This window comes from Paenibacillus sp. FSL R10-2778, from assembly GCF_038593035.1.
Lineage (GTDB): Bacteria > Bacillota > Bacilli > Paenibacillales > Paenibacillaceae > Paenibacillus_AQ > Paenibacillus_AQ odorifer.
Genome location: NZ_CP151956.1, coordinates 1,672,338 through 1,903,023 on the forward strand (window position 1 = coordinate 1,672,338; position 230,686 = coordinate 1,903,023).

A 230,686-nucleotide genomic window follows, 5' to 3' on the forward strand; every position below is an offset into this window, starting at 1 on the left:
ATCTTGATGAAGCAAGTATTTCCAGCTACGCAAAAGACAGCGCATCATTGTTGATCCAATCCGGAGTCGTAAACGGAAAGAATAATAGAATTGCGCCGAACGATACGCTTACCCGTGCTGAAGCGGCAGTCATTCTGTACCGTATCTGGAAGCTGTAGTCCCTGTAGTAGAGAAAAGAAGTCTGAATTGGCTCGTAGCAATATTTATTCTGAAGAGCGGAAATACGTGTATATTCATCCCTTTGCGTTCTTCTGTTTCAAGAATCGCTGCTCCTCTCCCTGCGGAGAGGAGCAGCGATTCTTTCTATGTGTGATCCGTTAAATTGGAGCTGAAACGGAAAAAAATGTCACGAAACAGAAATCTACCTTTTTCAGATATTATCAGACTCTACTGACAAGGTCATAGTTATTAAGGCTTACCAAAACATCGGCCATTTTGAGGCGAAATGTGGCGTTGGGCAATGGAAATGTGTCTTTTTTAAGTATTCACAAATAAAGAACGAATATCCTACCATTCCAATATTTACAAAATTCGATATAAAGTGATATAATTTTTTAGATTCATATACATAAACATGAAAGAAGAGTGTAAGATGCTAAAGGTAACAAGCAAAAAAGTCATGTCAATTATTACAGTTAGCTCAATGCTGTTGGCTGTGGGTGCAGTCGCTTACGCAGACACGACATTGAAGAAGATTTCTGCATATCAGAATGCGGCCATCAGTATTGAAGTGGATAATCAGAAAGTGAACCTGTCAAGTAGTGAAGGAACAATGTACCCAATTATCTATGAGGGACATAGCTATGTATCCGCCAAGGCTGTATCTGAAGCACTGGGGGCAACTGTGAAATGGGACAACAGTCGTCAAGCTGTTGTGATCACATCGGCGAACGGCGGAACATCAACATCCGTTGTCCCGGATAAGGACAATACAGTTGCACAAGCCACTGCGAAGCCAGCAACAGTATCTACTCCGTCTGCAACCGAGTCTACTCCGCAGCCAACACCAAAGCCTGCGGCATCATCTTCCGCTACGACTTCCAGTAACAGCGGCGCTTCGTTTGCAGATGCAGTGAAGTTGGGTACTTCTTTTACTTATACGGACCTTGATAACAATTATAGTCCTAAGGGTGATTCAACATCTGTTCAATATTCTTTCACTATCAATAAGGTTACGCCGACTACTCTCGGACAATTACATGCGCTTGGGTATGAGGAACATGTCACTGATCCCGATGTAGCTGTAGATTATGTCCTGCTTGATGTAACGCTTAAGGTGAAAAACGCCACTCTTGTAAAAGGTAGTCAGGACCAAGGGCGGAAGTTCCTTTCAAGTTTTACACCTACCATTTGGGGGGTAGAAACATCCAGTGGACAGTACTATATTGGTGGCTCTAGTGACTATTTTGAGGGATCTCTCGGAGAAAATATCGAAAAGTTGTTGGCTGATTTTCCTGAAGTCACCCCAAGTAAACCGGGTTCTTTTGACGCTTCGGGTAAAGTTGTTCTGCCAATAATCAAAGGCAAGGAGAACAACCTTGTTCTTTATAGAAATGATAGTAAGCTGGAGTCCGACAAAAGATCCATCTATTTTAAACTGAAATAGTTAGGCAAGTTAGCAGATGGTTTGGTCGCTAATTGCTGTAATAAGGATCAAAATAAAAGAGATCAACGATGAATAACATCGTTGATCTCTTTTTTATGAGGCTTACACAGTGCTGATAACTTCTATATCAAGCTTCTTTGGCAATGACTTTTTTGAGCTTCACCTTGGGTTCTTGCTCAGGGTCAGGCGCTTGCCCAACACGTTTAATAAAGAAAGATAGCAGCAGACCGAGGATACCAATTCCCACAATCACTAGATAGGAATCATTGATCCCTTGAATGGATGCTTCCATAATCATATGTTCCTGTGTTCCGTTCTGTGTACTGCCTGAGGCCAGCATATCCTTCATATGCGTTGTAGTACGGCTTGTCATTACGGTGACGAGCAGGGAAGTCCCAACGGCGCCAGCTACTTGTCGAATGGTATTCGAAATCGCTGTACCATGCGCACTAAGCTTGGCGGGGAGTTGATTTAGACCCAGAGTTTGTATAGGCATGAGGAGCAAAGCCATCCCGATCCGGCGGCCTGTTGACATGTATACCAGATACATGTAGCTGGTTGAGTCTGTTAAATTTACAAAGCTAAGAGTCGTTGCAATTGTAATCAGTAGACCGATAATAGCGAGCCATTTTGCCCCGAACCGGTCGAACAGCTTGCCGGTTACCGGCATCAACAATCCCATTACGAGTGCACCAGGAAGTAGCAACAAGCCGGACTCCATCGCTGTAAAACCGCGGGCATTCTGCAGGTACAAAGGTAGCAGCATCATATCTGCATACATTACGATTGTAACTGCGATACTGATGACAGTTGTTAAGGAGAACATATTGTATTTAAAGGCCCGGAGATCAAGCAGTGGATTTTGGGAAGCCAGCTGTCTCCAAGTAAACAAGCCAAGGGAAAGCACACCTGCTGCTAAAGACAATAACACTTCTGCGCTCGACCAACCCGCACTGGCAGCGCGGCTGAAGCCATACAGCAATGTTCCAAAACCGATGGTAGAAAGAGTAACGCTAACAATGTCCAACTTGGGAAAGATGCGTTCCGATACATTTTTTAAATAAATAAATCCGCATATGATTACAATGACGGTCAAAGGAATCATGCCATAAAACATAATCTCCCAAGAATAATGTTCCAAAATATATCCAGCCAGAGTAGGTCCAATCGCAGGTGCGAAAATAATGGCCAACCCTACCATCCCCATAGCAGCCCCTCTCTTTTCAGGAGGGAACAGGGTCAAGATGACATTCGTGAGCAGTGGCATGATAATCCCGGCACCAGCTGCCTGAATCATACGCCCGGTCAACAGAACAGGGAAGTTTGTCGCGACGGCCGATACGATCGTTCCAGCCAAAAATATAAACATAGAGGCTTGAAAAAGCTCTCGCGTCGTAAATCGTTGCATTAGATAAGCTGTAATCGGAATTAGAACACCATTAACCAGCATATACCCCGTTGTCAGCCACTGAGCTGTAGCCGCTGAGATATTAAAATCATGCATTAACTCCGGAACGGCAACGCTCATTACCGTTTGATTCAGTGTTGCAAGAAAGGCACCCAAAATCATAATGAATAAGATGGGGCCCTTTTTCACGGAACTGCTTGTTACTTCTCTCTTTGTACTCACTCCACTCCATCCTTTCAACTCGTCGATCATGGACTAAATTTACAGTGTGTTGTATAGTTTACAATGCATGAATTAGATTATAAATGAAATTTTCATGTAATCAAGCAACAATTTGCGAAAAAATGTAAAGTAGTTTACATTCTTTGTGAAAATGTAGTTTTTTCTTTTAAAAAAACAACAATTATCTAAAATATGTAGCTTACAATATGAAAGTGGAAGATTGGAGAGTAGAAGATGAATAACACAACGCAACGTACAGATCCCCGGGTACTTCGGACACGTCAATTGCTTAGAGATGCTGTAATTGAATTGCTTGAGGAAATGGATATTGAGAAAATATCCGTAAACCGTATTGCAGAGCGGGCTAAAATCAATCGTGTTACTTTTTATCTGCACTACCGGGATCTCCCGGATATGTTAGAAAAGATAGCGGATGAGATGGTGGAGGACATTCTACAAGTGGTGAACAACGATGGCAACCATGATGAATCGGTTGATGAAGAGAATCTGAGGATATTAGAGAGTCTGCTTAAGCATATTGCGGAAAATGCAAAATTCTACAAAGTCATACTCACATCGAAACGAAGCCCGATTTTTACAGATCGTCTGTTTAATTTGATGGCGGAAATCATTTCTGCACACCAGGAGAAAAAGGAGGGGGCCGTTGATCATTCAAAGGTACCGATACAAAAGGACATTGCCGTTTGGTACGGTTCAGCAGCTCTAATTGGCACGGTTATTTCTTGGCTCCGAGATGACATGCCCTATACGCCTGTGTATCTTGCCAGACAAATTAGTATGCTGCGTGCGAACTAGCAACGGATTCCGACTCATGACCGGAGAGGAATTAAATGATGAACACGGGCAAACACCCACGCATCGTTGCGCGGCTGTTTGCCCGTGTTTAGAGCAGGTAAATCACTGCACACTGAGATTATCCCAGTTGATTTGGAATTCCTTCAACATCCCTTCTTTGGTCAGCTTGCCGCCGAGATACCCTTGAATGCTGCTGGATAATTCCTGTGGCATCCCGTTCGGCAGGCGGGTCCAGTTCCAGGTCAGCGCTTGATCTTTATCGGTATAAGCCAGCACCTCAGCACCTAGTGCTCCAAGATCTTCTTCGGTTCCCTTAATGTTGTCGAGCGCAGGGATGAATTGGAATTCCTTAGTGATATATTTTTTTCCGGTCTCGGAGGTGACTAGCCAATTCAGGAAGACCTTGGCCTCCTCCTTAACGGGAGAGTTTTTATTGATAACCCAATTGCTGGGTACACCTACATAAAGCTTGTCGTTGTCTTCGGGAGTGTCGTCAATGGGCATGGGCAGGATGCCCAGGTTTAGATTGGGATCGATGCCGTCGATCTGTCCTTGTGTCCAGTTACCCTGCTGCATCATCGCAGCTTCTCCGCTCGCTAGCATAGTGACTTGTGTATTATAGTCGGTTGAGAGCGGGTTCTTATTGCCGTACTCAACAGTAAGGTCAAGTAGATCGATCCATTTGGAGAAAATAGGGTCTCCGGCGAAGGTTTTGGAACCGTCTGTAAGTCCGGCGATGAATGCCTCTGGATTAGGCTGCTGGGCGAAAGGCATGTTTACATTATGATTGCCAAGCACGAACCATTCTTGGTAACCATTCGCAAAAGGGGTGATGCCTGCCGCTTTTAACTTCTCGGAGGCTTCGCGTAGAGCGGTTAGCGTCAATGGCTTCTCAGTGATTCCGGCTTTTTTAAATAGATCCTTATTATAGATGAAGCCGTATCCTTCCAGATTCATCGGCATCCCATACAGCTTGCCATCTATAGTCATTTGTTCTGCTGCGAGTGGCTTTACATCCTTGGCCCAAGCTTCGCCGCTCAGATCCTCCAGATATTCCAGCCACATATCACGTTCATTGTTGCCGCCGATGGTAAAGATATCCGGTTCATCTCCGGAAGAGAATTTGGCACGCAACGAGGCGCCATAATCGGTCCCGCCACCCACGCTTTGCACCTCAAGCTTAATATCGGGATGTTCTTTCTCGAATTCGGTCTTGAGCGAAGCCAGCGCTTCAGATATTTCAACCTTGAACTGGTAGATGTGTACGGTTTTGACTCCATCTGCATTGTCGCTGCTGCGTCCGCAACCGGCTGTCAGGGCAGCCAGCAGCAGGGAGCATGCGAGGAGAATTCCACGTTTTGTTCTCATATTCATTCATCCTCTCTGGCTGAAAGTCACGTGTATCATTAGCCCTTCACGGAGCCTTGGGCAATACCTTCGATAATATATTTTTGCATCACTAGGAAAAAGATGACCACCGGCGTAATCCCGAGCACAAGTCCTGGAAGCGCCAAATCCCACTGCTTCGTATATTGTCCGAAAAAGCTATAAGTGGCAATAGGGATGGTGCGAAGCACCGGATCCTGCAGAATAAGCGATGGCATCAAGTAATCATTCCAGATCCACAGGGTATTCAGTATGATGACGGTGACGATAATCGGCTGCATAAGCGGAAGTACAATCCGGAAAAAGGTACCATAAGGACTGCTGCCATCTACTCTTGAGGCCTCCTCGATATCGAGAGGTACCGATTTAACGAAGCCGTGGAATAGAAAAACAGTCATCGGGGCGCCAAACCCAAGATATGCTAAAATCAAACCGGCGGTTGAATCCATGACGCCCAAACCGCTGACGACCTGTACCAGCGGGATCATGATAGATTGAAATGGAATAACCATGGCGGCTACTAATGCAATATAGAGCACACGGTTATACAAGCTGTTGTTGCGGACCATTTTGTAAGCGCACATAGAGCAGAGGAATGCTAGCAGAACATTACTAATCACCGTGATGATAAAAGAGTTCAGGAAGGCGCGAGGGAAATTGGTAGCTTTCCAAGCTTCCGCGTAGTTGCTCCACTGGAGCGCGGAAGGCAGCGCAGCAGAGTCAGAAAGTATTTCACTATAGCTTTTCACTGAATTAGCCAGTAAAAAGTAAAAGGGCACTAAAAATAGAAGTCCCAGCAGGATTACAATTACTTCGATGAGAAGCAGGGGGACATTAAATTTCTTGGCGGTAGTCTCCATTACTGCTCCACCTCTCTTTTCTTGGTTGCTCTAACCTGTAGTAGGGAGATCACGGCCACGATGACGAAGAAAACCATCGCTTTAGCCGAGCCCATTCCGAACCGGCTGATGGTATAGGCTTCATTGTAAATATTCAAGGCTACAGATTCGGTAGCTTTAAAGGGTCCACCCTTGGTCAGCGACAGGTTGAGGTCAAACAGCTTAAAGGACCAGGAGATAGATAGAAATAGACAAACAGTTACAGCGGGCATGACCAGTGGAAGAGTGACATGGCGCAAGGCCTGAAAACGTCCGGCTCCATCCACTTTGGACGCTTCAATTAGGCTTTGGGGAACATTGTTGATAGCAGAGATGTAAATCACCATCAGATATCCTGCATTTTGCCAGACAAATACGATAACAATCGCCCAGAATGCTGTCCCTCCGGTGCCTAGCCAGGGAAGATTAAAGAAGGACCAGCCGGTGGCCTGCCCGATAGAGGAGAATCCTCTGACAAAAATAAACTGCCAAATAAACCCGAGCAAAAGTCCGCCAATGACATGCGGTACAAAAAATACAGTTCTCAGGACATTACGTGTGAACAGTTTGCGCGTCAACACATAAGCGAGTGCGAAGCCAAGCAGATTGGTCAGCACTAGACCGAAGAAAGTGAACTTCGCCGTGAACCAGAATGAATTAAGAAAGGAAGGATCCTTGGTGAAAATATGTAGATAGTTCCGTAGTCCGGTCCACTCGACATGCCGCGAGATTCCGTTCCAACTGGTAAATGAATAATAGAGTCCCAAAAAGAAAGGAATCAGCACAATAATAAAGAAAAACAAGGAAGTTGGCCCGACAAAAATAAACTGCTGCATCAGGCGTGATCTTTTTCTATGGTCCATCGTTCCTCACCCCTTTTGTTAATTTAAACTTTTCATTCTATAACCGAATTGGTGATTAACCGAAACAAACAGTAATATAACGCACCAAGTATTCTTAACGAGTTGCGGCATCGGGAGAGGCCACAATGCCCTTGATAGCGCCGAAGTCGGCTGAGCTTTCTCTGGATAATTTTCATTGGCCCGGAGCGATTTCTTTTCGGGCTTGACAGTCTTTTCAAAGAATCGGTATGGTGGACTTGTCAGACAAATGGGAGGCAGGGTACATGTCAGGATGGCTGGGGAATCATTTTGTTACGCAGATTGGAATTTTGGTGAATGATGTTGAAAAGGTAAGCACGGCTTATGCGGAGTTTTTTGGACTGGAAAAGCCGAAAATTATCGTTACAGATACAGAAGATAAGGCGCAGACTCGGTATAATGGCGAGGCGACGGTGGCGCGGGGGAAGTTGGCTTTTTTTGATATGGGCTCCCTGCAGCTTGAACTGATTGAGCCAGACCAGCAGCCCAGTACGTGGCGTGATTATTTGAATGAGCATGGTGAGGGACCTCATCATATTGCTTTTGTGGTTGAAGGAATGAAGGAGAAGATTATGCTGCTCGAAGGCAAAGGGTTCCCACTCCAGCAAAAGGGCGAGTATACCGGGGGGCGTTATGCTTATATGGACACGTTCAAGGAGTTAAAGGTGATTGTGGAGCTGCTGGAGAACGATAAAGATAAAGGAGAGGATGTATAGTGAATATTCTAATTACTGGTGCCGGACGTGGACTAGGTTATGAGCTGGCGGCTGAGGCATTGAAGCGGGGGCATGGAGTCATTGCCGGGGTTCGCCGTCCCGATCAGGAACAAACAGCACTATCTCAGCTCGCTGCGACCTACGGGGAGAAGCTGACTGTGGCCCAGCTGGACGTGACGGATGAAGAAGGAATCGCGGCACTTGCTGCAAATCTGCAAGGACAAGGCCGGACGCTTGGTGCCATTATCAATAATGCGGCAGTACTGACTGCAAGGGACACACAGATTGAAGAGCTGGATTTCCAAGATATGCTTACCACGATGGATATTAATCTTTATGGACCGATGCGAGTGGTTAAGCATTTCTTGCCGCTACTCACTGAACCCGAGCTTTCGATCATCAACATATCGTCGGAAGCAGGCAGCATTACTAATGCTTATTCCGGAGACTATCCTTATTCCATCTCCAAAACGGCACTTAATATGTTCTCACAGCAGCTGCATGTATATTTAAAAGAACGCGGGGTACAAGTACTCGGCGTACATCCCGGCTGGATGCATACGGATATGGGCGGGGCAGAGGCGCCAACGAATCCAACCCAAAGTGCTGAGGGCATCATGGACTTGATCGAGAAGCGGACTACACCGGAAGGTCAATTCATGTTTGTAGACTATACGGGTAAGGATATGAAGATTTAATAAAGAGTGTTCTAACTAAAAGAGGTAACTCAATAGCCATACATGGCTTCTGAGTTACCTCTTTTTGATTTTTCTATATGCTTATTTATTTCTTAATCAATAAATAAGCGAAATAAGGTACGCCGGTCAACGCTACCATGATCCCAGCCGGGATGCCATCAGGGGAGACGAGATTGCGGCCAACGGTGTCCGCGATCAGAAGCAACCAGCCACCCAGCAATACTGCGACGGGAATAAACATCTGATTGCGCGGACCGACCAACGATTTCGCAATATGTGGTGCCATCAATCCGATAAAAGCGATTCCACCTGTTACGGATACCGCGGAGGCGGCAGCTGCGACGGCGACAAGAATCAGGACGATACGTTCCCGCTCCAGATTCAGACCGACACCAATGGCTGATACCTCACTCAGACTGAGCAGATTGAGTCGCAGCGATTTGTACAGGGTAAAGGGAACTAGCAGCAATAACCAAGGCAGTAAAGCCCAGATGAAGGGCCAATCTGTACCCCAAATATTCCCGGCAATCCATTTTGCGATAAAATCAACTTTGGCACGATCTGCGGATGAAATGATTACGATCATAACTCCCGACAGCGCTAGGGAAAATCCGACCCCGACCAAAACTAGCCGAATAGGATCAAGCCCTCTAGTCCGACTATATGAAAAAAGATAAATTAATGCTGCCGTAATTATAGCCCCTATAAAAGCAACCAGCGGCAACGCATAAATGAAGGTTCCAACGCTAACCGGGAAATAGAGAAAAAATAAAGCGACAGCCACACCTGCCCCCGAGTTAATCCCAATAATACCGGGGTCTGCTAGATCGTTTCGGGTAACGCTTTGCAGAATCGATCCAGATAAGGCTAAGGCCATTCCTGCCAGTAGCGTAATTAGAATTCGTGGCAATCTTACAGAAAATAATACAAAGTCCTCTTTAAAGGTTCCGTGACCGAAGAGAACGGGAAGCAGCCTGTCAAAAGACAGGGAAGAGTAGCCGATCCCCATACTGGCAATAGCCGTAAGCAGGATCAGTCCGGTGCATACCCACAGGATAAGACGTTGTTTTCGTACTGGAGCAGAGGAAATCATGAGAGTGTTTGACCTCCTTTACGAACAACGAACAAAAAGAAAGGCAGTCCTAGCATAGCCACGACAGCAACTATCGGCGTTTCATAAGGGGCATGGATTGTACGTCCAATGGTATCTGCAAGTAGCATGAAGGATGCCCCAGTGAATACTGAAATCGGCAGAATATAGCGGTAGTCGGTGCCGACTATTTTGCGGACAATATGCGGAATCATTAGCCCTACAAAAGCCATGTCCCCAATTAGAGCGACCGATGCGCCAGTCAGCAGAATAATGAGCGTGAACAGAATCCCTTTAACCAAAACAAGATTCTGTCCTAATCCGATCGCTACCTCGTCACTCAAGCTAAGAATAGTCAGCTGGTTAGAAAATATTAATGCCATCACGATCCCGATGAGGATCACAGGTGCAATGGCTTGAAGCTGGCCCCAAGTTGTGCCGATAAGCCCACCGGCAGTCCACATGGATACATCTTTGGATATCTTGAAGGCAATGCTGACACCACTTGCGATAGCATATAGGAATGCAGATACCGCAGCACCAGCGAGTACGATACGGATTGGAGACAAGCCACCTTGGCGCACGGAGCCGAGAATAAGAACCAGAACGGCTCCCAGAGCAGCGCCGAAGAAGCAAGCAATCATGGTACCAAAATAGTTCAGCCCCGGCATAAATACGAAGGTAAGCGCCAGTGCCATATTAGCTCCTGAAGTTAACCCCAGCAGGCCGGGATCGGCTAACGGATTGCGCGTAACGCCTTGCATAATAGCACCGGATACGGCAAAGGCGGCGCCGATCAGCATGGCGGCCAGTTCACGCGGCAGCCTGATCTCACGAAGAATGAGGACATTGTCTGCCGTTGAACTTGAAGTGATGGCAAGCCACAGATCATGGAGGGTGGTTTCTTTAGCCCCGAATAACATCGCGATCACGAGGCAAATAACCATTACCAGCACGCTACCAAGCAGCTTATAAAAGAATGGAATGGAAGTTTGCTTCGTAGTCATCTTTATTATTTTCCTAGAAAGCTTTTTTCAAAGAATTCCAGTTGATATTCTAAGCTAAGCGGATCGTTAAAATAGAATGCTTTGGCATCAGCTTCGTAAACATGATTATTTTTGACAGCAGGGATGCTCTTGTAGATTTCTGTATCCTGGAAGGAATTATCTTCATCCGCATTTTTACTGAAAATAACGTAATCGCCTAGATAATCCTTAAGCACTTCTGTTGAGAGGGCCACGTAACCATCTGTTTTGGTGCCTTCCTTTACTGTCTCCGGCATACCGAGCTTGAAGTCCCCATAGAGGAGTTCAGTTCCGCGGCCAAAGTTATACCCGTATACATACAATTGCTTATTGAAGGTTTCAATGACAGAGACAGTTGCATCCTCGCCGATCTTCGCTCTGATTTCCTCACCCGCTTTTTTGGTGCGGGCACTAAAGTCATCTACCCAAGCTTGGGCTTCTTTTTCTTTGTTCACCAATTTGCCGACTTCCAGCTGTTGGGTTAAGTAATCAACTTTATTATAAGTATAAGTAACCGTTGGTGCGATTTGCTTGAATTTATCGATGTTCTTAATATCGGAGAGACCGATAATCAGATCAGGCTGCAGCTCAATAATCTTCTCCAGACTTTCATCACTTACAGCTTCTACATCTTTCAATTGCTCTTCAAAGCGCGGATTGGTTTTGGACATTTCATCTACGCCTACAACAGGTACACCTAGTGCCATAACATTACCTGTTAAAAATCGAGTGAGGACAACGACACGCTGAGGATGTGTCGGAACTTCAACAGGTCCATTTTCCGATTCATAAGTAAAAGTCGCACTTTCTGACTCCGCAGCAGGAGCCGAGGATGGGCTATTTGTAGGACTAACCTCATTCTTCGCCTGATTTCCCCCACAAGCACTAAGGGCAAGCCCTAAAATAAGTACAAACGGAATAAATATCTTTCTCATTTAAATAATTCTCCCCTTTTAATGACTATGTTTCCGTGAATAATTCCATTATTTAATGAATCCCAGGCTGCGCCATAGATTGATTATGAGAATCATTCGCATTTGTAATCATTATAGGGATCACTTATGTGCCTAACCATGCCTTTTTGTTGGAAAAAAGACTTGGACTATTATTGGCCTTCGAATAATGCAACCGCACGTCCAAGCTGCAAACGAATGGAAACTGGATTATAAGGCACCCATTCATCCAGATTAAGCAGATGGATCTTCTTGTTCTGCACAGCAGAAAGCTGGTTCCAATAAGAGGAGTGGAAGATTTCTTCACTGTGTGCAGTGGAGCCTTTTGCGTCTGGAAATACAGTGACTAACAATCGGTCACCGGCATAAGCCTCCAGCTCAGAGACGTCAATCACAAGGGAATGAAACTGGTCGCCGAGTTTATTTATTTGATCCTCAATCAAGGCAGGAGCCTTGAGACCTAGCGATTGATAGATCACATACCCAACATTTCTTGCCCCGTATACGAGTAGTCCATCTGGTTTAATGACCAGAAGGGTTACAATCTCGTTAGCCACCGCGCTTTGCTGCACCACGGCCCGAGCTTCCAGCTCCTCTTGTTCAAAATCGTCCAGCCACTGCTCAGCACGTTCGCTACGGTGAATGGCACGGCCGATCAAGCGCAAGTGGTCTTTCCATCCTAGTTCCTGCCAAGAGATTTCAACAATAGGAGCGACCGCCCGCAGCTGCTCAGCGTTCAAGCCGAATTCTTCCAGATGTTGTGTGGCTGCAATAAGCAATTCAATGTTTGCTTCCAGTAATAACGCTTTTATCTGCTCAGCCGAGCTGTTCGTATGGATGAATTTCATAGACTGTGGTGGTTCCTGGTCAGAAAGATTTAAATACTCGCTGCTCTCTGAAATGGTAACTGCAGGTTCCAGGCCAAGCAGCAGCAAATGACTGGCATAGGGAGTGAGCATCACCGCTACACGTTGGAAAGGGATAAGATTATAGCCTGAAGGAGATGCGCCGGTCTGCTGCTTAAAGCGCCGACTAAGATAAAACTCATCCTTGTAGCCCACCTTTAAAGCAATTTCTCTTAGTGTGCTTGAACTATTAAGCAGTAGTTCCTTCGCTCTGTGAACTCTCAACCTGGACAGATATTCATTAGGGGTAAAGCCCGTAAATTGTTTGAATAGCGTTGAATAATGTGAACCGCTCACACCCGCAATTGCAGCTAATTGCTCACGTGATATTTTTTCACTGAAGTGATTCTCTAAGTATGTGATACTGCGTTCCATTGAGGGCAGCTCACTCACTTCAAATCTTGTTTCCTGCTGCTCCAGCAATTGAAGAAGGATCTGATGGAACAGGATCTGGTTCTGCACATGACGTATTTCACGATCTGGCAACCGGTGAAGATACAATTCCTTCATATTAGATACAATGGCTGGTTCATGAGGAAACAACAGCATATTTGAATTGGATGTCAGTTGGCTTGTCCGCGTCATAGCACTGGAGGGCAGTGCTCGTGTCTGTTCTTGAATCCGGATTGAAAGCTTATAAGCATGAAGCGGCTGCTGGCGATTTGTAATTAGTGAGGCGTAAGTATTCTCGGGGAGAAGGACGACAATGCCTTCCATTAGCTCATAAGTCTGATGATTGATCTCAAGCATACCCTTGCCAGCAGCAATAGCTAGTAGGACGGTTGAATGCTCATGAATCTGAAGTCTTGGCAGATTTGAGGTTCCATACATCGACTGAATACTATCAGCGGTATATAAAGGGAAATGGGACTCCGCCCATTCTGGGACTATGTTATTCAAATCTTAAGCCTCCGTTACCTATAATTCTATGAATGGTATTATATTCTTCACTTCTATGGGGCTAATTATAACATCTCTCGTTTGGGACAAGCCGCATAAATGACCACAAAGTAGAAGAGAAACTAATCTCCTAGATGAATCCATTGGTCCAAGAGTCCCTAAGGTCAAGCGAATATAAATACTACTATGATCCTTCATCCATTTTAAAAGAGGTGAATCTAAGATGAAAAGACAGGTGAAACCTAGTAGGAAAAGAAGACCTGCCTCCAGACTGCAGCCTAAACGTAGTTTAATTCTTAAAGCAAAAGCGCAAATCATTAACTTTGCGGTTATTGGTGATAGTCATGTGGGGTATGGAAACAGCTCAAGCATTTTTAGAAATCTTTTGCCTAAAGCTGTGAATAGCGGGAATAAGAGATTTTTTATTTTTGGAGGAGATAATACGCAAGCGGGAGCTAATCATGGAAATAATGCGAATGCTTACTACAAGGATTTCAAGGATACGGTAACAAGCACGCTTGGGAGTATTCCTTATAAAGCATCTATAGGAAATTGGGAGGCAAGCACACAGTCCTTATTCACACAATATTTAGGTGCTGTTGAGGGGCAAATGAATTTTCCGGGTACGCAGGGGAAGGTCAAGTATGTATGGCTTAATTGTGCGCTTGGACGGTTTACTCCGGGTAGTATAAATTTGTTGAGAAATTTAGATGATAGTTTTTATTATATTATAGATTTTCATTGGCCCCTCAAAGTAAGTGGGATTACGGTGGACCCAACCCATGTATTAAGCGCATCGGAGACGAATAAGTTTTTTTCATCCATTCCTACAAAAGTGAGAGATAAGGTGTTAGCTATTTTTACGCATCATGGACATCTGTTTTACCGAAAGCTTAGTAATATATATCCCGGTTACAACAAAACTAAATTTTTCGTATGTGGATGTTCTGGGGAATATAAATGCAAAACAAATGGTGATCGGGGTTATTACAATGCCACATTATCCATCAACGGGACAACATTTAATGTAGATGCTTTTAAGGTAGCGGTAACTTAGCAAAAACTAAGCTGAAGCTGATTTTCGGGAGAAACCGGGGTCAGCTTTAGTTTTGTTTAGCGAATAGTTAATAGAAACTCAACAATTCAGTCACAGGATAATAGTAAGCTAGCAGGATTATTTAATATATTTGTATAATAGTTTATATATGTATTAAATGAATCATATTGGAGGGCTACCGATGAGAGGGTTAGTATTTAATTCTTTAGAACAGGCGGGTGTCTCGGCTTTTGGTGTGGAGCGTATTCGTACAGCCGCCGCACAAATGGTTGAAGACAATATCACACCTGCGCAAGTTATTGTTGCTGCGAGAAAGGGGACGCTGCTGGTCCATCAAGCGAATGGAAAATTCGGACCTGAAGCAGACGCAGCAGATTTAACAGCGGATGCTATATTTCCACTCTGTTCCATCACAAAACTATTTACTGCAACCGCTATTATGATGTTAGTGGAACAAGGGAAAGTGGGCCTAAATAGGCCGGTTTCTGATTACATCCCCGAATTTACAGGGGAGAACAAAACAAAAGTATGCGTACATCATTTGTTGACACATACCTCTGGAATTGAGGTTAATGGCGGTTATGATGCACCACTAAGCCACGAGCCAGGTACTGTGATGTCTTACTGTGGATATGGTTATGAGCTGTTGGGTGAAATTATACGGCGAGTTAGTGGACAAGCTTATGATGTATTCGTAAAGGAAACTATTTTTAAACCGCTTGGAATGGAAAATACATATTATCGTGTGCCAATGGAAGTGCGGAACAGAGTAGTTAGACGTGCCCCTGAGGCAGCATGCGCGGAATGGGTAGACAGTGAATACAATTTGAATTCTGTATCTGCGGGGGGCGGCGCTTACTCAACGGCTATGGATTTGGCTGTTTTTGGCCAGATGTTCCTTAACGGCGGAATTTATAACGGAGTACGATTGCTTAGTCCGGTAACAGTAAAAGAAATGACCCGCAATCAAATTCCGGGCGTATCCTCACAATATAGAGACGAAGTTTTCCCTGAAGCATACTGGGGGTATGGATGGGCGATTAATGGCACGAAGCGTGACGGTGGAGATCTGCTCTCTGCAGATGCCTATTCACACTGGGGAGCGGCAGGTCCTTTCCTCTGTGTGGATCCGGTTTATCAGACAGTGACGGTTCATTTATCCGTAGAGCTGGATCACCAGAAGCCATTTAAAAATATGTATGTTGATTACTTCAACAATACTGTTCTTGCAGCAATCACAGAGCTGTGATGTCAGCTGCTATTTTCATATCCATTTTGAATTTTTGTTGTGTCTACTTTTCTTAAAGTATGTTTTCCCTATTTGTTCTAAATTGTTTAGGGGTGATTCCGGTATATTTCTTAAACACTTTGGTAAAGTAGCTCTGATCATTAAAATGTAGGCGTGAGGCGATGTCCGATAAGCTTATCTCTGGTACTTCTATTAGTCGTTTTGCCTCTTCAATCCGCTCCAATTGAATAAAATCGCTGATGGTGATGCCGGTCTCCTTCTTAAATAATAGGGAGAGATAACTTCTATTTAATCCTGCAACCTCAGCCAGTCTATCTAAGGAAAGTTCCTCATATAGGTGATTGAAAATATAGTTCTGACAGAGAGCCACGGTGCGCGACAGTTTCGCCATCCGGCTCTCTTTGACATGGTCTGCGAAATCGCAAAGGGCGTTAAGAACGGCATGATCTACAGCGGGAATATCTTTTAGTTCTTCGATATGCTGGATATGAAAGTCGCTTAGGGTATAAGAAATTTCCCAGTACAGCCCTCCATCTATAGCTGCACGTGTAGCAAGTGTAATACAAGAGATTGCCAGATTCTTTTTGTTACGTAATTGGCTCCTCTTGGAGAGAAGCCCGTAACTTTCTTCAGAGAACGAGGCTTGAACGCGTAGCAGATCAGTTTTATTGCCTTTTTTGACATAGTGAAAGAGATTTTTTTCTAGCATGGGCTCGTGGTGCAGCCACGTATTCTCACGGCGATAAGAAATATCCAAATCCAAACTGCCTGAGGGCAGTTGTTTATAGGCAAGAATGCGGGAGTCCAGCAGCAGTTCGCTAAGGGTCAAGGTTTTTCCAGTAACGAGCGAGTATAGCAGCATAGCGGTATGGTATAGTCTCATTTTATTTAACACGGTCAGGCTGCGGTAATAGTTAAGCCATTGCTCCTGAAACTTAAGCGGAACTTCATGATCACGCATCAGACTTGCCACACTATCCTCCGTAGGTTGAGCATACAATGAAGGGCCAATCACAATGCTTCCCTCGTTGCTCTTGTCTGAGGGTAGATGGAGAATAATGTAATTCTCTAGAAAATTTGTGGTACGAACGATGGGTATGGTAGAAGTCCGTCCATTGCCATTAGAGTTGTTTTCATGATTAAAAGATTTAGTAATTTCAGAAAGTGGCTCATTAAGGTTATGAACCCAAGGGGCGCACTCGAAGGAGGAAGGCATAGTAAATTCAATTTCCCGATTGGTGTCGAGCAGGAACACGGGAATTTGCTGTGACTCATACATCACTTTACAGATATACTGGACTCTTTCCTTATCCTCCAAATGATCTAACATGTTATGACCCCCTCGCCTAACAAGAATACCAAAAACACAATAATAATGCCATAAATCAAGCGTGAAGTATATTAAAATGGGGATAGTATACATTCAGAGGAGGCATTTTTATGAAAACCAAAATTCCTGAACTCATATCACAATTGACCCTTGAGGAGAAAGCGGGACTCTGTTCAGGGCTTGATTTCTGGCATACCAAGGGGATTGAACGACTCGGAATCCCTTCTTTGATGGTAACGGACGGACCCCATGGTTTACGCAAGCAAAAAGAGAGTGCCGATCACCTTGGGCTTCATAACAGTGTTCCCGCAACTTGCTTTCCTTCAGCATCAGGGTTGGCTTCTTCGTGGGATCGGGCACTAATTGAGCGAGTGGGGAAGGCGCTTGGTAAGGAGTGCCAGGCAGAAAACGTTGCTGTTCTGTTGGGACCGGGAACGAATATTAAACGCTCTCCACTGAACGGTCGTAACTTTGAATATTTCTCGGAAGACCCTTATCTTTCTGCGGAGATGGGGGGGAACCATATCAAAGGTGTGCAAAGCGAAGGAGTCGGCACCTCGCTTAAGCATTTTGCCGCCAATAATCAGGAACACCGGAGAATGTCGGTAGATGCCGTTATTGATGAACGGACGCTGCGGGAGATTTATCTGGCTAGCTTTGAAGGTGCAGTTAAGAACAGTCAACCTTGGAGCGTAATGTGTTCTTACAACCGGGTTAACGGTGAATACGCTTCTGAGAGTGAAACGCTTCTAACGCGGATTCTTAGAGAGGAATGGGGTTTCGAAGGATTTGTAGTTTCGGATTGGGGTGCGGTCAATGAGCGAGTGAAGGCGCTTCAAGCAGGGCTGGAGCTGGAAATGCCGTCAACGGGAGGACTTGGCGATGCCAAGATTGTCGCAGCCGTGCAAAGTGGGGAACTAGCTGAAGAAACGTTAGACCTTGCGGTGGAGCGGCTGCTCACTTTTATTTTTAAGGCGGTAGACAATCGTAAAGATAATACTTCATTTAATGCTGAAGAGCATCACCAACTGGCACGGAAAGTGGCGAGGGAAAGCATGGTGCTTCTTAGAAATGAGGAGGAAGTTCTACCCTTATCTAAACAAGGTACTATTGCGATCATTGGGGAATTTGCTAAAAATCCGCGTTATCAAGGTGGGGGAAGCTCGCATGTGAATCCAACTCAATTGGATGATGCTTTTGAAGAGATGAGAGGTCTTGCGGGGTCTGCTGAGCTGCTATATGCCCAAGGATATGAACTGGAGCATGATGAGATTAATGAGGTTTTGCTGCAAGAGGCACGAGAAACAGCAGCAAAAGGTGATGTAGCGGTGTTGTTCCTTGGACTGCCGGATAATTATGAGTCAGAGGGTTATGATCGCAGCCACTTGTCTCTTCCAGAGAGCCATAAAGCGCTGATAGATGTGGTAGCTGAGGTGCAGAGTAATATCGTTGTTGTACTCAGTAATGGCTCACCTGTAGAGATGCCTTGGATTGATAAAACAAAAGGAGTCCTTGAGGGTTATCTAGGTGGGCAGGCGTTTGGGGGTGCCGTAGCAGATTTATTGTTTGGAGAGGTCAGCCCAAGCGGTAAACTGGCAGAGACGTTCCCCATGAAGCTGAGCGACAATCCATCCTTTCTTAATTTCCCGGGGGAAGGGGATAAGGTAGAGTATAAGGAAGGTTTGTTCGTAGGTTATCGTTATTATGATAAAAAAGAGATAAAACCGCTGTTTCCTTTCGGCTTTGGTCTCAGCTACACAGAGTTTCAATACAGTCATTTAACAATTTCCAAGAGCAGCATAAAGGACACCGAGACTGTTCAGGTTAAGGCTATTGTTAAAAATACGGGCACTCGCGCAGGAAAAGAAATCGTTCAGCTCTATGTTAGTGATGTGGAGAGCAGCGTGAACCGTCCACTGAAGGAACTAAAAGGCTTCCAGAAGCTAGAGCTTCAGCCTGAAGAAGAGCAGGAGGTAACCTTTGAGTTAGATAAACGCTCCTTTGCTTATTACAACGTTAACATGGGTGATTGGCATGTGGAAAGTGGAGATTTTGAAATTGCTATTGGCTCATCATCGCGGGATATTCGTCTGACAACTTGTATCGGAGTAGAATCGACCAATCCGCTTACGATGCGTTATCATCGGAATAGTACGATTGGTGATTTGCTGGATAATCCACGGACAGCGGAAAAAGTGAAGAAATTCAGCAGTGTTTTTGGCTTAGAGGGTGCGATGGATGATAACCCGGAAATGTACATGGCGATGATGAAATATATGCCGCTGCGGGCAATGATCGGTTTTGGCCAAGGGAAATACACGGAAGAAGATTTAGCCAAGGATCTGCAAGAATTTAATACATTGGCTACTAAGTAGAAGTAAGCCAGTGGCACATATTAGTCCTATCTAATATGTGTCACTGGTCTTATTTGTGTAAATTTCTTGTCTGGATACCGTTACCCATAAACTCGATAGGTGTGCCTCAACGTTTCCTTGAAGGAAATCCGTAATCTTTAGCGCGCCACGCTACTAGCAGCGCAAGAATCAATAGTATAAACATTACCCACGGGAAGGAGCGGACACCAAGTGTTTCAATAAGAATTCCGCCTATCACTCCGCCACCGCCGATAGCTAGGTTCCATGCCGTCACCAGCATCGATTGGGCCACATCTGCACTTTCGCCAGCGGTTTCGGCAACGGCTGTCTGTAGCAAAGTAGCTGCTCCTCCGAACGTCAACCCCCATACACCAACCACTAAATAGATCACTATGGGCTGGCTGCTACTAATGCCTAGTACAATGGATGACAAGGCAAAAGCAGCTAGGCTGATCAGAACCAATGGACGCAGTTTGCGGTCGATCAAAATACCGATGACCCAGATGCCAACAAGCGCTGTAATGCCGAAAACAAGCAATACCAAGTCAACCCGCTGGGTTAGCCCGGCCTGAGTAAGATAGGGGGCAATATAGGTATACAAGATGTTGTGTGCTAGTACCCATACCAGAACGACAAACAATACCGGCCGTACCCCCGGAATAACAAAAACCTTGTAGAGAGGGAGCCGTTTATCAGGGGCTTCTCCTGGATAGTCCGGTAGCTTCCAAAATACCCAAGCGATCAGCATGAGAGCTAATAGCGACATGAACCCGAAGATAGAGCGCCAGCCTACAAGGGTGCCAAGAAGGGTTCCAGCAGGGACACCGAGTGCCAGAGCGAGAGGTGTGCCTACCATCGCTACCGCCATTGCTCGTCCCTTGAGTGACTCCGGCACCATGCGCCGGGCGTAACTTGCTATCATGCCCCATAAGACTCCAGCGGATACGCCGGCGAAGAACCGAGCTGTTAGCGTAAGTATATAATTGGAAGAAAAAGTGGTGACGGTGTTGAATATGAGAAAACCAAGGATGCACATTAGTAGCAGTGGTCGCCGCCGCCATCCACGCGTCACGGTAGTTAAGGGAATCGCGGCCAACAGGGAACCAAGAGCATACAAAGTGACAAGTTGACCGGCAAGGGCCTCGGAGACACCAAGCCCCTCACCTATTTGGAGCAACAAGCCTGCCGGAATCGTTTCGGTAAGAATACAGATAAACCCCGTCATAGCTAAGGCAAGTAATCCAGCCCATGGCAGACGTTCAGAAGAGGGAGTGCTGGAGGCACTTTGTGTGGCAGAAGATGTGTTTTGGCTCATAGAGAAGCCCCTCTCTTATATAATTTTAGCAAACTCAATGATATAGACGACGAATAGGGTCTACTGGACAGAGAGCCTAGGCTGGTTCATTCCGGACCCAGGCTTCTTGTGTTCATGCTCTATTTATTACGTCTATCATAAATGGCATCACAAAGGTCTACAGTAAACTGACCCGACATGCCTTCCAATGCGGTATTAGTGAAAGCGACGACACTGAGGCGTTGCTTGGGATCTACGAACCACGAATGACCATAAGTACCCCCCATGCGCCAAGTACCCGGAGATTCTGGAGTGTCTGCGGCGACAGGATCCTTTAGTACCGTAATGCCTAGGCCAAAGCCTCGTCCTGGCCAGAAGGCCATTGGCAGATCACCGATCTGGTTGGTCGTCATATCGTGAACCAGTGACTCCGGTAGCAGCGGCGCTCCGCCCTTACGTAATGTTTCCAGCAGTTGCAAAAAATCTCCGGCGCTGCCGACCATGCCAGCTCCTCCAGAAGGATAGGCAGTAGTGTCAAGTGCTCGGCTAGGGGCAAGCAGGAACCCAGCCGTTCCCTCCACAAAGGCAATACTGTCAGGATCAAGTAAGGGCCGTGGCTCTGGAGTATCATTGGCATAGGAAGTGGCCAGCCGTTCTCGATCGACTGCAATAAAACCCGTGTCGCTCATGCCAAGCGGCTTGGTTACGAGTGAATGTACAGCCTCACTGAGCGGTGTTTCTGTGACCTTTGCAATTACTGCTCCCAGCACATCTGTCGCGATGGAATATTTCCACTCGGTACCTGGCGGATAAAGGAGGGGGACAGAGGCAAGACGGCGCAGGTTCTCTTCCAACGTGATGCCGGACTGATCCATACCATCTGATACCCCTGCTGACTGATAGGAACCCTTCTCTTCTTGGAAAAATCGGTAAGACAGGCCTGCGGTGTGCGTCATCAAATGACGAATCGCTAAGGAAGCGAACTCGCCATTCTGCAAACGCGGCTGAAACTCTGGAAGCCAACGATCAACGCGGTCGTCCAGTTGTAGACGACCTTGCGCAACTAATACTAGGGCTGCCGTTGAAACGATAGGTTTAGTAACTGAAGCGAGCCGGAATAAGGCATCTTCTCGCATGAGTCGGCCTAGCTCGCGGTCGGCAAAACCGGCAGCACGGCTATAAACCAGTTCCCCATCTATCGCCACTCTAATGACAGCACCGACCAAGCGCTTGTCAGCGTGGGTTCGATCGATTACTCTATCGATGCGATCTGATAAACATTCTGTAATTATTTTATTTGAATCCAATATACTCAACGGTCTTCATCCCTTCGGAATAGTTAAAGTCAAGAACACTTTACTATTGTAGGGTTATTATATATAACAAGTTATCTTGATTACATAAGGCAACTAAGCTAAATTAGCTTTATAACGGTTAATTACAATCTAGTTAATATAGAAAACCTTAAATTTAAAGGAGGCGATTTTGATGGACCATGTTGATAAGCAAATTCTTTTCCATCTTCAAAATCAAGCAAGAATTTCTATGACAGAGCTGGGCAAATGTGTCGGTTTATCGCAACCTGCGGTTACGGAGAGAGTTAGGCGTATGGAGGAAAAAGGCATCATCAGCGAATATCGCACCATAATTTCTCCTGAAAAGATTGGGAAACAAGCAGCTGCCTACATGTTATTTCATTCTAGGGATTGTAATGCATTCCTTGATTTCTGCCGCTCAAGTCCTGATGTCGTCGAATGTTACCGTATAAGTGGGGAACACAACTACTTATTGAAGGTAGTAACCGACTCTACACGAGCCCTCGAGGAGTTCGGAAATCAATGTGACAAATACGGTACTTACACGATTCTGATCGTGATGTCATCACCAATCGATCATAAATTTCTTATACCCTCGCTTGAAGAAGCAAGCCTAAACTTGCTGAGTTAGATTTTAAACATAATCCGTTAGCCTGTCGTAACAAAAAAAAGACTCTTCTATATAAATAGAGGAGTCTTTTTGGTTTGGATACTGTCCTTCCATAAACGGGTTAGAACAATGGTTAGTCTAGACCAACTATAAAATGAATTAAGTAGCCAAGCTAATGCCAGCATCGCCTAGTTTCCAACGGCAGGTCATTATCAGCTTCTCACCCTCCAGTTCGGCTGTCAGCGTGCCACCCATTTTATTCATTAGACTTTTGGCGATGGAGAGACCCAGCCCGGAAGCTTGAGAAGATCGGGTACGGTCTGCGGTATAGAATCGGTCAAATAAGAGGTTAATATCGCTTCCGACTAGTTCCTTCGCATCGTTTACTATTGTTAAGTCAGCTGTTTCCTGCTGTCGTTCGAAATGGATTTCTACATACCCGGTCGCATGTTTGACCGTATTGACAAGTAAATTTTCGACAACTCTCCGCACAGCGGATTCATCGGCGTATACGGATACATTTTCCTCAGGTAGCCGTATATCCGGTGTAATATTGCGTTCGTTGAAAGAATCGTAAAATCCGACCAGAATTTCCGAGAGCAGGGCCGTCATCCCAAGCTTTTCCGTATGTAGAGGATAATCTAGCGATTCGATCAAGGAAAGCTCAAAAAAATCATTCAGCAGCGCCTGTAGCCGTTTCGTCCGATTTTTAACGATGGCAACATATTCAAGCTTTTCATCAGGGGTAATAGACTCATCCTCCAACAGTTGAATATAACCGAAGATGGAGGTGAGGGGTGTACGGATATCATGGGAGATATTCGCCACAGCCTGACGGAATTCTTGTTCGACACGTTTTCGCTGGGCGTCCGCTTCGACGATTAAATCAGATTGACGATTGATTTGTCCTGCAAGCGCCTCAAGCTTCTGGTCGAATAGAGCCACATCAATTTTTTTACCGGTTGCTCGCTCATTGTAGGTATGCAATTGCCCTGTTATCCGCCCTAGCTCTCGCCTTAACATCAACAAACGAAAAAGCAGGAGAGCTCCTGCCACAAACAATATGATTGTCAGAATAAGCAACACTCTCCTACACCCCCCATTTGCTATTTGATCTCTTTTCGGTGGAATACGAGAATACCGAGTACCCCGGAAACGGCTATTGTCAACAACGGCACGAGTAGAAGTGCTGGCCAATCTCCACTGTCGATACTGGGCTTACCGATATCGCTCACCCGTTTGAAGATGGAATAATCATACAAATTACTAAAGAAAGAGATCTTCGAACCTATACTGGCCAAAACCGTATCGATCATAAGGAAGAAAATCATTGAGAAGCCGATAGTTTTGCCGCTGTCGGTTAGGATTACGGTGAACAGCGCCCCGATGGCTGCATAACCAGCCGTGTACAATAACGTTAGCCCGAGGGCTCGCGGTATAAAAAGTGTAGTGCTTCCTTCCGGCAGATGACCGAAGCCCGAAAGCAGTGTGACTTCGACTGTGCTGACAATAGGAAAGACGAGCGAAATCGCCATGGCTCCAACTGCGAATACGATTAGTTTTGCTGCGAACAGCCGCCCTCTGGTGTTGCCCGAAGAGGCGATTGTCTTCATGACCCCTGTGGAATATTCGTTAGAGATAAAGAATCCAGCCAGAATGGCTACGCCGAATTTAATAATGTAGGCATTGCTTGAAATAAAGGTAGTCAGAAATTCAGCGCCGGTGATCTGAGGTTCCCCATTGGAGCGATGATCAAAATAATATAGCAATGGGTAAGCAAGCGAGAGGACGGAAAGAGCCAATAGAAAAGTCCAAAATGATCTATTCTTACGGAGCTTGAAAAATTCAACTCTGATCAGATTATACATTTGGATTCCCCCCAATCCGCTTCGTAAAATAACTTTCCAAGTCTTCACCCATAGGCATAAACTTCTCGATCTCGAGGCCCGCCGAGAATAACGCTGTTGATACTTTGCCTGGCTGCTCAATACGGCTATACAACTTGATGGTTCCATCCTGCATCACTTCGAAATCGGCCGTACCCAGCTCGTTCTGAATGACGGCTGTTGCCTTGCCCGGATCATCCACTTTGATAAATAAATACTGCTGACATTTCTCGTTTAATTCCTCCGCAGTGAGTTGTTCAAGCAACTGACCGTGATGAATAATGCCATAATGACTTGCCATTAAATGCAGCTCACTTAGAATATGACTTGAGATCATTATCGTAATGCCTAGCTCACGGTTTAGTCGCTTGAGCAGTTCGCGCATTTCGACGACACCCATCGGATCCAACCCATTAGTTGGCTCGTCCAGAATCAGAAATTCTGGATCTCCCAGTAAGGCGATGGCAAGACCTAACCGCTGCTTCATTCCAAGTGAGAAATTTTTGGCTTTCTTCTTTCCGGCGCCCTGCAGTCCAACTTGCTCTAGCATTCTAGGAACACAATCTTTGCCGGGAATACCACGTAGAATCCGGTTTGCTTCTAAATTTTCACTCGCAGTCATATGGGGGAATAAAGCGGGACTCTCGATAATCGAGCCGATTCGCTTACGAGCCTGGATCAGGGCTTGCTCTTCACTGGCTCCGAACAGCTCGATCGTCCCCTGAGTCGGAAAAGCAAGTCCGGTCACAATCCGGATTAATGTTGATTTTCCGGCTCCATTTTGTCCAATAAAACCATAAATAGAGCCTTTACGGATTGACAAATTGACTTTGTCCAGCGCTGTATGGCCCTTGAACTTTTTGGATAGCTGATTTGTTTTTAATACATACTCGTACATCTCGTCTTGGCCTCCTTTTCGTGATAGACCAAGTATAGAATTGAAAACATAAGAAGAGCTAAAGCCAAATCTTAAGAATGTCTTAAGGCTTGAGCCGATAACCTATGCCCCATACCGTCTCGATAAATTCGCTTCCTGGTGCGGCCTTGGTTAGCTTGCTGCGCAAATTGCTCATATGGACATTGACCGTATTATCGTCCCCGTAATATGGCTCGTGCCAGACTCTTTCATACAAATTCGCTTTCGTAAACACCTTTTTGGGGGCTGACAAAAGTAACGAGAGAATTTCAAACTCTAGAGCTGTGAGCGTCAGTTCCACACCATTTGCCGTAATCGACATCGCCTCTCGATGAAGCACAAGACCCTGATGCTGGAGCACGTTAGGCAAAGCCGATTGCGCAATCCGCGAATACAAACGCAGATGAGAATCGATCCGTGCAGAGACTTCCTCAACGTCGAAGGGTTTCGTAATGAAATCATCCGCCCCCGCCCGCAGGGCAGACACCTTGGTCTGGGGCTCACCCTTGGCAGAAATGATAATTACCGACATATCATCCCGCCCGGCAATCTTCTCAAGTAGTTCCTCACCCGACATGCCTGGCAGCATCAGATCCAGTAGCAGCATGCTCCATTGACGTTGCTCCAGATAGAGAAGTGCCTCCGTTCCCGAGTAAGCAGGTTGGGGAATATAGCCGCTTTTCTTGATAATGTTGCACAGCAATCGGTTGATGTCGCTGTCGTCCTCAGCAACAAGAATATGTATCGGGTTATTCATTTAATCTCCTTTTTTTACCTGAAATAGGTCGTTGTTCGGATGAATGCCTATTAAATAGGATAGCAGGTTTTAGATTCTGTATCCAGATTCAGCCAATTTGCATTTTGGTTATTCAAATATCTATGTCACCTATTCTCGTGAGACCATTTTTATATAGCAAAGAGACTCTTCTATTTAAATAGAGGAGTCTCTTTGCGGTGTTAAGGTATTTAGATAAATAGATTATGACCCGACTGATCGGCTTGGCCGAGGTAGTATCCAACGCCGCCGATTCCGACACCGTCAATCAGTTCTTCACGAGTGATGCCCATAAGATCCATGGACATTTGGCAGGCGACGATTTCCACACCTTGGTCGATAGCCATCTGAATCAATTCCTCCAAGGAAGAGATATTTTTGCTCTTCATTAGAGAGCGGATCATCTTCGAGCCCATGCCCATCATGTTCATATTTGAAAGCGTCAGCTTCCGGCTGCCGCGTGGCATCATGGCACCGAACATTTTACCGATAAAGTTTTTGTTAACAGGCACCTTCTCATCCTTGCGGATAATATTGAGGCCCCAGAAGGTAAAGAACATTGTGACTTTTTTGCCGCTGGATGCTGCTCCGTTGGCAATGATGAAGGAAGCGATCGCTTTATCCAAATCCCCGCTAAAAACAACCATTGTGCTTGCGTTGCTAGTTTGAATTACTTGTGCGCCTGTTCCGGTTGGTGTTGATGCTGAAGTCTCGATAACTCCTTTGCGCAGATAAGCTTCGATCATACCAGTAGGCAGCTTTGTTAGCTGCAAAAGCGTATTGTTGGACATACGAGCCCAAGCCTTGATATCCTCATAAAATCCGGGATCGGAAGCAGTGACCTTCAGGACTTGCCCGTCCAAGAGCGGGTCCATGCTCATTTTAACTTGGATCAGCGGCCCTGGGCAGCACAGTCCGCAGGCATCAAGCACGGAATCAGGTGTTGTGAAAGCTGTAGCGTTAACGGTTGGTGTAACTGTGCCAGTCCTAGTCCCAGTTCCAGTTCCAGTTCCAGTTCCAGGCTCTGTCATTGCTCCCGTTGCTGCGATTTCTTTACTGGCTGCTGGTGTACCAACGTTTGGCGTCAAGTTATCTTTTTTTTTAGGCGTAAATTGGCTAATCTGATAGGTTTTATAACCGCCGGTCAGATTCTTCACACGGTAACCTTTTTGCTGTAAAATCCGGGAAGCGGTGTAGCCTCTGAGTCCAACTTGGCAATACACCCAAATTTCTTTACTAGAGTCAAGCTCGCTTAGCCGACCACGCAGATCATCCACAGGGATGTTAATGGACCCTTCAATATGACCATTAGCATGTTCGATTTCCGAACGTACGTCAACTAAAATGGTATTGTTTTTGTCACGACCTTCTAAATCCTTAGGGACGAATACCGTAGTCAAACCATGCAAAATATTTTCAGCGGCAAAACCAGCCATATTCACCGGATCTTTAGCGGAAGAATAAGGAGGGGCATAAGATAGCTCCAACTCCGTCAAATCAGTGACTGTACCTCTAAAACGAATAACTGTAGCGATATCGTCGATACGTTTGTCTACACCACTGTAACCTACAGCTTGTGCTCCTAGCACCGTACCTTTTGGATCAAAAATCAGCTTCATAGATATCGGGGTTGCCCCCGGATAATAGGTTGCGTGTGAGCTTGGATGTATATAAATCACGTGATACGGCAGACCCAAACGTTGTAATGTTTTTTCATTATTACCTGTAGAAGCACCTGTGACTCCAAAAACCTTTATAATAGAAGTCCCTTGTGATCCTTTGTAAGTTGTGCCGAGACCACTGACGTTGTCCGCAGCAATCCGCCCTTGCTTATTGGCAGGACCAGCTAGTGGAATGGCGGTTTTTGTTCCGTTTACGAAATCAACCACCTCAACCGCGTCACCTACAGCGTACACTTGATCCAGATTGGTCTCCATCCGCTCATTGACTAAAATATGGCCGCGGGGACCGAATTCTAAGCCACTGTCCTTCAGAAAAGAGGTATCCGGAGAAACGCCGATAGCCAACAGAACCATATCACTTTGCAGTACAGTGCCACTTGCTAATTGCACCTGTATTTGTTCTCCCACCTCAGCAAACCCTTGGACCATATCGGAAAAAATAAGATTAACACCATGCTCGTCGAGTTCTTTTGCCAAAATAGAAGACATTTCAGTATCGAATGGAGCTAATATTTGTGGTCCTGCTTCAATTAAGGAAACTTCCAGACCAGCTTCTCTAAGGTTCTCAGCCATTTCCACACCGATAAATCCACCACCGATCACCACGGCTGAACGTGTGCCTTCCGCAGCGACTTTAGCTTTGACTTTGTCAGTGTCGGGAATGTTACGCAACATGTGTATTTTGGAACTCTCGATACCGGGCAGATTCGGACGAATCGGTTTAGCACCTGGCGATAAAATAAGCGCATCATAGCGCTCTTCATAGGAGCCTTTTTCTATGCTTTCTACTCGCACTTTTTTGTTCACGGGGTCGATAGACACGACTTCACTTTGAATCCGAACATCGATGTTAAAACGTTTGTGCATCGCCTCCGGTGTCTGCACCAGCAGCTTGGAGCGGTCCTGAATGGACCCACCGATATAATAAGGAAGTCCGCAATTGGCAAAAGAAATGTACGGATCACGCTCAAACATTACAATATGCGCATCTTCATCTAATCTCCGAAGTCGGGCGGCTGCTGACGCGCCTCCTGCAACACCGCCAACAATTAATACTTTTTTACTCATGATGACTTATTCCTCCCCTAAAAATAACTGAATCAGATGTTTGATTTTTTCGTCTTTAACAGAATAGTTAATCTCCAGCCCATTACGTTCGGTTTCAACGATGCCTAGTGATCTAAGCTTCTGTAAATGCTGGGACACCGTAGATTGTGGAAGATCGAGACAGTCCTGCATGAAGCTCACGTTGCAGCTGCCCTTTTCCAGAAGTCCCTTGATGATGCACAAGCGCACGGGATGAGCTATAGCCTTTAAGGTTTCGGCGGTTTGGTTATAGGCTTTGAAATTTTTGTCCATGGTAACGAACACCTCGCTTTACAATATCCTTATATCGTAATATTATGATATAAGGATATGAAAATCAAGTTATTTTTATAAAGGTGAAGGAGAGATGCTCGATGTCTTTTAAAATTTCAAAGGAAATTACCCCACAGCAAGTGGCGGAACGCTTGAAGAATGGCGAGACTCTTACCATGTTGGATATACGCGAACCCGCCGAATGGGTGGAGGGACATGTAATGGGTGCTAAACATATTCCGCTTGGACAGCTATTGATGCGCACAGATGAACTGGATTCTCATGGCGAGATAATTGTGATGTGCTTAAGTGGTGGCCGTAGTGGACTGGCTTGTGAGCTGCTGAGTGAAAAGGGGTATAACGTTGTGAACATGACGGGTGGATTAGGCGCTTGGACGGATGATTTTTTGGTACGGGAGTAATGATATGAGCATGATGGTTCGGATCCTACTGAGTATTTTAATTGTCTTTAGTATTGTGAGGTTTTTGCGTTATGCTTGGCCTGTTCGTTCACTTACTTATATAGAAGTTCGTGAGGTTCGCGAATTAGCGGATCAATCATTGGCTATGAAAATGCTCGATGTCAGGGATGCCGTTGATTACCAGAAGGACAGTATCCGTGGTTCGATAAATATTTCGCTGGGGCGGTTACCCTATGTCTGGCAGCACTGTCTATCTCCGGGCGATTCGGTCTTAATTCTTGCAGGAAGTTACTACAAAAGAAATAAAGCCGCGCGAATTCTTTATAAGCAGGGATTTCGTAAGCTATATGCGGTAAATGGTGATTTGTTAGGGAACAAAAGAACGCTCTCCGACATTTCTGTGAAAGGTTGTTGTGAAGGATAATGGATTTAGGGTCATTGATTTCTCGTCTCGCATTGAAGCTAGCGTGTCGAAGTCAGGGTGTCGATGGAATGATCTCTTTTGATGCCTATGGGCAAGGCGCTCGGCCTGCACATTTGCTAGGTGAGGGAAGGCAGTGAAGAGGGAGCAATATCACACTCAAGTTGAGCCGCTATATTAATGTTGCTAAGTTGTGATGTTGTGGCTAGGTCGCTATATTAATGTTGCTAAGTCGCGATGATGTAGCTAGGCTGCTAAGTCAATGTAACTAAGTCGCAATGTTATAGCTAGGCGGCTAAGTCAATGTAACTAAGTCGCAATCCAGTCAGCCTCATCTCGAACTCAGTTTTAATTGCATTTTGTGCAGTTAAACTTCAGTAGTTTTAGGAAAAGTAAGAGTTAACTGCACTTTGTACATCTAAATTTGATCATTTACGCCTAACTACCTAATGTTTCCTTTTTTAGTTGTAGAAAGTACAACTAAATGGACTTTTAGTGGGATAAGAGTTAAATAGTTGCATGAAATACAATTAAATAGAAAAATCACAGGTCGATAGCCAGTGAATAGTGGAGAATGGGGGACGGTTTTGGGCAATTTCAAAAAGGTAGGTCGAATAATTTTATTCTAGCGGAACTTAGTCAAACCGAGATTACTTTAACTGAACCTACTATACAAAACCTACTATATTGAGCTGAATCTAGTCATCTAACTCAAATGTAGTTTACTTAACCGTGATTGCTCTTGCTGAGTTAATTCTAACTGAACTGTAGTGATCTAACTGTAGCTGAACTTACTGTAGTGATCGAATTCTAGCTGAACTAATTTTAGTGATCTGACTCTAAATGAACTTACTGTAATGAGCTAACTGTAACTGAACTTACTTTAATGCGACTCACTTTAACCAATGTGATTTTTTAATAGGTAAGCATGTTTAGCTTGAGTGCTAACGTTGAATGTAGAGTGTCATTGACAGCATAAGAAGGCGAATACTATACTTTTGAGTAATAGGACGAAGCACGTCCCGCATCCATAATTGGGTGCGGGATTTTTTTATGCCAAGGAGGAGGAGAACGTTATGGGGTTTACGGAAGAACATCGTAAGTGGGTGGAAGATCATATTAGTCGAAGAACGGGAGAAAGACGGGGGAGATTGGAGCGGGGACATGGGCATGGTGAGCGGATGTTTGTGGAGAAGGTTTGGTGGCCAATGATGGGTCATTTTAATGATCTTCATCCTGAATATGAAGTGTTGGATTGGCGGGGATGGCCTTATTTTGTTGATTTTGCGTGGAAGCCTGGGCAGGTTAAGTTTGCTTTTGAGGTAAAAGGTTACGGTCCACATGTGCAAAACACAGATCGGACGCGTTATCGGCAGGAATTGAATCGAGAGACTTATCTACAAATTGCGGGTTATCGGGTAGTTGCGATACCCTATGATGATCTGGAAGCGAGTCCTGAGAATACTATTTTTTTGTTGAGATCATTACTGATGCCGTACCTCGCTTTAAGGACAGAAGAGAAGGAGGCGTTTAGCCGACTGGAGCGTGATATTTTGCAAATTGCGGTGCGTTCGAACGGGGACATTCGGCCTGTTGATTTGGTGAGGGAGCTTGGCATTGATCTGCGTACAGTTAGGAAATGTATGAGGTCACTTTGTGAGAAAGGTAAGTTTAAGCCGATAGTTTCCCAGGTGAGTGGGAGGGTTTGTCGTTATGAATATGTACATTCACTTAACGATATTCAGCTGTGGTGAATAAACGGTATAAATCCCGTAGATTGGAGGTGTGCAGTGAGAAGTGAGCAAATGAACGGTAGAAATCCCGCAGATTGTGGGCGTACAGTGAGAAGTGGGCAAATAAACGGTATAAATCCCGCAGATTGGAGGCGTGCAGTGAGAAGTGGGCAAATAAACGGTATAAATCCCGTAGATTGTGGGCGTGGAGCGAGAAGTGAGCAAATGAACGGTAGAAATCCCGCAGATTGGAGGCGTGCAGTGAGAAGTGGGCAAATAAACGGTATAAATCCCGTAGATTGGAGGCGTGCAGTGAGAAGTGGGCAAATAAACGGTATAAATCCCGTAGATTGTGGGCGTGGAGCGAGAAGTGAGCAAATGAACGGTAGAAATCCCGCAGATTGTGGGCGTACAGCGATAATTGAGAAAATGAACGGTAGAAATCCCGCAGATTGTGGAGATGGAGCGAATAATGAGCAAACCCATGCTCTCACACTCACATCATCCCCCCAAAATCTCTAATTATGACCTGATTTCTATTTAGATTGTTAAGGTGTTGCGGAGGAGGGGAATCTTTTATGATTAGATGGATAGGACGTATGGGTGTTTTTTCGAAGGAATGTCCTCGGGAATGAATGAAACCGCTATCAACAAGAGACGAAGGAGCGATTTTGATGGGAACAGATATAGCTAAATATCCATTTCAACAGATTGATTTACCTTTAAATGAGCGAGTGCAGGATCTGATCTCCAGACTAACACTTGATGAAAAAGTAAGCCTGATGCCTCAGTATCAAGCTGCCATAGAGCGTTTGGGTGTTGGGGCCTACAAGCATGGTACGGAAGCGGCGCACGGGATTTCTTGGCTTGGAAAAGCGACTTCTTTTCCTCAGCCGAGCGGACTGGCTTGTACTTGGAATCCAGAGCTGCTGAAGGAGATTGGTTCGGCCATCGGAGATGAAGCTAGAGCCTTTTACAAAAAGAATCCAACGGTGAACGGTCTGACGTTATGGGCGCCAACGGTGGATATGGAACGTGACCCGCGTTGGGGAAGAACCGAGGAAGCTTACGGCGAAGATCCAGAGTTGACCGGACGCCTCAGCACATCACTTGTGCAGGGAATCCAAGGTGATCACCCGGTCTATTTGAAAGCGGTAGCAACGCTGAAGCATTTCCTCGGCAACAATAATGAGATTGAACGCGGGAACTGCTCCGCGAGCATCGATCCGAGAAATATGCGGGAGTATTATCTGGAAGCGTTTAAGCCTGCTTTTCAAGAAGGTGGCGCACAGTCCATGATGACCGCTTATAACTCGGTGAATGGCGTGCCTGTTATTCTTCATCCGGCAGTAATGGATGTGGTCAAAGGCGAATGGGAAATGGATGGCTTTATCGTAAGCGATGCCGGCGATCTTTTTGGGATTGTGAAGGATCACAAGTATTATGAATCTTTTGCACAATCGATGGCTGAATCTATCAAAAATGGAATTGACAGCGTAACAGAAGAAACCGCAGAGACAATCAAGGTTCTTCACGAAGCACTAGACCAAGGCCTCTTAGCAGAGGAAGATTTGGATCGTGCGCTTGCCAACACTTTCAGAGTTCGTTTCCGTCTGGGAGAGTTCGATCCGGCTGAAGGGAACCCATACGCAGCGATCGACGATTCCGTTATACTTAGCAAAAAACATACCGTACTCTCCTTGGAAGCAGCGAAACAATCGATAGTATTGTTGAAGAATGACCAAGGTACATTGCCATTGAGCAAAAGCAGTCTGAGCAAATTGGCGATTATTGGTCCACTTGGTGATGAAGCTTTTAGAGACTGGTATTCTGGCACATTACCTTATGGAGTGACTCCGCTGCAGGGGGTTAGCAAAAAGCTGCCTGGTAAACACGTTACTTTTGAGAGTGGCGCAGATCAGATCATTCTTACTTCAGCTGCAAACGGCCAAGCCATTGGAATCACAGGTGAGGACGGAAGACTGGCTGTACAGCATGACATAGCAGCGCACGGAGAATTGTTCCAACATACAGCCTGGGGCTGGACTAGCAATACTCTGAAGTCGACAAGTCGCGGTCAGTATGTAACTTTAAGCGAAGCAGAGACTCTTACAGCATCTGCTGATGAAATTTACGGCTGGTTTGTAAAAGAATCGATTAACATCGTTCCGGAAAGCGAAGATACGGTATCTTTGCGGACCTGGAATGATAAAATGATCTCGGTGAATCCGGAAGATGGAACGCTGCAGGTGGCAGATCAGGATGCCAATGCGCAAGCACGTCTTTTCAAAAAGAACATCGTAACTAACGGCATAGAGGCTGCAGTAGAAGCTGCCAAGGCGGCTGAAATCGCTGTGGTTTTTGTGGGCAACCATCCACTCCTTAACGGAAAAGAAGAAATCGACAGGCCGGATATTGTGCTTCCAGAGGAGCAAGAGCGACTGGTCAAGGCTGTCTATGCAGCGAACCCGAATACAGTTGTAGTCATTGTCGGCAGTTACCCGATAACTTCCACTTGGATTGACGAGAACATCCCGGCTGTATTGTATACCTCCCACAGTGGACAAGAGCTGGGCAATGCGGTGGCAGAAGTTCTTTTCGGCGATTACAGTCCTTCCGGCAAGCTGAACATGACTTGGTTCCGTTCTGTAGAACAGCTGCCTGAGCTGATGGATTATGATATTATCAAAGGCAAAAGAACATATATGTACTTTGACGGAGAGCCACTGTATGCGTTTGGACACGGCTTAAGTTATGCCCAAATTTCCTACAGCAACCTAAGCCTAAGCGCTAAGGAGCTGCAAGCGAATGAGACGCTGAAAATTTCTGTTCAAGTAGAGAATACAGGCGTTGTTGATGGGGACGAAGTGGTGCAGCTTTATGTGCAAGCTCTGAATTCCCGGGTCAAACGTCCGATTAAACAGTTGAAGGGTTTTGAAAAAGTAAACCTAACCGCAGGTCAATCGCAAACCCTAGAGTTTACGTTACCGGTTGCCGAGCTGGCATTCTGGGATGTTACCCGTGAGCAATATTGCGTGGAAAATGGAGAGTATATGGTTCTGATCGGCCGTTCATCTGCTGACATCCAATTATCCGCTCAACTATCGGTCCAGGGGGACGTTATTCCGTCGCGTAATCTGTATATCAATACCAAAGCAGAGAATTACGATGACTACGAAGGCGTATATCTGGACGAGTGCAAAGCAGGCGGTGCTTCCATACATCCGGTAAAAGATGGCGCTTGGATCGCTTTTAAAGATGTATTGTTCGAGCAAGGGGCAGGAGCTTTTGAAGCCTTGGTATCCTCTGCAAAAGGTGGCACCCTTGAGATCAGAACGGGCAGCCCAGCAGGGAAGCTGGTTGGATCTGTGACTGTACCGTCGGGTGGCGTGTTGCAGCAGTGGAACACACTTACTGGTGAAGTGTCCGTGGAATCTGAAACTACCGATGTTTATCTCATTTTTAATGGTGAGGTACTGCTTAGCCGTTTTCAATTTAATCAATAAGATAAGCTAGAGCGCTTCATCCGCACGGTGCCGAAAAGTTATTAAGCCAAACTCAAGCTAAAATTCTCAGTATCATAAATGAGCATTAAAAAAAGGGCATTCCTGAAGGATCAGGGATGTCCTTTTCTTGTCGTTTCTTTGGATCTAATCACAACCGCCCCCGCCAGCATCTCCACCCCCACCGAAGTCTCCACCGCCACTATGTCCGCCGTCTCCACCCCAGCTATGCCCCCCGCTGTCAGGTCCAGAATGGTGATGCGAGTGATCTCCGTGGTGATTATGGTGGTGGTTAGAATGATTAGAGTGGTTAGAGTGGTTTGGATCCAGCAGATCCGGATGACTGGCAGCCATAAAAGACATGTTGGCGGCATCATTTTGCCTATTTCTATCAAAGGTACTTTTGTTTGAGCTCGAGCCATTACGTATTACGGCTTGTATAATAATAAATACAGCAACACCTACAAATAGTATCCCAAAAACCATAACGAACCGCTCCTTTCAACTCCAAAAATTAGTTACTAGCTGCTTTCGCCAAAAACTCAAGATTTCTGTAAAAAATACTCCCATAATTCCAGCCCAGATAAGGCTCGGGAATTTCTATATGGTTCACATTCACATTCATGTCTTCGCGTATCAATGATTCGCTAATATGGATTATATCATTTATATACCGTTTTATTTGCTGTAGATAATGTTTTTGAGTAACGGGCCCATGGCCGGGAACAATTATGTTCACATCTAAGCGCTCGACATAAGTAAGTGCCTCCAACCAGGATAAGGGATTACCGTCTACTAATAATGGATGATTATCAACTGCGACAATATCTCCAACAAAAGCTAAAGAATCGGATGGAGAAAATAGAATAGAATCGCATTCCGTATGGGCAGTACCCACCGATAGGAGTTCAACGGTCCTTGCCGAGCCATGTATAGTCATTTTGCGGTCATAAGTTAGTTGGGGAAGGGTTACTTCAAGCGTTAGTATAGACTCTTTGATTTCTTGTAAATAACCTATTTGCGAAAGGAGCTCTCGTTTTTTGGAATCGTTCAGTTCGAGCTCGAGAGATGTATTAAGCTTCGTAAGATCTTCTTCAAGATTAGGAAGCAGTTTCTTCATTCGGGCAAGCCAGTCTGGTTGAGTTTTTATCATGAGCTCTCTAGTTCTACTGGAGGATATGATTACTTCATCCGAGAAGAATTGGTTCCCTCTAACGTGGTCTCCATGCCAATGGCTGTTGACGATGTATTTGATAGGTTTATTAAAATAATACAGAGCGGCATCCCTAAGATCTTTGCCAGCTTGTGGAGTGTTGAATGTATCAAAGATTAATGTGTAATCACCCATATCTATCAAACCGGCATTACTCATGGCTCCGCCTTGCTCCTTCGCTTCAAGGCAATAAATGCCTTCCACTAGAGGGACGCAGTTAAAATGTCTGGAAAGAAACATGAATTAACCTCTTTTCCTAGATAATCGAATGAAATTTATATCTATTTTATAATTTTATGGAATTTTATACTGTGATTTAATTACGCTAGTAATAGAAAAAAGGTTGCTTTTATACGCCCGATTTGCTACCATACGATGTAACTTAATCATTTATTTGTTTTCTAGGGTTCCGCAGCGGGTGCACAGCTGGTCTGGTCCGAGGGAAAACGCACGAACATTAAGTTTGTGTCTACACGGAGGGATAAAAGCCCGGGAGGTATCGCCATTTGGCGATGACCTTCCGGGCTTATTTGTTTGTCCGTGGGCAATCATAAGTTATGGAGAATTGAAGGAGGGCTTGAAATGAAAAAGAATTCAGAGTGGCTGAAGGTAGTTGGCGCTGCGATTTTCGAAGTCATGTGGGTCATAGGTTTAAAGCATGCTTCAAGCGTGTGGGAGTGGCTGATTACAGTTGTAGCCATAATCATAAGTTTCTATGTCATTATTTCAGCAAGCAGTAAATTACCGGTGGGTACCGTATATTCTGTATTTGTTGGGCTGGGGACGGCAGGAACAGTCATTGCGGACATGGTTTTATTCGGTGAACCCTTCAAGCTAATGAAGCTGGTACTGGTGGTTATTTTGCTGGCAGGAGTTATAGGTCTGAAAATGGTAACTAACGAAACCAAAGATATCAAAGAAACTGAAATAAAGGGGGAGTCTTAAATGGCATGGGCATTTTTGGTTGTTGCAGGATTGTTTGAAATGTTCGGAGTGGCTATGATCAACAGGTTGAATAAATACCGGAATCTGCAGTCGTTTTTGCTGCTCTTCCTTGGTTTTGGAGGAAGTTTTCTTTTTCTATCATTTGCAATGAAAAGTTTGCCTATGGGCACAGCTTATGCGGTATGGACGGGGATCGGTGCATCCGGTGGAGCAATTTTGGGGATGCTTTTATATGGGGAGGCCAAAGACTGGCGGCGGGTTATCTGTATTTTTATGATACTGGGAGCCGCAGTGGGGCTGAAGTTGATAGCGTAGTTAGCAATCAATTTGTTGCTTTTTCTCTCCTAAAGGAAAGATAAGTTATAAATTAGACACGATTCAGATGTTTCGAAAGGGTCATAAAGGTCGTATAAAGTAAGTATACAATTTATCGGTAAGGAGATTTTTACAATGACTAAGGATTCAATCGAGCATTTGGCTGAAATTGTGAAAGTGAACCGAGCTAACCGCATGCTGCTTCCAGACGGTACCTCTGTGCCTAGAATAGGACAGGGAACTTGGAATATGGGTGATGATGCTTCCCGTAGAGAGGATGAAATTGCTGCTCTTAGATTAGGCGTGGAATTAGGCATGGATTTGATAGATACGGCGGAGATGTATGGGGAAGGAAACTCAGAGCTTTTAGTAGGTGATGCTATTAAAGGTATTCGGGATGACGTTTTTCTGGTATCCAAAGTATACCCACATAATGCCGGCAACGAGAATCTTATTCGCAGCTGTGAAGAAAGCTTGCAACGACTGAATACGGATCATCTGGATCTCTATTTACTGCACTGGCGGGGAGATATTCCGCTTGAAGTGACTGTGGAAGGCATGGAGAAACTGGTCTCTCAAGGTAAAATAGCAAGATGGGGTGTATCGAACCTTGATGTTGACGATATGAAAGAGCTGCTTAGTATAGCTGGGGGAACTCACTGTGCTATGAATCAGGTGCTGTATCATTTAGGGTCGAGAGGCATCGAAGCTGAATTGCTGCCATGGCAGAAAAGTCACCGCATGCCCGTAATGGCGTACTCTCCGCTTGCACAAGCAGGCGCGCTCCGCAAAGGGGTTATCGAAAGTGAGGCAGTTCAGGAAATTGCCCGTATTCATAACGCAACACCACTACAAATTATGTTAGCTTGGACGATCCGCGAGGAGGACATCATTACGATTCCGAAAGCTTCTTCACGTGAGCATGTAATTGAGAATGCTGCTGCAGGTTTAATTACGCTGAGTGAAGAAGAAAGATGGAAGCTGGATGAGGCTTTCCCGATACCTTCGTGGAAAGTGCCGCTGGATATGAGTTGATATAGCTGTCAAAGAGCTCGCCGTTGAGGCGGGCTTTTTTATATGAAAGAGATAAGGGGGAGTCTCTATAGGACACAGATGATCTTAAACGCAGAATTATGCCACTTTTGGAGGAATATCGGACACCATAGTCGCTATTAGCATAAATGACACCGATTATGAGCCCATTTCTCTGGAATAGTGTCACTGGAGTCCGGAAACTTACTCAAAAGGCTCTAAATTAGCAAATAGCGTCATCTGAGTCCGAAGCAACATCGGGAGCGTAAATAATAAACAACGTGGGTTCGTAAGCATCATGGATTCGTCGTAGTACCAATGGCGGGATCAGCGGGCAACGGGGTTCATGAGCATAAGCACAATTGGTTTTTAAAAGTAATATCGGGGTTTGTAAACACCACTGGGGCGCAAGTGACACAGGTCGTAAGCCCCGACCCAAAAAAGAGCAGCAATCCTTCAAAAAGGATCGCTGCTCTTTTAAAAATAAGAACTTAGCTGTTCTCAATAATCGTTTGCAGTGTAGTGCGGTCGAGGCCTTCTACCAGTTTAACTAACAGCTCTTTAGCAGCTTCGTAGTCATCGCTATGAATAACTGATGAAGCAGTATGAATGTAGCGGGAGCATATTCCGATGACTGCGGAAGGAACGCCGATGCCACTTACATGAACCTGACCTGCATCTGTTCCACCTTGGGAGACAAAATACTGGTATTTGATCTTGTGAGTATCCGCTGTGTCTTGTACATATTCGATTAAGCCGCGATGTGTAACCATCGTAGGATCATAAATGCGCAGTAGAGCGCCTTTACCCAAATGGCCAAAGGCTTGGCTATCACCGGTCATATCGGCAGCAGCGCTCGCATCCAAGCCGAAGAAAATGTCTGGGGACAGAAGATTAGCGGCTGTACGTGCTCCACGAAGTCCGACTTCCTCTTGTACGGTAGCACCAGCATAAACAGTATTAGGCAGTTTTTTTCCGTGTAATGATTTAACCAGCTCAATGGCGAGACCTACGCCATAACGGTTGTCCCACGCTTTAGCCATGATTTTTTTAGGGTTGGCAAGCGGGGTGAACGGACAGATCGGTAGTATTTGTTGACCTGGTCTGACGCCAAAGCTTTCTGCTTCTTCACGGCTGTCTGCACCGATATCAATATACATTTTGCTAATTTCGCCCGTCTTGCCGCGTTCTTCTGCGCTTAGTAGGTGGATAGGCGTGCTGCCAACAACACCGGTCAATGTGCCTTTTGGTGTAATGATTTGGAGACGCTGGGAAGCAACAGCAGAAGCAAGCCATCCGCCTAGCGGTTGAAAACGAATCATCCCGGTGTTAGTAATTCCGGTGACCATAAAGCCCACTTCGTCAAAATGTCCAGCGACCATAATTTTTGGCCCGTTTTCCTCACCGCGCAAGACGCCGAACAGACTTCCGAGACGATCCTGCACGAACTCTTCGGTATAAGGTGTCATAGCATCCTTGACGTAAGCGCGGAGTTCGCGCTCAAAGCCCGGGGCTGCAGGGAATTCGGTAAGTGTTTTGAATAGATCCAATGTTTCTTGATTCATTTGAAATCACTCCTTTATTAAAATATAAGGACGTATAAGCTTTGCGTTTTGCATCATCCTTATAGTTCTACGAGAAACGGTTGCCATTCAAAATGGACGACAACGTTATTTCTTCCTGCCACTTAGTATGAACATTGTGAGCTCACTTGTCCATGCTAAAGAGACAAATGAACACCCGGCGAACGCTCCGCGAATACAATGCAATAGGGGCTCTGGTGGCAGGAGCTTTAGAAAGGATGCGAAGGAAATGAGGGTAGCAGGTAGTGTACCCAAAAGAAGGGTGCAGGGAGGATACTCCAAAAGAAACCTAAAGGTTAGCGGAGCGCGCAGACGTTACTGGCGCCACAACTCTCTGGAAAAGGAAGCAGTGCTTATTCTTGTGCTGTTCTTGCTGCTGATAGTTGTGTTACTGTATTTTTCCTGAATTGGAGGGACATAACGAAGCGGGGTATGGCAAACAATAAGGAAAACTTCTAAGCGAAGAAACAACTTGAGGGGCTCAAAGTGAGTACTACTATGATGCTTGTCAGCCCCCTTCGCCTAACTTTCAGGAGGTGCCCTCAATGCCGGCGAAAACGAAAAAATCGGGTGTCAAGCTGAAGCTTGATACCCTGACCCCGCAAGATTACGAGAAATTGTCCAAGCCCTTTGTACCCGCTAGGCCCGTATTCAAAAACTGTGTGCGAGCATTTCTTGCTGGCGGCCTAATCTGTGTAATTGGACAAGGGATTCAGGAGGCTTATATGGCAATATTCGATATGACTTCCAAAGAAGCCGCAAGTCCGACTGTAGCGACGATGATTCTACTCTCTGTAATCCTGACCAGCTTTGGCGTGTATGACAAACTGGCCCAATGGGCCGGTGCAGGAACTGCGGTTCCGGTTACTGGATTTGCGAACAGCATGTGCTCAGCAGCTCTTGAACATCGTGCGGAAGGACTTGTGCTCGGTGTGGGCGGCAATATGTTCAAGCTGGCGGGTTCAGTCATCGTATTTGGTGCCGTTGCTGCTTTCATAATTGGTATCGTTTATCTCTTTTTAGGCGTTGGCGGAGGTGCACATACATGAAACAGCTTGGCAGTCAGACTTGGGAGTTCACGAGCCGTCCCGTTATTTTAGGCTCTTCCGCTGTAGTGGGTCCTGAAGAGGGAGAGGGTCCATTAACGTCAGATTTTGATTTTATATTTGATTCCTTGGAAATGGGTGAAAAAACATGGGAAAAGGCTGAGCGGGCTCTTTTCGAAAAAGCCTCTCTACTGGCACTGATTAATGCAAACCTGGATAAGGAGAAGCTGGAGTTTTTTGTTGGCGGAGATTTGATGAACCAGATTATCAGCAGCTCCTTCGCGGCAAGAAAATTAGGTGTGCCTTATCTTGGAGTGTTTGGTGCTTGCTCCACTTCCATGGAGAGCCTTGCGATTGCCTCTATGATCGTTGATTCCGGAGGCAGCAAATACGTGCTCGCGGGAACATCCAGCCATAACTGTACGGTGGAGAAGCAATTTCGTTATCCTACCGAATACGGTTCACAGAAGCCGCCAACGGCGCAATATACGGTCACAGGCTCTGGCTGTGCTGTAGTAGGTCAGAATGATGGGACTGGCAACAATCCGGTAGTGGTCTCGGCCACTCTTGGACGAATAATGGATCTCGGTTTGACAGATCCTTTTAATATGGGAACAGCGATGGCACCGGCGGCGGCGGATACGATCACTGCGCATTTTCGGGATACCGGATTATCCCCCGGGCATTATGACTTAATTGTTACAGGTGATCTTGCATCTGTAGGCTTGCCCATAGCGAAAACCTTATTAGCTAAAGAAGGGATTCCAATGGAGCAAACAACCTTTGATGATTGCGGTTTGCTTATCTACGATTTGGAGAAACAGAAGTATGTGATCGCCGGAGGAAGTGGCTGCGGGTGTTCCGCGGTAGTGACTTATGGTCATATACTCAAGCGTATTAAAAAAGGTGAACTTAAACGGGTGCTGATTGTGGCAACTGGAGCCTTATTATCCCCATTGTCATACCAGCAGGGAGAGAGCATTCCGTGTGTGGCTCATGCTGTTGCTATAGAAAGTGGAGGTGGAGTTTAATGATGATTTACTTATGGGCTTTTCTGATCGGAGGAGCCATTTGCGTTATAGGCCAGCTGATGTTTGATGTATTGAAGCTGACACCTGCACATACGATGAGTACATTAGTTGTAGCCGGAGCGATTGCTGATGCTTTTGGCATCTACGATCCACTTGTGAAATTTGCGGGTGCGGGCGCAACCATTCCAATCACAAGCTTCGGTAACTCTTTGGTCCATGGGGCATTGACAGAGCTGGAACGGGATGGCTGGATCGGTGTAGTTACAGGGATTTTTGATATCACGAGCGCAGGGATTTCGTCAGCGATTGTGTTCTCCTTCCTGGCTGCATTGGTTGTTCGGCCTAAAGGATAATGGGATTTTAGCGCTTTAGATTAGAACCTGCGGGACATTGTGTTCTGCGGGTTTTTGCTTTGTTTACACTTCGTAAGCTTCAACAATGTACTTTGGGTCCCCTAATCATGTAAAATATAAATATTACTGCTTATTCTGACCTAGGAGGATCATATATGCCCGTTCGTCAAGAATCAATGCACATCATGAATGCTGTCCGTAATAATCTAGAATCCTGCATACTTGGAAAATCATTTGAAATACAATTGCTGCTAACAGCGCTGCTTGCCGGTGGCCATGTTCTGATTGAGGATGTACCGGGAACAGGAAAGACCCAGCTTATTCGCGCACTTTCCAGATCAATGTCCGGAGAGTATCGCCGGATACAATGTAATCCGGATATTCTTCCGAGTGATATTACCGGTGTATCTGTGTATCATCCGAGAGACGAGATGTTTCATTTCCGCCCGGGTCCAGTGATGACGAATATCCTGCTGGCCGATGAAATTAACCGAGCCACCACAAAGACACAATCCGCCCTTCTGGAAGTGATGGAGGAACGAAATGTAACCGTAGATGGGGAGACCTATCCGCTGCCGCATCCATTTATGTTGTGCGCCACCCAGAATCCGATAGATTTTGAGGGAACCTACACGTTGCCGGAAGCTCAGTTGGATCGGTTTATGCTAAGAATCAGTCTTGGTTATCCTGATGCAGCAACCGAAAAAAATCTATTGTTGAGCCATCAAGAAGGTCAACCAGTGGACAGGCTTACGGCTGTCACTAGTATGGAGCAGATCGCTAGTATCCAGGAGGAGATTCGTGAGATTTATATGAGTGATCCTGTACTGAATTACTTGTTAGATATTGTGCGCCAGACAAGAGAGCATCCGCTTGTATTGCTCGGTGCAAGTCCACGAGCTTCGTTATCGTTTATGCTGGCTTGTAAAGCTTATGCTTTCTTACAGGGAAGAGATTATGTGCTTCCAGATGACGTAAAGGTGCTTACTCCATTTGCCTTGGGTCATCGTATATTGCTGCGTCCAGAGTCGCGCCTAGATAATGTTAGCGTAGATTCACTGCTTCAAAAGCTTCTGCAGAGCATTCAAGTGCCTGTTACGATGAGGCAATAATATGAGACGTTATTTGTCTACGGTGGCAGCTCGCATTCAGCCTACTAAGTTCGCCAGCATCCTTGTAATTTGGAGTATTACGCTCTTATATGTACTATTTCAGGGCGGTAAAACTGCATTTATGTTGTTTATTATGGTCTCTGTACTTATTGCATATCTGATTGCTGGAGGTTTAGGAGGCGTTCGGCGGGCTAAGGGTGTTCGCAGTTTTTATGCCGAACAGGATAAGGGAGATTTGCTCTCTGCCGGGGGGTATCTTCGTGTAGGTCTGAAGGTCACAATCCCGGGGATTTTGCCTTTACCTTATGTAGTTGTTAGGGAAGTTCTGAAACGGCATAATGGCGAATCATGGGTATTTGAAGAAAGTCTGATTCCCAGCCTCAGAGGACTTGGGGAACTGCGGTTTCAGACACCAGTACTGGAACGGGGCACTTACACATTTTCAGATACGGATATCATCAGCCAAGATATTTTCGGCCTTGTCGAGCATAAAGGTACTTTTTTGGCTGAAGGACAGTTTCAAGTGTTGCCTCGTGCAATCTATGTTCCGCGCTGGCAGTTATATGAAAGAAAATCCCGTCTTTCTGGGCCACAGACCTCTGTTGTTCAATCACGACGTGAGACTACCCAAATTAACGGTGTACGCGACTACGTATATGGCGATCGCCTAACACGCATTCATTGGAATGCAACGGCAAAGACAGGCTCGTGGAAGTCCAAAGAGTTCGAGCATGAGTCGATTCCCAAGACCATTCTAGTTCTGGACGGCTCTGCTTCTGCTTATATGAATTCGAATCAATTTGAACTCGCAGTCTCCGTCGCAGCCTCACTACTTGGATTCGGCATTCGAGAGCGAATTGGGATCGGTCTTTGCTGCTTGGATAAAACCACCAAGGTATTTGCACCTGTTGAAGGCGCTGCTGAGCGTCAGAAAATGATTCAATATTTGATCGATCTTAACGCTGAAGGGCACGGTCCACTCATTTCCCGTTTGGAAAAAGGTTACCGTATGTTCCCTAAAGGCTCATACTTCGTGCTAATTAGTCCTCAACGTGGTCAGCCTGTACTGGATGCACTACGTTGGGCTGACAGCAGAGGGATGACTCCGTCGCACATTCATATAGGGAATTTATCAGAAACGAATAGCAGCACAGATTGGACAGACGTTCTAAGATCACGGGGGATTACAGGCTACAGCATTAGCTCACTGCAAGAGCTTCCCATAGTATTAGGAGGGGAAGTCTGATATGAGAAACTGGTGGAATCAGATGAAATTCTCCTGGCACCGTTCTTTAGGTCTATTGTGGCTTTTGATTATAGCCCACCAGTGGGTCTCTTATACAGAGCCTATCTGGTTAAGACAGACAACTACTGTTGTGTGGGCTGCATTAATAACGATCACTGTTATTGAAATCATAATTCCTGTTAAAGTTCAAATAAGGCTCTTTATTGAAGCGGCAGCTATTATTTATATCGTTTATCGGATACTTATCAATTATGGTATATACGTTGCTGATCCTTGGGCAACAACCCTCCCGGACAGACTGCAGGATATTGCAGTTCATATGGTGCCCTATATCTGGTTTGCTCTCGGAGCCTCAGCCCTGCTGCTGTTGTCGTCTTGGTGGGCATCCTCAAAAAGACGTATTTTATGGTTTATAGGAATGAACATAGTGGCCTTGGCTGCCTTGGATTCCTTTACATCTATTGTTTTGTGGCAGGAAGTAGCCTGGACGGTATTTGCGGGGATGGGCTGGCTGGTCAGCCAGCATCTGAGAAGTTTCCAGCTTCATTATCCGCGTGGTTGGGTGCATCTGTTGAAATATCCCACGAAAATAGTCATTAATATTGCCATCGTCTTCTCTTTGGTCATCCTAATTGGAGTGAATATGCCTGGGGTAAGGCCTACCCTAACCGATCCTTATACCGCTTGGCAAGAATGGAATGGGATTGGGAAGTCTTCTGGGAAGGGCACAGTTGGGACCACGAAATCTGAGATGGGTTCTGTCTCCCCTACTAACAATACTTCCTCAGGCTATAGTCTGAATGATGATCAACTAGGTGGCGGCTTTGCCTTCGATTATACACCGGTGATGACAGTGGTTTCTGATTTGCGTATTTATATGCGGGGAGAAACGCGCAGATTATATTCCGGAAGAGGTTGGGTCGATAGAGACCGGTTAAATCGGGGACCTCTAGAAGCGGTGGATGTAGGTGAAGCTTTAGAGAGCAGTGTGGGTTCTAAAGTAAATACACGAACACTGAAACAAACAGTAACCGTGCTTAATAATAATGAATTTCCCGTACTATTTGGCACTTATTCAGTATCTTCGGTGGATTCTTTAAATGGGGAAAAAGCTGGAGATGGACTCTCCTGGAGAAGCCGAGACAGCGAGCTGATCTGGGATGTGGATGGGAAGAAACTCGCTTATCCGTCTACTTTTGAGTTAACGTCTGAGGTTCCTGTAATTCCTGTTCAAGAATTGACAACAAAGACGTATGAGGAGCTATATAAAGGGAACGATTTGGAGAAAATGTTTCTTCAACTGCCTAACGATTTTCCTAAAAGAGTCAGGGAGCTGGCTGAGGAAATCACGGCTGAAGGAAAAACGCCGTATGAAAAAACAGCGCTTTTGCAACAATACTTACAACAAACCTTTCCATATACCAATAATCCAGATATATCACGTGTCACAAGCAACGATTTTGTAGAAGGGTTTTTGTTTGAGTTAAAGGAAGGTTACTGTGATTATTATTCTACGGCACTGGTTACTATGGCGCGCTCTCTGAACATCCCTGCACGATGGGTTAAGGGGTACGCACCTGGGGAACAGCCTGAAATCCCAATGAATCCGGCACAACAGCAATCAGGCACAGTGAATAATAACTATACAATTACCAATGCGGATTCCCACTCTTGGGCTGAGGTTTATTTTGGTGATTATGGTTGGATTCCAGTTGAAGCTACACCTGGATTTAATATTCCGCTTCTAACTCAGAGTGAGCAAACCCCTGAAGTCGAGCCAGAAGATCAAGAAGAGCAGGCAGAACCTACACCAGCGCCTGTGAATAACGCACAAGAAGATCAAGGGTTTCATGTAGGTCTATGGGTTGTTGTGGCAGCTGTAGTGGTGTTGCTGTCCTGGGCGATTTTTATAGTTTGGCATAGACGCTTTAAGCTTCGCTTCTTCATGCAGCAGCTGCGCAATGGCCGGCCTTTAACGCCAGATCAGAAAGTAGTGGTGGAAACTGAGCGTTGGGTAAGGTATTTGCATCGCAAGGGAATGCTAAAAGAAGAACACGAAACTTTACGTGAAGCCGTAGATCGCTGGAGTGGAGAACGGCCGGCAGTGGCTGATCATCTACACTCGCTACTAACAATGTTCGAAAAGGCGAAATATAGCCCTGAGGTTATTGAAGACAAAGACTGGCAGAGCGTGTATACTGAAGCTTTGTGGGTGCGGAGAAAAATGAGGTCCAAGAAATAACACTTTGCGTGAAAGTATAGCTACAGATTTATTTGCGATGCGCAAGGAGTATGTTATAGTTTTTTGTATGAAATCGAGGTGAACGTATTGTTTGAAATGTTAGTTCCCAAACTCCGGGTGAATACGGTATTCGATATTGCTCTGGACGAGCTGTATAGACAGGGATATCGCGGAATCATCACGGATCTGGATAACACACTGGTCGGTGCCAAAGCGCCTGTGGCTACTCCGGAGCTGTTGTTATGGTTCGAAAAGGTGAAGGAACTGGGCTTTAAGCTCATCATCGTATCTAACAATAACATGGAACGGGTGTCCCGCTTTGCAACACCGCTTAATATTGAATTTGTGCACCAGGCTCGTAAACCGAGTAATGCTCCTTTTCTCAAAGCGATGAAGCAGATGGAGCTGCCCCCTGAACAAACGATTGTGGTGGGAGACCAAATGCTTACTGATGTATACGGCGGCAATCGCCTTGGCCTGTATACTGTTTTGGTACTGCCAATCTCCGTCAAGGACGAGGGGTTCGGCACAAGGTTTAATCGCCGCGTAGAGCGGGTTGCTCTGACACGGCTTCGCAAAAAAGGATTGTGGCACGAGGAGGATAAATAGTAATGAACGAACAAAGCGAAACACAGCGTCCTGAGAAGTGCAGCGGTTGCGGCATCAAGCTTCAGACGGAGCATAAGGATCAACCAGGATACCTTCCGGAGGCTGCACTTGAACGGGACCCGGTGATTTGCCAACGCTGTTTCCGGATTAAAAATTATAATGAGGCTTCATCTGTTTCGGTGAATCAGGATGAATTTCTTCGCCTGCTGAGTGGAGTAGGAGAGAAGAATGCGCTTGTTATTCATATTGTCGATATCTTCGATTTCGAAGGCAGTCTGATTTCCGGCCTGCAGCGGTTTGTTGGCAATAACCCTGTTATTCTTGCAGTGAATAAATGTGACTTGCTGCCGAAAGTTACAAACTGGAACAAGTTGCGTAACTGGATGCAGCAGCGCTGTAAAGAGGAAGGCTTGCGGACGGCTGAAATCGTACTTTGCAGTGCGAAACGCAATCAAGGTTTTGACCGTTTGCTGGAAGCCGTAACGGAGTTGCGCGGTCAACGCGACGTATATGTAGTAGGTGCTACCAATGTGGGCAAATCCACGCTTATTAATCGTCTGATTTCGGACTATAGCGATTTAGAGCAGGAGTTAACGACTTCACGTTACCCTGGCACAACACTCGATACAGTCAAAATTCCATTGGATGACGGCCACTACATTATAGATACTCCAGGGATTGTGTATCCTTGGCGTTATAGTGAATTAGTTGAGCGTCAGGATCTGGATGCAGTTATGCCTGCCAATCCTTTGAAGCCAACAGTCTATCAGTTGAACGAAGGACAGACTCTTTTCTTCGGTGGATTGGGACGTTTTGATTTCGTACAAGGCCCGCATCAATCCTTCACTTGCTTTATTAGTGGTACTTTAAAAATCCATCGCACGAAGCTGGAACGCGCAGATTCCCTCTATCAGGATCATCGCGGTGAAATGCTGTCTCCACCGGGAAGTGACCGGATGGACAAGCTGCCACCTTGGCAGCGGCATGAGTTCCGGATTAACCGGGGCAGCAGAACCGATCTATACATTTCGGGTCTGGGCTGGATTAAGGTTAATGGGACTGAAGGTGCAGTTGTGGCCATTCATGTTCCGCGTGGTGTGAAGGTGCTTACCCGCCCTTCGATGATTTAACGAGGGAGGATAATCTATTGTCTACAACTGCAGTCGAAGGCTACAATAGCGGTAATATTCTACTCGGTGTAATGGGAGATCCTATTATACAATCCAAATCTCCAATTATGCATGAAGCAGCGCTGCAAGCGCTGGGAATTCCGGGTGCTTATGTACCGCTTCACATCCGCCCGGAGAAGCTGGGCGATGCGGTGCAAGCGATCCGTACGCTTGGTTTCCGTGGAGTGAATGTGACGATTCCGCATAAGGTTGCGGTGATGCAATATTTGGATGTATTAGATGAGAGTGCAGTAGCCGTTGGTGCAGTCAATACGATTGTTAATGATAACGGAGTGCTCACCGGATATAATACGGATGGGATCGGTTATGTGCGTTCGCTCAAAGCGGAAGCTATTTCTGATTTGTCTGGTGTGAAGATTATGGTTATCGGGGCCGGTGGAGCAGCAAGAGGAATTGTTGCCGCACTACTTCAGGAGAAGCCTTCTTCAATCATTATTGCTAATCGCAGTGTTGATAAGGCAGAGGACTTGGCGTCACAGTGCCGGAGCAAAGGGAATGTCATCGGGATTAGCATGAACGAAGTAGCAGAAATGCTAAGTGGTGTAGACGTGCTGATCAATACTACCTCCGTAGGTATGTATCCTCATATGGATGAGACACCGATAGATCCTGGACTGCTTCGTGAAGGAATGGTCGTAAGCGATCTGATTTATAATCCGCTGCGTACGCGGCTATTGTTGGAAGGACTCGAACGGGGCTGTACGATTCATGGAGGCCTTGGTATGTTTGTCTATCAGGGAGCTTATGCACTGGAGTATTGGACAGGGCAGCCTGCACCTACGGAAATCATGCGGCAGACCATTCTCGATTGCTTGGGTGGAAATGAGTAAGAAATGGAATCATCAAGTTAGGGTAATAATAGGTAATAATATATGTTAATTAAGGAGTTATTCATTTATGTTAACTGGTAAACAAACACGGTATCTTCGTTCATTGGCGCACCATCTCGATCCTATTTTTCAAGTGGGCAAAGGTGGAGTAAATGATCACCTCGTACGCCATATTGAAGAAGCTATTGAGAAGCGCGAGCTTATGAAGATTAGTATACTGAGCAATAATATTGAGAATCCCAAGGAAATTGGCGCTGCTCTGGCTGAACAATCGGGTTCTGAGCTTGTGCAAGTGATCGGTAAGACTGTCGTTCTATACAAAGAATCACGTGATAACAAAACCATTGAGCTGCCGCGTTAATAGCTGTAAGTATACCTTACCGAGGAGGTCGTCCTCTTGAAAGTTGGAATTATGGGAGGTACCTTTGATCCTCTTCATATCGGTCATATGATGGCAGCGGAAGCCGCAAGAGATACTTATGGGCTGCAAGAGGTATGGTTTATGCCTTCACATATCCCTCCTCATAAACATGAGGCGGGTGTATCTGGAGAAGACCGACTAGCCATGGTGCAGGAAGCGGTGAAGAATCACGAAGCTTTTTGCACATTAGATTGGGAAGTGGTCAGAGGTGGCGTCTCCTATACCTATGAGACCATAAGACGTCTGCAAGAGGAGTATCCGCATTTCGATCTATATTTCATCATTGGAGCGGATATGGTCCAGTATTTGCCGAAATGGAACGAGATTGAAGAACTGGTGCAACGGCTTACATTTATTGGTGTGGGTCGTCCGGGAACACCTCTTGATCTAGATGCATTGCCAGACTTTATAGCAAAGAAGGTATTGCTTGCAGATATGCCACTGGTGGATATTTCGTCAACGATGTTAAGAGAACGGGCGGCAGCAGGTAAATCTATTCGTTATATGGTTCCAGAGGCAGTGTTCGATTATGTTCAAAGGAGTGGATTGTATGGCATACAGCCGCGAAGCGCTGATTGAAGCGGTCTCCGCACAGATGCCTGATAAGCGCTGGAAGCATACACTCGGCGTGATGGAGACATCTATTCAACTGGCGAAGCAATATGGTGCTGACCCTGAGCGTGCAGAGACAGCAGCAATTCTGCATGATGTGGCCAAGTATTGGCCGGTTGAGCGTATGAAGGAGATCATTGAACAAAATCAATTGAATTTGGATCTTCTGGTGTATGACAAGCAGATGTGGCATTCGGAAGTAGGCGCCTTTGTAGCTGAGAAAGACTATGGGATTACGGATCCTGATATTATCAATGCGATTCGTTTCCATACCTCAGGCCGTGAAGACATGAGTTTACTTGAAAAGATCGTCTGCCTAGCTGACTACATCGAGCCTGGGCGTGATTTTCCCGGGGTTGATAAGATACGCGAGAAGGCACAAGTAAGTTTGGAAGAAGGATTAGTCGCTGGGTTTGATTCTACGATTAGTTTGTTACTGGAGAAACGCCGGGTGATTTTCCCCTTAACGGTACTGGCGCGTAATGATTTAGTTAGAATATTGGAGGATAAAATATGAGTGTACAACCAAGCAAGCTGTTAGAACTGGCCCTTAAGGCTGTTGAAGATAAAAAAGCAATGAACGTCGTGGCACTAGATCTACGTAATGTTTCACCAATCAGTGATTACTTTATCGTATGTCACGGTAACTCGGATATTCAGGTACAGGCGATCGCTACCGAAGTCCGTAAAGTGGTTCATGAAGCAGGCGGAGTGATCAAAGGGATTGAAGGCATGGATTCAGCACGCTGGGTGCTGATGGATCTTGGCGATGTTATCGTTCATATATTCCACCGCGATGAGCGTGAATATTACAATATCGAGCGTCTGTGGTCCGATGCCAAGGTTGTGGAGACTGTATGAGCCTGATTGCAGGAACTACGGTTACACTTCATGTAGAGCGGGAAGTTTCGCCATACGGATTTTTTCTGAATGCTGGAGACCAAGATGTTATGCTGCATTATACGGAGCTGACAGAGAAGGTAAAAGCCGGCGATAAAGTTGAAGTTTTCATTTTCTTTGATACCGAGGACCGTCTTGCGGCAACGATGAAAAAACCATTTCTGACGCTGGGCGAGATGGCGTTATTGGAAGTGGCTGATATTCATCCGCGTCTGGGCTGCTTTTTGGAGATGGGTCTTGGACGTCAGTTGCTGCTGCCTATCCGTGAGCTTCCAGAGCTTCCAGAGCTGCGTCCGCAGGTTGGGGACTATGTGTTTGCGATCATGGAGCATGATAAACAGGGGCGTCTGCGTGCCAAGCTGGCCGGAGAACAGGAGCTTGCTCCTCTAGCTCTGCCTGCACCTGAATCTTGGATGGGACAGACTGTAACCGCCCGAGTGTATAAGCCGCTGCAAATGGGTACTTTTGTACTTGTGGATGCGGGTGTGCTAGGCTTTGGGATTATCGGTATGGTCCATTCCTCGGAGCGGAGCCGTCTGCTGCGTCTTGGTGAGCAGTTTGAAGCACGTGTCTCTCATATCCGTGAAGATGGACGTGTTAACCTTTCTATGGGTCTTCGTAAAGAAGTGGGGATGGATGTAGATTCTGCCGCACTTTTGGAGTTCTTAAATGCTCGTCCAGGTGGAGCGATGCCTTATTCGGATGCTACGCCGCCAGATATTATCAAACAACGGTTCGGAATCAGTAAATCCGCCTTCAAGCGTGCACTTGGGAAGCTGATGAAGGAAGGCCATATTACTCAAAAAGAGAACTGGACGTATCTTGTTGCTAAGGATAATGAAGAAGGAACAACCGAAGGGCAAGAAGAAACGACGGATTAAGCTTACGATTCAATAGACGGAATTTATAAAATGTTGTTATAGAAAGCGGTGTAATTGTGTCTTCCTATGGGAAATTTGCTTATGTATACGATGAGCTTATGGCAGATATGCCGTATCCAGATTGGATATCCTTTGCTGAAGCCGCATGGAGTAAATACGGCAAACCGTTAACTGTAGCCGAGCTTGGCTGCGGAACAGGAAGTATTACAATTCCTTTGGCGGGTTCAGGATATCATATGACCGGAATCGATTTATCTTCTGACATGCTCTCAGTGGCACAGCGCAAAATGGAGGAGCATCCCCAGGGACGGCGCTTTTTGCGCGAAGGCAGTGTTCGTTGGGTTAGACAAAACATGAAGGAATGGGAGCTTCCGGAGCTGGTGGATTCTGTGATTTCCTTTTGTGATTGTCTGAATTATGTGTTGGAAGAGGATGACATCAGCGCTGTTTTTGCCAGTACCTATGCAGGGTTAAAGCAAGGCGGAACCTTCCTGTTCGATGTGCATCATCCAAACACACTAATTCGTTATGAAGAAGAACAGCCCTTTATTCTGGACGAGCCATCTGTTTCTTATATTTGGACTTGTGAGATGGATGTTCCACGCCGCGAAATTGAACATCATCTGTCCATTTTTGCCCGTGAAGACGGACATAGCGATCGCTATCGCCGATTCGAAGAGACCCATATTCAGCGCGCCTACGATCCTAACTGGATGAAGGAAGAACTGCTTAAGGCTGGGTTTAGTGATGTGAAGATCTACGCCGATTTCGAGTGGGTAGAGGCAGAAGATGATGCTGAACGATTATTTTATGTAGCTATAAAATAATTATTCAAAATGCTAAGAGGGGCTGTCCCATAAGCTATGAAAATAGCTGCTGGGACAGCCCCTTTTTTTGACTTTAGCTTATTGCTGGGGGAAGCGAGTGGAATGCTGCTGTTGGAAGCACATAAGTTGACGCTGCCGGAAACAAGTAGGTTGCCGCTATTGAATGCTCATGCATTACGGCTGGCGTAAGCGTGTGGGTTCTCGCTGTGAAATGCTCATATATTGCCGCTTTGCGGAAGCGTGTGGGTTCCCGCTATCGAATACTCATGCATTACCGCTGTCGTAAACGTGTGGATTCCCGCTATCGAATGCTCATGCATCACCGCCGGCGTAAACGTGTGGATTCCCGCTCTCGAATGCTCATGCATTACCGCTGCCGCATGCGTGTGGGTTTTCACTACCCATCACGCATGCATGCACAAGTACCATCAGATATACGTATTAGTAGTAGCTATTGGACCCAGCGGACCTTATACGCAGCATTTTCCAATATTTTGGGTGCTATCGGACTCCATTGCAGCTATTGGCTTGAAAAACGTCCAATATTGGTCTTTTTCCAATGGATAGCGTCACTGGAGTCCGAAAACATGCTCCAAGAGCTAAAAATATGCAAATAACGTCATCTGGGTCCGTAAGCCACGTAAGCCACGTAAGCCGCGTAAGCCAGTAAGCCACGTAAGCCGCGTAAGTCACGTAAGCCGCGTAAGCCACGTAAGCCACGTAAGCCACGTAAGCCACGTAAGCCAGTAAGCCACGTAAGCCACGTGAGATACGTGAGATGATGGAGACAAGGTTGGAGCAACCAGCCAGTGACCCAATCATAAACAGCGCTTCTCCGATATCAGGAGAAGCGCTGTTTTTTTATGACATCATCTGTTGGAGCAGCTTGTAATTGCGCCAACATAAGAAATACAAAATAAACCGGGCAGTGTTCATACCACCCGGCATCTTCCAATCCTTACCGATGCTCAAACAGATCAATGGCACCCAATACGACATGAGCCAGACCAAATCCAAGTACGCCTGTTGCTGCCATCTTATACTTGCTTCCAAGAAAAGCGGCGCTAGAAGCGGTTACGACGGTTCCAAGAACAGCGGGAATTAGACCTTCACGCATTCGAAACACTCCTTCTCGGTGGTTTGGGAGACAAAGTTATTATGGTTCAATATCGAAAAAATATACGAAGCACAAAAAGACCCTAAATCAGCGTTAGCTGAATCTAGGGTCTTTTTATTCAAGTGGGGTTGTTACTCTGCTATTATAACAGCGTTACGAGGGAGGCCCTCTCCAACTTCATGTACATCATACAACACACGTGCCAGTAGGTCCTGGCTATAATTGCCGAAATGTTTTCCGTAAATCGTGAGTCCGCGTTTGTTTGTAGGTTTGTCGGTTACTGCGATACGGAAAGTGAGTTCACTTTTGTAATCCAATTGGATATCATCAAGGGTCACGTCAGAAATCCGACAGCCATCAATAAAGCTGCCTTCATTATTGATACGGATCAGCTTCAGCATACCGTATTGGTTTAGGTGCGGAGGCCACCAATCGGGGTTAAATGTTCCCCGGGTATCTCCGAAATCGCCAGGGCTAGTCCAGAATCCGATTTCAATTCCATTTAAATAGAAATAAAGGTCGGACGGATAGTTATCGTTAGACCCAGGAGCTTCAGAGCCGATCTCCATCGAGAACTGAATTTCGCGGAACGTTTGGTTGGCTTTAAGGTAGTTCGGAATTCTATATTCGAGGAACCCTTCAGCCATCCAAATAATTTCGGATTCAATTCGCTGCGGATCTGCAAAATAACGCGGCTCGTCGAAATCCCCGATGATGCTGTCTTTGGTAGCCAGTCCACAAGTTGGAACAGCCTGATAGTTGCTGTAATGACCTACTTGAATTTCTACTTCGTAAAGATTATCAACATCCTTGCTGCGAAGGTCAACAATAAGCTTGTCCTTATTTAAATAGCAGACCTTTTGAATACCGTGCTTACCCACTGATGTGTTTATCTCAATGAGACCGCTTTCTTCTAACTTTTTAATATGCATGGTGATGGCGCCGTTGCTGAGGTTCAGTTTCTTGGCAATTTCATTCAGGTTCAAGGCTTGATTGGTGGCAAGGAGCTCTAAAATGAGAATTCTGATTTCTGAGCTTAGTGCCTTAAAAATTTCTAATCCACTCATTAAATCTTTAATATAAATCATTTTATCAATACCTTCTTCCGATTACGTCATAAATTATACTATTTTATAAAATTATAAACTAATAAGGCATATAAATAAAGTATACTTCCTTATTTTGTAGAATGTACGAATATAAGAGGGATTTTTGGCATGATTTTTATTTGATTTAGTAAAATTTAAACATATAAAGAATTAATCTAAAGAAAAAGGCTGTTATTTCGCCATAATTCATTTATTTCGAGTTTAATTTCATATAAATATAAAAAGGTTTATAGAAATATATTTACAAGGCTTTTTATATATGTTATTTTATATTGTAAGCGAATACATATTTTTTCATTTTAAATTTAATATTTATTGCTGTTCAATCTGTTGCTATTTCTGAGGTGATAATTTAATGGTAAAAAAAACATCAGATCTTGTCTTTCCAAGTTCCCCGGGGAACATGCCAATGTATGATCTATCAGTGATTGATATCGAGTCTTTATGGACGATTCACAACACACATGATCCAGGCATTATTAAAACAGATGAGGTTTACTATGTTTTTTCTACCGACATAAGAGTCGGAGGAGAATTACGTCCAGGCGTAATGGTTCGGAAATCACAGGATCTTATCCATTGGGAATGGGTTCATTATGCGCTGCCGGGAATTCCCCAAGTTGCGAAGGAATGGGCAGGGGCTACTAATTTATGGGCACCCGATGTATTGAAATACGGTGAACAGTATCGAATGTATTACTCGGCCTCATCTTTCGGAAGTAGACAATCACTAATCGGACTTCAAACTTCAGCTTCTATTGAGGGACCTTGGACCGATGAAGGTGTAGTGATTCAGACGCGTGCTGAAGATTCACTGAATGCGATTGATGCCAATGTGCTTACGGATGCAGATGGGCGAATGTGGATGGTGTATGGTTCTTTTTTTGGTGGAATTCATATCATTGAGCTGAATGCGGAAACAGGCAAACCGAAGCAAGAAGGTTTTGGTACGCTGATCGCTAAACGGGATAATACCATTAAAGATGGAGCAGTTGAAGGACCGTACATAGTGTATAACGAGCAATTCAAAAAATACTATTTGTTCGTCTCCTATGACTCCCTGTTTGAGGATTATAACGTTCGTGTCGCTCGTGCAGATACTATTACCGGCCCATATGTGGATTATAACGGACGAGATATGACTGATAGTGCGCATCAACCCCGATATGAGGTCGGCAATAAAATACTGGGTGGCTATCGCTTTGGACAAGATCCAGGTTGGATTGCTCCCGGCCATAACTCAGTTCTTCATGAGGATGGCAGCTATTATATAGTTCATCATGCACGTGGTGAAATCGATAAACATTGGTCCTATTTACAGGTTCGTCGAATTCTGTGGACAGAGGATGGTTGGCCTGTTGTATCTCCAGAACGGTATGCGGGTGAAGTGGAACAGGATATTCCAGAACAGCTAATCGCAGGACAGTGGGAATGGATTGTAATGGACCCCTCAGCGGATGGCCAGATTCAGTCTGCCGTCATAAGTCTATCCTCTGACTTTAAGCTGGAAGGTGCGAATGGAAAGGGAAGCTGGTCTTTTGATGGATGCAGAGTCCTGACCTTGGTCTGGAATGATGTTGTCGAGGGTAGAGGCCGGATAGAGAAGGTGCAATTGCTTCCGTCATGGGATTGGGAGAAAGAAACTCAGACCCTTGTATTTACTGGATTAAATGAAAATGGAATTTCCATCTGGGGTAAGCAAAAGAATGGAGAAGAGAATAGATGACTACGATCAAGCTACATGCAGGTAAAGGAATTAATAAGATCAGCAAATATCTATATGGTCATTTTGCCGAGCATTTGGGCAGATGTATCTATGACGGGATCTATGTGGGGGAAGATTCACCGATTCCGAACACCAAGGGCTTCCGCAATGACATCCTAGCAGCACTCAAAAAAGTTAATATTCCTGTCCTTCGTTGGCCGGGGGGCTGTTTTGCCGATGAGTATCATTGGAAGGATGGCGTCGGTCCAAAAGAAACCCGTAAGCGGATGGTGAATACGCACTGGGGCGGTGTCGTCGAGAATAATCATTTTGGGACGCATGAGTTTTTTGAATTATGTGAGTTGCTGGATTGTGAACCGTATATCTGCGGGAATGTTGGCAGTGGCACTGTTCAGGAGATGTCGGAGTGGGTTGAATATATGACCTTTGAAGGCGAATCACCGATGGCGGACTGGCGTCGTGAAAATGGGCGTGAAGAGCCGTGGAAGTTGAAGTATTTTGGTGTAGGTAATGAGAACTGGGGCTGCGGCGGCAATATGCGTCCAGAATATTATGCAGATTTGTACAGACGTTACCAGACATATGTGCGCAATTATGGTGAAAATCAGATCTATAGAATCGCTGGTGGCGCCAACGTTGATGATTATAATTGGACGGAAGTGTTAATGCGCGAAGCTGGACGGTTTATGGATGGTCTCAGTCTTCATTCATATACGATTCCTGGAAGCTGGGAAGAGAAACGTTACGCTTTAGCTTTTGATGAAGCCGAATGGTTTGAGACTATGCAAAAAACCTTGCATATGGATGAACTGATAACCAAACATTCAGCGGTAATGGATAAATATGATCCGGATAAGCGGGTTGGAATGATTATAGATGAGTGGGGAACTTGGTTCTTAAGTGAACCTGGTACGAATCCAGGGTTCCTGTATCAGCAGAATACACTCAGAGATGCATTGGTAGCAGGGGTAACGCTGAATATTTTCCAAAAGCATAGCAGTCGTGTGCAAATGGCGAATTTGGCTCAAGTGGTCAATGTACTGCAAGCCCTTATCCTGACGGAGGGCGACAAGATGATTCTAACGCCTACCTATCATGTATTTGAAATGTACAAAGAGCATCAGGATAATGAACTGCTTGAAGTTACTATTGAGAGCCCTGATTATACGTTTGGGGAGCTTACAATTCCACAGATTAGCGTTTCTGCATCTCGTGATACGAATGGCAAAGTATATGTTTCACTCTGTAACCTGAGCCATAAGGACAGCGCATCGCTAAGTATTGGTATTGAAGAGGTTAGCTTTAGCAAAGTGACAGGTCAGATTTTAACGCATTCCGTGCTGGGAGCGCACAATACGTTTGAGGCACCGGATACAGTTACTCCAGTAGCTTTTGAGGGTGCGTCTTTATTAGGTGAAAAGCTGAGCTGTGAGCTTCCACCTGCTTCCGTGGTAGTCTTGACTCTGGAATAACATCATGTCAGAGAACCAAGAAAAAAACCGTCGCTGCAAAAGCTGTGATGAGAACATGAGAATAAGCCCAGAAAAACTGGAGCGTTTAATAGAAATAGCCACTAGAGAAAGACCTTTAGCACCGGAGGAGCAATATTTGCAGCGTATTGAACATTGCCGAGATTGCTCTGGCCTGCAATTTGGTAGCACTTGCCGTTATTGTGGCTGTCTTGTAGAGGTAAGAACAAGATTGCAGGACTCTACTTGCCCTTATCCCTTGGCACCTCGCTGGGAGTGAATACTAAGTTTTTGAAAAGGACGTGAAAATCATCAAACAAAATTTGTTAGCTGCTACGCCCCCGATGGGCTGGAATAGTTGGGATTGTTACGGGGCCAGTGTAAATGAAGAAGAAGTAAGAGGCAATGCAGAATATATGGCTACCCATTTGAAGGACTTTGGTTGGGAATATGTAGTTGTGGATATTCAGTGGTATGAGCCTGGAGCGAATTCTTCGCAGTATCGCAACTTTGTACCGCTGGTTATGGATGAGTACTCCAGACTTCAACCTGCTGAGAACCGGTTTCCTTCCGCAGCGGGAGGCAAAGGGTTTGCGCCACTCGCTGAATATGTACATGGATTGGGTTTGAAATTCGGCATACACATTATGCGCGGAATCCCGCGTCAGGCTGCTCATGCGGCCAGTGCCATTCTAGGCTCTGAGCAAACCGCACGCGATGTGGCTCACCCAAATTCTATTTGTCCATGGAATACGGACATGTATGGAGTAGATGCTTCAAAAGAAGGCAGTCAGGCGTATTATGACTCGCTGTTCCAGTTGTATGCCAGTTGGGGTGTGGATTATGTGAAAGTGGATGATATTGCCGCTTCACGCATTTATGGATATCACAAAGAAGAAGTTGCTATGATCCGTAAGGCTATTGACCGCAGCGGTCGCGAGATGGTGCTCAGTCTTTCGCCTGGACCTGCTCCAGTGGAAGAGGCTGAACACTTAGCCGGACACGCTAACCTTTGGAGAATGACCGATGATTACTGGGATCATTGGCATTTGCTGCGCGGGATGTTTGAGCGCTGTGAGAAATGGGCTCCTTATGTGCAGCCGGGCCATTGGCCGGATTGTGACATGCTGCCGTTAGGTCATCTGGGCATTCGTTCTGTAGATGGCGGGGGAGACCGGTTCACGCGGTTTACTCATGACGAGCAGGTCACCATGATGACACTATGGAGTATTTTCCGCTCCCCGTTAATGTTTGGAGGAGAACTTCGGGACAATGATGATTGGACATTATCTTTATTGACCAATAAGGAAGTGCTTCATCTGCATCGTTATGGTAAAGGCGGCAGACAGGTGGCGCTAAATGAGGAGCATGCGATCTGGACATCTGAGGATGAACAAGGTAACCATTATGTAGCTTTGTTTAATCTTAGCGATGAAGCTTTAACGCTTCAGGTGTCGTTCGAGCAGCTTAAGGTTTCAATTCCTAGTACTATACGTGATCTATGGCAAAGCCGCGATTTGGAAGTGGTTAACGAAGGTATTTCTCAAACTCTTCCACAGCATGGTTCTGTATTGTTAAGTTTAAATAGAGGAGAGAGATTATGAATACGAGTGTAGAATATAAAAATCCATTGGTGGAGCAACGTGCTGATCCATGGGTATATAAACATACAGATGGTTATTACTACTTTATTGCTTCTGTCCCAGAATACGACCGGATCGAAGTACGGAGAGCAACAACAATCGAGGGATTGGCTGCTGCAGAACCGGTTGTAGCTTGGCGTAAATATGAGACGGGTCCGCTTAGTGCAAACATTTGGGCACCAGAGCTCCATTATATTGACGGGAAATGGTACATTTATTTCGCGGCGGCGCGTACTACGGAGACGAAGGATGGATTATTCGATCACCGTATGTTTGCTCTTGAGAATGAATCTGCCAATCCTTTAGAAGGAACATGGGTAGAAAAAGGCCAGGTAAAAACCGCTTGGGAATCCTTTGCATTGGATGCAACCACCTTTCAACACAAAGGAAAATTGTATTATGTATGGGCACAGAAGGATCTGAATATTGAGGGGAATTCTAACCTGTATATTTCGGAAATGAGTAATCCATGGACGCTAACCGGTCCTCAGACCATGATTGCTACTCCTGAATATGACTGGGAGATTATTGGGTACAAGGTAAACGAAGGAGCTGCAGTGCTTAAACGTAACGGCCGTATCTTTATCAGCTTCTCGGCTAGCGCTACGGACTTCAATTACTGCATGGGACTTTTAGTTGCAGATGAGGACAGCGACCTGCTGGATGCCACTTCATGGACCAAACTGCCGGAACCGGTATTCCAGACCAATGAAGAGAATGGACAATATGGACCGGGTCATAACAGCTTTACTGTAAATGAAAATGGGGAAGATGTACTCATCTACCACTGCCGCAATTATAAAGAAATTACCGGCGATCCGCTGTACGATCCGAACCGTCATACTCGTGCTCAAGTCTTCCATTGGAATGAAGATGGTACGCCGAATTTTGGGGTTCCCGTTAAGGATGCAGCTAAACAATAATTCGTTAAGCAAATAAAAAAAGAGGGTTACTTATAAGCCATTTACATGGCTGCTGAGTAACCCTCTTTCTTATGTTGCACCTTAAGGTATATATTGTTGAACGATAGAAGTAATTACGCCGTCCTGAATGGTGATGTGATACGGGAACTGGCTCAAGTCGATGACATCCGTTTTATTAAATTGATCCATAAATTGCTGTAAGGTGATGGATTCATTCCAGTTGATATCCAAGTCATCCATATTGCCAGTGTGATCAAAAATTTGCATCGTCACTGTGGCGTTATCCGCAATCGGATAAGTTGTCAGAGTATCAACATCATTTACAATATAATAACTGTCTGGAGCTCCGCCTATTTCTGCTGCAGCTTCTGGATCTCTTTCAGCAAAGATTCGATCAGCATCAGCACCCTGATACCAGTTTATTTCATCGGTCGTACCGGAGAGCTTGCCATGGTCGGATTCAATAGTATGAAAGTAAACTGTTTGATGCTGGGTCTTGTCACTATCTTGCGCATCTACCCGTGTTCCAATGGTACTTGCAGAAGTAATGAGGGAAAGAAACAACAGAACAACAACCGGTAACACATACGCTGACTTTTTCTTAAACATTATTAATCTCCCCCTTGAGATATGTAAGACGTTGTATAGAACTTATTACCCGCTCTGTTTTTTCTTAAACGGGTTTATATTACTCTTTACGTGAGAAGAGCAGTTTTTGTTGCATTTTTTTAAAAGTTTTTTTAAAAAGCAATGAGAAGTCATGAGTTTCCTAAAATGAATAGTAAAAGCTTGTCTCCTCGGGCATATTAAAATATCAAAACATGCAGATTAGGGGGAGCAGCGAATGGGCGGAATACTACGGATTTATAGGAACGATTGGCGTAATTTATTCAGAGTTCCTGTGGCCGTATTGCTGGTTGCCGCTTTGGTGGTATTGCCCTCCGTGTATGATTGGGTGAACGTTGCGTCAGTATGGGATCCTTATAGCAATACTTCTGGCATTAAAATTGCTGTTACCAGCTTAGATGAAGGTACTAAGGTGCAGGAGAAGAATTTTAATATCGGCAATGAGGTCATGGAAAGTCTTCGGAGCAATAAAAACTTGGGCTGGACCTTTGTAGATGCAGAGACTGCACATAATGGTGTCAAACGCGGAGACTACTATGCCAGTATTGTTATCCCTGCTAATTTCTCCAAACGAATGACTGGAATTCTTGAAGGAACGATTGTGAAACCAGAGATCGAATATACCGTCAATGAGAAAATAAATGCGATTGCTCCTAAAATCACGGATAAGGGCGCCACTTCAATCACCACACAGATCAGTGAGAATTTCACGGAAACGATTAGTGAGACGGTATTTACTGTTTTAAGTCAAATCGATAAGGAATTTCAATCTGAATTGCCCATTATACGCAAGGTAGAAAAAGGATTGTTTAAATTAGAGGCGAGCCTGCCAGAAATTGAAACCGCAGGTAAACGAGTATTAAAAATTCAGGAAAATTGGCCGCAGATTCATGCCTCAGCAGAGCGTATTTCCACATTGGAGAATAAGCTGCCAGAGGTGGAAAAAGCGGGTGAGGCTTTAGAGAAAATTGCTGAGCATTGGCCGCAAATCGCGAGTACCTTAGATCATTTAGGGGGGCTACAGGACAAGCTGCCCAAGATTGAAGAAGCGGCACAGCTAATCGTTCAACTTGATAACCATTATGGTGAAGTTGAACAGATCATGGCTCAGGCCTCGCAAGGTCTTACGGAAGCGCATAAAATCGTTAATGCTGCCTTAACAGCACTGCCTGAGGCAGAAAAGATTGCTACAGCCGGAAATGATTTTGTTCTGGAGCTTCAGCAATTTTTGGAGAAGAGCAGTGCTGCATTTGAAGCTGTTCCAGTAGCTGTCAAACAAAATCTTAATCTCCTACAGCAAACGGAGAGCTCAGTGGTCAAGCTTGCTGAACAGTTAAAGGGAGAAGATAACGAGCCGCAAGCTGTACGTGAGCAGTTGGAGTTACTCTCAGCACAGTTGGCTGCAGGAAGCAGCGTAATTGAACACACACTTTCTTTGTTAAATGCATTGAACACATTTTCCCCTGAAACAGTGTCTATTGCTGAGCTTGCGGCATTGAAAGGTGTAGACAGTGTTTTGAACAGTCAGAAGTCCTTGGTAAATGCTATGACGGCTGACCTTCAGAATAAGGATAACGCTGATTCCAGTGCAATTAACCAATTGTTCCTAAAGTCTGGTCTTGGGAAGCTGGCGATTGCGAAGCTTATCTCAGGATATGATTCGTCGACTATCCCTGCCATAAAAAATAAACTGGAGCAAATAACTTCGGCGGCAGATGTCACAGCTACCGCATTGCAGCAGGTGCCAGATCGTTTACCCGCGCTGGGTACCCTGCTGGAAGAGACAATGTCGGCGATTGAGTTCGGGCAGACAAGCTTAGCTAGTCTGCAGCAGGATTTGCCAGCTATACGCGAAGCGGTCCACACAGCAGCCAGTGGGGTTGTCGATCAGACCCAGGGCTTTGGTGCTTTCATCCGAGATACACTTCCGCTATTGGAGAGCAGCTTACCTACTGCAGGGGAAAAGATACAGCAAGCTGCGAATTTCGTGCGTCAGGATCTGCCTACTGTAGAAGAGCGGGTTCATCAGGTCTCGGAGCTGATTCGTACAGGACTCCCCCGTGCAGACAAAGGAGTGGCGCTTGCCGCAGATTTGGTGAGAAATGATCTTCCAGTACTGGAAGACTCGATTCGAAAAGCCGCCTCCACGATCCGCCAAATTAAAGAAGAGATTGATCTGGGGGAAATTGCGCAACTGCTCGGAGGAGATATTAAGAGCAAAAGTGATTTTTTGGCCAATCCGGTAGTGTTAAAAGAGAATAAGTTATATCCCATTCCGAATTACGGCTCAGCAATGACTCCTTTTTATGTCGTACTTTCCTTATGGGTCGGAGGCACACTGCTTGTCTCTCTTCTCCGCACAGGTGTGGATACGGGGGGGCTAACGTACAAAAGATATCAATTGTATTTTGGCCGCCTGCTGACCTTCCTTACGGTGGGGATTCTTCAGGGGCTGGTGGCTGTCCTGGGCAACATTTTTATTTTGCACTGTTATGTGGTGAATAAGGTGTGGTTTGTACTTTTTGGAGTGTTAATCAGCATCGTGTTCGTAACCATTGTATTTACGCTTGTCGCTGTATTTGGCAACCTGGGAAAAGGAATAGCAATCGTGTTCATGGTGCTTCAATTCTCTAGCTCCGGCGGTACATTTCCGATTAGTACGACTGGGCGTTTTTTTCAAATATTAAATCCGTATATGCCGTTTACCTATGCAATTAGTCTGATGCGGGAGGCGGTAGGGGGAATTCTGCCGGAAGTGGCGATTCGTGATGTGATTTATTTGATTATCTTCGGTGTGCTGGCACTCTTGCTGGCATTACTCCTCAAGAAACCACTGGAGCCTTTTATCCATAAGGCTTCTGAACAAGCCGAAGAGTCTAAATTGATTTCTTAAAGAAAAAGAGGATGTGCCTAAGCCATGGTGATGGCTTTTGGCACAACCTCTTTTGTGTACTATATGGCAAGTGCGCAATAGGTTATCTTGCAGGAGCAAAATCAGCTACCGGCTTAAGAATCTCCTCGATTTGCTGCAAAGTATCTGCGGAGAGTACCGTATCTACAGCTTTGGCATTTTCTGCAACTTGCTCTGGTTTACTGGCACCAATTAATGCTGAACTTACACCAGGCTGGCGTAGAATCCATGCCAATGCCAATTGCGAAAGCTTCAGGTCTAAACTGTGAGCGAGTTCATCCAGCTGTCCAACCACAGACAACACATCATCACGGAGGTAGCTGGAGATCACACCATTAACTGAATTATCCGCTGCACGGGTTCCTGCTGGAGGTTGTTGCCCCGGTTTATATTTGCCAGTCAGAATTCCTTGCGCTAGTGGAGAGAAGACCACTTGGCCCAGCCCCTCACGCTGGGATACTTCAAGGACCTCGTCTTCAATATAACGTTCGAACATATTATAGATAGGTTGATTCGAGATCAGTGGACGCAGATTCAGTCTGCGGCTGATACCAGCAGCATTGGAGATTTGGGCTGCGCTCCATTCGCTAACAGCGGAGTAGAGAATCTTACCTTGAGCCGTCAGATCATCCAGCGCGCGTAGAGTCTCCTCTACAGGGGTCTCTGTATCAAAGCGATGACAAAAATATACATCAATATAATCGGTGCCTAAGCGGCGGAGGCTGGCTTCACATTGCTCCATAATATGCTTGCGGGACAAACCACGGTTATTAACATCGTCTCCCATGGGGAAAAAGACCTTTGTACTTAGCACATAAGATGATCTTTCATAGGAGCGTAGAGCAGCACCCATCGCTTTTTCGCCTTCACCACGGTTATATGCATTAGCCGTATCAAAGAAATTGATACCGCATTCAAAAGCTTTGCTGATACAAGCATCGGCTGCCTTTTGCTCTGCTGCTGTTCCATATGTAAGCCAACTGCCTAGTCCGATCTCACTGATTTTGAGCCCTGAATTGCCTAGTCTTCTATATTTCATTTTTCTCTTTCCTCCTTGTATTCTATATGATAACTTTACTTGTATTATAGGAGACATTCAAGTTGAATGATTAATATACTAGTAATCAAGGAGATGAAAGATTCAATGACTAATCCAGCTACTAAAAAATCAAAAGTGATCTTATTTCAGGGTGACTCCATTACGGATGGGAATCGGGGTCGTGATGAAGACCCGAATCATATTCTTGGACATAGCTATGCGTATATCATCGGTGGCAAGCTAGGGAATGAGCGGGCAGAAGAGAATCTGGTATTCTATAACCGCGGAGTGAGTGGAGATCGAATCTCCGATTTATATGCACGCTGGAATGAAGATGCAATTAGCTTGCAGCCTGACATCATTAGTATATTGATTGGGGTTAACGATATTTGGAGAATGATGAAAGGGGAACCAAGTGGAGTTACGGACCGTTTTGAACGCGCTTACCGTCACGTACTTGAAGAAACACGTGAAGTTCTGCCACATACGAAGCTGGTTTTATGTGAGCCTTTTATTTTAAATACCGGAGCTCCAGCTGAACAGTGGGCAGAATGGGAAGCGAAGATTACACATTATCAGGGAGTGGTTAAGCAGCTGTCTGAGCAATTTGATACGGTCTATGTACCTTTACAGGATGCTTTCAATGCAGCTGTGGAGAGAGCAGAAGCAGCCTACTGGCTGTGGGATGGCGTTCATCCGACGACTGCCGGGCATGATCTGATTGCTGGGGAATGGCTGAAGGTCGTCTTGGAAAGTGGTCTTTTAAACAACTAAGTTATAAAGTTATTATCTCTCTTTATCTATGCACCTGCTGATCACTCAGCGGGCGCATAGATAAGAGATACATGGTAATTATTTAAGAAATCGGTCCATTCCTCAGAAGGCTTCTGATCTGTAACAATATAATCCACTCTATCAAAGCTGAACAACTTAATGAACGCAGTCCGGTCAAATTTGGAGTGATCTACGAGCAGAACCACTTTATTTGCCTGCTGCTGCATAAGCACCTTCAGTTCACTTTCTTCTTCATTTGAATCACTTAGCCCGCCTGTCATGGACAATGCTTTACAGCTGAATATAGCTACATCCACATTATATTTTCGAATCGTCTGTGAAGCGGTATTTCCAACAAAGGAGCTGGTCTCGGGGCCTAAAATTCCACCTGTGGAAATCAGCTTTTGACCGGAGTGTTGAAATTCGGATAATACCACCAGAGAGTTCGTAATAATTGTCAGATTGTTTTTCTCCTCAATAATTCTACGCAAGGCTTCAAACACCGTTGAGCTCGTATCCGTCACCAAGCTGTCTCCATCATTGATTAATTGCAGTACATTATCGGCTATGATTCGCTTTGCTTCAATATTGACCTGATGTCTGCTGATGTAGGAAGGATCTTCATTGGTATGGGCGTTGAGAATGGCTCCACCATAATTTTTTTTGGCAAGACCTTCTTTGTCCAGTTTATCTAGATCCCGCCGAATGGTCTCTTCCGAGACGTTGAATTTTTGCGCTAGCTCTGCGACATGGACCTTCTTCTGTCTGTAAAGCTCTTTAATAATTAGATCCCGTCGTTCAAATGCTTTCATTCGTTCACTCACCTTTATATATAAATCGTCTGCTTTCTAGTGTACTACATTGTTGTTTAAATCTAAAAATAATTACATATTCACATAAAACCACAATATATAATAATAATATCACATAAAACCACACTTTTGTTTAGAATATATGTTGTTTTGTGTTGACTAAAGCGCTTGCAGATTTTATGATGAAGGAGAAATAGATCTATTAACGATGACTCTAAGATGATCTTGAGGAGGAACGGCATTGATAGAAAACTATCCGAAAATTGGTATCCGCCCAACCATTGATGGCAGAAGAAGAGGCGTTCGTGAATCACTGGAAGAGCAAACGATGGGCATGGCTCAGCGGGTGGCTAAGTTTATTGAAGCGAATTTAAGGTATCCGAATGGGAGTCCTGTAGAGTGCATCATCGCCGATTCTACGATCGGTGGAGTTAAAGAAGCTGCTGCTGCGGCTCAGAAATTCTCCGGGGCTAACGTAGGGGTGTCGATCACCGTGACGCCTTGCTGGTGTTATGGCTCAGAGACAATGGATATGGATACATCTATTCCGCATGCCGTGTGGGGATTTAACGGAACGGAACGGCCGGGTGCTGTGTATCTAGCTGCTGTTCTCTCGGCGTATGCTCAAAAGGGAATTCCTGCGTTTGGTATCTATGGTGAAGATGTTCAAGAGTCTAGCAGTGAAGAGATTCCAGCGGATGTGCAGTCTAAATTGCTGCAGTTTGCTAGAGCAGGCTTAGCAGTTGCTCAAATGAAGGGGAAATCATATTTATCTATGGGTTCTGTTTCGATGGGGATTGCGGGTTCCATTGTGAATGAACAGTTTTTCCAAGAGTATCTGGGCATGCGCAATGAATATATAGATATGTCTGAATATGTCCGGCGCTTTGAAGAAGAGATTTATGATAAAGAGGAATTTAAGCGTGCGCTAGCGTGGACTAAAGAAAACTGCCAAGTTGGCGCCGATAATAATCCGCCGCATCTGCAAATCAGTGCAGAAGAGAAAGAGAAGCAGTGGGAGACCTGTGTGAAAATGACATTGATCGCCCGCGACCTGATGATCGGCAATCCGGTTCTCGCTGAGCTTGGTTTTGAGGAGGAAGCTAACGGCCACAATGCGATTGTTGGCGGTTTCCAAGGCCAGAGACAATGGACGGACCATTTCCCTAACGGCGATTTCATGGAGACGATGTTGAATTCTTCTTTTGACTGGAACGGCAAACGTGCACCTTATCTCGTAGCGACAGAGAATGACAGCTTGAATGGGGTAACGATGCTGTTCAATTATTTGCTTACGAATACAGCACAAATCTTTGCGGATGTCCGAACCTTCTGGAGTCCCGATGCTGTGAAGCGAGTGACGGGTCATCAATTGGAAGGAGAAGCAGCTCACGGAATACTGCATCTGATCAACTCTGGTTCGGCAGCGCTTGATGGTACAGGTGAGCAAAGGATAGAGGGTAAGCCTGCAATCAAACCTTTTTGGGAGATTACAGACGAAGAGGCTGAGGCTTGTCTAAGCAATACACAATTCCGGCCAGCTTCTCAAGAATATTTCCGGGGAGGCGGCTTCTCTACCGATTATTTAACTCAAGGCGGAATGCCGGTTACTATGGCTCGTTTGAACCTGGTGAAGGGGCTTGGACCTGTTCTTCAGCTTGTTGAAGGTTACACCGTAGAGCTGCCTGAAGAGGTTCATCATACTTTGGATCAAAGAACAGATCCGACATGGCCGACGACCTGGTTCGCTCCTAAGCTAACTAACAGTGGTTCATTCCAATCGGTATATGATGTCATGAATAATTGGGGCGCGAATCATGGGGCGATCAGTTATGGCCATATCGGGGCGGATCTGATTACGCTGGCGTCGATTTTACGCATTCCAGTAAGCATGCATAACGTTGAGGAATCACGTATTTTCAGACCACGGGTGTGGTCGTTATTTGGGACGGAGAATCTGGAAGGAGCAGATTACAGAGCCTGTCAGAATTTCGGACCGCTATATTAAAATCTTCTTGTGGAGCAGGTGTGCTTGAAATGGGTGATACGATTAAGCTTCTGGCTATGGATCTTGGCGCCAGTTCCGGAAGAGTGATGTTGGGATTGTATGACGGTAACACCCTTCGCATAGAAGAAATTCATCGGTTTGCTAATACGCCGGTGTATGTTGGCGGGCATTTGTATTGGGATATTTTGAAGCTCTTCCACGAAATGAAAAAAGGAATCCAGAGAGCTTATAGGGCGCATGGAAAATTGAGGTCTCTAAGCGTGGATACGTGGGGAGTCGATTACGGTTTTATTGATAAAAGAGGGATGTTGCTCTATTCCCCCCATCATTATAGGGATAGGAGAATGGGAAGCCATCGTCTAGGGTTGGAGGCGCTGCTTCCACCAAGGGAGCAATTTAGCATTACAGGTATTCAACCGAGCTTGATTAATACGGTTTATCAGCTGTTTGCTGATTTTCAGGATAACGATTCTCTGCTAGAGGTTGCAGATACTATTTTAATGATGCCAGACCTGTTCCACTATTTATTCTCTGGTATCGCGGCAGCAGAAAGCACGATTTGGAGTACAAGTGGCTTAATGGACGCTGTATCTGGTGAAGTCTCCACTGAAGTATTCAGCAGGCTTAATATCCCGGTTGGTATAGTGCCACAACGGGTTCAAGCGGGAACGGTTATTGGTTCTATCCTTCCGGTAATTCAAGAGGAGCTTAGCGTAGGTTCAATGGAGGTAATTGCGGGTGCTTCTCATGATACGGCTTCAGCAGTAGCTTCTATTCCTTATTCTCTAAAGGAAGATGCAGCATTTATTAGCTGTGGTACATGGTCGTTAGTGGGCATGGAGACGCCTAAAGCTGTCATTACAGAGAAAAGCTATGAATACGGATTCACAAATGAGCAGTGTTACGGCCAATCTAATCGTTTGCTCAAAAATATAACGGGACTATGGATTTTGCAGGAGCTGCAAAGGAATTGGGCAGAAGCGGGAAAATACGTCAGCCAAGGCCAAATGGTTGAGCTAGCCGAAACCATAAATCATGCTCCAGCAATTATTAATCCGAATGACGAGCTGTTCAGTATACCCGGTGTGATGACCCATCGGATTAGAGAATATTGCGAACGAACAGGCCAGCAAGCCCCTTATACGAAAGCTGAGATTATACGCGTCATACTTGAGAGCTTAGCAGAGTCCTATCGCCATACGATTGACGAAATGGAAGAGATCACCGGCAAAAAAATCAATATCATTCATATGGTCGGTGGTGGGATTCAGAATGAACTGCTCTGTCAGCTTACCGCTAATATTACGGGGAGAAAAGTTGTAGCAGGGCCTGTGGAAGCCGGTGCAATTGGCAATATAATTATTCAACTGGCTGCCCTAGGGGAACTGGAAATCTCCGGGGGCAAGCAGGTAGTGGAAAGATCTTTTGCCTTTAAGACATATCAGCCTTCTTTGGTGAAGGTTTGTGAAAAATAGGATACGAGGAGAGAAACCCTATGGATACCTTAGAACAAAAATTACGTTTGCAGATTTGTGATATCGGGAGAAACCTGTTTAATAAAGATTTTATCGCGGCTAATGATGGGAATATTTCTGCTCGCTTATCAGAGAATGTAATTCTGACTACCCCCAGAGCGGTGAGTAAGGGATATTTAGAGCCTCATATGCTTGTAAAAGTGAATCTGCAAGGTGAAGTCCTTGAAGCAGCTGAAGGCTACAGACCCTCAACGGAAGCAAAAATGCATCTAAGAATTTATAATGAGCTGCCAGAGATGAAGGGTGTGGTCCATGCACATCCCCCGTATGCTACTGCATTTGCCATAAAAGGTGAGGCGCTCGACAAGATGATGATGCCAGAGTCGGTGATTATGATCGGAGATATTCCGTTGGCGGAATATGGAACACCATCGACGGAAGAAATTCCAGATTCACTGATGCCTTTCCTGGGCAAAAAAACTGCGGTTCTGCTAGAGAATCACGGAGCCCTTACTTGGGGAGAAGATGTTATGGAAGCATATCTGAATATGGAGCGGCTTGAGTATACCGCCAAGCTCACCTTCATTACCCGGATGATTGGCGGGGAGAGAGAATTGCCACAGCATCGGATTGATGAGCTGGTAGCGTTGCGATCATTTTATGGGAAGTAAAGAGGTGCCTTATGTTAAAAGGAATTCCTAAGCTGCTGTCTCCGGAGCTGGTACGCATTCTGATGGAGATGGGTCATGGGGATGAGCTTGTATTGGCTGATGCGAATTATCCCGGACATTCGTTGAATCCGAGGGTACTGAGATATGATGGCATCGGTATTCCTGAACTGCTGGATGCCATCTTAGAGTTGTTACCTCTGGATCATTACGCAGAGCAACAGGTGGCTTTTATGGCAGTGGTTGCAGGAGATCCAACTGTGCCGGTCATTTGGACCACATACGAGACAATCATCGCCAAACATGATGCTGAAGCCACGATTAAACATGAGGAACGTTTTGATTTCTATAACCGTTCTAAGCAAAGTTATGCAGTTATAGTTACTGGTGAAGAAGCGTTGTATGGGAACGTTATTCTTAAAAAAGGCGTTATTAAAAGTTAAAATAACGGAAACGAAGCCGCTAACCGCTTGGGTGACCAAGGAGTTAGCGGCTTTTTATGCTGCAAGGATAAGTATTTATAACCGGATTACTCGGTACTCATATGCACCAAGGGAGAGGGGGCCGCAGGCCACGGATTTGCCTGAGAGAACATCATGTCCGTCCCGCGGGAGTGTGAGACTTCCCCCGTGTCCATCCATATTTACAAGGGTCCAGACTTCGGCAGCCTGGTCATCGCTTCTAGGGCAGACAAGGGTTCCCTTAGTGACATCACTGCGTAGGGTAACACCAGCACGTTCTGCATAATGATCAATGAGTTTACATAACATTAGGTTGCCTTCTTCACCGGCAGGCATTGAACCCAGCATAACAATAGTGCCTTGTCCGTAAGGCTGCTCCGTCAGGAAGGACAACCCCGGCGTCACCCCCTCCGTAATCATTCCGATACTGGTAACGGACTCTGAAACGGGTTCAAAAACAGAACTCCACAAGGACAAGGGAGCAGATACCCCAAAAGCGTGTCCAATCGTGCCTGTTGATTCCAGCGGATAGGTAAACTTAGTTTTGACGCCTGCTAACCGCTCCAATTCCCCAAGTCCGGCATTCGTGTGAAGGGTATGCTCCTTCGTTCGTCCTCCGGTAAGAGGACCGACAATCCAAATCCCGCCAGCTGCTGTGAAGGCCAGGGCACTTTGCACATACTCGGGGGACAAATAATGTACGAACGGAGTGAATAACAGCTTGTATCCGGTTAAGTCTCCGCCTTCGGGCAGCAGATCCCTGTGAATGCCCATATGAAGAACTCTTTTGTAGAAATCGCCCAGCAGACTACGATAATTTAGCTTCCGATGAGGTTCAGTTGCGAGATAAGCTTTGGTTCTGTCCGAATAGGTAATCGCAACATCTGCCCGAAGGGGCCGGGTGGAGAGCATAATTTGTTCAATTTCCCGCCGTGCTTGATTGGCCTCCAGCACATTAACGTACCCTAGAGCTGGTTCTCCCCAGGCACTAAGGATCGAGCTATGCGTTTGTTCACTTCCGGAAGTATGCTGGCGCCAGAGCCAATAGCAAAATGCACCTGCACCCAGCGCATAGGCGGCAACTGCTTCTGCTTTCAGATATCCATTCGGATGGGGCACACCAAAACTGACTAGAGATGCGGCAAACGAGGGTCCGGTCTCCATTATCCAGAAATCTTTTCCCGGCTTGAAATTTCGCCACAGATCACAGTTAAGCAGATAAGCATGCATATTTTCCTGTGAGGCATAGGTGTCGTAGGCAGCAAAGTCGAGATTTTGAAATAGCCGCTCATTATCTAGATGAAAAGCGACACTGCTGTTGTGGGTAATTGGCGCAGTGGAGTGGCGGCGGATAATATCAGCCTGCTCATCGGCGAATTCAGCGATCTTTTCCATTGAAAATAAGCGGTACATCGTCCGCAGGGATGAATTGTGGAGGAAAGGTGCGGGTCCTGGCTGTGGCACCTGATCAAAACGTTGATAAGTTTGGCTCCAGACGGCTGTTCCCCATGCCTCATTCAACCTCTCAATGGAGCTGTAGCGCTGCTGCAACCAGATATGCCATAAGTCTTTACAGATCTCACACATACACTCCGCCACATGCGCTTTGAATTCGTTATCGAGCTGCCAGGCGGTTAACCCCGGAAGTGCTCCGATCTCCTTGGCAATATGCTCCGTAATGATGGCAGCCCGCTTACGAAAATAAGGATTGTTGGTACAAATATGCTGCCGTGCTCCATGTCCCATTACCGTTCCGCTTTCATCCACATAACAGCGCTCAGGATGTCCATGAGTAAGCCAGATGGGGGGTGTAGGTGTCGGCGTACACATTACTGTGTCAATTCCGTTTCTATGTAACCTTTCGATATATTTCACGACGGGACCGATATCAATCTTATCTTCTTCTGGCTCCAAAGCAGACCAAATGAATTCTCCGATTCGTACGATATTAATCCCCGTTTCTTTCATTAGAAGGATGTCCTGCTCAAGCACCTCTTCACTCCATAGCTCGGGATACCAAGCAGCACCGTAGTATAGCTTGTTCTTCAATTCAGTTCCTCCTTTAAGGCAAACATTTGCTGGAAATCATCACTTGGAATCATAGGTGCTTAATGTCTTACGGACAATAGTAAACTTTTGCGCGGTTTGGACTTTTTAGATAAAATGGGATTTTTAGCTTATATAGAGCGTTCAAAAAAGTCCGATTGCTGGAAAAAATCACTAGCAGCATAATAGGAGTCGCAGTAAGGGTGATTGCAGTAATCCATGGCTACAGTAATCGCGAGCTGTACATGACAAATGGAGGTGAACAGGATGAAGCACGTAACAGTTCCGGGAACTTCAGAACAACAGCCAAAGCCGCAGACCTATCGAAATATCCGGGTAAGAAGATGGAAACGTTTTAAACGTGATAAATGGTTATATATTCTGCTGCTCCCTGGAGTCCTTTATTTTCTTGTTTTCAAATATGTTCCGATGTGGGGCGTGCTGCTGGCTTTTAAGAATTACCAGCCGTTTCTTGGTTTTCAGAAAAGTGAATGGGTAGGTTTTGAGCATTTTCGTGTTTTTTTCCAGAATCCTGATTTCTTTATGCTGCTGCGCAATACGTTATTGTTATCGTTTTATAATTTGATTTTCTTTTTTCCGGCGCCGATTATTCTGGCACTGCTTCTAAACGAAATACGGCTTTCCTTCTATAAAAAGACGATACAAACGATGATTTATGTTCCGCACTTTATATCCATGGTCATTGTGGCCAGTATGAGCTATGTATTTCTAACTACGGAAGGCGGGACTGTAAATGAGTTTTTGTATACGTTTACAGGCAGGAAAATAGACTTTCTAGCTAATCCTGACTGGTTCCGTCCATTGATTATTCTCCAGACGATCTGGAAGGAGTGCGGCTGGGGGACGATTATATTCCTGGCAGCGCTGGCCGGTGTAGATGTGGAGCAATATGAGGCTGCGGTAGTAGATGGTGCGAACCGGTGGCGGCAGATTTGGCATATTACGTTGCCTGCTATCCGCAGTACAATCGTTATTTTACTTATTCTTCGGATGGGAACGATTTTGGATAACGGTTTTGAACAAATTTATTTAATGATGAATGCTCTTAATCGTGAAGTAGGTGAGGTGTTCGATACCTATGTATACGCGCTGGGAATTACCCAGGGAGCTTTTAGTTACAGCACGGCTGTTGGATTATTTAAATCAATAATCGGTGTGACGCTTGTGCTCGGGACGAATTGGATCGCCAAAAAATTTGGTGAATCTGGACTTTATTGAGAAGGGAGAAGCTTGCTGTGGCCAAACAATACAAGAGTACGGTTGGAACTGCATTTGATATATTCAATTATATATTTTTAGGGATTATCGGAATCGTAGCGATTCTCCCTTTCCTCTTTGTGGTTTCGGGCTCCTTCGCTACGGATGCGGAAATTACTAAACGTGCCGTATTCCTGATCCCGACCACGATTTCATTTGACGCCTACCGATTTATCTTTTCAACAGATACGATTATGCGCAGTATAGGGGTTTCTATTTATGTTACGGTAATCGGAACTGTCGTTAATTTATTCTTCACGGTAACTATGGCTTATCCGATGGCAAAACGATATCTGATGGGCCGTAATTTGGTACTCAACCTTGTTATTTTTACGATGCTGTTCGGTGGAGGAATGATTCCAACCTATCTCGTCATTCGGGAGCTGCATTTGCTGGATACGCTCAATTCTCTTATTTTACCGGGAGCAATTAGCGCCTTTAACCTGATTATTGTCAAAAACTTTTTTCAGGAGCTGCCTATAGAAATGGAAGAAGCGGCGCGTATTGATGGTTGTTCTGAGCTGGGCTTGTTGTGGAAGATAGTCCTTCCTTTATCCAAACCGGTTCTCGCTACATTTACGTTGTTCTATGCTGTGGGACATTGGAACAATTTCTTCTCGGCACTGCTCTATATTACGGATCCGACAAAATGGCCTTTGCAGGTGATGCTGCGACAGATCGTAATGTTATCCCAATCTGCGGCTGGCGATATGAGTTCTATGGATCCAAGCTTTGTGCAGCCACCGGAGCAGTCGATTAAAATGGCGGTTATTGTAGTAGGTACTCTACCAATTTTATGTGTGTACCCATTTCTGCAAAAACATTTCGCTAAAGGGGTGATGCTGGGTTCTGTTAAAGGATAACAAACTTAACTTATTCCAATTTGGAGGTATAATAATGGAAGCTAATCGTTCGGTAAAAAAGAAGCGCTGGTTGTTACTTTTACTTGTGGCTATGATGGTTACAACTGTTGTTGCAGGTTGCTCAGGTAATGAATCTGCAGGTTCTAACAGCAAAAGTGAGGGGAGTAGTAATACTGGAGAAGAGAAAAGCGAGTCCCCGCTGGATCTGACCCTCATGCTGCCGATATTCAAAACAAATTATCCGAAGGATGGCAGTCCGGTTGCTGCTGAACTTGAGAAGCAGACCAATACAAAAATCCACTTTGAGTGGGTCCCGAATGCATCTTATGCAGATAAATTTAATATTACGCTAGCTTCTGGGAAGCTGCCGACCATTATCTACGTGGGGGATGTTAAGGCTTCTAGTTTTGTGAACGCTGCCAAATCGGGTGCATTCTGGGAAGTAGGGCCTTACCTTAAGGATTATCCGAATTTAAGCCAAGCGAACCCGGTTATTCTGAAAAACTCGGCCATTGATGGGAAGAATTACGGGATCTATCGGGGGCGTGTACTCGGCCGTAACGGTATGGTTTTCCGCAAGGATTGGTTAGAGAAGGTGGGGCTGCAAACACCGCAGACGGTAGATGATTTCTACAATATGCTGAAAGCGTTCAAGGAAAAAGATCCAGACGGCAATGGTAAAGAGGATACGTATGGCATGGTGCTTGTCAAATGGAGCGGCCAGTGGGCCAGCGGTTTTGATACCATTAAGTTATGGTTTGGAACACCGAATAAATGGGGCGTGCAAGATGGCAAGCTGGTGCCTGAGCATGAATATCCAGAATATTTGGAAGCGCTTAAGTTCATGAAGAAGCTGTATGATGAGAAATTGATCAACTCCGACTTTGCTGTAATGGACAGTGCCAAATGGACAGATCCGATCGTGAACAATAAGGCAGGAGTAATCGTCGATGTGGTCGATACAGGCGCCCGGGTGGATGATAAAATTCACGCTGCGCTAGAAAAAGAAGGCAAAGACGAACCGGATAAACATTATGTAGATGTAAGCGGGGGCGTAACAGGTACGGATGGCAAGCTACACACATTGCCGACCTCTGGTTTCTCGGGCATGCTGGCTATTCCAAAATCATCTGTGAAGAGCGAAGAAGAACTGAAACGGGTACTGGCTTTTCTAGATCAAATCAATAATCCGGAATTACAAACGATGTTAGGTTTTGGTTTGGAAGGTACTCACTACACTATGGTGGATGGTTTTATTGAACGCTCCAAAGACACTGTACTTGTGGAGTCAGAAGTGGAAGGTCTAAACCAAATATTGGCCTATATTCCTGAGGATAAGTCCAAGACTGTAGCACAAACGCCGCTGCGTCTTAAACAAACTGAAGTTCAAAAGGCAAATGAAGCTTCGATCGTGGTTAATCCGGCAGAGGCCTTTATTTCCACAGTATATTCGCAAAAGGGTGCTCAACTCGACAATGTAATTAATGATGCACGCATAAAGTATATTGTAGGACAAATTGATGAAGCTGAATTGAAATCCGCATTTGACGTATGGAGAAAAACAGGTGGAGATGATTTAGTAAAGGAAATGAACGAATTATACGCTAAGGCTGACCAATAGATCCTTCCTGGTGCTTTTATCCGGCTGGAAAGGATCTGAGGAGCAAAACGAATGTGGTTCGATTGCACTTCAAATTTATCCGATTCGGCTGGTGAGAGCATAGTGATGAGAAATGTGGCGAAATGGAAGCGTTATACAAAAGGCTGGTCAGGCTGTAAAGGCCGGTATTATCGGAAAAACCTGATCATTATGCTGGTGGTGTCATCCATTCCGGGGTTTATTATTGGTGCGCTTGTCTACTGGATGGCAGGGGGACGCCTGGAGAGCGAGCTGCTGCAGATGCATAACAGGCAGATTGAACAGCGGGCGGCTAATATTGATGATCAGCTGTCCAATCTGGAGCTGATGCTGGCACATTGGGCTTTTGATCCCAAGTTTGATTACAGCTTGAATGGCCTTGATTTTATTCAGGATCATGAGCGGGCGTGGGATATTACGAAGACACTCGTAGTGATGCAGGGCTCAAACACGATGACGAGTAACGTTGAACTCTATCTATCAGGAGATCATCCATTACTATTTAATCCCGAATATGGCACGATTGACTCCAGCGCGATATCTGGTCAATATGACAGATTAATTGCAACTGAACAAAGCACCTATTGGACGCAGTGGGCATTCGATCCCAATAAACCAAATATCAAAGAATTAACGCTTGTCCATCATATTCCGGGCGGAAGCTTGAAGCCCTTCGGGGCTCTTTTGCTCCGCATGGATACGGAGAAAGTAGCTGCGATGTTACGAACTATGACACCTTATAATAGCGGCGAGACATTTTTGCTGCAGACGACGGGGGATTTGTACGTATCTGCTGGAGACAGTGCCGAGGATTCTCCCTTACTTACCGCATTGCATAATGAGATTGTGGAACGGGGCGCGAACCATGAGTCAAATCTTGAGTCCTCTTTTCTCTTCGACTGGGGTAAGGCTACATATGCAGTGACTTATGGTGAGTTTTCCCGACTCTCCGCAGACTGGCTCTATGTGTCCGCTTCACCGATAACCAGCATAACTTCACCTGTCGTCTTCATTTCAAGACTGATATTTTTAGTTAGCTTTAGTGCTTTGCTGCTGGCGGCGATTCTGTCTTGGTTTGCTTCCCGTAAAATCTATTCACCGATAGGACGGTTGCTGCAGACTTTGTTGCCTGACCAAGCGGCGGCTGCGAGTAGGGAGGATGAGTTCATTCTGATTGAACGGCATTGGCAGAACTTGCACGGGGAGAGCCATGCCCTGAAGTACACTCTTTCCGAGCAGCTTCCACATGTGAAAGAAAGCTTTCTGCATCAGCTGTTTCAGGGGTATTTATATTCCTATTCTGAGCAGGATCTGCAAAGCCGGATGCGGCGCTTTAAGTGGGAAGTAGAGGATTGTCATTATATTATTCTTTATATTCAGCTTACAGGCATCTCCAGCCAGGAGGGGAAATTCCGCAACGGTGATGAAAGTCTTGTATCATTCGCCGCCGTCAATATTATCGGAGAACTGTCTGCCGAGCACTTCAACCAGGCTGATATTATCAATTTCCATGATCTCACGGCAGGATTACTTCTTATCGAACCCGTTGCGAATCCATCGCTGGAAGCGGTGCAAGCCTTTAGCGAAGAACTGACAGGAACGATTAATCGCATGTTAAAAATGAGGGTAACAGTGGCGTTTAGTGCACCGGTTGGAAGGATATCCGGTATTCCGCTAGCGTTCGAGGCTGCGAAGCAAGCCGCTAGTTATCGCCAGTTTGGTGGTGAGAACCAGATTATTAATATGGAGCTACTGGATCGTGAGGGACAAAGTACGCCAGAACCGCAATATTCGTTCACTTTGGAGCGCGGAATGATTCAGGCCCTGCGAACAGGAGAAGCGGAAGAGGCTTACCGGCTGTTGGAGGAATTTCTGGAGGCACTGTGTGCCAATGGGGCAAAAGTGATTGATGTGCAGCAGGGTATGCTTCATTTGTTAGGCAGTATTCAGCACGCCATTATGGTCTCAGGCATTCATCCAAACCAGCTGTTCAAAGGGGCTAATCTGTACGCGGCACTGTCGCAAATTCATGAGCCGAAGCTTATCCTTGCCTGGTTTCAGGAAAAGGTAGTCGCACCGTATCTGACGGAGCTGAGTGAGCGTTCTGATGCCGGAATCAAACGGACGATTGAGCATGCCATGATGTATATCAATGAGCATTATATGGATAATATTTCGCTGGATGGATGTGCGGATTATACAGGAATCAGCCCATTTTTACTGAGTAAATCATTCAAACGGGTCACCGGGAAAAATTTCATCGATTATCTGACCGAATTACGGCTTGATAAAGCCAAGGAGCTGCTGCGTGATACCTCGCTGCGAATTAACGATGTAGCTGAACAGGTGGGTTATCAACATAGCTATTTTAACCGGATTTTTAAGAAACAAGAGGGAATAACCCCAAGCCGCTATAGAGAGCTAAGCCATAATAATGAAGCTCTTTAAAAGTAAAGAGGACGTGCGGCGAAGAACGTATGAAGGAGATGGTTGTTGTGCCTACGGCTCTGCCGATTGGCCTGCATTGGCTAAAAAAGCCCGCTATTGATGTGGGTGTTACCTGGGGGGTTCCTTGGAAAAAAGGAGCGCTCGACAGGGAATCGTTAAAGAATCTCTGCTTAAGTATGCCGAAGAACGAAAAGCATGTGCCGCTGCAAAGCTGGCCAGCAGCTTTTTGGCCAGACGGGAGCATCAAATGGTCCACGCACTCGGCAGTAAATAAAAATTCGGATATTCAGCAGGATTCCTTAGCGACAATGACAATAAATCAAGCGACTCCAGCTACAGAAGTGACTGAGCGACTAACTGTGCAGGAAACAGAGGAAGCTTTCATTATAGATACAGGTGTTATTATTTGCACGGTTAACAAGCAGGGGAAGGGTCTTATCCGCAGTATTGTGCGCAGAAATCCGGCGGACACGGAAGGAACGGAAGTTTGCAGTAATGGCGAGCTTGTATGTATACGTGAACAGAGAGATGAGGGTGCTGGCACCCTGAGCATACGTGAGGAGCGGTTCACAGGACGAACGTTAAGTGCCATCCTTGAACAGGACGGACCTGTTCGCGCAGTGGTGAAGCTAGATGGACTTCACCAAGCTTCGCACAGTGCTCGTGAGTGGCTTCCCTATACGTTACGTTTATATTTTTATGCTGGGCTGGAGTCTATTCGATTAGTTCATACGTTTCATTATGACGGTAATCCACAGCAGGATTTTATTAAAGGATTGGGAATAGAATTCACAGTGCCGATGCGTGGACCTCTTTACAACCGCCATGTTCGTTTTGCCGGAGATAGCGGCTTGTTTAGCGAGTCTCCTAAGACGTTGCATACACGGCGAACCAAAGGTAAGTACCGTGATTTATTCCTCGATCAGGTAGCAGGATGTGCTGTGAAATTTAATCCAGAAGAGGATGCCTATTTCCTTAGTTTATTGGATGACTCCGCTACTTGGGGCAGCTTTCGGCTGGTTCAAGATTCTTCCGAGCATTATGGGATCTGGAAGCGGACAGAGGTTGGCTGCGCTTGGATCAAGGCAGCAGAAGGCCGCCGGGCAGGTGGGCTTGGTTATGTTGGGGCAGAGGGCGGAGGGCTAGCAATCGGGATGAAGAATTTCTGGCGTAAGCATCCGGCAGGAATGGAGATTGGTTCCACTGCCACTGACGCGGCAGCGCTTACTGTCTGGTTCTGGTCACCTGATGCGGCAGCTATGGACTTGCGGCATTATGATACGAAAACACATGTGGAATCCTCGTATGAAGGTGCAGAAGAATTACGGGCCACTCCATTTGGTATCGCTAATACTAGCGAGCTAACATTCTGGTGTACGGCGCAGACTCCCGGGCATGAATTGTTGCAGCGGATGCAGGCAGAAGCTGAAGAACCTTCATTGCTGGTTTGCGAACCAACTTATTATCATGAAGCGGGTGCTTTTGGTTTCTGGAGTTTGCCTGATCGGAGCACGCCAGCCAAGGCATATCTGGAAGATCGGCTGGACGGGATCATCTCCTTTTACCAGGAAGAGATCGAGCAGCGCAAATGGTATGGATTCTGGGACTATGGAGATTTCATGCACAGCTACGATCCGGTCAGACATGTATGGAACTATGATCTTGGCGGCTGCGCCTGGCAGAATTCCGAGCTGGTGCCAAATATGTGGTTGTGGGTAACGTTTCTCCGGTCCGGGAGAGCGGATGTGTTCCGTATGGCCGAAGCTATGACCAGGCATACGAGTGAGGTAGATGTATATCATTTTGGCGAATACGCCGGACTAGGCTCGCGGCATAATGTCATCCACTGGGGCTGCGGCTGCAAAGAGGCTCGTATCGCCATGGCGGGTCTGCATCGCTACTATTATTATCTGACCGGAGACGAGCGGGTCGGCGATATTATGGACAGTGTAAAGGATGCTGATTATTCAACAGTTACTCTGGACCCGATGCGGGCGTATTTTCCGAAGGATGAATTCCCCACTCATGTTAGGGTGGGTCCGGACTGGGCGGCCTTTAGCTCTAATTGGATGACCCGCTGGGAGCGGTTCGAGGATACCGCTTATCGTGACAAGATTATAACAGGCATGGATTGCATCAAAAGGGCAAATTTACGGCTATTATCTGGTCCCACATATGGTTATGATCCGGCAACTGGCCTATTGTCAGGAATGGGCGACGATAACTGGGGGCGTCATTTAGCGATTAGCATGGGAGGTCCGCAGGTGTGGTTCGAGCTGGCGGCAATGCTGGAGGACCCGGACTGGGAAGATATGCTGGCTGAGTTCGGCGTATTTTATAATTTGCCACAAGAAGAGAAGGACGCATTTACAGGAGGGTTGATTTCAGGAAAACTCCGTTTTGAGCATCCTGTACTCAGCGTAGCCATTGCTGCATATGGAGCATATTACCGCAAGGATCCAGCGACGGCAGAGCGGTGCTGGTCGATTTTGCTGGAGAATCCGTTTGGTGGTGTGAATCTACAGGAGGAAGCTGATCAGGTCACTTATATGACTGAGTTAAATGAGATCGATTGGATGAATACAAATGAAGCCTCGCAGTGGTCTTTAAATACGATCATTGCCTTGGAATTAATCGGTAGTGCTTTACCGGAACGCGCGAATTAAAGGCTTCATTGTGGGGAGGAATGTTTTATGGCTAGGCCGATGCAGGACACGGGTATAGGTGGTTTGATCCCTGAAGCATGGAAACCAATCTACCATAATCCCCTCGCTTCAACTAGTGATATCGCTGGATTCAAGATGGAGGGAGCGGGAGCGGTTTCCTTCCCTTTGCAGCGAATGAGACTGGAGAGTACTATCCATGCAAGGGCCGGACAACAAGCAAATGTCGTTCTCTGGTGTCCAGAAGAGTTCCCGGCAGACCTCGCCGTATCTTGGAATTTCCGCCCATTGCGTGAGCCGGGGTTGGCGATTTTGTTTATCGCGGCCAAAGGAGAGGGTGGGAAGGATTTATTTGATTCCACGCTTGCTCGCCGTACGGGTGAATATGATCAATACCATCACGGGCAGATAGACACGTATCATATCTCGTATTTTCGCAGGCGTTGGGTGGAAGAACGTGAATTTCATACCTGTAATTTGCGTAAAAGCTATGGTTTTCATCTGGTTATGCAGGCAGCCGATCCGCTTCCGGACGTAAGCGACATGACTGAGCCCTACCGGATGTTAGTGGTGAAGCGTGGTCCTATGCTGTCTTTTGCAATCAATGAACTGCCGATTTTTACATGGATAGATGATGGTGAAACCTATGGGCCGCTACTGACAGGTGGGAAAATTGGGTTCCGACAGATGGCACCCCTGATGGCTGAATACTCAAATCTGACGGTTTTTGGACAGTAATGCGAAGGAGGCTTCAGATTGATGTCTATTATTTATTATTGTTACCCTGAGGGCAGACATAAGGCGCTTACAATGAGCTATGATGACGGCAGACGGGCTGACGAAAGATTGGTAGGACTATTTAACCGCCATGGGATTAGAGGAACATTTCATCTCAATTCTGGTCTGCTGGGTGAAGGTGATCGTATTGCGGCAGATGAAATAACTGAGCTGTACCAGGGACATGAGGTATCTGTTCATACGCAACACCATCCCACGATGGCCCGTTGTCCGCAGGAGCAAATCATCCATGAGATTATGGAGGATCGAAAGTGTTTTGAGACGCTGCTCCAGGTGCCGATACGGGGAATGTCTTATCCTAACGGTTCCTTTAACAAGGAGATAAAGAAGCTTTTGCCTCATTTAGGCATGGAATATGCCCGTGTGGTACAGACCACTGGCGGCGGCTTTGGGCTGCCGGAGGATTGGCTGGAATGGCGGGGGACTTGCCATCATAATGATCATTTGCTGGAGCATGCGGAGCAGTTCGTGAAGCTGCATAAACGGCAGTATTTATATCTGATGTATGTGTGGGGCCATAGTTATGAATTTGATAACGATAATAACTGGGAGCTGATGGAAAGCTTCTGTGAAGCAGTGGGAGGACTAGAGGAAATCTGGTACGCGACAAATATTGAACTCGTTCATTATATGAAGGCTTGTGAAGCCCTTATTTTCTCCGCTGCTCGGGATTTTGTATATAATCCGGGAGCGCTATCTGTCTGGCTGGAAATCGACGGTTTGATTATAGAAGTAGCAGGCGGACAAACCGTCCGTTTCCCAGAGATCTAATCGAAGAGAGAAGACAGGAGGATTCTAATGAAAACGAAGGACACACAATTAGTCTATCAGCTGGCAAAAGTAAATATTTCCGCTGCCGGTCCACGCTGCAAAATGCTTATTGGCGATCTGAATGGGGATGGACGTGCGGAAATGCTGCTGGTCCAGCCGGATAATCGTCAGGATGTTCGTTATATTCCCCATCAGGTGCAATGCCTGACCGCTTTTGATATGGATGGCAAGCAGCTGTGGCAGGTGGGCACACCCGATCCTGACGCTGGCAGCCAAGGCTCGGACTATCCAGCGCAAATTTATGATTTAGATGGTGATGGGGCGCTGGAAGTATTATGTGTAATGGATGGACGGTTTCATATTCTTGAAGGTTCAACAGGAACGGTTAAATCCATATACGACTTACCGGCAGAACATGCACATGATTGCATTATCATCGCCAATCTAACAGGGCAAGGACATGCTTCCGACATCATTCTGAAGGACCGTTATCATCAACTGTGGGCCTTGGATCAGGATTTCAATTTATTATGGACGTATAAAGGCAATGTAGGACATTATCCGTGGGTTCACGATCTTCATGGAAATGGACAGGATCAAGTGATGGCAGGTTATGATCTGCTTGATTCTAAAGGTAATTTATTATGGAGCTGCCACGATCTGGATGACCACGCGGACTGTATTTGGGTTGGCGATGTGAATGGAGATGGTTATCCTGAACTGGTTGTAGGCGGAAGCGTAACGGTGATGTATGACCGGGACGGACAAGAGCTTTGGCGTTATGACGGCTCCATAGAGTCACAGCATCTGGCGTTAGGCCGATTCCGGCCTGAACTGCCTGGCCTTCAGGTTGCCGGGCTGGACCGAATGATCCGCGAAGATGACGGCAAAGGGCTGAAAGGTAAGGATGCGTTGTTCCTTCTAGACTGTAATGGCAAGGAACTGTGGAAAGAAGAACGTACAACCGACGGTTGGCTGACTATAGTTGAAGCCGTGAGCAACTGGCAAGTGGGTTCTCCGGATTATATTCTCGCGTACCGCCGGGGAGGCGGGGTATATCCTGCTTTGTACGATGGACATATGCGGGTTGTCGCTGAATTCAAGGAGGAAGGTTATGCCGTTCACGGCGATCTTGTGGGATGTGGCAGGGAACAGGTTGTAATTTATAATGATGAGTCCGCAACGGTATATTCTAGCGAGTGGATAGATATTAGTACCTGTGCCTCTGAGAAATCGTTACCTCACCCTAAAAGATTGTACAACTCGACACTGTATCCCGGTGGAGAAATAACGGTGTGAAGGAGGATACGCTTAGTGAGTACTTATATTCCAGAATACTTTCCTGATCCTGATTGTATTGCCAAATATAATGGGGGCAAAATCGAAAATGTACTGGCCGCTGTGGCCAGCCGTTTTATTGGTGCCTATCCCCCGCAGCCTCCGGTGTACCGGGTACATTCGCAGAGTGGTTTCAACCGGCTCCGCGACTGCCGTTACGACATGAATCTGGAAGAACGACTGCCAGAGCTAGAGGCAGGACAATTCGTATATGTATGGGGAAAGCTGTGGGGCGACAATGAGGTAGAAGCCCCTTTCTCAGTTAGTTGCTACAGTCCAGTTAAGGTTTACATAAATGGCCGGCTGGTGTTTAGCTCCAATCTAAATGATGATGTGTTTCCGGACAGAAGGACGTTTTTTCGGGCGGGCATGGATAAAGGCTGGAACCATCTTGTACTGGAGTATGTTGCAACAGGTACAGGTTGCGGAGGGGTTTTTGGAACGGGCAGTGTCAAAGGTGCACCAGTACACTTTCTTACTCCAACGGCGCAGTTAAGCGGTTGTGAAGGTTGGATTTATAGTGGACCCCAGCAGACATCTTGGGCAGCTTGGCTGGAAGCTGAATTCACTGAAGAGCAAATGACAGCTCGCTGCGTTTGGTTTCCGACACAGCAATGGTCGCCACAGGAACAGGCAACTGGCAACTGTTCACGCATATTTGGGGAAATGCTGGGAGCCAAGGCGTATGCTTGGTGTAAGCTGGAAGTTAACAGCCTACAGAAAGACGACATTCGTCTGCAAGGTAGCTATCGTGGAATGGCTGAAATCTCTATCTATGTGAATGGGGAACTTGTAGCTGAGCATCAGAACGTGAAAGGTATGCTTGATATCCAACTGGAGCTTGGTTATGGACTACATGATCTGGTCGTGGAGTCCATCTGTGGAGAGGGGAATTGGGGATTTGAACTGGACGTACGGTCTGGTGGTGTTCAGAGTAGTCTCGTGCAACCATATCCTGTTGAAGGATTAACTGATCCATGGTTGTACCTTGGATTGTTCACCAAGGAGGCAGCGCCGAAAGTCTTAGAACTGACCTCTATGGATACTTTATTTGGGGAAGCGGATGAAGTAACCTTTTGGCGTGTGGACCAACCGAATAGCTGGGTTAGGCCTTATTTGGAGAGTGTTATGTTTGGGCGCTGGAATTACCCTCTAGGCGTAACCCTGTACGGATTGCTGAGAACAGGAGTAGAGCTTAAGGCCCCCCATTATGCCGAATATGCACAACACCATATTGAGCAATGTACAGCGCTGCATGAATATGCCTTATGGGACCTTGAACGTTATGGCGCTCCGGGCATCAATCATCAGCTGGCGCTGATGGATTCGCTGGACGACTGCGGATCTTTCGGGGCAACGATGCTGGAAGCACATAAGCTTCGTCCACTACAGGGCGCACCGGAAGCTGCTGCTGAAATTGCCAATTACATTACTAAAGTGCAGAGCAGGCTGCCTGACGGAGCTTTGTATCGGACCAGTGGCACAGTTGATTTCATGCAGCAGACGATGTGGTGTGATGATCTGTATATGAGCACGCCATTTCTAAGCAAATATTATGAAATGACCGGAAATGCGGCTTATCTTGATGATGCGGCGGCGCAGTTTTTACATTACAAGGAGCGGCTGTTCCAGCCGGAGCTTGGCATTATGCATCATGTGTATGATTATAAGTTTAATAAACCCAATGGCGTGCCTTGGGGCAGAGGTAATGGTTGGGTGATTTTTTCGCTGACTGAGCTGCTTGAAGTTATGCCAGAGCAACATCCGATGCGAGCTGATTTGCTTGATTATTTCCGCGAGCTTAGTAAAGGCTATCTTAAGCTGCAAGATGAGCGGGGCCTATGGCATCAAGTGTTGACGGATCCTGAGTCCTATGCGGAGGCTTCTTGTACCTCTATGTTTATTTACGCTTTTGCTAGAGGCGTACGCTGCGGTTGGATGCTGGAACCAGAGTCATACGTAACCTCTGCACTCCACGGCTGGAGCGGCTTAACCCGTCATTGTATTGACAAACAAGGCAATGTTTACGGTGTCTGCCGCGGTTCGGGTTATTCGTTTAACAAACTGTATTATAAAGATGAATTGACCTGGCAATTAAACGATACACATGGGGTTGGCATCGTGCTGCTGGCCGGAATTGAGGTTCACAGGCTCGTACGAGATTTGGAAATGAAATCACATGGGAAGCAAAATGAATGGCATGATGAGGAATGAGACGACCGTATTAATCACAAAATTACAGCGGAGCAGCGATACTCCATTAGTGGGGATCGCTGCTCTTTGTTGTGCGTTACATTGCTACCTAAACCCCTGAAACCCCCCGGCCCCTGAAACTGCCGATTACTCCTGCTAGACAAAGTTATGCGGACTCAGATGACGTTATTTGCAGGTTTATCGCCTTTTGGGGCCATTTTCGGACTCCAGTGACGTTATTGCTTCGAAAACGGCTAATATAGGTAGCTTTTTATGCCAATAGCGACTATGGAGTCCGATAAAATCCCAAAATAGCGATTATGCTGCGAATAAGGTCCACTGGGTCCGATAGCCTCATGAACTTTGTTCGCGCGAAAAGATAATCTAGTGACGGGGTATTGTTGTTGCTCAGATGCCCCAGATGCCCCTGATGCCCCAGATGCTCCAGATGCCAGATGCCAGATGCTCCCGATGCTCCTGATGCTCCTGATGCCCCAGATGCCCCCATGCCCATGGCAGTTCACATAAGGTACTTTTGAGCGACGGAGCGGCTACATAGAGAATCGGTTGTGATTTCTAGCTGTGGATCAGCGGTTTTGCTTGCGATATTGCAAAGGCGAACGTTTAACGATTTGTTTAAACACACGCCCGAAGTGGGCGATGCTGTCAAAGCCGGTATCCTCGGCGATGTTCGTAACTTTAGCGTTGGTGCTCTGCAAGAGACGTTGGGCTTCCTTGATCCGAATGTAGTTTAGATATTCTACGATGGTGAAGCCAGTTGTCTGCTTGAACACTCGGCAGAGATAGGTGCTGCTGATGAAAAAAGTCTCAGATAGCCGCTCCAATGTAAGCTTTTCAGCATAATGTGTTTGTAAAAAATCGATAATTTCGTAGACTTTTAGCTGCTTCTCACTGCTCTCAGGGGCAATGGGCTCGCGGCTAATTTCCTGTATTCTGTTCATTTCAATAAATAGTTGGATGAGCAGCGTCTGCAGATAGGGGATTTGCTGTGTCCGTGGTTCTGTTTGTTCTTTTAGCATGCTGAAAAGAAGATATTCAATGGCCCCCTGTTCATGTGCTCCGGGCCGCAAAAGCAAGCTTTGTGTAGACATAAATGGAAAATCTAGCTCGAAGTGCGCCAATGTCTTTTGCAGAAAGCTTTCCTCAAAGTTAATTAAGATCCGTTCATGGCTTGCAGAGCCTTTAGAGGTGGTACGATGGAGCTCGTTCTTGTTAATAAAAATCAGATCACCTTTACGCAAGGTATAGATCAGATTGTTAATGTAATAACTGCGTTCCCCGGCGAGTAAATAATAAATTTCATAAGTATCGTGATAATGGTCGGAATCCATGCTGAATGGACCGGCTCTTTTTATTTGCTCAATTATAAAAGGAGGCTGAGGGTCCTGTTCCATGCTAAATCTGCTCCTTTCTGATAATGAGGATAATATATGCAAGGTTTTTGTTATTTCTGCTAAGAATCGCTTAGATTAAGATATATTTTATACTATACACTATAAGAAGAAAACGCTTTTAAATCAATAAGTGACGGAGTGATCCTGATGTCCAACAAGAAATATGCTTTCGTAGGAACCGGCGGCCGAGCGGAGTTTTTTTATGGTGAGATCACCACGAATTATCGTGAAACCTCTGAGATTGTAGGCTTTTGTGATGTGAATGGAGCAAGAATGGATTATGCGAACCGTTTGCTGGAGGAAAAATATAAATATCAAGCGGTTCCTACCTATAAAGCTCATGAGTTTGACCGTATGATTGAGGAAACCAAACCTGACACGGTTATTGTCACGAGTATTGACCGCACGCATCATCGTTACATTATCCGGGCGATGGACCTTGGCTGCGATGTTATTTCGGAGAAACCGATGACAGTGGATGAAGAGAAATGTCAGGAAATTCTTGAAGCGATTGAGCGGACCGGGAAAAAGCTGCGTGTGACCTTCAATTACCGCTATGCCCCACACAACACCAAAATCCGTGAACTCATTATGGACGGCGCGATTGGAGAAGTGCTTTCCGTCAACTTCGAGTGGCTGCTAAATACGCAGCATGGGGCGGATTACTTCCGCAGATGGCATCGTGATAAACGGAACAGCGGAGGTCTGTTGGTTCATAAATCCACACATCATTTCGATTTGATGAATTTCTGGCTGGGTTCGCGCCCAGATACGGTTTATGCGATGGGTGATCTAAGATTTTATGGCAGAGAAAACGCGGAGAAGCGCGGGGTGACTGAGTTTTATCAGCGTGCTCATGGTAGCAGTGCGGCGGAAAATGATCCGTTTGCCCTGCATCTTAAAGATAATGAGCAGTTAAAGCAGATGTATCTGGATACGGAGCATGAGGATGGCTACCTGCGTGACCAAAGTGTGTTCGGTGATAATATCAGCATTGAGGATACGATGGCGGTAATGGTCAAATACAAAAATAAGACGATTATGAATTATTCACTTAATGCTTATCTGCCTTGGGAGGGTTTCATTGTAGTTTTTAATGGAACGAAGGGGCGGATGGAAGTAAAGGTCGTCGAACAGTCTTATGTAAATGCCGGAGGAAACAAGGAAGATGAAGGGGTGTTAAAAGACAAGCGGATCACGGTCTTCCCTCAGTTCGCAGCACCTTATGAAGTGGAGATTGAAGAAGGAGTTGGGGGGCACGGAGGCGGAGATCCTGTGATGCTGCGTGATATTTTTGAACGTCCGCTGGAGGATCGCTTTAATCGTGCGGCATCCCATGTGGACGGAGCGTTGTCTATTATGACCGGGATTGCGGCAAATCGTTCAATAGCTACTGGACTTCCAGTTAAGGTAGATCAGTTAATAAAATTGTAGTAGCCCGTTTATGAACAAGCGGCTTTGGGTTCGTAGGGAGCGTTTCTCCAGAATCCCGGAGGGCCCTCCACTCTGTCCGCACGTTAAGCCAACTTCTACTTTTAGATTGAGCTAAAAAAAGTGAAAATAAAAGGCTGTCTCCAAAATCATCGTAGATGACTAAGAGACAGCCTTGTTTATTTTAGCTAAAACTCAATTATTGTTTGACGACGTTAAAGCCATCTTTTTGCAATTGGGTCACGATACCATCGTCACCGAGCATATGCAGCGCGCCAACGACGACAAGGTAAGTCGCTTTTTTATCACTATTCAAATATTCTTTTACATGCTTCACCATGTTGACGTTACGATCCGAAACCAGGCCTTTATAATACTCCGGCTCTTGCGCGACCGCTTTTGTCATCGCTACGAGCGACTGCTCATCACCTTGCATCCACATTTGGGATAGTGCATCCAGCGAAGCTGCTGCGGAAGTATTGTCCGTTTGATTGAGGCTGCCGAGTGTGTCGACAAGAAGCTTTTCTTGCAATCCATCTGAGAACTGGTCGAACATATTCAGCTGCAATTGTGTGTTTTCCAGTTCAATAATAGGTTTGTTCAGCTTGCCTGCTTTTTGTAAAAAATATAAATCAATGCCGGTATCCGCCGTATAACTTGTAACTTGCATCTGTAGACTTGAGACACCTTGGGTAACGACCCACGGTTTGAAGGAATCGAATGCATTTTCCGCCAGACCATTTGCTTTTAGCAGCTGAGTTACTTTGTTATAGGTATCTGCAGATACATGATCCTTGAGCTTGGTTCCATCTGTATAAGAGCCTTTTTCCAAAATAAACTTTTGGATCTCAGCTTGATCAATCTTAGAGATATCTACTTCGACACCTAAATATTGCGAGGCTTCAAAAGCAGCTTCAATCTCCGGACGCAGCGGGTACATTTTGTCGTTAGCCACATGGATAGAACCAAGCAGATAGACGGTGTTGCCGTTGTTCTCCACTTTCCATAAGAATCCGGTGCTTCCGGCAGCTTGAGTATCGGCCACAAAAGTGATGGTGCGCAGCGCTGGACTCCACTCCACCTTATAGCCGATCGTTTCTCCTATAAAGCGGACAGGAACATAGGTGACATTGTTGATGGTTTTAGGAGCCACCTCTAGTTTTTTCTTCTCCCCGTTTACCGTTGCGGTTGTGCTGCCGATGGTCAGTGAGAGGGCCAGTCCATTTTTGGTCCCTGTTACGGTTTGGGTTTTTTTATTCCAATTAATATTTACATTAAGCTTCTCTAGCAGGGGACGCATAGGAACTAGGGTCGTTCCTTTTTCTACAACAGGGTTAGAATTGCCTAACTTTATTTCGGTTCCATCAATCCATACACCGACAGGCTTTTCAGCAGCATGCGCAGTGGTAAAGACAGACATAACCATGAAAATGGATAAAAATAATGCACCTAGCTTTTTCATTAATAGGACACTCCGTTTCTAAAAAAGAATGAAAGATGTAAGTCACTCTCTGATTTTAACGTATTTTCCCATAAACAGTTATACCTTTTGTTACTATATTGATTTGATGCCTATGATTGGAAAGTAAACTTACAGTACTTCACGTCATTCAAAAGTCAAAATAATGCACATCAAAGCAAAAATCGCCCCTATTAGATCCTGTTCACTCTCCTTATCATGAAACGTAAGAAACGAAGAGCCTGAAGGGAGCAAGGAACTTATGTGGAGCAGTGCGATTGAAGATGCGATAGAGAAGGTACGTAAGAACATAGACCGGTTCGGGGGCAGTTTCCCACATGTCAGCAGGAATGGAACTTATCAGCTCAATAACAACGACGACTGGACTAATGGATTTTGGAGCGGCATGTTGTGGTTGTGTTATGAATATACACGGGATGACAGCTTCCGTATTGCGGCATCCCATACCGTAGAAGATTTCCGCCGCCGTTTCGCGGCAAAGACCGTGCTTGATCATCACGACATTGGCTTCCTGTATTCGTTATCCTCTAAAGCCCAGTGGATTATAGATAAAGACGAATCAGCGCGTCAACTGACATTGCAGGCGGCAGACCTGCTGCTGAAGCGCTGGCGTACAGCTGGCGGTTATATTCAGGCTTGGGGACCGGAGGGGGATACTCAGGAAGGCGGGCGGATCATTATTGATTGTCTGTTAAATCTTCCCCTTTTGTATTGGGCAGAAGAACAGACCGGTGATTCCGTATACAGGGAAGTGGCGGTCATGCAGGCGGAGAAAACGAGACGGTATCTGGTACGGGGAGATGACAGCTCTTACCATACGTTTTTCTTCGACCCGAAGACCGGAGAGCCGATTGGCGGCGCCACACACCAGGGTTTTACTAACGGATCGACCTGGACGCGCGGGCAGGCTTGGGGTGTTTACGGTTTTGCGTTATCCTACCGCTATACCAAAGATCCGTTGTATTTGGAAACGTCCAAGCGGATGGCCCGCTATTTTCTGGAGCATTTGCCGCAAGATCATGTCGCTTACTGGGATTTTAATGCTCCGGTATCTCCGGATACTTACCGGGATAGCTCGGCCTCAGCAATAGTAGCAGCCGGACTACAGGAACTGCTGGAGCTAATGGATGGGGAGGATTCGGAGCGGGCTTATTTTCAGCAGGGATTAGTGCAGTCGATGACTTCGCTTGTGCAGAACTATTCCACGCTCGGTGAAGAGGCGGAGGGGCTGCTGAAGCATGGTTCTTACCATGTGCGCGGCGATCTGTCTCCAGATGACTTCATGATCTGGGGAGATTATTTCTATCTTGAAGCATTGATGCGGCTGCAAAAAGGCAATAAGGGGTACTGGTATGAACACTGATGTCAGACAAATTTCCCCCTATGCCGTCTTTGCGCTGCTCGACCTTGAGTTGCCCGCTTTAGCTCTAGTGAAGAATGCGCTCAGCCAAGCGCGGCAGGACGATGCGCTGACTGAATTACATCGGTATTTGACCCGACGGAGCACGCCGGGCTGGCGGAAAGAGGATAACCGGAAGCAGCTTATTGACTATGTACGGCTTTATTGTGCAGACGAGCTGGAAGCTGTAATGAAGACAGCGGATGAAGTTGTGGAGCAGACGTTTCTCTTTCGTTTTCCCTGGGATATGGAGCGCAGCCGCATTCCGGTTACCTTTGAGGAAGAAATTGACTGGCGTCATGTTCCGGACAAGGATGTAGAATGGGCTTATATGCTGAATCGCCACCGCTACTGGGTGGCATTAGGACAAGCGTATGCGATAACAGGTAAAGAGGATTATGCGAGGGTATTTTGCTGCCAGCTTGAAGATTGGATAGACCGTAACCCCGTTCCAGACAAGCCTGCGAATGATTCGCTGACATGGCGCACAATTGAAGCGGGCCTTCGCTGTGCTAACTGGATTAAAGCGCTGTCTTATATACAGGATAGTCCGCTGCTCACACCGACGCTGCTGGCCAAAGTGATGATATCTCTGCATGAACACGGCCAATATTTAGCTTTATCGTTTACGGGCTGGAAGAAGATCAGCAACTGGGGGGTGTTGGAGACTTGTGGTTTGTTCCAAACTGCGCTCTACTTCCCTGAGTTCACTAGTGCCAATAACTGGGGACAGCTCAGTGAGGAGAGATTGGGAGAGACGGCGCGAATTCAGATTATGGCGGACGGTATCCACTGGGAGCAATCGCCTACCTATCACCATGAGGTTTTGGTATGTTTTCTCGACTGCATCCGCTTAGCCCGATTGAACGGACTGGAGCTTCAGGAAGAATTTCAGCAAAAGGTTCAGCAAATGGCTGTCGCTTCATTATATTGGGCCAAGCCGAATCACCGGCAGACGATGCTTGGCGATAGTGATGACAGCGATATCCGTTCGCTTTTGACTTATGCGGGCTGGTTATTTCAGGATGCTGTACTCCGTTTTGGCGGATACGATCAAATGGATTATGACAATGCCTGGTTGTTTGGGATAAATGGAGTTGAGGGCTACGAGCGGCTGACTGCGGAGCTACCGCCAAACTTGTCACACGCCTATGCACATTCCGGCCATTATGTGATGCGAACGGGCTGGGACGAGCAGGGTTTGTACCTATATTTTCACTGCGGACCACTTGGGGGTGGACATGGGCACGCGGATCTGCTACATTTCGATCTGTATGCCTATGGGCAGGATCTGCTTACCGATCTTGGCAGATACAACTATAGTGATCATACACCACTTAGAAAAGCGCTAAAAGAAAGCGCTGCCCATAATACGACCACTGTCGACGGAATTGGATTTACCGAAGTCACGGATACATGGTCCTTCTCTCAGATTGCGAAGCCAACGGGCTGCCAATGGATCAGCCATCCGGACTTTGATTATGTAGAGGGCAGCCATGACGGCTACCGTCATTGGGATGATCCGGTCTACCCGTTAAGGAGGATCCTATTTATTAAGCCTTTTTACTGGCTTCTGGTGGACAGCTTCAGTTCCCGGCAGGAGCATACATTTTCCCAGCATTTTCATTTTGCACCCGGAACGGTTCAGATGGAAGAGGGAACGCTAATATGCCGTACAAAAAATGAGCGGGAAGCCAATCTTTGTATCCTTCCTGTTCATGTTGATGGTCTTCAGGGCAGGGTTGATGCTGGGGTAATCTCCCGCGAATATAATCTGCTGGAACCCAATCAGTATGCTGTGTACTCCCGAAAGGGGAAAGGAACGATCTCGATCATGCAGGTGCTGTACCCGCAGTCTGCGGGTGAGTTGTTCTGTCCGCTGGTCGAACAGGTGCCGATTTACCGCCATACGGGTGAACCGGTGGCTGCTGCACAGGCGGAGGCCTGCCGCATCATCCTCCCCGAAAGGAATGAGGAGCATATTATCGTGATCAGCCACGAGATTCCATCCAGTCATTTAGATTCCTATGTAGTGGAGGGCGTACAAATTTTTGGAGAAGTAGTGCTTATGGTTTCTGCAGACGGTCAAAAGAAAGTCACGGTAATCAGATAATGTATGAATACTGGACAACGGGCTGATAGAATAAAAGAAAAGAGCATGAGAGAGGCGCGGAGAAAACATGTTCAAATTCACTTACTATAGACGTATCCAGGTTTCATTTCTTTTGCTGATTTTTATCCCGCTGATTGCAGTATCGATCATCTCCTTCGTGCTCATCCGGGATACGATGGTAGAGAAGCTGCAGCTCAGCAACGATAACTTCCTGAACGTTATGATTGACGAACTAAATAAAACTATTGATGATGTGACGTTCGCTTCCCATTTTATTGTAAACGATACCAATTTCCGCGCTAATCTGAAGTCTTTTGCGGATACTGAGCGGCTAAATAGCTATCAGGATTACGTACATTTTACGCAAATTCAAGATGTGTTTTCGCTCATCAACTCTAAGCCGTTGAATAATAATATCCGCATGTATTTGGTCAACCGGAAACACTTTGTGATCTCCTCTGGGACGGAGAATTTATCTGTAATCAATGCTAACCTGGACAAGCTGATGAGCCGTGTCAATATCCAGGAACCGGAGACCTTGCAATGGCTTGGGATGGCTGACAGCGGTTCCGGTAAAAGCAGCAGCTATTATATTGCCAGAGTTATCTATGACAGCCGGGAGAAACGGCAGGTGTCCGTGCTGCTTATCTCAATTCCTGAATCCTATTTCAATAAATTGCTCGGACCCGTCGAATTTGGCAAGGTTGCATTATTTGATTCTGGAGGAGGCTTGATCGCTGGGAACTCAGAATTGGCTCCAGAAGGCAAGGAAGCGAGAGGAAGCGTTCGTACAGCCAGAGCTATCGACAAATCCAATTGGCAGCTGATCTATGAAGCTTCGGAGAAAGAATGGTCGGGCCAGATCTCGCGGACGTTTTATAGTGGCATTGGCTTGGTACTCCTCTTATTTATTGTCTTTTCGGCTACCTCCATGCTGATTGCCAAAAGATTGCATAGTCCGATCATGAAGCTGCAGCGCGTTGTGCGCCAGTTCGGGATGGGGAATCTTGATGTCAGGCTGGAGGTCAAGGGCAAGGATGAAATCGCTGAGCTGGGGCAGACGTTGAATACTATGCTGGACCAGCTGCAAGGACTGATTCACGACATCGAGCTGGAGCAGGAACAGAAGCGGGTGATGGAGCTGGAGGCGCTGTTTATGCAGATTCGCCCCCATTTTTTAATCAATACGTTGAATTCGATTAAATGTAGCCTTATTTTGGCCAAAGATAAGCTGCATAGCGGGATCATCGATTCATTAATGAGTCTGCTCCGGGCTTATTTGAAGGTCAATGAACCGGCTACCTTGCGGGAAGAATGCAAACTGCTTGGCCATTATATCGATATTATGAAGATCCGTAACGAAATCCCTCTTGAACTGGAGGTCGATCTGGAAAAGGATACAGAGAAGCTCATCGTCCCTAAGCTAATTTTGCAGCCCCTTGTAGAAAATGCAATCGTCCACGGATTGGTTGACCACCCGGCACCGCGTATTGTCGTTCGCTCGCGAACGGTCCCTGATGGGATCATGATTGAAGTTGAAGATAATGGATGCGGTGCAGGGGCTGAAGTTCTGGCGGGCCTGAACCGCAGGTTACTGTATAAGGACGATGAACAGGATGAAGCTTATCAAAGGGTCGGGTTAATGAACGTAGTTCAAAGGCTGAGGCTGACCTATGGGCAGGATACCCGCTTGTCGCTGCATAATCTGCCGCAGGGCGGGGTGTCCGTTTCTCTGTATTTGCCGCAAGGCAATCATCAGGTTAATCTGTCAGAGAGAGAGGGATATTGATGTATAAAGTGATGCTCATAGACGATGATGTTCCTATGCTCAAAGTGCTTCAGCAGATGATTGACTGGGAGGCACATAGCTTGCAGATTGTCGGCAGCACCTATTCCAGTGCCAAGGCGTTATTAATGTTTGAGGAAGTGCAGCCTGACATTGTGATCACGGATATTGGTTTGCCGCAAAAGAACGGCATTGAGCTAGCCGATTGCTTCACCCGCATGAAGCCGGAGGTCAGAATTATTTTCCTGACCTGTCATGAGGATTTCCATTATGCTCAGCAAGCGGTAAAGCTGAAAGTGGATGATTATTTAATCAAGGACCAGCTTACAGAAGAGCAACTGGAGAAAAGCCTTGCCAAGTCCGTACACTTGCTTAAGTCGAAGATTGGGTTGATCAGCCATGGGGAGACAGGCTACAACAGCCAGCTCTTCCGGCAGAACCTGCTGCAAAGGGTGATTGGCGGTGCTCCGCCTGAAACCACACTGGCCTATGCGGCGCAAATCGGCATATCCTGGACGTATCCGTGGTTTATGCTGGGCACGGTCAGTATTCATTTTTCCAGCTTCGACAAGCGATACAAGCAGAGTGAGTATCCACTTATTCTATATGCTATTTACAATATAGCCTTGGAACTGTCCGAAACATGTGAAGGGATTACGCCTTTCTTGGAGCAAAAGAATATTGTGATTTTATATAATTACCGTGTGAATCTGGCGCAGAATGCCAGTCTTCATTTTCATGATTATTTACAGCGGCTGTGTTCCGAATGCTCCCATCTTCTTAAGATTCAACCGGGCATTATTGCCGTCACAGAGAAAATGGAGCTACAGGCGATTGGCCAGATCCATCGGCAGATAGTTCAGGACAAATGCGAGTTCTATGCAAGTGCGGATTACACGGTTCTGGATACTTTGCAAATCGCTTCTCCACGCTTCCAGCCTGCTCCCCAAGGATTTCTGGACAGCTATATCCCGCAGATGGAACGGGCCGTGATTAAAAAAGACCTTGAAGCCATCCGTGGCACTCTACAGGAAATCGCTAGGACTGCAAAAGCAATGTCTATTCATCCTGGCGATTTCGCCCGGGATTTATCCTTTATGCTCCGCGGCATCGAGTTAATGTTTACGAGCCTGATGTTCGATGAGGATCTGTTCGTCTATCTCGTGCAGACCCGCACACTTGAAGATACGATGGAACTGGTGGAGAGAAAGCTTGTACAGATTACAGGCAGCAAGCAGCAGGTGACAGGAGCTTCTCCGCAGGAGCCCAAGCTGCAGCTTATCCAGCAGTATATCGACCAGCATCTAGGCGATAATATCACTTCAATTGATATGGCACGTTATCTGTTTCTGGATCCAAGCTATTTTTCGCGTTATTTCAAGCGCATGACTGGCCTGACCTTTACGGACTATGTGCATCAGCACAAGATGAAGGTCGCTACCAAAATGCTGAAAATCTCCAGCCAGAACCTGGAGTCGCTGGCCGTCGGCCTGGGATATTCGGACAGAACCTATTTTTCAAAAGTGTTCAAAAAATATGTAGGAACAACGCCAAGCGAATATAAATCCAAACATTCGGTACGCTGAGAAGCACAATTGTTAATGATATGAACAGACGCGCCGCCCCTCTAGGGCGGTTTTTGTTGTCGGCGGACAAAGGTCAAAATCTTGCACATTCCGGGTCATAATCACTCCTTCTTGCGGAAGGCGGATGTATTACTATAATGACAAATCAAATTGTCGAGGTGATACAACGTGGAGGCTGCAAAACAACCTGTGCCAAAAATTCTGCAAGAGAAGCGGAAATTCTGGACTCCGCAACGGAAAGAGGCTTTAACCGGGTGGCTGTTTTTGGCACCGGAAATTGTCGGGATGCTTTTTCTTAATGTATTTGCGCTTGGATTCTCACTTTATTTGAGCTTCTCGAAATGGGATCTATTGTCGGGAGTCAAAGGAATCGAGTTCATCGGATTGGATAACTATATCAAAATGTTCCATGATCCGAGTATCATTCAAGCTTTGAAGAACAATGCTTTTTATATGATTATGACCGTGCCGATCCCGATTGCGATTGCGCTGGTGCTCGCGGCATTGATTCAAAACAGTGTGTTCCTCAAAAATTATTTTAAAGTGGCTTTCTTTATTCCTTATATTTCTTCGATTATTGCGATAGCTGCCGTATGGAGTGCATTGTTCCATCCGTCTCTTGGACCGATCAATCAGTTGCTGATGGAGTTTGGAATTTCCAGCCCTCCGAAATGGCTAGTTGATCCAAAGACCTCACTGTTATCCATTGCTATTATCAGTTCTTGGGCGAGTCTTGGCTACACCATAATTATCTATATGGCTGGCTTGACGAATATCTCCGATGAAATCTACGAAGCCGCCGAAATAGATGGTGCCAGCGCGTTGAAAAAATTCTTTGCCATCACAGTTCCGATGCTGCGTCCGACCACATTTTTCCTGCTTATTACCATGCTGATTGGCTCGTTTAAGGTGTTCGACATCATCGCCTTTTTGACCGAAGGCGGCCCGAATAATTCTTCTACCGTGCTTGTGTTCAGGATCTATGAGGAAGGGTTCAAATACTACAACATGGGCTACGCTTCTGCAATTTCCTGGCTGCTATTCGCTGTCATCGGCTTGATTACCGCAGCCACTTGGAAAATGAGAAATGAAGAATAAAGGGGGGAGATTAACATGCAACTGATTAGAAAAAATATGTCCAGATTGATCACTACCTGCATCATGGGGGCTTTGTCCATTGTATTTCTTATTCCGCTGATCTGGATGATTTCCGCAGCCTTCAAATATGAAAAAGATGTAATGCGCTTCCCGATCCAATGGATTCCCGAGAAGATCAATGTAGCGTATAATTTCAAGATGGTTTGGATGGGACGGGTACCTTTCTCCCATTTCTATTTAAACTCCTTTAAAGTTGCGATTATTACAACCTGCATCACACTGATCATTTCATCTATGTCGGCGTATGCCTTGACCAAAATCAAGTTTAAAGGACGGAATATGGTCTTTCTGGCGCTGCTGTCATTCATGATTATTCCTGACCAGGCCACGCTGATTCCGCGTTTTCTGCTGATTCGTTGGTTCGGCCTCTATGATACTCATGCTGCTATCGTATTAATGAGTATGTTCTCCATCTACTTCACGTTCTTGCTGCGGCAATTTATGATTGGTATCAGCGACGAATATATTGAAGCGGCGCGAATTGATGGAGCAGGCCATTTGCGGATATTCTGGTCTATCATTGTTCCGCTCTGCAAGCCGGTGCTCGCTACCGTGGCGATCATTAAATTTATCTGGACCTGGAATGACTACCAGAATCCGCTGATCTTCTTGCTAAACAAGAATCTGTACACTATCCCACTCGGTATGACACTGTTCCGGGACGATTATTCGAACAACTATGCGATTATGATGACGGCAGCCGTTTCGGCGATCATCCCATTGGTCATCGTGTTCATTGCCCTGCAAAAGCAAGTCATTAACGGAATCTCCTTGGGAGGCGTAAAGGGCTGACTTGCGGGTATGCAAAAGAGGGTAAAAGTCAAAAATGTGATCCTACTACAGCAAAATTGTGCACTTGGCCTGTACAGCGGGTGCCTATAATAAGAAATGAACAAGGCACTATACTTAAATTTCAGTGCGGGGGGAAGTAAAATGAAAACAAAGGGCAAAAAAAGATTATCCGTTGTACTAGGCTCCATGCTGGCGGTTTCCTTAACGTTAAGCGCCTGTGGAAATTCCGGAAATTCAGAGAAGAATGGCGGTGCTGAAGCCAGTACGAATACCGGGAACACCAAGGTGGACAAGCAAGTCGCCATCAAATATTACAACTGGGACAATGAAGCCCAATCAGCAGGCACGGATGCCATGCTGCAGGAATTTATGGATCAGAACCCAAATATCAAGGTAGAGCATGTGACACTCGTTCCCGGTGATTCTGTGGAGATGCTGAAGAAACTCGACTTCCTGATTTCATCCGGCGAAGCGATTGACGTTGTTCAGGTACCAAGCCTTGGAGGCGTACTTGAACGGGCGACCCGGGGAGCGCTTGCCCCGCTGAACGAATTCTATGAGAAGGATAACCTCGTTCCTGAGGATGAATATTATGTGAATGCTAAGGTAGACAACAACTATTATGGGATGCAATATACCAAGAGCAGCAACTATGTAATGCTGAACAAAGATGCACTGGATGAAGCGGGTCTGCCTGTACCTACTTTTGGCTGGACATGGGATGACTACCGCGACTATGCCAAAAAACTGACCAAAGGTGAAGGCGTAGACAAACGTTACGGCACATACTTCCACACCTGGGAGTTGTATATGAACGCACCGGCCCAAACGATGATGAAAGATCCATTCGTGTATGATGACGGGACGACCATTTTCGCGGATCCAACCTATAAATACTTCTTCCAGCTGCGCAAAGATATGGAGTCTGCTGATAAATCTGCGAAAACTTATGCAGACGCTTTAGCGGCTAAGCTCAATTACCGCACGGAATTCTTTAATGAAGAAGCCGCTATGATTCTGGCTGGTAACTGGACGATTGCTGATCCGGGCAATACAGAGCAGTATCCGCATGATTTCAAGACAGCTTTTGCTCCGGTACCGGTGCCTCCGGCAGGATCGGAACCGAAAGAATACGAGGGCAAATACTTCACCAGCGGCAATATGCTGGCGATGGGCGCTACTTCGAAGAACAAAGAGGCGTCTTTCCAACTGATGAGATTTATGTCAACGGCTGTTAGTGATAACAGACTGGAATTCTCCGGTTATAAAAAAGCGGATAATGAAGCCTTGCTGACCAAACTGGTAGCTGGCAAAGAGGATATGTATGATATGGATTCACTCAAATATACACTCTTTGACAGTGCAATCCAGTTCCTTGATGGTGCGCAGGTGATGACGACGGCAACGTCCGAATTGACCAAAATAATCGATGACGGCTTCAGCAGATTTATGCTTGGAAATGAATCGATTGATAAGGTGCAGCAATGGATGGTTGATGAAGCAACAAAAATTATCAACGAAAAAGGTGTCATCAAATAAACAGGGAATAAGCAAGTATCACAAGTTGTGGACGGGGCTTTGGAAGGTCATCAACTGGCTTTCCAAAGCCTTATTTATATATTGGGTCTACACAAACATATGGGAGAGTGTAGAAATGATGGAAAGCAGATTTTCACAGAACAAGCCGGAAGAGAAATTGGCGCTGCCTTCTAGGGAACAGCTGGAGTGGCAGGACCTGGAGCTGGGGATGTTTTGCCATTTTGGCATCAATACGTTTTGCGATCAGGAGTGGGGAGAAGGCAATGATTCACCTGCGGTCTTCAATCCGCTTCATTTGGATGCCCACCAATGGGTTAGTACAGCCAAAGAAGCTGGATTCCGTTATTTTATACTGACAGCTAAACATCATGATGGCTTCTGCTTGTGGCCGACTGCGACAAGTACTTATTCTGTGGCTTCTAGCCCATGGAAAGAAGGGCGCGGCGATGTCGTCAAGGAATGCGCGGAGGCTTGCCGTGAACTTGGAGTTGGCTTCGGCATTTATTTGTCTCCGTGGGACAGACATGAGCCCTGTTATGCAGATCCGCAAGCGTACGATGATTTCTATGCCCTGCAATTGCAGGAATTGCTTACGGGCTATGGTCCGCTTACGGAAATTTGGTTCGACGGCGCAGGGTCGGAGGGCCGCAATTACGATTGGCAGCGGATTATGGATCTGATCAAGCGCCATCAGCCAGGCGCCATGGTGTTTAATATGGGGGCACCAACGATCCGCTGGGTTGGCAATGAGGATGGCGTTGCTCCTTATCCATGCTGGAACACTGCGAATTCTGCGCGGGGTAGCATGTTCAGTGAAGCTTCATTGAACTGGCTTCCCGGAACGCCGAGCTGGGTGCCTGCGGAATGCGATGTGCCCATCCGTAAAGACCGCTGGTTCTGGCATCCTGAGGAGGAGCATCTGCTGCTGTCTCTGGAGCAGCTAATGGATATTTATTATCGTTCGGTTGGACATGGGGCAACTTTGCTGCTCAATGTAGCCCCTGACAACCGCGGGCTGTTTCCGGAGGCTGATGTGCAGCGGCTGCTGGAATTCGGCAAGGAGATAAGACGCAGATTTGACAAGGCTCTGGCGGTAACAGCAGGTACTGGAGATATTGTTGAACTGGAATTGCCAGCAGCTACTGTGATTGATCATGTCGAGATTATGGAGGATATCGTTTACGGCGAAAGAGTAGAAGGATATATGCTGGAAGCGTACAGCAACGGAGCGTGGCTGGAGTTGAAGCGTGGCAGTTCGATTGGCCATAAGAAAATCGACGCCTTCCCTCCGGTTGTCGCAGAGAAAATCCGCTTACGGGTGTCAGAAGCTGCCGCAAGCCCCAAGATCAGACGGCTTGCCGTCTACCACTGCGGGGAATCGTTACAATAAATGTTAATAAAGGAGGTTGTCGATAATGAACCTGCTCACCTGGAACAACGGACACTATTTGCTGGACGGACAGCCTTATCGTATCGTATCGGGAGCCATTCATTATTTTCGGGTCGTGCCTGAATATTGGAAAGACCGGCTGCTGAAATTGAAAGCCTGCGGATTCAATACCGTGGAGACCTACATCGCCTGGAATATACATGAACCTAAAGAAGGGGAGTTCGTATTTGATGGCATGGCCGATGTGGTATCTTTTATCGAGCTGGCTGGGGAGCTTGGGCTTCATGTTATTGTCAGACCGAGTCCATTCATCTGTGCGGAGTGGGAGTTCGGAGGCCTGCCGGGCTGGTTGCTAGCTTACGGGGAACTCCAGCTTCGCTGCTGTGACCCTCTTTATTTAAGCAAGGTAGACCGTTATTACGATGAGCTAATTCCTCGGCTGGTTCCGCTGCTCTCCACACATGGCGGACCAATTCTGGCCGTTCAGGTAGAAAATGAATATGGCAGCTATGGTAATGACAGTGGCTACCTGGGCTATATGCGTGATGGACTGGTCAGCAGAGGGATCGATGTGCTGCTCTTTACTTCCGACGGACCAACCGATGAGATGTTGCTCGGTGGAACACTGGAGGATGTGCATGCGACAGTCAATTTCGGCTCCAGTACAGAGGAATCCTTCCGCAAATATCGGGAATACCGCTCTGAAGAGCCGCTTATGGTGATGGAATACTGGAATGGCTGGTTTGATCACTGGATGGAGGATCATCATGTACGGGATGCCGGGGATGTAGCAGGTGTTCTGGATGAGATCCTGACCCAGGGCTCCTCATTTAATATGTACATGTTCCATGGTGGAACCAATTTTGGTTTCTATAATGGTGCGAATCATATCGTCACCTACGAGCCAACGACTACAAGCTATGACTATGATGCCCCGCTCACGGAATGGGGAGATACGACGGCGAAATTTGAAGCTGTCCGGTCGGTACTCAGCAACCATGGATTTGCCCCGACTTGTCCACTCCCTGAGCCGATTCCGAAGATTTCTTACGGGAAAGTCGCTTTGACGGAAAGAGCGGAACTATTCACGGCTTCCAATCTGGAGAAGTTATCAGAGACGGTGAACAGCGTGTGTGTACAGCCGATGGAGAAGCTCGGACAATCCTATGGTTTTATATTGTACAGCACTTTTGTGCAGGGACCGCGGTCCAGACAGAAGCTTTACATCGAGGGCGTGCGCGATCGGGCGCAGGTCTTCCTGGATGGAGAGGTGCTTGGGGTGATTGAGCGCTGGAATCCGCTGCCACTGGAACTTTCCATCCCCGCTGGGGGAGCGCAGCTGGATATCCTTGTCGAGAACATGGGGCGAATCAATTACGGGCCGCTCATTCGCGATCCGAAAGGGATTCTGGACGGGGTTCGGATTGATAACCAGCTGCAATATAACTGGACGATTCGTACTTTGCCGTTGGAACAGGAACAGCTGGCTTCACTAGCGTACAAGAAGCACCCGGTGGAGAAGCAGCAAGCTGCGACCCTTTCGGGTCTGCCCGGATTCTACCGGGGCTGCTTCGAGGCGGAGGAGATTGGCGATACCTTTCTACGATTCGATGGATGGAATAAAGGGGTCGCCTGGATTAACGGATTTAATCTGGGCCGTTACTGGAACGTTGGACCGCAGCGGGCGCTATATATCCCTGGTCCACTCTTGCGCAAGGGGAGCAATGAGCTGGTTCTTTTGGAGCTGCATGGTTGTGCGGAGACTTGCGAGATTGAGCTTGTGAACCTTCCTGATCTGGGAAGAACTTCGGCCGTCGATGACGCCGTGTTGAATTTTGTGCAGGATGATAACTTGTAGATGCCTTTAGCTTTAACCAATTCTAAGATTGGGGTGAACAAATGCGTAAACCAAGTCTATTTTTAGTATTAGTTCTCATTGTTGATCTTTTTTCTTCCTGTGGGGGAGTTCTTTATCCCTCGCATAGCAGGGCATCTGCGGCTGCATCAAATCTTATGCTTAACGGAAGCTTTGAGAATACAACGACAGCCCTTGACTCAACCTGGACAGGGGTTACAGACGCTGCTCCGGTAGGCTGGAGCTTATGGGTCCCTACAGGTAGCGGGAAAGGCACGAATAAAACAGCGAATATCAAGATAGACGCTGGCACTGCGCATGAAGGAACCCGGTCCATGCTGTTCGATGCCTTTGCCACAAGCAGGATTTCCATCAATCAGGGGGTAACTTCGGTTATCCCCGGTAAATCCTACAGACTTAAAGTCTGGTTAAAGACGGACAACGTCACTGGACAGGGAGCCTACTTTAGAACACAGTATTACAATACTGCCAAAGTGGGAGATGGACCTTCCTCTCCCAAAATAACAGGCACACAGGACTGGAGTATGCAGCAAGTACTTCTAACTATGCCGGCTAACGCGACGAAGCTAGTCATCGAGCCTTTTTTGGAGACTGGAAAAGGAAAGCTATGGATAGATGATATCGCTTTGGAGGAATATGCGGGTCTTACAGGAATTGCGCTAGACCGTACGGCCTTTTCTATGGTCAAAGGGGACACGGTTGCACTTCTGCCGACTTTATCCCCTATAACGGCGGTGGATAAAACGGTAGTGTGGACTTCGAGCAATCCAGAAGCTGCGACTGTGGACGCACTTGGTAATGTAATGGGTACGGGGATCGGTTCTTCGACCATCAAGATCGCCACACCGGATGGTAGCCTTGCAGCCGAATGTCTGGTTACTGTCGAAGCTCCCGACACGATACAGGCCTACAATAAACTGAGGCTGAAATGGTACGACCGATTAAGTGGCGGTCAATACGATGGGAGTGATCCTGATATAGCTGCTAGTATTAACGCTCAGGCTGCATCGGCTGCTGCACTTTGGGAGAGTATGGATAAATCCTCCGGCCGCACCTCCTTGTGGAGTGATACCGCGAGCACTACAGATTCGCAGTTTATTACAAGCGCTTACAATCGCTTGAAGACTATGGCATTGGCCTATTCTGTGGAGGGATCGGAGCTTTACGGCAACAGCACTTTGGTGAATGATATTGTAAGCGCAATCAATTGGATGTATACAAACCGCTATAATCCGAGCAAAAGCGCTTATGGGAACTGGTGGGACTGGGAGATTGGCACGCCGCAGATTGTGAATGATCTTATGGTGCTCATGTATGACCATCTAACACCGCAGCAAATCAATCAGTATCTTGCGGCTATTGATGCCTTCTGTCCAGACCCGAAAGTAGGGTCGGTGCTTGGCGTTAAAGGCACGAAGATGACGGGAGCAAATCTACTAGACAAAGCACTTGTGGTCACGGTAAGAGGCGTGATTGGCAACAACAGTGCAAAGATCATTCAGGGCCGTGATTCCATTGGCTCCGAGTATGTTTACACGACTCATGGTGACGGTGTGTATAAGGATGGTTCCCTCGTTCAGCATAATAATATTGCCTATACGGGAGGATATGGTTCGGTCTGGCTCAAAGGGACGGCGGACATGTCTTATCTGCTGACCGATTCTCCATGGCCAATAACGGACCCGAATGTTCTGAACATTTACGAATGGGTGGCTCAGACTTACGAGCCGGTGATCTACAACGGTCAATTTATGGATTCGGTAAATGGCAGAGGTATATCTAGAAAAGGAAGCGGCAGCGCAAGAGGGTTAATTGTCACCTTGCTGCGGATGGCTGAAACTGCTCCGGAGAATATTGCAGTATCCATAAAGCAAGCGGCGAAAGAATGGATCTCAGCGAATATGACATCCGGCAATTATTATGAAGGGTTGTCGCTTGCAGATATAACGATTGTGAAAAAGCTGATGAATGACGGGAAGATCAATCCAAGAGGAGCTCTCATTAAGAATCAGGTATTCGCCGGCATGGACCGGGTGGTTCATCTACGCGAAGGTTACGGCTTCGGCTTGAGTCTGTTCTCGAATCGCATCTCGGCGTTTGAGAAAGGGAACAACGAGAACCTGAAAGGATGGTATACGGGGATTGGGATGACCTATTTATACAATCAGGATCTGACCCAATACCGGAATGACTTCTGGCCTACCGTCAATTCCTACCGCTTGTCTGGCACGACAACGGATGGATCGGGGCAGGGGATGGTGCCTGTGGAATGGAAAAGTTACATGAATCCGAAAACCTGGGTGGGTGGATCGTCGCTGGAAGGCCTATACGGTGCAGCAGGTATGGATTTCTCACTCTCCCAAGTGACCGGTAGCGATTTGCAAGGCAAGAAATCCTGGTTTATGTTCGATGATGAGATTGTGGCGCTTGGTTCGGGAATTTCCAAATCAACTGCCGGCCCGCAGTCTGTTGAGACGATTATCGATAACCGGATGCTTAACGAAGTGGGAAACAACAAACTTCTAATCAACGGAGCTGTAGAACCGTCACAGTCCGGATGGTCAGCGACGTTAAAGAACGTTCAATGGGCCCATCTGGAGGGTAATGTGCCAGGTGCCGACGTGGGCTACTATTTCCCTGAAGCTCCAAGTATACTGGCGCAACGTGAAGCCAGAACCGGCAGTTGGAAAGAGATTAATGCCACTCAATCCGATGTTCCCATTACGCGCAACTATTTAAGCCTGGCAGTTGAGCATGGAGATACGCCTACGAATGGCTCATACTCCTATGTTCTGTTGCCTAATCGTGACATTTCAGGTACTGAGGATTACAGTGGCAATCCGGATATCGAAGTGCTGCGCAATACAGAGGATGTGCATGCGGTCAGAGAGAAGAAGCTGGGCATAACCGCCGCTAATTTCTGGAATCCAGGAACAGTAGATTCCATCAAGGCACTCAATCCAGCTTCCGTGATGATTCGGCAGATCGATCAGGAGCTTGTCGTTTCGGTGTCTGATCCTACTCAGTCTCAAAACCTATTGTCCCTGGAACTGGATATACCGGGGTTGACACTGCTCAGCAAAGATAGCAAGACGGATGTAGTGCAAGCTTCGGGAAATACAGTTATAACGGTGGATGTGAAGAATTCTATAGGGGCAACGCATGTATTGAAATTTAATATTACTGAAGGAGAGACTCCAAAAGACGAATATGACGAGCTTCGTGGAAGATGGGTGGAGTATTTGACCGGAGGGCATTCCTTCGACCCGAATAACCCGGACATTGCCAAGTCTATAAAGACTTTATCCGATAAGATCAGTAATCAGGAGCGAACTGGATTCTGGGATACGATGAACAAGCAAATGAACCGTACTTATTTATGGAGCGATAAGCCGGGCAGCACAGCGGATGCTTTTGATACGGCAGCCTCTTATAACCGGTTGAAGGATATGGCTATTGCCTTTTCGACATCCGGTTCACCATTGTACGAGAATATGCAGTTGAAATCAGATATTCTGGATGGTTTAGATTTCTTATACGCGAATTGGTATAACGAAACTAAACTGGAGAAAGGCAATTGGTTCGAATGGGAGATCGGCATTCCGCTTGCATTGGGAGATACGATGGCCTTAATGTTCGAGTATTTGTCAGCCGATCAGATTACCAAATATACCAAAGCCATTGATAAATTCTGCCCGGACCCAACCAAACGGACCAATCAACCCTCGTTGATGGAAACCGGCGCGAATCGGCTGGATAAAGCACTGGCAGTGGTCTTGAGGGGCATTCATAATCGTGACAGTGCGAAGATCAAACAAGGGCGGGATGCGGTTAGCCAAGTATTACCCTATGTGACCCGCGGAGACGGATTTTATGAGGACGGCTCCTTTATCCAGCATAATAATATTGCTTATACCGGCAGTTATGGGGCTGTATTGCTTGGCGATATGATGAAAATGATGACTTTGCTGACAGGGTCCTCTTGGCCGCTGACTGATACCAATATGAAGAATGTATACAACTGGGTAACGGATTCTTATGAACCTCTCGTCTACAGAAAATTAATGATGGATATGGTGTTCGGTAGATCGATAGCCCGGGGAAACCGGCAGCTCGTGCCTTGGTCGCATATTTTGCGGCTGGCTTCTTCCGCGCCACCGGAGCAAGCGGCCCGATTTAAATCGATGGTGAAGTATTGGTTCGAAGCCGATACGGTAGTAGAAAGTTATTACGACGGTCTAAGAGTAGCCGATATAGTTCTGCTCCAGACGCTTATGGACGATCCAGAGGTGCAGCCATCAGGAGACCTTACTGTGCATAAGCAGTTTTCGGCTATGGACCGGATTGTCCACCATCGGCCTGGATATGCCTTTGGGATCAGCATGTCTTCGGCCCGAATTGCCAACTATGAAGCGGGCACAGAGAATCTGAAGGGCTGGTATACAGGCGAAGGCATGACCTATCTGTATAATCAGGATCTGGATCAATATGCAGATGCATTCTGGCCGACCGTGAACGCTTATCGTCTGCCTGGGGTTACATCGGATGGGGCAAGTCGCGGTGCAGCCAAGACTACATCTAAAACATGGGTGGGAGGATCATCCATAGACGGCCTTTATGGAGCGGCCGGCATGGATCTGGATCCGGATAACAGCACATTGTCCGGTAAAAAGTCCTGGTTCATGTTCGATGATGAAATCGTAGCACTTGGGGCAGGCATTACAAGCACGGATAACCGCAAGGTGGAGACCATCGTAGATAACCGTAAGCTCAAGGCGAGCGGAGACAATGTACTTACGGTCAACGGAGAGGCCAAGCCATCCGCGCTGGGTTGGTCTGAGTCAATGAATCAGGTGCATTGGGCACATCTGGAAGGCAATGTTCCCGGCTCGGGAATCGGTTATTATTTCCCTGATGCCCCAACGATAGACGGTCTGCGTGAGTCTCGGACTGGCGCATGGAAGGATACTAATCAAGGGGGATCAACGGAGCCGATTACGAGAAATTATGCCAGCCTGTCGATTGCTCAGGGAACGAATCCGGTGAATCAATCGTATTCGTATGTGCTGCTGCCGAATCAGGATGAAACGGCGACAGCGCGCTACAGCAGTAGTCCTGACATTGAAATTATAGCCAACACGGATAGTGTGCAAGCCGTCAAGGAACAGAAGCTGGGACTTACGGCTATGAACTTCTGGGTACCGGGAATGATCGAATCCGTGCGCGCCAATCATCCAGCCTCCATTATTATCAAGGAGTCTGGAGATGAACTGACGATAGCCATTTCGGATCCGACACAGTCTCAATCTGTGGTGAATGTGGATGTCGGCAGAACCGCGCTGGAAGAGCTGATGAAAGATCCAACCGTAACGGTACTGCAGACCTCACCGAGGATTGAACTCGCAATTCATACCAGCGGGTCCAAAGGAAAAAGCCATGTTGTCAAGTTCAGAATTGATCCGAATGCCGAGCCTTCTGAGCCTTCCGATTCGGAACCAGACGAAGCGGTAATAACGAAGCTGTATGTTTCTGAAGATGCGTATGTCAATGGAGGATCGAAAGCTGCAGTCAATTATAGTTCGGTCAATTACTTGCAGATCAGAAATGGCAGCGGGGACACAGACAGAAGGGTTTATCTAAAATTCGATCTGAGTCCATTTCTCGGTGAAGTTGGTTCTGTGAAGCTGAATGTGTTCGGAAAGACAAATGACGGGGCAGGCACTTTGTCCGATATCGGTGTATTTGGAGTCCAAGATGATGATTGGACGGAGGCAACGCTAAATTACAATAATGCTCCAAAAATCGGTACTCAAGCTGCGCTGCAGACTTTTTCCGGACCGGAGCAGTGGCGGCAGTTCGATATTACCTCATGGGTTGGCACGGAGTTCCCTTCCGATCCGGTGATAAGTCTGGCTCTTAGGCAGGTAGGCTATAATCTCGCCACAGACATAAGAAGCCGTAAGAATGAGAATGGCAAATATGCCGCGTATCTGGAAATTTTGCCGAAAGATACAACACCTCCAATCACGAAGGCTACCATACTTGGAGAAACAGGAGAAGGGGGCGCATATAAGGGCAAAGTCAATATCACTTTTGATGTCACCGACCAATCCAATGGGGGAGCTGTCGGCTGGGGAGTCAAGCGGACAGAATACCGGCTCAACGGTGGTGCATGGAATACGGTTACTCAGAGTGTATATATCGAGAACCCCGGAACCTTCGGGATCGATTATCGTTCGGTGGATAAGGCTGGAAATGTAGAGCCTTTCCGACAGCTTCAGGTGACAGTCATGGAGCCTACAGAAAGAGTCTCAACGGCAATTAGCGGCCCGGAAAGCCTGGGTGTCGGGGAGACCGGAACGGCGGTTACTTCGGTAGTGTACAGCGATGGCAGCCGTTATATAGTAACCGAAGGTATAGTCTATGAGAGCAGCGATCCTAACGTCGCAAGTATAGGCAAAGATGGCCATATTGAAGCTAAAGGACCGGGCGTTTCGGTTATTTCATCCGTATATGACAACATGACCGCTTCCTATTTATTAAAGGTGTATGGACAACTGCCGGAGCTCGTCTCTATTTCGTTAAGCGGTCCGACATCCTTGGAAATAGGGCAGAGCGGTAAGGTGGTCACAACGGCGGTATATAGTGATGATAGCCACCTTACGGTAACCGAGGGTGTGATCTACGAGAGCAGTAACAGGAAGGTAGCCACAGTAACGGCAACGGGGCAGCTGCAAGCACTTGATCCGGGCATGACTGTGATTACTGCAAGTTACGGAGGACGGCAGAGCAGTCTGACGCTTCAGATTCTACAAGCGGAAGACAATACTTCAACTGTTCCGAGTCCGCAACCACAAGTGCCTTCCGTACCGGAGGTAACAGCGGGGCGGCTGCAACTAAACGCAGCTTCGTTGAACGATCTTTCGGCAGCCATTGTCTACGAGGGTAAATTGAGAATGCTAGTATTGCCGGGGATGGCAGCAGACATGCTCAAACAGAAGCCGCTTCGGGTAGAGGCTTCTAACTTTAATGTGACCCTTCCGGCAGCGGTGCTTCAACAATTGCGGGGTTTGATTCCTGCGGAGCAATTGGCCGGCAGCCAGATCTTTCTGGAGGCTTCTGAGGTGAATGGGGAAGCGGCGCAGAGAATACTAGCTAGCGCAGAGAAGAAATCTGGTGCAGTGCTAAACCAGGCAGGAGAGTTCCTTCTCTTTAACCTGTATATTGTTGCTGGTGACGGTACAAGAAGCATACTTCCCCAATTTGTTGAGCCCGTTACATTAGAGCTTAACGCCTACCCTGAGGCCAAAAGGAATTTGCTCGGCGGCTATTATTTTCCGGATTCCGGAAATATAGAGTATGCGGGCCGTTCCTGGCTGAAGGGCAAGGTGGCTCTGCGCACCGAACACTTAGGCACATATGCCGTGCTGGAATACAACAAATCGTATGACGATGTTCCTTCTGGACATTGGGCGGCGGCGGTTGTACAAGAGCTAACAGCCAAACATCTGATTCAAGGAGTCGGACTTCGGAATTTCGAGCCGAACCGGTCAGTGACCCGTGCAGAATTTACAGCTATGCTGATCCGCTTGCTAGGACTTGAAGGGAAATCATCTACAGCATTTGCAGATGTATCTGCGGATGAGTGGTATGCGGAGGAAGTGGCGCAGGCTGTAGAGGCGGGGATAGTCCATGGAGTGAGTGAGACTCGCTTCTCTCCAGAAGCCCCTATTTCCCGCCAAGAGATGGCGGTCATGGTGATGCGAGCCTACGAATATGTCAGCGGGAAAAAGGTGGAACCGAAGCCTGTAATCCAATTCGGTGACTTGCGTGCGGCTGCCTCATGGGCCCGTGAATCGATCATTGCTGCCCAAGCCCTTGGACTTATTCAGGGTCGAAGTGACCAGCGATTCGCTCCGGGAGGCTCAGCAACTCGAGCTGAGAGTGCAATGGTTCTATACAATCTTTTAGCAATTAAGATTGAAAAGTAAGAATTTGAAGCCAGGGCTTTGGGAAGGTTCAGTAGAACCATTCCAGAGCCCTTTTGGCGTTTAGAGAAATCGGCAGGTTTGGATGGGCAGAGCTTTCGTTGAGGTTTCATTTCTACTCGGTTTGTGAATAATGGAGGATTGAATAGGAAGGGAGCATTAGAGATGCAGGTGTATATGGACATTGTGCTTAGGGCCTTTGTTGCTATGATCATGCTTTTGCTGATCGCCAAAATATTGGGAAAACAAACGTTATCTAACTTGACCTTCCACGATTTCGTGACGGGTATTATATTGGGCTCAATAGCCGCGAACTTGGCGTTTAATAAACAGCTGCATTCTTCCTACATGATCCTGGCGCTTATAGTCGTTACCGTTACATCTTTTTTACTATCTATCATCGCTTTAAAAAGTCGTAAAATGAGAAGCTGGATTTCAGGTTCACCCACTGTACTTATTGAGGATGGGAAAATTCTTGAGCAAAATATGAAAAAGGTAAGGTATTCGTTGGACTCTTTGGATCAGGCCTTGAGAGAAAAGGAAATTTTTAATCTAGAGGTAGTAGAATACGCTGTGCTGGAAGATAACGGAATGGTGTCTGTATTAAAGAAACAAGAGTACCAATATGTTACCCGAAAAGATCTAAAGCTGTTGTCCGTTCCTCAGAGCTTTCCCGTTGAATTGATTATGGATGGAATAATGCTCGCAGATAATCTTAAGGATAATGGCCTGACCCAAGAGTGGCTGGAGAACGAGTTAAGACGTAAGGGGAAACAAATTTCTGATGTGTTTTACGGGGTAAGAGGAACGCAGCAGCAGCTCATTTTTGACTATTATGAAGACGGGATAAAGAAACCTATTGATAAAGAATAGCTTTTGTTCATATTGGAGATTGACGGATACCTAAGCAGCGTCTTATAATGTTTATATAATTATTAATTAGTTAATAAAAATATAAACGTTGAGAGGCGGTATTTAACCATGGCAGAACGTGCGATCCTTAATACTGACATTCGCAAAGGGACGATTAACAGAAATATTTACGGACATTTTTCTGAGCATCTTGGCCGTTGCATTTATGAAGGGATTTGGGTTGGAGAAGATTCAACTATTCCTAACACCAACGGTATTCGTAATGATGTCGTGAAAGCGCTTAAGGAAATTAAAATTCCTGTACTACGCTGGCCAGGTGGCTGTTTCGCGGATGAATATCACTGGAAAGATGGTATCGGAGCCCGTGAAGGTCGTAAACGTATGATTAACACTCACTGGGGCGGAACGGTTGAGAACAACCATTTTGGTACGCATGAATTCATGGAATTATGTGAGATGCTGGAATGTGAGCCTTACATTAACGGTAATGTGGGCAGTGGTACCGTTCAAGAGATGTCCGAATGGGTGGAGTATTTAACCTTTGGAGGCGTATCTCCAATGTCCGAGCTTCGCCAGCAGAATGGCCATCAAGAGCCTTGGGCTGTGACTTATTTTGGCGTGGGGAATGAGAACTGGGGCTGCGGCGGGAATATGCGTCCAGAATATTATGCAGATCTTTATCGCCAATATCAGACGTATGTACGAAATTACGGGGACAATCGTATTCACCGGATTGCTTGTGGTCCTAACGTGGATGATTATCACTGGATGGAGGTTCTGATGCGTGAGGCAACACGCTTTATGGACTCGATTACCCTGCATTATTATACAATTCCTGGTCCAGCATGGGAGAATAAAGGTGCAGCTACAGGCTTTGAAACGAGTGAATGGTTTAGTACATTAGAGAAAGCCCTTCGCATGGATGAGCTGATCACCAGACATGGCGTTATTATGGATAAATATGATCCGGATAAAAGAGTAGGTCTTATCGTAGATGAGTGGGGAACTTGGTATGATGTAGAGCCGGGGACGAATCCAGGATTCCTGTATCAACAAAATTCAATTCGGGATGCTCTTGTAGCAGGCGTGACCTTGAATATTTTCCATAAACATAGTGACCGGGTACGGATGGCAAATATTGCGCAGACGATTAACGTACTTCAGGCAGTTATATTGACCGAAGGGGAAAAGATGGTGCTGACCCCAACGTATCATGTATTCAATATGTTTAAAGTCCATCAGGATGCGGAGTTGCTGGATTTAGCACTGGAAAGTGGCACTTACAGCTTTGAAGGCCGTGAGATTCCTGAAGTATCTGCTTCGGCTTCCGTAACTGCTTCTGGAATCATCCATGTCAGTCTTTGCAACTTGAACCATGCTGCTTCTGCTGCTGTTCCACTTGAGCTTCGTGGTCTTTCCGGGAAGAAGGTTGAAGTGACAGGCACAACACTTGCCGGTGATAAAATTGATGCTCACAATACCTTCAGCCAACCGGAGGCGGTAGTGCCGCAAGCCTTCACTGCCTTCACTCTGGAGGGTGATCTTCTTAATGTTGAACTGCCTCCAATGTCAGTAACTGTGCTGGAGATTACGCCGAAGGCTTAAGGTGGTGTTACCATGTCAACAACATCAACATGCAAGGGATGCAGAGAGGATTATAAAGTTACGCCAACGCAGATTAATCGTATCTTGTCTTCTTCCATGTTTAAGCCAGAGTTTTGTGTTCCAGATGAAGTTTACGCTGAACGGGTTGCCCTTTGTGGGACTTGCCCTAAGCTGCACGAAGGGGTAACTTGCGTCGCTTGCGGCTGCATCATCCCCGTAGTAGCCAAGCTTAAGGAACGTAGTTGTCCATTGCCGGGGGGTGGCTTGTGGGGTCCCTTTATCGAAAAGAATTAAGCTAAAATAAGAGCCGCATTCGACTCTCCAATGGGAGGTGAATGCGGCTTTATTCTTGGTTATCCGTATAGAACAACTCAACGATTAGATCTTCATTATAATTTCCAAAACCTTTGCCAAAAAGAGTAATCCCGCCAATATGCTCGGCATCTTCATCTACGGAAAGCTTGAAAGACCACTGTTTGTCACGGATATTCACTTGATCAAGGGTAACTTCTGAGAGCTTTAAACCATCCATAAATGTACCTTTCGCTGTAATACGCAGCTGCTTGAGCAAGCCGTATTGGTTCGTGAGTGCTGGCCACCAGGCCGGTGTATATTTACCACGGCTATCCCCGTAGTCACCGGGACTTGTCCAGAATCCAAGCTTCACTCCGTTCAGAGTGAATGTGATATCCGAAGGCCAATTATTATTAATGGAAGGTGCTTCGGAAGCAATTTCCATGGTTATAATCAGTTCCTCAGGATGCTGGCTGGAGAGTAGGAAATTAGGGATTTTATATTCGATAAATCCTTTGCCGAACCAAAGAATCCCCGCATTCATACGCTCAAGATCCCAGAAATAGCGGGGATCATCAAAACTGCCGATCACTTTCTCAGTAGTTGCAAGACCACAGGTTGGCTCGATCAGGAAGTCGGAGTAATGTCCAACCGGAATTTCCTTGCGATAACTTTTGCGCTCATTGATCTGTCTGCCTGGGAAGGTGATTTCTGCTCCTTCAGCAGCTAGAGTACAGATCTTTTGCAGACCACTTCGACCAGGTGCCATATGCGTCTGGATCAGTCCGGCAGCTTCCAGCTTACGCACATGCATAGTCATAATGGCGCTGCTCAAATTTACTGCTGCGGCCAATTCCTTAACATTCATAGGATTTTCGGCAAGTAAACGCAACAAGTGCAGGCGTACTGAGCTGGCTAAAGCTTCATAGACGGGAAGGGATTCTTCCGACAGGTCAAGTTTCATAAGTGGCCTCCAATTAAAATTTATGGGCTAATCGCCGATGATTAAGAAATTTATTAATAACAATATAATAATCGACGTTTATTTCGGACGTATAGTTAATGATTATATTAGTTAAATACTTTTTTTACAATATGGGACTTTAAAAAAAGAACGGAGCCTGTGGCTCCGCTCTCTTTCCAAATCAAATCTTGCTTAATCTACGTTCGAGCTATACTCTGCCTGTACTTCATCTGACTTGAGCGCTCTGCTGTAAATCTTCAGTTCATCAATCATGCCCTTAAATGGTGCATCCCAATAGTTGACGCCTAGAGCGAAAACGCCGTTTTTGTTCTTAAAGACATTCGGGAAGCCCTCACCAGAGAACTGCTCTACTCCGTTAAGGTAAACTTTTACGGTACCATTGCTGACCGTAAACGCAACATGTGTCCATGCGTTTACTGGAATCTTCATGGCAGAAATAGCATCATACCAAGCTTCTCCGGACCATAATAACGTTTTACCGCCGCCGTTCTGAGGAACGAAGCTAATCCAGCTATTTTTAGTGGCAGCGCCGAAGAAAGTAGTTGTTGCATCTGTAAGTTGTTCAGGGTTTAGCCACATAGATACGGTATAGGTATTGCTGTCAATTAATCCATCAGGCAAACGGATACCGGAGGTACCGTTGAATATTGCAGCTTGACCGAGGACACCGTTACCGTATGTGATATTGCCTACAGTTGGGCTATCTACTTTTGCTCCTGTAACTTCGCCTTTTCCGTTCAATTGGAAGGAGTCGTCCAGGTCGCCATCAAAAGCATAATGAGCTACTTTTCCATCAGTTACATTTACTGTGTAGCTGGCTGAAACTTCGCTTCCATCAGTCGCTGTTGCAGTAATTACAGCTTGGCCACCGACAGTTAGTGCTGTTACTATTCCGCTCGCTGCGTCAACAGCCACTACGCTGGAATCGCTAGAGCTCCAAGTTAGCGCCTTATTTCCGGCATTGGTTGGAAGCACACTAACTTGAGGGGTGAAAGTATTTCCTACAGCTACTGATTTAACAGCTTCACTGAATGAGATATTACTTACTTTAATGTTCGTATCAGGCTCACCGTTTACAAGCCAGCCCACAGCTTCCGCAGACAATGCTCTATCATACACGCGGAATTTATCAACCAAACCTTTGTATGGTGCATCCCAGTAGTTCACACCAAGAGCAAATACACCTTTTTCTGTATCGAAAATATCTGTGAATCCTTTTCCGGAGGATTTCAATATACCATTTACGTACATATTGACTGTTCCAGCATTGTAAGTGAAGGCAACATGCGTCCACTGGTTAACTGGAATTTGTAAGCCTGTATCAGCATCTAGCCAAGTATCGCTACCGAACCAGAGTCTGGTGGTTGCTCCACCGTTTCCATATGGCAGGAGACTGAACCAGTTCGTTTCGGTTTTAGCACCGAAGAATACAGGAGTAAAAGCTTTTAATTCGGATGGGTTCAGCCACATCCCTACCGAATATGCGCTACTTTGAATTAATCCGTCAGGTAGACGAACACCGGATTTACCATCAAACTTGGCTGCCTGACCGTCTTTACCAGCCTCAAAAGTGATGTCTCCATCCTCAGTGTTGTTGATCAGATTTCCGGTGACTATGCCGTCAGCTGTGCGATCCCCATTTTCTGCAAGGTCGCCATCAAAGTCAAAGGCAGCTACTAAGCCGTCTTCCAATTGCGTGCTCTTTTTTTCCATAACAACGGCGGTGAAGGTCTTAGTTACTGCGACTTCGCCTAGCTTAATTGTAGCAGTCAGTTCAACTGTAGCGTTTCCAAGTCCAAGTTCAGGACGAGTAACCTTACCATTGTTAGCAATTACGGCCTCATTGGAAGAGGACCATGAAATTTCTGCTCCGCGCAAGCCTTCCGTAGGGAGGGTGATGTCATCGTATATTTTTCTTGTGTCACCAATACTCAAGCCTGCAGCAATATTGTTCAAAATCTGCTCAACGCTCATCGATTGCATCTGGCTGCCCCAGATAGTGATTCCTTGATCTGACATTGCGGTGAACGTCATAACATGCTGTTGTCGTGAGGAATCCCATTGCTTCACAAATACACCTTTGTAGAGATGTTGTACGGTGTTTCCATTTTCCGTTTCGTTAATGAGCAAATGAGCGAAGTACTCATCCTTCAATTCCCAAGTTCCGGTTAACGATCCAGCGATCGTTCCGTCACTTTTTAGCTCGATATCTACTGTAGGTTTGATAACGCCTGAAACATCCTTGCCGTGGTTAACGAACTGATAAGAGCCGACAACATTATCCCGTGCTACAGCCCCAATAGTTTCACCCGTGTAACGATGTACGGCAGTTACTGGCCAGCCATCTTCGTTAGTGAACATTTGATGCACACGAAGTTCATGTGTTTCACCACGGAGTGGGAAACGAGTGTGGAAGAAGTTAAATATTTTACCCGTTTCATCATCATATTGTACCGAGTTATGTCCTGAGGACACATAACCATACGTTTGGAAATTCGGGTCTGCATTTTGATTTGTAAACATGAAGTTTCCTAACAGCTTATTACCATATGGTGTGTTGTCACCATCGGTAGTTAGAACAGCATTCTGTCCTGCTGCATCCGTATAAGGGCCGTCCGGATTTGTTGAACGGAACTGCCGCATGCTGTAACCGCCTTTGGAGTCCAGTCCACCGTAAGTTACATACAAGAAGTAGTAACCAGTATCCTTATCATAAACGATGTACGGACCTTCACCCGATTTGGTCATTCCGCCAGAAATATGGGTTCCGAAATAGCGGTCGATAAGACGTCCATCAGCGGTCTTTCCATCTTTGCCTGGATATTTAGGTTCTCCGGTAGCTGGATCAATCTCCAGAATGAATATACCACCTGACCATGAACCATAAGTCATCCAAAGCTTGTTGTCTTTGTCGTAGAAAATAGTTGGGTCAATTGCATTTGTATAGGTTTTGTTTTGATACAAACCACCTGCATTAAACCAATCTGGATTGACACCTTCCAACGTTCCATTGTCGATAAGGTCCTTGATATTTGTATTGTCCCATTTCTTATTTACTTTACTGTCACTGTCATAAGCCTCTTCCTTGGTGAAACCGGAATAAATTACGGTATTTCCATAAGTATAAGGCCCTTCGATATTTTGCGAAGTGGCGTAGCCAATCGCCGAACGGATATAAGTAGAAGAAGCGCTGTAATACATCATATAAGCGCCAGTTGTTCCATCAGCGTTCTTATAATCGTTATTCCAGAATACGTCCGGTGCCCAGATGGAGAATCCGCCTTTACTGTCCGAATCGTTCTCGCCAGCCCACTTAAAGGATTCTGCCAGATTCTTGGACAGATCACCAAAAATCACGTTGCCCGGTGTTGTATAACCATTAGTGAACTGTGTCCAGTTCATCAGATCATCTGATTTGGCCGCATCGATATGAGAGCCAAATACATAATAAGTTCCATTATCCACTACCACCGATGGATCATGTACCGAGACATTGGTGAGTGCTGGTGCAGTTGCTCCCGGACTAGGTGTAGCCGTTGGTGCCGGAGTAGCCGTCGGATTTGGTGTAGCCGTCGGATTTGGTGTAGCCGTCGGATCTGGTGTAGCCGTCGGATCTGGTGTAGCCGTCGGATCTGGTGTAGCCGTCGGATTTGGTGTAGCCGTTGGATCTGGTGTAGCCGTTGGGGCCGGAGTAGCTGTAACTTCCGGAGCCGAAGTAGCAACAGAACCGCCGTTAGATCCACCGGTACCAGTGGTTGCCGTAGCCGTTGGAGTTGGTGTTTCAAAATGGATTAACTGACTGTACTTGCTATCAAAGATAACCTTACCCGTGCCTTGGATGGTTAGGATATCGTTGAAACCAAGGATTAGATTCTTGATTTCTGTACCTGCCTCTACACGCAGCTTGGCTTTTTGCTTCAGTGTAACTTCAGCAATACTGCCTGCTGTCAGATGGAGTGTAGGCTCTCCCAACGCTTGAAGCTCAACGGAATCAAAGCTTCCTTTCAGCTTGAGGATGGAATCCTTAGGCAGCGTATTCTCAACAATAACCCGGCTGAAACCTGCCCCCGTTAATGCATCTTCCTCTAGTATTGCACTGGAATGTACGCGTACGTTTGGTACGGCACTTGTGCCTCTAGTAACGACTCGCAGCTTGCCGTTATGCTTATCTACTACCATTTCAGCAGCATTGGAGTCGCTTAGTACGACACTGTTTTCACCGCCACCAGAAACGAATACTTTTCCCTTAACAGTGACATTATTCAGTGTGACATCGCCCTCAGCAATACCTTCGGTAAGGTAGAGATTCCCTGAGATTGTGGAGTTTTTCAACTCTACGCCTGGGCTGCTGATAACCATATTCCGAGTGTTAATCCCCGAATAGCTTCCGCTCTTAGGCGTGATTTCTCCGCCAAGCTTCTCAATCATGCGCAGTGCTTCCGCTCTTGTTACAGCCTGAGTTCCTTTAAAGCTGCCGTCAGTGTAACCTTGCAGATAACCTTCACCAAGTAAAGACAATACTGCTTCTTGGCTCCATTCTGGCAAATCAGCAGCATCCTTTGGTGCAGAAGTGCCAACAGATGAGTTGAGTTGGAACAGTCTGTATAACATTACTGCAGCTTCTTGCCGACTTACTTGCTGTGCGGGTCGGAAGGTGCCATCGCTGTATCCTGTTACATATCCTGCAGCGGTTGCTTTTTGGATATCGCTGTAGTAAGCACCTGTCGTGGAAACATCCGTGAAGCCTATATCGGCTTTTTCCTGCAAATTAAAGACCCGATTAACCAGAGTAACCCACTCTGCACGGTTGATTTCTTGATTTGGCTTATATATTCCGTTTCCGTAACCGAGAATCAAGCCCTTATCTACCCAGGTTTGAAAATCTTTTTGTGCCCAGTGGCCGGAATAATCGGCAGTTTGTTGCTGAGTGGATAATGCGACTGCTTTGGAATCGCTTGCAGAAGCAGCAGAAATTAATGGAGCAGGCACTAATAGAGTGAGGGCAAGCAGGGAAGCGGTTAGTTTACCAGTAGTTTTTCTCAAATGTATGTTCCTCCGATTCTAGTGATGTAGAGCTTGTACACGCGTATTTTTCCAATTCCTCCCTTCTTTACTGAAAAAAATGTAAAACGCTTACATAAATAGCTACTAAAAAAACGCTTTCGAATATGAAAATGGTTTTAATTTATGTATTACTAAACCATAACACGGAAAACGTTTTATAATGCTCTCATTTTAAGCATGATATCAGCAAATAGTCAAATAGAAATTTAATGATTTATGAATCTTTTTATATTTTTATAAATTATAAATTCAAAATAGAGGTAAATGATTTAACTACTGGTGATTACTGCTGAAGTGGATAAGAGTGAAATGCAGTGAATGGATGACAAGGCGGGATATATCAGCAAGATAAAGAGAGGGGATAGGGCATAACAGGTGGGGGGGAGCTAAAGAAGAATAGCTAATTAGTTGTTCACCCCCGCAAAAAAACCAGTTTTGCTTAGATCATAAATGAAAAATTTACAGATAGTACAATTTGAAAATAATATCTTGATCATGGTTTCCGAATTTTTTTCCGAAAATCGTTGCTCCTCCTACGTGTTTTGCATCTTCCTTCACTTCGATCCGAAAGGTCCAACGATCACAATTCGTATCTAAATCCTCAATCGAAACCTGAGACAGCGGGTCACCGTCAATGTAAGTTCCATTGTGGTTTGTAATTCTAATCGTTTTTAGCAATCCGTATTGATTGATATTGTGTGGCCACCATTCCGGTGTGAATTTACCTCTAGCATCAGCGAAATCTCCGGGGCTCGTCCAAGTCCCTAATTCCAAGCCATTCAAAGAAAAGGTGATGTCTGAAGGCCATACGTCATTAGCAAAGGGGAATTCGGAAGAAAGCTCTAAGCTAATCTCAAATTGCTGTAGGGTTTCCTCTTTTTTTAGGAAATTAGCGATATTATATTGCACATAACCTTGCGTGAACCAGAGAATCTCTGCGTCCACTCTTTTAGAATCCATGAAATACTTAGGTTCGTCTACTCTGCCGATAAACTCCTTATCCGTAGCAAGTCCGCAAGTAGGTTTCAGATCATAATCGGTATAATGACCAATCGGCACTGATGTCTCGTAGGAGGCAAAAGAGTGAAAGATTTTTTTCGGGAAGTTAATCTCAATATGATCCACCCTAAGGATTGAGATTTTTTGCATTCCTGATTTGCCAGGCACCTTTTCAGTTTTTATGAGCCCTGCATCTTCTAGTTTTTTAATGTGTTTGGTAACGATAGGACTGCTTATTTTAAGTTCTTCTGCCAAATCTTTGATGTTCATCTTATTTTTGGAGAGCAACTGAATAATTTTGATGCGTACTTCACTCGCTAAAGCTTCGTAAACAACAAGAGAGGATTTGTCGATTTCCAACTGCATTTTACCCACTTCTTTCAAAGTTATTTCATATACTGTAAAGTTTATTAATCTATATATAAAGTAACATGAAAGGTAACCGAAGTAAATATAATATCGCTTTCATCTCCGAGAGATGAATCAAAAGGTTAATTAAACGAAAAAAAATTCTGTTAAGTTTATTTAAATGTTATTGACTACGCTTTCACAATGAATGTATACTAATCTCAAGTTAATCGTTTTCAAAGAAAGTGAACATGAATGGTTATCTTAACATTACAGCTGCAGGGGGAGAGAGTAATGAAAAAGAAATTTGGAGTTTTATTAGCAACGGTTCTAACATTATCGACAGTTTTGGCAGGATGCGGTGGTAAAGATGATAGTAAGACGATTACGTTCTGGACACCGCTGACCGGTGATGACGGTGCTTATATGGATCAAATTGTTAAAAACTACAATGCAACGAATCCCGAAATCAAAGTAAAACATGTTATTACGGCTGATATGTACACAAAAATTTCTACAGTTTTGGCATCTAGCAAAGGTGTTCCTGATTTAGCAATTATCCACGCTGACCGTGTTCCTGGGTTTGTTAAACAAGGTGTACTGGAATCCATGCAAGATACCGTATTGCCAGCACAACCTGAACTGAAAGCTGAAAATTACTTACCACAAGCTTGGAACACTGGTAATATCGATGGAACTCAATACACAGTTCCTCTTGATATTCATAGTAACGTAATGTATTACAATAAAGATTTGCTGAAAAAATATAACGCTGAATCCTTCTTGGATGATAACGTTGTTACTATTGATGAAATGCTTTCCTTACAAGGTAAATTGGATGAAGGCGATTACGTAGTTAATGATGCCTTGCTGGGCTGGGTTATCTTGGCTCAAATTCAAGATTTGGGCGGGGATATCCAAGTCGATGGAAAACCGGCTGTTAATACCCCTGTATTTAAACAAGCGTTTGAAAATGTTAAGAAAATCGCTGATGCTGGCCTGATGACTCCATTTGGTGAAGACGGTTACTTGATGTTCCAATCTCAAAATGTACTTTTCTCGACAGACGGAACTTGGAGTTCTACAGCACATGCTGGGGTTGAAGGCTTGAACTTTGGCGTGACCAATGTTTATTCTCCTACTCCTGATAAATTCACCAACAGATCTTCTTCTCACTTGTTCGCTATGTTGAAAAATGATAAGAGAACAGACGAAAAAGAAGTGGGTATTGCTAACTTCTTGGAATATGTTCGTACGAATTCGATGGAATGGGCAAAAGCTGGACAAAACGTAGCAAGTAACGTAGTTAACCAAAGCCCTGAGTACAAAGACTTTATGCAATCCTTCTTTACATCTGATGAAAAAGAAATCGAATCCCTATACATTTACACCTATGAATACTACCCATACATTGCGGAAGCTGTAGATACTTACTGTGCGGATATCGTGCGTGGCAACGTTGATATTGATGAGACTTTGGCAACGATGCAAAAATTTGTTGAAGATAAAATTGCGGAAAGCAGCAGTGCAGCAAAATAAAGCAAAATAGAATAGATTGTACGAAGTAATGTGCCATGTTATGGTGCATTACTTTGTGCAAAAGGAGAAATGAATTCCTATGAAAAAGAAAATCAATTGGGCACCTGCTTTCTTTGTAGGTCCGCATGTCATTTTGTTTGCTGTCTTCATTTTAGTGCCAACGATTTATGGGATTTATGCTTCATTTACAAAATGGAATTTAATGAGTGATCCGGTATGGGTAGGCTTTGATAACTATAAGGCTATTCTTTTTGACAACAGTTCAACCTTTCATACTCAATTTTTCAGAGGTCTAAAAAATACACTGATTTTCGTTGCTATGTCTGTTCCGTTGCTGATTATTATTCCATTAATGGTCGCGGTGGCGTTGGAACATAAAAAAGTTAAAATGAAGAGCTTAATTCAATCTATTCTTTATATTCCTGGCTTGATTTCAATTTCTGCGGCAGCACTGATTTGGCTGTTGATCTTTAATAAGCAACTTGGGATCACTGGTAATCTATTTGGATCACAAATTGCTTGGCCTGCAAATCAACCCTATGCGTGGATTATTATCATTGTAATTACTTTATGGGGTGGTATTGGGGGCAACATGATTATCTATCGTGCTTCCTTAAGTGGCGTTTCTCAAGAGTTATATGAATCGGCTGAGCTCGATGGTGCGGGTTCTATTAAAAAATTCACTAGTATTACCTTGCCATCTATTCGTTTTCCATTAATTTATACCTTTGTTATGACAACTGCGGGTGCCTTTAATGTATTCGGCCAACCGTTAATGATGACCGATGGCGGACCTCGACAAAGTACACACGTTCTAATGATGTATATTCGTCAATTAGCTTTCGGTAACGGTGAGTCCATCGCCGGGATGGCATCAGCTATGGCAGTTTTACTGGGATTAGTTATTTTGGTGATCTCAGCGCTGCAATATTTTGTAATGAACCGAAATGCTTCATAGGTTCGCAGAAACTAATTGACTAACAAGGAAATGGAAAAGGTAGGTGTACTAAAATGTCAAACCAGGCAGTAAATCCAGTTGTAAATACAACAGGCAAAATAAAAGGCTCCTCCAGTGTAAGTATTTCAAAATATATTTCCTATATATTTCTAGGTATCCTATGTGTGATTTGGATCATTCCTGTTATATTCGGGATTTCCACCTCATTTAGATCACAAACGGAAGTAGTATCCTCGGGCTTTAGACTATTTCCTAAAGAGTGGGTCTTTGAGAACTACGTTACAATCCTAAACAATACCTCTACAGCTCCAATTCTACGTTGGTTAGGTAACTCATTGTTTATTGCCACATCTCACACCATTCTGGTTGTTATTGTTATTTCGATTACAGGTTTTGGTTACACCCGTATTAAGTTTAAAGGAAGAGACACATTGTTCTTCACTTTGCTGGGGATCTCCTTCTTTCCGGGTGTTGTTAACTTGATTCCTTCTTATAAAATCATTGACTCCTTTGGTTGGGTGAATACTTCCTGGGCTATGATTATCCCTGGTCTTGCGGGTATGGGTAATATCTTCTTGGTCAGACAGTTTATGAACGGTATCCCAAAAGAATTAGATGAATCGGCTAAAGTTGATGGTGCTAGTGACTTTAGAATTTTCGCGCAAATTATATTGCCGTTAGTTAAACCAATATTGATTGTTTGCGGATTGTTCTCCTTTACTGGATCTTGGAATGACTTCCTCTGGCCGGTTATTGTGTACACAGATGTAGACAAAATGCCAATTACCGCTGGTTTGCTCTTATTGCAAGACATCTACGGAAACTATCGTATGATCGGACAATTAATGGGCTCGGCAATCATGGCGATTATTCCAACATTGCTGCTATTCGTTTTTGCACAAAAATACTTCGTTCAATCCATCAACCTGAATTCGGGTATCAAAGGTTAGATCGAATGAACTTAAACTTAAATACACCTTGACTTCTTATAAGGAAGGGTGTGTTTTGGTGACCTGCAAATATAAAAAAAGAGATAAATATAGGAGTTGTCATTGTGAGAGAATTTAATGTGAAAAATCCACTAGTTGAGCAACGAGCAGATCCTTGGATCTATAAACATACTGACGGGTACTACTATTTCATAGCTTCAGTTCCGGAGTTCGATAGAATTGAGCTTCGCCGTTCTGAATCTATTCAAGGATTGGCTGAGGCTGAAGGAAAGACCATTTGGGTTAAGCATGAAACGGGTTTGATGAGTGCTAATATTTGGGCGCCAGAGATTCATTATATTGATGGAAAATGGTACGTGTATTATGCAGCTGCACATACCTCTGATACGAAAGATGGTTTATTTGATCATCGCATGTTTGCACTAGAAAATTCATCCGCAAATCCTTTAGAGGGTGAATGGGTGGAAAAGGGTCAAATAAAAACAAAATGGGAATCTTTTGCCTTGGATGCAACAACTTTTGAGCATAAAGGAGTTAGATATTACGTTTGGGCACAAAAAGATCCTGCTATCCCTGGCAATTCAAATATTTATATTTCCGAAATGGAGAACCCTTGGACACTAAAAGGCGAGCAGGTGTGCATCACCACTCCTGAATATGATTGGGAAAAAATCGGATTTTTGGTGAATGAAGGCGCGGCAATCCTTAAGCGTAATGGACGCATTTTCATGACTTTCTCAGCTAGTGCAACAGATCACAACTATTGTATGGGATTGTTGACTGCTGATGAGAATAGTGATTTGATGGATCCAAAATCATGGGTCAAGACACCTGAACCTGTGTTTACGACTTCTGAGGAAAACGGCCAATATGGTCCGGGACATAATAGCTTCACTGTCTCTGAGGATGGCACACAGGATATCCTTGTTTTCCATGCTAGAAGCTATAAGGAAATTGTCGGTGATCCGCTTTACGATCCGAATCGTCACGCACGTGTGCAAGTAATCCAGTGGAATGAAGACGGAACGCCAAACTTTGGTGTACCTAGACCGGATACGAAATAAAAAGGGATTTGTCGCATAAAACAACAGAGCAATGATTCTCCCAGAGGTGGAGAAACACTGCTCTGTTGTTTTTTATAAGAGTCATAGTTATAACCCTCCTGAGGCTTATGGACTCAGCTGACGCTATTTGCAAGTTTTTGGCCATTTGAGCAAGGTTGCGGACCCCAGTGCAGCTATTCCTTTAGAAAAGGTTCATTTTTGCTGTTCTTCAAGCCAATAACGACTTTAGGGTCCGTTAGGTACGCAAATTTGTGATAAAGTTGCATTTAAGGTCAACGGTGTCCGATAGTTGCTTCGGGAATGCGTAAAAGCGAGTTGATCAAATGAGGTACTCTTATAATGGAAGCTCCCGTCTTCTGAACAGCTCTACTCCCAAGGAAAAGGTGAACACTCCGATCAACAGCAGCCAACTGGAGACCTGAATTATCTCCACGTTGCCCTGAACGATTTCCCCGGGTTGATAGAAGGAGAATAAGGTTAGGAAACGCAGTCCTTCCAGTTTGTCGCTTATTTTACCGAGTAGATCCAGAGTGAAAAATCCGAAGGCGATGGCGCCGGAAATTCCGAGCGCTTTTTTCTCGTCATTACATACAGAGGACACGAGAAAGGTAAGGCCGCCTACGGCAAAAAACAATAAAAACGCCACGGTATTCAGCTGAGCGAAGCGACCACTGTTAAAGTCATATTCACTGCCAAGGAACCATGCTTTACCTAATAATCCGGCGAGGGTGGTTACACCCATAATTAAGAGTAATGCTGTAGTGAGAACAAGTGCCTGCGTGGTAGCGACTTTTCTCCGTGTAGTTGGGGCTATGAGCAGATAGGCCATGGAACCGCGATCCACGAGTCGAGCCATAAGCTGCGTTGACATTTGCACACAAACTATGGAAAGAATCAGAACTAGTATAAGTCCATAATATTCTCCGGAGATAAAAGCTTCAGCACTGGTAAATCCGCTATTTAATCCAAAGGCTTTACCCACACCCTCTGGCATCGCCTTAATAAGGTCATCAATTGCTTGTGTGCTCCCCGCAATCCCAGGATAAAGCCAGATCATAAACAGAATATAGAAGGCAGAACCAAAGGTGTAATTCAATATTCCTTTCAGGTTCACTCGCATCATTTCCTTATAGAGCGGAAGATTCATTACACTACCCCCTCGCGGTCATAATAGTCCATGAAGATGTCCTCCAGATTTTGCGTGAATACGTCGATGCTGCGGATATTGTATTTTCCAGTTTCCCGGATGAATCGGTCATAATTGCCCTGCACAGCTATGCGGACCCTATTTCCCTCGTGAGCTTCCACTTGTAGGCCGGAGGCGGCAAAATTCACTGCATCTTCACTATTCGCAAAAATGACCTCAAACAGCTTCCGTTGCATCGATTGCAGTTCATGAATATTTTTTACGGTGATAATCCGTCCGTCTTTAATAATTGCGGCGCGGTCACAGGTGCGTTCAATTTCTTGAAAGCTGTGTGAGGACATGAGAAAGGTGGTTCCGGCTGATTTTTCTTCCAGTACCAGATCAATAAATACCTTTTGCATGAGCGGGTCGAGACCCGAGGTAGGTTCATCCAGAATAATAACGTCAGGACTGTGCATAAAAGCAGCGACGATTCCGACCTTTTGCTTCATTCCCTTTGACATTTTTCGGATCGGAGTGGTGGCATCAAATTGCAAACGTTCAATCAGCTGCTCGCGTTTGGTAGTATTTTTGATTCCCTGCATGGCTGAGATAAATTTAAGGAAAGAAAGACCCGTCATCCCATCAAAAAAGTTGATTTCACCGGGTAAGTAGCCAATATGCTTCTGGACTGTCCCTTGTGCCTTCCATACATCAAGCCCATGGATACTCGCATGCCCTTGATCTGGTTTCATAAAACCCATGATATGCCGTATGGTCGTCGATTTACCCGCACCGTTAGGACCCAGAAATCCAAAAACCTCGCCTTTATTTACGGTAAATGTTACATCTTCGATTCCTTTGCCATTCGAAAATCGTTTAGTTAAGCCTTCTACTACCAGCATGCTGCCACCCCCGCCGCAAAATAATGAACTATTATGAATCAGATATTTCATATGTTATATTATTCCTAGTGGTTAATGAAGTCAATATAATTATGAAATAATTGAAATGAAATATTTCATTAAATTTGAATATGCATACTTAATAACGAAGTTAGGGTGGAAGCTATGAATGGATTTGAAAAGAGAGCAGCACAGATTAAACTCAAAATTATGAAAACTACCATGGAGATGCTCAAGAACTGGGAACCGAAACGTCTACGGATCGCTGATATTGCGAAAGAAGCAGGGGTCTCTCAGGTGACGATTTATAATTATTTTGGCAGCAAGGAAGCGCTGCTTAGTGAGTCTTTTAAGGACTTTGTTCAGAAGGAAATTCAGAAATTTGAAGATTACATTTATCAAGAGCATTCTCTAAAGGAGATTATGGGTTACATTCTAACCATGGAGAGGGAAACTTACAGCGGTTTATCTCCCGCAACTGTGAAGGAGCTTATGGTTGAGGATCAAGAAATGTTCCATTATATTGAGGAACGATATGCGAATGACATTTTGCCGGTGCTGGTGAAGATGGTCGAGGATGGGAAAGCGCGGGGAGAAATCTCAAATAAAGTATCCACCAAAGGGATACTTTCACTAATGGGGATGTATATGCGTAATGCAGGTGAACTTCTAGACGAAGCTAGCAAACAGGAAGATATGGATGCCTTCATCGAGGAAGCCATCCATATTTTCTTCTATGGCATTTGCGGGAAAGAGTAAGGGGAGCTTGAGCTGCGAGAGCATCACCCTTAATTGATCAGGTGAACAGCGGATTTCCATTCATGCCGACCCAAAGAGCGGATTGTTCAAGCTGGGCAGCAAGCTGAAGCAACAAATCTTCACGGCCTTTGTTCGCCATGACTTGAACGCCTAGCGGCAGGCCAGTTGCTGACTTATGGACGGGCACACTCATTGCAGGCTGGCCTGTCAGATTTGCGAGCTGGGTGAACGGTGTATAGGTTAGGCTTGGCTCAAACATCTCGTAAATTAAGCGGCTCTGTTCTTCTTTTGGCAATTCATTTACGTGCAGCAGCTTTGCTATCTCTGCAGGTTTATGCGTTAATTCACCAATTTTGGGAGCAGAGTTTGCATTCGTAGGTGTTATATATAAGTCGTAATGATTAAACAGTTCCGCCATTTGGGCGGCTGCAACGTCCCATTCATCCAGACTATGTACGAATTCGGCCGCTGAAACATTTTTTCCAGTCTCACCAAGGACCCACGTAATGATATCGACATCGTCAGCAGTTATGGAACGTCCCATATTTCTCTCCAGGGAGACGAACATCGCTGCTACCTCTCCGGCATTCATCGTATAGTAGTTCTCCATCAGTCTTGTGCCATTCACAGGACTTTCTGTTTCTTCAACCCCATGTCCTTCAGCTTCGAGCCAGTTCACGGTTTTGAGAACAGCATTTACGGCCTCTTCAGAGACAGGCGTACCTACTGGGGAAGCCGTCGTAAATCCAATTCGTAGTTTACGTTGCGTAGGCTTAAACAGGTCATCCAGATATACGCCCGGGTATAACGGGGTCTGGAAGGCGGCTTCTGGCTGCACAACCTGCAGCAGATCTAACATAGCAGCGCTATCGCGAACGGACCGGGTTAAGGCAAAATCAATAGAAGCCCCTTGCCATTGACGGCCGACTCCGGGTCCTACTGGTGTGCGCCCGCGCGTGGGTTTAAGTCCGAATAGGCCTGTGAATGAGGCGGGAATACGGATGGACCCACCACCATCACTGGCTCCCGCTACTGGAACAATACCAGAAGCTACAGCCGCTGCGGCTCCGCCACTTGAACCTCCAGGAGAATATTCGTGATTCCAAGGATTACGAGCAGGGCCATGGAGGACATTCTCTGTAATGTTTTTTAAGCCGAACTCGGGTGTATTCGTATGGCCAAGTGGAATAAAGCCGGCTTTCCTAATTCGTGCAACATAATTTGAATCCCACCGTGCGACATTGTTCTTCATCAGCATAGCCCCACAAGTGATGGGCTCGCCAGCGATAGATTGGGAAATATCTTTTAATAGAAACGGAACGCCAGCAAACGGCCGAGTGTTATCCTGAACAGGCATCTCGTCGGCTTCTCTAAGAGCAGCTTCACGACGGGTGCGCACCACCGCATTTATGACCGGATTGATCTCATCTAACCGAGCGAAGGCGGCTTCGACCAGCTCACGAGGTGAAATTTCACGTGCTTTGACAAGTGAAGCAAGTCCTAGAGCGTCATAGGTAGAGTAAGAAAAGGACAAATTAGATACCCACTTTCAATTTAGGATGATTATTATATTATACATCCCATTAGTTATTTTTTGAAAATGGGTAATCTGACATCTATCAATTCTTTTTTACGTCATATTAGGCTATACTTAGTGTTAAATGATTTTATGGGGTGTACTGATGAACGAAGAGAAATATCAGAATGTGGATGGATTAATGGAGGCTTTCCAACAATTCGCTAGAATGAACTGGCGTAAAACCACGATTTGGGGCTTGAAGCCAAGTGAGGTCCGGATGTTGGTTTCTTTAAAGCTTGGTAAAGAACGGGAAGGGAAGAAGGGACAGACGGTTTCGGAAATTAGCAAGTTTCTGAAAGTCACCTCTCCTACGGTTACCCAAATGCTCAATAGTCTGATTGCACAAGGATATGTGGTGCGTACTTCTGATGCACAGGATCGCCGAGTTAGTGAGATCACGCTTACGGAAAAAGGGGAGCATCTGGCTGAGATGGCTGTAACGAAATCCCGGAATACCTTTAAAGGTATGATTGATTACATGGGCAAAGAACAGACGGATACGTTAATGGAGCTGTTAAACGGAGTCTATGTTTACTTCGAAGAATTGAATGATCAACCAAACGAATCCTAGCCCTTCCTATAAAAAAAGAGATGCCGCACAGCCTAAGCTGTTACGGACATCTCTAATGTAAGGTTATTTGCGATTAATGTGCAGCAGGCACAGATTTTTCGAGTTTTTTACTCCCGTTTTTATCCTCTGCGTGTGTCTCCATTTTTTTCTCTCCACTACGTAATGGAATCTCTTTAAGGAACAGAACGAGCAGTGCTGCGATAACTAACAGCGCCGTACCACTTAAGAACACAACTGTCAGGGAATCGCTTAGTGCGTTCCGCAGCATCTCAATCAATTGATTGAAGAGCGGCTGGATTTGCTCTGGCAGTGTTGCATGCAATTCTTTAAGCTTAGGCTGATCTAGCAGCATTTGAGGATTCATAAAGGCAGAAAGCTGTTTAGCGGATTCAGGATCAAGTTTGGATAAATCCGGACCTTTGCCAGAGGACACCGCTGCCTCTAATTTTTTGGTTAATGAGGAGTTCATAATGGTACCCATGATGGCAATACCTATGGTTCCACCTAAATTACGGAATAAAGTATTTGTAGCAGTAGCAACACCTAGCATTGAAGGTGCTACAGCATTTTGTACGGTTAGTGTAAATACAGGCATCGATAGTCCTAACCCAACCCCGAAGATAATCATGCTGACTACAGCCGTAGCAATGTTACTCATAAAGGCCATTAATATCATGGCTACAACCATGAATGGCATCCCCATTAGAGCATAACGTTTATATTTTCCTGTTTTGGAGATCCATCTTCCCACTAAAGTACTTAGTACAATCATAGTAAGTGACATTGGCATATTGATGAAACCAGATTTAGTTGGGGAGACACCCTCTACCCCTTGCACGAAGAAAGGCAGGTAGATCATTGCGCCCATCATACCGGCATTCATCAGGAAGCCGACAATCATTGAGATGGATACGATGGAATTTTTAAATAAGGATAATGGCAATACTGGGCTTTTAGCTTTACGTTCAATCAGAATCAGGATAATCAGACCCAGAATGGAAGCCCCAAACAAGCCGAGAATCTCCGGAGAACCCCAGTCATATTTTGTTCCTGCCCATGAAAAGCCGAGCAAGAGCGCAACAATGGTCAGGGAAAGGAAAATGGAGCCTAAGTAGTCGATGGTCTCAGATGTAGAACGCGTGGTTTTAGGGAACATTTTCAAAATCATAAAGAAGGCCACGATCCCGAAAGGTAAGAAGATCCAGAAAATCCATTTCCAAGCCATGTGATCTACCATGAATCCGCCAAGGGTAGGACCAATTACGCTGGAGAAACCAAATATTGCCATCATAATTCCAGTCCACTTGGCTCTCTCTCTTGGAGCGAACAAATCACCTACAGCGGTTACGGTGGCCGACATTAGAATCCCGCCGCCTAGACCTTGAATCCCGCGATAAGTGATCATTTGAAAAATGTTGGTCGACAATCCGGATAGGAAAGCACCTATAATAAAAATGACAATCCCTGATAACAGGAAGGGCTTTCTTCCGTAAATATCGGATAATTTACCGACAAGTACGGTGGCGATGGTTGAGGTGAGCATATAGATGGTAATTACCCAGGTATAATGTTCAATACCTCCAAGCATCGCAATAATTCGGGGCATTGCTGTGCCCACAATCGTCTGGTTGATTGCTGCGAAAAACATAGCCGCCATTAAAGCAATCATAATTGTAACTTTCTTTTTCTGAGTGAGATGCTCCAGAGCAGTTCCTCTCCTTTAACTTCTATATATTGTAGTTTGGGAATTCATGTCGTAATAATTAGGTAGCCAAACTATCATTTATGTATAATACACAAATTCATCAATTAGCACAACAGGTTAATTATTAAATTTTAATTTAAAGAGAATTTGAATTTGACTTGATTTTTTGGGAATAGGTAAGTAATCTAATTAGATTGAGGTATATTGGAGGTGCCCTATGGATACCCATGACAATCAAGAGCAGAAGCTGATCATAGCCCTTGAAAATATAAAGCGTCTGACTGCTCGCCCCTACTCGATTGATGTAGTATCGTATAGAGAGTTTGTTATGATGTACGTCATTCACACTGTTATGAAGCAAAAGAAAGCCACTGAAGGTGACAAACAGCACCGGGGAGTTATGATTTCTAAATTAAGTGACCTGCTCCAGATAAGTAGACCTACTGCCACGCAAATGGCAAATACTTTGGAGGAAAAAGGTTACGTAGTGCGTACAACATCCGATACAGATCGTCGGGTCGTATATATCTGTCTGAGTGAGCTTGGAGAGCAGATTTATAGCAGGCAGATGGCATCCTATTCCGGTATTTTGAGTGAAATCACGCAAAAGGTCGGTAAGGAAGAGATCGACCAGCTGATCTTTTTGTGCGATCGTTTTCAAGAAGCGGTGCATGAGGTCAGAAGCCGTCATTTTTTTCCACAGTCGGATGAGGAGCCATTAGTTATAGATTCAGTATAGAAAGCCCAACATCAAAAGATATTCCTGCAGACCTGCGGGAACATCTTTTTTTGCATCTTAGAGCAAGGAGTGATTATCATCAGAATATTAGCAATTAGTGACATTCACGGAAGTTATGTAGAATTCAATGCCCTATTATCAAAAGTGAATTATCGCCCGTCGGAGGATAAGCTTATTTTAATGGGAGATTATGTGGATAGAGGTCTGGACAGTAAAGGAATTGTGGAGCAAGTGATGACTCTGCAGCAAGAATGTGGAGCTATAGTTCTCAAAGGAAATCACGATAAAATGGCTTGCGATGCGCTCACCAGCGATGATGATAAATTGGATACCCATTGGCTAACTAACGGCGGATTTCATACACTGATGAGTTATTGCGAGGCGGGCTACGAAGGATTGCAGAAGGATTTTGGCTGGAAGGATTATATGCAGCTAAAAGAAAAAATTAGGCGGGACTATAGACATCATATAGACTTTCTGAGCACATTGCCGCTTTATCATGAGACGGAAGAACATATTTTTGTTCATGCAGGCATTAATCCATTAATAGAGGATTGGAAGCAGCAGGACCCTTATGATTTTATCTGGATTAGAGAACCCTTTTATAAGAATCCGGTAGTTAGCACTAACAAAACGGTTGTTTTCGGTCATACTTCGACGATGGATCTGCATGATTCAGAAGAAATCTGGTTTAGTCCACTGGGAGATAAAATTGGCATAGATGGCGGCTGTGCATATGGCCAACGACTAAATTGCTTGGAGATTTCCGCAGGGAAATACATAACGCATTTTGTTCGGAATGGTGAGACGCTTTGAGCGTTCTCCCATTTTTTTTAGAATAGTAATGAATTAAACGTTAACTATGTATAAAATAAAGATAGGAGGGGTGCAAATAGGTGAATGCGAACAGCAAATATCATATCCTCATGCAAGGGGCCGTCAGCAAGAATGTGAGCGAAACCTGTAAGGAGTTTGGCATTTCCCGGACGATCTATTATAAGTGGTCTAAAGCTTATCAACAACATGGAATGGATGGACTTGGGGAGAAGAAAAGAAAGCCGGTAATGCCTAATAAAGTAGATAAGAGAACGGAAAGATTGATCTTGGAGTACGTCGCCAGATTTCCTGAGGATGGGCCTAAACGCATCTTTTATGAACTGCAAGATGAAGGTATGCAAATAGGGGAATCCGGTATTTATAATGTACTACGTCGAAACGGACTAAATAAACGAATAGAACGTGAAGCTTACGCCAATCAAATCAAAGCAAAGAAGAGGAATGGCGCACAATCCACTCACACTAAAGGATTTAAAGAGAAACGGAAAATACTAGATTATAAGATGAAGAATCCGATAAATGCTCATCCCGGGTATATGTGTCAGCAGAGTATTAGCTATTTGGGAGTTTTCCCGAGGGTCGGAAAGGTATATCAATATGTAATTTATGATGCCTACTCCAGACTAGGTCTAGTTAAGCTATACAATCGGAAATCTACCATTCATTTTATAGATTTTATGCATCTGAAAGTTCTCCCATTGATGAAGACATTAGATTTTCATATCGATAATCTGGTTACGAACAAAAGCCGTGAATTCATTACGAACTGGGACAGAGGAAAACATAAATATAGTGAATTTTTACATAAGAACAATATTAATCAAGTCGCTATAACGGTAGACCAAACAGAGATATTTCAGCCCTTGCAGCAATTTGCGGCGGTGTTGACCAAAGAATTCTACCAGCAGGCTTGGGTAGATGATACGATAGATTCTTTTGAAATTTTAGAAAAGCGCTTACATGAATACTTGAGAACCTACAACTTCAACAGGCAAATTACAGACGGACCTAATCAAGGTAAAATACCATCGGATGTCGCACTTGCCTATACGGGACAACGAGAAACTTTGCCATTATGGTTATTTACAAGGAGATAACGGATGATGACAAACACGAAGAATAAAGACCGAATTGGAATCATCGGTGCAGGGATTTCTGGGGTTACGGCTGCTTATGAATTAGCGAAAAAAGGATATACCAACATTACCCTCATGGAGAAGTCGGATAGAGTAGGAGGAAAGTGTCATTCTATTGAGTACAAAGGAAAAAGTTATGAAATGGGGACGCTAATCGGCCTGCCTACCTATAAACATACGATGGATTTTATGAGAGATTTTGATCTTATGGATAGGGGACCATTGTTAGAACGTGGATTTTTTGATAATAATGGGAGAAAAACTTCACAAATTCCCATGGAGCAGATAGAGGCGTTTACACAAGAATTCAAACGATTGCCGGATATTCTAAAACGCTATGAGTCTCTCCAAGAACCGGGTTTTCTCCACTTACCGCCAGATTTATGTCAGCCATTTTCGCAGTGGTGTGTAGAGAATAAGCTGTCTGTCCTTGAGCAGGTCTACATGCATTATTTTAATACTTTTGGATTCGGTGGTATCCATAATGTGCCCGCTGCATATGTGCTGAAATTTCTAAGCTATGATAATCTGTTGTCGTTTATTGAAATTACTCATATGATAACCTGGCCTAAGGGTGTTACTGAGCTGATTAGACGAATGGCCGACCAAGTGAACGATCTACGCCTGACTTGTGAAGTGCTTTTTATGGAGCAAGAACAAGATGGGCAGGTTCGAGTAGAGACGAGTCAGGACATCTTTTATTTTGACAAGGTCATTTATACAGCAGCTTTAGAGCAAATGGGCGATACAGTTAGCCTGTCAAGTGAGGACAAAACTTTATTAGCGAATATAACCTATGAATGGTTTAGGGTATATGCGTATAGAGTGAAGGGGTTGCCGGAGCTTTCTGGCTATATCCCCCGGAATATGTACCCTGAACGTAAAGGGCATATGATGGCATGGTACTATCGGTGGGCAGATATGGGAACTACGGATCTAGTTACGGTTTATGTAGCAGAGAATGAAGCTATGACTGATCTGGAAATGCGAGAGACGGTAGAAAATAAACTTCGCGAGCTGGGCGGAGAGAGCATTCGACTATATATGATGAAGCGTTGGAGGCATTTCCCACATGTGGATTCTAATGCGCTACATGAGGGATTTTATGAACGGGTTGATCAGATGCAGGGGAAAAACAATATCTATTTAGCTGGAGAAATCATGAACTTCCCTACACTTGAGAATTGTATTATATACGCGAAACACTTGGTTGAACGATTCTTTTGAATAACATTAATGAGGAACCTTGTCCACAAAGAAATTTGTCGACAAGGTTTTTTTACATTCAAGTTAGGTTTGCAGTATATAGTTCTATAGACATGTATTCTAATAGATTTCTCAGAAGAAAGGTAGAAAGTTTGGCGAATTCTAGTGCTAGGGTTGTGTAAACTCAACTTGAAATGAAACTAAAAAAACACTGATAAATCAACGTTTTAAGCGATTTGATCGTTTAAAGAGGGATAGGCTATATTGGACCTGAGACACAGATTACATACACCAACCTACAAGGAGGAGTAAAACATGTTTTTATTCGAATCGATTCCCTGGTACTCTGCGCTAATGTGGTTAGTAGTACTAGCAGGATTAATGTTTGTAAATGAAATCGCACGGAAGAGCAAGTGGTTCTCAATCATTCTGTTTATAGTTGTCCCTATTGTTCTTACCATAGCGGTTTGGCCAAATACGGCAGGAGAAGGCTCCAGTACTGGAACATGGTTTCACTGGGTAAAAGTATATTCTGCTTTGGCAGGATGTATAGGGTTTATGGCTATCCGTTATGTTAAAGGATGGGACAAAAATAAATATATATTAATGTTCCCGGCTATTATCCTTGCAGTTAACATTCTTGAAGCAGTTATTCGTGATTTCCAAGTGTACAGCTTGCAAGGTATGGTGGATGGCGTAATGATGGTAGGTGGTCCTTGGAACATTATGAACGGGATCGCAGGTATTCTGAACATTATTACGATTTCTGGTTGGATGGGTATTGTGATCAGTAAAGATAAGAGTAAAGATATGTTGTGGCCTGACCAGCTTTGGTTCTGGATCATTGCTTATGACATTTGGAACTTTGCCTATGTATATAATGCAGTTTCTGACCATTCCTTCTATGCAGGTGCAGCATTGTTGATCTCTTGTACTATCCCGGCGTTCTTCTTTAAAAAAGGGGCATGGCTGCAGCATCGTGCACAGACTTTGGCGATTTGGATGATGTTTACGATGTCGTTCCCGGCGTTTGTTGGCGAGTCAAAGTTCTCTGTACAATCCTCTCATAGTGAAACCGCTCTGTGGATAGTAAGTGCATTATCTTTAGCTGCTAATATTGCAGTGTTTGGTTATCATTTCTATAAAATCATCAAGCATAAACGCAATCCGCTTAAAGAGGAAGTTTATACGGATTTAGCTGCTTATAAAGCTATTGCAGAGGGTGCGAATTAATAGAGACATTATAGTAATAGTGATAGAAGTTCCTCCTGCTTAAAGGGGGGAACTTCTTTTTGTGAATAATTAAAGTTCTAATTATCAGAGCCCCATATCCGCCCGCTGCTGCGCACGAAATGTTTTCCTTTTTATACAAAGCAAAAGACAAGTCAGTAATAAGACACATAATAAAGTTGCCGTATACGTGAAATTGCTGTTCCAAAACACTATCTGAATATTCATTAATGAGTGAACGCCGATCACGAAAAATAAATTTCGGGTTAAGATATAGAGTAGAGCGAATATAATTCCTAGAATTAGAAGCATGATAAAATCATAAACAAACTCCATTCCAACTAATCCTGAGTAAATCCGGTTTGGGATATGTATGGCGGCAAAGATCGATTGTGAAATCAGCATTGCAGAGATCATCCGTGTAGTTTTGTTGTTGATTTTTTTTAAGTATAGATAGATTTGAACGAGCAGGAAGCCGCGAAATAAGATTTCTTCCAATAAAGCATTTCCGAAGACTTGACCTAGAATTTCACCGAAAACTAAATTTGAATGGCTGAAGATAGCATTGTTAAGTGTTAGCTCTGAGTGATTCAAGTGTACCATACACAAATCTACTATATTTATAGCGAGCCAAAACAGAAAGGTACCCAGCAGTCCGGCTCGTAATTTTTCTATTTTTAACCCAAAATCCCGGGGCGAAACTTTAGCTATCAGAATCAAAAAAATAATTACTTCTAAGAGAAGCCCAACTAGATTGGCGGCTAACGTTTCATTGATCCAGTGGTTTGTGTTTTTGGCAATAAAACTTAAATATCCATGCTCAAAAAGGATGAGATTAACCGCAAGAGTAAAGATAATATGAATAAAAATGAGGCTCGCTATAAAAAGGTAGTGTGTAGGCTTTGCTTCAAAAATCGATGATGGATTGAACTCCTTGGAGTGAAGCATCGACGGCAGTCCTCCTGATACAAAATATTCCAAATTAACCTTAGATTTCACTATATCCTTTTTGAGGCCAAGTTTACTGTTACAAAAATCATGTGTTATTCTTCACATTCGCCCATCCCCAGATTGACAGAAGCAAGGGCACTGGCTATACTTGAAATGTTAAAATGCAAATCGGACAAATCGTTGATGAAAATGAAGTACACCGGAGGATGGCTTGATCAGAGAAAAGGTTCCTTTACGAAACGTTTCGTAATGGCTGTGAGAACCTTGAAGACAGGCCGGTGGAAAGCTAATTTCGGAGTGTGAGATCAATGCTCACCGGGGGCGCCCGTTATCAGCCGCGACAAGGCGATCGTCTGCAATTGTCCCATTAGTGGGGTCAAGGCGATAACCAGGGTGGTACCGCGATATTAATCGTCCCTGAATTATTCAGGGGCGTTTTTTTTGTTTTTATTTTTTAGGTATTTTGTAATTTCCGGTGTAAATGCCGAAGTAAAAAGATGAGACGGGAGCTGTAAATGATGAAAGCAAGTGAAATTCGTTCCAAATGGCTTAAATTTTTTGAAAGTAAAGGTCACAAGATTGAACCAAGTGCGTCCCTCGTTCCTCACAACGATCCTTCGCTTCTGTGGATCAATGCGGGTATGGCACCTTTGAAAGTGTACTTCGATGGCCGGGAGGTTCCAGAAAATCCGCGCCTGACTAACTCACAAAAATGTATTCGTACCAATGATATCGAGAATGTGGGTAAGACACGCCGTCACCATACATTTTTCGAGATGCTGGGTAACTTCTCCATCGGCGATTATTTCAAAGAAGAAGCTATCACATGGGCTTGGGAGTTCCTAACCGGCAAAGAGTGGATCGGCTTTGACCCGGAACGTATTTCCGTAACGGTGTACGCAGAGGATGAAGAGGCATTTAAGCTGTGGAATGAAAAGGTTGGCCTGCCTGCTGAACGCATCATTAAGCTGGGCGACGATAATTTCTGGGATATTGGCGAAGGCCCATGCGGTCCTTGCTCGGAAATCTTTTATGACCGTGGTGAAGCTTACGGCAGTGATATGAGCGATCCGGAAATGTATCCAGGTGGAGAAAATGAACGCTGGTTAGAAGTATGGAACCTGGTGTTCTCACAATTCAACCATAACAAGGATGGCAGCTATACGCCGCTTCCGAATAAAAACATTGATACAGGGGCTGGCTTGGAGCGTTTTGCATCCATTCTACAGGATGTAGATTCGAACTTCGACACTGATTTGTTCCAACCTATTATTCAAAAGACAGCACAGCTCGCGGGTGTAACTTATAAAGATAACGTTGAGCAGGATATCGCGCTTAAAGTAATCGCTGACCATGTGCGTACTGTTACTTTTGCGGTAGGGGATGGAGTACTTCCTTCTAATGAAGGACGCGGTTATATTATCCGCCGTTTGCTTCGCCGTGCTGTTCGGTACGGAAAGACCTTGGGTCTGGATCGTCCATTCCTGTATGAGCTGACTGAAACCGTTGGCGAAATTATGGGTGTCTACTATCCATCCGTTGTGGACAACCGCGAATATATCGCAAAGATTATTCGTACTGAAGAAGAACGTTTCCACGAAACATTGTCTGACGGATTGGCTATTTTGGGTGAGATCAGTGCTAAAGCAAAAGCAGAGGGTCTCAGCAATATTGCTGGAGCCGATGCATTTAAGTTATATGATACTTATGGGTTCCCATTTGACCTGACCGAAGATTTCGCAGCGGAGCAAGGTTTAACTGTAGACCGAGAAGGTTTTGATGCGGCTATGCAGGAGCAACGTGACCGTGCGAGGGCTGCACGTCATGATGGCGGCAGCATGAAGATCCAGGGAGGCGCACTAGCAGACCTGACGGTTAAAAGTGAATTTGTTGGATATAATGACTCGGTAACAGAGTCGAAAATCCTGGCTATTGTTGTGGGTGATGAATTGGTAGATGTCGCCGGTGAAGGCGCAGAATGCCAAGTTATTCTTGATACAACACCGTTCTATGCTGAGAGCGGCGGACAAGTAAGTGACACGGGTGTGCTTACTGGGGGTTCAGTTACAGCTAAGGTAAAAGGACTCTTTAAAGCTCCACACGGCCAACACGTACATTTGGTAACTGTGGAAGCGGGAGAATTGAAAGTGGGCGAATCCGTTCGCGCGGAAGTGGATCGTGCGGAGCGTGAAGATATCGTGAAGAACCACACAGCTACCCATTTATTGCACAAAGCGCTTAAAGAAGTTCTTGGCGGGCATGTTAATCAAGCGGGATCTTTAGTGGAAGGTGCTCGTTTGCGGTTTGACTTCTCCCATTTTGGAGCGATTACTCCAGAAGAATTGAGCGATATCGAACATCGCGTAAATGCACAAATCTGGCGCGGTCTAGATGTAGTGATTGAGAACAAGCCGATTGATGAAGCTAAAGCAATGGGAGCAATGGCACTCTTTGGTGAAAAATACGGTAATATCGTCCGTGTCGTTCAAGTGGGCGATTACAGCCTTGAGCTTTGCGGTGGTTGTCATGTATCCAACACGTCGCAAATCGGAATTTTCAAGCTGCTTAGCGAAAGTGGCATTGGTTCCGGAGTGCGCCGCATCGAGGCGGTTACCGGACGTTACGCTTACCAGTTCACTGAAAGTCAGCTAGATTTGCTCAAACAATCAGCAGGCCTTCTTAAGTCTTCTCTGAATGACGTTCCGAAACGGATCGAAGCGCTGCATAACCAGGTGCGTGAGCTTTCGCGTGAGAATGAGTCCCTGCAATCCAAGCTGAGTGCTACTTTTGCTGCTGAACTTACAAGCAGTGTGAAGACAGTTGGCGCAGGTACGCAGCTCCTGGCTGTTGCTGTTCAAGCAGGCAATATGGATGCTTTGCGTTCCACAGCGGATGAATTGAAATCCAAGCTTCCGGATGCAGTGCTTGTACTAGGTGCGGCGATGGATGATAAGGTGAACTTTGTAGTATCTGTACCGCAAGACCTGGTGAAGAAAGGTTTCCACGCTGGTAAACTCGTTAAAGAAATTGCAGCGGTTTGCGGCGGTGGTGGCGGTGGGCGTCCAGATATGGCGCAAGCCGGCGGTAAAGATGCTTCTAAGCTAAACGAAGCATTGGCAAAGGCTGAAGAATTGGTAGCTTCCTTAGCCTAAGTTAAAATTACGAAACCATTTCTCTAACTAAACGTATTACGAGAAAACATAGCGGTACTGAGAGTTTGATATCAGTACCGCTACTCTTTATTAGCAGGATGTTAGATATTCATGAATAATTGTGCTTGACAATAGCTTAAAAGCCAAAAATATCATAATTTTTGTAGAGAAAATGCCAAAAAAAGCGTTAATAACGGGCAGGATTTCCTCGTTGGGGCATGAATATGTTATGATAAAGGAAGCAAGCGAGCTGCACAGTAGCAACTTTGCGAAGCCGTCCCAAAAGGCGATTTTGCAGAAGGAAGGTGTCACAAATGGACTCCATGGACAAAACGGTCAAATTCAATGTGAAGGGCGACGAAAAGGAAGCTTCTCCCCAGGAAATATTGCTAGCAGTATACGATGCACTGGTGGAGAAAGAGTATCATCCGATCAATCAGATCGTAGGGTATCTTCTTTCCGGAGATCCGGCTTACATTCCGCGCCATAACAATGCGAGAAGTTTGGTCCGGAGAAAAGAACGTGATGAGCTGATTGAAGAGCTGGTTAGATTCTATCTCGTCAATCACAGGGTGGACAATCCGAAATGAAGAAGAAGTTAGGTTTAGATTATGGCGACCGTAGAATCGGTGTAGCCACAAGTGATGTTTTTGGCTGGACGGCACAAGCTCTTGAAACGATTGAGCGCCGAGGTACGGGTAATGAGTTCGAACGCATTCGTGAACTTGTTGCAGAGCACGAAATTGGAGAGATTGTAGTTGGTCTACCGAAGAATATGAACGGCTCAGTAGGACCCCGGGGCGAAATCTGTATAGAGTTCGCTGATAAGCTACGGGAACAGTTAGATATGCCCGTACACCTTTGGGATGAGCGTCTGACGACGGTATCCGCAGAGCGGGTGCTGATTGAAGGGGACGTCAGCCGGAAGAAACGCAAGGGGATTGTGGATAAAATGGCTGCAGCCCTGATTTTGCAAAATTTTTTGGATGCTAACAGTAAAAGGTGAGGGGTGCGAGGATATGACAAACGAACAGATTGGCCAAGAGGAAGAACCGGAAATTATCTATATTCCCGATGAGGAAGGTAATGAAGAGGAATTCGAGGTCATTATGAAGTTTGAGGTTGATGGCTCGGACGCTAAGTATATGATGGTGGTTCCGCTAGACTCCGAGGACGAGGAAACCGATGAGGTATACGCGTTCCGTTATGTGGAAGAAGGCGACGATCTTCAATTGTTCATGATCGATAATGACGAGGAGTGGGCGATTGTCGAAGAGACTTTCAACACACTGGTCGACGAGTTGGACGGAGGATCGGAGAATGACTGAGATATCCGCTGATCAAGCGGTATGGACTTCACGGCTTAAAGAAGCCTACGGAGAAACTGTAGAACTGGAAGATGAGCAAGGCAAATCTTCCATTTACGATATTATCGCCGAATTTGAAGTCGGTGATCGCGGATATGCAGTGCTGAAAGGCTCTGGCAAAGACGTGGAGTATGAAATCCTGCGTATCGTTGTCTCTTCTGACGGACTTCCGGAATTGGAGAGCATTATGGACGATGAAGAGTGGGAAGACATCTCTGAGCTATACGATGAGATGACTTTTCCAGCAGATGGCGCTGAATAAAACTTAAACATGTACGTTACATTTATGATGGGCACGGAAGAGGGCGGAGAATTCCGCGCTCTTTTTGCTTGAAATGCGAGCAATATCCTATATACATCAATCTAAGGAAATATATATTGAATTTTAGGCAATACACTTTTATACTTTATAGTCGGAAAGTGAGGAACCAGACTTGAAATCCGCAATCCGTACTGTGTTAATCATTATTCTTTTGCTGGTAGCAGCAGGAGGTGGGGGCGCATGGTACATTTGGAACGGGATGCAGCCGGTAGAGCCTGCAGGTCCTGCTGTAACATTTACGATAGAGAAGGGCATGGGAAGTGCGGAGATTGCTGATCTGCTTGAGCAGAATGGCATTATCCGTAAGAGTCTTTTTTTTAAGGGATACTTGAAATGGACTAAAGAAGGCTCTAGCTTCAAAGCAGGTACTTATATCGCTAAGCCCGGTGACAGCTATGATGAACTCATTGCAAGATTAAATGCAGGTGATGTAGTTAAGGAAGAAACTGTGGTCTTTACTATCCCCGAAGGATATACTGCTGAGCAGATCGCTAAGAAGCTCGCTGAAGCCTGGAATCAGGATGCGGCTGCTTTTCTTGAAATTATGGATACTGGTGCAGGTTTGAAGGGGATTGATATTCTGGGTATCCCGCAGGATAAGAATCTACGCCACCGTCTTGAAGGATATTTATTCCCCGAAACCTATGAACTGGCCAAAGATAGCACGCCCCAGGAAGTTGTAGAAGCGCTTTTGGATCAGTTCCAGAAGAAGCTCGATACGATTCCTAACTGGCAGCAAAAGCTAGAAACGCGTGGATTGTCTCTGCATGAACTGTTGACCGTAGCTTCGCTGGTTGAGCGGGAAGTTGTGGTGGATAGTGAACGTCCGCTTGTGGCTGGTGTTATTTATAACCGCCTAAAGAAAGAGCAGAAGCTGGAGATCGACGCTACCGTTCAATATTTACTCAATAAGCAGAAGGAAAGACTTTTGTATAAAGATTTGGAAGTTGATAGTCCATATAATACGTATAAGAATATTGGACTTCCTCCGGGACCTATTAGTAATCCGGGGCTGGAGTCCATTCAAGCGGCACTCGAACCAGAAGCTTCTGAATATTACTTCTATGTGACCAAAAAAGATGGTACACAGGGCCATTTATTTGCTAAGACCTACAAGGAACATTTAGCCAATATCGAAAAAAGTATGCAAGAATCGAAATAAACTATTAAAATGAAGAGTGGTGCGGTTGAAATAACTGTACAAGTAGGAGGTACAACATGACTAACAAACCGGAATTGCTGGTGACGGCAGCGTCCTTGGAGGAAGCTGCTGCTCTGCTGGATGCCGGAGCAGATGCGTTGCTCATTGGGGATGACCGTTTCGGGATGCGGCTTGCTGGACATTTCTCTCTGGAGGATACAGCGACTGTCGTAGAAATGGCACATTCGCGAGGCTGCAAAGTGTATGCAAGCTTGGGTGGGCTGATGTCCAACCGTCTGCTGGATGAGCTTCCTGCCTATGTGAAGGCTTTAGGTGAGCTTGGCATTGATGGTGTTGAATTCGGAGATCCAGCAGTGTTAACCACTGTGAAGAAAGAAGCGCCAGCAATGAAGCTGCACTGGAATGCGGAAATGACTTCCACCAACTACGCGACCGCGAATTATTGGGGACGCAAGGGGGCTTCTCGCGTTGTGCTGGCCCGTGAGCTGAATATGGATGAAATGACGGAAATGGTTCCGCTTTTGGAGATTGAGGCACAGGTGCAGGTTCATGGAATGACCAATATATACCATTCCAAGCGGAAGCTTGTTGAAAGCTATATGTCACATCAAGGCCGTCCTAGTGATGGAGGGAGTCTCGGGAAGGAACGCGGACTATTTCTGATTGAGGAAGAACGAGATGACCAGAAATTCCCGATTTATGAAGACGAAAACGGCACTCATATTATGAGCCCGGATGATATTTGTATTTTGGAGGATCTGCATATTCTGATGGCTGCAGGTATACACAGCCTTAAGATTGAGGGACTCATGAAATCGATAGCGTATAATGTAACGGTTGTGAAGACTTATCGTAAAGCTATAGATCTTTATGCGGCTGATCCGGAAGGTTATGCCTTCAATGAGGAATGGATGGATGTAATCAGAACGGTGCAGGACCCTGAACGGGAGTTAAGCTTCGGATTTTTCTATAAAGAGCAAGTATATTAAGTTTGACAAAAATAAAGAGGTTATAGGTCCCCACGAAGATTAGGTACAGCATTTATAGCATGTGACTTAGCTTTGTGGGCGATGGAGGGGAGAACAGGAATGGGAACCATGACAAAGCCGCAATATAAGGGCAAACGTTACCGTCTGGACAAACCGGAGCTCCTCGCTCCGGCTGGTAATTTGGAAAAATTGAAGTTCGCAGTACACTATGGTGCGGATGCTGTTTATATCGGAGGACAACAATACGGCTTGCGTTCCGGCGCAGATAATTTCAGCTTCGAGGAAATGCGCGAAGGTGTTGAATTCGCCAAGAAATATGGCGCTAAGGTATTTGTTGCAACAAACATTTATGCTCACAATGAAGATGTCGCGGGAATTGAAGAATACCTGCGTAACTTATATGAAGCTGGCATTGCTGCTATTATCGTAGCTGATCCAATCATTGTAGATACAGCACGCCGGTTAGTGCCTGGACTTGAAGTGCATTTGAGTACACAGCAGTCTACATTGAACTGGCAAGCGGTGTCCTTCTGGAAGGAAGAGGGGCTTCCGCGTGTTGTTTTGGGCCGTGAGACAAGCCTGGAAGAGATCGCTGAGATTAAAAAACATGTCGACATTGAAATCGAAAGCTTCATCCATGGTGCAATGTGTTCCTCGTATTCGGGTCGTTGTGTTTTGTCCAACCATTTCACCGACCGTGATTCCAATCGCGGGGGCTGTTGCCAGTCTTGCCGCTGGAAATATGATTTGTTTGAGGATGCACGTCCGGAAGGGACTTGGGTGTCTGAGGAAGAGCAGGCTGAAGCGAAATCTCCAGCTCCTTTGCTTCCCGGGGTAACTCAGATTCCACTGCATCAGCAAGGAGATAATCCCTTCTCCATGGGCTCTAAGGATTTGTGTATGCTGGAAAGTATACCTGAACTGATTGAAGTGGGCATCGACAGCTTCAAGATCGAAGGACGAATGAAGTCAATCCACTATGTGGCTACTGTCGTTAATGCATATCGTAAAGCCATTGATGCTTATATGGCAGATCCGGAAGGGTATGAATTGAAGCAGGAATGGCTGGATGAGCTTAATAAAGCCGCTAACCGTCCGCTAAACACAGGATTCTTCTATGATACTCCGGATCATGAAGATCATATCTATGAGCCTGAAGAAAAAGCAGCTCCGTATGATTTTGCCGGACTTGTAATTGAATACGATGCTGAAAGTGGTACGGCACTAGTTCAACAGCGCAATCACTTTAAGCCAGGTCAGGAAGTAGAATTCTTTGGACCTAACGATACGTTCTTCAAGCAAACGGTTGGCGAAATATGGGATGAGAAAGGCAATTCGCTTGATGCTGCCCGTCATCCACTGCAACCTATTCGTATGAAGGTAGATCAACCGGTTGCATACTTTGATATGATGCGTAAGAAGAAGTTTTAATAAAAAACAGGGAAGCCTTTGGTCATCCAAGAGCCTCCCTGTTTTTCTTTTTGACAAAGCAAACAATAAGTTATATATATTAGGGATTAACAAATATCTCCAAGAGAGGAGGTGCAGCAAGCTATTTATTATGTTTAAACATACATAGGTTAAAAGTTGTAAAAAAAGTCTCGTAAAGCTAAGGAAAAAGACCTAATACGCCGATATATATATTGGTTAACGCTTTCATGCGTATTCTAATATTAGCGGGTAGGTGATCAAGATGGGGGATCCTGATCAAGATAGTATTAGTGAAAAGCATAATGAGAGAAGGTTTAGCATGAATAAAAAGAATAAGAAATCGGCGATCACAGGAAACAAGGAAACAAGCAAGATTGAAGGGGCAGTTAAGACACCTAAGTTTAATTTGAAGAATGGGATAGATTTGCGGGGACAGATCAAAAGAGTTAATCCTATGGAATCTGTTGGCGTGAAGATATTCCTGATATTTTTGTGTGCAATTGTAATTGTGGTAATGGCACTTGGACTGCTATCTTATTCAAAAGCCAAGAAGACAATTAAGAACAACGTATCGGAAGCCTACCGTCAGACTATTATTCAGACCTCAGAGAAGTTAGATATTACTTTGAAGCAGTACGAGAACTTGGCTTTACAGCTTTATTTTGATGCGCAGATGCAAGAAGATTTGAAGTCTTTAGTGACTGCACAATCTTCCTATGAGAAATTTGAAGCTACAAGCGCAGTAAGTAAAAAGTTGTCCAGTCAGATTACAACGGATTCTAATATTCTTAGTGTTTCTTTGATCCCGGAGTCGCCTGATCAAGACATTGTTACAAGTGGCAGTGGCGGCATTAAGTTAGATAACATAAGAGAACAAGAATGGTATAAGAAGATTGTCGACAACACTGCATCTTATGAATCCTACTATTCTAAAGGTGATGGTGATGCAGCCAAGAACATATGGTTCTCGACAGCTGTTCAAGGTGATGGAGACAAAAATATTGCTATGGCAAGATCTCTCAAAACCCTGGGCTCAGGTACAGGATACATAGTCATCCTTGTGTTGAAGAATACATTGCTGGAGGAATCATTCGCAAGTGTACAGCTGGGAGATGGCTCTCGAATTCAACTTGTCACTCCTGATGGAACCGTAGTAGCTTCTTCGGATTCAAAAGATGATGGTAAACCTTCAGAGTTCGCTTTTATTCAGGCAAGTAAAAAGGATAACAAAAGCTTGGATGAGAAGGATACAAACGGGAAAGAAATCCTTGCTGTCTTTAATCCAATGATCCGGGCGGATTGGAAGTTGGCAGGGGTAGTCCCAACAGATGAGCTAGTAAAAGAAGCACGTCCGATTCTGTTGACTACTTTTATTGCGGCTGCTGGTGCGGCTCTGCTAGCCATAGTAATCGGGATCTGGATGGTGCGTATGATTGCTCGCCCTCTAGCACGCTTGAAGGATCTTATGGTACAAGGTGCAGGTGGTGATCTAAGTGTACGTACAGAATATGTTTCTAAAGATGAAATTGGCCAGCTATCAGCTTCCTTTAACGTGATGATGGAGCGTATTACTGAGCTTGTATCGCAAACGACAGAAACCGCTCGGGATGTGCTGGAGACCGCTGGTGAGCTTGGTGAAGCCTCACGGAAGACAGCTATTTCTGCGAAGGAAATCGCAGCTGCTACGGAAGAAATTGCCGGTGGGGCAGGCAGTCTGGCGCTTGAAGCTGAACGAGGTAATGAGCTAACAGATGTGATTGCTACGCAAATGCAGACTGTAATATATGCCAACACTGAGATGGATGAAGCAGCACGTGGGGTTGGTGAAGCTAGTGCTCAAGGCGCTAAGCAATTAACTGACCTGCTGGATCAGACTAGCCGCACTGGAGAAAAAACAAGTGCACTTGTCGAACGTGTCAACCACCTGAAGGAGACAGTATTCTCCGTAATTAAGGTGTTGGATGTGATGAAGAGTATCACGCAACAGACGAATATCTTATCGTTAAATGCAACAATAGAAGCCGCTCGTGCAGGAGAAGCTGGTAAGGGCTTCATGGTAGTTGCGGGTGAAGTGCGGCAGCTTGCTGACCAATCGAAACAATCTATTGCCCTTGTTGCTGGAATTACGGATAAGATCATGGCGGAAATGAACGAAACGGAAGCTGTATTATCCGAAGTAGCACCACTGTTTAAAGAACAAGTAAGCTCCGTGAAGAGTACAAGTGATATCTTCCTGTCCGTAAAAGGACAGATGGATGAATTCATAACAAGCCTGGAATCGGTGACGACAGCGATTAGCAGTCTGAATCATTCGCAAGGTGTGTTGTCAGAGGCTATGGGGAACGTTAGCGCCGTAGCTGAGCAATCTTCAGCAACTTCCCAAGAAGTAGCTTCACTCAGTAATGAACAGCAAAATGTAAGTGATCAACTCGTTTCATTATCTGGCAAGCTGGAAAGTGCTTCTGGTCAATTGAAGGACAAGCTGTCATTATTCACTATAAAATGAGTGGATTCATCACTAATTTCTAAATTGTTTACCTAACAAAACCGCTTCTTCAACATGAAGAGGCGGTTTGTTGTTGTGTAATGAAGAACTACACCGTATAATAACTTTGTTAGGTATTTGTTATAATTTAATAACAAGTTAGGTAAAAAGTATTAAGGAGAAGGACCAAATGAAAGGTAGACGCATCTCTGGCTGGTGGTCCGTTATCGGGGACATGAGCATGGAACGCAAGCTGCTCCTCGTCTTTTTAATTATCATTACCCTCCCGCTATCCTTCATCAGTGTATTTACCTTCAAGAGCTACTCGGAATCTATTCAGGGGAACACCATTGCTTATTCTGAGAAATTAATCGATCAAATGATGGATGGAGTAGACGATTATATCGAAGATATGAAGCGTATTTCATCTATGCCCGCCTATGTGAATGATATCAAACAGAATTTAATACGTTCTAACAACTACCATGAGCAGAAAAAGATTATGGGAGGCGCAACTGGGAGTGCTGCTTTGTCGCCCGGTGATTTTGATCTTCTGTTGTCCATTCAACGGGGGATAGAGGGCAACATTTCGTTTATTAACAATATTAAGCGAGGTGCGAACTCAGTTTATATTTTTGACGCTTACGGAAATGGTTATTATTCTGCGAAGGATGGTGGCGTACGACTTGATCTCGAACAAAGCTATAAATACTGGAGCCAGCAGACTAAGGATTCCAGCGGAGAAGCATTATTGTTCGGTACTCAAGCGTATACAAGTAATCTGCAGAGCACCCGATATGCTTTTACCGTTGTTCGCAAAATCGTGGATGGCTTGTTAAATCCAATCGGGCTGATTGCGGTTGAAGCGAATATTAGCAATTTGGAGAATCAAGTTACGGAGCTGGATAAAGTCACCCATGGGAAGTCGTTGATTGTGGATGAGAAGGGAATGGTCATCTACGACAGCGACAAGAAGCTGCTGGCCACAGATATTTCTGATTCAGACTTGTTCAAAAGAGTTGGAGGCATTTCTGGAAGCTTTTATGATACAGTCAACGGAAAAGAGCGGTTGAATATTTACTCTGGCTCTACCAAAACCAATTGGAAGGTAATTATCTCTATTCCTGTTGATGTACTGATGCGTGATGTGAAGCTGACCCGTAATACAACACTTGCTGCTACATTAAGTATCATAGTACTAGCGTTAATTATTTCGATTATTCTTTCCGTTGCCCTTACTAAATCGCTGACTCAAATGATTCAATTGATGAAAAAAGTTCAGGGCGGCGATCTGGATGTGATGTTCAGAGTTAAACGGCGTGACGAAATTGGTCTGCTGGGGCATCAATTTAATCGTATGTTAGCCCGAATCAGGCAGCTAATTCAGGATATTTACCGCATAGAAGAACAGAAAAAGGAAGCAGAGCTTCATGCGCTGCAGAGTCAAATCAATCCTCATTTTATCTATAACACACTGGAGTCCATTCGAATGACCGCCGAGCTGAATGATGATGTCGAAGCTGCGGATATGATCTCTATTCTGGGCAAACTGCTACGGTACAGTACAAGTGATCTGAGTGGTAATACGACATTGAAGCAAGAGCTTGGGTATGTGCGTAATTACGTCGAGCTGCTGAACTATCGTTATCCTAACCGTTTTTTACTGGATATCGATGTGCCGAAGTCGTTAGATAATTACTCTATTATCAAGCTGGTCTTCCAGCCTATCATTGAGAATGCAGCTTACCATGGCTTAGATGATAATAAGCCGCAAATGCATTTAAGCATCCGCTGCGAGATTACAGAGCAAATGCTGTTGTTTCATATTAAAGACGACGGGATCGGAATGGATGAGAAGACTTTGGAGAAATTGAATGATGGGCTGCAGAACGAAAGTCCTCCTAAGAAAAGCATTAACGGGGGGATAGGCATGAAAAATGTACAGCAGCGAGTGCGTCTTCATTATGGAGCGGCATTTGGGATCCAGGTATATAGTGAGCTTGGACGAGGGACCGATGTTATTTTGTCGCTGCCATTACTGGAGCAGGAATTAATTGGCTTACCTGAGTAACGAAATAAGAGGGGGCTGTCCGTTGAAGGGGTTGAAATTAGAATGGACTATGCGGACCATACTGTTACTTCTCTTAGTGTTATTGAGTAGTAGCTGTGCCAATAACAATAAGCAGACGGAATCCACCCCGCCTCCAGTTGGAGACGAGGTGAAGTCTGACTTGTCCGGCACCATAGTCATGATGACCAATCGAATAGATCTGATTGAGAACGGAACTTTTCAAGGATACGCGGACCAATTTAAACAGAGATACCCCGAAGCCAATGTGGAATTTGAAGGTTTGTCCAATTATGCAACGGATATTCTGGTACGGCTGTCCACGAAAGATGCCGGTGATGTACTGTTGCTTCCGGTGAATCTTCCGTCAAAGGAGCTGGATTATTTTTTCGAACCGCTGGATGAAGAAACCGCCGCTAGTGAGCGTTTCACCTCTTTTGCTACGTATAACGGGAAACGTTATGGGCTGTCCACGGGGACTACTACGGTTGGGATTGTCTATAATAAAAAGGCATTCGAAAAAGCAGGAATAGCTACTGTTCCTAAGACGCTGGATGAATTCTACGAAGCTTGTGCGAAATTAAAACAAGCGGGTATTATCCCCCTATATATGAATTATGGAGCCGTCTGGCCTTTACGTGAATGGGGAAACAGTTTGGTTAACTATATGACAGGTAATCCAGAGTATCTAAATAATATGGTAAATGAGGATAACCCGTGGCAGCTTGATAATGAGTGGGGGAAATCAATTTCCATTGCTCGAACCTTAATTGGTAAAGGCTATGTTGAAGATGAACTATTCTCGAACAATTGGGAGATATCGAAGACTAAGCTAGCTAAAGGTCAAGCAGGGATGTATTTACTGGGAAATTGGACGATTGGACAAGTCCTTGATGTGGGGGCTGCCCCGGATGATATTGGATTCTTCCCGTTTCCGTATGATAATAGCAGTGCTCATTATGCGCCGATCAATCCAGATTGGTTCATGGGGGTTAGTAAATATACCAAGAACAAAGAGCTTGCTATGGCGTGGTTGAATTTTTTTGTGAAGGAGACTTCCTATCGAGATGATTGGGGATTTCTTCCGGCAGATGGAAGCTTGAATCCCTCTATGTCGCAGTATCGTGAGTTTTTATCTTATAAGCCTAAGCTACTCGATGCTACTGTACAAAGTGATGCGTTCATCGAGCTGGCGAATAGAGCCAAAATGTCCTTTTGGTCCGGAGATTATATTCAGGAGTTACTGGCTGCGCCTGATTTACAAAAGGCTTTTGACGAATTAAATGCAAAATGGAAGGAAGCGCGGGCAGGAGCACCACAAACTTCTCAGCCTTAAAGTTAGTACTACATAAATTTGATGACATTCTCTGGAGGGTTATATATGGCTAAAAAGGTTACCATGCAAAAAATCGCTGATCATCTCGGCGTATCCAAATTCGTTGTCTCCAAGTCACTTTCGGGTAAAGGCGGCGTTAATGAGACGACAAGAGAACGAGTGATTCAAGCGGCATCGCAGCTGGGTTATTTTACGCAAAAAAATGCTTTTGTCCAAGGTATAAAACGCACGCCTCCGGTAGGTGGCGGGGATCGGAATAAGCAATCCGTGCTGGTGTTAATGCCGAATATTCGTTCTCAGACGCAGGATTCCTTGTATTGGGGAAAAATTGTGGATGGTATTGCTATTGCGCTGGATCAGGAAGGGCTTGGGATGGTCATTATCTCCGAGAACCGTGCGGATAATTTTGTTAATATTTTGAATCCCAATGGAATCCTTGGTTTGATAGGTGTGGGCCAAATCTCTACTTCCTTGCTGCTTGAGGTACACCGTATTGGTTTGCCGATGGTGTTGATTGACCATGAAGATCCGCTAATTCCAAGTGATACCGTGTTTGCGAATAATGTGGATTCTATGGCTCGGCTTACAAATCATTTGATGGGCACAGGCCATACCCAAATGCATTTTATCGGCAATATTGGATTCTCACGCAGTTTCCGCGATCGGTGGATTGGCTTCCGGAGTGCGCTGGAGGAGAGCGGAATAAGACTGCCTTTGGAAGATGATGCGAATCTTTTTCTGGAAGGGGTGGAGGAAGACTTATTTCAGGAGGATTTTAAAAACTGGGTGAATAAGCGTAAAAAAGCCAAAACACTCCCGACAGCCTTGGTTTGCGCTAACGACTCCACAGCCCTTTCGGTCAGTGATATCCTCAAGGAAGAAGGGTTTAATATTCCGGAGGATATCTCGGTTACTGGCTTTGATAATATTGAGGATGCCTTAAGAGGCGTTCCACCGCTTACAACTGTTCATGTTCCTAAAGAAGCGATGGGCCGAGCCGCAGTGGAGAAACTTCTGAGCCGTATTCATAATCCTTCTGCACCGCTTGAGAAAATTCTTATTGCAGCGGATATTGTACATCGTGATTCCGTGGATAAGCCGCGAGACTAGAACTATGTTGATCTAAAAAGTATATAAGCCATGGAATCTAGTTTTGCTTGAGTAAGGGGGAGTTTAGTTATGACAGAATCAGTTGCCATGCCAAAGATTGAAGGCGAACAGATTCAACTACGCGGTGTGCAAGCGTCCGATCTGGAGGCTTATTATAAATTTTTACTTGATGTTGAGATGGGGCAATTAACAGGATCACAAGGAGATTTCTCCCGTGAGCAGACGGCAGCTTGGATTCGTAAGATTGGTGTTCCAGCCGAGGATCGTGTGGATCTTATGATTATAGTAAAGGACACGGGTGAGCTCATCGGAGAAGTGGTACTAAATGAAATAGATCCGGACAATCGTAGTGCAAATATCCGGATCGGCATTTGTGGGCATGAACATCGGGGTAAAGGTTACGGTACTGAAGCTATGATTCAAATGCTGCGATATGGCTTTGAAACTTTGAAGCTGCATCGCATCCATCTCGGCGTATATACTTTTAACCCCAGAGCCGTTCATGTCTATGAGAAGCTTGGTTTTCAACGCGACGGTGTGGAGCGCGATGCTCTTTATGTAGACGGAGAGTTTCATAACATGATTCTGATGTCCATGCTTGAGGATGAGTTCCGCAGTTTGTACAATTAAAAAAAGTGAATCTAGGGTAAGGAAGATTGTAAGTAACTTCCTCACCAGATTCACTATGAATATTAGTCTGTAATGTTTCCAGCCATTTTGAGGCGTTTGGCAATTTCTTTAAAGTCTTCGGGGGAGATTCCGGGAGCGAATTCCTCTTCGACTGCCGGAGCAACGGGGATCGGAAAGCCTTTAGGGGCTCCTTGAATAACTTCAAGCGGAAGATTATCCTCTGGGTGGGTTCCCTTCCAAATCTGATCGATGGCGCCGAAGTCACTTTCACTCCAGGTGTATAGCTTGGTATGCACGCCTTTTTCTTCATATTTTTTTGCTTCACTGAATGATTTATTATTTAACGAAGGAATCGGTACGAGCTTAGTTACATTAACACCTGTTGCCACTTCGATGGCTTTGGCATAAGCGACCACGTGGACACCACCACGGACTAAAAGGAATCCGACTACAGCGCGTGCAGCTGGATGGTCTGTCATTTCGTAGACCTTCATTTTATGTGTTCTGGCTCCGCATTCGAGGAAGAAGTTATGTAGCAGATCTTCCACTAGGTTGCCGCTATTAAAGACGTTTGCTCCGGTCCACGGGTTCCCCGTTGAATCAAAAGGCATAGCCCCTTGTGCACCAGCCAGAAAGTGATAGGATAGACGCGCATCTTTTGCGGACCCTAGAGGGGTGGAATCGGGCTCTTTATAACTTGTTGACCCTCGAAGACATTTGTTGATGGCATGCGAAACCAGCTCGACATGGCCAAGCTCTTCCGCTGTTATGCTCATCACCAAATCATAAAAAGGCTTCAGCTTGTCTTTTGAACGGAAATTAAAGGATTGAAAGAGGTAATTGTTAAGGGTCGACATTTCTCCGAACTTTCCGCCAAGTAATTCCTGAACAGCGGCAGCAGCATTGGGATCGGGCTTCTCAACTTCAGGAATCTCAATCATGATTTCATCCATACGTTTGAACATTAATATCTCAGCCTCCTTGGAGTTAGGGGTTACTGACCTATTTTGAGCTTAATCTATAGGAATTACTCATGAATGGGCTGAAAAGTATGGATGTGCGTCATGTAAAAGGCTTTTTGTGTCGAAAAGGCAAACGGCAAATACTATCAAATACGCAATTAAAACCACAATCAAATACGCAATCAAATACGCATATTAACCTGCTAACGGACACAGCAGACCCTATATGCAGTATTATCCGATATTTACAATGCTAACGGACTCCAGCGCAGCTATCGGCCTAGAAAACGCCCCAAATGGGACTCTTTTCAGGGAATAGCGCCCCTGGAGTCCGAAAACTTACTTTGAAGGCTAAATACATGTGAATAGCGTCATCTGAGTCCTTAAGTTACTCTGGATGATTGATATTCGCTTGAAGCAAACATGAATGATCAAAACGCAGAGCAGCGATCCTCCTAATATAGGAGAATCGCTGCTCTGTTGATTTTTAGGGTTTATGAACTTTTTTTACAATGCTAAATTACGATCAATAAGAGCAATACGTTGCTGTACACAAGCATAAGAGCGAAGGGGATCCTCTGGAGTGTTCAGCACATAATCTAACATTTGGTCAACGGTAGTTGTAGCCACATGGATACGAGTGTCGGAGGAGGCGTAGTAAATATAGATTTCACCGTTATCAAGTGCAATCACGCCATTACAGAACACGACATTGGAGACATCGCCGACACGTTCTTCACCGTCTGGTGCGATGAAATGACCGCCAGGTGAATGAGTAACTTTGTTTGGCTCATCCAGGTCAGACAAGAAAGCATATAGCACGTATCGGAGTCCAGCAGCTGTGTTGCGTACACCATGAGCAATATGCAGCCAGCCTTTTGCAGTTTTGATTGGAGCTGGACCTTGGCCATTTTTAACTTCCTTGATGGTATGGTAGTAGCGTTCGTCCATGATAGTCTCGCTGGTAATTACGGCATCTTCAATTGTATCCGAGAGTCCCCAGCCAATACCGCCACCGGAACCTGCATCGATAAAGCCATCTTGTGGGCGAGTGTAGAAAGCGTATTTTCCATCTACAAATTCAGGGTGTAGCACGACATTACGCTGCTGAGCAGAGCCTGTTTTGAGATCCGCCAGACGTTCCCAGGTCTTCAGATCTTTGGTGCGAACAATACCACACTGTGCTACTGCGCTAGAAAGGTCACCATGTGGAGCTTCTGGATCTTTGCGTTCTGTACAGAAGAGGCCGTAGATCCAGCCATCTTCATGGCTAACGAGGCGCATGTCGTAGACGTTGATATCAGGAACTTCTGTCTCCGGCAGCACAACTGGACGATCCCAGAAGCGGAAACCGTCCACGCCATTGTCGCTTTCTGCTACAGCGAAAAAAGATTTGCGGTCATTGCCTTCCACGCGAGCAACAAGATAGAATTTGCCATTCAGTGCAATAGCACCCGGGTTGAAGACGCCGTTGACGCCAATTCTTTCGGCAAAATAAGGGTTGGTATCTGGGTTAAAATCATAACGCCAGATTAAGGGCGCATGCTCAGCAGTTAGCAGTGGATGAGCATATCGGTCATAAATGCCGTTTCCATAAGGAAGCTTTTCGTTCTTGCGAGCGATCAGGGCTTCATAACGTTCTGTTAATTGTTGTTTGCGTTCTTGGAATAATGATGACATTAGACAGTCTCCTTTATAGTTGATTTCAGTCGTGCGATCATTTCGAAGCAGGCTCTGCTGTTATGATAAGGACATTTCCAGGCGCTAACCTTTGATCCGTGAGGCAGGGGCTGAAGGTTCTCGTCCACGCCCCAGTACCATTCACCCAGCTTGTGATCCACCATGTATTTATCGATAAAAGTCCAGGAGGTTTGGGCAGCCTCATTAAATTTGCTGTTACCAGTCAGCTGATAAGCATTATAGAATCCAACAACCGCCTCAGCTTGCGGCCACCAATCTTTATCTTTGCTCAGCAGCCCGCTTGGGTCAGCTTCATTCCATATCCCTCCATCGCTATCAATACCTTCCGCAAGAACGGCTTCTGCCATGGAGACAGCGACTGTTCGCACACGCTGCAGCAGCTGCTCTTCTCCAAGGGTTTCAGCAGCTTCCACCAGCAGCCAGCTTCCTTCGATGTCATGTCCGTAGGAGATAATATCTGATTTCACATTCCATGCCTCATCTAAGAAAAGATGAAAATGCTGGCCTTCCTGATCAATGATATGATCCAGCATCGTTTCGATTAGCTCAGTTAGCGTGCTCTTTAGTTCCTCCGACTTCCATACTCGATAGAGACCGGTATACGCTTCCAGAACATGCAGATGGGTATTCATAGATTTTTTTTCATTCATATCCTTGCTGCTGAGACTGAGGTTATCAGTGATTTGCCATTCCCGTGATAAAGCTTCGACATAACCTTTATAAATAGAATCATAGCCGTATTTTTCAACTAGCTGGAATAATTGAATCGCATCCTCTAAGACTTCTGGACGTCCGGTCGCATGGTAGAATTCAGCCAGTGCGTAGATAGCAAAGGATTGGCCATAGATCTGCTTTTTCTCTTGAGAAGGTCTGCCCTCAGCATCCACCATCCAGTATAATCCGCCATACTCTTTATCAATGAAGTGTTCCATCAGGTAGGTATAAGCACGTTCTGCCATCGCCAGATATTCCGGTTTACCGTAGATCCGGTAAGCGCTCGCAAAGGACCAAAGAATCCGGGCATTAAGCACAAGGCTTTTCTCTGCGTTAGGAGTAATGTTCAGCTGATTGTCGATTTCACCTATAAAACCGCCGTTCACTTCGTCCTTCGTCTGTTTCATCCAAAAACTAAGAATATTATCCTGCAGCTCATCCTCAAGTTGGGTCAACCATAATTCTGGTGAATTAATCATTGTAATCAGTCACTCCTCACATTATTTGGTGATTTTTGAGGTGAAATATTCGTTGATGATCCCAGCGGCTTGCTTACCGTACATACAGTAATCATCATTCTGTACTGCTTCTTCAATTGGATAAAGATGAGTAGGCCAATCCCAGAGCATAAAGCCCTGAACCCAATCTCTGTGCTCACAGCCTTGAAACATTGCCTGATAGAATTTACTTTGTTCTTCTTGACTGGGTTCGCCCTTTAAAGTCCAATCATTGGGAATCGCAGCGCTCCCTCTCCGGCTTGGGCAACCTGCTTCCATGAAAAAGAACGGCTTATTCTGTGAGCGCACCACTTGCTCAATCCGGTCGAGCTGAGCCTCCCAATCACTAGCTGGATAATACCCACTTGAAGAAATCACATCGAGCGCATCCCACCAGGTTACGTTATCCTCCTGATACTTATCGCAATTATAAGTAAGAATACCTGAGTAGACCTTCCGCACCTCGGCAATAAGCGAACGCCATTCGGCTTCGCGTCTATCCGTCTGTACAAGCTCACAGCCAATACAGAACATCTCACAGCCTGTTTCCTCAGCGATAGCGGCATAGTGCAGAATAAATTTAGTATAAGAGCTGAACCACTCAGACCATTTAGGCTCGCAAGGGACATCCTTATCGAAAAAGTTAATATGGGCACGCCAAGTTCCGTCAGCACAATTAACAATCGGCTTCAGGCATACTTTTAGCTGCAGTGACTTCGCTTTGCTGATAGCCCATTTCACTTCTTCGTCGCTAACGGTTGGAGCCTCCCAGTAGGGGATTTCCGTAGAATGAGCGGTAGCTTGAAGCGCGCTGAGCGCAATGGCCGTCCAGTTCGCTCCGGTGACAGAGGACATTAATTCCAGCGAACACTCAGCTTCTTTTGTTGTCCATGAACCACGTCTACCCGAGAAACCCCAGGTTACGCCTGCAATGTATTCGTTGTTTAACATCATCGAGAATCCTCACTTTACACACAAAAATAGAAAAATTAGCAATCTTCATTTTGTTAGATAGTTATTATTGTTTTGTTAGTTTATAATAACAACTTAATTTAGTTATATACTTTTTCGCAGATGATTTCAAGGACAATTTGTAGTTGAAGCTGGGAAATTTGAATAACTTTAGTTATAGTAAATATAAGACTATAAAAGGGCGCAATCGTACATTGACGTAATACATGGGGAGATACTATTCGTGATGATAGCGCAATCATAATAACTGGCGGATACAACTGGAGGGAATTACTCAAATGATAAATGTTATGATTGCGGACGACGAGGAAGTCATTCGCAGGGGGCTCGAAAAAATCACATCCAGAATGGAAATAGACGTACATGTAATTGGATCTTACGGCAACGGGTTGGAAGCCTGGGAACATTTAGAAAAGTTATCCCGGGAGGATATAGATCTGCTTATTACAGATATTAAAATGCCTAGAATGGATGGTTTTAAGCTGATTGAACAGGCTAGAGACCATATGGAGGATATCCCTATTGCTGTCCTTAGCGGTTTTAGTGAATTTGAATATGCCCGTCGAGCGATCCGTCATGGGGTGATGGATTATTTGCTTAAACCGATTGATAAGACTCAGCTATATGAACTGCTTAAGAGAGTAGAGGATGTAAAGAAAAAGACCGTGACGGAGCATGAGGAGATTTTCTCACAAGCTGCGGATGGCGGAGAACATTATGTAGTTGAGCAGACAAAAAGTATTCTGGAGAGAGAGTATGATCAGAACTTCGAGCTTGAACGCCTAGCGGAGATGGTGGGCATGAATGCGAGTTATCTCAGCCGTTTGTTCAAATTAAAGACGGGGCAGACGATCACAGACTATCTGATTCGGATTAGAATTTCTAAAGCAAAGGAACTGTTAATGGTGCATCCTGACCTGAAAAATTATGAAATTGCCGAGAAGGTGGGTTATAGCGATCCGGTATATTTTAATAAATTGTTCAAGAAAATGTGTGGTATGACACCTAAGGATTATAAAAGCGGCTGTAAATTCCCGAAAATTGAACGTGAGTTTTAGGCATATATAGGAAGTTATTTATTAGGAGGGCGAAAAGCTCTCTTTTTTTATGGATATTTTTATAAATTAGATAACAAAATTATTATAAGTAAAACAAAAATAACAAATATAAGACCAGAAAAAGCAATTGAAACCATCGTTTTGCGTCGAAAATAGATTTATAATGGGTTTGTAAGCGATATCATCACTTGTTTTCAAGAGTAATTCAGATAATCCGGCATTAATGGCTACTCTTTCAAGTTATGAGTGATGATAAAAGTTATTATTTTGTTATTTACCTAAAACTAGAGTTGAATTGAAGAGAGGGGTCGTAACAGCATGAAAAAAGGCAAAACAATGATGGGCTTGACGGCACTAACACTTGTGGCGGGATTGTTTAGCGGTTGTTCCTCAAACAACAACACTAACAATGAAGCTGCTAAAAACACAGGGAACAATGGTTCTTCAGCAGAGGCAACTGCTCCAGCTGATGGCACAGCAGCCAAGGATATCAAAGGGGATATCACAGTCATAACGCAAAGAACAGATATTGTTGATACCGTATTCAAAGAGTATGCAGCTAAATTTAATGAGAAATATCCTGATGTAAAGGTGAACTTTGAAGCGCTCGCTACTTACGAAGATCAAATTAAAATTCGTATGAGCACTAGTGATTATGGCGACGTTCTTTTGTTACCTACTAGCATAGCTGTAAAAGATATTCCTGATTTCTTCGAACCCCTTGGCAAGCTTGAAGAAATGAGCAAACAATACACAGGGTTGGAAGAACGTGCAGTAGACGGAGTTGCCTATGGTATTCCGATGACTATCAACTTTAACGGGATTATCTATAACAAACAAGTCTTCAAAGATGCCGGAATTACAGAGGTTCCCAAAACCCCTGAACAATTCTTGACTGCTCTGCAGACTATTAAAGACAAAACACAAGCTGTTCCTCTTTACACAAATTACGCAGCAGGCTGGACATTGACACAATGGGAAGCGGATCTGGCTACAGTAGCTGGTGACCGTGATTATGTGAACATTGCTCAAGTGGCTAGCGACGACAACTATGTAGCGGGTCAACCACACTATGAATTGTACAAAATTCTGTACGATGCAGCACAAAAAGGTTTGATTGAAGAAGATCCAACTACAACAGACTGGGAATCTTCCAAAGCTGATCTGGCCAACGGAAAAATTGGGACTATGGTGCTTGGATCTTGGGCAATTGGCCAAATCAAAGGCCTGGCTACAAATCCAGACGATGTTGGATTTATGCCTTTCCCAACCAATGCGGATAAAATCCTTGTGCCGCTTGCTGGGGACTACAATCTGGGTGTCAGCGTGCACAGTAAAAACAAAGAAGCTGCTAGAGCTTGGGTGGATTGGTTCATCAACGAATCTAACTATCCTACAACTGAAGGCGGCGGTATGAGCCCGGCTATCGGTGCAGAGCTTCCAGAAATCCTGAAACAATATGAAGGTACAGATGTAACCTTTGATACTCTTGCTCCTGCTAAAGCTGGCGAAGAAGGCTGGTCTGATGAAATCGACAAACAAGCTGAGATCGGTGCTTGGCAGCCAGACTTCAAGAAACGGATTATTGAAGCAGCGATTGGCAACAGAAAAGAATCCTATGATGACATCATGAAAGACCTGAACGACAAGTGGAAAGCCGCTCGCGCTAAAGTCACAGCACAGTAACAACTATAAGCTTCTTAGATGCTATAGGCGGTAGTGAATGTGGGAGGGGATATGCTAACAAGCATTTCCCCCTTCACATTTAAACGAGTCTTAAATAAATGAGGATGCTTTTTCTGGAGGTGTATCGGGTGTTTAAGTTTTCAAATTTGAGCTATAAAAATCAAAGAATCGCTATCATCATCTTATTCTCATTAGTGCCGATATTGTTGCTGCTCACATTCGCTTATTATCCAGTCATCAGTATGTTTCGGTACAGCTTCACCAGTTGGAATGGATTGAGCAAAAATATGGAATATGTCGGTTTAGAAAACTACAAGACCATTTTTACGAAACCTGAGTATTTTTCTGTGTTTAAGGTCAGCTTGTATTATTTCTTTACCACCTTTATTCAGATGGCACTTGCCTTGTATTTTGCAACCATCTTGAGCTTTAGTGTTCGCATGAAAAACTTGTTTAAAGGGATTTTGTTCTTCCCAACCTTGCTAAACGGTGTAGCAATCGGTTTTATCTTCCTGTTCTTTTTCAAACCAGATGGAACGTTAGATACGATTCTTAATCTGATTGGGCTTGGCAGTCTGCAGCAGAAATGGCTTCTGAATCCTAACTTGATCAACTTCTCGCTCGCAGGTGCGTCACTGTGGAGATACATGGGAATGAACTTCCTAATTTTCCTCGGAGCTATTTCTTCTATTGGTAAGGATATCTATGAGGCCGCTGAAATTGACGGTGCAAACAGATGGCATCAGTTTATGCATATTATTTTGCCAAGTATTAAACGTATTCTGCAATTGAACTTGATTCTTGCGGTTAGTGGCGCCATTGGGGTATTCGAAATTCCATACGTCATGACAGGCGGATCTAACGGAAGTAGTACATTCGTAATTCAGACGGTCGATGTAGCTTTCAAATACAGCAAGGTTGGTTTGGCATCGGCGATGGCCGTGGTATTGCTGGGTATTGTTATCATAGTTACTATTTTGCAGCGCGTTCTGATCAAGGAGGAGAAATAAACTATGCATTCTGTAAAATATACCACTGCTAGTATATTCAAATATCTCACCTTGATTTTGGGAGCACTTGTAGCTTTGATACCTATCGTGGTCGTGTTTTTCGCTTCATTAAAAACCGGAGCCGAATATGCTTCTACCGGACCGTTAACGCTGCCAGAGAATTGGTTGAATTTCTCCAACTACACTAAGGCTTTTGTAGACGGAAAAATGCTGCTCGGTTTTAAAAATACTGTCATTATCGTTGTGATTTCTATTGCGGGTGCTACGTTGACGGGTTCGATGATGGCTTATATTTTATCGCGCTTCAAATTTAAAGGCAGTAAGATCCTAATTAGTATGTTCCTGATTGCCACCCTGATTCCAGGTGTAACTACACAAGTGGCTACTTTCCAAATCATCAATCACTTGGGATTATTTAATACCAGATGGGCACCAATCGTTATGTACTTGGGCACGGATATTATCGCTGTTTATATCTTCATGCAGTTTTTGGATTCGATCTCCGAGTCACTGGATGAATCCGCGATGCTGGACGGAGCTTCTTATTGGACGATTTATTGGAGAATTATTTTGCCACTGTTGAAGCCGGCTATTGTTACTGTAGTGATCGTGAAGGGTGTTAATATTTATAACGATTTTTACACCCCTTTCCTTTATATGCCGAAAACAGATCTGCAAACGATCTCCACAGCACTCTTCAAGTTTAAAGGTCCATATGGATCGCAGTGGGAAGTAATATGTGCGGCGATTATGATCGCAATTATACCGACATTGGTTGTGTTTACCGCCTTGCAAAAATATATCTATAATGGTTTTTCACAAGGTTCTGTAAAGTGAGCTCAACAGTAAATTTAATAACAGTACAAGATAAAATAGCATACTGAAAAGTTGCATACATTTGGAGGGAAAACTAATGAGTGAAGTAAAATTGGTTGGAGCAAGTGCAATTAACATCCCGAACATGCCTTGGCAAGAAAAGCCTGCTGGCTACGAGAATCCGATTTGGAGACATAATGATAACCCGGTTATCAAAAGAAATCCTGCAAAAGGTGTAGCCCGTATTTTCAATAGTGCGGTTGCTGCGTATGAAGGCAGTTTTATTGGTGTATTTCGTGTAGAAGATAACACTACTCGTCCGCATCTGCGTATGGGACATAGTGTGGATGGTTTGGATTGGAAAATCGATGATGAGCCGATCCGATTTATAGATGAAGAAGGTAATCCTTATCAGCCGCGTTATGCTTACGATCCGCGTCTGGTGAAGGTTGAAGATACATTTTATATTATCTGGTGTACAGATTTCTACGGAGCAGCTATTGGGGTAGCAAAAACACAAGATTTCAAAACATTTATCAGCTTGGAAAACCCATTCCTGCCATTCAACCGGAACGGCGTACTGTTCCCTAGAAAAATCAACAACAACTTCGTGATGTTGTCCCGTCCAAGTGACAGTGGCCATACGCCATTTGGTGATGTATTCCTTAGTGAGAGCCCTGACTTCGTATATTGGGGAAAACACCGCCATGTAATGACCAAGGGTGGTCAAGGCTGGTGGCAAAGTGTCAAAATTGGTGGCGGACCAGCGCCGATTGAAACTACTGAAGGCTGGTTGATGTTCTACCATGGCGTAACTGGAACGTGCAATGGTCTTGTGTATAGTATGGGAGCGGTTATTTTGGACATCAATGAGCCCTCGAAAGTAAAATATCGCTCGAAGAACTTTGTATTAACGCCAGAAGAATGGTACGAGGAAAGAGGTTTTGTGAATAACGTCCTGTTCCCATGTGCTACTCTGCATGATGCAGAAACCGGCCGTATCGCCATCTATTATGGCGCGGCTGATACTTATGTAGGCGTTGCTTATACAACGGTTGATGAAATCGTCAACTATGTTATCGAAACCCATGAAGAGGTTGGCGATGATGCAGGTTTAGGCAAAATCTAATTGGACTTAATAACCTATATTTTCAGTGAGCTTGCTAGAGTTCCGGAGAATTGCGTAGCGTAGAGTTCGAAAGAAGTGTGTTGGGTTTGGTGTGTTGAATGTTGTTGGGTGTGCTCAGTGCGGAGGTTGCCTTGTGCGACCTCCGTGTTCTGTTGCAGAATGTACAACAGAACGACACATTATCGCCTGTAATAGATAAGTAGCAGGTGAGGGGGAAATTCGGCTCTGTTGGCGATTCTGATCACTCTGTTGTTTAGTCACTCTGTGGTTTGGTCACTCTATGGCTCTGACGTAAATAGTTGCACTTTGTGCATTTAAACTAACATTTCTTTGGTCACTAGGCGATATAGTTGCACTTCGTGCAACTATATCAGCGAAGTAACCACCAAAAGATCCTTTTGCCGTTTTTTAGTTGTACAAAGTGCAACTAAGATTAGAAACAAATATATTTCAGCTGTAATAGCTGCACAAAGTGCAACTATCCAGTCGCAAACTGTTACTGTGCCGATTATAAAGAAGTTAATAGGCAAAATGGAAATGTGGGTGTTGTGAAGGCAATAAGAAGATAGCGGATAAGTGGAATGTGAGTGGTTGTAGAGGTAATAAGAAGGTAGTAGGTACGTGGAATGTGAGTGGGTGTTGTGAAGGCAATAAGAAGATAGCGGATAAGTGGAATGTGAGTGGTTGTAGAGGTAATAAGAAGGTAGTAGGTACGTGGAATGTGAGTGGGTGTTGTGACGGCAATAGGAAGGTAGCGTGCAAGTGGAATGTGAGTGGTTGTAGAGGTAATAAGAAGGTAGTGGTACGTGGAATATGATTAGTTGTGGAGGTAATAGGCAAGCAGCGAGTGAGTGGTGAATGTGGCTCTGTTGGCTTTTCTGCTACTCTGTTGCTTAGTTACTCTATGGCTTGGTCACTCTATGGCTCTGACGTAAATAGTTGCACTATGTGCACTTAAACTAACTATACCTAAGGTGCTAAGCGATATAATTGCACTTCGTGCAACTATATCAGCGAAGTAACCACCAAAAGCTCCTTTTACCGTTTTTTAGTTGTACAAAGTGCAACTAGGAGGGGAAACACACATATTCAACTGTAATAGCTGCACAAAGTGCAACTATCCAGCCTCGGAGCTGCGACTAAACTATCCAGTCGCAGAAAACGCAACTATTGCATCCCACTCCATCGCAACTTTGCCATCGCAACTATCCCATCGCAACTATCCATACATCAACGGAAAACCCATATTGGGTTTTCCGTTTCTATCTAGCATAGTAACTGTAACGAACTTCGCGGTTACAAACAGCAGGCGAACAATATCGTTACATAACTTAAGGAGGAACAATATTTTGGGAAGCGACATGAATTTGTCACAGTTAAAGGAATATAACGGAAGTAGTCCAAAACCGGATGATTTCGAGCAATTTTGGGAGCGGGCATTGCGTGATCTGGATGCACAGCCGCTGGATTATGAACTGGAACCAGCGGAGTTTGTCAGTGAACTTGCGGAATGTTTTCATTTGTATTTTACCGGAGTTGGCGGTGCAAGAATCCATTGCAAATATGTAAGACCGAAGAACAGCGTACATAAAAAAGGTCCCGGTGTAGTGATGTTCCATGGATACTCCTGTGACAGCGGGGATTGGATGGAGAAGGTGGCTTATGCTGCTCACGGGATTAGCGTCCTGGCGATGGATTGTCGCGGCCAGGGTGGCCTCTCCGAAGATAACCTTACCGTAAAAGGGACTACGATACGCGGACATATCATTCGAGGGATGGATGATCCTAATCCTGATAATCTTTATTATCGCAATGTGTTTTTGGATACGGCACAAACCGCCAGAGTTCTGATGTCTATGGATGAAGTTGATCCTGAACGTGTAGGTGCCTTTGGACTATCTCAAGGTGGAGCGCTGACAGTGGCTTGTGCAGCATTAGAGCCTCGCATAAAAATAGCCCTGCCTGTATATCCCTTCCTTTCAGATTATAAACGTGCTTGGGAGCTGGATATTACCACCTCAGCTTATGAGGAGATCAACTATTATTTCCGTTTTTTTGATCCTCATCATTTGCGTGAGGATGAGATTTTTAATAGGCTCGGTTATATCGATATTCAGAATCTTGCCGAAAGAATACAGGCTAAAGTACTGTGGGTTACCGGGTTATCCGATACGATTTGTCCACCTTCAACTCAATTTGCCGCATACAATAAAATACTAGCGTCCAAAGAGCTTATGGTTTATTATGAGTACGGTCATGAGTATTTACCATATCTTGCCGATCGGGCGTTGGAATTGTTCATGACCTTGTAAGAGATAAGCCAGCAGGCATAACTGAAGACAACGGTGGTGAACAATTGATGAAGTCGCAAGTAAAAAAAGAAAAGGCGCATTTCCAGCTGCACCCTGCCAAATCGATTGGGGTGCGGCTTTTTCTCATCTTCTTCATCTCAACAATGGTGCTCGTTCTCTCACTTGGCTACATTTCCTATTCCGTAGCTGAGCAAACGATCGAGAATAACGCGCTGTCAGCCAATCAACAGACAGTCGTCCAAGCTGCAGAGAAGTTTGATGTTGAATTATTGCGTTATGAGGATGGCCTAGGAAGAATTCTTTACAACAATGAGATTCAGGATGCACTCAAACAAGGGAATAATCCCACTACAAGTAATGAGGAACGTAATTTGCAGTCCAACCAGATTAGCGCCGAGCTAAATGCCTGGCTGACCGCATCAAAGGGGGTAGAAGCTGTATACCTCATCCCGATGAATCAGGAAGTCCCTACTTCGTCAGCGGGATCAAAAGACAGCGCTTTTATCAAAGAATTCAGAGAGTCCTCATGGTTCAAGCAGCTTGAGGAGCAACCACAAACATTGTGGATTCCCCGATCAGAACAGGGGCAAGCCGGAAATACTTCGGGTATGTTTCATTTGGCACAATCGATAGCTGGGGATACACAAAGCCCGGGATACATAATTATCTGTGATATTAGAATTAGTGAATTAGAAAATCAGCTTCGTAAAATTGATCTCGGACCCAGCTCTTACATGCAATTGCTGACGGATAAGGATGAATTGATCGCATCGTCCCAGCAAGTGGGAACAGATACTTATCTCAGTCTGGGAGGGACTCTTCTTCATGGTTTGGAGCATGAGGCTGGATCATTGCCAACGAAGGATGAGAAAGGAAAATCCATTCTGGCTGTGTACGGGACGATGGAAAGCTCCAGCTGGAGATTGCTTGGTGTTGTTCCGGCTGAGAATCTTACGAAAGACGCACTTCGTATTCTAAAAACTACATATATTATTGTTGCGGTGGCTGCTATTGTCGCCATTCTAATTGGTTACTGGATGTACAGAATGGTATCTAAGCCCTTGACCCGACTTAAGGATCTAATGTCTCAAGGGGCAGATGGAAATCTTGGAGTACGTACGGATATTACCTCACGAGATGAAATTGGTCAGTTATCGGGTTCCTTTAATAGGATGATGGAACGGATCACAGAACTGGTAATCCATACTAATGAAACCGCGAGGAAGGTAATGGAAACTGCCGATGAACTTAGTAGAGTATCGCGTAAGACAGCGATGGCAGCCAAAGAGATTGCCGCAGCGACAGAAGAAATTGCCGGAGGTTCAGGCAGCCTAGCTTTGGAGGCGGACCAGGGTAACGAGCTTACGGGGCAAATTTCGGTGCAAATGAACAAAGTGAACTCAGCTACGCATGAGATGGATCATACCGCACATAATATCGGCGTGCTTAGTGAAGAAGGTTTTAATGAGTTAAAAGAGCTGCTTGGCAAGACCAATAAGACGGGTGACATGACGAATAAGCTCGTGTTGAAAGTGAATGAACTGCAAGACACCACATCATCAGTGATGAAGGTGCTTGATGTTATGCAGAATATTACACAGCAGACGAATATTTTGTCTCTAAATGCAACGATAGAAGCGGCAAGGGCAGGGGAGTCCGGCCGGGGGTTTATGGTAGTGGCCGATGAAATACGCCAGCTTGCAGATCAGTCCAAAGAATCCATTGCTGTGGTGGCTAATATAACAGACACCATTATGAAGGATATGAACGAGACCGTAGGTGTTCTCTCGGAAGTAGCCCCTCTTTTTAATCAGCAGGTTACTTCAGTGGAGAGCACTAGCGATATCTTCGTATCTGTACAGGATCAGATGCGTCATTTTATTACACGCTTGGAATCTGTTGCTTTATCGATGGATAGCTTGAGCCAATCCCAGAAGGTACTGTCAAATTCGATGGGCAATATCAGCTCCATTGCAGAAGAATCATCAGCAGCTTCTCAAGAAGTGGCTTCGCTTAGCGGGGAGCAACAAAGTGTGAGTGATCATTTAGTAGAGCTGTCTGAGCAGCTTGAGCATGCGTCCCGGCAGTTGCAAGAAAAACTGTCCAAGTTTAATTTGTAACTTTGCATAACCTAAGTAAATAATTTTAAAACAAAGACCAGTCTCCAATTATTTGGGACTGGTCTTTGTGCTATTCAAAAGGCTATAAATTAGCTAACTAAGCATGAGTGTAAATAATCCAGCGGGTGGGACATAATAAAGGCTATGAACGTCAGTCAGGAGGAATGGGATTGCACAATAATGTCCACAGACGTATACTCGGCGGACTGATTATTTTATGTTCAGTTGTAGCCGTGTTGGTCCTTAGGCTGGCGTGGATTCAACTGTTTATGAAGGAACAGACGGTCCCTGGAACGAAATATACACTTGCAAAGATGGCAGAAATTCAAAGCGAACGGGAAACTGTATTGGACTCTGGGCGGGGGCGTCTGTATGACCGAAAGAGTGAACCCCTTGCCGGGGAAACCATTTGGACGGCTGCGTTTTTTCCTCAAGAGGCGAAGGCTAGGAATACCGTGACGCAGGTCGTATACGAAGAAGCTGAGTCCATGCACCGGTTGGCAGCTATCCTTGGAGTGAGTTATGAGCAATTGCTAAACAAGCGCTCTTCCCTTAAAGAACCATTGCTTTGGCCATCCTCAGTGGGAAAAGGACCGCTCGCACTTACATCCGCACAAGCAGAAGAAGTGAGTGCATTGGGGATCGACGGCGTAGGCGTGCTTCCTTTTGCTCGCAGATATGATGGGAAAGCAACTGGTCGGCAGTGGCTTGGATATTTATCGGAAGAGGTCCCAAACACTGGTGGGAAGGCTTCCCCATCGGGGCTGAGAATTCCGATGAAAGGAACGGACGGGTTAGAAAAAACCCTGGAGCCGTTGCTTCGAGGTGTAGGGCATACTGAGGCATATGCTCAGGTTGATGCGCGCGGGCAACGTGTCCCGGGCAGTCCCATTCAAGTGCGAGCCCCGGGCAATCCGTATTATCCGCTGTCTTTATATACAACGATTGATAAAAAGCTTCAGGAACAAATAGAGGAGTTATCTGTCAAAGCTGGAATGAAGGAAGGAGCCGTGGTGGTGTTAGACACCGGAACGGGAGATATTGAAGCCATGGTATCTTTACCTTTTTACGACCCAGAGAAGATATCCCCTGAAGGGGGAGAGTGGAATAACCGGGCGTTGCAGGCTGCCGTACCTGGATCAATTTTCAAAATCGTCACAGCAGCAGCAGCACTAGAAGCCGGGGTCACCTCAGCGGATGAGCTTTTCTATTGTTCAGGGCAATATGAGAAATATGGATTGTCTTGTCTAAAAGGAAAAGGACACGGTCCCCTCACGCTGGCGCAAGGGTTCGCCGTGTCCTGTAATACTGTATTTGCTGCGCTGGCAGAACGTTTGAGTGGGGCGCAGCTTCAAGCGACAGCACTCGCGCTGGGGCTTGGAAGAGATATTAGCTGGCAAGCGGAGAATACACTTGGTTTTCCAGTTCTTAAGCCACTGTCCGGTGAGCAGAAGGGGACGATCTTTACTTCTTTGCTGCCGGATGATCCAGGCGCCAGAGTGCAGACGGCCATTGGGCAGCGAGATGTGCAAGTGACCCCACTTCAGGCAGCGAACCTGGTGGTGACGTTACTGCATGGCGGGGAAGTGAGAGCGCCAAGAATACTCCAGCGTGTAACCTTTGCAAATGGGCAAAAGCTAGAGGATCTGCCGGGTCATCTTTCCCCTTCAACTGCCGGGAGGATCTCAGAATCTACAGCCCGCCAGCTGCTGTCCTGGATGCGTAAAGTAGTTACGGATGGAACCGGCACAAGTCTGCAGAGCACGAAATGGCCGGTTGCCGGGAAATCAGGTACGGCACAAACCCTTGTTAAAGGTATGCCACGTAACAATCAATGGTTTATCGGCTATGGGCCGCTGGATCATCCCAGATATGCTGTGTCGGTAGCGGTGGAGAACGTCGCTCCGGACAGCTCACATCTAGCCGTTAAGCTGTTCGGTCAGATATTGGATTTATTATCATCGGTTCCCTCTGGAGCTTGAGGTTCAGGTGGTGGCGCAGAGCTGGTCTGATTGGAAGCTGGACCGTTAGCTGCAAAGGGTGAAACGATAAATTCCTCTTGCGGGAGATAGATCCAGCTCTGAAGATACCCTTGTTGAATCAGTTCTTTTATCAGAATAAGCAGAATCGGCGACAGTATCAGACCAGCCATACCGAAAGCAGATGTGGACAGAATGACGAACGACAGCATAAGGAAGGCTGAGGATACGCCAATCGAATTCCCGGTAATCTTCGGCTCAAGCAATTGCCTAACAATTAGTACAATGGCAAGGAGGATAATTAATCCGATAGCCAGTGAAGTATTGCCCACGATGAACAAATAGATGATCCAAGGGACTAAAATTGTTGTCACGCCAAGAAGCGGCAAAACATCAAATACCGCGCAGACTAATGCCATTGTGATTTCGTTGCCGGTTCGCAGAATAAATAAGCCGACTAGAACTATGGCAAAAGTAATGCTGATCAGAATAAGTTGTGCTTTTAAATAGGAACCGATAGCTTTAAAAACATTGCCTTGCAAAAAGGCGAAGGCGTTCTTAAAAGTTTTTGGCATTTTGTCATGCGCGATTTTACGCCAATCTTTGATTTCCATGCTAAGGAAAAATGCCAAAATAATGGCTATCCCGAAATTGGCCATGAAGGTGGAGAAGGAGCCTAGAATACCGGCCATGTATTTTAGAAAAGTGATCAGCCATCCTGTTAGGACATCCGTGGCATCTTTAAAGTACCCGTTGACCTTGTTCGTAATATCGGGTGGCAAGTTATCTATTTTTTGCTGCAGGTAGGTCGTGGTCTCCACAAAATGCTGCTGCACCACATATGTATATTTAGGGAGGTTCTCTTGGAAGTGAAGGGCCTGGAACGTAATCAGTAGACCGGCACCAAATAATGTACCTAACAGCACAATCAGAAAGAGCAACACTGAAATAGCGGAGGCAAAAGGTTTACCAAGACCACGGCGGTTCAAGAAGCGGGCCAAGGGTTCGATAAGCAAAAATACAAAAAAAGACAGGAATACAGGTGCAGCTAACTGATACAGCTTACTAAAGGAGAACATAATTAGATAAACCGTGAGGACAATTAATCCGATGTCAAAAAATGTGCGCCAATATTTTTTGTATAACGGCAGCATAGATATAAACAACTCCCTTTTTTTATAAGTGGATACGCCAGGTTGATTACATTGTACATGATTTTACTTTAAAAGCGTCTATTTCTTTGATACATGTGTTAAAATAGGGGGTAACGTTTTTTTATTCTACTTCACTTGGCCGTTTCACGGGTTCTGCTTGCAGACATTAGGCGAGCCAAAGTCAACTCTGGAAAAGCGGGGAATTAATATGCAGACTTTGCTGCTCTGGTTATTTTACATCTCATCATTTTATGCTTTTATCCCTGGTATGATCAGCCGGATTTTTGGTTACCGTGTCTTTCGTAAAGGAACTGGGCGAAATGAATTCGCACTGACCTTCGATGATGGACCTGATCCTCGATTTACACCATTACTGCTGGAATTACTGAAGAGGTATGATGCAAAAGCAACCTTTTTTGTAGTCGGCTCTAATGCTGAACGTTATCCTGATCTTATTCAGCGTATCCATGATGAGGGACATCTCATCGGAATTCATAATTATGTTCACAAGACGAACTGGCTCATGCGGCCAGCAACCGTCCGCCGGCAGATTCAACGTACGAATGATATTATCTATAATATTATTGGCGAACGCAGTACGTATTACCGTCCACCTTGGGGTATTGTCAATTTATTTGATATTTCCAAACGACGCCAAGTTGAAATTGTGCTTTGGTCGGCAATGTTTGGCGATTGGCGTGAGAAGCTCGGCGCCGAAAAACTCACTGAGAAGATGCTGGCCCGTCTAAATCCCGGGGAAGTGATGTTGTTGCATGATAGCGGCACAACGCTGGGTGCAGATGCGGATGCTCCAGGGAATATGCTTGTGGCTCTTGAGCAGACTCTGGAGGAAGCCCGTAAACGGGGACTCCGCAGCATTCGGATTGATGAGATGATTAAGATGGCTGAGACGTCACCTATCCGGCGCTTATCTTTTGGTAAACGGGTGCTTGTAGGACTTTGGTTAGCTTGGGAACAGGTATTTCAAGCTCTCTTTCATCTCCAAACGATTACTCCGTCAGATCCTTTCCTGCATTATCGGATGCGGAAATATCAGGGCGAACCGGTTGAACTCGAGGGTGGAGAGCTGCTGCGTAAAGGCGACAAAGTCATTGAGCTGCACATCGATAATAAACAGTTGTTCGAATTAGGAATTCATTCACGTTCTTCCGCTCAACTAGCGATTCGAATGATCCGCAGAATGGAAAAGGATCTGCCCATTCTTGCTGAGATCATTGCCAAAGATGTGGATCTTGCAGAAGCCAAAGCGCTTTACGGAGTCAGCATGATTAACCGGGGACCGGAGAAATTCGGCTTTACCGTACGTGATTTGCCGGATGGCTTATTCGCACGTTCCTCCAAATTTTACTTAAGAATCCTGTTAAGTGTGATTCATCCAGCAGGTGGGGCAAGGCTTAAAGAACGGAGCGAGGTCCTTGTGCCGAAGCTTATCCTGATGCCTGTCTCAGAGCTGCTCAAAAAGATGAATCAACAGCTGCCTCATCATCCGAAAACTGCAAAAAAACGCAAATCGCAACAGGAAGAATCGTTGTCACTTAATGATTCGGTTGCGGATGTAGAAATGCCAGGTGCGACAGTAACCAATTGATTCATGATCTTATTGATAAATATTTTACAGTGGACATGTAAAGAGATGTTCTACAATCCAGCGATGGTTGTGGAACATTTTTTTATTGGGATAATTAAAAAAAGAGCAGCCCGCCATTAGAAATACTAAGGTGGGACTGCTCTTGCTTGTTTTAATATTCTTTTTTGCTAAAGGGATTAGATCTTCAGCACTGCGCCGTTACTTGCATTGGTTACCATTTTGGAGTAACGAGCCAGGTAACCAGTTTTAACTTTAGGTTCGAATTCTTTCCAACCCGTACGACGAACTGCTAATACTTCTTCTTCAACCAGCAATTCAATCTTCCGGTTGTTGAGATCCAGCTCAATGATGTCTCCATCCTCAACAAAAGCGATCGGACCGCCTTCAGCTGCCTCTGGAGAGATATGACCGATACTGATTCCGCGGGAAGCCCCCGAGAAACGACCGTCTGTAATCAGACCGACCTTAGCACCTAGCCCCATACCCACGATTTGTGAAGTAGGCGCCAGCATTTCCGGCATTCCTGGTCCGCCCTTAGGACCTTCATAGCGGATAACGACTACATGGCCTTCTTTAACTTTACCGTTCGCGATACCTTCCAGTGCAGCTTCTTGGGAATCAAAGCAGATCGCAGGACCTTTATGATATCCACCTACTGAAGCATCAACTGCACCAACCTTGATGATAGAACCCTCTGGAGCCAAGTTTCCGTAAAGTACGGCAAGACCGCCTCTTTCGGAGTAAGGGTTGTCGATAGTATGAATTACGGAAGTATCTTGGATCTCGTGTCCGATTACGTTCTCAGCTAATGTTTTGCCGGTAACGGTCATACATTCCCCGAACAGAGCACCTGGTTTCTTCAGCAGTTCATTCAATACAGCACTAACGCCGCCCGCACGGTCCACATCTTCGATAAAGATATCAGAAGCTGGAGCCAGCTTAGCCAGATAGGGAACACGGTTTGCAACTTCGTTAATGCGTTCAAGCGGATAATCGATACCTGCTTCTTGAGCTAATGCAAGGGTGTGCAGCACTGTGTTAGTAGAACCACCCATTGCCATATCCAGTGCAAATGCGTTATCAAGGGATTCTTTAGTTACGATATCTCTTGGTTTAAGATCCAGCTTAATCAATTCCATCAGTTGTGTTGCGGATTTGCGAACAAATTCTCTACGCTCATCAGCAACAGCCAGAATCGTACCGTTACCTGGCAATGCCAGTCCAAGTGCTTCTGCAAGGCAGTTCATGGAGTTGGCAGTGAACATTCCGGAACAAGATCCACAGGTAGGACAACCAAATTGTTCTAATTCAAGCAGCTCTGCATCGTTGATTTTGCCGACTTGGTGAGCACCAACGCCTTCAAATACCGAGGTCAGAGAGAGCTTTTTACCTTTACTATCTACGCCGGCTTTCATTGGGCCGCCGCTTACGAACATGGTTGGGATGTTAACACGCAGAGCGCCCATCATCATGCCCGGTGTAATTTTATCACAGTTAGGGATGCAGACCATGCCATCGAACCAATGCGCGGAAACTACAGTTTCCAAGGCGTCAGCGATGATCTCGCGGCTTGGCAGTGAATAACGCATGCCGATATGTCCCATAGCAATCCCGTCATCTACGCCGATCGTATTGAATTCAAAAGGAACGCCACCAGCTTCGCGAATCGCTTCCTTAACGATTTTACCGAACTCTTGCAAATGCACATGCCCTGGAACAATATCAATATAGGAATTGCAGACCGCAATAAACGGCTTTCCGAAATCTTCTTCTTTTACTCCGGCTGCTCTCAGGAGACTACGGTGTGGAGCACGGTCAAAGCCTTTTTTAATCATGTCTGAACGCATTTTCTTGGCTGCCATAATGACATTCCCCCCTAAATGAATTTCAATCAAATATAGTGTCGCATTAACGCAATGAACTCCAAAGACCTGCGTATATACGGTTTATAGAAAGAACGGGGACCTGCTTCCTCAATAAGAAAAGCGATGCCGTTTCTATAAAAAAAGCCGCTGTTTTGGTATAAACAGTTACCGCCTAAAATGAACGGAGAAGTCATTGTTATTAGTGAGTCTATCACAAAGAGCACGTTTTTTCTACCGGACAATGTGAAGTTTGTCGATTGACGCAAAGCGTGGGAAGTGGAGGAAAAGCTCATTTTCGAAAGGAAAGTGCTTTATTTGGAAAATGGAACAGGGTTCGGATGTATCTATTTACCACTCTAGACAACTTTAGGAGAGCTGAGTATGATGGGAGTTATTATTTTATGGGAGGTGCTGGAAAATCGGGATTTGTCTATTATTATCGCCGCGGTGGATCGTTTTACGGGGATGAAAAGCTAAGGAGGGAAAGGGAATGTCACAGCGTACAACTTTTTTAAATCCAATTGTAGCAAGCTCAGGAGACCCATGGGTATTCAAACATACCGATGGCTATTATTACTTTATGGCCACAAAAGCTAAATGTCTGGAGCTGACGAGATCTAGAACCTTGACCGGCCTTGCGGAGGGCGACAAGAAAGTGATCTGGTCTCCCGAACCGGGGGGCAGCTACAGTTACAATCTGTGGGCGCCGGAAATTCATCATTTGGACAACAGATGGTACATTTACTACACTGCGAATGACGGAGGAGGCGACGATTCACGGCGGATTTGTGTGCTGGAGAATGAAGCAGCGAACCCGCTGGAAGGACAGTGGGTATGGAGAGGGGCTTTGCAGACACCTGTCCCAGGGTTGGATGGAACAGTAATGTCTTTGCGGGATCAGCTGTATTTTCTGTATGCGGGATATGGTCATTTTCCTGATTATGGGTCAGCTATTTACATTATGCGAATGAGTAATCCTTGGACCTTGGAAGGGGAGCATCACTTGCTTACCGCTCCAACTCTGTCATGGGAGAAGCAAGGTGGAATGGCGATTAACGAAGGTCCGGTAATTTTGCAGCGAAACAATCGTATTTTCATGGTTTATTCGGCAAGTACGACTTGGTCTGAGGATTATGCACTAGGGATGCTCACCATGAGCGAAGCGGCAGATCCTTTGCAACCGCTGTCATGGGAAAAATCAATGTCGCCTGTATTTTGCAAAAGTGTAGAGAACGGGATTTTTGCCACGGGGCACAATAGCTTCACACATTCTCCTGATGGCAAGGAAGATTGGATAGTCTATCATGCGCTTCCTTCCGCTGGAGCGGATGTGTCTTTGCGCGCGACCCGTATCCAGAAATTTGGGTGGAAGGTGGATGGGACACCAGATTTTGGGGTTCCTTGTAGGGATACGCTTGCTCAGACCGTTCCGTCGGGAGAATAAGAATAAAACAGGAAATCAAGACTGAAAAGGCCATTCATTACAGAAAAACTGTAATGAATGGCCTTTTCATGTAATGCAGATATTTTTATTCGCTGTCGATAATAATTGACGAAAAACGCCTGCTTTATAAGGGGTTTTTCGCCAAAATACAGGATGGTTAGTATGCTTTTTTAATAGGTTTGTAGTTGGCATAGCCATATATTTGTTTGAGAAAAGTTCATAAGATTACAAAATTATTGTATGAAAGCGTTGACATATGAATTTTGGATGCTTATAATTCGATCTGAGATACAGAAAAACTGTATTAATCAAGGGGAGTTATCTACAGGTCAAAAAGGAGCGTGGTTCCAAGCTTTGGATTTGCTTAAGGCGTTGTGGCAAATATTTTATAGTGGGAGGTTAAGTATGAAGAACAATGCAAAGCGTTATTTTAGTCTTTTATTTGTGTTAATACTGATCATTTCGACTGTAACAGCATGTAGTGGCAACAGTGCAAACAATGGGGTTGATAAGGGTGTCTCCAACAACAAAGAGAACGAGAGCACAGCCAAAGACCCGGTTGAGTTTACAGATATCAGCGCAGACATACGCGGCAATACAGCCCCAACGCAAGAGCAAATCGACGAAGTTAATCATTCCTTGAATGATACATACCTCGGCGACGTCTTCGATGAAGTCATTCCAAATGATTACTCAGCTTATCCTGTTAAAGGTGATGTGGTTCTGGATGTATGGATGCCTGCGAATTCCAATATTCCGGATATGAACAATCATGCTGTCCAGAAGCAGGTGGAGCAATTAACGGGAATCAAAGTAAACTTCATCACGCCGCCAATCGGCCAGGAAGCGGATGCCTTCACGCTGATGATCTCCTCCGGTGAACTGCCTGACATTATCATTGAGCCGGGACGTTATCCGGGAGGTTTTGAAGCGGGCGTAAATGACGGCGCTTATATCGATCTGACAGATCTGATGGAGAAAAATGCTCCGAACTATACGAAGTGGCGCAATTCGGATGAATCAAGAAGAAAAACCACGGTCACAGATGACGGCAAGCTGCTCGGCTTCTATGGCATCGCCCCATATTCAGAGTGGACTTGGTTTGGAACATTGATTAAGCAGGAAGCGCTGGACAAAACAGGGCTTGAAGTTCCAAATACGATTGATGAATGGCATACCTTCCTGACAAAAGCAAAGGAAGTCGGATACAAAGCACCGCTTAATTACGGCTCTACTTACGGCCAGATTTTTACCGGCATCATAAATGGCGCATATGGAGTATGGGATTGGACGTTCCTTGATGAGAATGGCAAAGTGGCCTGGGGGCCAGCACAGCCGAAAGCTAAGGAATATTTGACCACCATGCAGCAATGGAACAAAGAAGGATTACTGAACCCGGACTGGGCAACGGCAGACTTTAACCAGAGAATGGCGAGCGCCATTTCGGGAGATACCGCGATGATGATGGACTCTCCGGATACGATGTGGAGTTATTGGAAAGAGCAAAGCGGTATCGACTTTGTGGGCGCACTGAACCCGGTTCTGAACAAAGGAGATAAGTCCGCAACCACGTACAAAAATTTCAAAAGAGCGGGTATCGAAGCTGCGATCACCACGCAAAGCAAAAATGTAGAAGCGGCAATGGCTTGGCTTGATTTTAATTACAGTAAAAAGGGCTGGGAATTGATTAACTTTGGTGAATATGGCACGGTCCACCTGATTGATGAGACGGGAATGCCTTATTATCCAGAGAACAGTTATATCTTTAAAGACCCTGAAGGTCAGCCCGTATCGACAACCTTATGGAAATACCGGATGCACAACTGGCCGGATATCCGGGATGAGCATCATTCCAACCCGCTGATCGCTGCCAAAGGAAGTTACTCGGGAGACATTCGCAAGAATTGGACAGAAAATATGGATACTAGTATGGCTATGCCACCTATTTCCTTTACCAAAGATGAAGCTTCGCGGGAAGCCGAGCTTGGAAACCAGCTGTCGACACTGCGCGGAGAGTATTTTGCAAAAATCATAATGGGAGACCTGCCGGTAGATGCCTATGATAAATTTTTGAAAGAAGCTCAGAGTATGGGACTGGAAGAGTTTTTGAGTATCCATCAGGCAGCCTTAGATCGATATAACAAACGATAGGTGGTTGTTTTATGGAAATATTACAAAAAAACAGAGCGATAAAGCCCATTCCTCAGGACGCCAAACCTAAAAATACCAAGTTAGTGATTAAGAAGGATTTGAAAAAGAACTGGTTTGTCTATCTGTTGGCTGTCCCTGTTGTAGCGTGGTTCCTGATTTTCTGCTACGGGCCGATGTGGGGGGTTATGATCGCCTTCAAGGATTTTAAACCCCTGCTGGGGTTTGGCCAGAGCGAGTGGGTAGGGTTTAAGCACTTTATTGATTTTTTCCAAGGGCCTTATTTCTGGCGGGTCGTTAAAAACACCCTTCTCCTCAATATTTGGGGGATTGCCTTTGGATTTACAGCCCCGATTATTCTGTCCTTGATGCTGAACGAAATCCGTGGGGTTAAGTTTAAAAAAGTGGTCCAAACGATCACCTATATGCCGCACTTTATTTCCCTGGTGGTGGTATGCGGGATCATTCATATCTTTGCCGCAGATGAAGGGATTATCACGCAAATCCTGCAATTTATTACCGGAAATGAGTACTCTTCACTGCTCGGCTATTCTTCGTTCTTCCGGCCGATTTATACCTTCTCCGGCATTTGGCAGAGCATCGGCTGGGATAGCATCATCTACCTTGCGGCGATGAGTTCCATCGATACTTCATTATATGAAGCTGCTGAAATTGACGGAGTGGGACGGATTAAAAAAATGTGGCATATTACGCTGCCGCAGATCAGCCCAGTTATCATCATTCTGTTTATTTTTGCCATCGGCGGGTTGATGTCGTCCGGGTACGAGAAGATTATCCTGCTGTACAATCCTCTGATCTATGATACGGCGGATGTTATTGCCTCTTACGTGTATCGTCGCGGTTTAAGAGAAGCCAGTCTTAGTTATTCCACGGCTGTGGGCTTGGTCAGCTCAATCGTTAACTTCGGGCTGCTCTGGATGACCAATACAATAGCCAAACGCAGGTCCGAGGTCAGCTTATGGTAAGAAAGAGGGACAGCTATGAAAGATAATTTGCAGCGTAAAGCGAAAAAAAGACGAAAACATAAATCCATCGGCGACAGAGTGTTTGACGGCACACTTTATACTCTGCTGACCGCATTAACCTTGGTGTGTTTTTATCCGATCCTGCACATCCTGTTTGCCTCCGTCAGCGACCCCGGCATGTTGATTGCTCATAAAGGGATTTTGCTGAAACCGCTGGGATTCACTTTGGATGGCTATAAGCTGGTATTTAAAGATAACAGTCTGATCAACGGCTATAAAAACACGATTATATATGTAGGATTAGGCACATTAGTCAACATGATCATGACCATTCTGGGAGCTTATGTATTATCCAGACGAGGATTGTATTTCAAAAATTTCATCATGATCCTGATTACAATCACCATGTTTTTTGGCGGCGGGTTGATTCCTTGGTTCTTATTAATGAAGGATATTGGTCTGTACAATAATTTGTGGGCCATGATTTTGCCAAGTGCTTTAAGCACATGGAACATTATTATCCTACGAACTAGCTTTCAAGCCATTCCGCAGGAATTGGAGGAAGCGGCTACCATTGACGGGGCAAGTCAGGCCCATATTTTAACGAATGTGATTCTTCCGCTGTCCAAAGCTACGCTGGCCGTAATCTTTTTATACTATTTAGTGGGGAACTGGAACTCATGGTTTAATGCGATGGTGTTGTTGAAGGACAGACAGCTGTTCCCACTGCAGCTATTAATGAAGGAAATATTAGTAGCTAATGATGCAACCGCAACCTCGATCGGCAGTGCAGGCGGGGTAGTCATCGATAGTGCCCAGAGCCAGACGGCTTTCCGCGAGCTGGTTAAGTATTGTGCGATCGTCGTTTCTACGCTTCCTATATTAATGGTATATCCTTTCTTGCAAAAATATTTTGTTAAAGGTGTTTACGTAGGTTCGATTAAAGGATAGCGGGCAAAAAATCAAGTTCATCTTATATAGAAATTATTTAATAGGAGTGAAGTACACCATGTTGACAGAAGCAAGCAGCACATCCGTTCCACGTCCGGAATATCCAAGACCCCAATTTGCCCGTAAGGATTGGCTTAACCTAAATGGAGAATGGGATTTTACGTTTGATGATGAAGATGTCGGTGAGGAAGAACAATGGTATCGGACGGACACAAAGGGTTTATTTTCACGGGTTATTCAAGTGCCCTTTGCGTTTCAGAGCAAGCTGAGCGGGATTGAAGATCCTTCATTTCATGATGTTGTGTGGTATAGAAGAACTTTTGAAGTTCCTGAGGGTTGGAACGGGAAGCGGATTGTACTCCATTTCGGCGCCGTTGATTATTTGGCAAAAGTCTGGGTGAATGGTCAGCTGGTGGCCGTGCATGAAGGCGGACATACACCATTTCAGATCGATATCACTCCTTCGCTGCTCAAAGGAAGGAATACCATCATACTGCGCGCAGAGGATTTCAGCCGCGATGTCACCTTGCCGCGGGGCAAGCAATATTGGCTGGAGCAGTCTGCTGCCATCTTTTATACCCGCACAACCGGAATCTGGCAGAGTGTCTGGCTTGAACCGCTGTCTGCAGTGCATCTGAGTAAAACCATGATGACACCAGATATTGACCGCAATGAAATCCGGCTTCGGACCTTTCTGCAAGGATTTAAGTCTGCTGATCCGCTCAAGCTGCGCATAACGGTATCGTATGACGGTGAAGTGATTGCGGAAGATCAATATATGGTCATGAATGCTGAGCAGCTGCGCACTATCGGCTTGGGTGATTTTGCGGATCATGGTCTTGGACGTTTATGGAGCCCTGAGCATCCGAATTTGTATGATATTCAATTTCAATTGCTTCGGAATGAGGAAGTAATTGACGAAGTGGCGAGTTATTTCGGCATGCGCAAGGTGTCGATTGAAAATGGCAAGCTATGCTTGAATAACCGCCCATATTTCCAGAGACTGGTGCTGGATCAGGGGTACTTCCCTGACGGGATACTAACCGCACCTACAGACGAAGAGCTGAAACGTGATACCCAGCTGACGAAAGAAATGGGCTTTAACGGGGTGAGAAAACATCAGAAGACAGAAGATCCCCGGTTCCTGTATTGGTGTGATAAGCTCGGCCTGCTGGTATGGAGTGAGGCAGCCAATGCTTACGAATATTCCGAGGAGTATGTCCGCCGCTTCACGAAGGAATGGCAGGAGATCATCGAGCGCGACTATAACCATCCTTGTATCGTGACCTGGGTTCCGCTTAATGAGAGCTGGGGTGTTCCCAATGTCCAGATTGATACACGCCAGCAGCAGCACGGATTGGCTATGTATCATTTAACGAAATCCTTGGATGAGATGAGACCTGTTGTGTATAACGATGGGTGGGAGCATATGACTACAGATTTGGTGACTATTCATGACTATGAGAGCCATCAGGCAGTGCTGGAGGAGAGATATGCCACGGCAGAATCTTCTGTAAATGCGATGCCGGCCAACCGCAAAATATTTGTCGGTGGAGCTTCGTATCAAGGCCAGCCGATTCTCGTATCCGAGTTTGGTGGAATTGCCTTCAAGAAAAGTGAGTGGGAGGGCTGGGGTTATTCTGGGGCAGAGAATGAAGAGGATTTCCTGATGAAGCTCAAGGCTGTGGTTGACCCGATGTTCACTTCCCCGGTGATCCAAGGGTATTGCTATACCCAGCTGACGGATGTCGAGCAGGAAATCAACGGACTGCTCACCTATGATAGACAGCCCAAAGCTCCGCTTGAAGCGATCCGCAACATTATGATGCATATCCAATAAATAACATTTACTAAAAGGAGTTACACCATGACACAACAAGCAACGCTTCCGCGTCCTGAATATCCCCGCCCTGACTTTATTCGACCAGAGTGGATCAATCTGAACGGCCAGTGGCAATTCGAAATTGATCATGGCAAAAGTGGGAAGGAACGCGGATACCCTGTTAACGAACATAATCTCTCAGGGACAATTACTGTGCCCTTCTGTCCGGAAAGCAAGCTGTCCGGTGTAGAATATAAAGATTTTATGGCTGCTGTATGGTATAAAAGGGAGTTTACCGTGCCGGAGAGCTGGACAAATGGCAGAGTTATCCTTCATTTTGGTGCCGTTGATTATATGGCGGAGGTCTGGGTGAACGGCGTATCCGTAGGTACGCACCGCGGAGGATATACTCCGTTTAGCTTTGATATTACTTCTAATCTTTTAGCGGGCAGTAATGTGATTACTGTCTATGCTGAAGACGACGTTCGATCGGGACGACAGCCACGGGGCAAGCAGAGTGAACAGTTCCATTCGCACGGCTGTGATTATACACGCACTACAGGAATCTGGCAGACGGTATGGCTTGAGCAAGTCCCTGAAACCTATCTGTCTAATCTGAAAGTTGTCGCTGATCCCGACAATGGCTGTGTGCACCTCGAAATGAAGGTACAAGGGAACGCAGCGGGGGACACGCTTAGGGCCACTGCTCTTTATGGCGGCAAACCGGTTGGGGACAGCAGTGTGATCGTTTCCGGACCCTCTATAAAACTTACGATTCCACTATCAGAGATTCACTTGTGGGAAGTTGGAAACGCCAGATTGTATGACCTGAAGTTGTCCTTGCATAGTCAGGGACGGGAGAGTGACGTGGTCCATTCCTATTTTGGACTCCGCACGGTACGACTGGATGGGATGGCATTCCGGATCAATGGGAAATCCGTATTTCAGCGGTTAGTTCTGGATCAAGGTTTTTATCCGGAGGGAATCTATACCGCTCCTACTGATGAAGATCTGCGCAGAGACATCGAAATCTCAATAGGGCTTGGCTTCAATGGCGCGAGGCTTCACGAGAAGATCTTTGAGCCGCGTTATCTTTATTGGGCTGACCAATTAGGTTATCTTGTCTGGGGAGAGCATGCCAATTGGGGGTTGAATATTACTGGAGCGGATAGCCTGACTCACTTCCTGCCGGAATGGCTCGAAGGTATGCAGCGTGATTTCAATCATCCCGCGCTGATCGGCTGGTGCCCTTTTAATGAGACCTGGGACCGGGACGGTGCGAAACAGCATAACCCCGTGCTCCAGATTGTTTACAACGTAACAAAACGTATGGATCCAACACGTCCAGTAATTGATACAAGCGGCAACTTCCATGTGGCTACAGATATCTTCGATCTTCATGACTATGACCAGAATCCGCAGACGTTCCGGGACAGATATGAACCGATGAAAAGTGGCGGAGAAGTATTCAATACCTTCCCGGATCGCCAAACGTATGAAGGTCAACCTTACTTCATCAGCGAGTATGGCGGAATTTGGTGGAACCCGCAGCAGAAAGATGAAAAATCATGGGGGTATGGGGACAGACCGACCTCAGAGCAAATGTTTATCGAACGCTACGAGGGGTTGACGAATGTTTTATTAGATCATCCGCTGATGTTTGGATTCTGCTATACCCAGCTGTACGATGTGGAACAGGAAGTCAATGGACTGTACACTTATGACAGACAGCCGAAGTTCGACCCCGAGCGTATCCGCGGCATCAATGCGCGTAAGGCTGCAATTGAAGATTAGAGGCGCTACGTAACTATTCATTCGAAAGGAATGTGATAGATTATGAAAGTGAATTTCCGGCAAAAATGTCTGGTCGCCTTAAGTGTTCTTCTTATTCTTCCAATGGGGAAGGTGACCCTTGCAGTCTCTGATCATAATGACTTTTACAACGTGGTTATGCAGGACGGGGCGGACCCATGGGTGTATAAACATACAGATGGCTTCTATTATTTCACCAAAACAACAGGTGGCAATGTTACCCTCTGGAAGTCAGCCCAGTTGACCACTATTGATGCAGCGCCTACTAAAGTTGTCAACACGGGCGGTAGCGGCATCTGGGCGCCTGAGCTACATTATATAAACGGAGCTTGGTATATCTACTATGCGATGGACGACGGAGATAACGTAAACCACCGCATGCATGTAATGGAGAACACAGCGGCAGACCCGATGCAGGGAACTTGGCAGTACAAAGGCCAGATCACAGATTCAAGCAATAAGTGGGCTATAGACGGTACTGTGCTGCAAGTGAACGGCGAGCTGTATTTTATCTGGTCCGGCTGGGAGGGGAATGTTAATGTGCGGCAGAATCTCTATATCGCGCATATGAGTAATCCCTGGACCATTGATTCCGAACGCGTAGAGATTTCAAGACCAACGTATAGCTGGGAAACGAATCATTCCCCAAATGTGAATGAAGGACCGCAGGTGATTATAAATGGAGAAGTCATTAGTTTGGTCTACTCGGCAAGCGGAAGCTGGACTAATGATTATTGTCTGGGACTGATCACCGCAGACATCTCCAGTGATCTGTTGAATCCGGCATCATGGAATAAAAGCAATCAGCCTATCTTTTCCTCAGGCAATGGACTTTACGGACCTGGACACCATTCGTTTACTAAGTCTCCTGACGGCCAAGAGGATTGGATCATGTACCATGTCGCCAAATACAACAACGCTGGCTGGAACCGCGAGGTGCGGATGCAGAAATTCAGCTGGAATGCTGATCATACACCTAATCTGGGTATTCCCGTTGACCCTAATCTTCCGATAACTTTGCCTTCGGGTGAAACCATGCATGCCCGCTACGAAGCGGAAAAAGGGACATTTGGCGGCGATGCCTATGCCTCTTCGAGTCCCAAGGGCTCGGGTGGGCTTAAGGCGGGTCATATTGATACGCCGGACAGTTACGTAGAATTTTCGGTTGATGCGGCAGCCGCAGGCGAGTATATTCTTTTGGCTCGAACGGCGAATGGAACGGCTGGCGGGAATTGGTCGAATTTTCAGCTTAGTGTCAATGCAGGACCTTCCAGCCCATTCTATATCACCAATAAAGGGTGGGAGAATTGGGGGCTGTCCACAGCCCGGGTTCAACTGAAAGCAGGCATGAACAAGCTTCGTTTTACCAAAGGCGAAGGTTACGGAGAAATTGATTTCATTGATATTAAGCCATTGTGAATCGAACAAACCTAAGAGACATATGAAATGGCTTCCGGTTTTCCGGAGGTCATTTCTAGGTGAAAGGGCTTGTAGGTGTAATTGTTTTTCATCTCATTAAGAAGTAAGATTAGGATAATTATTAGGATACAAGGAGAGCTGATTTGTGCTGGAACTTAGCTTAAACGACCCGGAAAAATTAGTCACAGTAACGCATGCTTTATCAACTCGTTCTAGGGTTGATATTCTTCGGCTCTTAAACTCCAAAAACTTAAATATTATTGAAATCGCTGAGAGGCTGAAGCTTCCAGTGTCGACGGTAGCAAGCAATATTAAAGTATTAGAAGCAGCAGAGTTAATTCATACAGAATTGCTTCCGGCTTCACGCGGGGCAATGAAAGTTTGCAGCCGGAATTATGATGATCTTCATATTGCCTTGAATTTGAAAGAACCGATGTCAAAGGGATTAACTCATGTCTATGAAGTAGAGATGCCGATCGGCCATTATAGCGACTGTGAGGTATCTCCTACTTGCGGAATGGCTAATAGCGAGGGTCTTATTATCAAAGAAGATGAACCGTCGAGCTTTTATCACCCTAAACATGTCAACGCTCAGCTGATCTGGCTCCGCAAAGGATTTCTGGAATATTTGCTGCCTATGGATATCCCCTCCGGAGCACAAATTGAATCGCTGGAATTATCCATGGAGATCTGTTCGGAAGCTCCGAATTATGACCAGAACTGGCCTTCGAACATCTCTGTATGGGTGAATGGATCGGAGATCGGCATGTGGACCAGTCCCGGTGATTTCGGTGACCGGCGGGGCAAGCTGAATCCGAACTGGTGGTGGGATGGATCTACACAATACGGGTTTCTCAAGACCTGGCGTGTTGACCATGAAAAGACGACACTTGATATGGAGAAGGTGTCGAATGTTTCCTTAAATGATCTTCTGATTAACCGGAGCCCCAAATTGCGGCTGCGTATTGGAATCAACCCTGATGCAGTTCATCAAGGCGGACTTAACCTGTTCGGGCGCCAGTTTGGCGATTATGAACAACATATTATGATGAAGGTAAAATATACCATGGATCAGGATGAAGTAGAACTTTAGCTTAGGAGATGAACAAAGCAAGGCGGTTCCTCGGAAACGAATCTTCGTATCCAAGGAACCGCCTTGCTTTGTTTGTTCTGGATGTAAAGCTAGAGTGTGCGCCGTAAGGCGGCACGCTGAAGGGTGATCATCCAGTCAACGGACGGCTCAACCAGCGGGTGAAAGAGCCGTTTAACGGACGGCTGAGCCAGCAATACGGTGAATAATACGGCGGTGAGCAGCAGGACTACTGCCCCAGCAGCATTGCCAATATAGGTGTAAATCCCGGAAACGGCAGCCAGACGAACGATAAAACCATGAAGCAGGAAAACATACAACGTGCGGCGCCCCCAGTCGGTCATGCGGCTCGCTCCGTAAGGTACGAGGCCGAGGAAAGCGAGTGAAGCGACAATTTGTAGTCCGTACAGTCCCAGACGGTATACGCCTGCATACCATACATTGGCATCGAGCTGCATATAGGTCATGCTGCCATATAACCAGCCAAAGGGAAATCCTGCCCCCCATGCGACCATGACGGCAAGGAGTAGAATGGAGGCGGCTGCTGCAAAGATTTTGATATATTTCTGATAGAGCTTGACGAAGGTTTCGAAGGAGAAATGATAGCCGATAATGAAAAAAGGCAAATATACAAAGGTACGGCTGATGCTAAACCATACACCGTCCAGCTGGAGATATCCGACAGCCACCCCCGCTGTTACAGCGAAGAGGAGCTTAGCGGTTATGGACCATCTGCTCATACCGAGCATCAGGAGGCGCCAGCAGGCATGACTGGCCAGAAACCATAGGAGCAGATAGGGTGCGAAAATGGAATGCTGGATGTTGCTTACATGAAAGAGGGAAACGTCGAGTGCGGAATATAAGCTTTGAAAAATGAGGTATTGCAATCCAATTTGCAGCAGCATTTTGCGGCCGGTAGTTCCGGCAAGGCTTTTTCTGGCGAAATAGCCGGTCACCAGTACGAACAGCGGCATGTGAAAGCTGAAAATCCACATATATAATCCGTGTATTCCGCTCATTTTGTTAATCAGAGGTTCAATTGCATTACCGGCAAAAACAGTGATAATAAGCATAAAACGCAGGTTGAGAAAAAAGGTTTCTCCGCGCGTTTCCAGCGAGTTTTCCCCTACCATGATTTAGCCTCCAAATTATGCTGTATGCAAATTAATTTAATTTTAAAATACTAGATTTTCTTTGATTTAATTGTGAATTAAGTCACAATAGAAAGCGTTATCATGTGTGCGAAATGTGGCGATGTGTTGAAGGTTGTTAGAATAGAGGGATTCCACTATAATTTTTATATGCATTAACATCTGGGAGTGGAACATGTTGAAGAGAAGAATAACTAAGCGTCGCGTCGCTATTTTTGTATTGATTATTTTAGTGGTAGCCGGGTTGCTGATATGGAAGTATTTAACGCCATATGCACCGGCTCAAGAAGCCGAAACTGCACTGATTTCAAGTGGTGGAGTTACCGTCGAACAGAATGATAATTGGATTTCGTTCGAACCTTCCATTACTAAAGGCGCCTCGATTATATTTTATCCTGGGGCTTTGGTTAAACCGGAAGCCTATTCCCCTCTTGCGAAGAGCGTCGCTGCTGCAGGGCATCCCTTCTACATCGCCAAAATGCCGTTTAATTTAGCCGTAACGAAGGGGGATGCCGCAGAAGAGATTATTCGTGTGCATCCGAAGCAATCTTTTGTGCTGGGTGGACATTCACTTGGGGGTGTCATGGCCTCGCGTTACGCAATTGAGCATACGGACCAGCTGGAAGGTGTATTTTTCTTAGCCTCTTATCCAGATGAAAAGGGAAGTCTGCGAGAGACTACTTTGTCAGTGTTGTCGGTTGTGGGTACTGAGGATCAAGTGATTGACAGAGACAGCTACAACAAAGGGCGCTCCTATCTGCCAGATAATACAGTTTATAGTTCAATTATAGGTGGGAATCATGCGCAATTTGGCAGCTACGGGCCTCAGAAGGGGGACGGCGAAGCCACAATATCCGAGGAAGAACAGCAGAGTCGCACAGTAAGTGCCCTGTTGGATTGGCTGGGAAATCTGAGGTAGTTACGGGTCATTCAACAGAGGGAGGAAACAATTCATGCCAGTATTACACATTAACGATGAATGCGTTCCCTGCTCCGGAATATTGTTTGATAAAGACGGGACGTTACTCGATCTATTAGCCACCTGGGGGAATTGGGCGGAGCTTGTGCTGCGTGGACTGGAAGATCAACTCGCGATCATGGGAGCGGGATTTATTGTAGAGCGCAGCAAGGTGCTGGGTACGCAACATGATCCGCAAGGGAAGTTAATAGGGTACGACCCGGCGGGGCCGCTTACCATGGCTACAGAAGAAGAAAGTTACGGTGTACTCGCATGGCAGCTATATGCAGCAGGAGTTCCTTGGAATGAAGCGCTGACCCGTGTGAAAAGCATAACTAAAAACGCGATGTATGAATTACGCCGACGCCGTATGGCACAGCCTTTAGCGGGACTTCATTCTTTTTTGGAGCAATGCTCTGCGGCATCGCTTAAGCTTGGCGTGGTTACCTCCGACGGGGCAAAGACCACCGGAGAGCATTTGGAATGGCTTAATGTGGCAGGCTATTTTGATTCTGTAGTTACTAGGGACAGAGTAAAAAACGGAAAACCAGCTCCTGAAATGGCTGAATTGGCCTGCCGGGAGTTAGGGCTTTCGCCTGAAGAGACGATTATTATTGGGGACAGTAATGCCGATATGCAATTAGGTAAAGGTGCAGGGCTTCGCCTCGCAATTGGGATTTGCGCCAGTGGTGAGGGGGAGCACCTTATAGATGCCGATGTAATCATTTCCGGTTTCAATGAGCTTCGGATCACTTACTGATCAGCTAATAAAAGGAAAGGATGTGCTACTTAGCATGGATCAATTGCAGACACTTGCTTCTTGGATCAAAGAAAGTGACAATATCGTTTTTTTCGGAGGGGCGGGTACGTCTACAGAGAGTGGAATTCCTGATTTCCGCTCCGCAGCTGGATTATATCAAACTCAGCACAATTCACCTTATCCACCTGAAGTGATGCTGAGCCGCACTTTTTTTATGTCCTCACCGGACATTTTTTTTGATTTTTACCGCAGTAAAATGATTCATCCAGAGGCCCGTCCGAATGGTGCGCATCAGCTACTAGCGGAGTTGGAACAGCAGGGGAAGCTGAAAGCGGTGATTACGCAAAATATTGACGGCCTGCACCAGCAGGCGGGCAGCCGTAGTGTCCTTGAGCTGCATGGTTCGATCCATCGCAACTATTGTATGGACTGCTCACGGTATTACGGGCTGGATCAACTGCTGGAAATGACTGAGGTCGTTCCTCGCTGCCCGGAATGTGGCGGAATTATCAAGCCGGATGTGGTTTTATATGAAGAAGAATTGGATCACTCCGTGCTTATGGGCTCTGTCGCAGCGATTGCCTCTGCAGATATGCTTATTATTGGTGGAACCTCGCTAACGGTTCAGCCTGCGGCCAGTCTGGTGACTTATTTCCGGGGCAAACGTACGGTGCTGCTGAATGGAGATCCCACACCTTATGATGATCAGGCGGATCTGCTGATTACAGATCGAATTGGAAAAGTAATGGGCAGTGTCAAGGATCTATTAAGCTAGAAGAAAAAAGCTGTCCTTTGGTTTCTCTTGCCAGATTATTATTACGCTCAGAAGTTTAAAGATAAGGTAGGCTCACAACAGCGTGTAATGAGAGGCAGGGATAAGCAATGGTATATGTAGCAGACGATAAACGGTATGACAACATGCGTTATAATCGTTGCGGGAACTCAGGTCTCAAGCTCCCAGCAATCTCATTAGGATTATGGCAGAATTTTGGTGGGATCGATAATTACGAGAACGGCAGAGAAATGATCACTCGTGCTTTTGATCTTGGAATTACCCATTTTGATCTGGCCAACAACTATGGTCCACCAGCTGGTTCAGCAGAAGAGCTGTTCGGTAAAGTTCTTGCCAATGATATGTATCCTTATCGTGATGAAATAGTGATCTCTACAAAAGCAGGGTATAACATGTGGCCCGGCCCTTATGGGGAATGGGGTTCACGTAAATATATGCTGGCTAGTCTTGATCAGAGCCTGAAGCGGCTAGGCCTAGATTATGTTGATATTTATTACTCTCATCGTCCAGACCCGGAAACACCGCTTGAAGAAACCATGCAGGCGCTGGATTATGCGGTACGTTCTGGCAAAGCTTTATATATAGGACTATCCAACTATAATGCGGAGCAGACGGCTGAAGCCCTCAGTATTCTAAAAAGCCTGGGCACACCGCTCTTAATCCATCAGCCTAGTTATTCTATGCTCGATCGTTGGATTGAGGGCGGATTACAGGATGTACTGGAACATAGTGGTGTAGGAAGCATCGCTTTTACACCCCTGGCTGAAGGCTTGTTAACCAACAAATATTTGAATGGTATTCCAGAAGGGTCAAGAGCTGCCAAGCCGTCTGCCGCCTTGAATGAGAGCCGGATTACACCGGAGGTGCAGCGGAGGATTCGCGCACTTAATCAGCTTGCGGTTTCGCGAGGACAGAGTCTGGCTCAGTTTGCACTGGCTTGGACACTCCGGGGTGGCAAGGTTACTTCTGCCCTAATTGGAGCAAGCAGAGTGGATCAGATTGAAGAGAATATAGCTGCTTTAGCTAATCCTGATTTCAGTCCGGAGGAGTTAGAGCGGATTGAAACGATTCTAAAGACAGAACTATAGCATATTGAACACAGTAACAGCCCGGTTCCTTACGTTAAGGAAGGCGGGCTGTTGTTGTATAGTGGATTTATGGATTTATGGATTAAAGGGCAAACTAACGTTCAGGTTTCTCTGCTTGTCTCGTTGTAGTCATCCGGTAAGCCGTCGGTGACTGGGCACAAAACCGTTTGAATTGGCGAGAGAAGTATAAAGCATCGGTGAGCCCCACAGATGCTGCTACCTGTTCCACGGACAGCTCCGGTCGTTCACGCAGCAGCTGTCTGGACTTTTCAATCCGCAGCTTCAGCAAGTAGGTCACCGGAGATAATCCGGTCTCTTGCTTAAATACACGGGACAGGTAGGCTCGATTATAACCCAGCGTATCACACATTTGTTCAATAGAGACCGGGTGCGCATATTGAGATGCCATGTAGTGGATCATTTGCTTCACAGTACGCTTAACCTGTGATTCTGCGCCGGGAAGACGAGAGAAGGAAGAGAGCAAATCAGCTGTTTCGCCGACAATGAGATAGAGATAGCCAAGCGAAGTCAGATGGGCACTCTCTTTGTTGGCGTTGAAGGCTTGCATGATGCTGGACAGGGCACCTGGAATTAGGCTTTCACCTGTTGTAGTCACCACAGGCTGTTGTGGTGTGAACCCTGTCTGCAGCACCAGATCGTCAGCTTCGCTGCCAGTAAAAGCTGCCCAGCGATAGCACCAGGGCTGGTCTTTATCCGAGACGTAACTGACTAATTGTCCCGGATGGATCAAGAAGCAGTCCCCTTTACCCAACTCATATTTATGATGTTCTGTACGGAAAACGCCCGAGCCAGATTCTATGAAATGCAGCAAATAATAATCATAGATCTTGGGTCCAGCTTGATGCATGGGCAGGGTCTGACTCTGGCCGGCAAACAGTACATGAAGGTTCTGTTTATCGTAATACACTGGATTGGATCCTACGGAATAAGTATGCTCCATTTGGGACAGCCTTTCTTGTGTTAATGTCATTTAATGGCTTATAGTTTAGAGAGTAACAGTAATATATGTAATTATTATATTATGGGAAGTCACATTTATCCATACATTACACACATGATTGCATTATCAGAGGATGAATGAATCTATTATAATGAGTACATAAAGAACGCTTTACTAATTCCCACTGGCTGAAGCAGCGAAAGGATGGAGTGGCATTAATGAGCATACAGGAACTTAATAACAAATTTATTGAAAAATATGGGGTGAGCGGGGAAGAGGCTAAGGTGTTTTATGCACCAGGTCGTGTCAATCTCATCGGAGAGCACTTGGATTATAACGGCGGGTATGTACTTCCCGCAGCTTTGGAATTCGGTACAACGCTGATTGTGCGTCCACGTAGTGACAGCAAAGTGAATTTTGCATCAACTAATTTTCCTTACGAAGCTTCTATTGATTATAGCGAAATTGGCAAGGCCAAAACGGGTGAATGGATTGACTATCCGATTGGGGTAATGGTTGAGCTGGATAAGAAAAGCACACCAGTATCCAAAGGGTACGATCTGCTGTTCCATGGCGATATTCCGAATGGAGCAGGCTTGTCCTCCTCGGCCTCTCTTGAAGTCGTTACTGCTTATGCGTTCCTGACTCTCGAAGGTGGCGATACAGACACTGTTGAGATTGCACTTTTGTCCCAGCGTGCTGAGAACCAGTACGTAGGTGTAAACTCCGGAATTATGGATCAGTTCGCAGTTGCTAACGGCAAACGCGATCATGCGATCCTGCTGATGTGCGACACACTTGAGTACAATTTGGTACCGTTCATCACAGGTTCATACAAATTGGTTATCGGCAACACGAACAAACGCAGAGGGCTTGTAGATTCCAAGTACAATGAACGCCGTCAGCAGTGTGATGAGGCATTGGCTATTTTGCAAAAAGAAGTGCCTTCACTAGCTTATCTGGCACAGCTTAATCGTGAACAGTTCGAAGCACATCAAGATAAAATCACAGACGAAATTGTAAGACGCCGCGCTCGCCATGTTGTGGAAGAGAATCAACGCGTGCTAGATTCCGTTGAGGTATTAAAAAACAATGATCTGAAGCAGTTTGGACAGTTCATGAATGATTCGCATGCGTCCTTGCGCGATTTGTATGAAGTTAGCTGTGCAGAGCTTGATATTATGGTTGAAGAAGCTGGGCGCATCCCAGGTACACTCGGTTCCCGTATGACTGGCGCGGGTTTCGGAGGCTGTACAGTATCTTTGGTACATGAAGATGATATAGAACGTTTTATTCGTGAAGTTGGTGAAGCCTATACCACAAGATCTGGTTTGGTTGGCGAGTTCTACGTTTGCGGCATCGGTAATGGTGTCCAAGAATTGAAGGGAGTGTAATCAGATGGCGATTTTAGTAACAGGTGGAGCAGGGTATATTGGGTCCCATACTGTAGCGGAGCTGCTGGATCGTGGTGAAGAAGTGGTGGTCCTCGACAATCTGCTAACAGGGCATCGTGAGGCGTTGCTGGGTGGCAAGCTGTACGAAGGTGATCTGCGTGATAAAGAACTGCTGGGTAAGCTGTTCGCTGAAAATGAGATTGAAGCGGTTATCCATTTTGCTGCAAGCTCTTTGGTCGGAGAAAGCATGAAGGACCCTGTAAAATATTATGACAACAACGTATATGGTACACAGTGTCTTCTAGAAGCTATGCAAAAAGCGGGCGTGAACAAGATCGTATTCTCGTCCACAGCCGCAACCTACGGCGAACCGGAAAAGGTGCCGATTGAAGAAACAGACCGCACTGAACCAGCCAATGTGTATGGAGAAACTAAGCTGACCATGGAACGGATGATGGCTTGGTTTGATAAAGTACTGGGCATTAAATACGTAGCATTGCGTTACTTCAATGCAGCTGGCGCACATGCCAGTGGCAAAATCGGTGAAGACCATCGTCCAGAAAGTCATTTGGTGCCGCTGGTATTGCAAACGGCCTTGAAGCAACGTGACAGTATCGCAGTTTTCGGAGATGACTATCCTACAGAAGACGGTACTTGTGTGCGCGACTACATCCATGTCAGCGATCTGGCTGACGCCCATGTTCGTGCGGTAACTTACCTGCGCAGCGGAAGCAGCAGCAATATTTTTAACCTGGGCAATGGACTTGGATTCTCGGTAAAACAGGTGATTGAAACGGCGAAGAAGGTTACTGGACTTGAAATTCCTGTAGTCATTCAAGAACGCCGTGCCGGCGATCCGGCTGTGCTGGTAGCTTCTTCTGACAAAGCGCGTAGCGTCCTTGGATGGAACCCGCAGCATGCAGATTTGGAAGATATCATTCAAAGTGCATGGAACTGGCACTCTGCCAATCCGCAAGGATACGGAGAATAAGGGACTTTAGGTTAGCTTATCTTGAACTTGAGACCCTACTTAAGGAGAATTAAAATGCACAACGAGAATAAGATTACACCTGCTGGCCAGAAAGCATTACATGCGATTGAGCAGCTTGTTCTGTTCGCACTGCGCCAGCAGCTTATAGCTCCATCCGATGAAGATTATAGCCGTAATGTGCTGCTCGAACAGTTCGGTTTCAGTGAGCCGCATGTAGGTGATATCGATCAAAGTCCATTGGAAGGGCCGCAGGCTCCACTCGATGCACTGATTGATTATGGTTTTGAAATCGGATTGATCCCAGAGAATAGTGACACTTACCGTGACTTGCTGGATGCCAAGATTATGGGACTTCTCATGGCCCGTCCTTCGGATGTAAATGCTGAGTTCTATAGTCTGACCGCTGAAAAAGGCATCTCCGCGGCTACAGACCGTTTTTATAAATTGAGCATTGATTCGAACTATATTCGGATGGATCGGATCTCGAAGAATGTCTACTGGCTGCAGGATTCGCCGTATGGAGACATTGAAATGACGATCAATTTGTCCAAGCCTGAGAAAAATCCGAAGGAAATCGCAATGGCTCGGCTGCTCCCGCCGCCAGTCTATCCGAAATGTCTGCTGTGCCGTGAGAATGTAGGTTATGCCGGACGGATCAATCATCCGCCGCGCCAGAACCTGCGTATCATTCCGCTTAACCTGAATAATGAAGAATGGTTCTTCCAATACTCGCCATATGTTTACTACAATGAGCACTGTATTGTATTCCATCATGATCATGTGCCAATGAAGCTTACCAAGGATACCTTGAAGCGGCTGCTTAGCTTCGTGGAATCATTCCCGCATTATTTTATTGGCTCCAATGCAGACTTACCGATTGTTGGCGGCTCTATTCTGACGCATGACCATTTTCAGGGCGGACGCCACACATTCCCGATTCAAAAAGCGCCTAAGGAAGATACATTTACACATGCTTCTTATCCGGGTGTCAGCATTAATATCGTAAAATGGCCGATGTCCGTATTGCGCTTAAATGGAGAAGATTCTGCGGTTCTATTGGAATGCGGAAATGCGCTTTATGAAGCTTGGAAAGCCTACAGCGATCCAGAGGCGGAAGTGCTAGCCTTTAGTGAGGTTGACGGTGAAGTACAACCACATAATACCGTTACTCCTATCGTACGCCGGGCCGAGGACGGCAGCTTCGAGATGGATCTTGTGCTGCGGAATAACCGGACTAATGAGCAATATCCTGAAGGGATTTTTCATCCACACCGGGAAATGCATCATATCAAGAAAGAAAACATCGGCTTGATTGAAGTTATGGGACTGGCGATTCTGCCGGGCCGTTTGAAGGAAGAACTCGATTCCATCGCAGGTATTCTTGCAGGAGATCAAGCGCTGTTAGAAGCGGTGAAGAATGACCCTAGTCATTCTCTTGCGCAGCATGCGGCTTGGATTCAGGAGCTGGTGGAGCGATTCGGAACTGCACTGCAACACGAGGAAGCGCTCAAGATTGTGCAGAACGAAGTTGGCATCAAGTTTACGCATATTCTTGAACACGCTGGCGTTTACAAACGGACTCCAGAAGGTCAAGCGGCTTTCCGCCGTTTCGTAACAAGCTTCGGCGCTTTGTAGTAAGTGAATTTGGATTTAAGGATGTCCTCTAGCCTATGGGCTTGGGGCATCTTTTTTTATTCGGAATGACGAAACCCAGCCACCTAATTTGAATGCGGGTAATCAGAGGTTTATAATACGAAGGAGTAAGACATTATGAATTAACTACTGGAGGTTTACACATATGCGTAAATTTGAATTTTATAATCCTACCAAGCTGATTTTTGGACAGGGTACCCTTGAAGCCTTGAAGACAGAGGTGCCTAAGTACGGTAAAAATGTGCTTTTGATGTACGGTGGCGGCAGTATCAAGCGCAGCGGTTTGTACGATAAAGTAGTTGCTGAGCTGAGTTCAATAGGCGCTACAGTGACTGAACTCTCTGGAGTAGAACCCAATCCACGTCTTTCCACAGTACATAAAGGCGTAGAGCTGTGCCGGGAGCATAATATTGACCTTGTTCTTGCAGTAGGGGGCGGAAGCGTATTGGACTGCGCAAAAGCTGTTGCTGTTGGAGCGAAATATGATGGTGATATGTGGGACTTTGTAGAGCGTAAAGCAGCGGCTCAAGACGCGCTTCCACTGGGTACAGTGCTGACAATGGCTGCTACGGGTTCCGAAATGAATAACGGCTCGGTAATCACAAACGAGGTTACTAAGGAAAAAATGGGCTGGGGCAGCGTGCATGCCTACCCGGCATTCTCGATTCTTGATCCAGAGAACACTTTTTCTCTGCCACGTGATCAGACCGTTTATGGCATGGTGGACATCATGTCGCATGTTCTGGAGCACTATTTCCATACAGACGGCAATACACCGGTACAAGACGGGTTCTGTGAAACTTTGCTGCGCACTGTAATTGAAACCGCACCGAAGCTTATCGAAGATCTGAACAACTACGAGCTGCGTGAGACCATTATGTACTGCGGTACGATGGCGCTTAACGGAATGGTCAGCATGGGTTTTGCCGGAGATTGGGCGACTCATAATATCGAGCATGCAGTGTCGGCTGTATACGATATTCCGCATGGCGGAGGTTTGGCGATTCTGTTCCCGCAATGGATGAAATATAATCTCAGCACAAACCCTGCGCGTTTCCGTCAGCTTGCAGTAAATGTGTTCGGAGTTGAACCTGCTGGCAAAACTGATGCAGAAATCGGGCTGGAGGGTATCGAGGCTCTGCGCAATTTCTGGGATTCCATCGGTGCGCCGAAGACACTCGGAGATTATGATATTGATGACAGCGAGATCGGCAGTATGGCTGACAAGGCTGTTCGTTTCGGAGCATTTGGTAATTTCCGCAAGCTTGAGCGTGAAGACGTAGTTGAGATTTATAAAATGGCTTTGTAAGTAATTCTTCTACGAAAAGAGACCAATTGTCTTTATTCCAGAAGTCACAATAGAATGTCAAAGAAGCGATTCCTCCGTTATGGAAGAATCGCTTCTTTGTATTTATGTTCTAGTGTGACTTGCTCCTCTTTCTATACTTTCCTGTCGCTCTCATCCCAAGGTTTCGCTGCCGCTGACCGTACCTCCGCTGCTGCTGGGGTACCTCATCAATCACTGTTCGCACCCGTAATCTAATCCGTCGACCGTCCTCGGGAGTCTTACGGACCCAGCTGACGTTATTTGCGAATTTTCAGCCTTTTGAGCAAGTTTTCGGACACCAGAGACACTATTGCTTCGAAATGGTCTTATATTTGCTGGTTTTTATGCCAATAGGGACTATGCGGTCCGATAGCATACCAAATGTTGGATAAATCGGCGAATAGGGTCTGCTGAGTCCGATGGGCCGAGGTGCGTAAGCAGCATAGCCTCTTCATACGCGCGAGAGTGTTACCCAACCAACTAGTGTTTGTAATCCCCCCTCACAACCGATTCCTCTACCAATACACGCCTACCCTACGGACCTAGCTGACGTTATTTGCGAATTTTCAGCCTTTTGAGCAAACTTTCGGACACCAGAGACACTATTGCTTCGAAATGGTCTTATATTTGCTGATTTTCATGCGAATAGGGGCTATGCGGTCCGATAGCATACCAAATGTCGGATAAATCGGCGAATAGGGTCTGCTGAGTCCGATGGGCCGAGGTGCGTAAGCAGCATAGCCTCTTCATACGCGCGAGAGTGTTACCCAACAAAAATCCGCGCTTCACCAACTATGGGACGGCCTTTAGGACAACCCAGCACATGTAATAAAATAGTGCCAATGTGAGCATGCTTATCCTCTGAATGGAACTTATTTGGGTGAATATCCAAAGATTGTGAAACCAAGGACCTACTTTGTACGTTTAATGTAATATGACAGTCCTGATTGAAGACAGGAGGAAATAAAAATGCAAACGCTGTATTTAGGCTGCTTGGCGCTAGGCGTCATATTTGCCATAGTCAGCGTCCTGGTGGGAGATCTGATCGGAGATGCCTTGCATGGGGTCTTTGATTTCGTATCCGTAGATTTTCTGAATCCCACCGTACTGGCAGGAGGGATAACCGTGTTCGGCGGAGCGGGCATTCTTCTAACCCGGTACAGCGCTCTGGAAGCTGGGGCGATCATTGCTTTGTCTTTGTTAGCCGCCGCTTTTTTGGGAGTACTTATGTATCTAGGGGTGGTTAAGCCCATGGAAAAAAGCGAAATGTCCAATGGTTTCTCAATGAGTGATCTGCCTGGCAAGATCGGGGAAATCACAATTCCTGTTCCCGCCACTGGTTATGGTGAGATTATGGTAAAGTTTGGCGCCGGCAATAGCCTGCATACGGCAGCAAGCTTTGATCATGAGCTGCTTCCGGCAGGGATTAAAGTTGTTGTAGTGGAGGTTAGAGAAGGCGTTGCATTGGTGTCAGAATTCGAAAAGAGAAGAGGAGTGGATCTTTAATGTTCGGTATTCCTGAGTATTTGTTAGTCCCTGCTGTTGTCGTTGCTGTTTTGTTTGTGCTAGGTATCGCATTCTGGGCACGTTACAAAACGGTTGGACCCGATGAAGGGATGATCGTAACGGGGTCGTTCTTGGGGAAAAATCATATTTCAGACGATGGTTCTGGTCGTAAAATAAAGATTGTACGCGGGGGCGGGGCCTTTATACTCCCAGTCTTTCAGAAGGCTGAATTTATGTCGCTTCTTTCTCATAAACTCGATGTGACGACCCCGGAGGTATACACCGAACAAGGGGTTCCGGTTATTGCCGACGGTGTGGCGATCATTAAAGTGGGTAGCTCAACGGAAGATGTGGCGACAGCTGCTGAGCAATTTATGGGCAAACCGATTGAAGCACTGAAGAGCGAAGCACAAGAAGTTCTTGAAGGTCATCTGCGGGCCATTCTCGGTTCGATGACCGTTGAGGAAGTATATCGTAACCGTGACCGCTTTGCGCAAGAGGTTCAAGGCGTGGCGGCACGTGATCTTAAGAAAATGGGTCTGCAAATTGTTTCCTTTACCATCAAGGATGTGCGAGACAAACATGGATATCTAGAGGCACTGGGTAAACCGCGGATAGCTGCTGTGAAGCGGGATGCAGAGATCGCTGAAGCAGAAGCAGTGCGGGATGCGAGAATTCAAAAGGCAAACGCAGAAGAGCAAGGGCAAAAAGCTGAGCTGCTGCGGGATACGAATATTGCCGAAGCCTCCAAGGAAAACCAGCTTAAGGTGGCTGCGTTTAAACGGGATCAGGATACAGCGAAAGCGGAAGCCGATCAGGCTTATCATATTCAAGAGGCACGTGCAAAGCAGACCGTTGTTGAAGAACAGATGAAGGTTGAGCTGGTACGTAAGGAACGTGAAATCGATTTGCAAGCCAAAGAAATTCAAGTCCGCGAGAAGCAGTATGATGCTGAAGTGAAGAAAAAAGCAGAAGCGGATCGTTATGCAGTAGAGCAAGCGGCGGAAGCCGATAAGGCGAAGAGAATGCGTGAGGCAGATGCCTTGCAATATAGTATTGAAACGCAAGCTAAAGCGACATCTGAGCAGAAGCGTCTTGAAGGTCAAGCGATGGCGGATGCAGAGCTGGCTAAAGGTACAGCGGATGCTGAGGTTATCCGGTTGCGCGGTCTAGCGGAAGCAGAAGCCAAAGAGAAACTGGCGGAAGCTTTCCAGAAATTCGGCGAAGCAGCGGTGCTCGATATCATCGTCAAAATGCTGCCTGATTTGGCTGGCCAAATTGCGAAGCCGCTGGCATCTATTGATAAACTTACCGTTGTAGATACCGGTAACGGGGAAGGTGCAGCCCGGGTCAGCAATTATGTGACTCAGCTAATGTCCACCGCTCCAGAGATGTTGAAGAGCGTCTCAGGGATTGATGTAGAGGCACTGATCAAGGGGTTGACCTCTAAAGCTTCCGGAAGCAAAGGAGCATCAGTTACACCAGTCGCACCTGTTGCACCAGCTACACCTGCAACTTATATTCAGCCATCAGTAACATCTAGTACAGCCAGCGAGACTTTAACTTCTGTGCCTGAACAAAAGGAATAATAGTTTAATGCAATTTATATGGATTTAATTTACTTAAGGTATGACTGGCAAAGCTGCTGGTCATACCTTAATCTTTATGTTTTGATCTGTTTTGATCTAAATTAGACAACATGATAAAAAGCTCATGCGTTTACAGGTGATTTTTGATAAACCTTATAGCTTATCGGCATCCCGTGGGAATTATTGTATATACAGACATCGACGCTTTCACTGGTGTTTAAAGATTTTTTCAGGTAAAATAAAAGCCTTTAAGGCTGTTCACTCTGATCTACTAGCTTAGTAAGGACACAGAGTGTTCTTCTAATATGCAATTCTTGGTGTTATGATGGTAGCAAAGCTTGTATTCATCGTACGATTTCTTATTGCGTATGCTGCTGGAAGTTAGGTGTTTAGAAATAAAAGAGGTGTCAAAAATGAGTAGCATAACAGTGGCGAAGGTGTTGAATAACAACGTTATCATTGCCCAGCATCCTCAATATTCCGAGGTTGTAGTTATCGGTAAAGGGATAGGGTTTAACCGCAAGCTGCGTGATCAGATTAATCTATCCTCCGTGGAGAAGATGTTTATTCTTCGCAGCCAGGAGGAACAGGAACAATATAAACAGCTTCTTCCCCAAGTGGATGAGAAGTTGATTGAGGTCGTTCAAGAAATAGTATTACATATTATGCATTGTAGCCGTCAGCCGCTTAATGAGCATATTCACATTGCACTTACCGACCATATTTCTTTTGCTATCCGTCGTTTCGAACAAGATATCCCAATTCATAATCCATTTTTGTATGAAACTAAGGAGATTTATCCTGAGGAATATAAGATGGCAGAATATGCGATTGGAAGGATCAATGAGGCTATGGGCGTGGAATTGCCGGTGGATGAGATAGGTTTTGTGGCTCTTCATATTGTCAGTGCACTTAGTAATAGGCAAATTTCCGAGGTTAGACAACATTCTCTCTTGATTGGAGAGCTGGTTGGGTTAGTCGAGAATTATCTGGACTATCGAATCCCACGTGATTCACTTGATTACTCAAGACTGGTAACCCATCTGCGATTCGTTCTAGAAAGATTACGCCGTGGAGAGGCGGTACAAGAGACCTCAACCCTGGATGGACTCATGAAACGGGAGTATCCTGAGATGTATTCGTTGGCTTGGAAATTAACAAAAATTATCGAACAGCGTGTGCGAATTCCCGTGTATCAAGCTGAGGTGAGTTATTTGACGATTCACCTGCAGCGTATTGCCCAGAAAAAAGTGGACGAACAAGATATGGACAAGAATGGTGAAGCTCCTTAAAGTGCAAAAGTTGTAACAAATCATGGTTTCAAAAAAAACGCTTGCCACTTAAAAAAAACGATGCTACAATGTTCACTGTCATCAACAAAACAGAATATCGAGCGTGTAACTGATTCGATCAGGCATGAGTGAATTACAGTATTTTGGTTGTTAACCCCCTTCTTGGGGCAATCTAACGATAGCGTTAGATTACAACTTCTATACTGTGTTGCTCATGCCTTTTTTGGCATCTGTTTTAGTGAAATTAATGAAAGGAGTAACCTAAATGTTTAAAAAGTTGTTTGGTGTTTTACAAAGAGTTGGTAAAGCTCTGATGCTTCCAGTAGCTATTCTGCCTGCGGCAGGTTTGCTTCTTGGAATAGGAAACATGCTGGTAAACCCAGACTTCCTGCAATATGTTCCAGCACTGGAGAACCATGTTGTTCAGGCTGTTGCCAACGTATTGATGAACTCAGGACAAATTGTATTTGATAATCTAGCCTTACTCTTCGCGGTGGGGGTTGCGATAGGTTTAGCCGGCGGTGAAGGTGTTGCAGGTCTAGCTGCCATTATCGGTTTCCTCGTAATGAACATTACGATGGGTACAGTTATTGGCGTTAATGATTACGTCCTGAGCCAAGGCGACTTCTCGTATGCCAGCGTATTAGGGATTCCAACACTGCAAACAGGGGTGTTTGGAGGTATACTCGTCGGGATATTGGCTTCGGCCATGTACAAGCGATTCTTCAAAATTGAGCTTCCTTCTTACCTGGGTTTCTTCGCAGGTAAACGTTTCGTACCGATCATGACGGCGGTAACAGCTCTAATCTTGGGCTTGTTACTAACAATAGTATGGCCACCTATTCAACATGGTCTGAACTATGTGTCACAAAGTATGATTGATACGAACAAAACGCTTGCAGCGTTTATCTTCGGAACGATCGAGCGTTCGCTCATTCCTTTTGGACTGCATCACATTTTCTACTCTCCATTCTGGTATGAATTTGGTACCTACGTTGATAAAGCTGGAGAATTGGTACGTGGTGACCAACGGATCTTCATGCAGCAGCTTCGCGATGGAGTAGACTTCACAGCAGGGACATTTACTACAGGTAAATATCCATTCATGATGTTTGGTCTTCCAGCAGCGGCTTTGGCTATCTATCATGAAGCTAAACCTCAGAATAAAAAGATCGTCGGAAGTTTGATGATTTCCGCGGCATTGACATCGTTCTTGACAGGGATTACCGAGCCGCTCGAATTCTCGTTCCTATTCGTGGCTCCGTTGCTGTTCGCTGTACATGCTGTGTTTGCAGGTCTGTCCTTTATGACTATGCATATTCTGGATGTTAAAATCGGCATGACATTCTCGGGTGGCTTTATCGATTTTGTGCTCTTTGGTATTATCCCGAACCGTACAGCTTGGTGGCTGGTCATTCCGGTAGGTCTGGTCCTTGCCTTAATTTATTACTTCGGCTTCCGGTTTGTAATTCGGAAATTCAATCTTATGACACCGGGTCGTGAAGAAGATACGAATGAAGAAGAAGAAGTGAATACGGAGTCTGTCTCCAGAGCCGGTGATGATCTACCGCGGAACATTTTGTCCGCTCTAGGTGGTAAAGAAAACATCACTCATTTAGACGCTTGTATTACCCGCCTTCGTGTTGAAGTTAAAGATAAGGCAGGCGTAGACAAGAACCGTCTTAAGAAACTTGGTGCATCAGGTGTGCTGGAAGTGGGTAATAACGTTCAAGCGATTTTTGGCACACGTTCAGATACGATTAAATCGCAGATTCAAGATGTGATTAACGGAAAGACACCTGCAGCTTCAGCAGCTCCAGTAGTGGTTACTCCAGAGCCAGAAGAAGAACAACAGGCAGGTGAAGCTGGTGAAGCGATTATCAAGGAAGATATCGTATCTCCAGTAAACGGTGAATTGTTGGATATCACAGAGGTGCCAGATCCAGTATTCTCCCAAAAAATGACGGGCGACGGCTTCGCGTTCCTATCCGAAGATGGGAAGATTGCTTCACCGGTTTACGGTAAGGTATTTAACGTGTTCCCGAGCAAACATGCCATCGGTATTATGTCTGACGGAGGCAAGGAAGTGCTAGTTCATATTGGGGTTAATACGGTTAAGCTTAAAGGTCAAGGCTTCACGGTATTAGTTGAAGAGGGCGATCTTGTAGCGGCTGGACAACCGATTATGGAAGTGGATTTAGAGTATGTAAAAGCACATGCACCTTCTGTAATCTCACCTGTTATTTTCTCTAATTTACCAGAGGGCTCTTCTGTGACATTGAAGAAGCCGGGTAAGGTTTCTATAGGAGACCAAGACATCATTACGATTCAGTAAAAGTGCAAGGGCCGATGCTTCCTTGTTCATACAAGGAAGCGAAGCTTTCACTATAAATTTAAAATACTTTAATAACAGAAAGCGAGTTGGATAATATTATGCAAAAAACATTCAGAATTGTCGATGAAGATGGAATTCACGCACGTCCAGCAACTGCCTTGGTAAATACAGCAACAAAATTCAAAGGTACAGAAGCATATGCAGAAGCTAAAGGTAAAAAAGTAACTTTGAAATCCATTCTTGGCGTATTATCATTGGGTCTTGAAGCTGGGGATACTTTGTCTTTAATTACTGAAGGAAGCGAAGAAGCAGAAGCTTTGAACGCTCTTCAAGAAGTAATGATTAAAGAAGGGCTAGGGGAAATCCATGAATAAGATTTCAGGAATCGCGGCTTCAGCAGGGATTGCAGTAGCCCGTGCTTTTATCCTGAAACATCCGGATTATACGATTACGAAGACAAGTATCAGTGATACTGAAGCAGAAGTCGCTAAGTTGAATGATGCACTCGCCAAATCAAGAGTGGAGCTGCAAACGATTAAAGAGCGTACTTTGGCAGAGCTGGGGGAGAAGAAGGCTGAGATTTTCGAATCACATCTGCTTATTCTTGATGACCCAGAGCTGATCAATCCTGTAATTGATAAAATCCGTGAGGAATCGGTTAACGCGGACTATGCGCTAAACGAAGTGGCTACGCAATTCATTGAGATGTTCGAAAATATGAAGAGTGCCTATCTGCAGGAACGTGCAGCTGACATGCGTGATGTTACCAAGCGCTTGCTGAACCACCTGCTGGGCATTCATTATGTAAGTCCTGCAGAAATCAGTGAAGAAGTAATCGTGATTGCTCAAGATCTAACACCATCGGATACAGCACAGCTTAATCGTAAGTTCGTTAAAGGCTTCACAACGAACATTGGTGGACGTACTTCCCACTCTGCGATTATGGCACGTTCTTTGGAAATTCCAGCGGTTGTTGGAACTAAAACGGTTCTGTCAGAAGTGAATTCTGGCGATTTGGTGATTGTCGATGGTCTGAACGGAGACGTTCTGATCAATCCTAGCGAAGCTGAAGTGGCAGAGTACACTCGCAAGCAGGAAGCTTACGACTTGCAAATCGCAGAATGGAAGAAACTTCGCGACGAACCTACAGTATCAGCAGACGGTAAACATGTTGAACTAGCTGCCAATATTGGTACACCAAATGATGTGAATGGTGTCATTGAGAATGGTGGCGAAGGTGTAGGTCTGTACCGCACTGAGTTCCTTTACATGGGTCGCGATAAGCTGCCTTCTGAGGAAATTCAATATAACGCCTACCGTACTGTACTTGAGAACATGAAGGGTAAGCCGGTAGTCGTACGTACCCTGGATATCGGTGGCGATAAAGAGCTGCCTTATCTTGACCTTCCGAAGGAAATGAATCCTTTCCTTGGTTTCCGTGCGATCCGTCTTTGCCTGGATCGTCAGGATATTTTCCGTACTCAATTACGCGCATTACTAAGAGCAAGTGTTCACGGGGATCTTCGCATTATGTTCCCTATGATAGCTACGCTTGGTGAATTCCGTGCTGCACGTGATCTTTTGCTCGAAGAGAAAGCTAAGCTTCGGGAAGAAGGTAAGGAAGTATCAGACAACATTCAGCTTGGCATAATGGTTGAGATTCCATCAACTGCTGTACTGGCTGACCAGTTTGCTAAGGAAGTTGATTTCTTCAGTATCGGTACGAATGATCTTATTCAATATACAATGGCTGCGGACCGTATGAATGAACAGGTATCTTACCTGTATCAGCCTTACAATCCAGCCATCCTGCGTTTGGTCAAAAATGTAATTGATGCAGCCCATGCAGAAGGTAAATGGACGGGGATGTGTGGTGAAATGGCTGGTGACGCAACAGCTATTCCGCTGCTACTGGGTCTTGGTCTCGACGAATTCAGCATGAGTGCAACTTCCATTTTGCCAGCGCGTAGTCAAATATCTAAATTGTCGGCTGCCGACATGAAGGATTTGGCTGCAAAAGCGTTGCAGCTTGGCACGGCTGAAGAAGTCGCTGCGCTTGTTCAAAGTATCGCTAAGTAACTTTTTACGCATGCATTAATCCGTTTTAGCGTTCTACTGTTTTTCCAACTACTATTGCCGACTTCCGATGGCTGGAGGTCGGCTTTTTTATGTTTTTTAACCTATAATTTTCTGTAATTCGACCTCATTTACTGTTCACTGTTTATTTTCTTTATTGCGCAGATGTCTATACCGATAGTATTAGTAATGAGCATAAAGTCGATAAGGAACCCAAACCTATAAATATGTCGTACATATAATAGTAAGGATCCATAGAAAGTTTATACTCCATTTGCCGACTTGCAGCGCTGTGCAAGTATTAATATGAAATGAATTGGTAATATATGGACTTATAAGCAACCCCACAGGTTAGGTGGGGAGCCATAGGATGGTGTTAATTCATGAGTAAAAATTATATAAATGCAGAATTGATGATGGAAGTCTACGAGGGCAAGGATTTAGGCTTGACGTATTCAACGGAGTACAGTGTATTTAAAGTCTGGGCACCTACGGCACTTGCTGTGTCCCTTGTACTGTACGAAACAGGTGGGCATCAACTGAATACTGAGTCACCAAAGAGTGCTATGGACAATGGTCGTATTGTATATATGCAGCGTAGTAATGGTGGAGTCTGGCAGACCAAGTTATCAGGTGATCTAAAAGGGAAATATTATATGTACCGTGCTGTTTTTGCAGATGGCAATGTGACGGAAGCAGTAGATCCTTATGCAACAGCGGTATCTGCAAATGGTTTAAGATCAGCAATCGTTAATTTGCAGGATACGAATCCAGAACATTGGGATCAGGATGTAGCGCCTCCGTTACAGCATCCTGCCGACGCAGTGATTTATGAACTGCATGTTCGTGACTTCTCCTCACATGAGAGCTCAGGTATGCATTATAAGGGTAAATTCAAAGCATTTACCGAATTTGGATTAAAGGATTCGGCAGGAAATACAGTGGGGATTGATCATCTGGCTGAATTAGGGATTACCCATGTACATCTGATGCCGGTATTTGATTTTCAGACCGTGGATGAGCTGAAGGTGGTCAATCGGGGTTCCTCCATAGCTAATGTGGACTACAATTGGGGGTATGATCCCCAGCATTATAATGTACCTGAAGGATCTTACAGCACCGATCCTGCCAATCCTGGCTTGCGGATTCGTGAATTTAAAGAGATGGTGCAGGCCTTACACAGCCGCGGGATCGCGGTAATTATGGATGTCGTTTACAACCATACGTATGCTGTGGAGAATGGCCCCTTTGAACCGCTTGTCCCAGATTATTTCTATCGCCGCGATTTTACGGGACGTTTGTCGAATGGCTCCGGGGTTGGCAATGAGCTGGCTACAGAACGTCCGATGGTCCGTAAATTTATTAAGGACTCCTTATCTTATTGGGCTTCGGAATATCATATGGATGGTTTCCGGTTTGATCTAATGGGACTGATGGACAGTGTTACCATGCGGGAGATTACCGAAGAGCTTCGGCTAGAAGTGAATCCGAATCTGTTGCTTTACGGTGAACCTTGGACGGGTGGAGATTCTCCGCTGGCCACTAAAACGCTAAAAGGTGTACAACGGGGCAAGGGCTATGCTGTCTTCAACGATAACTTCCGTTCAGCAATCAAAGGGGATAGTGATGGCTTCGGAAGAGGGTTCGTGACAGGCGAATACGGCAAAGAAGGTGCTATTGCAGCCGGAATTAAAGGAGCAATTCATGAGTTTACGGACTCGCCTGTGGAATCGGTGAACTATGTAACTGCCCATGATAATTTGAATTTATGGGATAAGATGCTTATCGTTCAAGGAGGGAGTCAGGAAGCTGATTTTCCGGTAATCGCTAACATGAATAACGAAGATCTGGAAGAGGCAGTGGCCCTTGCCAATCCATACGTGAATGTAGATCAGGAGAATATTCTCGGTAATGAAACTGTACGTCGATCCTTGCTTGCTAACGGAATGATTCTGACCTCGCAGGGGATTCCTTTCCTGCATGCTGGGGATGAGCTCCTGCGCAGTAAATTTGGAGATCATAACAGCTACCGCAGCGGTGATGCGGTCAACTCGATCCGCTGGAATATGAAAAGTGCATTTAAGCCCGTATTTCAATATTATAAAGGCCTGATCGAGCTGCGGCGTACACATCCGGCATTTCGTCTGCATGGCCGCCAGGAAATTGAACGCTCCTTAGAATTTCTGCGTTGTGATGGCGGAATAGTATCGTATCTGATTAGAAGCCATGCAGGAGGCGATCTCTGGAACAATATTACCGTTGTCTTCAATGCTAATAATGACCGGATGTCGGTATCACTTCCTGAGGTTGCTGATAGTTGGAACGTAGTAGTAGACCATACCCGTGCCGGGATAGAAGCCATCCGCAGAATCGAAGGCAATGAGGTAGAGGTGGAAGGGTTGTCGATGATGGTCCTTTATGATGAATGTGGTGAGCCAGCCCCACGCTCTAAAATTATCGAAATACACTATGAACGCCCAGATCAGAATTACCAAGGCTGGAATCTTTGGGTTTGGGATACAGGAATCCAGGATGGACAATGCGATTTCCGTTATATGGAGAACGGGCGTGCAGTAGCCCGTATCGAAGTGCTGCCAGATACCCAAACTATCGGATATATTTTGCGGCTTAATGATTGGGAAGAAAAAGATGGGGACGGAGACCGTTTCATTGATTGTTCTACGAATGGAGAGTTAACCAAGGTCTTAGTTCGGGATCGTGATCAGGAGATTGACGAAATTTCAGAAGATCATCTTCGGTTAAGCAGTTAGAGGCCATACAAAAAAAGCTGTTTCAGGGTTGATTTTTCCTGAGACAGCTTTTTATTTGCTCTTATGGTTTTACAATGGTCTGGTTAGCTAAACCTTCGTCCACAAGCTCGTAGTAGAGATGGGCTTTATTGCCACCATGGTCTTTGGAGCGATACATCGCCAAATCGGCGGCACGCAGCAGTTCATTAATACTGCTTCCGTGTTCAGGAAATAAAGCGACTCCGATACTCGCGGAGGTGTGGAAGCTGGACCCGTTATCAACAGACCAAGACTTGTTGAACAGTTTAAGTAACCGCTGCAGTGTTTCATCAAGCATCTCTGGAGAAGTGAATCGATGCAGTACAACTGCGAACTCATCTCCGCCGATCCGGAAGGCCTGACCTATTCCTTTAACCGTATGCTGAAGTTCACGGGAGAGCAGCTGAAGAAATTCGTCTCCAGCCAGATGGCCTAAGGTATCATTTAGCTGCTTGAATCTATCACAGTCCAGCAGGGCAAGCGCAATATTTTGCCTCCGTCCTTCGGGTTGGGTGATAAGGTTCTCCATATACATTTTGAAATGAGCCCTGTTGGGAATCGCTGTTAAATGGTCATAGAAGGCTAGCTTATGTAGTCGTTCTTCGTATTGTTTTCGCTGGGTAATTTCCCGAGATAACAGCATAAATTGTGCTGGGAATTTACGGCTGCCGAGAACAGGTGACACCTTAGTTTCAAGCCATACCCACTGACCTTCTGCTCCGCGCATGCGCAGTTCAGAAATACGCGGAGTTCCCTGAACAACACTTTTTAATTTAGCCCAGGCAATTTCCGGTTCACGTATGTAGTTGGATAACGGATCTCCTTTTTTAGGCACATAGCCTAGAATACTGGAGTGTGAGGGAGAAGCATATAGAATCAACCCGTTGGGATCCGTCAAAATAATGAAATCAGACATGGTTTCACCGATAAGCTGATAAAGTGTTTGTTCTTCCAGCATTTCATTCTGGAGCCAGATGATTTTGCGTCCAAGGTAAATAATAACTAGGAGAAACACAAATAAGAGGAGTGAATAAAGAGAGAACAAAGCGCTTTTTTTATCTCCAAATCCATCCGTTACTTGCAAGGCGTAGTTGCCAATCAAGTCCTCTGCTTGATCGAGATGTGTCCTAGCTTCATTGAATTGCGAGTTTAGGGTGAGCGCAGAATATGAATCTGGGTTCCAGCTGCTCTTCGTCCGTTCTGTTATTAGCGTATACCCTGAATTTTTCCATTTGATAATGGTAGTTTCGAAGGAGCTGAGCTCGTTTTTTAATTCGGAAAGGATAATTCCACTTTGTTTCATATCACTGTAAGGGTTTTTTATAGCGTTGATATTTGATCTTGCTACACTTATTCGTTCCTCCGCTTGAAGATTATTATCTATAAACTCCTTAGTGAACTGTTCACCTTCTGCGGCTGTTAGGTTTGGACCCATTGCGATTTGCAAGGCTACAGCGGCTTGATGCAGATCACGATCCGCGCTCAGTATGAGCTTAGAGTTCTGATATATATCATCATAAAGAGAATCTGACAATCTATTAATCGTGTAATTTAAATAGAGTAGCGAGGCGACGCTGATCCCAACCAGAAGGACGGAGATTGCAGCGAAGACATAGAATAGTTTGCGTGTTACCTTGAACTCAAAGAATCCTGCCACAGTCATCTTCTCCCTGTATAAGATGATTAAGAAAATCTATTGCTGCTTAAGTAGAACCTGCAGAACGCAATCTATGGTCAGGCGTAATTTAATACATTCACTGATGTTTGAAGGTGCTTTTGGGATAAAAGAGGTGTTGTATACATAGTGGGAAAACATAGGAAAGTGTACGTGTGAGTAAATGGTAGTTTCTAGTATATCAAGTATATAGGACGTGCTGCTTATAGAGCAATCTTTACTCAGATAATAATCAAAATGACAAAATTTAAAGTTTAGTGTATGGGCCTATTGAATTATCTATATTCAAACCGATGGTTCCTATTACCCAACTCGAGCATAAATGATACCTTTTACAGCTGCTGAAAAAAACTGCCCTTAGTCATCTTAATGACTATAGGACAGCTAATCATTCATTATTCGTTACGCAGTGCGTGAATGGGGCGAAGTCGTGCGGCTTTGTTCGCAGGCATCATTCCAAAAATCACGCCGATGAGTAAGGAGAAAATAAAAGAAATCAGTACCATATCCCAAGCAATGGAAACTGTAAGTGCAGAGTATTTACCCAGCAGCCAACTGCCCGCGATACCAATGCCGACCCCAAGCACCCCACCCAAACCGCTGAGCACGATGGATTCAATCATGAATTGAGCGAGGATATCGAATTTTTTGGCACCAATTGCTTTACGGATACCAATCTCACGTGTTCTTTCATTGACAGATACGATCATGATGTTCATGATTCCGATGCCGCCGACAAAAAGTGAGATGCCTGCTATGCCTGCAAGCGCCATGGAAAGTGTATCTGTTGTGGAATTGACAGTTTCCAGCATTTCCTGAGAATCAAACACACTAAAAGCATTATCCGCATAATTGAATTTAGCATCAAGCGTACTTTCCAGTTTTTCTTTTGCAGCTGCTACAGTATCTGCTGAAGTTGTCTTAATGGTGATGGAACGGACGCCTTTACTTTTTAATTGGCGTTCTGCCGCGCTTATAGGAATGAGTATGATATCGTCGTTGGAACCACTTAGACTGGAGCCTTTTGTTTCTAAAAGCCCAACGATTTTATAGCTAATTCCGTTTAACTGGACCTTCTGCCCTACAGGATTGTCTGTACCGAATAAATCTTCGGCCGTACCTGAACCGATCAACGCTACCTTTTGCCGGTATTCGTTATCAATGTCAAGCAAGAAGCGGCCTGCCTGTACATGAAAATCCTTTACCTCCTCATAAGAGGGGGTGATTCCTTCTACAGTTACACTAACGTTGTCTGTTTTATTCTTGGCTGTAGCATTGCCGCTGATCACAGGAGCTACATTTGCTATACCCTCTATATCCCCTAGAGCAAGGGCTTCCGCATAGGTGAGAGAGGTAGTCGCCCCACGGCCAGTAATGTTTACAGTGAGTTGGTTTGTGCCTAGTCCGTTTAGCTGCTCTGTGATCTGTGAAGTAGTTCCTTGCCCAACAGAAACAAGAATGATGACCGAAGAGACTCCAATAATTATCCCAAGCATCGTTAAAAAAGCTCTAACCTTACTGCTGTTGATGCTCTTCAAGGCCATTCGCATGCTTTGGTACAATTTCACCCCGCATTCCTCCGATCTTCCACGAGGTTGCCATCCTGAATACGAATAATCCGCTCCGCTTGTTTAGCTATTTCCAGATCATGTGTGATAAGGATGATGGTATGTCCTTGCTTATTTAACTCACGTATCATTTGCATGACTTCCTGCCCCGTCCGTGTATCCAGTGCCCCGGTTGGTTCATCGGCGAGTAGAATAGGGGGAGATCCCGCCATAGCCCGGGCAATCGCTACCCGCTGTTGCTGTCCTCCCGAAAGCTCAGAAGGGCGGTGATGCATCCGATCCTCCAGCCCTACTTTAATGAGTGCTTCCTGTGCTAGTTGTCTTCTTTCCCGATGGGGGAGGCCACGATAAATCAATGGCAGCTCCACATTTTCAATGGCTGACAGCTTGGGGAGCAGGTTGAAATTTTGAAAGATAAAGCCGATCTTCTCATTGCGGATCGTTGCGAGCTTATTGTCGGATAACTTGCGAACCTCTTGTCCATCTAGAAGATAACTTCCTTCATCAGAGATATCGAGGCAACCAAGCATATTCATGAGTGTTGATTTACCAGAACCGGAGGGACCAATAATAGCTACGAACTCCCCCAGATCAATTGTAAAGGAAAGGCTATTTAAGACCGTCATGGTTTCTCCGGCCATTGTGTAGCCGTGGGACATGTCGTGAACTTCGATCAGAGGTGCTGAAGCACTCATCTGCCGCCACCTCCGCCACCACCTGGTGCGCTGCCCATACCACCAGCGCCACCTCCGGTGAAGCCGCCACCCCCACTAAAGCCACTGCCGCCGAAGCCAGCGCCACCCATACTGCCCATACCACCTCTAGTTTCCGTTTCCGTGCTGGTTGTTCCGGTTTTCGTAGAGATTACGGTAGGGATGATCACCTGGTCCCCTTCATGGAGTCCGCTGACAATTTCAATGCTGCTCTCATCATGGAGACCCACTTCGACAGTGACCATCTGTCCTGAGCTATTGCCGCGATTTCTTCCACCGGCAGCGCCGCTGCGAGCGTCAGGAGCCCCGCTGGGCATAGCGCCGCCGCGAGCATCAGGAGCCCCGCTGGGCATAGCGCCGCCGCGAGCGTCAGGAGCCCCGCTGGGCATAGCGCCGTCGCGGGCGTCAGGAGCCCCGCTGGGCATAGCGCCGCCGCGGGCGTCAGGGGCACCGCTAGGCATTGGTGCTTGGCCCTCGCCAGCAGTTTTGGAAGTTGTGACTGAACCCGCTGCTAGAGGAATAGAAACTGTGTATTTTCCGTTTCTTTCTTGTACAGCTTCAATAGGTACTGTTAATACATCCTTTTTCTCAGCAGTGGTTACTGAAACTTCCGCAGACATTCCAACAAGAGCACCTTCGGAGCTTGTTAGACCTATGGTAACATCGAAGAGGGAAACACCGTTTGAGGCGGTGCCCTCATTAGCTATTTTCGTAACCGTTCCCTTGAATTCCGTATCAGGCAGAGCATCCAATGAAATAGTGGCAGGCATCCCTAGCTTTACAGTAGGAATATCAAGCTCATCCACCTGCACAACTACACTTAAATTAGCATAATCGGTAATGTCGATGAGTTCAGAGCCGTCCATGGCTTTTTCGCCGCTTGCAATATTAACTGTCGTTACAGTTCCATCAATAGGAGCCGTTAACGGATCAGGAGGAAGCATATCTTCTTGGACAGAAGCTATTTTTTCCTGTTGCGCCGAAATGTCGGTTTTGGCCTTTTCAATCGAACGTTTGGCATTGCCTAGCTCATCTTCTGATGCACCTGCCACGGCCAGCTTCTTATATTGCTCCTGCTTGTCCTCAAGATCGGTCTCAAGCGAGGCAAGTGAAGTTTGCTCCTGCTTAAGATTGTCACTCAGATCATTGCCTTCAAAGGTAATCAAAGTCTGGCCTTTTTTCACGAGATCGCCCTCTTTGACAAGAACCTCAGCTGCGGTCCCGCTGTCCTTCGTTTTTACTTTACCAGTTTCTGTAGCAATCACGGAGCCGGCTCCGGATACACTAACTACGATATCGCCCTTTGTAACGGTAGCTGTGTTAACAGGCACTTCAGCGGCTTGACTGTTCTTATCAGGTAACAATGTATAAACCAGCATTCCTGCTGTGGCTACAACTACAACTCCAAGAGTCCAGAACACTATTTTTTTCTTCTTCATTTCTATCCTCCATAGCTCATCATATTAATTGCCCGATGTATTGCTGGTGTCTGGTTCTGTGCCAGAAGTAGAGTTGCTGTTCGAAGTCGTTGATGCCGCCTGATAAGTGACAACATAGGTTTGTGTTCCCAGCAGATTTCGATGGCCTTGGAATTCGTCGTATAGATTCAACCGGATTGCGCCGCCACCCAGTGGTTTGTACAGGCTGCTTGTGAAGGTTGTGGTGTACGACTTGAAGGTACCTAATTGTAGATCTGTGCCAAGCGTTAATGTTTTTTCCATGCTTTGTCCTAAGGGGTCAATCAGCTCCAACACCAGTTTGTGCTCATAGGTGCCTGATTCATAAAGCGTGCTGGCTGACATGTTGTAGGTTAGGACAGTGCTGAGCGTATCTTTACCAGCGGTGACGGTGGCGACTGCATTTGTAACGGATAGGGTATAAGGAAACATTTCCACGTTCAAAAGATTGCCTTTGGGCTCCACCCCCAACTGGTTCAGTCCAAGCGATACCGTATTGATGTAACCCGTCGATTGACCGTCAGGAGCGGTAAGCTTGCCTTCAGAAACACCCTCCCCGATGTAAAGGACAAGGTTCGCTGGATCTATACCGAGAGGGAGCTTACTCCAGAGGGTGACCAGACTTTTTCCGTTAGGACTGGTGGAGGTTTTGGACTGGGTGACTTCGGCTTCATAATATTGATTGTCTTGTGTTTTGTAATAGGCTACGAGTTGAGCCTGTTCGGATTTACGCGATTCCTCACTGTTCATTTCTAGTTCTGTGTACAAGAGATTTGAATCTGTACCTGGGTACACGAGGTTCCGGCGTACAAGTAATTCCGCTTTTTTACCTTCAAGCTCAAGATGGAAAGAATTTTCAGCTGCAACACTCTGTACCCGGCTGTCCAGTTGGGTAGTACTTAGAGAAAGGAAGTTAAGCTTACTTTCACCTGAAGTTTCTTGCAGGGTGATTTTTAATTGATTGAAAGTATAGCTATAAGGAACATTGGCTACGACATACACAGCAGCCGATTCATTTGGACCGAGGATGGTTTGCGTACTTTCTGAGACAACCTGGGAAGTGCTGCTGATGTCACTTTCTCCAGCTTTGACGACACTTGTAAGCGCAGGAAGCTGAACAGAGGTTGATTTAGTGTTGCGAATGTTGATTTTAGCCACGATCTGGTCTTTGTCAGACCAAGGGAGTCTTTGAATGTTTGCAATTTTGACAACAAATGTACCGTGACTGTTCTCAATGGGGTATTCCGTGTCCTGCCAATTGTTAGTTTGCAGCGTGTAAGGGATCTGATAATAGGCGGTAGGAAAAATGATCTTGCCCTCAGCAGCCGGCTCAGTCATTTGCAGCTGCAATGTTCCTTGATTGAGTGTGAGTGGTACATCTGCGCTGAGTTCAATAATCTTTTCTTCAAGCGGTTTCAATGTTAGGCTGGCAAAATCCTTCGTATCTACCGGAAAGCTATACCCTTCAGCGGCTTTAATAGCAAGTTCATAGGCAGGCACATTCACTGCTTTGTTGCCGCTATTTTTGATGCGGAACTGTAGTGTCCACTTTGCGTTGCCATTGTCAGCATAGACGTTAGCCGTTTTCAGCTGTGTTTCGACTGTATTATTGCTGATTGTAAGCTTCTTCGTGACATTGCTGGCTACGACAAGATCCGGTGTTGTTGCAGCGGGGAGATTGTAGGCGACAACCGGCAACGCTATTTTTAATGAGGCATCTTCTCCGGCAAATTGCAGCGCCATGTTGTCTGTCTTCATATAAGAAGGGATTTCCGTCAAATAGTAGATCGTCTTCTTTTCCTGAGGCTGTACTTTATAGCTGGTGCTGGTGTCATCAAGTGCGAGTTCAAATACAGATCCTCCAGCGGAAGCGAGGTATCCTTTAAGTCCAGTATCACTGAGTACCTTGGTTCCTTGATTAGTGAAGCTAACGCCAACCTTGGCATAGACCTTACCGTTATATTTATAAATTTGCAGGCTCTCTGCCTTGGTGGTTACAGGGAGATTGTTTAGGGTGATCTTTTTACTCTGCCCTCTGGCGACAGCTTGTGAATATCCTGTTGGTACGGTGAAGTTCCCTAGCTTTTTTTGATAATCGGTGGTGTTGAAGTCCCATCCGTACAATGAAATTTTGACCCCGTTTAAAGAGGTGGATTTGCCGATGTTTACATAGTAGGTGATAGATTGACTGCTTTTCGCGGCAATAGATTTGATGGTTGCACTGCTGGTAATAGAGCTTCCTTGAATAACTGTACCGCCGCTAGTAGTTACTTTGGAGAAAAAGTCCACCAGATTGAGGCTAGCGTTGCTTCCATTAGAGTAGCTGAGTGTGTATGTAAGAATATTTCCGCCATCCTGAGTTAATAAGCTGACATCCGTCAGCTTTGCGCTGATGTTAGTCTTCAAGGCTATGGAGCCTAGTTTATCCAGAGCGGATACGGAAGCTGTTGTTGCTATTTTGGTGGATGTAGTCCCGGCCGAAGCGGCATGAGCTCCATACGCTGCAGATTGGCTAAGCACAGCTGTGCTTAGCAGCACCGCGGCTACTTTTATTCTCCGTACATGCATTTGATTTCCTCCCAATAGGATAGTTAATAGTCTGCGAAGGTGCACCCGAGTGGATAAGCAAGCCTTCCTAGTAATGGAAATTATCAAGCTCCGCTGAATGTTAGCTGAAGAAAAGTTGGGAAAATGGCTCTGAAGCTTAAAGCCAGCTTAAAAGAAGATAAAAATTAGCCTAATTTTGTCCAGCTTGTCAAAACGACAGATTTTGCATATAATAAAGAGACATATCTCTTGTAGTAAAGAGATACCTGACAATTAGCATGAATTGTGAAATGCAGTGATGGAGAAGAGTACACAGTGCCTGACTTACAGGGAGGAGACGCCGCGGATTGAGAGCGTTTCTAAGAAGCAGAGCTGTCGAAGTTCACTCCGGAGCAGTTCCCTGAATTCCTTAAGCTGTCTAATAGGGAAGGGTAGGGGATACCGGTCACAGACCGTTATTTCTGTATAAAGTGAGATAGGTATCTGTCCAGCCAAAAGAGGGAATGAAGCTCTTAAGGGGAACAGATCAGCTTGTCTAACAAGGGTGGTACCACGGTCTTTTCGTCCCTTACCGGGAGGAAAGGCCTTTTTTTGTTGAACTAGACAATGATTGAAGGGGGCTGTACACGGCCATGAAAGAGAAGTTGGAAGCATTGAAGGTTGAAGCGCTGGCTAAGCTGCAGGAGGTTATGGATCCGCAGGTACTAAATGATCTAAGAGTGAAGTATCTCGGTAAAAAAGGTGAGCTTACAGAGGTTCTGCGCGGTATGGGAGGACTTAGTGCTGAGGAACGTCCGGTAATCGGGCAAGTAGCGAATCAGGTTCGCAGTGCTATTGAGGAGATTATCGGCGCAAAGCAGGAGGCTTTTCAAGAGCAGGAAACCCAGCAACGTCTGCAGGCTGAAAAAGTAGACGTAACCTTACCGGGTCGCCGTATGCAGCAAGGGGGCATTCACCCGCTTAGCAGAGTCGTACAGGAGATTGAGGATATTTTTATCGGCATGGGCTACCGTGTAGCTGAAGGCCCGGAAGTAGAGACCGATTATTATAACTTTGAAGCTCTAAATCTGCCTAAGAATCACCCGGCACGTGATATGCAGGATTCTTTCTATTTAACGGATGACCTGTTAATGCGCACACAAACCTCGCCGGTACAGATTCGTACTATGCAGGCTATGAACGGTGAAGCTCCGGTAAAAATCATCTGCCCGGGTAAAGTATTCCGCCGTGATGATGATGATGCAACGCATTCCTTCCAGTTCCACCAAATCGAAGGTTTGGTCATTGGAAGTAACATTCGAATGAGTGATCTGAAGGGCACCCTGCAACAATTTGTGCAGGAGATGTTTGGACCGAATACAGGCATTCGTCTTCGTCCGAGCTTTTTCCCATTCACTGAGCCAAGTGTTGAAGTAGATGTAAGCTGCTTCAAATGTGGCGGCGATGGCTGCAGACTATGCAAGCAAAGCGGATGGTTAGAAATCCTTGGCGCAGGTATGGTGCATCCAAATGTACTGAAAATGGGTGGCTATGATCCTGCTGAGTACAGCGGCTTCGCTTTCGGAATGGGTGTAGAGCGGATTGCAATGCTTAAATACGGCATCGATGACATCCGACATTTCTATAGTAATGACATGAGTTTTGTGAAGCAATTCAAGGGCGTTTAGTTTTTGTGGGCGCGCTGGCTGATAGTGGCGGAGAATGGCTTTGGAGCGTTCTCCCACAGGAAGCAGCGCGAACGACAGTGAAATAAATACATCTGAAACATAAAGGAAGTGAGCGGATATGAAAGTATCAACCGGATGGTTGGCTGATTATACATCGATTGAAGGAGTAACCGCCGAACAGCTAGCGGAGAAGATTACCGCTGCCGGCATTGAGATTGACGGCGTAGAGCGCCGCAATAAAGGCATTTCCGGCATCGTAACCGGCTATGTAAAATCAAAGGAAAAACATCCTGATGCAGACAAGCTGAACGTATGTATCGTGGATGTGGGCCAAGATGAGGAGCTACAAATCGTTTGCGGCGCAAAAAATGTAGCTGCAGGTCAAACTGTACCTGTAGCAATGGTTGGCGCAAAGCTGCCAGGACTGGATATCAAAAAAGCCAAGCTGCGCGGTGTCCTGTCGCAAGGAATGATCTGCTCGGCCAAAGAATTGGGACTGAATGATAAATTGCTTCCAAAAGAGCAACAAGAAGGTATTCTTGTGCTGCCTGAAGGGACAGAGATTGGTCAGGATATTTCCAAGGTCCTCGGTTTAGATGACGAGATTCTGGAATTCGATCTGACTCCGAACCGTTCAGATTGCCTCAGCATGATTGGTGCTGCTTATGAAGTAAGTGCAATTCTTGGGCGTGAAGTTAAATTACCTGATCCAAAAAGCGAAATGATTGAGATCAGTGGTCCTGCTGCGGATTCCATTTCCGTCAAGATTGAAGATGAAGAATACTGCAGCCATTATGCAGTTCGTTATATTGCAGGTGTTAAACCTGCACCATCACCGCTGTGGATTCAGAATCGTCTGATGGCTGCTGGGGTTCGTCCAATTAATAATATCGTGGACATTACCAATTATGTGATGCTGGAATATGGACAGCCGCTGCATGCTTTTGATGCAGATAAAGTACAAGGTGGAGAACTCGGCGTTCGTCTTGCTCATGAAGGTGAAGTTTTGGTTACACTTGACGGTCAAGAGCGTAAGCTAGAGCCGCAAATGCTCGTTATCGCTGATGGAGTAAAAGCTGTAGGTCTGGCCGGAGTAATGGGTGGACGGGATACAGAGGTTACTGCTGAGACGGTAAACCTTGTTCTGGAATCTGCTAAGTTTGATGGAGGAACGATTCGTAAAACCTCGCGTCAATTGGGACTTCGCTCGGAAGCCTCCCTTCGTTTCGAGAAGGAGGTGGATCCAAGTGCAGTTATTCCTGCATTGAACCGTGCAGCCGTACTGATTGCACGTTATGCTGGCGGATCGGTCCATGAAGGCATCGTGCAAGCAGGAACTGACGCTGTTCAAGAGAAGGTTCTCACCTTGTCCTTAGAGAAACTGAATCGTTATCTGGGAACGGATTTGTCCTTGTTGGAAGTGAAGACATTGTTTGGCCGTCTACATTTCAAATGTGGAGATACCGCACAAGGGCTGATTGAAGTTCAAGTCCCAACCAGACGAGGCGATATCAGCTATGATGTTGATCTTATTGAAGAAATTGCCCGCCTGTACGGGTATGACAATATTCCAACGACTCTAATTGAAGGAATTACAACACCAGGAGCACTAACTCACAAGCAAGCGCTCCGTCGTGAACTGCGTCGCCTATTGTCACATGGCGGTTACCAAGAGGTGATGGGTTACTCCTTCATCCAGCCGCAACAAAGCACAATGTTCCCTGAGTTATCAGAAGGAGCAGTAGCGGTGAAGCTGGCTATGCCGATGAGTGAAGAACGCAGCGTACTGCGTACCAGCCTTCTACCACAACTCTTGGATATTGCCAGCTACAATACCAATCGTCGTCAAAGCGACTTGGCATTGTTTGAAATCGGCAACGTCTTCTTCACGGATGAAGAACAGTTGACTCGTCAGCCACGCGAACTGCCGGTGCTGGGGCTGCTGCTTAGCGGAAGCTTAACAGTGAAGCAATGGAATGTTTCGGCACAGCCTGTGGACTTCTTTGATTTGAAGGGCGCGCTGGAAACGGTATTTGCTCATTTAGGGCTGACCGATAAAATCGTCTATGTAGGAGATAGTCCAGAAGGATATCATCCTGGGCGTTCCGCGTCGGTATATTTACTCGGAAACGAGGGTCGTGTGAAGATCGGAACGATGGGACAGATTCATCCGGATCTGCAAAGACAGCTGGATCTGGTGGATACTTATGCGGCGGAAATCTTATTGCAGCCGTTATATGAAAGTGCGCAAAGCCGTTTGCAATATAATGAGCTTCCGCGTTTCCCAGGAATGGAGCGGGATATTGCTGTGGTCGTGGATTCCGCTGTACCAGCGGGCGATCTGCTAGCTTCCATCCGCGATAACGGAGGTTCTTTGCTCCAGTCCGTACAGGTATTTGACGTTTATACTGGTGGTAAGCTGGAGAATGGAAAGAAGAGCATCGCGATCTCACTGCTGTATCGTCATAGTGAACATACACTGACTGATGAGGAAGTAGGAGAGGTGCATGAGAAGGTATTAGCATCTCTTCAACAAACTTTTGGTGCAGAATTAAGAAAGTAGCAGGAATTGTGTAAAGCCGCAGCGAATCCATTTAGAAACTGAGATTCGCTGCGGCTTTTTCTAGGTAGAGTGCAAAGCGGAGAATATCAGCCATAATCTATTGAATATTAGGGATTTTGCCAAATGCTTACCAAAAAAGCTACAATAGAAGAAGTGAAACTAGCTTAGAATCCGCACACATACAAAGGAGGGCACAACTGTGGCTATGGACCGGACACGTGTCGCCGTGGAGATATACGGAACTTCCTATAAACTCGTCGGAAGCAGTACTGAATATATGAAACAAGTGGCCCGTTATGTTGATGAACATATGCGCACGATTTCTAAATCTCACACCAGACTGGACACACCGCGTATAGCGGTGCTTGCAGCTGTACATATGGCGGAGCAGGCTATTCAGGTTCAGGACTTCAAAAATGAACTAAACATGATGACAGGTGAACGCAGTGAACTGCGATTGGAAGTATCTCGCCTGCTGGAGGTACAGCGGGAGCGGCAAGAAGAATTCGAGCGACTTGAAGCTGCGGCCAAAGAAGAGGCTGGGCGACTGATTGCTGCTGCGGAGGAAGAACGTAAGCGGCATTTGGAGATTCAGGAGAATGAACGCAAGGTACATGCGGAACAGCTTCAGGAGGCAGTGCAAGCTGTGGAAGCTGCACGTAAGAAGCTGGAAGAAGAATTGCTTGAGCGCGAGATAGAGCTGCAAGCACTGCGGACAAGCTACGAAGAAGAGCAGGCAGCTAGTCGTGAACACCAGCGGCAGGAACTGGCGAAGGCGGAAGCCATCCGCTTGCAGCAGCTGGAGGAGCAGAAGGCTGCTCATCTGCAAGAGCTGGAGAACATCCGGGAGACGCTGACCAAGGAGAAGACAGACACGCTGTCTGCTCTGCAGCTTGAGCTGACCGAGACCAAGTCAACACTGGAGGAAGAGCTTGAGGTTACCAAGTCTACATTAGGTAAAGAACTCGAAGATACCAGATTGGCGCTGGGTAAGGAGCTTGAGGATACCAAGTTGACGTTAGGTAAAGAGCTTGAGAGTACCAAAGCGAAGTTGAGCAAAGAGCTGGCGGAAGAACGTGAAGCACTGCAGCGGGAACAAACCAAGAATAAGGAACTGCGGCAGTCACAAGGCACTCAAGAGCATAGACATAAGCAAAATATTCAAGAGCTGGAAAAACAGCTGGCTGAGCTTCGTGGTGGGACAGGGCAACTTCAGTCCAGATTACGTGCGGCTGAAGCCAGTCTTAAGAGTGAGCGAGATGCAAGACAGACGCTTCTTGGACAATATGAAGCGATTGTTAAACGTGAAGAACAGCTCAGTGAAGAGCTGCGCACGGCTACTGAGCTGGGCACACTGTTGAATGAGGAGCTGGAAGAGTTACGCCAGCGTTATCAACAGTCACAGAATGAAGCTACAGAGCTAAGAGCGTCACTACAGGAGACGAGTGAAAATCTGCACCGTGTTCAGGAAGAGCTTGCGGGATCAGCAGCAGAGGCGGCTAACTGGCAGGAGCTTTCGGATAAACGCATGGAAGATATTGGTGAACTGGAAATGAATCTGCTGGAGTCTGAGGAGAAATCCGTGTTGCTCCAGAAAGAGATCGACACGCTACGTGGGCAAGCCGATGGATTAGTACAGCAGCTGGATCAGGAGGTTCAGCTTCGTACAGATGCAGAACGCGAAACAGCGGTACTTCGGGAGCAAGGTGTGCAGGCTCAGAGGGAATTGTCTGCGCTTCGTGTTCGTTATGAGGAATTGATTGCTCAATACGACGATGTACTGCAAGAAGGAGAACGCCTGCAGGAAAGATATCAACTGTTGCAGGAAGAAGGCGAAGAGGCAACACGACGCTTAGAAGAGTTATCTGAAGCTAGTCGTGAAGCTGCTGCTACTGTTGCTGAGCAACAGGAAGTGCTGAAGGAAGCAGAGGCGTACGGAGCTTCCTGGAAGCATAAGTACGAGGAACTATCCGATCAGCAGCTGCAGTGGACGGATCTCGAAGCGAAGCTGCGTGAGGAGATCGACATTTGGCAGCAGGAAGCCGGTGAGGCTGAAATGAAGCAGGAAGCTATTGATCGTGAACGTAGCGAAGTGCTTCAGCAGCTAGGTGAAGTTGGTGAAAGCTATGAAATGGTTCAAGGACAGCTTCGTTTGTTGCAGCTCCAGTTTGAAATGCGTCAGGAAGAGTTTGACAAGCTGACAGATGAGCATCGTAACCTTAAAGAGGAATATGCCAAGCTACAAAATGAATATAATGAATGGATTCAACTGATCGAGCAAGACAGTTGAGTGCCGGATGCAAGTAAGAGAGCTGACCTGATGAGTAGAGAGATCTATTTCGGGTCAGCTCTCTTTATTAATGAGCTCAAATTAAAAAAACAGCCGATCTCAGGGGAATCCCTAATAATCGGCTGTTTATGTGTAATCTATTCCACGATGATTGTAGCTCTCATTCCGCTATGTCCGGAGCCACACATAATGGAGCAGGTCATTTCGAAAGTTCCAGCTTCCTCGGGTACGATCACCTTTGAGGATTTTTTTTCATTAAGCTGCAGCTCGAACTCTGGAATAAGGATACCGTGATTGCCGTCATCATTTTTAAAAATGATTTTGACGGGAACACCCTTTTTTAGATGATATTCTTCCTGATCAAAGCTGTAATTTGTAGCTGTAATTATGAGTTCTGTTTCTGCCTCGATTTCCGGCTCCGCTGTGTTAGCATTGCCAGCAGCACTATCATTGTTGTTCCCACAGGCTGTAAGTGCTATAACGAACACCATTGAAAGTAGAATTGCAAATTTTTTAATAATCTAAATCCCCTCCCAAGAAGTCCAAGCATAGTGAAAATGTGACAATTATGTAGACATCATAACTTAAAATTTAAGTAAGCGCTTTGATGAAATGTGAAAAATATGTGAACAGGCAGACTGTTCAAACTTTGTCGTAAATTGCAAAAAAATGATGAAAATATAACTAAAATTTATTATAATGAAAGCTATTACATTAACGGATAAAAGTAGGGGATACATATTACAAGTATTAATGATGCGCTAAGTACGGAGGTTTGGCACCGTAGAATCTTAAAAGGCTATTGGATGGTAGTCATTCTTTTATTAATCTCACAGTTGCTGTTTTTGTCGAATATTGACCGACTCCAAATAAAAACAGCCATGGATACGAATCTATGGCATTTATTTATAGCCTGTAATTTACTAATTGTGTTCCTTATGATTACTGCGGAGCTGTGGCTGCGTTATAGTAAACAGTCCCCTAAATATGGGGTGGTTAGCTGCGGGTTTTTAGTGTCTTACCTTATGTATTTTGTATTAGAGCCTTTTGTTGACGGTGCTCAGATGACACTTATGATGCCGATTATGGTTGCTCTTATTTATTTTGATCGTAAGCTCCTGTACATAATGGGGTTATTTAGTATTGTGTTTTATGCCGGGGTATATTTTGGGTTGGAACGGCCATTCCTACATAAACCGCTGCTTGAATTCTTGATGGTAGAGTGTGTATTTTTGGTATTTGTACTGATGGCTATTGCAGTAATTATTCGTGCTCGTGAAGCGCGTATTAATTTAGAAAGATTAACCAAGGCGGGCCAAGATCTAATGGTGGAGAGGGCTATTTCGGATAAGCTGCTGAAGATAGACGCACTCACTGGACTCTATAATCATAAAACCTTCCATGAATATTTGGATTCATTATTGGAGCAATGTGAAAGCAACAACCTTCAGCTACAGCTGGCTCTTTTCGATATTGATAACTTCAAGCAAGTGAATGATACCTACGGACACAGGGTTGGAGATCTTGTACTTAAGGTGATAGCGGACAAGGTTGGCGGCATGATTGAGTTAAATGATTTTGCGGCTAGGTATGGCGGGGAAGAGTTCGCTGTGATTTTTACAGATAAAAGTTTCTCGGAGTCCTATGAAGCAGTAGAAAAATTACGGAAAAATATTGCTCGAATTGAACATTTGCAGGCTGGTAACAAGCCGATCACCGTGAGCATTGGAATTTGTGATTATCAGCTTGGGGATGGAAAAGAGCTTCTCTTTCGTAAAACAGACAAAGCGCTCTATACCGCTAAAAAGCAAGGCAAGAACAGAGTGGTCAACTGTGCGGAGAGTCATAAAGAGGAGATTGTGTCTTTTGCATAAAAACAACACAGAACCCCTTATTGCCGGAGAAGAACCGGAATAGGGGGTTCTGTGTTGTGAAGAGCTTTTGTTACTTAGCTGCCTCAAATGGAGTGGATACCGGCAGAAACAGGTCGATAATCCCAATGACAAGAGCTGCTAAGATGGCACCCAGAATGGATACGCTGACTCCGCTGACTACGAATTGAGCGACCCAGATTACTACCGCACTGACAATAAATCCGACGATACCACGACCGAAAGGCGTTGCTTTTTTGCCGAAGATTCCTTCGACTACCCAGCCGAGTAGCGCAATCACCAGTGCAAGGATTAAAGCGCTCCAGAACCCACCAACCGTGAACTGTGGAACAATCCAGCCAACAACCATCAGAACAAGCGCTGCGACC

At 45.5% G+C, this 230,686-nt stretch carries 178 protein-coding genes, 1 riboswitch and 1 other annotated feature (2 of these 180 only partly in view); of the genes, 126 read left to right on the plus strand and 52 right to left on the minus strand.

Annotation, left to right across the window (positions count from 1 at the left end):
- Positions 1 to 158, plus strand: partial view of an endo-1,4-beta-xylanase gene (locus NST40_RS07270; protein ID WP_342410549.1) — the end only. Its footprint begins 4,399 nt before the window's first position; 158 of the gene's 4,557 nt are visible here — the last part of the coding sequence; the start codon falls outside the window, past its left edge; the stop codon is at positions 156 to 158.
- A 434-nt stretch (positions 159 to 592) separates the two neighbouring features.
- Complete coding sequence (locus NST40_RS07275; RefSeq protein WP_076220700.1) at positions 593 to 1,606, plus strand: stalk domain-containing protein; 1,014 nt, start codon at positions 593 to 595, stop codon at positions 1,604 to 1,606.
- A gap of 127 nt (positions 1,607 to 1,733) precedes the next feature.
- Here the strand turns inward: NST40_RS07275 and NST40_RS07280 are convergent, their stop codons facing one another.
- Positions 1,734 to 3,176 (minus strand): DHA2 family efflux MFS transporter permease subunit, encoded by a 1,443-nt coding sequence (locus NST40_RS07280; protein ID WP_256719091.1) that lies wholly within the window; start codon positions 3,174 to 3,176, stop codon positions 1,734 to 1,736.
- A 294-nt stretch (positions 3,177 to 3,470) separates the two neighbouring features.
- Between NST40_RS07280 and NST40_RS07285 the strand changes: the two genes are divergently transcribed.
- A complete protein-coding gene (locus tag NST40_RS07285; protein ID WP_076220677.1) occupies positions 3,471 to 4,052 on the plus strand; it encodes a TetR/AcrR family transcriptional regulator in 582 nt (193 codons plus the stop codon).
- Between the two features lie 102 nt (positions 4,053 to 4,154).
- Here the strand turns inward: NST40_RS07285 and NST40_RS07290 are convergent, their stop codons facing one another.
- The 3 genes from NST40_RS07290 to NST40_RS07300 are packed head-to-tail and all read right to left on the minus strand — an operon-like array spanning position 4,155 to position 7,179.
- Complete coding sequence (locus NST40_RS07290; RefSeq protein ID WP_342410550.1) at positions 4,155 to 5,420, minus strand: ABC transporter substrate-binding protein; 1,266 nt, start codon at positions 5,418 to 5,420, stop codon at positions 4,155 to 4,157.
- Between the two features lie 38 nt (positions 5,421 to 5,458).
- Complete coding sequence (locus NST40_RS07295; protein WP_076141188.1) at positions 5,459 to 6,298, minus strand: carbohydrate ABC transporter permease; 840 nt, start codon at positions 6,296 to 6,298, stop codon at positions 5,459 to 5,461.
- On the minus strand, positions 6,298 to 7,179 hold the full coding sequence (locus NST40_RS07300) for a sugar ABC transporter permease (RefSeq protein ID WP_342410551.1): 882 nt from the start codon (positions 7,177 to 7,179) through the stop codon (positions 6,298 to 6,300). Before NST40_RS07300 ends, NST40_RS07295 begins: the two co-directional genes overlap by 1 nt.
- Before the next feature lie 263 nt (positions 7,180 to 7,442).
- On the opposite strand from NST40_RS07300, the gene NST40_RS07305 reads away from it, so the two are divergent.
- Together NST40_RS07305 and NST40_RS07310 are read left to right on the plus strand one after the other, a co-directional pair.
- A complete protein-coding gene (locus NST40_RS07305) occupies positions 7,443 to 7,913 on the plus strand; it encodes a VOC family protein (protein ID WP_076277864.1) in 471 nt (156 codons plus the stop codon).
- On the plus strand, positions 7,913 to 8,611 hold the full coding sequence (locus NST40_RS07310; RefSeq protein WP_076193447.1) for an SDR family oxidoreductase: 699 nt from the start codon (positions 7,913 to 7,915) through the stop codon (positions 8,609 to 8,611). Before NST40_RS07305 ends, NST40_RS07310 begins: the two co-directional genes overlap by 1 nt.
- An 85-nt stretch (positions 8,612 to 8,696) precedes the next feature.
- On the opposite strand, the gene NST40_RS07315 is transcribed toward NST40_RS07310, so the two are convergent.
- The 4 genes from NST40_RS07315 to NST40_RS07330 form a co-directional block, all read right to left on the minus strand.
- Positions 8,697 to 9,704: an iron ABC transporter permease gene (locus NST40_RS07315; protein ID WP_342410552.1), complete on the minus strand. Its 1,008-nt coding sequence runs from the start codon at positions 9,702 to 9,704 to the stop codon at positions 8,697 to 8,699.
- Complete coding sequence (locus NST40_RS07320) at positions 9,701 to 10,708, minus strand: iron ABC transporter permease (RefSeq protein WP_076220362.1); 1,008 nt, start codon at positions 10,706 to 10,708, stop codon at positions 9,701 to 9,703. Before NST40_RS07320 ends, NST40_RS07315 begins: the two co-directional genes overlap by 4 nt.
- 5 nt (positions 10,709 to 10,713) lie before the next feature.
- Positions 10,714 to 11,661, minus strand: a complete 948-nt coding sequence (locus NST40_RS07325; RefSeq protein WP_076220363.1) for an iron-hydroxamate ABC transporter substrate-binding protein — start codon at positions 11,659 to 11,661, stop codon at positions 10,714 to 10,716.
- A gap of 170 nt (positions 11,662 to 11,831) precedes the next feature.
- Entirely contained in the window at positions 11,832 to 13,484 is a 1,653-nt protein-coding gene (locus NST40_RS07330) for an AraC family transcriptional regulator (protein WP_076277860.1), read from the minus strand.
- Positions 13,485 to 13,707: 223 nt separating this feature from the next.
- Here NST40_RS07330 and NST40_RS07335 point away from each other — a divergent pair, with 223 nt between their 5' ends.
- Entirely contained in the window at positions 13,708 to 14,541 is an 834-nt protein-coding gene (locus NST40_RS07335) for a metallophosphoesterase (RefSeq protein WP_076277859.1), read from the plus strand.
- Positions 14,542 to 14,722: 181 nt separating this feature from the next.
- Positions 14,723 to 15,790 (plus strand): serine hydrolase domain-containing protein, encoded by a 1,068-nt coding sequence (locus NST40_RS07340; RefSeq protein WP_076277858.1) that lies wholly within the window; start codon positions 14,723 to 14,725, stop codon positions 15,788 to 15,790.
- Between the two features lie 52 nt (positions 15,791 to 15,842).
- Here NST40_RS07340 and NST40_RS07345 read toward each other — a convergent pair whose 3' ends face one another.
- Positions 15,843 to 17,120 carry an AraC family transcriptional regulator gene (locus tag NST40_RS07345; RefSeq protein WP_076277857.1) on the minus strand — a complete coding sequence of 426 codons (1,278 nt, stop codon included), beginning with the start codon at positions 17,118 to 17,120 and terminating at the stop codon, positions 15,843 to 15,845.
- A 110-nt stretch (positions 17,121 to 17,230) separates the two neighbouring features.
- Here NST40_RS07345 and NST40_RS07350 point away from each other — a divergent pair, with 110 nt between their 5' ends.
- On the plus strand, positions 17,231 to 19,495 hold the full coding sequence (locus tag NST40_RS07350) for a glycoside hydrolase family 3 C-terminal domain-containing protein (RefSeq protein WP_342410553.1): 2,265 nt from the start codon (positions 17,231 to 17,233) through the stop codon (positions 19,493 to 19,495).
- 106 nt (positions 19,496 to 19,601) lie between these two features.
- Here the strand turns inward: NST40_RS07350 and NST40_RS07355 are convergent, their stop codons facing one another.
- Positions 19,602 to 20,810: an MFS transporter gene (locus NST40_RS07355; RefSeq protein WP_076220450.1), complete on the minus strand. Its 1,209-nt coding sequence runs from the start codon at positions 20,808 to 20,810 to the stop codon at positions 19,602 to 19,604.
- A gap of 119 nt (positions 20,811 to 20,929) precedes the next feature.
- The gene (locus NST40_RS07360) at positions 20,930 to 22,105 is read right to left on the minus strand and encodes a serine hydrolase domain-containing protein (protein ID WP_342410554.1); all 1,176 of its coding nucleotides are present in this window, start codon (positions 22,103 to 22,105) and stop codon (positions 20,930 to 20,932) included.
- A 172-nt stretch (positions 22,106 to 22,277) separates the two neighbouring features.
- Here NST40_RS07360 and NST40_RS07365 point away from each other — a divergent pair, with 172 nt between their 5' ends.
- Entirely contained in the window at positions 22,278 to 22,736 is a 459-nt protein-coding gene (locus NST40_RS07365; RefSeq protein ID WP_076185318.1) for an Lrp/AsnC family transcriptional regulator, read from the plus strand.
- Between the two features lie 138 nt (positions 22,737 to 22,874).
- On the opposite strand, the gene NST40_RS07370 is transcribed toward NST40_RS07365, so the two are convergent.
- The 6 genes from NST40_RS07370 to NST40_RS07395 all read right to left on the minus strand — a co-directional run bounded on the left by NST40_RS07370 (position 22,875) and on the right by NST40_RS07395 (position 29,333).
- Positions 22,875 to 23,801: a HAMP domain-containing sensor histidine kinase gene (locus NST40_RS07370; RefSeq protein WP_256719089.1), complete on the minus strand. Its 927-nt coding sequence runs from the start codon at positions 23,799 to 23,801 to the stop codon at positions 22,875 to 22,877.
- 20 nt (positions 23,802 to 23,821) lie between these two features.
- Positions 23,822 to 24,583: an ABC transporter permease gene (locus tag NST40_RS07375; protein ID WP_076141190.1), complete on the minus strand. Its 762-nt coding sequence runs from the start codon at positions 24,581 to 24,583 to the stop codon at positions 23,822 to 23,824.
- Complete coding sequence (locus tag NST40_RS07380; RefSeq protein WP_076279587.1) at positions 24,576 to 25,499, minus strand: ABC transporter ATP-binding protein; 924 nt, start codon at positions 25,497 to 25,499, stop codon at positions 24,576 to 24,578. The genes NST40_RS07375 and NST40_RS07380 overlap by 8 nt, the downstream gene beginning before the upstream one ends.
- Positions 25,500 to 25,581: 82 nt before the next feature.
- Positions 25,582 to 26,274 carry a response regulator transcription factor gene (locus NST40_RS07385; RefSeq protein ID WP_342410555.1) on the minus strand — a complete coding sequence of 231 codons (693 nt, stop codon included), beginning with the start codon at positions 26,272 to 26,274 and terminating at the stop codon, positions 25,582 to 25,584.
- A gap of 209 nt (positions 26,275 to 26,483) precedes the next feature.
- Positions 26,484 to 29,042, minus strand: coding sequence for an FAD-dependent oxidoreductase (locus NST40_RS07390; RefSeq protein WP_342410556.1), 2,559 nt, complete (start codon positions 29,040 to 29,042; stop codon positions 26,484 to 26,486).
- Positions 29,043 to 29,048: 6 nt separating this feature from the next.
- Positions 29,049 to 29,333 carry a metalloregulator ArsR/SmtB family transcription factor gene (locus tag NST40_RS07395; protein WP_036675735.1) on the minus strand — a complete coding sequence of 95 codons (285 nt, stop codon included), beginning with the start codon at positions 29,331 to 29,333 and terminating at the stop codon, positions 29,049 to 29,051.
- A 101-nt stretch (positions 29,334 to 29,434) separates the two neighbouring features.
- On the opposite strand from NST40_RS07395, the gene NST40_RS07400 reads away from it, so the two are divergent.
- From NST40_RS07400 to NST40_RS07415, 4 genes are all read left to right on the plus strand, one after another.
- Complete coding sequence (locus NST40_RS07400) at positions 29,435 to 29,755, plus strand: rhodanese-like domain-containing protein (protein WP_076185313.1); 321 nt, start codon at positions 29,435 to 29,437, stop codon at positions 29,753 to 29,755.
- Positions 29,756 to 29,759: 4 nt separating this feature from the next.
- Positions 29,760 to 30,179 (plus strand): rhodanese-like domain-containing protein, encoded by a 420-nt coding sequence (locus NST40_RS07405; protein ID WP_076185312.1) that lies wholly within the window; start codon positions 29,760 to 29,762, stop codon positions 30,177 to 30,179.
- 1,073 nt (positions 30,180 to 31,252) lie between these two features.
- On the plus strand, positions 31,253 to 31,930 hold the full coding sequence (locus tag NST40_RS07410; protein WP_076220878.1) for a winged helix-turn-helix domain-containing protein: 678 nt from the start codon (positions 31,253 to 31,255) through the stop codon (positions 31,928 to 31,930).
- A 653-nt stretch (positions 31,931 to 32,583) separates the two neighbouring features.
- Entirely contained in the window at positions 32,584 to 35,415 is a 2,832-nt protein-coding gene (locus tag NST40_RS07415; protein ID WP_342410557.1) for a glycoside hydrolase family 3 C-terminal domain-containing protein, read from the plus strand.
- 144 nt (positions 35,416 to 35,559) lie between these two features.
- Here NST40_RS07415 and NST40_RS07420 read toward each other — a convergent pair whose 3' ends face one another.
- Entirely contained in the window at positions 35,560 to 35,898 is a 339-nt protein-coding gene (locus NST40_RS07420; protein ID WP_076220329.1) for a hypothetical protein, read from the minus strand.
- Positions 35,899 to 35,926: 28 nt separating this feature from the next.
- Positions 35,927 to 36,865, minus strand: a complete 939-nt coding sequence (locus tag NST40_RS07425) for an MBL fold metallo-hydrolase (RefSeq protein ID WP_076277852.1) — start codon at positions 36,863 to 36,865, stop codon at positions 35,927 to 35,929.
- Positions 36,866 to 37,015: 150 nt separating this feature from the next.
- Positions 37,016 to 37,123, plus strand: a riboswitch (guanidine-I (ykkC/yxkD leader).
- An 84-nt stretch (positions 37,124 to 37,207) separates the two neighbouring features.
- Here NST40_RS07425 and NST40_RS07430 point away from each other — a divergent pair.
- The 3 genes from NST40_RS07430 (at position 37,208) to NST40_RS07440 (ending at position 38,920) form a co-directional block, all read left to right on the plus strand.
- Positions 37,208 to 37,570, plus strand: a complete 363-nt coding sequence (locus tag NST40_RS07430; RefSeq protein WP_036675723.1) for a multidrug efflux SMR transporter — start codon at positions 37,208 to 37,210, stop codon at positions 37,568 to 37,570.
- A complete protein-coding gene (locus NST40_RS07435) occupies positions 37,571 to 37,885 on the plus strand; it encodes a multidrug efflux SMR transporter (protein ID WP_076125196.1) in 315 nt (104 codons plus the stop codon).
- A 135-nt stretch (positions 37,886 to 38,020) separates the two neighbouring features.
- Positions 38,021 to 38,920, plus strand: a complete 900-nt coding sequence (locus tag NST40_RS07440) for an aldo/keto reductase (RefSeq protein ID WP_342410558.1) — start codon at positions 38,021 to 38,023, stop codon at positions 38,918 to 38,920.
- A gap of 488 nt (positions 38,921 to 39,408) precedes the next feature.
- Here the strand turns inward: NST40_RS07440 and NST40_RS07445 are convergent, their stop codons facing one another.
- Entirely contained in the window at positions 39,409 to 40,482 is a 1,074-nt protein-coding gene (locus NST40_RS07445) for a M42 family metallopeptidase (RefSeq protein ID WP_076185305.1), read from the minus strand.
- Positions 40,483 to 41,045: 563 nt separating this feature from the next.
- Here NST40_RS07445 and spoVAC point away from each other — a divergent pair.
- The 16 genes from spoVAC to NST40_RS07525 all read left to right on the plus strand — a co-directional run bounded on the left by spoVAC (position 41,046) and on the right by NST40_RS07525 (position 53,989).
- Entirely contained in the window at positions 41,046 to 41,549 is a 504-nt protein-coding gene (gene spoVAC, locus NST40_RS07450; RefSeq protein ID WP_076125192.1) for a stage V sporulation protein AC, read from the plus strand.
- Positions 41,546 to 42,577: a stage V sporulation protein AD gene (gene spoVAD, locus NST40_RS07455; protein WP_036675714.1), complete on the plus strand. Its 1,032-nt coding sequence runs from the start codon at positions 41,546 to 41,548 to the stop codon at positions 42,575 to 42,577. Before spoVAC ends, spoVAD begins: the two co-directional genes overlap by 4 nt.
- Before the next feature lie 2 nt (positions 42,578 to 42,579).
- Positions 42,580 to 42,930 (plus strand): stage V sporulation protein AE, encoded by a 351-nt coding sequence (gene spoVAE / locus NST40_RS07460; protein ID WP_036675923.1) that lies wholly within the window; start codon positions 42,580 to 42,582, stop codon positions 42,928 to 42,930.
- A gap of 155 nt (positions 42,931 to 43,085) precedes the next feature.
- Positions 43,086 to 44,042 carry a MoxR family ATPase gene (locus NST40_RS07465; RefSeq protein ID WP_076125188.1) on the plus strand — a complete coding sequence of 319 codons (957 nt, stop codon included), beginning with the start codon at positions 43,086 to 43,088 and terminating at the stop codon, positions 44,040 to 44,042.
- Between the two features lies 1 nt (position 44,043).
- A complete protein-coding gene (locus tag NST40_RS07470) occupies positions 44,044 to 45,288 on the plus strand; it encodes a DUF58 domain-containing protein (protein WP_076104720.1) in 1,245 nt (414 codons plus the stop codon).
- Between the two features lies 1 nt (position 45,289).
- Entirely contained in the window at positions 45,290 to 47,530 is a 2,241-nt protein-coding gene (locus NST40_RS07475) for a transglutaminase domain-containing protein (protein WP_342410559.1), read from the plus strand.
- Between the two features lie 87 nt (positions 47,531 to 47,617).
- On the plus strand, positions 47,618 to 48,139 hold the full coding sequence (locus NST40_RS07480; protein WP_036675921.1) for a YqeG family HAD IIIA-type phosphatase: 522 nt from the start codon (positions 47,618 to 47,620) through the stop codon (positions 48,137 to 48,139).
- 2 nt (positions 48,140 to 48,141) lie between these two features.
- Positions 48,142 to 49,269, plus strand: coding sequence for a ribosome biogenesis GTPase YqeH (gene yqeH / locus NST40_RS07485; protein WP_076277850.1), 1,128 nt, complete (start codon positions 48,142 to 48,144; stop codon positions 49,267 to 49,269).
- Positions 49,270 to 49,286: 17 nt separating this feature from the next.
- Positions 49,287 to 50,159: a shikimate dehydrogenase gene (gene aroE, locus NST40_RS07490; RefSeq protein WP_076277849.1), complete on the plus strand. Its 873-nt coding sequence runs from the start codon at positions 49,287 to 49,289 to the stop codon at positions 50,157 to 50,159.
- Positions 50,160 to 50,226: 67 nt separating this feature from the next.
- Positions 50,227 to 50,520, plus strand: coding sequence for a ribosome assembly RNA-binding protein YhbY (gene yhbY / locus NST40_RS07495; RefSeq protein WP_036675703.1), 294 nt, complete (start codon positions 50,227 to 50,229; stop codon positions 50,518 to 50,520).
- 36 nt (positions 50,521 to 50,556) lie between these two features.
- On the plus strand, positions 50,557 to 51,159 hold the full coding sequence (locus NST40_RS07500; RefSeq protein WP_076138319.1) for a nicotinate-nucleotide adenylyltransferase: 603 nt from the start codon (positions 50,557 to 50,559) through the stop codon (positions 51,157 to 51,159).
- Positions 51,131 to 51,709 carry a bis(5'-nucleosyl)-tetraphosphatase (symmetrical) YqeK gene (yqeK, locus tag NST40_RS07505; RefSeq protein WP_076125176.1) on the plus strand — a complete coding sequence of 193 codons (579 nt, stop codon included), beginning with the start codon at positions 51,131 to 51,133 and terminating at the stop codon, positions 51,707 to 51,709. The genes NST40_RS07500 and yqeK overlap by 29 nt, the downstream gene beginning before the upstream one ends.
- Positions 51,706 to 52,053 carry a ribosome silencing factor gene (gene rsfS / locus NST40_RS07510; RefSeq protein WP_036675699.1) on the plus strand — a complete coding sequence of 116 codons (348 nt, stop codon included), beginning with the start codon at positions 51,706 to 51,708 and terminating at the stop codon, positions 52,051 to 52,053. Before yqeK ends, rsfS begins: the two co-directional genes overlap by 4 nt.
- Positions 52,050 to 52,973 carry a S1-like domain-containing RNA-binding protein gene (locus NST40_RS07515; RefSeq protein ID WP_036675697.1) on the plus strand — a complete coding sequence of 308 codons (924 nt, stop codon included), beginning with the start codon at positions 52,050 to 52,052 and terminating at the stop codon, positions 52,971 to 52,973. The genes rsfS and NST40_RS07515 overlap by 4 nt, the downstream gene beginning before the upstream one ends.
- Before the next feature lie 56 nt (positions 52,974 to 53,029).
- Positions 53,030 to 53,800 carry a class I SAM-dependent methyltransferase gene (locus tag NST40_RS07520; protein ID WP_076220669.1) on the plus strand — a complete coding sequence of 257 codons (771 nt, stop codon included), beginning with the start codon at positions 53,030 to 53,032 and terminating at the stop codon, positions 53,798 to 53,800.
- Positions 53,801 to 53,836: 36 nt separating this feature from the next.
- Entirely contained in the window at positions 53,837 to 53,989 is a 153-nt protein-coding gene (locus tag NST40_RS07525) for a hypothetical protein (protein WP_179087606.1), read from the plus strand.
- 312 nt (positions 53,990 to 54,301) lie between these two features.
- Here the strand turns inward: NST40_RS07525 and NST40_RS07530 are convergent, their stop codons facing one another.
- The 3 genes from NST40_RS07530 to NST40_RS07540 all read right to left on the minus strand — a co-directional run bounded on the left by NST40_RS07530 (position 54,302) and on the right by NST40_RS07540 (position 56,005).
- On the minus strand, positions 54,302 to 54,622 hold the full coding sequence (locus NST40_RS07530) for a hypothetical protein (RefSeq protein ID WP_342410560.1): 321 nt from the start codon (positions 54,620 to 54,622) through the stop codon (positions 54,302 to 54,304).
- A 136-nt stretch (positions 54,623 to 54,758) separates the two neighbouring features.
- Positions 54,759 to 54,917, minus strand: coding sequence for a hypothetical protein (locus tag NST40_RS07535; RefSeq protein WP_036675694.1), 159 nt, complete (start codon positions 54,915 to 54,917; stop codon positions 54,759 to 54,761).
- A 131-nt stretch (positions 54,918 to 55,048) separates the two neighbouring features.
- Positions 55,049 to 56,005, minus strand: coding sequence for a winged helix-turn-helix transcriptional regulator (locus NST40_RS07540; RefSeq protein ID WP_036675692.1), 957 nt, complete (start codon positions 56,003 to 56,005; stop codon positions 55,049 to 55,051).
- 430 nt (positions 56,006 to 56,435) lie between these two features.
- On the opposite strand from NST40_RS07540, the gene NST40_RS07545 reads away from it, so the two are divergent.
- The 5 genes from NST40_RS07545 to NST40_RS07565 are packed head-to-tail and all read left to right on the plus strand — an operon-like array spanning position 56,436 to position 61,787.
- Positions 56,436 to 57,752: an arabinan endo-1,5-alpha-L-arabinosidase gene (locus tag NST40_RS07545; protein WP_342410561.1), complete on the plus strand. Its 1,317-nt coding sequence runs from the start codon at positions 56,436 to 56,438 to the stop codon at positions 57,750 to 57,752.
- Positions 57,749 to 59,224, plus strand: a complete 1,476-nt coding sequence (locus NST40_RS07550; protein ID WP_342410562.1) for an alpha-N-arabinofuranosidase — start codon at positions 57,749 to 57,751, stop codon at positions 59,222 to 59,224. Before NST40_RS07545 ends, NST40_RS07550 begins: the two co-directional genes overlap by 4 nt.
- A gap of 4 nt (positions 59,225 to 59,228) precedes the next feature.
- Positions 59,229 to 59,501, plus strand: a complete 273-nt coding sequence (locus NST40_RS07555; protein WP_076125168.1) for a DUF6171 family protein — start codon at positions 59,229 to 59,231, stop codon at positions 59,499 to 59,501.
- A 31-nt stretch (positions 59,502 to 59,532) separates the two neighbouring features.
- Positions 59,533 to 60,825, plus strand: coding sequence for a glycoside hydrolase family 27 protein (locus tag NST40_RS07560; RefSeq protein ID WP_342410889.1), 1,293 nt, complete (start codon positions 59,533 to 59,535; stop codon positions 60,823 to 60,825).
- Positions 60,822 to 61,787: a family 43 glycosylhydrolase gene (locus tag NST40_RS07565; RefSeq protein WP_076125166.1), complete on the plus strand. Its 966-nt coding sequence runs from the start codon at positions 60,822 to 60,824 to the stop codon at positions 61,785 to 61,787. The genes NST40_RS07560 and NST40_RS07565 overlap by 4 nt, the downstream gene beginning before the upstream one ends.
- Before the next feature lie 81 nt (positions 61,788 to 61,868).
- Here NST40_RS07565 and NST40_RS07570 read toward each other — a convergent pair whose 3' ends face one another.
- Complete coding sequence (locus NST40_RS07570) at positions 61,869 to 62,396, minus strand: hypothetical protein (protein WP_076220854.1); 528 nt, start codon at positions 62,394 to 62,396, stop codon at positions 61,869 to 61,871.
- 235 nt (positions 62,397 to 62,631) lie between these two features.
- Between NST40_RS07570 and NST40_RS07575 the strand changes: the two genes are divergently transcribed.
- Positions 62,632 to 65,307, plus strand: coding sequence for a YhgE/Pip domain-containing protein (locus NST40_RS07575; RefSeq protein WP_342410563.1), 2,676 nt, complete (start codon positions 62,632 to 62,634; stop codon positions 65,305 to 65,307).
- Between the two features lie 82 nt (positions 65,308 to 65,389).
- Here NST40_RS07575 and NST40_RS07580 read toward each other — a convergent pair whose 3' ends face one another.
- Positions 65,390 to 66,364, minus strand: a complete 975-nt coding sequence (locus tag NST40_RS07580) for an aldo/keto reductase family protein (RefSeq protein ID WP_076280513.1) — start codon at positions 66,362 to 66,364, stop codon at positions 65,390 to 65,392.
- A gap of 66 nt (positions 66,365 to 66,430) precedes the next feature.
- Between NST40_RS07580 and NST40_RS07585 the strand changes: the two genes are divergently transcribed.
- Complete coding sequence (locus tag NST40_RS07585) at positions 66,431 to 67,138, plus strand: SGNH/GDSL hydrolase family protein (protein WP_076220130.1); 708 nt, start codon at positions 66,431 to 66,433, stop codon at positions 67,136 to 67,138.
- A gap of 41 nt (positions 67,139 to 67,179) precedes the next feature.
- Here the strand turns inward: NST40_RS07585 and NST40_RS07590 are convergent, their stop codons facing one another.
- Complete coding sequence (locus NST40_RS07590) at positions 67,180 to 67,950, minus strand: DeoR/GlpR family DNA-binding transcription regulator (protein WP_076130709.1); 771 nt, start codon at positions 67,948 to 67,950, stop codon at positions 67,180 to 67,182.
- Between the two features lie 241 nt (positions 67,951 to 68,191).
- Between NST40_RS07590 and NST40_RS07595 the strand changes: the two genes are divergently transcribed.
- The 4 genes from NST40_RS07595 to fucU are packed head-to-tail and all read left to right on the plus strand — an operon-like array spanning position 68,192 to position 72,544.
- Positions 68,192 to 69,958: an L-fucose isomerase gene (locus NST40_RS07595; protein WP_076277111.1), complete on the plus strand. Its 1,767-nt coding sequence runs from the start codon at positions 68,192 to 68,194 to the stop codon at positions 69,956 to 69,958.
- Positions 69,959 to 69,987: 29 nt separating this feature from the next.
- Positions 69,988 to 71,433, plus strand: coding sequence for a rhamnulokinase family protein (locus NST40_RS07600; protein ID WP_342410564.1), 1,446 nt, complete (start codon positions 69,988 to 69,990; stop codon positions 71,431 to 71,433).
- A gap of 20 nt (positions 71,434 to 71,453) precedes the next feature.
- Positions 71,454 to 72,104, plus strand: a complete 651-nt coding sequence (locus tag NST40_RS07605; RefSeq protein WP_038569477.1) for a class II aldolase/adducin family protein — start codon at positions 71,454 to 71,456, stop codon at positions 72,102 to 72,104.
- Positions 72,105 to 72,115: 11 nt separating this feature from the next.
- Positions 72,116 to 72,544, plus strand: a complete 429-nt coding sequence (gene fucU, locus NST40_RS07610) for an L-fucose mutarotase (RefSeq protein ID WP_076277110.1) — start codon at positions 72,116 to 72,118, stop codon at positions 72,542 to 72,544.
- A gap of 75 nt (positions 72,545 to 72,619) precedes the next feature.
- Here fucU and NST40_RS07615 read toward each other — a convergent pair whose 3' ends face one another.
- Positions 72,620 to 74,611 carry a beta-galactosidase gene (locus NST40_RS07615; RefSeq protein ID WP_342410565.1) on the minus strand — a complete coding sequence of 664 codons (1,992 nt, stop codon included), beginning with the start codon at positions 74,609 to 74,611 and terminating at the stop codon, positions 72,620 to 72,622.
- A gap of 264 nt (positions 74,612 to 74,875) precedes the next feature.
- On the opposite strand from NST40_RS07615, the gene NST40_RS07620 reads away from it, so the two are divergent.
- The 9 genes from NST40_RS07620 to NST40_RS07660 are packed head-to-tail and all read left to right on the plus strand — an operon-like array spanning position 74,876 to position 88,620.
- Positions 74,876 to 75,847: a sugar ABC transporter permease gene (locus NST40_RS07620; protein WP_076142502.1), complete on the plus strand. Its 972-nt coding sequence runs from the start codon at positions 74,876 to 74,878 to the stop codon at positions 75,845 to 75,847.
- Between the two features lie 17 nt (positions 75,848 to 75,864).
- A complete protein-coding gene (locus NST40_RS07625; protein ID WP_076220262.1) occupies positions 75,865 to 76,749 on the plus strand; it encodes a carbohydrate ABC transporter permease in 885 nt (294 codons plus the stop codon).
- 34 nt (positions 76,750 to 76,783) lie between these two features.
- Positions 76,784 to 78,370 (plus strand): extracellular solute-binding protein, encoded by a 1,587-nt coding sequence (locus NST40_RS07630; protein WP_076220261.1) that lies wholly within the window; start codon positions 76,784 to 76,786, stop codon positions 78,368 to 78,370.
- Positions 78,371 to 78,421: 51 nt separating this feature from the next.
- Positions 78,422 to 80,836: a helix-turn-helix domain-containing protein gene (locus tag NST40_RS07635; protein WP_342410566.1), complete on the plus strand. Its 2,415-nt coding sequence runs from the start codon at positions 78,422 to 78,424 to the stop codon at positions 80,834 to 80,836.
- A gap of 38 nt (positions 80,837 to 80,874) precedes the next feature.
- Positions 80,875 to 83,502, plus strand: a complete 2,628-nt coding sequence (locus NST40_RS07640) for a hypothetical protein (RefSeq protein ID WP_342410890.1) — start codon at positions 80,875 to 80,877, stop codon at positions 83,500 to 83,502.
- 27 nt (positions 83,503 to 83,529) lie between these two features.
- On the plus strand, positions 83,530 to 84,237 hold the full coding sequence (locus tag NST40_RS07645; protein WP_342410567.1) for a DUF1961 family protein: 708 nt from the start codon (positions 83,530 to 83,532) through the stop codon (positions 84,235 to 84,237).
- A 21-nt stretch (positions 84,238 to 84,258) separates the two neighbouring features.
- Positions 84,259 to 85,068 carry a polysaccharide deacetylase family protein gene (locus NST40_RS07650; RefSeq protein WP_342410891.1) on the plus strand — a complete coding sequence of 270 codons (810 nt, stop codon included), beginning with the start codon at positions 84,259 to 84,261 and terminating at the stop codon, positions 85,066 to 85,068.
- 27 nt (positions 85,069 to 85,095) lie between these two features.
- Positions 85,096 to 86,367 (plus strand): hypothetical protein, encoded by a 1,272-nt coding sequence (locus NST40_RS07655; RefSeq protein WP_342410568.1) that lies wholly within the window; start codon positions 85,096 to 85,098, stop codon positions 86,365 to 86,367.
- Positions 86,368 to 86,382: 15 nt separating this feature from the next.
- On the plus strand, positions 86,383 to 88,620 hold the full coding sequence (locus NST40_RS07660) for a glycoside hydrolase family 88 protein (protein ID WP_342410569.1): 2,238 nt from the start codon (positions 86,383 to 86,385) through the stop codon (positions 88,618 to 88,620).
- Positions 88,621 to 89,186: 566 nt separating this feature from the next.
- On the opposite strand, the gene NST40_RS07665 is transcribed toward NST40_RS07660, so the two are convergent.
- Positions 89,187 to 90,014, minus strand: coding sequence for a helix-turn-helix domain-containing protein (locus tag NST40_RS07665; RefSeq protein ID WP_076277104.1), 828 nt, complete (start codon positions 90,012 to 90,014; stop codon positions 89,187 to 89,189).
- 147 nt (positions 90,015 to 90,161) lie between these two features.
- Here NST40_RS07665 and NST40_RS07670 point away from each other — a divergent pair, with 147 nt between their 5' ends.
- A complete protein-coding gene (locus NST40_RS07670) occupies positions 90,162 to 91,448 on the plus strand; it encodes a Gfo/Idh/MocA family oxidoreductase (protein WP_342410570.1) in 1,287 nt (428 codons plus the stop codon).
- Positions 91,449 to 91,644: 196 nt separating this feature from the next.
- Here NST40_RS07670 and NST40_RS07675 read toward each other — a convergent pair whose 3' ends face one another.
- Positions 91,645 to 92,907 carry a TraB/GumN family protein gene (locus NST40_RS07675; protein ID WP_036675660.1) on the minus strand — a complete coding sequence of 421 codons (1,263 nt, stop codon included), beginning with the start codon at positions 92,905 to 92,907 and terminating at the stop codon, positions 91,645 to 91,647.
- 259 nt (positions 92,908 to 93,166) lie between these two features.
- Between NST40_RS07675 and NST40_RS07680 the strand changes: the two genes are divergently transcribed.
- The 13 genes from NST40_RS07680 (at position 93,167) to NST40_RS07740 (ending at position 117,324) form a co-directional block, all read left to right on the plus strand.
- The gene (locus NST40_RS07680; RefSeq protein ID WP_342410571.1) at positions 93,167 to 94,288 is read left to right on the plus strand and encodes a glycoside hydrolase family 88 protein; all 1,122 of its coding nucleotides are present in this window, start codon (positions 93,167 to 93,169) and stop codon (positions 94,286 to 94,288) included.
- A complete protein-coding gene (locus NST40_RS07685) occupies positions 94,278 to 96,437 on the plus strand; it encodes an alginate lyase family protein (RefSeq protein WP_342410572.1) in 2,160 nt (719 codons plus the stop codon). The genes NST40_RS07680 and NST40_RS07685 overlap by 11 nt, the downstream gene beginning before the upstream one ends.
- 67 nt (positions 96,438 to 96,504) lie before the next feature.
- The gene (locus NST40_RS07690; protein WP_342410573.1) at positions 96,505 to 98,226 is read left to right on the plus strand and encodes a histidine kinase; all 1,722 of its coding nucleotides are present in this window, start codon (positions 96,505 to 96,507) and stop codon (positions 98,224 to 98,226) included.
- A complete protein-coding gene (locus NST40_RS07695; protein ID WP_076100553.1) occupies positions 98,226 to 99,809 on the plus strand; it encodes a response regulator in 1,584 nt (527 codons plus the stop codon). Before NST40_RS07690 ends, NST40_RS07695 begins: the two co-directional genes overlap by 1 nt.
- Before the next feature lie 168 nt (positions 99,810 to 99,977).
- Positions 99,978 to 100,907 carry a sugar ABC transporter permease gene (locus NST40_RS07700; RefSeq protein ID WP_051490863.1) on the plus strand — a complete coding sequence of 310 codons (930 nt, stop codon included), beginning with the start codon at positions 99,978 to 99,980 and terminating at the stop codon, positions 100,905 to 100,907.
- Positions 100,908 to 100,922: 15 nt separating this feature from the next.
- On the plus strand, positions 100,923 to 101,759 hold the full coding sequence (locus NST40_RS07705; RefSeq protein WP_076277101.1) for a carbohydrate ABC transporter permease: 837 nt from the start codon (positions 100,923 to 100,925) through the stop codon (positions 101,757 to 101,759).
- A gap of 141 nt (positions 101,760 to 101,900) precedes the next feature.
- Complete coding sequence (locus NST40_RS07710) at positions 101,901 to 103,298, plus strand: extracellular solute-binding protein (RefSeq protein ID WP_076192894.1); 1,398 nt, start codon at positions 101,901 to 101,903, stop codon at positions 103,296 to 103,298.
- Positions 103,299 to 103,413: 115 nt separating this feature from the next.
- Entirely contained in the window at positions 103,414 to 104,688 is a 1,275-nt protein-coding gene (locus tag NST40_RS07715; protein WP_342410574.1) for an alpha-L-fucosidase, read from the plus strand.
- Between the two features lie 25 nt (positions 104,689 to 104,713).
- Positions 104,714 to 106,546, plus strand: coding sequence for a beta-galactosidase family protein (locus tag NST40_RS07720; protein WP_076220437.1), 1,833 nt, complete (start codon positions 104,714 to 104,716; stop codon positions 106,544 to 106,546).
- Positions 106,547 to 106,587: 41 nt separating this feature from the next.
- Positions 106,588 to 114,555 (plus strand): polysaccharide lyase family 8 super-sandwich domain-containing protein, encoded by a 7,968-nt coding sequence (locus NST40_RS07725; RefSeq protein ID WP_342410575.1) that lies wholly within the window; start codon positions 106,588 to 106,590, stop codon positions 114,553 to 114,555.
- Positions 114,556 to 114,717: 162 nt separating this feature from the next.
- A complete protein-coding gene (locus tag NST40_RS07730) occupies positions 114,718 to 115,425 on the plus strand; it encodes a DUF421 domain-containing protein (RefSeq protein WP_076126261.1) in 708 nt (235 codons plus the stop codon).
- 108 nt (positions 115,426 to 115,533) lie between these two features.
- Positions 115,534 to 117,030: an alpha-N-arabinofuranosidase gene (locus NST40_RS07735; protein WP_076104908.1), complete on the plus strand. Its 1,497-nt coding sequence runs from the start codon at positions 115,534 to 115,536 to the stop codon at positions 117,028 to 117,030.
- A gap of 12 nt (positions 117,031 to 117,042) precedes the next feature.
- Positions 117,043 to 117,324 carry a DUF6171 family protein gene (locus tag NST40_RS07740; protein WP_076100542.1) on the plus strand — a complete coding sequence of 94 codons (282 nt, stop codon included), beginning with the start codon at positions 117,043 to 117,045 and terminating at the stop codon, positions 117,322 to 117,324.
- 49 nt (positions 117,325 to 117,373) lie between these two features.
- On the opposite strand, the gene NST40_RS07745 is transcribed toward NST40_RS07740, so the two are convergent.
- The 3 genes from NST40_RS07745 to NST40_RS07755 all read right to left on the minus strand — a co-directional run bounded on the left by NST40_RS07745 (position 117,374) and on the right by NST40_RS07755 (position 124,738).
- Positions 117,374 to 118,288, minus strand: a complete 915-nt coding sequence (locus NST40_RS07745) for an ArsR family transcriptional regulator (RefSeq protein WP_076277098.1) — start codon at positions 118,286 to 118,288, stop codon at positions 117,374 to 117,376.
- 192 nt (positions 118,289 to 118,480) lie between these two features.
- Positions 118,481 to 123,352 (minus strand): LamG-like jellyroll fold domain-containing protein, encoded by a 4,872-nt coding sequence (locus NST40_RS07750; protein ID WP_342410576.1) that lies wholly within the window; start codon positions 123,350 to 123,352, stop codon positions 118,481 to 118,483.
- A 480-nt stretch (positions 123,353 to 123,832) separates the two neighbouring features.
- On the minus strand, positions 123,833 to 124,738 hold the full coding sequence (locus NST40_RS07755) for an ArsR family transcriptional regulator (protein WP_076126270.1): 906 nt from the start codon (positions 124,736 to 124,738) through the stop codon (positions 123,833 to 123,835).
- Positions 124,739 to 125,014: 276 nt separating this feature from the next.
- Between NST40_RS07755 and NST40_RS07760 the strand changes: the two genes are divergently transcribed.
- From NST40_RS07760 to NST40_RS07775, 4 genes are all read left to right on the plus strand, one after another.
- A complete protein-coding gene (locus tag NST40_RS07760) occupies positions 125,015 to 126,259 on the plus strand; it encodes an extracellular solute-binding protein (protein WP_076101554.1) in 1,245 nt (414 codons plus the stop codon).
- A 79-nt stretch (positions 126,260 to 126,338) separates the two neighbouring features.
- Entirely contained in the window at positions 126,339 to 127,217 is an 879-nt protein-coding gene (locus NST40_RS07765; protein ID WP_076126272.1) for a sugar ABC transporter permease, read from the plus strand.
- 53 nt (positions 127,218 to 127,270) lie between these two features.
- The gene (locus tag NST40_RS07770) at positions 127,271 to 128,167 is read left to right on the plus strand and encodes a carbohydrate ABC transporter permease (protein WP_036675639.1); all 897 of its coding nucleotides are present in this window, start codon (positions 127,271 to 127,273) and stop codon (positions 128,165 to 128,167) included.
- Positions 128,168 to 128,271: 104 nt separating this feature from the next.
- Positions 128,272 to 129,231, plus strand: coding sequence for a family 43 glycosylhydrolase (locus tag NST40_RS07775; RefSeq protein WP_076184723.1), 960 nt, complete (start codon positions 128,272 to 128,274; stop codon positions 129,229 to 129,231).
- 334 nt (positions 129,232 to 129,565) lie between these two features.
- On the opposite strand, the gene NST40_RS07780 is transcribed toward NST40_RS07775, so the two are convergent.
- Both NST40_RS07780 and NST40_RS07785 read right to left on the minus strand, forming a co-directional pair.
- Positions 129,566 to 130,378 carry an ABC transporter permease subunit gene (locus tag NST40_RS07780; RefSeq protein WP_076277095.1) on the minus strand — a complete coding sequence of 271 codons (813 nt, stop codon included), beginning with the start codon at positions 130,376 to 130,378 and terminating at the stop codon, positions 129,566 to 129,568.
- Entirely contained in the window at positions 130,378 to 131,262 is an 885-nt protein-coding gene (locus tag NST40_RS07785; protein ID WP_076279767.1) for an ABC transporter ATP-binding protein, read from the minus strand. Before NST40_RS07785 ends, NST40_RS07780 begins: the two co-directional genes overlap by 1 nt.
- A gap of 165 nt (positions 131,263 to 131,427) precedes the next feature.
- On the opposite strand from NST40_RS07785, the gene NST40_RS07790 reads away from it, so the two are divergent.
- Positions 131,428 to 132,021 (plus strand): TetR/AcrR family transcriptional regulator, encoded by a 594-nt coding sequence (locus NST40_RS07790; RefSeq protein ID WP_076277093.1) that lies wholly within the window; start codon positions 131,428 to 131,430, stop codon positions 132,019 to 132,021.
- 37 nt (positions 132,022 to 132,058) lie between these two features.
- On the opposite strand, the gene NST40_RS07795 is transcribed toward NST40_RS07790, so the two are convergent.
- A complete protein-coding gene (locus tag NST40_RS07795) occupies positions 132,059 to 133,555 on the minus strand; it encodes an amidase (RefSeq protein WP_342410577.1) in 1,497 nt (498 codons plus the stop codon).
- Positions 133,556 to 133,703: 148 nt separating this feature from the next.
- Between NST40_RS07795 and NST40_RS07800 the strand changes: the two genes are divergently transcribed.
- Positions 133,704 to 134,171 (plus strand): MarR family transcriptional regulator, encoded by a 468-nt coding sequence (locus NST40_RS07800; RefSeq protein WP_076126284.1) that lies wholly within the window; start codon positions 133,704 to 133,706, stop codon positions 134,169 to 134,171.
- Between the two features lie 73 nt (positions 134,172 to 134,244).
- Here the strand turns inward: NST40_RS07800 and NST40_RS07805 are convergent, their stop codons facing one another.
- Positions 134,245 to 135,840 (minus strand): MDR family MFS transporter, encoded by a 1,596-nt coding sequence (locus tag NST40_RS07805; protein WP_256719025.1) that lies wholly within the window; start codon positions 135,838 to 135,840, stop codon positions 134,245 to 134,247.
- Positions 135,841 to 136,093: 253 nt separating this feature from the next.
- On the opposite strand from NST40_RS07805, the gene NST40_RS07810 reads away from it, so the two are divergent.
- From NST40_RS07810 to NST40_RS07830, 5 genes are all read left to right on the plus strand, one after another.
- The gene (locus tag NST40_RS07810) at positions 136,094 to 136,615 is read left to right on the plus strand and encodes a MarR family transcriptional regulator (RefSeq protein WP_076126288.1); all 522 of its coding nucleotides are present in this window, start codon (positions 136,094 to 136,096) and stop codon (positions 136,613 to 136,615) included.
- 69 nt (positions 136,616 to 136,684) lie between these two features.
- Positions 136,685 to 137,431 (plus strand): metallophosphoesterase family protein, encoded by a 747-nt coding sequence (locus NST40_RS07815; RefSeq protein WP_305954103.1) that lies wholly within the window; start codon positions 136,685 to 136,687, stop codon positions 137,429 to 137,431.
- 80 nt (positions 137,432 to 137,511) lie between these two features.
- Positions 137,512 to 138,549, plus strand: a complete 1,038-nt coding sequence (locus NST40_RS07820; RefSeq protein WP_076277090.1) for a helix-turn-helix domain-containing protein — start codon at positions 137,512 to 137,514, stop codon at positions 138,547 to 138,549.
- A gap of 3 nt (positions 138,550 to 138,552) precedes the next feature.
- A complete protein-coding gene (locus tag NST40_RS07825; RefSeq protein ID WP_076184718.1) occupies positions 138,553 to 139,815 on the plus strand; it encodes an FAD-dependent oxidoreductase in 1,263 nt (420 codons plus the stop codon).
- A gap of 294 nt (positions 139,816 to 140,109) precedes the next feature.
- Positions 140,110 to 141,027 carry a DUF5692 family protein gene (locus NST40_RS07830; protein WP_076134042.1) on the plus strand — a complete coding sequence of 306 codons (918 nt, stop codon included), beginning with the start codon at positions 140,110 to 140,112 and terminating at the stop codon, positions 141,025 to 141,027.
- Positions 141,028 to 141,111: 84 nt separating this feature from the next.
- Here the strand turns inward: NST40_RS07830 and NST40_RS07835 are convergent, their stop codons facing one another.
- Complete coding sequence (locus NST40_RS07835; protein ID WP_076277089.1) at positions 141,112 to 141,972, minus strand: type II CAAX endopeptidase family protein; 861 nt, start codon at positions 141,970 to 141,972, stop codon at positions 141,112 to 141,114.
- 521 nt (positions 141,973 to 142,493) lie between these two features.
- On the opposite strand from NST40_RS07835, the gene alaS reads away from it, so the two are divergent.
- The 13 genes from alaS (at position 142,494) to NST40_RS07900 (ending at position 158,027) form a co-directional block, all read left to right on the plus strand.
- Entirely contained in the window at positions 142,494 to 145,127 is a 2,634-nt protein-coding gene (gene alaS, locus NST40_RS07840; RefSeq protein ID WP_076126297.1) for an alanine--tRNA ligase, read from the plus strand.
- Between the two features lie 314 nt (positions 145,128 to 145,441).
- Complete coding sequence (locus NST40_RS07845; RefSeq protein ID WP_036675601.1) at positions 145,442 to 145,717, plus strand: IreB family regulatory phosphoprotein; 276 nt, start codon at positions 145,442 to 145,444, stop codon at positions 145,715 to 145,717.
- Positions 145,714 to 146,133, plus strand: a complete 420-nt coding sequence (gene ruvX, locus NST40_RS07850) for a Holliday junction resolvase RuvX (protein WP_076277088.1) — start codon at positions 145,714 to 145,716, stop codon at positions 146,131 to 146,133. The genes NST40_RS07845 and ruvX overlap by 4 nt, the downstream gene beginning before the upstream one ends.
- A gap of 13 nt (positions 146,134 to 146,146) precedes the next feature.
- Positions 146,147 to 146,455: a DUF1292 domain-containing protein gene (locus NST40_RS07855; RefSeq protein ID WP_038569507.1), complete on the plus strand. Its 309-nt coding sequence runs from the start codon at positions 146,147 to 146,149 to the stop codon at positions 146,453 to 146,455.
- The gene (locus NST40_RS07860) at positions 146,448 to 146,756 is read left to right on the plus strand and encodes a DUF1292 domain-containing protein (RefSeq protein ID WP_076104918.1); all 309 of its coding nucleotides are present in this window, start codon (positions 146,448 to 146,450) and stop codon (positions 146,754 to 146,756) included. The genes NST40_RS07855 and NST40_RS07860 overlap by 8 nt, the downstream gene beginning before the upstream one ends.
- Before the next feature lie 172 nt (positions 146,757 to 146,928).
- Positions 146,929 to 147,978, plus strand: a complete 1,050-nt coding sequence (gene mltG, locus NST40_RS07865; protein ID WP_256719024.1) for an endolytic transglycosylase MltG — start codon at positions 146,929 to 146,931, stop codon at positions 147,976 to 147,978.
- Positions 147,979 to 148,034: 56 nt separating this feature from the next.
- On the plus strand, positions 148,035 to 148,967 hold the full coding sequence (locus NST40_RS07870; RefSeq protein ID WP_076218147.1) for a peptidase U32 family protein: 933 nt from the start codon (positions 148,035 to 148,037) through the stop codon (positions 148,965 to 148,967).
- A 99-nt stretch (positions 148,968 to 149,066) separates the two neighbouring features.
- Positions 149,067 to 150,398: a U32 family peptidase gene (locus NST40_RS07875; protein ID WP_036675585.1), complete on the plus strand. Its 1,332-nt coding sequence runs from the start codon at positions 149,067 to 149,069 to the stop codon at positions 150,396 to 150,398.
- Positions 150,399 to 150,717: 319 nt separating this feature from the next.
- Positions 150,718 to 152,904 carry a methyl-accepting chemotaxis protein gene (locus tag NST40_RS07880; RefSeq protein WP_248547696.1) on the plus strand — a complete coding sequence of 729 codons (2,187 nt, stop codon included), beginning with the start codon at positions 150,718 to 150,720 and terminating at the stop codon, positions 152,902 to 152,904.
- Positions 152,905 to 153,073: 169 nt separating this feature from the next.
- A complete protein-coding gene (locus tag NST40_RS07885; RefSeq protein ID WP_076277086.1) occupies positions 153,074 to 154,954 on the plus strand; it encodes a sensor histidine kinase in 1,881 nt (626 codons plus the stop codon).
- A gap of 22 nt (positions 154,955 to 154,976) precedes the next feature.
- Positions 154,977 to 156,287: an ABC transporter substrate-binding protein gene (locus tag NST40_RS07890; protein ID WP_081387533.1), complete on the plus strand. Its 1,311-nt coding sequence runs from the start codon at positions 154,977 to 154,979 to the stop codon at positions 156,285 to 156,287.
- A gap of 45 nt (positions 156,288 to 156,332) precedes the next feature.
- Positions 156,333 to 157,397 (plus strand): LacI family DNA-binding transcriptional regulator, encoded by a 1,065-nt coding sequence (locus NST40_RS07895; RefSeq protein ID WP_076126305.1) that lies wholly within the window; start codon positions 156,333 to 156,335, stop codon positions 157,395 to 157,397.
- Positions 157,398 to 157,466: 69 nt separating this feature from the next.
- Positions 157,467 to 158,027, plus strand: a complete 561-nt coding sequence (locus NST40_RS07900; protein WP_076218144.1) for a GNAT family protein — start codon at positions 157,467 to 157,469, stop codon at positions 158,025 to 158,027.
- Positions 158,028 to 158,089: 62 nt separating this feature from the next.
- Here the strand turns inward: NST40_RS07900 and NST40_RS07905 are convergent, their stop codons facing one another.
- The 4 genes from NST40_RS07905 to NST40_RS07920 all read right to left on the minus strand — a co-directional run bounded on the left by NST40_RS07905 (position 158,090) and on the right by NST40_RS07920 (position 162,855).
- Complete coding sequence (locus NST40_RS07905) at positions 158,090 to 158,992, minus strand: manganese catalase family protein (protein ID WP_036675571.1); 903 nt, start codon at positions 158,990 to 158,992, stop codon at positions 158,090 to 158,092.
- Positions 158,993 to 159,496: 504 nt separating this feature from the next.
- Positions 159,497 to 160,669 carry a glycosidase gene (locus tag NST40_RS07910; RefSeq protein WP_076277085.1) on the minus strand — a complete coding sequence of 391 codons (1,173 nt, stop codon included), beginning with the start codon at positions 160,667 to 160,669 and terminating at the stop codon, positions 159,497 to 159,499.
- The gene (locus NST40_RS07915; protein ID WP_076277084.1) at positions 160,669 to 161,883 is read right to left on the minus strand and encodes an AGE family epimerase/isomerase; all 1,215 of its coding nucleotides are present in this window, start codon (positions 161,881 to 161,883) and stop codon (positions 160,669 to 160,671) included. Before NST40_RS07915 ends, NST40_RS07910 begins: the two co-directional genes overlap by 1 nt.
- A 21-nt stretch (positions 161,884 to 161,904) precedes the next feature.
- On the minus strand, positions 161,905 to 162,855 hold the full coding sequence (locus NST40_RS07920) for a 1,4-beta-xylanase (RefSeq protein ID WP_076277083.1): 951 nt from the start codon (positions 162,853 to 162,855) through the stop codon (positions 161,905 to 161,907).
- 296 nt (positions 162,856 to 163,151) lie between these two features.
- Between NST40_RS07920 and NST40_RS07925 the strand changes: the two genes are divergently transcribed.
- The 8 genes from NST40_RS07925 (at position 163,152) to NST40_RS07960 (ending at position 174,986) form a co-directional block, all read left to right on the plus strand.
- Positions 163,152 to 163,931: a response regulator gene (locus NST40_RS07925; RefSeq protein ID WP_076277082.1), complete on the plus strand. Its 780-nt coding sequence runs from the start codon at positions 163,152 to 163,154 to the stop codon at positions 163,929 to 163,931.
- Positions 163,932 to 164,249: 318 nt separating this feature from the next.
- Positions 164,250 to 165,617: an extracellular solute-binding protein gene (locus NST40_RS07930; protein WP_076277081.1), complete on the plus strand. Its 1,368-nt coding sequence runs from the start codon at positions 164,250 to 164,252 to the stop codon at positions 165,615 to 165,617.
- Positions 165,618 to 165,745: 128 nt separating this feature from the next.
- Entirely contained in the window at positions 165,746 to 166,627 is an 882-nt protein-coding gene (locus tag NST40_RS07935; protein WP_036675555.1) for a sugar ABC transporter permease, read from the plus strand.
- Between the two features lie 3 nt (positions 166,628 to 166,630).
- Positions 166,631 to 167,464, plus strand: coding sequence for a carbohydrate ABC transporter permease (locus NST40_RS07940; RefSeq protein WP_076126321.1), 834 nt, complete (start codon positions 166,631 to 166,633; stop codon positions 167,462 to 167,464).
- Between the two features lie 76 nt (positions 167,465 to 167,540).
- Positions 167,541 to 168,572 (plus strand): glycoside hydrolase family 130 protein, encoded by a 1,032-nt coding sequence (locus NST40_RS07945; protein ID WP_076126323.1) that lies wholly within the window; start codon positions 167,541 to 167,543, stop codon positions 168,570 to 168,572.
- A 1,349-nt stretch (positions 168,573 to 169,921) separates the two neighbouring features.
- On the plus strand, positions 169,922 to 170,884 hold the full coding sequence (locus NST40_RS07950) for an alpha/beta fold hydrolase (protein ID WP_143761917.1): 963 nt from the start codon (positions 169,922 to 169,924) through the stop codon (positions 170,882 to 170,884).
- Between the two features lie 47 nt (positions 170,885 to 170,931).
- Entirely contained in the window at positions 170,932 to 173,004 is a 2,073-nt protein-coding gene (locus NST40_RS07955) for a methyl-accepting chemotaxis protein (protein WP_081398233.1), read from the plus strand.
- A 164-nt stretch (positions 173,005 to 173,168) separates the two neighbouring features.
- Positions 173,169 to 174,986 (plus strand): penicillin-binding protein 2, encoded by a 1,818-nt coding sequence (locus NST40_RS07960; protein ID WP_342410581.1) that lies wholly within the window; start codon positions 173,169 to 173,171, stop codon positions 174,984 to 174,986.
- Here the strand turns inward: NST40_RS07960 and NST40_RS07965 are convergent.
- Positions 174,944 to 176,137 (minus strand): AI-2E family transporter, encoded by a 1,194-nt coding sequence (locus tag NST40_RS07965; protein ID WP_076219288.1) that lies wholly within the window; start codon positions 176,135 to 176,137, stop codon positions 174,944 to 174,946. The two genes, NST40_RS07960 and NST40_RS07965, sit on opposite strands and share 43 nt — an antisense overlap.
- A 208-nt stretch (positions 176,138 to 176,345) precedes the next feature.
- On the opposite strand from NST40_RS07965, the gene NST40_RS07970 reads away from it, so the two are divergent.
- Entirely contained in the window at positions 176,346 to 177,746 is a 1,401-nt protein-coding gene (locus NST40_RS07970) for a polysaccharide deacetylase family protein (RefSeq protein ID WP_076192865.1), read from the plus strand.
- 176 nt (positions 177,747 to 177,922) lie between these two features.
- Here the strand turns inward: NST40_RS07970 and ilvD are convergent, their stop codons facing one another.
- Entirely contained in the window at positions 177,923 to 179,608 is a 1,686-nt protein-coding gene (ilvD, locus tag NST40_RS07975; RefSeq protein ID WP_076134060.1) for a dihydroxy-acid dehydratase, read from the minus strand.
- A 493-nt stretch (positions 179,609 to 180,101) separates the two neighbouring features.
- Between ilvD and NST40_RS07980 the strand changes: the two genes are divergently transcribed.
- The 8 genes from NST40_RS07980 to NST40_RS08015 all read left to right on the plus strand — a co-directional run bounded on the left by NST40_RS07980 (position 180,102) and on the right by NST40_RS08015 (position 191,286).
- Positions 180,102 to 181,055, plus strand: a complete 954-nt coding sequence (locus tag NST40_RS07980) for a glycoside hydrolase family 43 protein (RefSeq protein ID WP_076184706.1) — start codon at positions 180,102 to 180,104, stop codon at positions 181,053 to 181,055.
- A gap of 405 nt (positions 181,056 to 181,460) precedes the next feature.
- Entirely contained in the window at positions 181,461 to 183,206 is a 1,746-nt protein-coding gene (locus NST40_RS07985; RefSeq protein ID WP_076277078.1) for an extracellular solute-binding protein, read from the plus strand.
- A gap of 11 nt (positions 183,207 to 183,217) precedes the next feature.
- Positions 183,218 to 184,189, plus strand: a complete 972-nt coding sequence (locus NST40_RS07990; RefSeq protein ID WP_076277077.1) for an ABC transporter permease subunit — start codon at positions 183,218 to 183,220, stop codon at positions 184,187 to 184,189.
- A 15-nt stretch (positions 184,190 to 184,204) separates the two neighbouring features.
- On the plus strand, positions 184,205 to 185,140 hold the full coding sequence (locus tag NST40_RS07995) for a carbohydrate ABC transporter permease (protein ID WP_076126337.1): 936 nt from the start codon (positions 184,205 to 184,207) through the stop codon (positions 185,138 to 185,140).
- Positions 185,141 to 185,198: 58 nt separating this feature from the next.
- The gene (locus NST40_RS08000) at positions 185,199 to 186,980 is read left to right on the plus strand and encodes a glycoside hydrolase family 2 (RefSeq protein ID WP_076219286.1); all 1,782 of its coding nucleotides are present in this window, start codon (positions 185,199 to 185,201) and stop codon (positions 186,978 to 186,980) included.
- Positions 186,981 to 187,007: 27 nt separating this feature from the next.
- Complete coding sequence (locus NST40_RS08005) at positions 187,008 to 188,756, plus strand: sugar-binding domain-containing protein (protein WP_076277076.1); 1,749 nt, start codon at positions 187,008 to 187,010, stop codon at positions 188,754 to 188,756.
- Between the two features lie 42 nt (positions 188,757 to 188,798).
- Entirely contained in the window at positions 188,799 to 190,193 is a 1,395-nt protein-coding gene (locus NST40_RS08010) for a family 43 glycosylhydrolase (protein ID WP_076277075.1), read from the plus strand.
- A gap of 145 nt (positions 190,194 to 190,338) precedes the next feature.
- Entirely contained in the window at positions 190,339 to 191,286 is a 948-nt protein-coding gene (locus NST40_RS08015; RefSeq protein WP_076126345.1) for an ArsR family transcriptional regulator, read from the plus strand.
- A gap of 89 nt (positions 191,287 to 191,375) precedes the next feature.
- Here the strand turns inward: NST40_RS08015 and NST40_RS08020 are convergent, their stop codons facing one another.
- On the minus strand, positions 191,376 to 192,416 hold the full coding sequence (locus NST40_RS08020; protein ID WP_341001585.1) for a fucose 4-O-acetylase: 1,041 nt from the start codon (positions 192,414 to 192,416) through the stop codon (positions 191,376 to 191,378).
- A gap of 193 nt (positions 192,417 to 192,609) precedes the next feature.
- Here NST40_RS08020 and NST40_RS08025 point away from each other — a divergent pair, with 193 nt between their 5' ends.
- From NST40_RS08025 to mgrA, 4 genes are all read left to right on the plus strand, one after another.
- On the plus strand, positions 192,610 to 193,353 hold the full coding sequence (locus NST40_RS08025; RefSeq protein WP_076126350.1) for an alpha/beta hydrolase: 744 nt from the start codon (positions 192,610 to 192,612) through the stop codon (positions 193,351 to 193,353).
- Between the two features lie 34 nt (positions 193,354 to 193,387).
- Positions 193,388 to 194,152 (plus strand): HAD-IA family hydrolase, encoded by a 765-nt coding sequence (locus tag NST40_RS08030; protein ID WP_076277074.1) that lies wholly within the window; start codon positions 193,388 to 193,390, stop codon positions 194,150 to 194,152.
- Positions 194,153 to 194,186: 34 nt separating this feature from the next.
- On the plus strand, positions 194,187 to 194,927 hold the full coding sequence (locus tag NST40_RS08035) for an NAD-dependent protein deacylase (protein WP_076126354.1): 741 nt from the start codon (positions 194,187 to 194,189) through the stop codon (positions 194,925 to 194,927).
- Between the two features lie 107 nt (positions 194,928 to 195,034).
- A complete protein-coding gene (mgrA, locus tag NST40_RS08040; RefSeq protein ID WP_076126356.1) occupies positions 195,035 to 196,033 on the plus strand; it encodes an L-glyceraldehyde 3-phosphate reductase in 999 nt (332 codons plus the stop codon).
- A 94-nt stretch (positions 196,034 to 196,127) separates the two neighbouring features.
- Here mgrA and NST40_RS08045 read toward each other — a convergent pair whose 3' ends face one another.
- Entirely contained in the window at positions 196,128 to 196,994 is an 867-nt protein-coding gene (locus NST40_RS08045; RefSeq protein WP_342410582.1) for an AraC family transcriptional regulator, read from the minus strand.
- Between the two features lie 218 nt (positions 196,995 to 197,212).
- Between NST40_RS08045 and NST40_RS08050 the strand changes: the two genes are divergently transcribed.
- The 11 genes from NST40_RS08050 to pulA all read left to right on the plus strand — a co-directional run bounded on the left by NST40_RS08050 (position 197,213) and on the right by pulA (position 213,928).
- Positions 197,213 to 198,388 carry a galactokinase gene (locus NST40_RS08050; RefSeq protein ID WP_076126360.1) on the plus strand — a complete coding sequence of 392 codons (1,176 nt, stop codon included), beginning with the start codon at positions 197,213 to 197,215 and terminating at the stop codon, positions 198,386 to 198,388.
- A 4-nt stretch (positions 198,389 to 198,392) separates the two neighbouring features.
- A complete protein-coding gene (gene galE / locus NST40_RS08055; protein ID WP_076126362.1) occupies positions 198,393 to 199,379 on the plus strand; it encodes a UDP-glucose 4-epimerase GalE in 987 nt (328 codons plus the stop codon).
- A gap of 54 nt (positions 199,380 to 199,433) precedes the next feature.
- Positions 199,434 to 201,014 (plus strand): UDP-glucose--hexose-1-phosphate uridylyltransferase, encoded by a 1,581-nt coding sequence (locus NST40_RS08060; RefSeq protein WP_342410583.1) that lies wholly within the window; start codon positions 199,434 to 199,436, stop codon positions 201,012 to 201,014.
- Positions 201,015 to 201,177: 163 nt separating this feature from the next.
- On the plus strand, positions 201,178 to 202,341 hold the full coding sequence (locus NST40_RS08065; protein WP_076218461.1) for an iron-containing alcohol dehydrogenase: 1,164 nt from the start codon (positions 201,178 to 201,180) through the stop codon (positions 202,339 to 202,341).
- Positions 202,342 to 203,328: 987 nt separating this feature from the next.
- Positions 203,329 to 203,865 (plus strand): protease, encoded by a 537-nt coding sequence (locus NST40_RS08070; RefSeq protein ID WP_076184696.1) that lies wholly within the window; start codon positions 203,329 to 203,331, stop codon positions 203,863 to 203,865.
- Positions 203,865 to 205,454, plus strand: coding sequence for a flotillin family protein (locus NST40_RS08075; RefSeq protein ID WP_342410584.1), 1,590 nt, complete (start codon positions 203,865 to 203,867; stop codon positions 205,452 to 205,454). The genes NST40_RS08070 and NST40_RS08075 overlap by 1 nt, the downstream gene beginning before the upstream one ends.
- A gap of 413 nt (positions 205,455 to 205,867) precedes the next feature.
- Positions 205,868 to 206,746 carry a PRD domain-containing protein gene (locus tag NST40_RS08080; protein WP_076126370.1) on the plus strand — a complete coding sequence of 293 codons (879 nt, stop codon included), beginning with the start codon at positions 205,868 to 205,870 and terminating at the stop codon, positions 206,744 to 206,746.
- Positions 206,747 to 207,011: 265 nt separating this feature from the next.
- Positions 207,012 to 209,081 carry a glucose-specific PTS transporter subunit IIBC gene (gene ptsG, locus NST40_RS08085; RefSeq protein ID WP_076135917.1) on the plus strand — a complete coding sequence of 690 codons (2,070 nt, stop codon included), beginning with the start codon at positions 207,012 to 207,014 and terminating at the stop codon, positions 209,079 to 209,081.
- Positions 209,082 to 209,179: 98 nt separating this feature from the next.
- Positions 209,180 to 209,455, plus strand: coding sequence for an HPr family phosphocarrier protein (locus NST40_RS08090; RefSeq protein ID WP_076126374.1), 276 nt, complete (start codon positions 209,180 to 209,182; stop codon positions 209,453 to 209,455).
- A complete protein-coding gene (gene ptsP / locus NST40_RS08095) occupies positions 209,448 to 211,160 on the plus strand; it encodes a phosphoenolpyruvate--protein phosphotransferase (protein WP_076126376.1) in 1,713 nt (570 codons plus the stop codon). The genes NST40_RS08090 and ptsP overlap by 8 nt, the downstream gene beginning before the upstream one ends.
- 380 nt (positions 211,161 to 211,540) lie before the next feature.
- The gene (gene pulA / locus NST40_RS08100) at positions 211,541 to 213,928 is read left to right on the plus strand and encodes a type I pullulanase (RefSeq protein WP_341001588.1); all 2,388 of its coding nucleotides are present in this window, start codon (positions 211,541 to 211,543) and stop codon (positions 213,926 to 213,928) included.
- A 61-nt stretch (positions 213,929 to 213,989) separates the two neighbouring features.
- Here pulA and NST40_RS08105 read toward each other — a convergent pair whose 3' ends face one another.
- The 5 genes from NST40_RS08105 to NST40_RS08125 all read right to left on the minus strand — a co-directional run bounded on the left by NST40_RS08105 (position 213,990) and on the right by NST40_RS08125 (position 221,927).
- A complete protein-coding gene (locus tag NST40_RS08105) occupies positions 213,990 to 215,603 on the minus strand; it encodes a sensor domain-containing diguanylate cyclase (RefSeq protein ID WP_076277649.1) in 1,614 nt (537 codons plus the stop codon).
- A gap of 413 nt (positions 215,604 to 216,016) precedes the next feature.
- Entirely contained in the window at positions 216,017 to 217,189 is a 1,173-nt protein-coding gene (locus NST40_RS08110) for an ABC transporter permease (RefSeq protein WP_143761960.1), read from the minus strand.
- A complete protein-coding gene (locus tag NST40_RS08115) occupies positions 217,186 to 217,884 on the minus strand; it encodes an ABC transporter ATP-binding protein (protein ID WP_076135911.1) in 699 nt (232 codons plus the stop codon). Before NST40_RS08115 ends, NST40_RS08110 begins: the two co-directional genes overlap by 4 nt.
- The gene (locus NST40_RS08120) at positions 217,881 to 219,341 is read right to left on the minus strand and encodes an efflux RND transporter periplasmic adaptor subunit (protein ID WP_342410586.1); all 1,461 of its coding nucleotides are present in this window, start codon (positions 219,339 to 219,341) and stop codon (positions 217,881 to 217,883) included. The genes NST40_RS08115 and NST40_RS08120 overlap by 4 nt, the downstream gene beginning before the upstream one ends.
- A gap of 24 nt (positions 219,342 to 219,365) precedes the next feature.
- Positions 219,366 to 221,927, minus strand: a complete 2,562-nt coding sequence (locus tag NST40_RS08125; RefSeq protein ID WP_342410587.1) for a hypothetical protein — start codon at positions 221,925 to 221,927, stop codon at positions 219,366 to 219,368.
- Positions 221,928 to 222,192: 265 nt separating this feature from the next.
- Positions 222,193 to 222,478: a binding site (T-box leader), on the plus strand.
- A 60-nt stretch (positions 222,479 to 222,538) separates the two neighbouring features.
- Between NST40_RS08125 and pheS the strand changes: the two genes are divergently transcribed.
- The 3 genes from pheS (at position 222,539) to NST40_RS08140 (ending at position 228,426) form a co-directional block, all read left to right on the plus strand.
- Entirely contained in the window at positions 222,539 to 223,573 is a 1,035-nt protein-coding gene (gene pheS / locus NST40_RS08130) for a phenylalanine--tRNA ligase subunit alpha (RefSeq protein WP_076126387.1), read from the plus strand.
- Between the two features lie 118 nt (positions 223,574 to 223,691).
- On the plus strand, positions 223,692 to 226,136 hold the full coding sequence (pheT, locus tag NST40_RS08135; protein ID WP_076126389.1) for a phenylalanine--tRNA ligase subunit beta: 2,445 nt from the start codon (positions 223,692 to 223,694) through the stop codon (positions 226,134 to 226,136).
- 199 nt (positions 226,137 to 226,335) lie between these two features.
- Entirely contained in the window at positions 226,336 to 228,426 is a 2,091-nt protein-coding gene (locus NST40_RS08140; protein WP_076277653.1) for a hypothetical protein, read from the plus strand.
- Positions 228,427 to 228,563: 137 nt separating this feature from the next.
- On the opposite strand, the gene NST40_RS08145 is transcribed toward NST40_RS08140, so the two are convergent.
- Complete coding sequence (locus NST40_RS08145) at positions 228,564 to 228,917, minus strand: cupredoxin domain-containing protein (RefSeq protein ID WP_256719075.1); 354 nt, start codon at positions 228,915 to 228,917, stop codon at positions 228,564 to 228,566.
- Between the two features lie 315 nt (positions 228,918 to 229,232).
- On the opposite strand from NST40_RS08145, the gene NST40_RS08150 reads away from it, so the two are divergent.
- Positions 229,233 to 230,300 carry a GGDEF domain-containing protein gene (locus NST40_RS08150; protein WP_076220126.1) on the plus strand — a complete coding sequence of 356 codons (1,068 nt, stop codon included), beginning with the start codon at positions 229,233 to 229,235 and terminating at the stop codon, positions 230,298 to 230,300.
- 70 nt (positions 230,301 to 230,370) lie between these two features.
- Here the strand turns inward: NST40_RS08150 and NST40_RS08155 are convergent, their stop codons facing one another.
- Positions 230,371 to 230,686, minus strand: the 3' portion of a protein-coding gene (locus tag NST40_RS08155) for a phage holin family protein (RefSeq protein WP_036683548.1). The gene runs 32 nt beyond the window's last position; only the last 316 of its 348 coding nucleotides appear in the window; its start codon lies beyond the right edge, outside the window; it ends in the stop codon at positions 230,371 to 230,373.

What these genes read in the sequence shown, in the direction of transcription:
- NST40_RS07275 (WP_076220700.1), top strand. Translation starts at nt 593, where the DNA reads ATGCTAAAGGTAACAAGCAAAAAAGTCATGTCAATTATTACAGTTAGC.
- NST40_RS07280 (WP_256719091.1), bottom strand. Translation starts at nt 3,176, where the DNA reads ATGATTTTGGGTGCCTTTCTTGCAACACTGAATCAAACGGTAATGAGC.
- NST40_RS07285 (WP_076220677.1), top strand. Translation starts at nt 3,471, where the DNA reads ATGAATAACACAACGCAACGTACAGATCCCCGGGTACTTCGGACACGT.
- NST40_RS07290 (WP_342410550.1), bottom strand. Translation starts at nt 5,420, where the DNA reads ATGAGAACAAAACGTGGAATTCTCCTCGCATGCTCCCTGCTGCTGGCT.
- NST40_RS07295 (WP_076141188.1), bottom strand. Translation starts at nt 6,298, where the DNA reads ATGGAGACTACCGCCAAGAAATTTAATGTCCCCCTGCTTCTCATCGAA.
- NST40_RS07300 (WP_342410551.1), bottom strand. Translation starts at nt 7,179, where the DNA reads ATGGACCATAGAAAAAGATCACGCCTGATGCAGCAGTTTATTTTTGTC.
- NST40_RS07305 (WP_076277864.1), top strand. Translation starts at nt 7,443, where the DNA reads ATGTCAGGATGGCTGGGGAATCATTTTGTTACGCAGATTGGAATTTTG.
- NST40_RS07315 (WP_342410552.1), bottom strand. Translation starts at nt 9,704, where the DNA reads ATGATTTCCTCTGCTCCAGTACGAAAACAACGTCTTATCCTGTGGGTA.
- NST40_RS07320 (WP_076220362.1), bottom strand. Translation starts at nt 10,708, where the DNA reads ATGACTACGAAGCAAACTTCCATTCCATTCTTTTATAAGCTGCTTGGT.
- NST40_RS07325 (WP_076220363.1), bottom strand. Translation starts at nt 11,661, where the DNA reads ATGAGAAAGATATTTATTCCGTTTGTACTTATTTTAGGGCTTGCCCTT.
- NST40_RS07335 (WP_076277859.1), top strand. Translation starts at nt 13,708, where the DNA reads ATGAAAAGACAGGTGAAACCTAGTAGGAAAAGAAGACCTGCCTCCAGA.
- NST40_RS07340 (WP_076277858.1), top strand. Translation starts at nt 14,723, where the DNA reads ATGAGAGGGTTAGTATTTAATTCTTTAGAACAGGCGGGTGTCTCGGCT.
- NST40_RS07345 (WP_076277857.1), bottom strand. Translation starts at nt 17,120, where the DNA reads ATGTTAGATCATTTGGAGGATAAGGAAAGAGTCCAGTATATCTGTAAA.
- NST40_RS07350 (WP_342410553.1), top strand. Translation starts at nt 17,231, where the DNA reads ATGAAAACCAAAATTCCTGAACTCATATCACAATTGACCCTTGAGGAG.
- NST40_RS07355 (WP_076220450.1), bottom strand. Translation starts at nt 20,810, where the DNA reads ATGAGCCAAAACACATCTTCTGCCACACAAAGTGCCTCCAGCACTCCC.
- NST40_RS07365 (WP_076185318.1), top strand. Translation starts at nt 22,278, where the DNA reads ATGGACCATGTTGATAAGCAAATTCTTTTCCATCTTCAAAATCAAGCA.
- NST40_RS07375 (WP_076141190.1), bottom strand. Translation starts at nt 24,583, where the DNA reads ATGTATAATCTGATCAGAGTTGAATTTTTCAAGCTCCGTAAGAATAGA.
- NST40_RS07380 (WP_076279587.1), bottom strand. Translation starts at nt 25,499, where the DNA reads ATGTACGAGTATGTATTAAAAACAAATCAGCTATCCAAAAAGTTCAAG.
- NST40_RS07385 (WP_342410555.1), bottom strand. Translation starts at nt 26,274, where the DNA reads ATGAATAACCCGATACATATTCTTGTTGCTGAGGACGACAGCGACATC.
- NST40_RS07390 (WP_342410556.1), bottom strand. Translation starts at nt 29,042, where the DNA reads ATGAGTAAAAAAGTATTAATTGTTGGCGGTGTTGCAGGAGGCGCGTCA.
- NST40_RS07395 (WP_036675735.1), bottom strand. Translation starts at nt 29,333, where the DNA reads ATGGACAAAAATTTCAAAGCCTATAACCAAACCGCCGAAACCTTAAAG.
- NST40_RS07400 (WP_076185313.1), top strand. Translation starts at nt 29,435, where the DNA reads ATGTCTTTTAAAATTTCAAAGGAAATTACCCCACAGCAAGTGGCGGAA.
- NST40_RS07405 (WP_076185312.1), top strand. Translation starts at nt 29,760, where the DNA reads ATGAGCATGATGGTTCGGATCCTACTGAGTATTTTAATTGTCTTTAGT.
- NST40_RS07410 (WP_076220878.1), top strand. Translation starts at nt 31,253, where the DNA reads ATGGGGTTTACGGAAGAACATCGTAAGTGGGTGGAAGATCATATTAGT.
- NST40_RS07415 (WP_342410557.1), top strand. Translation starts at nt 32,584, where the DNA reads ATGGGAACAGATATAGCTAAATATCCATTTCAACAGATTGATTTACCT.
- NST40_RS07420 (WP_076220329.1), bottom strand. Translation starts at nt 35,898, where the DNA reads ATGGTTTTTGGGATACTATTTGTAGGTGTTGCTGTATTTATTATTATA.
- NST40_RS07425 (WP_076277852.1), bottom strand. Translation starts at nt 36,865, where the DNA reads ATGTTTCTTTCCAGACATTTTAACTGCGTCCCTCTAGTGGAAGGCATT.
- NST40_RS07430 (WP_036675723.1), top strand. Translation starts at nt 37,208, where the DNA reads ATGAAAAAGAATTCAGAGTGGCTGAAGGTAGTTGGCGCTGCGATTTTC.
- NST40_RS07435 (WP_076125196.1), top strand. Translation starts at nt 37,571, where the DNA reads ATGGCATGGGCATTTTTGGTTGTTGCAGGATTGTTTGAAATGTTCGGA.
- NST40_RS07440 (WP_342410558.1), top strand. Translation starts at nt 38,021, where the DNA reads ATGACTAAGGATTCAATCGAGCATTTGGCTGAAATTGTGAAAGTGAAC.
- NST40_RS07445 (WP_076185305.1), bottom strand. Translation starts at nt 40,482, where the DNA reads ATGAATCAAGAAACATTGGATCTATTCAAAACACTTACCGAATTCCCT.
- spoVAC (WP_076125192.1), top strand. Translation starts at nt 41,046, where the DNA reads ATGCCGGCGAAAACGAAAAAATCGGGTGTCAAGCTGAAGCTTGATACC.
- spoVAD (WP_036675714.1), top strand. Translation starts at nt 41,546, where the DNA reads ATGAAACAGCTTGGCAGTCAGACTTGGGAGTTCACGAGCCGTCCCGTT.
- spoVAE (WP_036675923.1), top strand. Translation starts at nt 42,580, where the DNA reads ATGATTTACTTATGGGCTTTTCTGATCGGAGGAGCCATTTGCGTTATA.
- NST40_RS07465 (WP_076125188.1), top strand. Translation starts at nt 43,086, where the DNA reads ATGCCCGTTCGTCAAGAATCAATGCACATCATGAATGCTGTCCGTAAT.
- NST40_RS07470 (WP_076104720.1), top strand. Translation starts at nt 44,044, where the DNA reads ATGAGACGTTATTTGTCTACGGTGGCAGCTCGCATTCAGCCTACTAAG.
- NST40_RS07475 (WP_342410559.1), top strand. Translation starts at nt 45,290, where the DNA reads ATGAGAAACTGGTGGAATCAGATGAAATTCTCCTGGCACCGTTCTTTA.
- yqeH (WP_076277850.1), top strand. Translation starts at nt 48,142, where the DNA reads ATGAACGAACAAAGCGAAACACAGCGTCCTGAGAAGTGCAGCGGTTGC.
- yhbY (WP_036675703.1), top strand. Translation starts at nt 50,227, where the DNA reads ATGTTAACTGGTAAACAAACACGGTATCTTCGTTCATTGGCGCACCAT.
- yqeK (WP_076125176.1), top strand. Translation starts at nt 51,131, where the DNA reads ATGGCATACAGCCGCGAAGCGCTGATTGAAGCGGTCTCCGCACAGATG.
- rsfS (WP_036675699.1), top strand. Translation starts at nt 51,706, where the DNA reads ATGAGTGTACAACCAAGCAAGCTGTTAGAACTGGCCCTTAAGGCTGTT.
- NST40_RS07515 (WP_036675697.1), top strand. Translation starts at nt 52,050, where the DNA reads ATGAGCCTGATTGCAGGAACTACGGTTACACTTCATGTAGAGCGGGAA.
- NST40_RS07525 (WP_179087606.1), top strand. Translation starts at nt 53,837, where the DNA reads ATGAAAATAGCTGCTGGGACAGCCCCTTTTTTTGACTTTAGCTTATTG.
- NST40_RS07530 (WP_342410560.1), bottom strand. Translation starts at nt 54,622, where the DNA reads ATGATTGGGTCACTGGCTGGTTGCTCCAACCTTGTCTCCATCATCTCA.
- NST40_RS07535 (WP_036675694.1), bottom strand. Translation starts at nt 54,917, where the DNA reads ATGCGTGAAGGTCTAATTCCCGCTGTTCTTGGAACCGTCGTAACCGCT.
- NST40_RS07540 (WP_036675692.1), bottom strand. Translation starts at nt 56,005, where the DNA reads ATGATTTATATTAAAGATTTAATGAGTGGATTAGAAATTTTTAAGGCA.
- NST40_RS07545 (WP_342410561.1), top strand. Translation starts at nt 56,436, where the DNA reads ATGTATGATCTATCAGTGATTGATATCGAGTCTTTATGGACGATTCAC.
- NST40_RS07550 (WP_342410562.1), top strand. Translation starts at nt 57,749, where the DNA reads ATGACTACGATCAAGCTACATGCAGGTAAAGGAATTAATAAGATCAGC.
- NST40_RS07555 (WP_076125168.1), top strand. Translation starts at nt 59,229, where the DNA reads ATGTCAGAGAACCAAGAAAAAAACCGTCGCTGCAAAAGCTGTGATGAG.
- NST40_RS07565 (WP_076125166.1), top strand. Translation starts at nt 60,822, where the DNA reads ATGAATACGAGTGTAGAATATAAAAATCCATTGGTGGAGCAACGTGCT.
- NST40_RS07570 (WP_076220854.1), bottom strand. Translation starts at nt 62,396, where the DNA reads ATGTTTAAGAAAAAGTCAGCGTATGTGTTACCGGTTGTTGTTCTGTTG.
- NST40_RS07575 (WP_342410563.1), top strand. Translation starts at nt 62,632, where the DNA reads ATGGGCGGAATACTACGGATTTATAGGAACGATTGGCGTAATTTATTC.
- NST40_RS07580 (WP_076280513.1), bottom strand. Translation starts at nt 66,364, where the DNA reads ATGAAATATAGAAGACTAGGCAATTCAGGGCTCAAAATCAGTGAGATC.
- NST40_RS07585 (WP_076220130.1), top strand. Translation starts at nt 66,431, where the DNA reads ATGATTAATATACTAGTAATCAAGGAGATGAAAGATTCAATGACTAAT.
- NST40_RS07590 (WP_076130709.1), bottom strand. Translation starts at nt 67,950, where the DNA reads ATGAAAGCATTTGAACGACGGGATCTAATTATTAAAGAGCTTTACAGA.
- NST40_RS07600 (WP_342410564.1), top strand. Translation starts at nt 69,988, where the DNA reads ATGGGTGATACGATTAAGCTTCTGGCTATGGATCTTGGCGCCAGTTCC.
- NST40_RS07605 (WP_038569477.1), top strand. Translation starts at nt 71,454, where the DNA reads ATGGATACCTTAGAACAAAAATTACGTTTGCAGATTTGTGATATCGGG.
- fucU (WP_076277110.1), top strand. Translation starts at nt 72,116, where the DNA reads ATGTTAAAAGGAATTCCTAAGCTGCTGTCTCCGGAGCTGGTACGCATT.
- NST40_RS07620 (WP_076142502.1), top strand. Translation starts at nt 74,876, where the DNA reads ATGAAGCACGTAACAGTTCCGGGAACTTCAGAACAACAGCCAAAGCCG.
- NST40_RS07630 (WP_076220261.1), top strand. Translation starts at nt 76,784, where the DNA reads ATGGAAGCTAATCGTTCGGTAAAAAAGAAGCGCTGGTTGTTACTTTTA.
- NST40_RS07635 (WP_342410566.1), top strand. Translation starts at nt 78,422, where the DNA reads ATGTGGTTCGATTGCACTTCAAATTTATCCGATTCGGCTGGTGAGAGC.
- NST40_RS07640 (WP_342410890.1), top strand. Translation starts at nt 80,875, where the DNA reads ATGGTTGTTGTGCCTACGGCTCTGCCGATTGGCCTGCATTGGCTAAAA.
- NST40_RS07645 (WP_342410567.1), top strand. Translation starts at nt 83,530, where the DNA reads ATGGCTAGGCCGATGCAGGACACGGGTATAGGTGGTTTGATCCCTGAA.
- NST40_RS07650 (WP_342410891.1), top strand. Translation starts at nt 84,259, where the DNA reads ATGTCTATTATTTATTATTGTTACCCTGAGGGCAGACATAAGGCGCTT.
- NST40_RS07655 (WP_342410568.1), top strand. Translation starts at nt 85,096, where the DNA reads ATGAAAACGAAGGACACACAATTAGTCTATCAGCTGGCAAAAGTAAAT.
- NST40_RS07665 (WP_076277104.1), bottom strand. Translation starts at nt 90,014, where the DNA reads ATGGAACAGGACCCTCAGCCTCCTTTTATAATTGAGCAAATAAAAAGA.
- NST40_RS07670 (WP_342410570.1), top strand. Translation starts at nt 90,162, where the DNA reads ATGTCCAACAAGAAATATGCTTTCGTAGGAACCGGCGGCCGAGCGGAG.
- NST40_RS07675 (WP_036675660.1), bottom strand. Translation starts at nt 92,907, where the DNA reads ATGAAAAAGCTAGGTGCATTATTTTTATCCATTTTCATGGTTATGTCT.
- NST40_RS07680 (WP_342410571.1), top strand. Translation starts at nt 93,167, where the DNA reads ATGTGGAGCAGTGCGATTGAAGATGCGATAGAGAAGGTACGTAAGAAC.
- NST40_RS07685 (WP_342410572.1), top strand. Translation starts at nt 94,278, where the DNA reads ATGAACACTGATGTCAGACAAATTTCCCCCTATGCCGTCTTTGCGCTG.
- NST40_RS07690 (WP_342410573.1), top strand. Translation starts at nt 96,505, where the DNA reads ATGTTCAAATTCACTTACTATAGACGTATCCAGGTTTCATTTCTTTTG.
- NST40_RS07695 (WP_076100553.1), top strand. Translation starts at nt 98,226, where the DNA reads ATGTATAAAGTGATGCTCATAGACGATGATGTTCCTATGCTCAAAGTG.
- NST40_RS07705 (WP_076277101.1), top strand. Translation starts at nt 100,923, where the DNA reads ATGCAACTGATTAGAAAAAATATGTCCAGATTGATCACTACCTGCATC.
- NST40_RS07710 (WP_076192894.1), top strand. Translation starts at nt 101,901, where the DNA reads ATGAAAACAAAGGGCAAAAAAAGATTATCCGTTGTACTAGGCTCCATG.
- NST40_RS07715 (WP_342410574.1), top strand. Translation starts at nt 103,414, where the DNA reads ATGATGGAAAGCAGATTTTCACAGAACAAGCCGGAAGAGAAATTGGCG.
- NST40_RS07720 (WP_076220437.1), top strand. Translation starts at nt 104,714, where the DNA reads ATGAACCTGCTCACCTGGAACAACGGACACTATTTGCTGGACGGACAG.
- NST40_RS07725 (WP_342410575.1), top strand. Translation starts at nt 106,588, where the DNA reads ATGCGTAAACCAAGTCTATTTTTAGTATTAGTTCTCATTGTTGATCTT.
- NST40_RS07730 (WP_076126261.1), top strand. Translation starts at nt 114,718, where the DNA reads ATGCAGGTGTATATGGACATTGTGCTTAGGGCCTTTGTTGCTATGATC.
- NST40_RS07735 (WP_076104908.1), top strand. Translation starts at nt 115,534, where the DNA reads ATGGCAGAACGTGCGATCCTTAATACTGACATTCGCAAAGGGACGATT.
- NST40_RS07740 (WP_076100542.1), top strand. Translation starts at nt 117,043, where the DNA reads ATGTCAACAACATCAACATGCAAGGGATGCAGAGAGGATTATAAAGTT.
- NST40_RS07745 (WP_076277098.1), bottom strand. Translation starts at nt 118,288, where the DNA reads ATGAAACTTGACCTGTCGGAAGAATCCCTTCCCGTCTATGAAGCTTTA.
- NST40_RS07755 (WP_076126270.1), bottom strand. Translation starts at nt 124,738, where the DNA reads ATGCAGTTGGAAATCGACAAATCCTCTCTTGTTGTTTACGAAGCTTTA.
- NST40_RS07760 (WP_076101554.1), top strand. Translation starts at nt 125,015, where the DNA reads ATGAAAAAGAAATTTGGAGTTTTATTAGCAACGGTTCTAACATTATCG.
- NST40_RS07765 (WP_076126272.1), top strand. Translation starts at nt 126,339, where the DNA reads ATGAAAAAGAAAATCAATTGGGCACCTGCTTTCTTTGTAGGTCCGCAT.
- NST40_RS07770 (WP_036675639.1), top strand. Translation starts at nt 127,271, where the DNA reads ATGTCAAACCAGGCAGTAAATCCAGTTGTAAATACAACAGGCAAAATA.
- NST40_RS07780 (WP_076277095.1), bottom strand. Translation starts at nt 130,378, where the DNA reads ATGAATCTTCCGCTCTATAAGGAAATGATGCGAGTGAACCTGAAAGGA.
- NST40_RS07785 (WP_076279767.1), bottom strand. Translation starts at nt 131,262, where the DNA reads ATGCTGGTAGTAGAAGGCTTAACTAAACGATTTTCGAATGGCAAAGGA.
- NST40_RS07790 (WP_076277093.1), top strand. Translation starts at nt 131,428, where the DNA reads ATGAATGGATTTGAAAAGAGAGCAGCACAGATTAAACTCAAAATTATG.
- NST40_RS07800 (WP_076126284.1), top strand. Translation starts at nt 133,704, where the DNA reads ATGAACGAAGAGAAATATCAGAATGTGGATGGATTAATGGAGGCTTTC.
- NST40_RS07805 (WP_256719025.1), bottom strand. Translation starts at nt 135,840, where the DNA reads ATGATTGCTTTAATGGCGGCTATGTTTTTCGCAGCAATCAACCAGACG.
- NST40_RS07810 (WP_076126288.1), top strand. Translation starts at nt 136,094, where the DNA reads ATGGATACCCATGACAATCAAGAGCAGAAGCTGATCATAGCCCTTGAA.
- NST40_RS07825 (WP_076184718.1), top strand. Translation starts at nt 138,553, where the DNA reads ATGATGACAAACACGAAGAATAAAGACCGAATTGGAATCATCGGTGCA.
- NST40_RS07830 (WP_076134042.1), top strand. Translation starts at nt 140,110, where the DNA reads ATGTTTTTATTCGAATCGATTCCCTGGTACTCTGCGCTAATGTGGTTA.
- NST40_RS07835 (WP_076277089.1), bottom strand. Translation starts at nt 141,972, where the DNA reads ATGCTTCACTCCAAGGAGTTCAATCCATCATCGATTTTTGAAGCAAAG.
- alaS (WP_076126297.1), top strand. Translation starts at nt 142,494, where the DNA reads ATGAAAGCAAGTGAAATTCGTTCCAAATGGCTTAAATTTTTTGAAAGT.
- NST40_RS07845 (WP_036675601.1), top strand. Translation starts at nt 145,442, where the DNA reads ATGGACTCCATGGACAAAACGGTCAAATTCAATGTGAAGGGCGACGAA.
- ruvX (WP_076277088.1), top strand. Translation starts at nt 145,714, where the DNA reads ATGAAGAAGAAGTTAGGTTTAGATTATGGCGACCGTAGAATCGGTGTA.
- NST40_RS07855 (WP_038569507.1), top strand. Translation starts at nt 146,147, where the DNA reads ATGACAAACGAACAGATTGGCCAAGAGGAAGAACCGGAAATTATCTAT.
- NST40_RS07860 (WP_076104918.1), top strand. Translation starts at nt 146,448, where the DNA reads ATGACTGAGATATCCGCTGATCAAGCGGTATGGACTTCACGGCTTAAA.
- NST40_RS07870 (WP_076218147.1), top strand. Translation starts at nt 148,035, where the DNA reads ATGACTAACAAACCGGAATTGCTGGTGACGGCAGCGTCCTTGGAGGAA.
- NST40_RS07875 (WP_036675585.1), top strand. Translation starts at nt 149,067, where the DNA reads ATGGGAACCATGACAAAGCCGCAATATAAGGGCAAACGTTACCGTCTG.
- NST40_RS07880 (WP_248547696.1), top strand. Translation starts at nt 150,718, where the DNA reads ATGAATAAAAAGAATAAGAAATCGGCGATCACAGGAAACAAGGAAACA.
- NST40_RS07885 (WP_076277086.1), top strand. Translation starts at nt 153,074, where the DNA reads ATGAAAGGTAGACGCATCTCTGGCTGGTGGTCCGTTATCGGGGACATG.
- NST40_RS07895 (WP_076126305.1), top strand. Translation starts at nt 156,333, where the DNA reads ATGGCTAAAAAGGTTACCATGCAAAAAATCGCTGATCATCTCGGCGTA.
- NST40_RS07900 (WP_076218144.1), top strand. Translation starts at nt 157,467, where the DNA reads ATGACAGAATCAGTTGCCATGCCAAAGATTGAAGGCGAACAGATTCAA.
- NST40_RS07905 (WP_036675571.1), bottom strand. Translation starts at nt 158,992, where the DNA reads ATGTTCAAACGTATGGATGAAATCATGATTGAGATTCCTGAAGTTGAG.
- NST40_RS07910 (WP_076277085.1), bottom strand. Translation starts at nt 160,669, where the DNA reads ATGTCATCATTATTCCAAGAACGCAAACAACAATTAACAGAACGTTAT.
- NST40_RS07915 (WP_076277084.1), bottom strand. Translation starts at nt 161,883, where the DNA reads ATGATTAATTCACCAGAATTATGGTTGACCCAACTTGAGGATGAGCTG.
- NST40_RS07920 (WP_076277083.1), bottom strand. Translation starts at nt 162,855, where the DNA reads ATGATGTTAAACAACGAATACATTGCAGGCGTAACCTGGGGTTTCTCG.
- NST40_RS07925 (WP_076277082.1), top strand. Translation starts at nt 163,152, where the DNA reads ATGATAAATGTTATGATTGCGGACGACGAGGAAGTCATTCGCAGGGGG.
- NST40_RS07930 (WP_076277081.1), top strand. Translation starts at nt 164,250, where the DNA reads ATGAAAAAAGGCAAAACAATGATGGGCTTGACGGCACTAACACTTGTG.
- NST40_RS07940 (WP_076126321.1), top strand. Translation starts at nt 166,631, where the DNA reads ATGCATTCTGTAAAATATACCACTGCTAGTATATTCAAATATCTCACC.
- NST40_RS07945 (WP_076126323.1), top strand. Translation starts at nt 167,541, where the DNA reads ATGAGTGAAGTAAAATTGGTTGGAGCAAGTGCAATTAACATCCCGAAC.
- NST40_RS07955 (WP_081398233.1), top strand. Translation starts at nt 170,932, where the DNA reads ATGAAGTCGCAAGTAAAAAAAGAAAAGGCGCATTTCCAGCTGCACCCT.
- NST40_RS07960 (WP_342410581.1), top strand. Translation starts at nt 173,169, where the DNA reads ATGGGATTGCACAATAATGTCCACAGACGTATACTCGGCGGACTGATT.
- NST40_RS07965 (WP_076219288.1), bottom strand. Translation starts at nt 176,137, where the DNA reads ATGCTGCCGTTATACAAAAAATATTGGCGCACATTTTTTGACATCGGA.
- NST40_RS07970 (WP_076192865.1), top strand. Translation starts at nt 176,346, where the DNA reads ATGCAGACTTTGCTGCTCTGGTTATTTTACATCTCATCATTTTATGCT.
- ilvD (WP_076134060.1), bottom strand. Translation starts at nt 179,608, where the DNA reads ATGGCAGCCAAGAAAATGCGTTCAGACATGATTAAAAAAGGCTTTGAC.
- NST40_RS07980 (WP_076184706.1), top strand. Translation starts at nt 180,102, where the DNA reads ATGTCACAGCGTACAACTTTTTTAAATCCAATTGTAGCAAGCTCAGGA.
- NST40_RS07985 (WP_076277078.1), top strand. Translation starts at nt 181,461, where the DNA reads ATGAAGAACAATGCAAAGCGTTATTTTAGTCTTTTATTTGTGTTAATA.
- NST40_RS07990 (WP_076277077.1), top strand. Translation starts at nt 183,218, where the DNA reads ATGGAAATATTACAAAAAAACAGAGCGATAAAGCCCATTCCTCAGGAC.
- NST40_RS07995 (WP_076126337.1), top strand. Translation starts at nt 184,205, where the DNA reads ATGAAAGATAATTTGCAGCGTAAAGCGAAAAAAAGACGAAAACATAAA.
- NST40_RS08000 (WP_076219286.1), top strand. Translation starts at nt 185,199, where the DNA reads ATGTTGACAGAAGCAAGCAGCACATCCGTTCCACGTCCGGAATATCCA.
- NST40_RS08005 (WP_076277076.1), top strand. Translation starts at nt 187,008, where the DNA reads ATGACACAACAAGCAACGCTTCCGCGTCCTGAATATCCCCGCCCTGAC.
- NST40_RS08010 (WP_076277075.1), top strand. Translation starts at nt 188,799, where the DNA reads ATGAAAGTGAATTTCCGGCAAAAATGTCTGGTCGCCTTAAGTGTTCTT.
- NST40_RS08020 (WP_341001585.1), bottom strand. Translation starts at nt 192,416, where the DNA reads ATGGTAGGGGAAAACTCGCTGGAAACGCGCGGAGAAACCTTTTTTCTC.
- NST40_RS08025 (WP_076126350.1), top strand. Translation starts at nt 192,610, where the DNA reads ATGTTGAAGAGAAGAATAACTAAGCGTCGCGTCGCTATTTTTGTATTG.
- NST40_RS08030 (WP_076277074.1), top strand. Translation starts at nt 193,388, where the DNA reads ATGCCAGTATTACACATTAACGATGAATGCGTTCCCTGCTCCGGAATA.
- NST40_RS08035 (WP_076126354.1), top strand. Translation starts at nt 194,187, where the DNA reads ATGGATCAATTGCAGACACTTGCTTCTTGGATCAAAGAAAGTGACAAT.
- mgrA (WP_076126356.1), top strand. Translation starts at nt 195,035, where the DNA reads ATGGTATATGTAGCAGACGATAAACGGTATGACAACATGCGTTATAAT.
- NST40_RS08045 (WP_342410582.1), bottom strand. Translation starts at nt 196,994, where the DNA reads ATGGAGCATACTTATTCCGTAGGATCCAATCCAGTGTATTACGATAAA.
- NST40_RS08050 (WP_076126360.1), top strand. Translation starts at nt 197,213, where the DNA reads ATGAGCATACAGGAACTTAATAACAAATTTATTGAAAAATATGGGGTG.
- galE (WP_076126362.1), top strand. Translation starts at nt 198,393, where the DNA reads ATGGCGATTTTAGTAACAGGTGGAGCAGGGTATATTGGGTCCCATACT.
- NST40_RS08060 (WP_342410583.1), top strand. Translation starts at nt 199,434, where the DNA reads ATGCACAACGAGAATAAGATTACACCTGCTGGCCAGAAAGCATTACAT.
- NST40_RS08065 (WP_076218461.1), top strand. Translation starts at nt 201,178, where the DNA reads ATGCGTAAATTTGAATTTTATAATCCTACCAAGCTGATTTTTGGACAG.
- NST40_RS08070 (WP_076184696.1), top strand. Translation starts at nt 203,329, where the DNA reads ATGCAAACGCTGTATTTAGGCTGCTTGGCGCTAGGCGTCATATTTGCC.
- NST40_RS08075 (WP_342410584.1), top strand. Translation starts at nt 203,865, where the DNA reads ATGTTCGGTATTCCTGAGTATTTGTTAGTCCCTGCTGTTGTCGTTGCT.
- NST40_RS08080 (WP_076126370.1), top strand. Translation starts at nt 205,868, where the DNA reads ATGAGTAGCATAACAGTGGCGAAGGTGTTGAATAACAACGTTATCATT.
- ptsG (WP_076135917.1), top strand. Translation starts at nt 207,012, where the DNA reads ATGTTTAAAAAGTTGTTTGGTGTTTTACAAAGAGTTGGTAAAGCTCTG.
- NST40_RS08090 (WP_076126374.1), top strand. Translation starts at nt 209,180, where the DNA reads ATGCAAAAAACATTCAGAATTGTCGATGAAGATGGAATTCACGCACGT.
- ptsP (WP_076126376.1), top strand. Translation starts at nt 209,448, where the DNA reads ATGAATAAGATTTCAGGAATCGCGGCTTCAGCAGGGATTGCAGTAGCC.
- pulA (WP_341001588.1), top strand. Translation starts at nt 211,541, where the DNA reads ATGAGTAAAAATTATATAAATGCAGAATTGATGATGGAAGTCTACGAG.
- NST40_RS08115 (WP_076135911.1), bottom strand. Translation starts at nt 217,884, where the DNA reads ATGAGTGCTTCAGCACCTCTGATCGAAGTTCACGACATGTCCCACGGC.
- NST40_RS08120 (WP_342410586.1), bottom strand. Translation starts at nt 219,341, where the DNA reads ATGAAGAAGAAAAAAATAGTGTTCTGGACTCTTGGAGTTGTAGTTGTA.
- NST40_RS08125 (WP_342410587.1), bottom strand. Translation starts at nt 221,927, where the DNA reads ATGCATGTACGGAGAATAAAAGTAGCCGCGGTGCTGCTAAGCACAGCT.
- pheS (WP_076126387.1), top strand. Translation starts at nt 222,539, where the DNA reads ATGAAAGAGAAGTTGGAAGCATTGAAGGTTGAAGCGCTGGCTAAGCTG.
- pheT (WP_076126389.1), top strand. Translation starts at nt 223,692, where the DNA reads ATGAAAGTATCAACCGGATGGTTGGCTGATTATACATCGATTGAAGGA.
- NST40_RS08145 (WP_256719075.1), bottom strand. Translation starts at nt 228,917, where the DNA reads ATGGTGTTCGTTATAGCACTTACAGCCTGTGGGAACAACAATGATAGT.
- NST40_RS08150 (WP_076220126.1), top strand. Translation starts at nt 229,233, where the DNA reads ATGGTAGTCATTCTTTTATTAATCTCACAGTTGCTGTTTTTGTCGAAT.